This is a genomic window from Nocardioides ferulae, from assembly GCF_003660455.1.
GTDB classification, from domain to species: domain Bacteria; phylum Actinomycetota; class Actinomycetes; order Propionibacteriales; family Nocardioidaceae; genus Nocardioides; species Nocardioides ferulae.
Genome location: NZ_QZVR01000008.1, coordinates 1 through 226,317 on the forward strand (window position 1 = coordinate 1; position 226,317 = coordinate 226,317).

Consider the following 226,317-nt stretch of genomic DNA (forward strand, 5'->3'; position numbering starts at 1 on the left):
GTGATCGCGGTGGCGCATGCCCGGAGCGGATGCTCGCGGGTGCTGGTTGTCGTCATGGCGCTACGTTAGAGGCGACCACCGACACTCCCGTTCACTCAAGTGTTCGATTCGACGGCCTCGATAAGGTCCCTTCCATGCCTCTCCCTGCACCCGTGGCAGATGTCTGTGCGCGGTTTCTCGACCTGGCGCCGGAGGGGCTGATCACCGGTCTCTACCTGACCGGCGGCACCGGGTTCGGCGAGTGGATCGACGGTCGCTCCGACATCGACTTCGTGGCCACGCTTGCCCACCGGCCGAACGATCAGGAGGTGGAGCAGCTGCAGGCGCTGCACGCACGGCTGGCGGCGACCTCCCGGATCGACTTCGACGGTATGCATATCCTCGCCTCCGACCTGGTCAGTGACCCCCGAGACCTCGCTCCGGTGCCGGTCGTGCTCCACCATCAGTTCCAGATCGGCCACCTGGACCAGCTCGTCGCCTGGCACGAGCTGGCCTGGCACGGCGTCACGGTCTCCGGCCCCGACGTGTCGACGCTCGATGTCTGGACCGACCGCCAGGTGCTGCGCAACCACACCGTGGACAACCTCGACACGTACTGGCGCGACACTGCCGAACGGCTCTCGGGCTCGTCCCCCGAGGAACCCGCAGAGACCCTCGATGAGGCCTGCACCTGGTGCGTCCTCGGCGTCGCGCGGCTCCACCACCTGATCGTGACCGGCGCTATGACGACCAAGTCGGGGGCGGGTCGTTGGGCCCTGTCCCACTACGACGGACGCTGGCACCGGGTGATCCGCGAGGCGCTGCGGCTGCGCGAGGGCGGTCAAGCCGAGTACGACGACCCGGCGTCGCGGCTGCGCGACACCGCCGCGTTCACGGCGTACGTCGTGGCCGCGGGCACCGACCGCCCGTGAGCACCATCACCCGCCGAACCGCATCGCAGGCCGCCCGGGGCGCCCAGCATGGTTCCGCGCGCGCCGAGATCGTTCGCCTCGTCCTGCGCGGGGAATGACGACGCCCTCACGCGGCTTGTTCCCCTGGCGGACGCCGGAGTCCGCGATGACCGCTCCGACCGCTGAGAGACGCTTCTGTGACAACGACCGCCGAGCCGCGTGCCGGTGCCACCTCCCCGACCCGGCCCCGCGACTCGGTGGGGTTCATCCTCGTCCTGGGTGTGCTCGTCGCGCTCGGACCGTTCACCATCGACCTGTACCTGCCGGCGTTGCCGACGATCGAGCGTGAGCTGCACACCACCTCGGCGGCGGTGCAGCTGACGCTGACCGGCACCCTGGCCGGGCTCGCGTTCGGCCAGCTCGTGCTCGGCCCGGTCTCGGACGCGATCGGACGCCGTCGGCCACTCCTGGCCGGCCTGCTCGTGCACGTCCTGGCCTCGCTGGCCTGCGTGCTCGCACCCGGTGTCGTCACGCTGGGCGTCCTCCGGGTGCTGCAGGGTTTCGGCGCGGCGGCGGCCTCGGTGATCGCGATCGCCGTCGTGCGCGACCTGTTCCGCGGGGTGCGCGCCGCGCGGATGATCTCGCGCCTCATCCTCGTGATCGGCGCCTCCCCGGTGTTGGCCCCGACGGTCGGCAGCGAGCTGCTGCGGTGGACCGACTGGCGCGGCATCTTCGCCGCACTGGCCCTGCTCGGGGTGGGAGTGGGCGTGGTGGCGGCCCTCCGCCTGCCCGAGACGCTGCCGCCCGAGCGTCGGCAGTCGGGGGGAGTGCGGGGCACGGGGCGGGCCTACGCCGCGCTGCTCGGGGACCGCACGTTCCTGGCGCTGGTGCTGGTCGCGGCGCTGATGATGTCGGCGCTCTTCGCCTACGTCGCCGGCTCGTCCTTCGTGCTGCAGGAGCAGTTCGGGTTCAGCGAGCAGATGTTCGGCGTGGTCTTCGCGGTGAACTCGGTGGCACTCATCGGTGCCGCCCAGGTCAACGTGTGGCTGCTGGGCCGGTGGTCGTCCGCGCAGATCCTCGTCACGGCGGTGGCCGTGGCGGTGCTCGCCTCGGTGGCGCTCCTGGTGCTCACCGTGGCCGAGGTCGGTGGCGTCTGGGGCGTCCTCGTCCCGCTGTTCGTCGTGCTCGGCGGTGTCGGCTTCGCCGGACCGAACGCCTCCGCCCTGGGCCTCTCCCTGCATGGTGAGTCCGCGGGCACCGCGGCCGCGCTCCTGGGTGCCGCCCAGTTCGGGCTCGGGGCTCTGACCGCCCCGGTGGTGGGCGTGCTCGGCAACGACGGCGTCGCGATGGCGCTGGTGATCGGCGGCAGCACGCTGCTTGCCGCGATCACCTTGGTCGGCGTGCTGCGGCTGCCCGTGCTGCACACGATCGACACCACCGAGTCCGACGCCGTCGTCGGTCACTGACCGGTGCGGAGCCGACTGACCCGGTAGCACTCCTCGTCGTCGATGGCGTCCGGGAGGTGGTCGATCGTGAGCGACTCGGGAATGCCCTCGTCGTCCACCGCCAGGTCCACGACCGCGTCCTCGCCGGCGCTCTCGGCTCTGGCGATCAGGCCCTCCAGCGTCGGCACGTCGGCCAGGTCGGGCCGGTAGGTGGTGGGAGAGATCGGGTCGGCACGCCGCACCACCCCGTCGCGCACGACGACCCGGTAGCGGCCGAGGAACGAGCGCTCACCGCACATCGACTCCAGGACCAGGCGGTACGACGTGGGGAGCTCCGCGGTCACCGCCGGCAGCGGCGCGGTCGAGGCACCGGATCCCCGGTCGGTGCCCGCCTCGCCGGTGCAGCCAGCGGCCAGGAGCACGCCGCCCAGCAGCGGGAGCAGACGGTGGTGCGGCGGCCGGGTCATGGGCGTGGGACGCCGAGCGGGCGGCCCGGGTTCCGACAGCGGGAGCAGCCGGGATCGCCCGCTCACCGGGCGTCGGCGAGGAACTGCTCCACCAGACCCGGCACCGCGTCGCTGGCCACCCGCACGGCCTCGTCGTCCGGCACGTCGAGCACCGTGACCGACTGCCGGCCACCGGCGGTGGTGGCCGACAGCGAGGTGAGGCCGCCGCGCCGCTGGAACCAGGTCGCGCGGAGGTTCCAGCCGATGACGTGCTCGACACCGAGCGCCTCGCGGCGCCGCAGCAGGCTGCCGGACCGGGCGACCAGGGTGTCGCCGACCACGGCGTGCCCCAGCGACCGGGTGCGGTCGACGGCCAGGGCCACACCGACGGGCAGCGCGAGGAGCGCGACCAGCGGCACCCAGCCGGGAGCGTCGAGCAGCGGTACGGCGAGCGAGGCGGCTCCCACCACCAGCAGCGCCGGGGCCAGTGCCCGGAACCAGCGCCGCTGCCTGGCGACCGGCCCGTGGGCGACGAGGCCGCCGACCAGGGGCTCGGCCGAGCCGAGCACCAGCGACCCGACCCGCTGCGCCACCACCCGCGGGGCGGGCGGCGCGAGCGCGGCGCTGTTGGACGCGGTGGCCAGGCCGGTGACGATCGCGGAGACCCGGGCGGCCCCCGCCAGCCGCAGCGGCCACGGTTCGGTGAGGGTGACTCCCGCGACCCGCTCCTCGTCGATGCTGGTCTCGCGGGTGGTCAGCAGGCCACGGCGCACGTGCCAGGAGCCTGCCTCGCGGCGCAGCGCGAACCCCCAGTTGGCGACCAGGTAGCCGGCGACGGAGAACGCGACGTAGACGACCAGCACCCCGACGCCGAGCGCCGCGACGAGCAGTGCGCCGGGCAGCCCGGGCCCGCTCTCGATGCGAGTGGTGTCGACGCGGACCTCGCCCACCGACGAGACGACCTGGCCCACCGCGCCGAGCAGGCCGGCGAAGACCACCGCGCCGGTGCCGGTCAGCGGGGCGTAGCGCACCCAGCCGAGGTCGAGGGTCAGGGCGGGCGGCGGGGCCGAGACCGGGCCCGCCGCCGTTCCCACCCCCGGGCCCGCCGCCGACGGCTCCGCGTGTCCGGCGCCCGCCCGGAGCAGCTCGCCGCGCAGCCGCAGCGCCCGCTCGGTGGGCAGCCCGTCGAGGTCGAGCCGGTCGTCCTCGTCGGTCGAGGTGCTGCCGGTGCCGATGCGCAGCGTCTGCAGCCCCAGCAGGCGGTGCACCAGCGAGGCGCTGAGGTCGACGGTGCGGACGCGGTCCAGTCGCGCCGACAGGGTGCTGCGGTTCAGCAGCCCCCGCTTGAGCTCGACCCGGCCGTCGGCGATCCGGAAGCTCGTGGTCAGGTAGCGCAGCAGACCGAGCGCGACCGGGAAGCCGAGCCCGAACAGCTCCCAGGTGAGGGTGCCGGTGGCGGTGCCGGCGACGAGCACGCCGAGCAGCACCGGGAGGAACTTGACGACCTCCAGCACCGGGTGGACCAGCAGCATCCGCGGGTCCAGCCGCTGCCAGTCGTGCTCCTGGGCGAGCCCGGCCGGCGGCTCGGTCACGGGCGGCCCGGTCATGTCGGACTGCGTCACGTGGCGTCACCCGGGACCGCGTCGGCCTTGAGCGTCAGCTCGTCGACCAGCGCCCGGGCCCGCTGCTTGTCGAGCCCGAAGATCACCAGGGCCCCCGCGGCGGACGCGGTGGTGACCGTGACGCTGGCGAGCCCGAACAGCCGGGCGAGCGCCCCCTCTTCGTAGTCGACGGTCTGGATCCGCGACATCGGGGCGATCCGGCGCTCGCGGGCCCACCACCCGGTCTGGGTGTAGACCGCGGTCTCGGTGACCTCCCAGCGGTGCACCAGGTAGCGCCACTGCGGCACCACGGCGACGTAGCCGACGACGGCCAGCGCGATCAGCGCGTGCGCCCACCACGGCAGGTCGACGGCGTCCCACACCAGGTCGCCGACGACGAGAGTGGCGAGCAGGGCGAGCCCCTCCAGGCCGGTCTCGAGACGCCAGAGCGTGCGGGCACGGGGATTGACCTGCTCGGACGGGTCACGCAGGGTGGGGAGGGGGGACACGCTCCGAGCCTACGAGGCCGGCCGGGCCCTCTGGGATCAGTCCTTCAGCTCGCAGACGACCGCGCCGTTGGTCACGGTCGCCCCGACCTCGGCCTGGAGCCCGGTGACGGTGCCCGCCTTGTGGGCCTTCAGCGGCTGCTCCATCTTCATCGCCTCGAGCACCACGATCACGTCGCCCTCGGCGACCTCCTGGCCCTCCTCGACGGCGATCTTGACGATCGTGCCCTGCATCGGGCTGGTCACCGAGTCGCCCGTGGCCGCGGCGCCGCCCTTCTTGCCGCCGGCCCGCTTCGGCTTCTTGGCCGCGCCGCCGCCGGTGGACAGGCCGCCGAGCCCGCCCGGCAGCGAGACCTCGAGCCGCTTGCCGCCGACCTCGACGACGACCGTCTGCCGCTCGGCGGACTCCTCGGCCTCGGCCGTGTCGCCGGCGTAGGGCTCGATCCGGTTGTCGAAGTCGGTCTCGATCCACTGGGTGTAGACGTCGAAGGAGCCCTCGCCCGAGGGGTTCGAGGCGCCGACGTACGCCGGGTCCGAGACGACCGCGCGGTGGAAGGGGATGACCGTGGGCATGCCGTCGACGACGAACTCGTCGAGCGCCCGGCGGGAGCGCTCGAGCGCCTGGGTGCGGTCGCGGCCGGTGACGATCAGCTTGGCGATCAGGGAGTCGAACGAGCCCGGGATGGTCTGGCCGTTCTCGTAGCCGCCGTCGAGGCGCACGCCCGGCCCGCTCGGCGGGGCCCACGCCGACAGGGTGCCGGGGGCCGGCATGAAGTTGCGCCCGCCGTCCTCGGCGTTGATGCGGAACTCGATGGAGTGGCCGCGGATCTCGGGGTCGTCGTAGCCGAGCTCCTCGCCGGCGGCGATGCGGAACATCTCGCGCACCAGGTCGATGCCGGTGACCTCCTCGGAGACGCAGTGCTCGACCTGGAGCCGGGTGTTGACCTCGAGGAAGGAGATCGTGCCGTCCTGGGCGACCAGGAACTCGCAGGTGCCGGCGCCGTAGTAGCCGGCCTCGCGCAGGATGCGCTTGGAGGACTCGTAGAGCTCGGCGACCTGCTCCTCGCTGAGGAACGGCGCGGGCGCCTCCTCGACCAGCTTCTGGTTGCGGCGCTGCAGCGAGCAGTCGCGGGTCGAGACGACCACCACGTTGCCGTGCTGGTCGGCCAGGCACTGGGTCTCGACGTGGCGCGGCTTGTCGAGGAACTTCTCGACCAGGCACTCGCCGCGGCCGAACGCGGTCACGGCCTCGCGGACCGCCGACTCGTAGGCGTCCGGGATCTCCTCGAGGGTGCGGGCGACCTTGAGGCCGCGCCCGCCGCCGCCGAAGACCGCCTTGATCGCCACCGGCAGCCCGTTGGCCTTCGCGAACTCGACCACCTCGTCGGCGTCGGCGACCGGGTCCTTGGTGCCGGGCGCCAGCGGCGCCTTCGCGCGGTCGGCGATGTGCTTGGCCTTGGCCTTGTCGCCCAGTGCCTCGATGGCCGCGGGCGGCGGGCCGATCCAGATCAGCCCGGCGTCGATGACGGCCTGGGCGAAGTCGGCGTTCTCGGCGAGGAAGCCGTAGCCGGGGTGCACGGAGTCGGCGCCGGACTCCTCGGCGACCTTGATGATCTTGGCGATGTCGAGGTAGGACTCGGCCGGGGTGGCGCCGCCCAGCGAGTAGGCCTGGTCGGCGAGCCGGACGAACAGCGCGTCGCGGTCGGCGTCGGCGTAGACGGCCACGCTGTCGATGCCGGCGTCCTTGCACGCCCGGATCACCCGGACCGCGATCTCGCCGCGGTTGGCGATGAGGACTCGGCGCAGAGGCAAGACGTCGGGCACGGGGACTCCTGTGGGCGTTCGGTCGGGTGGCTGCGAGCCGGTCGGCGGTCCGACCCGGGGGTACGCCGGGTGGTCCGCGGGGCAGGTTACCGCCCGGCGTCCTCAGGGTGCCCGCAGGTCTCACGGAGGAACCCCGCTCCCGCCGGATCGCCGGGAGTGGGATGCGTCACGTGCTCGTGATCGTCCGGCGGGTCAGCCGTGCCCGGGCGCCACCGCGCCGATGCCGGGAGCCTGATGGCCGTAGTAGCGGGCCAGCTGGCGCTCGGTGTGCCGCTCCGCGCGCCGGGCGAGCACGTCGTTGCCGCCGGGAAGCCGGCCCACCAGGTGGCTCCAGAAGGCGTTGCTCGCCAGCCGCGCCGCGCCGTACCACGGTGGGCGCAGCGGCAGCCCGAGGTCGCGCATCGCGGCCGGGCCGAGCAGGAACGTGCCGGCGCTCAGCGCCCGCTCGCGTTCGTAGCGCCGCCGCCACCGGCCGACCGGGGCCAGGTCGGACATGTCGATCAGGGCCCGGGCGAGCGTGCGGCTGTTGTCGTCGGGCGGCGGGTCGTGGGAGAGGAAGTGGTAGAGCAGCCGGCGGCCCTCGCGCTCGGTGCGGGGCAGCCACTCCTCGTCGACGCCCATCAGCCACCCGACGTAGGACCACAGGTGCATCACCGCCGCGCCGTCGCGGCGCGAGACGCGCACTCCGAGCAGTCGCGCGTGCAGCAGGAAGCTGGTGCTGAAGACGCCGAGGGTGCTGGCCTGGTCGTACTGGTTGATCGGGACGCCGCGTTCGGCCCAGGGCCAGGTGGGGTCGCGCTCGAGCTGGTCGTTGACGAACGCGTGCATGATCCGCACGTGCACGGCCAGCCGCCATCCCTCGGCGTCACGCGCCAGCCCGCCGGGGGCGGTCACCGCCCGCCACCAGGCGGTGGTCTCGCCGATCCGGCGCAGGGTCTCCTCGCCGGTCAGCCGTCCGGTGCGGGCGAGCGGCTCCAGCGCGGCGGCGGTGCGGTAGCCGCCGAGCAGGGAGCCGTAGGCCAGCACGGTGCCGGCGTCGAGGCCCATCGTGCGGCAGACCCTGGCGCCGCGCTCGAGCAGCGCGTCGTCGACCCAGTCCGGGCGCCTCTCGACGAGCGCGAAGAGGTCGCGCAGCTCGGGTGCCGCGTCGGCCGCCGGGCCGTGCTCGAGCGCCTCCCGGATCTGGGGCATGGTCACCGTGCGCTGCTCGCGCATCGCCCGCACGAGCGCCGCGGCCGGCTCGTCGCGGCGTACCAGGCCGGCGCGGAGCGCGTCGAGCTCGGCGGGCGTGGGGAGCGCGCCGGGCCCGGCCACGAGTCGCAGCGGCGCGGCCGCGCGGCGCGACCACCGGGGGTCGGGCGCGAACCGGGTGGGCGTCGCGTCGAGCGCGGGGGAGGCGGGGGAGGACGTGTCGCTGGTCACCTCTCCAGGTTAAAGTGAGCAAACACTCACCTTCTACTCGCGTTTCCGCTCCGCCGGTGAACGCTGCCCATCGGAGGTCTCGCATGCCTGCTCCGGCCCGCCGCCGTCCTCGCCAGGCCCGCTCGGTGCAGATGAAGCAGCGCATCCTCGACGCCGCTGCTCAGGTTCTTGCCGAGCAGGGCTACGCCGCGATGACCACGAACCGTGTCGCGGCCCGGGCCGAGGTGAGCGTGGGCTCGCTCTACCGCTACTTCGAGGACCGGCACGACCTGATGGAACACCTGCGCGAGGCGTCGTCGGCGGCGACGATGGCCGAGCTGACCGCGGCCATGGTCGAGGCGGTCGCGCTGCCGCCGCGGGCCGGCGTCCGGCTCGTGGTCGGCACCCTGGTCGACTCCCTCGAACGGCACGGGCCCGTGGTGCGGGCGCTGATCGACGAGGTGCCGATGGGCAGTCACCAGAACGCGCTGCCCCAGCTCGAGGGGCAGCTGCAGCAGCTGGCCCGCGTCTTCGTCGCGCGTCAGGTCCCGGACCTGCCGGCCGCCGAGGTCGACGCCCGGGTCTACCTGGCGCTGGGGGTGACGCTCAACGCCTGCCTGCGCATCGCCCTCGAGCGGCCGCCGGACCTGGACCGCGACGGCCTCGTCGAGCTGCTCACCGACCTTCTGGTGCTGGGGCTCGGGATGCCGCCACGCGGTGCTCCCGCCGCCGTGCCGGGCCGGGAAGGCTGAGGACCTTCTGCCCACTCGCTGAGGTCTCTCGGCGTTGTCGGACCCCATGCGAGGGCGCTGACACTCGTGGCACGGGCGACCCGCCGGGGGTCGCCTCGGACGTGGGGTCGGCGAGACGATGGACACGACGACAGCGGGACGCACGGTGCGCGCCGCGGGGGGAGTCGCGGTCACGGCCGCGGCGCTGGCGCTGGCGTGGGGTACGCCGAGCGCCGCGGCCGCCGCCGTGGGCAACGACGCCCTGCCCCTGCACGGCGAGTCCGCCTCGCCGACCCCCGCCCCCGACACCGGTCACGACCACGGCGCCGAGCCGGAGGAGCCCAGCGGTCACGACCACGGCGCCGAGCCGGAGGAGCCCGCCGGTCACGACCACGGCGCCGAGCCGGAGGACTCCGGTGGCCACTCCCACGGCGGCGAGCCGGACACCGTCTCGACCACCACCAAGACCGTGGTGGTCGGAGGGTTCGGCCTGGTCAACGCCGCCGTCGTCGGCACCGCGTTCGTGATCCGCCGGCGCGAGCGGCGTGACGGCGGACCGGCCCGAGGGCCCCGCAACGTGCGTGCCGCGGCCTCGCGCACGCCGAGAGACGAGCCACGATGAGCACGAACCTGCTCGACTACCGTCCCGTCTCCGCGCTGGTGCGCAGCCGCTGGTACCCCATGGTGTTCCAGGTGCCCGTCGCGGCCGTCTTCGGCCTGGTCGCCTACCAGCTGATCGCCGGCCCGGCGACCGCCCACGACAACGCCGGCACCGCGTTGATGTGGGTGCTGTGGTGGCCGGTCGTGCCGATCACGTTCCTGCTGCTGGGCCGCTTCTGGTGCGCGGTCTGCCCGTTCGCCACGCTGAGCGATCTGGTGCAGAAGCTGGTCGGGCTGAACCGCGCCGCCCCGCGTTTCCTCAAGGCCTACGGCATCTGGATCATCGACGCCTCGTTCCTGGCGATCACCTGGGCCGACCACGTGTGGGGCATCGTCGGCTCGCCGTGGGGCTCGGGGGTGCTGCTCCTGCTGCTGACCACCGCGGTGATCGTGTCCGGTGCGCTGTTCCAGCGGCGTACCTTCTGCCGCTACCTGTGCTTCCTGGGCGGTCTGTCGGGCAACTACGCGCGCGCGGGCATGGTCCAGCTGCGCGCCGACCCCGACGTGTGCGCGACCTGCACCGCGAAGGCCGCGTGCTTCAACGGCACCGAGACCACCGCCCCCTGCCCGCTGTTCTCGTTCCCGCGGACCATGGACTCGATGGCCAACTGCAACCTGTGCGCCAACTGCGTGAAGTCCTGCCCGAACGACGCCATCTCCATCACCGTCCGGCCGCCCGCCAAGGAGCTGTGGCTGGTCGGCCGCGCCCGGATCGAGGAGTCGTTCCTGGCGATGGCGATCATGGGCATCGTCCTGATCCAGAACGTCACGATGCTCGACGTGTGGCAGGACCTGCTGGCCTGGGTCGGCCGGACCACCGGGATCACCAGCTATCCGGTGATCTTCACGCTGACGTTCGTGGTGGCCGTCGCGCTGCCGGTGGGGATGCTGGCCGCCGCGGCCTGGGCGGCGGCCCCGGCCAGCCGGGAGACCGTCAAGCAGAACTTCGCCCGCTTCGGCTACGCGCTGATCCCGCTGGACGTCGCGGCCCACCTGGCGCACAACCTGTTCCACCTGCTGGCGGAGGGGAGGTCGGTCTTCTACACAGTGGGTGGCCTGTTCGGGCAGAGCGGCACGGGCTCGACCGCGATCGTCGGGACCGGGACCATCCAGGTCCTGCAGTACTCCGTTCTGGCGCTCGGCGCCGGCCTCTCGGTGTGGACCGCCCGCAAGATCGCCGCCAACCAGCACGGGACGTCCGCCACGGCGCGGAGCGTCGCCCGCCCGGTCGTCGCGGTGATCCTGCTCTTCGCGGTCGTCAACGCCGTGCTGTTCGCGCTGCCGATGGCGCACCGGATGTGACCGGGCGGCAGTCCGGACCAGGTGGTTAACAATCACTAACCAGTCGGGCTAGCATGCCGGTCATGTCGCAGCCGAGCACCGCCTCCACCACGCCGTTCGAGCTCTCCCGCGAGCACGAGGAGTTCCGGCGCAGCGTCCGTGAGTTCGCCGAGGCCGAGATCGCCCCGCACGCCGCGCGCTGGGACCGCGAACACCACTTCCCGGTCGACGTGGTGCAGAAGATGGGGGCGCTCGGCCTGTTCGGCCTCACCGCCCCCGAGGAGTACGGCGGCGCGGCCGGCGACTTCACCAGCCTCTGCGTGGCGATCGAGGAAATCGGCCGGGTCGACCAGTCGATGGGCATCACGCTGGAGGCCGCGGTCGGCCTCGGCATCAGCCCGATCCTCAGCTACGGCAGCGAGCAGCAGCGCGAGACCTGGCTGCCCGACCTGGTGGCCGGCCGGCGGCTCGCCGGGTTCGGGCTGACCGAGCCGGGCGCCGGCTCCGACGCGGGCGCCACGCGCACCCGGGCCGACCTGGTCGACGGCCAGTGGGTGGTCAACGGGGCGAAGCAGTTCATCACGAACTCCGGCTCCGAGATCACCAGCCTGGTCACCGTCACCGCGCGCACCGGTGTGCGCACCGACCCCGCGACCGGGGCCGAGAAGCCGGAGATCTCCGCGATCCTGGTGCCCAGCGACACTGCCGGCTTCACCGCGGAGAAGGCCTACGACAAGCTCGGCTGGCACGCCAGCGACACCCATCCGCTCACGTTCACCGACGCCCGCGTCCCCGAGGACCACCTGCTCGGAGAGCGGGGTCGCGGCTACGCGCAGTTCCTCGCGACGCTCGACGACGGCCGGGTGGCGATCGCGGCCCTGGCCGTGGGGTGTCTGCAGGCCTGCCTCGACATGAGCCTGGCCTACGCCGGCGACCGGCAGACCTTCGGCGTGCCGATCGGGCGCAAGCAGGGCCTGGCCTTCCAGATCGCCGACCTCGAGGTGATGCTGCACGCCAGCCGGCTGCTCACCTACCGGGCGGCCGCGATGAAGGACAGCATGGCGACCGGCCACGGCGCGTCGGTGAGCGAGTTCAAGCAGGCCGCCGCGGTCGCCAAGCTCTACGCCACCGAGGCGGCGGTCACCGGCACCCGGATCGCCACCCAGGTCTTCGGTGGCTACGGCTTCATGGAGGAGTACCCCGTGGCCCGGTTCTACCGCGACGCCAAGGTGCTCGAGATCGGCGAGGGCACCTCCGAGGTGCAGCGGATGCTGATCGCCCGGGGGCTCGGGCTGCCGGTCGAGTGACCGGCGCGGCCCCAGCGGACGCCCCGCCCGCTGGGGCCTCGCACCGGCTGCGGATAGCCTGTCCGCCATGACCGAACGGCAGCGTCGCCTCCTCGGCGAGGCCGGACGCTTCCTCGCCGTCGGCGGCGTGGCCACGGTGGTGGCGCTGGTGCTGTTCAACGCGCTCGTGCACGGGTTCAACACCGGCGACCGGGCACTGCTCGACGGCCAGCCCTACCTGGCCTACATCGTGGCCAACAGCGTCGGCATGCTGGTCAGCTACGCCGGCAGTCGCCGCTACGCCTTCCGGCACCGCCCGCCGCAGCAGGCCGACGGAGGCCTGACCGCGTTCGTGGGCATCAACGTGGTCACGATGACGCTGCCGATCGCCTGCCTGTGGGTGAGCCGCAACCTGCTCGAGCTCGACGACCCGCTGTCGGACAACATCGCCGCGAACGTGATCGGCCTGGTGCTCGGCCTGGGCGCCCGCTTCTACCTGTTCCGCACGTTCGTGTTCAAGCGCCCGATCCACCTCACCGAGATGTACGACGACCCGTCCGAGGTCGTGCCCGGGCCCGGGGAGTCGGCCGACGCGGGGCCCGTCAGCGAGCCCACAGATCGGTCCAGGAGCAGCCGAGTCCCGCCACCAGCTCCCTGAGCAGCGGCAGGCTGACTCCGACCACGTTGTGGTGGTCGCCCTCGATGCCGGTCACGAACGCGCCGCCGAGCCCGTCGACGGTGAAGGCGCCCGCCACGTGCAGCGGCTCGCCGGTCGCCACGTAGGCGGCCACCTCGTCGTCGGTCAGGTCGGCGAAGTGCACCACCGTCGACGCGGTCGCGCTCGCGGCCCGATCGGTGCCGGTGTGCCGCAGGCTGTGCCCGGTGTGCAGCAGGCCGCTGCGCCCGCGCATCGCCTCCCAGCGGCGTACCGCCTCGTCGGGATCGTGCGGCTTGCCGAGCGCCGCGCCGTCGAGCTCGAGCACTGAGTCGCAGCCCAGCACCAGCGCCCCCTCGGGCACCTCCGGCCGCCCGGCGACCGCGGCGGACTTCAGCTCGGCGAGCCGGAGCGCCAGCTCGGCCGGCGGCAGCCCGTCGAGCTGGGACTCGTCGACACCGGAGACGACCACGATCGGGTCGAGCCCGGCGTTGCGCAGCGTGGAGAGCCGGGCCGGTGAGGCCGAGGCGAGCACGAGGGAGGTCACCGACCGGAGGCTACTGGCTCGGTGCGGCGCGGTCCTCCGCGGGAGGTCCGGCATGATGTGGCCGTGCCCGCGACCTCGTCCGAGACCCCCCGCCGGCGCAACCCCTGGCTGCTGCTCCCGGTCCTGGCGCTGGTCGGGGCCGCGGTGCTGGTCGCCGTGGTGCGCCTGCAGGACGCCGAGCCGGAGAACCCGCTCGCCGACCGCACCCAGTACGCCGACCCCGACTCCGGTGCCGCGCGCGCGGCCGCGGCGGCCGAGGAGGCGGGGGAGGGCCGGGCGGCCGAGCTGCTCTCGACGCTGGCGCGGGTGCCGGCCGGGATCTGGCTGACCCCGGAGGAGCACCCGGCGGGCGAGGTCGGCGGCTATGTCGCCACGATCGCCGAGGCCGCCGACGACGCCGACCAGGTGCCGGTGCTCGTGGTCTACGGCGTGCCCGACCGTGACTGCTCCGGCGGCTTCTCCGCCGGTGGGCTCTCGGCGCAGGACTACCCCGGCTGGGTCGGCGAGATCGCGGACGCGCTGGCCGACGCGGAGCGGGCGATCGTGGTCCTCGAGCCGGACGCGCTGGTCGGCTCGCTCGACTGCGGCAACCGTGAGCAGCGGGTGCGGCTGGTCGCCGAGGCGGCCGAGCAGCTCGACGAGGCCGGCGCGACGGTCTACCTCGACGGAGGGCACTCGCACTGGAAGCCGGCCGAGGACGTCGCCGAGCTGCTGCGCGACGCCGGCGTCGAGCGGGTGCGCGGATTCGCCACGAACGTCGCCAACTACCAGAGCGACCGGGACGAGCGCAGCTACGCCGAGGAGCTCAGCGGACTGCTCGATGGCGCGCACTACGTCATCGACCGCGGCCGCAGCGGCCCCGGTGTCTCCGGTGAGCCCACCGAGTGGTGCAACCCGCCCGGCCGCGCCGTCGGCGCCCGGCCCGAGGTGGTCGACGACGGGCAGCAGGACGCGTGGCTGTGGGTGAAGCCCCCGGGGGAGAGCGACGGGGAGTGCAACGGCGGGCCGCCGGCCGGCGACTTCTGGACCGAGCGGGCCCTGGAGCTGCTCGAGAACGCCGGTTGGTGACGACGCTCACGCACCGATCGCGCATACCGGCTGCGGCCACTGGTGCAGATGTGGCGCCCGAGGCTCCCCAGCGTTGTTAGGCTCACCTCCATGGACGGGGCGAGGGACTGGACTGCGGTCATCATCGAGGACGACCCTGACGTGCGGGACCTCATCGACATCGTGTTGACCCAGTCGGGCTTCACCACGGTGGTCGCGGAGAACGGCGCGCAGGGCGTGGACGCGGTGCGCGACCACGACCCGCTGATCACCACGCTCGACGTCAACATGCCGGGGATGGACGGCTTCGCCGTGGCCCGGCGACTGCGCGAGTTCAGCAACACCTACCTGATCATGATCACCGCCCTCGGCGACGAGATCGACGTGGTCCAGGGGTTCGAGGCGGGCGCCGACGACTATCTGGTCAAGCCGTTCCGGCCACGTGAGCTGCGGGCCCGTGCCGACTCGATGCTGCGCCGGCCCCGCGAGCGCTACGACCTGCCGCACGGCTGGGCCGACCCGGCGCCGGCCGAGACGCCGGTGCCGGTCACGGCGGCCACCGGCGAGTCGTGGGCCGCCGCGGCGGCCCGCGACCTGGCCGCCGGCTCGCCGCTGTCTCCGGTGGCGTCTGGTACCCCGCCGATGACGCCGCCGATGACTCAGCCGATGGCCCCACCGATGACGCAGCCGATGGCCCAGCCGGGCCAGCCCGTCGACCTGCGCCAGCAGGAGCAGCAGGTGGCCCAGTGGGCCGCCCAGCAGGCCGCGGCGCAGCAGGCCGCCGCGGCCCAGCAGCCGCCGGCCTTCCCCGCCGTCCCCGCCCAGGGCGGCCAGCCGACGTTCGACGGCGGGTGGATCCGCTTCAACGGGCTGGCGCTGAACAACGAGACCCGGGTGGTCACGCTGGGCGGCGCCACGGTCGACCTCACCCGCACCGAGTTCGACCTGCTCGCCTCGCTGCTCAGCACCGGCCGCCGGGTGCGCAGCAAGGCCGACCTGGTGCTGACCATGCGCGGCCAGCAGTACGTCACGTCGTACTTCGTCAACGAGGCCGACAAGCGCTCGGTCGAGGTGCACATCGCCAACCTGCGCCGCAAGATCGGCGACGACGCCGCCACGCCGCGGTTCATCGAGACCGTGCGCGGGGTGGGCTACCGGCTGGCCGCAGCCGAATAGGGCCTCGCTGGTCGAGCCGCGAGGAGCGCTAGCGACGATGCGAGTCGAGACCCGGTGACGTTGGCAGGGCGGTGACCACGGTCACCGCCCTGCGTCTCACCGGGTCTCGACACGCCGGTCACGACCTCGCAGGCTCGGTCGTGCGGCTCGCTCGACCACCATCAGCCGATGCGCCGTCGTCCCTCGGGCGTCTCGCCTAGTTCGCGTTCACCGGGATCTGCGCGACCTGGGTCTTCTCCTCCGACTCGAAGATCGCGACGGGGACCGTCTGCTTGATCTCGCGCTTGTAGAACTCGGTGCCGCCGGCCTTGCGCTGGATCCACACGGTCGCGGTGAAGGTGAGGTCGATCCCGCGGGTGTTCAGCGCCGTGGGCTTGATCCGCTGGTTGCGTAGCTCGAAGGCGCCCTTGGGCGAGGTGATCAACATGCCGTACTTGGTCGTGAGCGGCTCGGGGTCGAAGGTGATCTTCTCAGCGACCCGGTCCAGCTCGTAGGGGCGCTGGGCCTTGCCGCCGCCCTCGCGGGTGGTCCGGGAGGTCACCTTGATGTGCTCCAGGTAGACCTTCCGCTTGGTGGCGAAGGGGTCGCGCAGCTTCTGCTCCAGGTCGTAGGCCTGGAAGGTGAACGAGAAGAACTTGCTGCCGCGGGGGTACCACTCGTTGGTGCGTGGCGTGGACTTGGTCGGATAGAGGGTGTAGACGAAGTCGAGGCCCTCGACGTCGATGTGCGACTGGAACGTGCCGTCGCGGGTGAACTGCGAGTTGAAGAAGGCCTCGGAGGTGGTGGGCTCCTCGGTGGGCTCCTCGGCCGCCTCGGCCCCGCCGGTGTCGAGCAGGCCGCAGCCGCTCAGGGCGGCGAGCAGCACGGTGAGGGCCAGGGCGAGCGCGAGGCGCGCTCGGCGGGTGGGGGTGCGGTGCACCGTGACCTCCAGGGTCGGACGAGGGGGGCGGGGCGCGGCGCTCATGCGGTGAACCCGCGGTAGGGGCGCAGCGACTTCAAGATCATCCACACGGTCTGGGCCAGGGTGATCACGCCGAGCACGCGCCAGCCCACGGCGAGGATGTCGGACTGCACCTGGATCGGGATGCCGGCCTGGGTCCACACCAGCGCGAAGATGCCGAAGAAGACGCCCAGTGCCAGGAACGGGTAGGTCCAGGCCACGCCCTTGCCGCGCTCGGCCTTGGCCTGCGCGGCCCAGTTGTCGGTCTGCTGGCGGCTGAAGAACTTCAGCCACGCGCGCACGAAGTGGCCCATCCGGGTCAGCATGTAGAGCTCGGCGGGGAAGACCAGCAGCGCGAACAGGTAGTCGCGCCGGTTGCGGAACTTCATCGTGTGCGCGACCCGGAAGTTCAGCCAGACGGCGGCGGCCGGCGGGATCAGCCACCAGGCCCGGAACACGAACGCGTCGATCCACAGGGCGCCGAACAGCAGCATGAAGAACAGCAGCCGGGTGACCATGTTGATCACCATCGACATGTGCTCGAACCACCGCAGCCGCAGGTTCGGGTGGAACGGCTGGCCCTTGGTGTCGCCACGCTGTCCGGGCCACATCAGGTCGATCGCGCCGAAGTTCCACTTGACCTGCTGGGCGTCCAGGGCGCGCAGCGTGGTCATGCCGCCCACGTGGGCGCGGGCGTGCGCGGAGATCTTGGTCAGGTAGCCGGCGCTCTTGATCTGCAGCGACAGCAGGGAGTCCTCGACCTCGCTGTCCTTGACCCACGGGGTGCGCTGGTGGCTGTCGCGCAGCACATCGCGCAGCGCCTGGGTGGAGAAGATCGAGAACTGCCCGCCGAGCACCGCCATGTTGCGGCCCTTGAGCAGGTTCTGCATGTTGAACGCCGAGAACTGGGCGCGCTGGCCGGCGATCAGGAACTTCGCCATCGGCCGGTCCAGGGCGCTGTCGTCGATGCTGTAGATCGCCGAGATCCCGCCGATCCGGTCGTCGCTGGCGATCTCGTTGACCAGGTGCTCGACGGCGTCGGGCTCGGGCGTGGTGTCGCCGTCGACGCCGAGCAGGTAGTCCATGGTCTCGACCAGGCCGTAGCCGTAGTTGAGCGCGCCGACCTTCTTGTCGGGGTTCTTGCCGATGTCGTGGACGTAGACGGTGGTGCTCTGCTCGCCGAGCGGGGTCACCCGCGTGTGCGGTCCGGCGTAGTGGCTGGCGATCTCGACGGAGTCGTCGCTGGTGTTGTTGACGATGACGTGGATGACGTCGGGGATGCGGGTCTGCATGAGCAGGGAGTCCAGGACTCCCGCGATCGTCTCGCCCTCGTTGTAGGCGGGGATGATGCAGCCGACCGTCGGCCGGTAGGTGGACTGGTCCACCGACGCCGCGTCGAGGGCCCGGCCCTCGCCGTCGTCGGGTGGTCTCGGGGCGAGCCAAGCCTCGCGCTCGGCGACAGCCAGGCCGCCGGATGGCAGGTTGGACACCGGGCCTCCTCACGTGGCGGCCCCTTCCCCAGGGCCGCTTGCGTGATCCAGTCTCGGGAGTCCGGCTCAAGGAGCCCGTCGGCGTTCCCCAAAGATTCCCCTTGGATCAGCCAAAGGCGGCCGGGCCGCCGCCGCGGGTCAGCGCGGAAGCGCGCTGGCGCGCCACCCCTGCGGCCCGTGCGGGTGGACCGCCCGCAGCCGCCGGTGGGGAGCCTGCCACTCCGGCCGCGGCCGGGGCTTCGGCGCCGAGCCGCCGCCCATCGCGGAGAACACGGCCACCAGGGCCGCGACCTCCTCCGGCGTCGCGTCCGCAGACACGACGCGGAGCACGGGACCGGTCGCTTCGGCGCCGCTCACAGCGGGATGTTCCCGTGCTTCTTGGGGGGCAGCGTCTCGCGCTTGGAGCGCAGCAGCCGCAGGGCGCGGACCACCTCGAGGCGGGTCTCGTGGGGGCTGATCACCGCGTCGATGTAGCCCCGCTCGGCGGCGATGTAGGGGTTGGCCAGGTGGTCTTCGTACTCGGTGATCAGCTCGGCCCGGCGGACGTCGGGGTCGGAGGCCTCCGCCAGCTCCTTGCGGTAGAGGATGTTCACCGCGCCCTGGGCGCCCATCACCGCGATCTGGGCGGTGGGCCAGGCGACGTTGATGTCGGCGCCGAGGTGCTTGGACCCCATCACGTCGTAGGCGCCGCCGTAGGCCTTGCGGGTGATCACGGTGACCAGCGGCACCGTCGCCTCGGCGTAGGCGTAGATCAGCTTCGCGCCGCGCCGGATGATGCCGTTGTACTCCTGGTCGGTGCCGGGCAGGAAGCCGGGCACGTCGACGAAGGTCAGCACCGGGATGTTGAACGCGTCGCAGGTGCGCACGAAGCGGGCGGCCTTCTCGGAGGCGTCGATGTCGAGGGTGCCGGCGAACTGCATCGGCTGGTTGGCGACCACACCGACCGGGCGGCCCTCGACCCGGCCGTAGCCGACGATGATGTTGGGCGCGAACAGCGGCTGGACCTCGAGGAACTCCTCGTCGTCGAGCACCGCCTCGATCACCGTGTGCATGTCGTAGGGCTGGTTGGGGCTGTCGGGGATCAGCGCGTCGAGGGTGCGGTCGAGGTCGGTGACGTCGAGGATCGCCTCCTCGTCGTAGGACGGCGGCTCGTCGAGGTTGTTCTGCGGCAGGTAGCTCAGCAGCGCCTTGACGTACTCGATGGCGTCGGCCTCGTCGGAGGCCATGTAGTGGGCGTTGCCCGAGCGGGTGTTGTGGGTGCGGGCGCCGCCGAGCTCCTCCATCGTGACGTCCTCGCCGGTGACGGTCTTGATCACGTCGGGGCCGGTGATGAACATCGCGGAGGTCTGGTCGACCATGATCGTGAAGTCGGTGACCGCGGGGGAGTAGACGTGGCCGCCGGCGCAGTTGCCCATGATCATGCTGATCTGCGGGATCACGCCGGAGGCGTGCACGTTGCGCTTGAAGATCTCGCCGTAGAGGCCGAGCGAGACCACGCCCTCCTGGATGCGGGCGCCGGCGCCCTCGTTGATGCCGATGATCGGGCAGCCGGTCTTGATCGCCAGGTCCATGATCTTGGTGATCTTCTCGCCGTAGACCTCGCCCAGCGAGCCGCCGAAGACCGTGAAGTCCTGCGAGAACACGCACACCTGGCGGCCGTCGATGGTGCCGTAGCCGGTCACCACGCCGTCGCCGTAGGGGCGGTTCTTCTCCAGCCCGAAGGCCGTGGAGCGGTGCCGGGCCAGCTCGTCGATCTCGACGAAGGAGCCCTCGTCGAACAGCATCTCGATCCGCTCACGGGCCGTCTTGCGACCCTTCGCGTGCTGCTTCTCGACCGCCTTGGCCGAGCCGGCGTGCACGGCCTCGTCGAGACGGCGCTCGAGATCGACCAGCTTGCCGGCGGTGGTGTGGATGTCGATGTCCCCCGGGACCTCGGTGCCTTCTCCGGGCTCTGCAGTCACTGTGTGGCCTCCTCGTCGAATCGTGGGCCAATGTAGTGCCCGTGACGACCGACGCCGCCCAACGCCCACCCTTCGACAAGACCCGGCTGTCCGAGGCCGCCGCCGACCGGGCCCCGGCCCTGCCCACGGCGGTGGTGGTGGAGGTGGTCGACCAGGCGGCCTCGACCAATGCGCTCGCCACCCGGCGAGCCCAGGCCGGCGCCGCCGAGGGCCTGGTCGTGGTCACCGAGCACCAGACCTCCGGCCGGGGACGGCTGGACCGGGTCTGGGAGACGCCGCCCCGCGCCGCCGTCACCTTCTCGCTGGTGCTGCGGCCGCAGCTGCCCGCCGACCGGTGGCCGTGGCTGCCGCTGCTCACCGGGTACGCCGTGACGCAGGCGCTGCGGGCGGCCGGCTACGCCGCGGGGGTGAAGTGGCCCAACGACGTGCTGATCGACGACCGCAAGGTGGCCGGGATCCTGGTCGAGCGGATCGAGACCCCCCAGGGCCCGGCCGCGGTGGTCGGCATCGGCCTGAACGTGACCACGACCGCCGAGGAGCTGCCCGTCGCCACCGCCACCTCGCTGGTCATGGAGGACCCCGACCGGGTGCCCGACCGCACCGACCTGCTGGCCACGCTGGTCGGTGCCGTCTGGGCGGAGTACGACCGCTGGAGCGGCGGCGGTGACGCCGCCGCCGACCGGCTGCGAGCGGCGTACACCTCGGCCTGCGTGACGCTCGGCCGCGACGTCCGGGTGGAGCTGCCCGCCGGCGAGCCGCTGACCGGGCGGGCCACGGGGATCGACGCCACCGGCCGGCTCGAGGTGCGCGTCGCCGGCGCCACCGTCGCGGTCGGCGCCGGCGACGTGGTCCACGTGCGGCCGGCGGTCTGACGCCGACGCGTCACAGATTCACGGGCTTCTGCGGCGTGTCGGGGAACGCTTGACCCCTCGACGTCGAGCATCGGGGTGTCGGCTGGCGCGAAGACCCGCGCCCACCGGGCGGCATCGGTGACATGATCGGCGCGTGGCCATCTCACCGAAGCTGCTGAACGAGGGCGAACGCGTCGTCCTGAGCACCCGCACCCACCCCAAGGCGCTGCTGCTGCCGCTGCTCGCGCTGGTGGTGTGCCTGGGGGTCGCGGTGTTCGTGCAGGTGGCCCTCGACGTGCGCATCCTGACGATCGCGGTCTGGGCGCTGGCCGGGATCGGCATCCTCTGGTGGACGGTGTGGCCGACGCTGGAGTGGCTGACCGGCACCTATGCGTTCACGAACCGGCGGCTGATCACCCGCACCGGCGTGCTGACCCGGCGCGGCCACGACATCCCGCTGGCCCGGATCAGCGACGTGGCGATCGAGCTGCACCTCATCGACCGGATCCTGGGCTGCGGCACGCTGGTGATCAGCGACGCCAGCACCCACGGCCAGGTCGAGCTGCCCGACATCCCCCGGGTCGAGGAGGCCCAGCGCCGGCTCAACGACCTGCTGCACGCGATCGACGGACCGCTCACCCGGGACGAAGGTGCCTGAGCCCGGCCGCCCCGAGCCCGCCCACCGGGAGCCCGACGAGCCGCCCGCCGTCCCGCTCTCCCGGGCGATCCTCGGCGAGGACCCCGCCTTCACCGCCCACGACGTGGCCGCCGACAGCGGCGTCACGATCGAGCAGGCCCGACGGCTGTGGCGCTCGCTGGGCTTCCCCGAGCCCGGCGGCGAGGCGGCGTTCACCCGCGCCGACATCGACGCGGTCTCCACTCTGGTGCGTGCCGTCGACACCGGCCTGTTCGACTTCGACCTGGCGGTCAACGCCACCCGGGCGGTCGGCCAGACGATGTCGCGACTGGCCGAGTGGGAGGTCGCGGCGATGCTGCACCGGGTCGAGGAGCTCTCGGCCGGTGAGCCGATCGACACCCCCAGCGTGGCCGCCCAGCGCCTGGTCGAGCAGTTCAGCGGCTCGTTCGAGGCGCTGCTGATCTATGCCTGGCGGCGCCACCTCGCGGCGGCCGTCGCGCGGGTCGAGGCGTCGCGAGCCAACGAGGAGGACGTGCACACCACGCAGGTGACCGTCGGGTTCGCCGACATCGTCGGCTTCACCGCGCTGTCCAACGAGGTGTCCGAAGACCGCCTCGGTGATCTGGTCGAGCTGTTCGAGAGCCGCTGCTCCGACGTGGTCGCCGGCCAGCGCGGCCGGGTGATCAAGAGCATCGGCGACTCCGTGCTGTTCGTCAACGACGACCCGGTCCGCGCCTTCGACACCGCCGAGGGGATCATCAACGTGATCGGCCGCGACCCGCGGATGCCCGACGTCCGGGTGGGCCTGGCCAGCGGCTCGGTGGTGCTCCGCCTCGGCGACGTGTTCGGTCCGGCGGTCAACCTCGCCTCCCGGCTCACCGCGGTGGCGCGACGCAACCGGGTGATCATCGACGCTGCCACCGCCGCCCTGCTGCCCGAGGGCTTCGAGACCCGGCCACTCCCGGCACGTCCGGTGCGGGGCTTCGGCCTGGTCGAGCCGGTCGCCGTCCGGCGGCACTGACCGGACACCGCGAGGCCTCCCCGGCCGAAGTGGCACAAAGTGGCCACTGTCGGATTCGGTCATTTACTCACGCTGGCGCCGTCTGGTTCCTACCGTTGAGACATGTATGAGGTGCAAGACGTGCGCGTGGACCCGGCCTCCCGGCGCGCCTGGCGCGGGACCGAGGAGATCACCTTCTCCCGCAAGGAGTTCGACCTCGTGCTCGCGCTGATCTCCCGCGCCGGCGAGCTCGTCTCCCGCGAGGAGCTGATGCGCGACGTCTGGAACACCACGTTCTGGACCTCGTCGAAGACCATCGACGTCCACCTCGGGTGGGTGCGTCGCAAGCTCGGCGACGACAGCCGCCGACCCCATCTGATCACCACCGTCCGCGGGCGCGGGCTTCGCTTCGAGACCCAGGACCCCCGGACCCTGCCCCAGACGCCGATAGCCCGGACGTCCTCTCCCACTCCCTGAGCACCGTCCGGCCCCCTCTCGGTCCCGGCGTCCCCCCCGCTGGGCTGAGAGGTGGTCGGGCGGGTCCGCGCGGTGCCCCGGACGCCCCGCTCAGACGCCCCGCTCAGTAGGGTGTGCCGCGTGTCCGAGCACGCGCCCACCCTGGCCGTCATCGGCGGCGGCCAGCTCGCCCGGATGATGGCCCAGCCCGCCATCGCTCTCGGCCTCCCCCTGCGGCTGCTCGCCGAGGGGGAGGGGGTCTCCGCGGCCCAGGTCATCGCCGACCACGAGGTCGGCGACTACCGCGACCTCGCCACGCTGCGCCGGGTCACCGCCGGCTGCGCGGTGGTCACCTTCGACCACGAGCACGTGCCGACCGAGCACCTGCACGCGCTCGCCGCGGACGGCCTCGCGGTGCGACCCGGGCCCGAGGCGCTGGTCCACGCCCAGGACAAGGCGGTGATGCGCGCCCGCCTCGGCGAGCTCGGCGTCCCGTGCCCCCGCAACGCGGTCGTCGGGTCGGTCGCCGACGTCGAGGCGTTCGGGTTCCCCTGTGTGCTGAAGACGACCCGCGGCGGCTACGACGGCAAGGGTGTGTGGTTCGTCCGCTCCGCCGACGACTGCGAGGAGCCGTTCCGCGCCGCTGCCGAGGCCGAGGTCCGGCTGCTCGCCGAGGAGCTGGTCGACTTCCGGCGCGAGCTGTCCGCGCTGGTGGCCCGCTCGCCCAGCGGCCAGGCCGCGGCGTACCCGGTGGTGGCCTCGACCCAGCGCGACGGCATCTGCCACGAGGTGATCGCGCCCGCGCCCGACCTCGATCCGCAGCTGGCCGCCCAGGCCCAGCAGATCGCGCTCACGGTCGCCGGCCAGCTCGACGTCACCGGCATCCTCGCGGTGGAGCTCTTCGAGACCCGCGACGGCCGGGTGCTCGTCAACGAGCTGGCGATGCGGCCGCACAACACCGGCCACTGGACCCAGGACGGCGCCGTGACCTCGCAGTTCGAGAACCACCTGCGGGCGGTGCTCGACCTGCCGCTCGGCTCGCCCGCGGCGCGGGCGCCGTGGACGGTGATGGTGAACATCCTCGGCGGCCCCGACCCCGGCGTGGGCCGGCTCTACGACGGCTACCCCCATGCGTTGGCCCGCGACCCGCACCTGCGGGTGCACCTCTACGGCAAGGAGCTGCGGCCCGGCCGCAAGGTCGGCCACGTCAACGCCTACGGTGACGACCTCGAGGACTGTCTCGAGCGGGCCCGGCACGCGGCCGCGTGGTTCCGCGGCGACCTGGGCAACGAGAGCGAATGACACCGGCACCGGAAGGAACGGCGATGAGCGACGAGGCCCCGCGGGTCGGGATCGTGATGGGCTCCGACTCCGACTGGCCGGTGATGAAGGCCGCCGGTGAGGCGCTCGAGGAGTTCGACGTCCCCTTCGAGGCCGACGTGGTCTCCGCGCACCGGATGCCCGAGGAGATGCTGGCCTACGGCAAGCAGGCAGCCGGCCGCGGACTCACGGTGATCATCGCGGGCGCGGGCGGGGCGGCCCACCTGCCGGGCATGCTCGCCGCGGTCACGCCGCTGCCGGTGATCGGCGTCCCGGTGCCGCTCAAGCATCTCGACGGGCTCGATTCGCTGCTCTCGATCGTGCAGATGCCGGCGGGCGTGCCGGTGGCGACCGTGGCCGTGGGCAACGCCCGCAACGCGGGTCTTCTCGCCGTGCGGATCCTCGCGGCCACCGACCCGGGACTGCAGCAGCGGATGGTCGCCTTCCAAGACGACCTGCGCGACGCCGCGCACGCGAAGGGCGACGTCGTACGCCGCCAGGCCGCCGGCGGCGAGCAGCGTCTCGGCTTCTGAGCCCCGGGCGGGGTCAGCGGAGCTGGTGCTCGTGGGCGAAGACCACGATCTGCACCCGGTCGCGCAGGCCGAGCTTGCGCAGGATCGCGCCGACGTGGGTCTTCACCGTCGACTCGCTGGCGAACACCTCGCCGGCGATCTCGGCGTTCGACAGGCCCCGGGCGACCAGCACGAACACCTCGCGCTCCTTGTCGGTGAGCGCGAGGTACGCCGCGGGGGCCGGCGCGCGGGACTGGAACTGGCCGTCGAGCAGCGTCGAGAGGTCCTGCGGGGCGAGCACGGCGTTGCCGGCGTGCACGGTGCGGATCGCATCGCGCAGCATCGTCGGGGTGGTGCCCTTGAGCAGGAAGCCGCTGGCGCCGTGCCGGATCGCGGTGGCCGCCCGGTCGTCGAGGTTGAAGGTGGTCAGCACCACCACCCGCACCGGACGCTGCCGCCGGGCGGCACGGTCGGGGGAGAAGATCTGACGGGTCGCCTCGACGCCGTCCATCTCCGGCATCCGGATGTCCATCAGCACCACGTCGGGCTCGAGCTCGTCGACCTGCCGCACCGCCTCGAACCCGTCGGCCGCGGTGCCGACGACCGTCATGCCCTCCTGGGCGTCGACGATGACCCTGACCCCCTCGCGGAACAGCTCCTGGTCGTCGACGAGCAGCACCCGGATCGGGTCGAGCGCAGGGTCCGGGGCCGCGGTCACCGGGCCACCGTACGCACCGGCAGCCACGCGGTGGCGGTGAAGGTCGGCGGGTCGTGCCGCCGGCGCACGTCGAGCCGGCCGCCGACCGACTCGAGCCGGCGGCGCATGCCGTCGACACCCTGGCCGCCGGCGACGGGCTGGGTGCCTGCCACCGCCACCGGCCGGGTCTCCTCGGGGACCGGTTCGACCACGTTCTGCACCTCGATCCGCAGCTCGCCCTCCCAGTGGCGCTCGACCCGCACCGGCTGGTCGCGGGAGCCGTGCTTGAGCGCGTTGGTGAGCATCTCCTGCAGCACCCGGAACGCCACCACCTCGAGCTCCGGAGGAAGCGGCTGCGGCGTGCCGTACTCGGTCGAGACGACCTGGTGGCCGCTCGCCCGCACGCCCTCGATCAGGCTGTCCAGGTCGGTGCTCGTCCTGCCGGGCGCGCCGCGCCCCGACGCGGACGCGAGCACCTGGCGGACGTCGTCGAGCGAGGTCCGTGCGGAGGTGGCGATGTTCTCCATGGTCTGCTTGAGCTTCGCGCCGTCGGCGTCGGGGAGGTACTGCGCGGACTCGGCCTGCGCGAGGATCACCGCCAGCGAGTGGCCGACCACGTCGTGCACGTCGTGGGCCAGCCGGGCCTGCTCGTCGCGGAGCCGGGCGATCTCCTCGGCCTGGTCGCGGGCCGCCTCGGCGCTCACCTGGGAGACCCGCGAGCGGCGGGCGCGGTCGGCGTACCGGAAGGCCAGACCCCCCAGCCACGGCGCCGCGAGCAGCGCCATGCCCATCAGGGCGGCGGTGAGCCGCCAGTCGTCGCCGGCGCTCCGGGCCGCGGAGTCGGCGAGCCCGTCCACCCCGGCCACCTGGAGCGCCTCGTAGAAGATGTAGGGAGAGACCCACAAGACGAGCACGGTGGCGCTGACCGGGATCGACAGCGCACTGAGCCACAGCGTGACCGCGCCTCCCCAGCGCGCGCACCCGAACGCCACCATGGCGAACAGCACCTCGGTGACCAGGGGGTTCGTGCCGGTCGCGAGGTGCGAGAGGCCCACCAGCCAGGCGATCCCGAGCGCCGCGCTGGGGACCACCCGGGCCAGGCCCACCGAGGCGGCGAGCCCGAACGCCACCAGCACCGGCCCCTGCGGCGCCTCGTAGTAGGTGAACCGGCCCACCTCCACGAGGGCGAGGCCGAGCACGGTGAGCCCGACGAGCAGGTCGGGGACCCAACCTCGCCAGTCCGGCGTGGCAGCCCTCGTCATGCCGCGGCGCCCGCTGCGATCCGGGGGCGTCGCGCCCACCGCTGCACCGGCGCCTCGACCAGCCGCCAGCTGAGCGCCGCGGCGACCAGGGTGAGGAGCGCGGCGAGGGGGCCGGCGTGGTCGACGTACGGGCGCAGCCACAGCGTGAGCGGGTAGTTCCACAGGTACGCCGCGTAGGAGACCGTGCCGAGCCACACCACGGCGCGCAGCGCGGGGTGGGTCACGGTGGTCCAGGTGCGCCAGGCCAGCAGCGCGGCCGCGGTGAGGACGGCGATGGCCGGGCCTCCTGCCAGGTAGGTGAGGGCGTGACCCCGCAATGGAACCACGCTGAGCACCGCCAGACCGGCCAGGGCCACGGGGGCGGCCCACGCCGGAACGGTCAGCCGCTCACCCAGCCGTCCACCGTGCAGCCGGGCGGCGCCGCCGACCACGAAGCAGCCTGCCCAGACGGTCGGCAGCGAGTAGGCCAGGTCGGGGTCCTCGCGCAGCCACCACACGGTCGCCAGGCAGGCGAGCAGGCACAGGGCGGCGCTGAGCGTCAGCGCGGTGCCGAGCCGGCGCCGGGCGAACGCGAGCACGAGCACGGTCGGCCAGACCAGGTAGAACTGCTCCTCCAGTGCGAGCGTCCACAGGTGGAACGTGGCGTCGCTGGCGTGGCCGAACGGCAGGTCGGCGGTCCAGGTGAGCGCGACCAGCACGGTCTTCGCGAGCTGGTCGCGGTCGCCGAGCGGGTCCAACAGCAGCGTCACCAGCACCACCCCGGCGACCAGTGCCAGCAGGGCCGGCACCAGCCGTTGGGCGCGGCGCAGGTAGAACCGACGCAGGTCGACGCGGCCGTCGCGGTCCAGCTCGTCGACGAGCACGCCGGTGATCAGGTAGCCCGACAGCGAGAAGAACATCACCACGCCCACCACACCGGCGCCGGGGAACCCCGAGGGCAGCGCGTGGCGCAGCATCACCAGGGCGACGGCGACCCCGCGCAGCAGGTCGATGCCCTCGACGCGGGGTCTCGTGATCTGGCCGCTCACCGGGTGGCGCCGCGGACCAGCTCGTCGAGCAGGTCGGCATAGGGCAGGCCGGCAGCGGCGAACATGCGCGGCACCTGGGAGTGCTCGGTCATGCCGGGCACCGTGTTCACCTCGCCGAGCACCGGGCCGCGGTCGGTGACGAAGAAGTCCACCCGAGCCACCCCGGAGCAGCCCAGCGCCCGGTACGTCGCGACCGCGGCGTCCTCGAGCTCCTTGCGCTCCACGTCGGTCAGGGCGGCGGGCACCCGGAAGTCGGCGTGACCGCCGTACTTGGCGGCGTGGTCGAACAGCCCGTCGGCGACGATCTCCAGGGCCGGGCTGACCACGAGTGAGCCGTCGGCGCGACGGAGCACCGCGACGTCGACCTCGCGGCCGGCCACGACGTCCTCGACCAGCGCCCGGGTGTCGATCGCCAGCGCCGCCTCGAGCGCGGGGGCGAGCTCCTCGGCGCGGGTGACCAGGCTGACGCCGAGGCTGGAGCCGGCGGCGACCGGCTTCACCACGACCGGGTGGTCGAACCGCTCCCCGGCCAGGGTGGCCGCGGTGACGAGGTGGCCGGGTGCGGTGGCCAGGCCGAGCGAGTGGGCGACCAGCTTGGTCGCCCACTTGTCCATCGCGAGCGCGCCGGCGCCGAGGTCCGAGCCGACGTAGGGCAGCCCGGCGAGCTCGCACAGGGCGGCCAGGGTGCCGTCCTCGCCGTGCGGTCCGTGCACCATCGGGAACACCACGTCGCAGCTGGTGAGCACGTGCACGGCGCCGGGGAGGCCGATCGGCCGGCCGCCGTGGTCGCGCCAGGTGCCGTCGCGGTCGATGGTGAGCCGCACCGCCTCGTAGGCGGCGGGGTCGAGGGCGTCGGCGACCGAGGCCGCCGAGGCCAGTGAGACGTCGTGCTCGCAGCTCTGGCCGCCGCCGATCACCGCGACCCGGGTCCGGGCGCTCACGACAGGCTCCGCAGGTGGGCGCCGGCGGTGCGCACCCGCCGGGTGACGCGGTGGCCGAGACCGGTGACGATCTCGTGCTCGATGGTCTCCGCCCACCGGGCCCAGTCGGCCACCGTCGGCTCCCCGTCGTCGCCGGGGCCGAACAGGGTCACCGTGGCCCCCGGTGCGGGTGGCAGGTCGCCGAGGTCGACGACGAGCTGGTCCATCGACAGCCGGCCGACGACCGGGCGGCGGCGGCCGGCGACCAGGACCTCGGCCCGGCCGGATGCGAGGCGCGGCAGCCCGTCGGCGTACCCCAGCGGCACCAGACCCAGGTGGGTGCTGGCCGCGGTGACGTGGGCGTGGCCGTAGCCGACCGGCGTGCCGGCCCGGACCCGGCGCACCGTGACCAGTGGTGCGGTCAGCCTCATCGGCCGGCGCAGCACGGTCGTGCCGGACGGGTCGATGCCGACCAGGCCGGCGCCGACCCGGCTCATCGTGTGATGGGTGCGTGGGTCGGTCAGCGTGGCCGCGGTGGCGGCCAGGTGCCGGTGGGCGGGGCGCAGGCCGGCCGCGCGCGCGGTCTCGAGGGCCCAGGCGAAGCGGAGCCGGCCGGCGGGGTTGCAGGGGTCGCCCGGGTCCTCGGCGCAGCCGAGGTGGCCCATCACGCCGACCACGTCGAGCTCGCCGCGCTGCTCCGCGCGGCGAGCCGAACGGCACAGCTGCGGCCACAGTGAGGGCGATGCGCCGTCGCGGGCCATGCCCGCGTCGACGTGCAGGTGCACCCGTGCCCGGCCCGGGGCGGCGGCGACGGCGGCGAGGTGCTCGAGGCCGGGCACCGCGACGTCGATGCCGTGGGCGACGGCGGTGCCGAAGTCGGCGTCGACCGGGTTCAGCCAGCTCAGCACCGGCGCGGTGAGGCCGGCGTCGCGCAGTCGCAGTGCCTCGAGCAGGCTGGTGGCCCCCAGCCAGGTGGCCCCGTTGGCCAGAGCGGTGCGGGCGACGTCGAGGGCGCCGTGCCCGAACCCGTCGGCCTTGACCACGGCCATCAGCTCGCCGGACGCGCGGCCGGCCAGCAGCCGGGTGTTGTCCGCGACGGCGGACAGGTCGATCTCGAGCACCGGCGTGGACGCCGTCTCCGGCAGGTCGCGGACCGCGAGCCCGCTCATGCCGCCCGCTCCGAGCGGCCGGCGTCGACGGGGCCGTAGAGGGCGGCCGGCGCGCCGGTGACCAGCGCCCAGTAGCGGTCGCCGTAGCTCCAGTGCCACCACTCGGTCGGGTAGTTCACCAGCCCGACCGTGGTGAGCGCCAGCGCGAGCAGGTCGCGGTTGGCCCGGGAGGCCGCCGAGACCGGCGCGTCGAAGAAGCACCTGCCGTCGCTCTGCTCGGGGGTCGCGTCGATCGGGGTGCCGAGGTCGAGCTCGCGGCCCGTCGCGTCGGCCAGGGTCAGGTCGACGGCGGCGCCGGCCACGTGCGGGGCGACCTCCAGCGGGGAGACGAAGCGGCTGGTGAGCACCCGCACCTGCTCGTCGTCGGCGTCCGGGTGGGCCGCGCGCACCTCGGCGGCGTAGCGCTCGATGATCGCGAGCTGCGAGCGGGGGGAGCGGTGCCCCTCGACGACGCGCAGCCGCAGCCCGGCCGGAAGGGTGCGATCGGCCAGCACGAGCCGGTCGGCGAGGCTGCGGCGGACCAGGGCGCCGAGGGGGGCGAGAGCGTCCGGCACCCGGACCAGCGGCTCGCCGGACTCGTGCACCGGCACCGCCGAGACCCGGGGGTCGGCGAGGAGGATCGTCATGTCCCCGACGCTAGGAAGGCCGGGCCCTCGTCCGCCTCCACCGCAGGTGCCGGTCGGCTGGCCTCAGGTGCCGAGCGCTCGACCCGGGGGCTACTCCCCGCGCACCCGGCCCCGCAACGACTTGGTCTGCGCCCGCTGGCGCTTGGACTCCAGCCGCCGGCGTTGGGAGCCACGCGTGGGCTTGGTGGGGCGCCGCGCCGGCGGCGGTGGTGCGAGCGCGGTGCGGAGCAGCCCGGCGAGCCGCTCTCGCGCCGCGACCCGGTTGCGGTGCTGGGAGCGGTGCTCGGAGGCCACCACGACGACCGACCCGTCGACCAGGCGGCCGGCCAGGTTGCGCAGCGCCCGGTCCCGCTGCGCGGGGCTCAGCGCCGACGACGCGCGCACGTCGTACACCAGCTCCACCCGGCTGTCGGCGGTGTTGACCGACTGACCGCCGGGGCCGGGGGAGCGCGAGAAGCGTTCGGTGAGCTCGGCGGCGGGCACCGAGAGGCCGGTCGGCAGCCCCGGTCCCGGTGGCACCTGCAGGTCGTCTCCGGGGCGGCTCACGGGGCCGAGCCTGCCACTCCGGGCGGGCTCAGCGGTGGCGGCGCCACTCGATCGCGGGACAGGTGTCCATGACCATCGGCACGCCCGCCTCGGTGGTGCGGCGGAAGGCGTCCTCGTCGACGACGCCCAGCTGGAACCAGACGCCCTTCGCCCCGACCGAGACCGCCTCGTCGGCGAACTGCCCGGCCGCCTCGGAGCGGCGGAACACGTCGACGACGTCGATGGCGAACGGCACCTCGGCCAGGGTGCGGTAGCCCTGCTCGCCGAGCACCGTCGGCGCCGACGGGTGCACGGGGACGATCCGCTTGCCGCGCGACTGCAGCAGCTCGGCGATGGAGTACGCCGTGCGGCCGGGGTCGCCGGAGAGGCCGACGACCGCCCACGTCTCGCAGTCGTCGAGCATGAACCGCACCGCCTCGGGGTCCTGCCAGCCGGCCATCGCGGAGTCCTTCCTGGTCGCGGGAGAGCGGGCGAGGGCCCGCACCGCCACTGTAGGCAAACCGGTCCAGACCTCCGCATGGCCCGGGTGCGAGTCCGCCGTGGGCGGCCCCACCCGCGCGCTCGATTCGGTCACGGGGCGGGTTCCGGCGTGGCAGGGTGAGGCCGCGCTGCTGGGGAGGCAGCGCCAGACCCCGGTCCATCAGTCTGCTGGACCGCGGGAGATCACTCGTACCTGGGAGGGAACGACCCCTATGAAGAACACCCGCCTCACGCGTCTGGCCGCCACCGGCGCGGCCACCGCGCTGGCCGCCGCCGCCCTGGTCGGCGGCACCGGCACCGCCGCGAACGCCACCATGACCGGCTCTGCCACCTACGACTGCCCCACCGGCCTGCCGCTGCCGGGCCTGGAGACCCTGCAGATCCCGGTGTCGGTGACCACCGACAGCTTCGACGGCCCCTTCCTCGCCGGTGACGAGGCGACCGGAGTGAACGACGTGACCGCCGTGCTCGACCTGCCCCAGAACCTGGTCGGCGCCGCCGTCGGGATGCTCGGCATCACCCAGCTGGGCGCGCAGCTCACCGACTTCCACCTCTGGCTCGGCGAGGGCGGGCAGGCTGTCGAAGGGCTCTCCGCGCCGCTCACCGCCATCCCGGGCCCTGGGGCGCTCCCGCTCACGGCGACCGGCAGCCTGGCCAGCCTGGTCACCCCGAACGCCGCGGGCACCTTCCCGGTCTCGCTCCCGCGGGAGTTCACGCTCGTGCCCGCCAGTGCCCCGGTCGACCTGCCCGTGGGATCGATGACCTGCACCCTGTCCGAGGGCAGCGATCCGGTCATCGGCGAGGTCGAGGTGCGCAAGCAGAGCTCGACGATCAAGGGCCGCACGGTGGAGACCAAGAAGGGCCACAAGGCGATCGCGACCGTCGCGCGGCAGCACGGCGGTGACGTCTTCGGCAAGGTCGTGGCGAAGCTGGGCAAGAAGAAGGTCGGCGCCAAGGCCGTGACCCGGAGCGGCAAGGCCGTGTTCGCCCTTCCGAAGTCGGCACACGGCAAGACGCTGACGCTCATCTACAAGGGCGACAGCGGCACCGAGGGTGCCAAGACCTCGGTCAAGGTCAAGTGAGCTCTCACCGCTGAGCAGGACCCATGCGACGCCCGGCCGGGGCCTGTCCCGGCCGGGCGTCGCTGCGCCCTTACCGAAAAGTAGGATCGGCCTCATGAGCACCGGCCACCCCATGTACGCCCTCTCCGAGGAGCACCAGGCGATCCGCGAGGCGGTCCGCGCCATCTGCGACGCCAAGGTCGCCCCGCACGCCGCCGACGTCGACGAGCAGGCCCGTTTCCCGCAGGAGGCGGCCGACGCGCTGCTCGCGGCCGACTTCCACGCGCCGCACGTGCCGGAGGCCTACGGCGGCGCCGGGGCGGACGCGCTGGCCACCGTGCTGGTGATCGAGGAGGTCGCCCGGGCCGACGTGTCGGCCTCGCTGATCCCCGCGGTCAACAAGCTGGGCTCGCTGCCGGTGCAGCTGGCCGGGTCCGAGGAGCTGAAGCAGCGGTACCTCGGCGCTCTGGCCCGTGGCGAGGGCGGCTTCTCCTACTGCCTCTCCGAGCCCGACGCGGGCTCCGACGCGGTCGGCATGAAGACCCGTGCCGTGCGCGACGGCGACCACTGGGTGCTCAACGGCGTGAAGCGCTGGATCACCAACGCCGGCGTCTCGGAGTACTACACCGTGATGGCGGTGACCGACCCCGCTCAGCGCAGCCGCGGGATCTCCGCGTTCGTCGTCGAGAAGTCCGACGCGGGCGTCTCGTTCGGGGCGCCCGAGAAGAAGCTCGGCATCAAGGGCTCCCCGACCCGCGAGGTCTACCTCGACAACGTCCGCATCCCCGCGGACCGGATGATCGGGGCCGAGGGCACCGGCTTCGAGACCGCGATGCGCACGCTCGACCACACCCGCGTCACGATCGCGGCCCAGGCCGTCGGCGTCGCCCAGGGTGCGCTCGACTACGCGCTGGGCTACGCCAAGGAGCGGCAGCAGTTCGGCAAGCCGATCGCCGACTTCCAGGGCCTGCAGTTCCTGCTCGCCGACATGGGCATGAAGGTCGAGGCGGCCCGCCAGATGACCTACGCGGCCGCCGGCCGCTCCGAGCGCGGCGACAGCGACCTGACCTTCTTCGGCGCGGCGGCCAAGTGCTTCGCCTCCGACGTCGCGATGGAGGTCACCACCAACGCGGTGCAGGTGCTCGGCGGCTACGGCTACACCCGCGACTACCCGGTCGAGCGGATGATGCGCGACGCGAAGATCACCCAGATCTACGAGGGCACCAACCAGGTGCAGCGGATCGTGATGGCGCGTCAGCTGCTGGCCGGCGTCCAGTCCGAGCTCTGAGCCTCCTGCGCCGTGCCGCCCTGGGTGGCGTCGTCCGGCTCCCAGCGCAGCAGGTCTCCGGGCTGGCACTGCAGCACCTCGCACAGCGCGGCCAGCGTCGTGAACCGCACCGCCTTCGCCCGCCCGTTCTTGAGCACGGCCAGGTTGGCGGGCGAGATGCCGTGGCCGCGCCGGTCAGCCCGCTCGCCGCGGCAGCCAGGGGATGGTCACCCGCGACGGGAAGCGGTCGGAGGTGTGCAGGGTCAGCGCGGTGAGGCTGCCGGGCAGGTCCGGCAGCGAGGGCAGCAGGTGCGGCACGTCGAAGGCCTGGACCGCGATCCGCAGCCGGTGGCCGGGCCGGATCCTCGCGCCCGTCGGGAAGACCTCGACGTCGACGGGGACCACCCTGCCCGGTGCCGGGGCGCGCGAGGCGCGGGTGAACGGGTGGTAGGGCTGGAGGATCTCGCCGTCGAGGTAGCGGGTGCGGGAGCGGTCGAGCCGGCGCTGCTCGACCAGCTGCCAGCCGCCGCTGAGCCGGGTGACCTGGCCGGACGGGGCGACGTCGGAGATCGACACCGAGAGCATGCCGCCGCCGATGGGGCTGGAGGTGAACAGGCGCGCGTTCACCGGCCCCGCGAACCGGACCGCGCGCTTGAGCGGCCGCGTCTCGTAGACGATGCCGGTGAGGTCGTTGAGCGCGTTGTCGGAGAAGCAGGGCAGGTCCTCGGCGAGCAGCGCCGGGATGCCCGCCGTCCACTGGCTCGCGGAGCGGGTGCAGAGCCCGGAGACCGGGACGGGCGGCACCTGCGCCGTGCCCGGCGCGGCCCTCCCCGTGGTCAGCAGGCCCGGGGCGAGCGCGGTCGTCGCATCGCCCGACAGCCGATAGCTGCGGGCGCGGGCGCGGTCGTCGATCCAGCTGCGCTGGGTGCGCCACGCGCCGGATCCGTTCTCGTAGTAGGTGACCGGGGCGATCTCGCCGAGCCGGGTGCCGCGGTCGTCGCGCAGCCAGCGGTCGAACCAGCGCAGCTGCAGCTCCGAGAGCGTGCCGTGGCCGGCCTGCGCGAGGTCGGTGCCCTGCGAACCCTCGAGGTGGTTCCACGGGCCCACGATCAGCCTCGACGCGACGCCGCGCTCCTGCAGTGCCTCGAACAGCAGTGGCGTGCCGCGCTGGAACAGGTCCTGCTGCCCGGCGATCAGGAAGGTCGGCACGTCGACCCGGTCGATCACCTCCAGCGGTGAGCGGGTGCGGTAGAACTGCCCGTCGTGCGCAGCGTCGCCGCCGAGCAGCGCGTCGAGGAGCAGGGGAGCGGTGAAGGTCGCCGCGCCGTAGATGTGTGAGAGCAGCGCGCCGAGACCCGACTCCGGGTCCGTCGCGGTCACCGCCGGCGGGATGACGCCGGTGGTGGTCACCAGCCCCATCCACAGCGGGATGAACCCGACGTCGACCTGGCCCCCGGAGGCGACCACGTCGCGGTAGACGTCGCCGGCCGGCACCTGCGGGAAGATCGCCTCCAGGCCCTTCGGCTCGAGTGCCGCGGTGAAGAGCTGGTTGATGCCCATGTACGACGGTCCGCGCATGCCCACCCGGCCGTTGCTCCACGGCCGCTCGCGGGAGGCCGCCCACTCGACGACCTCCTTGCCGTCGAGCTGCTCGCGCTCGCCGAAGGCGTCCCACGTGCCCTCGGAGCTGCCGGTGCCCCGGGCATCGACGGTGAGCGAGGCGTAGCCGCGGCTGACCAAGTAGTCCGGCTCGTCCTCGCCGAGGGCGGCGCCCAGCACCGTCTTGTTGTAGGCGGTGATCGTGACCAGCACCGGGAACCGGCCGGTCGCCGCCTGTCCGTCCTCGCCGGCCGGCAGCACCAGGTCGCCGCGCAGCACGGTGCCGTCGGACATCGGGATGGCCAGGTCGGTGCGGGCCACGGTGGCCGGGTACGTCGCGGGGCGGGGTTGCCAACCGCCCGTCTGCGGCTCCACGGCCGCGGCAGTCACTGGCGTCGGGGTCGCCGCGGCCGCCGGGGCGGACGCGGTCGCGGGGGCCGCGGTGGCCGCGAACGCGAGTGAGACGAGCAGGGCGGTGATGCGGCGGCGTACGCGGTGCCTCACGGCGGGGTCCTCATCGATCGGCGACGGTGGTCCCCGGAACAACGGCCGAGACGGTCCCCGGTTACCGCGTCGGCCGCCGGCGGCTACCCCGTTCGCGCCGGAGCGCGCCGCCCGGGCGCGTCAGCGAGGGCGGGGGACCCGCAGCTCGGCGGTGATCCGGGTGCCCCGGGTGGGATCGACCTGCCAGCTGTCGGTGATGTAGTCGACGATGGCCAGACCGCGGCCGTGCGACTCGGTGGTGGTGAGCGGCAGCGGGGCGAGGGTGTCGACACCGCCCCCGTCGCAGACCACGATCACCACCCGGTCGGGGTGTCCGGTCCAGCTGACGGCCAGACCTCCGCTCGCGTCGGGCTGTCCGTGCAGGACCCCGTTGGTCACCAGCTCGGTCACCACCAGGGCCGCGTCGTTGATCAGCGGCTCCGGGTAGCCGGCCGTCTGCAGGTCGGCCACGAGCTCCCGACGTGCCGCCGGTGCGCTCGCGGTCGCGAAAGGCAGCCGCAGCTGCACCTCGTGTCCGTGCACCTGTGCCTCCTCGTCGCTGGTCATCGATGGGGAAGCGCGGTCGTGCACACCCCGGCTGGTGGGAGAGCCAGCCCCCGGCATCTCGCTGCCGAGCCGATACCCACCCCCGGCGGGCCGGAAACCGGCCGGGACGCCTGGTGTGACCAGTGGCGCAGAAACCTGTACACAGCGGGCCGGGGGGCTCGATAGTGGAGGGTCAGACGAATCGACCGGCAGCCCGGCGTCTCGCGGCGCCGGGGTCGAAGAGTGATCCTCGTTACTCCTGAGTATGCTTCCCGGCCGAGCCTCGATGCGAACGCGTGAGGCCCGACAGGGAAGCGGGCGCAGGCCTCGGCGACGTCGAGGCCCGGCCCCGGGAGCGCCGCACGACCGTGCGGCACAGCGGGTGGTCACCGGCGGTACCACCACCACAGGGAGCGAAGAACACATGCGCAAGGCACTGCCGTACGTCCTGCTCGTCCTCGGGGCACTCCTGGTCACCGTGGGGGTGCTGGCCCAGACCTATGCCCCGGGCAAGATCGAGAAGACGCCGCTCGACACCGACACCAGGACCGCCCTGTCCGGCACCGGACAGCTGCGCAACGATGACTTCGAGCTGGAGGAGACGCCGCTGCTGGCGTTCAGCCGCAACGCGGTCGACGCCGACCTGTCCGACGACGACACGGTGGTCTTCGCCAGCTCGCTGTGCCTGGTGGTCGACGTGGACGACCCCGACGGCTGCGTCACCGACGAGGACCCCCAGGGGCGCCTGGTCTCGGCCACCACCGACACGTTCGCGACCGACCGGAACACCGGCCTGTCGATCAGCGACCCCGACGAGCTGCCCGAGGGCGTCGAGCCGCACGAGGGCCTGATCAACAAGTGGCCCTTCGGCACCGAGAAGAAGGACTACCCCGTCTGGGACGGCATCGTCGGCGGCGCCGTCGACGCCACCTACGAGGGCACCGACGAGATCGACGGGCTCGACGTCTATGTCTTCGAGCTCAACGCCGAGGCCGACGGCGTGGTCGTCGCCGGCGAGGACATCGTCGGCAGCTACCGCTCCGACAACACCTACTACGTCGACCCCCGCACTGGTCAGATCGTGCGTCAGGAGATCGACCAGGTCCGCTCCTCGGAGTCCGGCGAGACCCTGCTGGAGATGAACCTCGCGTTCACCGACGAGCAGGTGGAGACCAACGTCGACAAGATCAACGACGACAAGGCCAAGCTGGACCTGATGGAGAAGACCATCCCGCTGGTCGGCTACGTGGTCGGGATCCCGCTGCTGCTGCTCGGGCTCTTCCTCGTCGTCCGCGGCAACCGCCGCAACGCTCCCGCCTCCGGCGGGTCCGGCCAGCGCGCCAAGCAGCCCGCCGACGCCTGAGCGTCACGCCGCTGCGGGTGGCTGCCTCTAGCGAGGCACCATCCGCAGCGGGCGGGGCTCCTCTTGGTGCGGCGCGGTCGGCGTGGGGGCCGCACCGAGCGGCAGCCGCACCGAGAACGTGCTGCCGATGCCGGGCTGGCTGCGCACCGAGAGCGTGCCGCCCATCAACGCCACCAGCTCGCTGCTGATCGCCAGGCCCAGGCCGGTGCCGCCGTAGCGCCTGGTCGTCGTGCCGTCGGCCTGGGTGAAGGACTGGAAGAGCGTGTCCTGGTGCTCGGCGCTGATGCCGATGCCGGAGTCTCGCACCGTGAGCTGCACGGTGCCGCGGTCGTCGCCGGCTCGCACCCGCACCCGCACCCAGCCGGTGTCGGTGAACTTCACCGCGTTGCCCACCAGGTTGGTCAGCACCTGCGCGATCCGGTCCGGGTCGCCCACGACCCGGGCGGGCAGGTCCGGGTCGAGCATCCAGCGCAGGTCGAGCCCCTTCGCCCGCGCGTCCTCGCCGTGCGGGGTCAGGGTGTGGCCGACCAGCGTGCCGAGCTCGAACGTGGAGAACTCCAGCTCGGTCTCGCCCGCCTCGATCCGGCCGAAGTCGAGCAGGTCGTCGACCAGGCGGAGCAGTCGGACCCCCGAGCTGTGCATGGTCGTCAGGAACCGATGCTGGACGCTGTCGAGATCGGTCTCGCCGAGCAGCTCGCCGTAGCCCAGCACGGTGGTCAACGGGGTGCGGATCTCGTGACTGACGTTGGCCAGGAAGACCGACTTCGCGGCGTTGGCGTGCTCGGCGACCTGCCGGGCCCGTCGCAGCTCGTTCTCCATCAGCACCCGGCGGGAGATGTCCTGGGCGATGACGTAGACGCCGACCACCTCGTCGTCCACGACCATCGGCAGTCCGGTGAGGCTGAGCGGCACCCGGCGCCCGTCGCGCCGGTTGATCCGGGCCTCCAGCTGTTGGGGACGCCGGTCGAGGACGCCGGCGAACGCGGTGAGCGCGGAGGCGAGGTCCTCCTCGACGACCAGGTCGGGGATCGTGAGCGTGGTCAGCTGGCCGAACGAGTAGCCGGTCAGCGTGGACACGGAGGCGTTCGCGGCGGTGATCGTCGCCTCGAGATCGAAGGAGAGCACCGCGTCGGGGTGGTAGTCGAACAGCGACTGGTAGCGCTGACCGGTCTCTTCGAGGGTGCGCTCGACGCGCAGCCGGTGCTGTCGCTGCCAGTCCGCGTCCCGGGCCCGCCGGTAGGCGACCACGGTGAGCGCGACGCAGGAGATCGTCGCGGCGATGAGCAGCTCGTCGAGGCCGTAGCGCTCGTAGCCGCGGGTCCAGCGGACATAGTGCTCGAAGGCGTCCAGCCATTGCGCGAGGGCGAACGCGACGATGCTCAGCCCGAACACCAGCAGCAGGTCGCGACGGGTCGGCAGCAGCCGTCGGCGACGTGCCGGCTGGCCAGCCTCAACCCCCACGACGGCGGCTCCCTCCTCGTCGACCCAGCCTTGCCGACGTCCTCATCGGCGGCCCGGCACCACACCTGAGCCGGGATCCGGGCTCAGCCAGGTCATCTCCGGTCCTCGGCTCCCGGGTGGCGCTCGGCCCGGTCGCGGTCGGGACGGTTCACCTGCGTCTCGGGATCGGCCTCCAGCCGGTCTGCGGCGTCGGCGGCGGAGATGTCCTCGACCTCCGCCGCATCGCCGAGGTCGATCGGGGGTTCCTTGCCAGGTCCAGTGGTCATGCCCATGCCCGCCGGTACCCATCCGCGTCCCGCGCAGACCCGCAGCGACCCCCCCGCGGAGTCGTTTGCGGGCGGAGATCGTCGGGTACCTCTCGACCATGGCTACCAACAAGCTCCGTTACACCGTTCCCGGCATGTCCGAGTCCGACGCGTCGCGGGTGGTCGAACTGCTGCAGGACCGGCTGCACGCCTGCAACGACCTGCACCTGACGCTCAAGCACGTGCACTGGAACGTCGTCGGCCCGCACTTCATCGCCGTCCACGAGATGCTCGACCCGCAGGTCGACGCGGTCCGTGGCTTCGCCGACGACCTCGCCGAGCGGATCGCCACTCTCGGCGGGTCGCCGCAGGGCACGCCCGGCTCGATCGTGGCCGAGCGCTCCTGGGAGGACTACTCCATCGGCCGCGCCACCACCCAGGAGCATCTGGGCGCCCTGGACCTGGTCTTCGCCGGCGTGATCGAGACCTACCGCAAGGGCATCGAGGAGCTCGGCGACCTCGACCCCGTCACCGAGGACATGTTCATCGCCCAGACCGAGCAGCTCGAGCTGTTCCACTGGTTCGTCCGGGCCCACCTCGAGGACGACACCGGCAGCCTCGCCACGGCCAGTGCCACGACCGAGAAGCAGGCGGCCCGGGCCGCGAGGAAGACCACGCGCGCCAAGAAGCGCTGACCGGCGCACAGGTCCGAGCCGAGTCGAGGGCGCCACGACCGGGGTCACCCCCCGGACGTGGCGCCCTCGTCGCGTCCCGCCGCGACGATCTCGAGCAGCTCGTCGAGACGGGTCGCCAGCTCGGCCGCGTCGTCGACCACGGCGACGGCGCCGGCCTCCCGCAGCTCGGCCGCGGAGAACCCGCCGGTGAGCACCCCGACGGTGGGGATCGCGCACTCCTCGGCGGCGGCGACGTCCCACACGGAGTCGCCGATCATCACCGCCCGGTCGCCGCGCACCTTCTCCAGCGCCTTCTCGATCAGCTCGGGGTCCGGCTTCGACCGCTCGGCGTCCGAACTCGTCGTCCAGCCGTCCGCCCGCTCCTCGGCGTCCAGGAGCCGGAGTGGGCGCGCCGCGTGCTCGGGAATGCTCGAGCTGGCCAGCACGACCCGCAGCCCGGCGCCGGCGAAGGCATCCAGCAGGCCGCGTGCTCCCGGGGCGAGCCGGGTCTCCTCGATCATCCGGTCGAACTCCTGCTTCCACAGGTCCCGGACCCGATCCCCGAGCCGTGCCTCGGTCTCGTCGTCGGTCGCCGCGGCCACCAGCCGGTCCCCGCCCATGCCGATGTGGCGGTGCAGCCGCCACAGCGGCACCGGCCGGTCCACCGCCTCGAACGCGCGCGCCCAGGCCAGCGTGTGGTGGTAGTTGGAGTCGAGCAGCGTGCCGTCGATGTCGACGACCGCCACGTCGGGCAGTTCCCGGGCGAGCCGACGGGCACCGTCCGCGGTAGCACCGGATGACATGGGTATCCCCTTCCGATCGGATCCGTCCCGGTTACCCGACCGGGCGCCGGCCATGCCCGGGCCGGGAATGGCCCGAACGGGTCGTTGTCCTGCGCGGTCGACCCATGGGACGCTGGGGTAGGCGTGGCCCGGCGCGGGCCCGCTCGGGACGTCCGGCAGGAGGGAGGCAGCCATGGGGGAGGACCCCCGTTCGGTGACGGCCTTCATCGAGCCGCCCGTGCTGCCGTCCCCGCGGCTGGACCGCACCAGCCTGCGCGCCGCGCGCCGCCGCCTCGAGACCGCTCGGCTGCTCTCGCGTGCCCGAGCCAGCCGCGGCGAGCGCCGCACCCGCTACGAGGACGCCGTCATCAACCTGAACCTGGAGGTGGCCACCGAGGTGGCCGCCGCCTACCACGGCCGGGGCGTCCCCGACGAGGACCTCGACCAGGTGGCCAACCTGGCCCTGGTCAAGGCCGTGCGCACCTTCGACCCCACGCAGTCCGAGGACTTCCTCAGTCACGCGGTCCCCACCCTGCGCACCGAGATCCGCCGCTACTTCCGCGAGGCCGGCTGGACCATCCGCCCGCCCCGCGCCGTCCAGGAGATGCAGGCCCGGGTCAGTGCGGCGGAGGCCGAGCTGCTGCAGAAGCTCGGCCGTGCCCCGCGCGCCTCCGAGATCGCCGTCCACCTCGACGTCGCGTTGACGGTGGTGCTCGACGCCGTCAACGCCACCGGCTGCTTCGCCCCGGTCTCCCTCGACGCTCCGGTGCTGCCCCAGGAGCGACCCGAGCTGCCCTACCGCGACCCCGAGCCGGCGGACCGGGCGGCCGGGCTCCCCGAGCTGGCGCTGCTCGACATCGGCGGCGAGGACCCCGCCTTCGCGGGCGTCGAGGCGCGCGTCGCGCTCAACCGCCTGATGGACACCCTCAGCGAGCGCGACCGCCGGATCATCACGCTGCGCTACTTCGAGCACCGCACCCAGGAGCAGATCGGCGAGGAGGTCGGGGTCAGCCAGGAGCAGGTCTCGCGGCTGATCACCTCGATCCTGGCCCGGCTGCGCCGCACCCTCGCCGACGAGGTCGCCTGACCCTGATCCGATCAGGCAGGGAACACGCGCGGCAGCTGCGAGGCGCGCCCGGTGAACCGGGGTGTGCGCTTCTCCCGGAAGGCGGCGACGCCCTCCGCGCCGTCGGCGATCGAGGTGTGGAACATCGCCAGCGAGTCCGACAGGTGCGCCTCCAGCGGATCGCCGGCGGCGCCGTTGCGGTAGAGCAGCTGCTTGGCCAGGCCGAGCGCGACCGGCGACCGGTCGACCACGAACGAGCGGGCCAGCGCCTGCGCCGCCGGCAGCAGCTCGTCGGGTTCGTGCACGGACCTCAGCAGGCGGCCACGCAGCGCCTCGTCGGCGTCGAGGATCTCGGCGGAGTAGACCCACTCCAGCGCCTGCTGGATGCCGACGATGCGCGGCAGGAACCAGCTGGAGGCGGCCTCGGGCACGATGCCGAGGCGACCGAAGACGAAGCCGATCCGGGCCGACGTGGCGGCCATCCGGATGTCCATGGCCAGCGTCATCGTGGCCCCGATGCCGACGGCGGCGCCGTTGATCGCCGCGATCACCGGCTTCGGCAGCGCGTGGATGGCCAGCGTGACCCGGCCGCCGGTGTCACGCACCCCGTCGTGGAACGGCGCCTGGTCGAGCCGCTCGCGCAGCTGCTCCGGCGTCGGGTCCAGCGACTCGTCGAGCCCGAAGACGTTGCCCTCGGCGGAGAGGTCCATGCCGGCGCAGAAGGCCCGGCCGGCGCCGGTGACCACCACCGCCCGCACCGCGTCGTCGCGGGCGTCGGTGAGGAAGAACCGCTCGAGCTCACGCGCCATCGTCAGGTCGAAGGCGTTCAGCGCGTCGGGACGGTGCAGGGTCAGTGTCGCGACGCCGGCGTCGTCGGTCTCCCAGCGCAGCGTCTCGTAGCCGGTGGTCTCGGTGCCCATCAGCCCACTCCTTCCAGTCCGGTGGCGGTGCACAGCCGCTTGCCGACGTCGTCGGTCTCGTCGGCGATGATCTTGTCGAACAGCGCCGGCGCCCGCTCGGGGTCCCACGTGGTGGCCGAGCCGTCGGTGACCGGCATCGTGCAGGTCAGCTCGCCCTTGCTCATCGCCATCGCCCACAGCCCGGCCCGCACCGGGCCGGTGCCCTCGCCGAACCGGAAGAAGTCGGGGACTGCGGCGTTGAGGCGCCAGTAGCGCAGCGGGTTGAGCACGGTCCAGGGGGAGAGCACCTTCGAGCCGATCGCGGCCACGACCTCGCGCTGCTGGCCGACCCGGCCCAGGTCGCCGTACTGGTTGGCCTTGCGGGAGCGCGCGTAGGCGAGCGCCGTGCGGCCGTCGGCCTCCTGGCAGCCCTTCTCCACGTCGAGGCCGGCGTCGACGTCGACCATGTCGGTCTTCGGGCAGATCTCGATGCCGCCGACCGCGTCGACCACCCCGGCGACGCCGCCCATCCCGATCTCGACGTAGTGGTCGACCCGGATGCCGGTGGCCTGCTCGACGGTGCGGGTCAGCAGCGGCGCGCCACCGAACGCGTAGGCGGCGTTGATCTTGCTGTTGCCGTGGCCGGGGATCTCGACCACCGAGTCACGGGGGATCGACAGCAGCAGGTTCGGCCCGGAGCCGGTGTGCAGCAGCATGATCGTGTCGGTCAGCTCGCTGGTGGCGTTGCCGGTGTGCAGCTCCTTGCGCTCCTGCGCCGACAGCCCGGCGCGCGAGTCGCTGCCGACCATGAGGTACGTCGTCCCCGGCTGGTCGTCGGGCCGCTCGCCGTCGGGTTCGTAGTCGATCTTCTCGACCTTGGTCCAGGTGAACACCGGCACGGCGACCAGGAACACCAGCCAGAGGACCGGCAGGACGAAGAGCCAGCGCAGCCGGAGCCGTGGCCGGCGGGGGAGCCGCGGACCCCGGGAGCCGCGGGCCGGCGGGGTGGCCGGCGGGCCGGGTGGCGGGGTGCCGCCCGTGCCCCGGGTCGCACCGCCCGGCCGCGGCTGCACCGGCATCGCCCGGGTCTCGTCGGGTCGGGGCCGCTGGGGTACCGGTCGGGTGCCACCGGCGGCGGTGTCGCTGCTGCCGGGGCCGCCCTGGCCGTAGAGCCACCGGTACTCCGGGGACTCGTCGTCGGGAGCGCCGCTGCGTGGACGGTCTGCCATGGCGGCGAACCTATCGCGGGGCCGGTCGGCCGGCGCCGAGGTGGACGCTCCCCGGGAGGCGGTGACCGGTCAGGCCCGCGCCTGCGCCGCCGCGACCAGTTCGGCCAGCGACGCCGAGATCCCCTCGGCGAGCACCTCCAGGTCGGGGGTGCTTCCCAGATCTCCGGTGAGGCCGAACGTCAGCGTGCTGCAGTAGGAGAACATCGCCACGCCGATGCGCAGCCGGTCCGCGATCGGCACGTAGGGCAGCATCTGGACCACCTGACGACCCAGGCAGTAGAGCGGCTGCCGGGGGCCGGGGACGTTCGTGGTCACCGTGGCGAGATGCCGCTGCGGGAACCGGAACCCGAGCCGGACGCCGGCCGCCACCGGTGGGAACGGGCTCAGCTCCGCCGTCGTCATCACCGAGCTGCCCGCCTCGACCTCGCCGCGCTCGCGCAGGGTGCGTACCCGGCTGCGTACCAGCTCCAGCCGTTCGACCGGGTCGGCCACGTCGACCGGCAGCCAGGGCAGCAGCAGGGAGACCCGGTTGTCGGGCTCCGAGACGTCGTCGGGGCGGTGGGTGGATACCGGCACGAGTGACCGCAGCGAGTGGGCGGAAGGGCGCTCGCCGCGGGAGAGCAGCAGCACCCGGAAGCCCCCGCTGACGGCCGCCAGTGCGACGTCGTTCACGGTGCCCCCCAGCCGGCTCCGGACCTCGCGAAGCTGGTCGAGGTCGGCCTGGGTCCAGGCATAGTGCCGGCCGCCGTGCAGCGGGCCGACCAGCGAGCTGCCCGCGACGGGGAGTGCCGCGCCGGAGATCGAGGCCAGACCACGGACGTTGCGGACCAGCGAGGCCGCGCTGCGCCGCGGAGTCCGGAGGGCGGTGACGCCCGCGCTGGCCAGCCGCCACGGAGAGCCACCGAGGTCGCCCACCGCACGGGCTGCGAACCGCCAGCCCGGCTCGGCCGGAGCGGGCGTCCAGGTGTCCGGCGGCACCGTGGTCGGTTCGGGGGTCAGGTCGAGGAACAGCCGGTAGAGGTCGGTGCCCGAGACGCCGTCCGCGAGCGCGTGGTGGACCTTCGACAGCACACCCCACCGGCCCTCGGTCAGCCCGGTCACGAACCAGAACTCCCACAGCGGACGCTCGCGCTCCATCCGCCACGACATCACCTGGCCGATCAGGTCCGCGATCTGCGCGTCGCCACCCGGCTGGGGGAGCGCGGTCTGGTGCACGTGGTTGGCGAGGTCGAACTCCTCGTCGTCGACCCATGCCGGCGGGGTCAGGTCGAACGGCACCCGGCGCAACCGCTGCCGATAGCGCGGGACCATCGACAGCCGGCTGGCGATCGCCTGCAGCAGCTCCTCGAAACTCGGGGCGGGGCCCTCGAAGACCGCGAAGGAACCGATGGCCAGCGATGCCGCCTCGTCGACGTCCTCGGCCTGGAGGAACGCGGCGGACAGCGGAGTCAGACGGTCCATGCCGGGGCCTCCTTCAGTCTCATCTGCCGAGTCTGTGGCCACCCGCACGTGGCGCGCTCGGGTCCAAGGTCCCGAGCGTGCGGGCGATTGCCGCCGAGCCGGGAGTCCTCGGTCCAGGAACAGGTCGAAAGGCCCTGTCCGCCCCCGTCGGTCCCGGCGCACGGTGTGAGGAGGAGCAGGACCGAGGAGGAGTCATGACCGACCACGAGCACCTGCAGGCGCAGCGCGAGGCGCAGGCCCTGGTCGTGAAGAGCAGCGCGGACCGCGCCCACATGTGGGCAGGGCTGAACCGCTACCTCGCGGTGGAGGCCGAGCACGAGCACAAGGTCGCCGAGGCCGAGCGGGTGGACGCCGCCCCCGCCGAGGACCGACCGACGACGACCGACGACGACTGACGACGACTGACGACGACTGACGACGACTGACGACCGAGGACGAGGCGGGGGCTGTGGTGAGCACGAGGACTGTCGGGCCGGTCGATGCGATCTGGCTGCACATGGACCGACCGGACAACCTGATGGTCATCGAAGGGCTGATGACCGTGGACCGGCCGGTGGACTGGGACCGCTACCTCCAGACGCTGCGGCGTCGGGTCGTCGACCGCTACCCGGTGATGCGGCAGCGCCCGCTGCCCGCCCGCGGCCCGCTGCTGCCGCCGCGATGGACCGACGACACCGACTTCGACCTGGAGCGCCATATCCGCCGCGCCGTGCTGCCGGCACCCGGCGGCGACGCCGAGCTGCAGGCCTACGTGTCGCAGTTCCTCGACCAGCCACTGCCGCGGTCGCGGCCGCTGTGGGAGACCCACCTGATCGACGGCTACCAAGGCGGGAGCGTGGTCTATTCGAGGCTGCACCACGCGATGGCCGACGGCATCGCCCTGATGCGGGTGCTGCTGTCGATGACCGACGCCACGCCGGACGCCGACCTGCACGAGGCCACCGAGCAGCTGACGACCGAGGACTCCTGGGGGTGGGACCACCGCGACCAGGACCGGTCGCCGGTGCCGGTCGCCGGCGTGCTCGACGCCTCCGCCCAGGTCGCGGTCGCGCTGGGCCGGACCCTCCTCGCCGGACCGAGGACGCTGGTGCCCCGCCTCTTCGCCCCCGCACGCACCGCCCGGGAGGCCGCGCACGCGGCCAAGGTCGCCCTCGACACGGTGGTGGTCAGCGAGCAGCTGCTGTTCGCGCGCAACCCGGCCTCTCCGCTGGCGGGCCACCCGGGCCCGCGCAAGCAGGCCGTGTGGGGACGCCCGGTGCCGCTCGAGGACGTCCTGGAGACCGCCCACCGCACCGGGACCACGCTCAACGACGTGGTCGTCGCCGCGCTCTCCGGGGCGATGCGCAGCTATCAGGACTCCCGCGGCGCCGAGCCGCACGACGTCCCGACGATGGTGCCGGTCAACGTGCGCCCGCTCGACGAGCCGCTCCCGCCCGAGCTCGGCAACCGGTTCGCCCTCGTCCTGCTCTCGCTCCCCGCCGGCCTGGCGACCCCGTTCGCCAGGCTCGCCGAGACCCACCGCCGGATGGAGGAGATCAAGCACTCCCCGGAGGCGGTGCTGACCTTCGGCCTGATCCGGGCGATCGGGGTCACCGGCCCACACCTGGAGCGCCTGCTGGTGGACTTCTTCGCCAACAAGGCGACCGGCGTCACCACCAACGTGCCCGGGCCGCGCGGCACCCGCTACCTCGCGGGCGGCCGGGTGACCGGGCTGCTGGGATGGGCTCCCGGCTCGGGCGAGCAGACCGTGAACACCTGCATCTGCAGCTATGACGGGCAGCTGTCGGTGGGGTTCAAGGTCGACACCGAGATCGTGCCGGACCCCGACCGTCTCGTGGCGGCGTTCGAGGCGGAGCTGGCGCAGCTGTGTGCGCTCGCCCCCGTCTCCGCGCCCGTCTCCGCGCCGGTGTCGGCGACCGAGCCCGCGGCCGAGCCGCTCCCGGACGGAGCCCGGCCGTGAGCCAGCGGCCCGGGCCGGACCCGCACCGGCTGCTGCAGTCGGCCTTCGACCTGTTGGTGGAGCGGACCCGGGCGGTGACGTCGGCCGCGGCGAGCGCCGGCGGCAGTGCCTGGGGACACGTGCCCGACCCGGTCCCCGCGGCGGTCCGCCGGCTACTCGTCTCGATCCGTCAGGTCGCCGAGCAGATGCCGCCGGTGACGGCCGAGATCGACGTGCTGATCGAGGAGCTGCAGGCCAAGCGGATGAGCATCCAGGCGCTGCAGAAGGAGCTCGCCGTCCTCGACGACCAGCTCGCCGTGCTGGAGCGGTCCCTCGCTCCGCTCCAGGGCTGGAGCCGGCAGTGGACCCGGGTGCGCGACAGCGTGCTCAGCTCGCTCGACGAGGCCGTGGGCGACCACCCGGCCGGCACCGCCGACGGACCTGCCGGCTGACCCGCCGCCGGACTACCGCGGGGCCGGTCCGTCGCCGTCGAGCACGCGGACCAGCTCGGCCGCGAGCACCCGGGCGCTCGCGTCGACCACGCTCGGCCAGTCGAACGCGGACTCGTCGGCGGCGTCGGAGACGTGCTTGAGCATCAGCACCGGAACGCCCGAGGCGCGCGCGGCCCAGGCGACGGCGTAGCCCTCCATGTCGACGATGTCGGCACGCCTCGCGAGCTGGTCGCGCCGCGCCGGGTCGCTCACGAACTGATCCCCGGTCGCGAGCACGGTGTCGTCGCCGTGGTCGAGCGCGAGGCGGTCGTGGGGGTCGTGGCCCAGCGCCCGGACGGCCTCCGCGGTCAGGTCGTGGTTGATGACCGTGCGCGGCCGGTGTACGCCGCTCAGGCCGGCCTTGAGCGCCCCGGCGGTGCCGAGGTTGACGACGAGGTCGACCTGGCCCGGCCGCTGCAGGAGCGCGTGCGCGGTCGCCACCGCGGCGAGCGTCTTGCCCATCCCGGTGACGATCAGCGGCACCCCGTCGGGGAGGTGGGCGGCCTCCTCCCGCGTGGCGACGACGGCCAGCACCCGGCCGGGATCGAGCCGGGTCATCGCAGCACCGGCATGGCTGACTCCCGGGCGGGACTGAGCGCCTCGTGGCTGACCATGGCCCCATTCCACCAGTGCCTTCGGCGCGAGCTTCCGGCGCGTCGTACCGCGTTGTGACTGCTGTGACTGGTGATACTGGCTGGGCAGCAGACTCATCCCCTCGCCGTGCGTCGCTTCCCCGACGCGCGTCGGGTCAGTAGTAGAGAGGCACGTTCGATGCCACCCGTTCCTTCCCCCGGGTTGCTCGACGGGCGGGACGCGCCACCGCGCACCTCCGCCGCCGAGAGGGCCGCACGCGTCCGGTTCCGCCGCGCCGTGGCCCTGATGGTGATGACGCTGGTGCTGCCGGGGTCGGCGCAGCTGATGCAGGGCGACCCGCGGCGCCGGCTGGTCGGCCTGACCGCGCTGACGCTCTGGCTGCTCACCGTGGTCCTCACCGTGCTCACCATGCTGGTCTCGCTGCTGTGGCACGGGGCGGCCTTCTACCTGATCTCCAACACGGTGCTGCTCGGGCTGCTGCGCGTCTTCTTGATGGTCGGCGCCGTCGCCTGGGCGGCGCTCTTCGTCGACGCCTGGCGCCTCGGGCAGCCGCTCAGCCTGAGCCTCAACCACCGGCGCGCGGTCGTCGGGGTCAACGGCGTGCTGTGCTTCTCTGTCGCCGGCACGCTGCTCTTCGGCGCCCACCTCGTCGGCGTGCAGCGCAGCTTCCTGGTGACGATGTTCGGCGACGGCGAGGCGAGCGGGGCCCACCACGGCCGCTACAACGTCGCGCTGCTCGGTGGCGATGCCGGCGCCGGGCGCTGGGGCCTGCGTCCGGACTCCATCACCGTGGCCAGCATCGACGCCGAGACCGGCAAGACGGTGCTGATCGGGCTGCCCCGCAACATGACGAACTTCCCTTTCGCCGAGGGGTCGGTCATGGCTGAGCAGTTCCCCGACGGCTTCGACGTCGAGTACCTCAACGGCGTCAGCACCTGGGCCGGCGACAACCCCGAGCTGTTCCCCGACTCCGAGAACCCCGGCATCGACGCCACGCTGATGGCCGTCGAAGGCATCACCGGCCTGCCGATCAACTACTACGCCATGGTCAACCTCGAGGGCTTCAAGGACCTCGTGGACGCCGTCGGCGGGGTCACCCTCAACGTGCGGAGCCCGATCCCGGTCGGCGGCCTCGGCGAGGACGTCACCGGCTACATCCAGCCGGGGGAGCGCACCCTCGACGGCCACGACACGCTCTGGTACGCCCGGGCCCGGGAGGGCTCTGACGACTACTCCCGGATGGCCCGCCAGAAGTGCGTGCTGAACGCGATGCTGCACCAGATCAGCCCGCAGACCGCGCTGCGCAACTTCGAGCAGATCGCCGACGCCAGCACCGCGATGATCTCCACCGACCTGCCCGCCGGCGAGGTCGACCGGTTCATCGCGCTCGCGCTGAAGGCGCGCAACCAGCCGGTGTCGACGCTGTCGCTGGTGCCGCCGCTGGTCAACACCGCCGAGCCCGACATCGAGGAGATCCACGCCCGGGTCGCCGCGGCGCTCGAGCGCGCCGAGGGTGGCCAGACCGCCACGGCCAAGGGCGGCAAGCGCAGACCCGACCCGGACGTCGTCACCGGCGGCTCCCTCGGCTCGCTCAGCGAGGGGTACGCCGCCAACCAGACCGAGGACCTCGGCTCGGCCTGTTGAGCGAGGACGCGTCAGCGGACTCGCTGATGGTGGTCGAGCGAGCCGCACGGCTGAGCCTGTGAAGCCGTGGCCGGCGTGTCGAGACCCCCACGCCGAGTCGGGCCGGGAGACACCCCGGGCCTAGGGTGGTCGCCGTGACCGACCAGCCCTCGCGTGCGCCCCGCATCGTCGCCGTGGTGGTCACCTTCAACCGGCTCGAGCTGCTGCAGGGACTGGTCGCGCGGCTGCGCGAGATCGGCGGTGTCTCGGGCCTCGACGAGGTGCTGGTCGTCGACAACGCCTCCACCGACGGCACGGGGGAGTGGCTGGCCGGGCTCGACGCCGGCCTGGACGCCAGCGCTCCGCAGCTCGTGGAGCCGGTGCCGGTGCTCGGGCGCACGCTCGCCGAGAACCGCGGCGGGGCCGGCGGCTTCCACGACGGGCTGGCGTGGGCCGTCGAGCGCGGCGCCGACCTGGTCTGGCTGATGGACGACGACGGGCTGCCCGCACCGGACTGCCTGGAGCGGCTGCTGGCCGTGCCCGACCTCGACTTCTGGGGGCCTGCGGTGGTCGACCGCGACGACCCCGGCCGCCTGGTCTTCCCGATCCGGCTCCCCGGCGGCACTCGCGTCGTGCACCGCATCGCCGACGTCGAGGCAGCCACGGTCGACGGGCTGATCCGCGACGTGGTCATCCCCTTCAACGGGGTCCTGGTGACCCGCGAGCTCGTGCAGCGGATCGGCCTGCCGCGCGAGGAGTACTTCCTGTGGGGCGACGACCACGAGTACCGCCTGCGGGCCGAGCGCGCGGGAGGGCGGATCGCCACGGTCGTCGGCGCCCGGGTGCACCACCCCAGCGTCGGTGAGCTCGGCACCCCGATGATGTTCGGGCGCACCACCTACAACCACAGTCCGAGCGACCTCAAGCACTACTGCATGGCCCGCAACAACCTGCTGAACCTGCGCGACTACCGCGGGTGGCCGCACGCCCTCGCCTTCGTCGCCAAGACGGTCTGGTTCTACCTGGTCACCCGTCCGCGGCCCGGCCGCCTGCTGATGTCCTTCCGGGGCATGATCGACGGGCTCCGCGGAGACTTCACCGGCCACCGGAGGTACCTGCGATGACCACCGCCTCTCCCGCAGGCGGCACGCGCAGCGAGAGCGTCGCCGTCGTCGTGGTCACCTACAACCGGGCCGACCTGCTCGACCAGATGCTCGAGGCGCTCGCGGCCCAGACCCACCGGCCCGACGCGGTCGTCGTGGTCGACAACGCCAGCGCGGACCACACTGCCGAGGTGCTCGCCCGCAGCCGCGACCTCCCGCTGCAGGTGATCCGCACCGACGAGAACCTCGGCGGCGCCGGCGGCTTCCACCTCGGCGTGCGCACCGCCTACCAGGCCGGCCACGACCGGATCTGGCTGATGGACGACGACGTGCTCCCCGCGCCGGACTGCCTCGCGGTGCTGATGAGCCACGACGAGCCGTGCCTGATGGCGGTCCGTGAGGACCTCGGCGGACAGCTGGTCGAGAAGGCGGCGGTCCGCTTCGACCTGCGCAACCCGCTGGCGATCCGGCCGAAGACGGCCAGCGTCGACTCGACGTACGCCTCCCGCCACGCGATGCCGCCGCACGTGATGCTCGAGAACGTCGCGTTCGAGGGGTTCATGGTGCGGCGCGACGTGGTGAGCGCGATCGGCCTGCCGGACCCGTCGTTCTTCATCTTCTACGACGACGTCGACTTCGCGGTCCGTGCGCGGCGGGCCGGCTTCCGCATCCTGGCCGTGCGCGACGCGGTCCTGGTGCGCCAGCTCCACTTCGACCAGCAGCACGCGCTGGACGGGTGGAAGGGGTTCTACATGTACCGCAACCTGTTCGTGGTGCACCTGCGCTACGGCGAGAACCTGCTGGTGCGGCTCAAGCCGCTGTTGATCACCCTGGGCGTGCTGGTGACCAGCCCGCTGCGCGGTGGCCGCGGCGAGGCGGCGAACGTGATCCGAGCCATGCGCTCCGCGTGGGGCATGCGTCGGGTCGCCGAGTCCGCCCGCCCACGCGGCTAGACTGACCGCCGCCCGACCGACGAGGAGACACCCCCGCTTTGTCTGCACCCACGCACGCATCCGACCCGGCCACCGGGACCGCCGACCGCTCCGAGACCTCGCAGCCCGACCTGGTCGTCGTCGGCTCGGGATTCTTCGGGCTCACGATCGCCGAGCGCTGCGCGGCCGAGCTGGGGCTGAAGGTCCTCGTGCTCGAGCGCCGCCACCATCTCGGCGGCAACGCCTACAGCGAGATCGACCCCGAGACCGGCATCGAGGTGCACGTCTACGGCACCCACCTGTTCCACACCTCCAACAAGAAGGTCTGGGACTACGTCAACCGGTTCACCGAGTTCACGAACTACCAGCACCGGGTCTTCGCGAAGTACCAGGGCCAGGTCTACTCCTTCCCGATGAACCTGGGGCTGATCAACCAGTTCTTCGGGCGCTCGCACACACCCGAGGAGGCGCGGGCGCTGATCGCCGAGCAGGCCAGCGAGATCGCCACCGCGGACGCGACCAACCTGGAGGAGAAGGCGATCTCCCTGATCGGCCGCCCGCTCTACGAGGCGTTCGTCAAGGGCTACACCGCCAAGCAGTGGCAGACCGACCCGAAGGAGCTGAGCGCCGACATCATCACCCGGCTGCCGGTGCGCTACACCTTCGACAACCGCTACTTCAACGACACCTACGAGGGCCTGCCCGTCGACGGCTACGCCGCGTGGCTGAACCGGATGGCCGACCACCCCAACATCGAGGTGCGGCTCGAGACGGACTTCTTCGACGTCGCCGACGAGTGGAAGGGCAAGGTCCCGATCGTCTACACCGGGCCCGTCGACGAGTACTTCGGCCACTCCGAGGGCCGCCTGTCGTGGCGCACCATCGACCTCGAGCGCGAGACCGTCGACGTCGACGACTACCAGGGCACCGGCGTGGTCAACGCCAACGACGAGGACGTCCCCTACACCCGGGTGCTGGAGTTCAAGCACCTCCACCCCGAGCGCACCTACCTGCCGGGCAAGTCGATCGTGGTCCACGAGTACAGCCGCTTCGCCGAGGAGGGCGACGAGCCGTACTACCCGGTCAACACCGCCGAGGACCGCGCCAAGCTGCTGAGGTACCGCGAGCTGGCCAAGGCCGAGCCGACGGTGCTCTTCGGCGGCCGCCTCGGCACCTACAAGTACCTCGACATGCACATGGCGATCGGCTCCGCGCTGTCGATGTTCGAGAACAAGCTGCGTCCGCACTTCGTCGACGGAGCCGAGCTCAAGAGCGGAGGAGTCGACGCATGACCGTCGCCCACACCCAGACCACCGAGGCCGCCGACGCCGTCTCGCCGGGCATGTCCCGGGTGCTGCTGATGCGGCAGATCATGCCCGCCGGGCGCGACACCGACGTGATCAAGCTCTACGTCGACCCGGACCCGGCGGCACTCGACGCCGACAAGTTCGACATCGGCACCAGCCGCGCCGCCCACGAGGCCAACGCGATCGCGACCCGGCTGCAGAACGCCGCCAAGGGCGTCTCCCAGGTCCACCCCGACCAGATCGAGTCGCGCACCGCCTTCCGGGTCGAGATGGGCGAGGTGGCCTCGTTCGGCACCTACTTCAACGCGTTCCCGGCCTCGTACTGGCGCCGCCACACCATCGTCAGCGAGGTGCGGCTCACCGTCCGGGTGCGGGGCGAGGGCGCCACCGTCACGGTCTACCGGTCGATGGCCAACGGCCGGTCGCAGCGGGTCGACTCGGCGAGCGTCGAGGACGGCTCCGGCGAGTTCTCCTTCGACCTGCCGCTCAAGCCGTTCGTCGACGGCGGCTGGTACTGGTACGACGTCGTCGCCGCCGACGAGGACGCGGTCGTCGAGGGCGCCGAGTGGACCGCCGAGGTCCCGCCCGAGAAGGCGACCCGCGGCAGCGTGACCATCGGCATCACCACGATCCTCCCCGACTTCTGCGCCAAGCTCCTGGCCCAGCTCGGCGAGGACGGTCCGCTGCACGACCACCTCGACGAGATCGTGGTGATGGACCAGGGCAAGGACAGCCTGGTCGAGTCGGAGTACTACCCCGAGGCCGCCGAGGCGCTCGGCGACACGCTGCGGATCATCAAGCAGGGGAACCTCGGTGGGTCCGGCGGCTTCGCCCGGGCGCAGTACGAAGGCCTCAAGGCCGGCCGCTCGACGTACGTCATGATGCTCGACGACGACACCGAGTGCGAGACCGAGGGCATCGTCCGGGCGCTCACGTTCGCCGACCTGTGCCGCAAGACGACCATCGTCGGCGGCCACATGTTCTCGATCTTCCAGAAGACCCAGCTGCACTCGTTCGGCGAGCGGGTCGCTCCCTACACCTTCTGGTGGGGCTCGGCCCCGGGGGTCTTCCCCGGCTGGGACTTCGCCGAGCGCAACCTGCGCTCGACCCGGTGGCTGCACGCGCGCATCGACGTCGACTACAACCCATGGTTCATGTGCCTGATCCCCGCCGAGGTGCTGCGCGAGATCGGCCTGTCGCTGCCGTTCTTCATCAAGTGGGACGACTCCGAGTACGGCCTCCGCGCCAAGGAGGCCGGCTTCCCGACGGTCACCTTCCCCGGAGCGGCCGTGTGGCACGTGCCGTGGACCGACAAGAACGACGCCCTGGACTGGCAGTCCTACTTCCACGTGCGCAACCGGGTCATCGCCGCGTTGCTGCACTCGAAGTACCCCCGCGGAGGGCGGCTGCTGCGCGAGTCGCTGAACCACCAGATCAAGCACTCGGTCTCGATGCAGTACTCCACCGTCGCGCTGCGCCACAAGGCGCTGGAGGACGTGCTGGCCGGGCCCGAGCAGCTGCACGAGACGCTGGCCACGACGCTGCCCGAGATCCGCGAGATGGTGAAGGGCTACGACGACGCCACCTACCTCGTCGACCCCAGCCAGATCCCCGAGGTGAAGCGGCACAAGCTGCCGCGCAAGGGCCGTGAGCCGTCGCCGGTGATCTCCGGCCGGGCGGCCACCGTGCAGGCGCTGCTGCAGCCGCTGCGCCAGCTGCGCCGGCCCCGTGAGTTGGCCCAGGTGCACCCGGAGGCCGAGATCATGGCCCAGGACGCGCGCTGGCACAAGATCGCCCGCTACGACTCCGCGCTCGTCTCGCTGCCCGACCAGACCTCCGCGGCCTTCTACCGGCGCGACCGCGAGAAGTTCGTCGACCAGGTCCGGCGCACGCTGGCGATCCACCGCAGGCTCGCCACCGAGTGGGACGACCTGGCCAGGCGCTACCAGGAGGCGCTGCCGCAGATCACCTCGCCCGAGGCCTGGGAGAAGACCTTCGGGCCGTGGCTCGAGCAGGACGCGCAGGCGTCGACGACCGAGGGCGGACCCGAGGACGCGCGCTGATGGTGACCCGTCCGGGGCGCGCCGAGCACGTCGTCGACGCGCCCCTGACGCCCCCGTCGTCCAGTCAGGGGCTGCTGGAGGTGTTCCGGCGGCGCTACCTGCTGCGGCTGCTGGTGGCGCGCGAGCTCAACGCGAGGTACGCGGCGTCCTTCCTGGGCTTCCTGTGGTCCTACATCAACCCGCTCTCACAGCTGTTCATCTACTGGTTCGTCCTCGGGAAGATCGTGGGGATGGAGGACCGCGTCCCCGGCGACTTCGCGGTCCACGTCTTCTGCGGGCTCGTGGTGGTGCACTTCTTCACCGAGACCTTCGCCGCGGGCACCCGTTCCATCGTGCGCAACAAGTCGCTGGTGCAGAAGATGGCCCTGCCCCGGGAGATGTTCCCGGTCGCCTCGATGCTGGTCTCGTTGTTCCACGTCGGGCCGCAGCTGCTGATCCTGACGGTCGTCTGCCTGTTCTCCGGATGGGTCCCCGACCCGGTCGGACTGCTGGCCCTGCTGCTGGCGCTCGCGATCGCGATGGTGCTGGGCACCGCCCTGGCGATCCTGTTCAGCGCCGCGAACGTGTTCTTCCGCGACTTCGCCAGCGCCGTCGGCATCCTCACGAACTTCGTGCGTTTCGGGGCCCCGATGATCTACCCGTTCACGCTCGTCGAGGAGCGGTTCGGCGGCTTCGCGCCCTACTACCTGCTCAACCCCATCGCCGACGCGGTGCTGCTGGTGCAGCGCGCGTTCTGGGTCGGCGCCACTCCCGACCCGGACGCGACTGCGGCCGAGCACCTGCCCGACCACCTGTTCCTCTACGGCCTCGGGGGTCTGGCGGCCTCGCTGGTGGTGCTCGCAGTCGCCCAGGCGGTCTTCTCCCGGTTCGAGAACAAGGTCCCGGAGCGCCTGTAATGAGCTACCCCGACAACACCTCGATCGTCGTCGACGGCGTCTCCAAGGAGTTCACGCTGCGCTACCAGCGCACGCTGAAGCAGGTGACGGTGGCGTTGGCCAAGGGTCGAGACATCAGCGACACCTTCAAGGCGGTCGACGACGTCTCGTTCACCGTCGAGCAGGGCGAGTCGATCGGCCTGATGGGTCTCAACGGATCCGGCAAGAGCACCCTGCTGAAGCTGATCAACGGCATCATGCGGCCCGACTCCGGCCAGGTGCTCACCCGCGGCCGGATCGCCGGGCTGATCGCCACCGGCGCCGGGTTCCACCCGCAGCTGACCGGCCGCGAGAACGTCTTCCTCAACGCCGCCATCCTGGGCATGAGCGAGGCCGAGACCAAGCGCAAGTTCGACGCGATCGTCGACTTCGCCGACATCGGGCGGTTCCTGGAGACGCCGGTCGGCAACTACTCCTCGGGGATGTTCGCCCGGCTGGGGTTCGCCGTCGCGATCCACGTCGACGCCGATGTCTTCCTCGCCGACGAGGTGCTCGCGGTGGGGGACCGGCCGTTCAAGAAGAAGTGCCTGGAGCGGATGGCCGAGATCCGCGACTCCGGGGTGACGCTGTTCTACGTCAGCCATGCGGCCGCGTCGGTGCGCAAGATGTGCGACCGGGTGCTGGTCCTCGAGAAGGGCCGGCTCGCCTTCGACGGCGACGTGGGCGAGGGCATCCGCTACCTGAAGTACGAGGACGCCGACCCCGGCAACGAGCCGGACGAGGTCGACAGCCTCGGCGACGAGGAGCTCGGCGCCGACATTTAGGTGAGACGCGCCAGCGGATCACCTGTTGGTGGTCGAGCGAGCGCCCACGGCCGAGGAACGAGGGCGTGACGGCGCGTGTCGAGACCTGATGCCGTGCCCGTCGCCGCGGGCCCATGCCTGAGCCCTGCTCAGGCCGCTGCGGTGCGCGCCGATGAGTTTGACAAATCTGGAATCCCTCGGCGTGTCGAGTAGAAATTACACGATTGTAGTTACTCAGTTTCTCTTCCGACGGGCTGTGACTCGTGTGAAAGTTGCGTCACGTGTGACTCTTCCCCCGCACATGGAGTAGCCGACATGCCCGTTGTGAAGGCGCGGTTCATCACCGCGTGCCAGCAGCTGCTGGCCCTTGGCGTGGTGGTCGCCGGGCTGACGCCCGCCGCCACCATCGTCAGCCTCGACGTCGTCCATCAGCAGCCCGCCGAGCTCGGCGAGCTGCAGGTCGGCGGTGCGCTCGCGGCGTACTCCCGGGTCAACGGAGGCGCGGCCGAGGTGCCCGCCGAGCGGGTGGACGCCGAGGTCACCGAGTACTCCCTGACCTCGCCGGCAGCGACTGTGGGCCGGCGGACGGTCCCCGACGTCCAGGCGCGGCGCTCGCGCGGCACCGCGCCCGGCACCACCGAGATCACCAGCCGACCCCAGCCGGTCTCCGGCTACGGGGCCGTCGGGCTCACCTGGGCTCCCGGCACCGAGCTGGGCGACGAGGAGGCCGCCTTCGAGGTGCGCACTCGCGACGGGGACGCCTGGTCGGGCTGGATGCCGCTGGAGTACCACGACGAGCACGCACCCGACCCCGGCACCCCGGAGGCGCGCGGCGCCCGCCCGGGCACCGACCCGCTGTTCGTCGGGCATGTCGAGGAGGTCCAGGTCCGCGCGAGCACCGAGACCGTGCCCGCGGACCTGCGGATGGCCGTCATCGATCCCGGCACCCCCGAGCGCACGGTGGTCGCCCGGCCCGCGATCGACACCGCCGCGCTCGAGAGCGAGAGCGCCGGGCGCGGCGCGACCGCGGCCGCGGAGGGCGAAGCCTCCGACGAGGACGACGCCATCGCGCTGCAGGCCGCCAGCTACACCGAGAAGCCCGAGATCTTCTCCCGTGCCCAGTGGGGAGCCAACGAGTCGCTGCGGCAGAAGTCCTCGCTGAGCTACTACGAGGTGCACGCCGGGTTCGTGCACCACACGGTCAACGCCAACGACTACACGCGCGCCGAGGTGCCCGGCATCCTGCGCAGCATCTACGCGTACCACACCCAGTCGCGCGGCTGGAGCGACGTCGGCTACAACTTCCTCGTCGACCGGTTCGGCCGCATCTGGGAGGGCCGGTACGGCGGCGTCGACCGCCCGGTCGTCGGCGCCCACACGCTCGGCTACAACGAGAACTCCTTCGCGATGTCGGCGATCGGGAACTTCGAGACCGTGCAGCCCACCGCGGCGATGCTCGAGGCGTACGGCGCGCTGTTCGCCTGGAAGCTCTCGCTGCACGGCGTGGACGCCGCGTCGTCGAAGCAGTGGGTCGGCTCGCGCAACTTCCCGGCGATCAACGGGCACCGTGACGCCGCCTCCACCGCCTGCCCCGGTCGCCACCTCTACGCCCGGCTGGACCGGATCCGCGAGCTCGCCGCCCAGACCCAGCGCGGCTGGGAGGGGCGCGAGCTGCAGTCCGACGTGGCCGGCAGCCCGCACCCCGACCTGCTGGTCCGGCGCGCCAGCGACGGCCAGGGGTTCGTGATCCCGACCGGTGGCCTCACCTCGTTCCGCAAGCCGGCCCTGGTCTCCACCGGATGGGCGAGCGCCACCACCCTGGTGGCCGCACCCGACCTCACCGGGGACGGCCTGGCCGACCTGGTCGCCGGCGGCGCCGACGGCATCGCCGTCCACCCGGGCACGACGGGCGGCGGCTTCGATCCGGCGCTGCGCCACAGTCCGGCGTTCGCCGACCACGACCTGCTCACCTCCGTCGGCGACCTGGACGGCGACGGGCGGGGCGACCTCGTCGCCCGGCACACCAGCGGACGGCTCGACCTCTACCGCGGCGTCCGCAACGGAGCGTTCGACCGGTCGCCCCTCTCCACCGGGTGGGAGGGCTACGACCTGCTCGTCGGCCCCGGCGACGTCGACGGCGACGGCCGTGCCGACCTGCTGGCCCGCGACACCCAGGGCCGGCTGTGGCTGCATGCCGGCGGCGACGCGGGCACCTTTGACGCTCCGGTCGAGGTCCCCGGACGCTGGGGCGGCTTCGACGTGCTGACCGGCTACGGCGACTACACCGGCGACGGCCATGCCGACCTGTTCGTCCGCTCCGAGGGCGGCAAGGGAGCGGTGCTGCCGGGCCGCGGCGACGGCACCTTCGCCCGCGCCGTCGGCACCGTGGGCCGGGTGCGCAACGCCCCCGTGGTGCTGGGCGCCGGGCAGCTCACCGGAGACCCGGCCCCCGACCTGCTGGTCCGCCGCGGCGATCGACTCCTCCGACTGGAGAACAGCGGCGGCACCGAGCTCGGGGCGCCGATCCCGATGGGCATCCGGCTCCGGGCCGCGAACCTGCTGCTCAACGTGGGCGACTGGGACCGTGACGGCGACGGCGACATGGTGCTGCGCAATCGCCAGGGCGCCCTGATGCTCCGACCCGGAGACGGGACCGGAGCCTTCGGCAAGGCCCAGCGGCTCGGGACCGGCTTCGGCAAGGTCGACCTGCTCGCTGCCGTCGGCGACATGACCGGCGACGGCTGGCCGGACCTGATGGGCCAGCCGCAGGGCGGCTCGATGCGGATCTACCCCGGCAACGGCGGCGACGGCCTCGGCGAGAGCTACGTCGCGCACAGCGCCATCTCCGCCCAGCGCCAGATCGGCATCGGGCGGTGGGACGGCGACGGTGCCCCGGACTCCCTGTTCCGCACCGGGGGCAAGCTGACGCTCTACCGCGGCAACGGTCCCGGCGGACTCACCACCGGCACCCAGCTCAGCGCGGACCTGACCCGCTACGACTGGGTGGTCGGCGTCAGCGGCGTCCGGCTGCAGGGGCCGGCCGACCTGCTGGTCCGGGCCCGCGGGACCGGCGAGCTGTGGCTGCTCGAGCCCAGCGGCGAGGGCTTCGCCAAGCCGCGCTACCTCGGGGAGGGGATGGACCAGTACGACTTGGCCGGGTGAGCAGATCGGCGGGCCGCTCCACGGCCTGCCCGATCGGCGACTTGGCCGTGCAGGACGGTTCTGGGTCTCACGCGGGGAAGCGGGCGGTCGCGCGCTCGGAGGCATACGTCGCCTCCAGTCGCTCCCGTTCGGCGTGACGCACCAGGACCAGCGAGCCGCCGCGTGCGAGCGGCTCGGTGAAGGAGGCCAGACCCGGTGGGGAAGCCGGGTTCGCCTCCGAGAGGAGGCGGCCGCCGTCGGTGAGAGCACTCCCGGCGGCGGCCGTCCTCCACAGCTCCTCCTGGGAGAGCGCGCCCTCGGGCAGCTCCACCGCGACGTCGTCGGGCTGCGGCGGATCCCATGGGATGAACGAGTCGGGCTGCGACCACACCTCCAGGCCCACGTCGTGCACCCCGGCCGGGAGCGGGGCGGCGAAGCGGACGCCGAGCGGCCTCAGCGAGCAGGCCAGCACCGGCAGCCTCGCGGCGTTCGTGCTCCACTGCGCGAGGGCGTCCGGGCCGCACACCACCGCGTCGGCGTCGTCGGCCCAGGTGAGGGCCAGCCCGACCTGCCAGGCCGCGCCGAGGAAGACCGCCCCCAGCCAGTGCGGCGGCAGGTCGATCCGGAGCCGGTCGCCCCGCTCGAGCCCGTGCTCCTCGGCCAGCAGGGACGCGGCCTTGGCCACCCAGTTGGCGTAGGTCGTCACCGAGAGCTCGACGCGCTCGTCGGTGGCGTGGTCGTAGAAGGTGACCAGCGGGCGGCCCGCATCGCTGCGCAGCAGCGCGGTCAACAGGTCGGGGAACGTCGTCGGGGTGGGGTGCACGTAGTCAGCCTAGGGTCCGGGCCGCTATCGCCCGGCGGACACTAGGCTGCGGCGCATGAGCCAGCCATCCGGCCCGATCGACGACTTCTGGGCAGTCATCCCGGCCGGCGGCGCCGGCACCCGGCTGTGGCCGCTGTCCCGCTCGGCGTACCCGAAGTTCCTGCGCGACCTGACCGGCAGCGGCCGGTCGCTGCTGCAGGAGACGCACGACCGGCTGGCGCCGCTGACCGACGGGCGGTTCCTGGTAGTCACCGGGCGCGCGCACCGCGAGCCGGTGCTGGAGCAGCTCGCCGACCTCGATGAGAGCTCGGTGCTCGCGGAGCCGTCGGCGCGTGACTCGATGGCCGCGATCGGGCTGGCCGCGGCGGTGCTGGAGCGGACGCAGCCGGATGCGGTGATGGGGTCGTTCGCCGCAGACCACGTGATCACCGAGTCCGAGGAGTTCCGCGCCTGCGTGCGCACGGCGGTGACGGTCGCCCGTGAGGGATGGCTGGTCACGCTCGGCATCACGCCGACGTTCCCCTCCTCGGCGTTCGGCTACCTGCAGCTCGGCGCGGCGCTGCCCGGGCACCCCGGCGTCGCTGCGGTGCAGCGGTTCGTCGAGAAGCCGTCGGTCGCGGTCGCCGAGGAGTACCTCGCCACCGGCCAGTACCGCTGGAACGCCGGCATGTTCGTGGTCCGGCCCGGCGTCCTGCTGGACCTGCTGGCCACCTGGCATCCCGAGTTCGCGGCCACCCTGCGCGTCATCGCCGCCGAGCCCGACCGGCTCGACGAGCTGTGGCCGGCGCTGCCCAAGATCGCGCTCGACCACGCGGTCGCGGAGCCGGCCGCGGACGCCGGCCGGGTGGTCACGGTGCCCTCGACGTTCGGGTGGGAGGACATCGGGGACTTCGACTCGCTGGCCGCCCTGCTGCACGCCCTCGGCGATGCGTCCGGGCACGACCCGGTGGTGGCCGGACCGCGGGTGCTCGGCGACGACGCCCTGGTGCGCCCGGTCGACAGCACCGGTCTCGTGGTGCCGCAGTCGGGGCGGATGATCGCGGTCGTCGGCCTCGACGACGTCGTCGTCGTCGACACCCCCGACGCGCTCCTGGTCACCACCCGGGCCCGGGCCCAGGAGGTCAAGCAGATCGTCACCGCCCTCAAGGACGGCGGCCACGCCGACCTGACCTGACGCCGAGCCGTCGATCGTTCCGCGACACGCCGCAGAGACACGGGAATCAGTGACGGGTCAGCGTTCCCCCACCCCCCAGCGACCCATCACCACGAGACGTGCTGGCGCGGCGAGCGCCAGCGAGCCTGCGGCAGCGCGCACAACCGCGAGCGGAGCGAGCCTGGTTGTGCGCAACGAAAGGGCGGCGAGCGAAGCGAGCTCCTGGTCTTTCCGCAGCGGAGCTGCGGGCGGCGGAGCCGCCGTCACATGGCGTTGGGCTCGGGGGAGTCCATGTAGTCGTAGGTGTCCATGAACTCCTTGAGCGCCGCGCCGCTGGGCTCGGAGCAGTACTGCCAGACACCGACGTGCTCGCCCTGCCCGGCGTTCTCGGCGCCGCCGACCGACCAGTGCGTGAGCGCGATGTGCTGACCCTCCGGGAACGCGCCGCCGTCGGCCTCGGTCCACGGCACTGCCTTGAACTTCAGCCGCATGTTCGAGGTGCCCTCGAAGTTGTCGGCGATCGCCTCGATCTGCTCCATGACGGCCTCGTCCTCGGCGGCGGTCTCGTCGTACCACATGACCGTGTAGCCGTGCTCGAGGTTGTGCACCAGGGTGCCCAGCGGCGGCCGGTCGGTGCCGCGGTAGAACTTGCGCTCCATCGTGTCGGGCATGTCGTAGTGCTGCCCGAACGCGGGCGGGGCGTCCTCGTAGAGGATCGGGGTGCCCGGCGGGACGTGGTCCTGCTCGCCGTCGGCCGGCTTGGTCTCGATGGGCTGGCAGGCCGACGCGGGGGCGCCGATGTCCTCCACGGCGAGCCCCTCGAACTCCTTCTCGTCGAGGTAGTTCTTGATCGGCTGGATCAGGGCCGCACCGACGATGAGCAGCGCGATGGCCGAGCAGACCCCGACGATCATGAAGCCGCGGCGCCGCTCGGCGCTCTTCTGCTTCTTGCGAAGGTCGTCGATGACGGCCTGGCGGTCGGTCTTCGGGGGGTTCTTGGCCACGGCTCGGCGTTCCTCGGGGGTGTCAGGGTCGGGCGTGAAGGAGCGCCGGGGCGGGTGCGACCGCTCCGGCGAGGGGGTTATGTCGGGCGAGTCTACGGAGTTGCCGGTCGCAACAAGTGCGGGTCGGCCGAATCCGGGGCCCAGCCGTGGGCGAAGGCCAGAGCCGCCAGGAGCCGCGGATGGGCGGCGGTCGGTGCCAGCAGGGCCTCCGTCGGCGAGTCCGCGTCGACGCTGACCGGGGCGGCTCCCAGGACGGCCGTCACGGCGGCCGCCATCTCGCCCGCGGTCGCGGGGGCGCCGAACGGCGGCCGGTCGACCGGGTCCCCGCGAAGCGCCCGCACGACCGCCTCGCGGGCGCCGTAACCGAAGAGGTCGCCACCCTCGCGACGGACGAGTGCCGCGGCCCCGGGGCCGTCCTCGCCGGCCGGGAGGACCAGGTCCTCGCGGCCCCGGACGACGGCGAACGGGCGGGCGCCGAGCTTGCCGGTGGCGAGCTCGGCCAGGCCCGCGATCTCGTCGGCGACCGCGGGCGCGGTGACCGCGAGCTCGTTGCCGTGCCGGTCACGTCGTCCGGCGAAGTCCTCGAGCACCACCAGCCCGGCGGCACCGACGGCGATGTCGGTCTGACCCTCCCGCCAGGCCCGGCCGGCGGTGTCGGTGACGACGACCCCCACGTTGCGGCCGGTGCGCCCGAGGAGGGCGGCGCGCAGCCGCCGGGCGGAGCGGTCCGGGTCCTCCGGGAGCAGCACCACGTGCCCCGACGCCACGTTCGAGGCGTCGATGCCGGCGGCCGCCATGGTCAGCCCGAGCCGGTTCCGCACGATCGTGGTCGCACCGCGCCGGGCCACGACCCGCACGGTCTCTGCGGGCAGCGCCTCGTCGCGGGTGCCCGGCCGGACGCGTCCTTCGGCCTTGCTGACCACCTTGCTGGTCACCACCACCACGTCGCCGTCGAGCAGGTCGACGAGGGGGCCGACCAGCGCGGCCAGGTCGTCGCCGGCGCGCACCTCGGGCACCCCGTCGGGTGCGAAGACCTCCAGGCGGCCCCCGGCCCGCTCGTCGCTCACCCGGCCACCAGCTCGACCGCGGCGCGGGCCATCGCGGCGGTCGCGTCGTCGTCGGTCATCATCAGCGGCACCGCGCCGGCGCGCAGACCGGCCGCGGTCAGCTGCGCCAGCTGGTCGGCGTCCCGCTCGTCGATGAGCCAGCCGTCGAGGACCCCGCCGTCGGCGCGCGCCCCGTAGTGGCGGCCGACCGCGCCCGCGGTCACCTCGACTCCGATCGCGCTCAGCATCTGCTCGGCCATGCCGCGCACGTGGGCGCCGCCGACGATCGGCGAGATGCCGACCACCGGGGCCGCCGTGTCCGCCAGCGCCTCCCGCAAGCCCGGGACCCCCAGGATCGTGCCGATCGAGACGACCGGGTTCGAGGGCGGCAGCAGCACCAGGTCGGCCTCGGCGATGGCCTCGACCACGCCGGGGGCGGGGGAGGAGTCGTCGAGCCCGACCACGACCACCGCCTCGGCCGGGACCTCGGCCCGCAGCCGCACCCAGTACTCCTGGAAGTGCACCACCCGGCGCCCGCTGGGCGAGTCGGGGTCGGCGATGGCGACGTGGGTCTCGACGCGGTCGTCGGTCATCGGCAGCAGGGTGACGCCCGGCTGCCAGCGCCGGCACAGCGCGCCGGTCACCTGGGAGAGCGAGTAGCCGGCGTCCAGCATCTGCGTGCGGACCAGGTGCGTGGCCACGTCGCGGTCGCCGAGCCCGAACCAGGTCGGCTCCACGCCGTACGCCGTGAGCTCCTCGCGGATGCTCCAGGTCTCCTCGCGCCGTCCCCAGCCCCGCTCGCGGTCGATGCCCGCGCCGAGCGTGTACATGACGGTGTCGAGATCGGGGCAGACCTTCAGGCCGTGCACCCACCAGTCGTCGGCGGTGTTGGCGACGACGGTGACCTCGGCATCGGGGGCCACTCCCGGCAGGTCGCCCCGGCGGAGGCCGTGCAGCAGGCCCTGCAGGAAGCGGGCTCCGCCCATGCCTCCGGAGAGCACGGTGATGTTGCGCATGGCACCACCTTCTCGTACCCGCCGGGTAGTCCACCTGGGTGGTCCGAGGAGGCCATACCAGATCCGGGCTTGACTTGGCGTGTACGACAGGCATGTAATTCCCACAGTGTTCTTCGCCGGTTCCGAGGGAGTGGCCCGGCGGAGCAGAAAGGGCCCACGGGGGCGACCGCCCGCGGGGTCGGGTCGAAAGGGCGGGTGCCGTGAGAGAACTCTTTCTCCTCGACGGGAGCGCCGAAGACCCGGGTTGGCAGGAGCGCGCGCTGTGCGCTCAGACCGATCCGGAGGCGTTCTTCCCGGAAAAGGGAGGGTCGACAAGGGAGGCCAAGAAGGTCTGCCTCACCTGCGAGGTCCGGACCGAGTGTCTGGAGGCCGCGCTGATGAACGACGAGCGATTCGGCATCTGGGGTGGCCTCTCCGAGCGGGAGCGTCGCAAGCTGAAGAAGCGGGCCGTCTGAGCCCTGCGCGCTCGCGCACCGAGACACGTCGCGCTGTGCCCCGTCACCGGTCGGTGACGGGGCACACGCGTCTGTACGGCGAGGGGTCACTGGTTCACGCGGTTTCGCGGCGTGTCGCGGAACGATCGACCCCTCGCGCGGCGCTTCGCCGCGGTTCGGAGCCGTGCCCTGCTCCGGGCTAGGGTTCCGCAACGTGTCCGCTCCCACCGCCTCCGTCGCCGCGGTCCTCGTGAGCCACGACGGCGCCCGGTGGCTGCCGGCGGTCCTCGACGGACTGTCCGGCCAGCGGGCGCGCCCGGCCCGCATCGTCGCGGTCGACACCGGCAGCAAGGACGGCAGCGCCGAGCTGGTCGAGGCCGCGCTGGAGTCGTGGCGAGCGTCCGGCCTCGAGCCGGCGACCGCCGAGCTGCTCCGCGTCCCCTCCGCCACGTCCTTCCCGGCGGCGCTGGAGCTCGCGCTGGAGGCGCTCGACCAAACGCCGGGCGAGCCCTGCGAGTGGGTGTGGCTGCTGCACGACGACGCCAACCCCGACCCCGCGGCTCTCGAGGAGTTGCTCGCCGCCGCCGCCCAGCACCCCGACGCCGACGTGCTGGGCCCCAAGCTGCGCGAGTGGCCCTCGCTGCGCAGGCTCCTCGAGCTCGGCGTGACCATCTCCGGCACCGGTCGGCGCGAGACCGGCCTCGAACGAGGCGAGTACGACCAGGGCCAGCACGACGAGGTCCGCACCGTGCTCGCCGTCAACACCGCCGGCATGCTGGTCCGCCGGAGCGTGCTCGACGAGCTCGGGGGGCTCGACCCACGACTGCCGATGTTCGGCAACGACCTCGACTTCGGCTGGCGCGCGGCCGCGGCCGGACACCGCGCGATCGTGGTGCCCCAGGCGGTGGTCTTCCACGCCGAGGCCGCGCACCGAGGCGTCCGGCGCACCCCGCTGACCGGGCGGCACACGCACTACCACGAGCGCCGCGCGGCCCTGTGGACGCTGCTGGTCAACTCCAGGGGCAGGGCACTGCCGTTCCAGACGGTCCGGCTGGCGCTCGGCACGCTGCTGCGGATGCTCGGATTCCTGCTCGTCCGGTCGGTCGGCGAGGCGCTCGACGACCTGGCCGCCCTCGTCTCCGTCTACTCCCGGCCCGGCGAGGTCCGCGCGGCGCGCCGGGCCCGCGCCCCCCTGCGGCGGGTGCCCCCCGAGCAGCTGCGGCCGCTCCTCGCTCCGGCCTGGGTTCCCTACCGGCACGGCCTGGACTTCGTCGGCGACCTGGTCTCCGCGGTGACCGACCAGGCGGCCGACGTCGCCGAGCGCCGCCGGGCCGCCGCGGCCGAACGCGACCCCTCCTCCTTCGCGGCTCAACGGCTGGCCGCTGCCGAGGACGACGAGGCGCCGGAGGTCGACTCCGGCCTCGTCGCCCGCTTCCTGACCAACCCGGTCGCGGTGCTGCTCGCGCTGGTGGTCGTCGCGCTGGTGGTCGGTGCCCGCGAGGCGTTCGGCTCGGTCGCGGGGGGCGGCCTCTCGCCGGCCCCACCGGCAACGGGTGACTGGTGGCGGCTCTACCTGGAGTCCTGGCACCCGCTGGGCCAGGGCACCGACGTCCCCGCGCCGGCGTACCTGCTGCCCCTCGCGCTGCTGGCCAGCCTCCTGGGAGGGCCCGAGCACGCGGTGAGCGCCGTTCTGGTGCTGGCCGCACCGGTGGCGCTGTGGGGAGGCTGGCGGTTCCTGCGGGTGGTCGGCCGGCTGGTCTCTCTCCGCGGTGCCCCCCGGTGGCTGCTGCTCTGGGGAGCCACCGCCTACGCCCTGGTCCCCGTCGCCGCAGGTGCGTGGAGCGACGGCCGGCTCGGCCCGGTGGTGACGGCGGCGGTGCTGCCCTGGCTGGCCCATGCGGCGCTCGGCTTCGCCGACCCCGAGCCGGACCGGCGCTGGAGGGCGGCCTGGCGCAGCGGACTGCTGCTCGCCCTCACCACCGCGTTCTCGCCGGTCGCCTGGCTGCTGTGCGCCCTGCTGGCCGGTGTCGTGGTCACCGCGGCCCTGGTGATCCTGCGGGGATCCGCGCCGGATCGATCCGTCTGGGCCCCGCCTGCACTGGCGGTCGCGGTCGTTCCGCTGCTGCTGGCGCCCTGGTGGCTGCCCGCGCTCCTGCACGGCGCCGGCGAGGGTCTGCTGCTCGAGCCTGGCACGCTGCCCTCCCCGGAGCTCGACGGGCTCTCCCTGCTCACCGGCCGGCTCGCGGGGCTGGGCGCGCCGGCCTGGGTCGGCGCGATCCCGGCGCTGCTGGCCGTGCTGGCCCTGCTGCCTCGAGCGACCCGGGTGCCGGTGCTGGTGTGCTGGGTGGTCGCGCTGGTCGTGAGCGGCACCGCAGCCGGTCTCGCCCTGGTCGGCTGGGAGCTGCGGGCCACCAGCACCCCGCCCGGGCTGGGCTTCCTCGTGGTGGTGCTGCACGGCACCTTCATCGTGGCGACGGTGGCCGGCGCCCAGGGGGCGCTCGCGGCGCTGCCCGGCCGGACGGCCTGGCGCCGGTGGGTGCTCGGTGCGCTCGTCACCGGCGCAGCGATCACGCCGCTGGCCGGGCTCGGCTGGTTCCTCGCCGGCGACCACGGCCGGCTCGTCGACGAGGGCGACACCGACATCCCGGCCTACATGGCGCAGAGCGCGCTGCAGGGCGACGCGCACGGCATCCTCGTGCTGCGGGGCAGCGTCGAGGAGGGGCTCGACTACACGGTGCGGCGCGGTGACGGGCTGACGCTCGCCGAGGACGAGGTCCTCGCGCTCACCGACGAGGACGCCGGGTTCACCGCCGACGTCCGCTCCCTGGTGTCGCGCCCCTCGCCGGCGCTGGTTCGTTTGCTGGCCGACCACGGCGTCGAGCACATCCTGCTGCCGGCTCCGGCCGAGCCCCGGGTCGCCGCCTCGCTCGACGCCACCACCGGGCTGGCACAGGCGAGCACCGAGGACCGCGCGGACCGGGCCTGGCGCCTCGAGCGGCCGCTGTCCGACGAGGCCCTCGACGGGCCGCGCGACTGGTTGCGGCTGGTGCTGCTGGCGGTTCAGCTGGTGGCCCTGCTCGCCGCGCTGGTGCTCTGCGCCCCCACCACCGAACGGAGACGACGGTGACCTCCCTCCCGCCTTCGTCGCAGCCTGCCTCCCCGGGTCGGCGCAGCGCACGTCGCGCCACCGGCGGCGCACGACGCCCGGACCTGACCGTGGTGCTGGGCGTGCTGCTCCCGGTCGCGACCCTGGGCATCGCGTCGCTGGTCACCGCCGCGCCCCCCGGCGCCACGCCCCGGCCGCCCGAGCGCAGCGCCCTCACCACCTCGACGCTGGTCTGTCCCTCGGCCACCGAGCGCACCACCCAGGTGGGCGTCGCCTCCACCGAGCCCGAGGTCAGTGGCGAGGTCACCGTCGGCGGCGCGGAGCCGCTGGCGGTCGCCAGCGGCAGCGTGGCCGAGACCGATCGCGACGACGCGGTGGTGCTGTCGGGAGCCGACACCACCGCGCCGGGCCTCGTCGCGAGCCGGATCGTCGCCCCACCCCTCGCCGCCGCCGGCTGTGCCGCCCCGGACGCCGACGTGTGGTTCACCGGGGTCGGTGCCGCCGCTCGGCGGGCCTCGGTCCTCGAGCTGGTCAACCCCGACGCCGGAGCGGCCGTGGTCGACGTCAGCCTGCACAGCGGTCGAGGCATCGTCGACGCCCCCGAGCTGCGCGGCCTCACCGTGCCCGGCGGCGAGACCCTCCGCGTCGACCTGGCCGAGCGGGTGCCGCGGCGCGGCGAGCTGGCCCTGCACGTCGTCACGGCGCGCGGACGGGCCACGGCGTTCGTCGAGAGCCGCGACGACCCCCTCGGCCGCGGCGGGGTCAGCCGCGACTGGGTGCCGGCCCAGACCACGCCCGCCGAGGACCTGCTGCTGCTCGGCGTGCCGGACGGCGCGGGGGAGCGGACCCTGACGATCGCCAACCCCGGCGACGACGAGGTCCGCGCCCAGGTGCGGTTCGTCACCGACGACTCCGTCTTCGCGCCCGACGGTCTCGAGGAGGTCCGGGTGCCTGCCCAGGGCGTCGCCCGGGTGGCGCTGGCCGGCCTCCTCACCGGCGCCGGAGACGTGCTCGGGCTCGGCGTGGAGGCCTCGGGCCCGGTCACCGCCACGCTGCGATCGGTGGCCGACGGCGACCTCGCGCTCACCGTCCCCGGTTCCCCGCTCGAGGACCCGACGGCACTCGTGGTGCCGGCCGGAGAGAAGCGGCTCCTCCTCGCCGGGGCCGACAGCACCGGCGCGGTCAGCTATGTGGCCCGCTCCGCCGACGGGGAGAAGCTCGCCGGCGACCGGGTCGAGATCGCGCCGGACCGCGGCCTGTCGATCAAGCTCCCCCGCGGGGCGGTGCTGGTCGAGCTCACCCAGCACGGCACCACCGTGGTCGGCGCGGTCCTGGCCGCCGCCGCGGGCTCCAGCACCGTGCTGCCGCTGTCCACGCCGCAACGGGAGTTGCTGGTGCCCGACGTGCGTCCCGGGCTGCCCTGACTCCCTGCCGGCCCGCCGCTCAGCTGCCCGGTTCGTAGCGCGGGTCGACCTGCTCGGCGTCGATGCCGAGCAGCTCGGCGACCTGCTCGACCACCACGGTCAGCACCATCGCCTCGAGCTCGGCGCGGCCCTCGCAGCGGTGCTCGATCGGCCTCCGGAACACCACCAGCCTGGTGGGGCGGCGCCCGCTTCCCCGCACCAGGGACGAGAGGGGGACCGTGACCGAGTCCCAGTCGTCGGGTACCTGGGGGGCGTCCTCGACGGCGTACTCGACCAGGCCCAGCCGGTCGTGCCAGCGGCTCTCGATCTCCTCCACGACCGAGAGCACCAGGTCGTCGAAGCGCTCCCGGCGGGTGCGTTGGGCCGGGCTGCCCGGACGGTCGGGGAAGACGCCGGGCCCGCGCATGCCGCGGCCCCGACGATCGCGCGCGCGCCGGCCGGGCCGGGCACCCGGGGGGCCGGTCGGCCCGACCCGGGGGACCCGCAGCGGCCCCGGGCCCGGGCCCTGCGTCGTACCACCCACGTCGTCCACGCCGCGAGCCTAATCCGGAGGGGGAGTCCCGAGAGGTACCGTTCCCGGCGTGAGTCCCGCCCGTCGCTGTTCGCGCACTGCCTGTGGCCGGGCCGCGGTGTCCACGTTGACCTACGTCTACGCCGATCAGACCGCGGTCCTGGGCCCGCTGGCGACCTACGCCGAGCCGCACGCCTACGACCTCTGCGACCTGCACAGCGACCGGCTCTCCGCACCCCGCGGCTGGGAGGTGCTGCGGCTGGCTCGCGACACCGCGGCGGCCGGGCCCAGCAACGACGACCTGCTCGCGCTGGCGGACGCCGTCCGCGAGGCGGCCCGGCCGGCTCCCGCGGCGCGGTTGGCGCCGGTCGACGAGGTGGAGCGTCAGGGCGGCCGCGAGACCGGCCGCAAGGGCCACCTGCGCATCCTCACCAGCGACTGACGCACGGCTGGTCCGGCGCGACCGATAGGGTCGGGCCATGGCCGACACCCTCGACCCGGCGAACATCGCGGCCGTCTTCAAGGCCTACGACGTCCGCGGCACCGTGCCCGACCAGCTCGACGAGCAGCTGGCCCGCGCGACCGGCCGGGCCTTCGTCCGAGTGCTGGGCGCCGACACCGTCGTCGTCGGACAGGACATGCGCCCCAGCTCCCCGGGAATGGCCGGTGCCTTCGCCGACGGTGCCACCGAGGCCGGCGCCGACGTCGTCATGATCGGCCTGGCCTCCACCGACCAGCTCTACTTCGCCTCCGGCCACCTCGGCCACCCCGGCGCGATGTTCACCGCCAGCCACAACCCCGCCCAGTACAACGGCATCAAGCTGTGCCGGGCCGGTGCGCTGCCGGTGGGTTCGGAGACGGGGCTCGGCGAGATCCGCGACCTGGTGGCTTCCGGCCGGTTCGACCCGGCTCCGCTGCGGGGCTCGATCACCCACCACGACGTGCTCGAGGCGTACGCCGCGCACCTGCTGTCGCTGGCGCCGGTCGCCGGCCGGCGGCTCCGGGTCGTCGTGGACGCCGGCAACGGGATGGCCGGCCACACCGCACCCGCCGTCTTCGCCCGGTTGGCCGAGGTCGTCGACCTGGTCCCGATGTACTTCGAGCTCGACGGCTCCTTCCCGAACCACGAGGCCAACCCGATCGAGGCCGCGAACCTCGTCGACCTCCAGCGCCGGGTGCTCGAGGAGGGTGCCGACGTGGGCCTGGCCTTCGACGGCGACGCGGACCGCTGCTTCCTGGTCGACGAGCGCGGCGAGGCGGTCTCCCCGTCGACGCTGACCGCCCTGATCGCCGCCCGGGAGCTGGCCCGGCACCCCGGCTCGACGGTGATCCACAATCTGATCACGAGCCGGGCAGTGCCGCAGATCGTCGCCGAGCTGGGCGGCACGCCGGTGCGCACCCGGGTCGGGCACTCCTACATCAAGGCGACGATGGCCGAGACCGACGCGGTCTTCGGCGGCGAGCACAGCGGCCACTTCTACTTCCGCGACTTCTGGCGCGCCGACTCCGGCATGCTCGCCGCGCTGCACACGCTGGCGGCGCTGGCCGAGACCGAGGTGCCGCTCTCGGGGCTGCTCGCCGACTATGCCCGCTACCCGCTCAGCGGCGAGATCAACTCCACCGTCGAGGACCAGGCGGGCATGCTCGCCGAGCTCGAGGCCGAGTGGGGCGGCCGCGACGGCGTCATCGTCGACCACCTCGACGGGCTCACCGTCGCCCACGCCGACTGGGCCTTCAACGTGCGCCCGTCGAACACCGAGCCGCTGCTGCGGCTCAACGTCGAGGGTCGCGACGACGCGACCATGGAGCGGGTGCGCGACCAGGTGCTCGCGCAGATCAGGAGGACCCGATGACCGAGCAGACCCCCCAGCCCGCCGACCGGGCAGGCGGCAGCGGACCGCTGGGGCTGGACCCCGACCTGCTCGCGATCATCGTGTGCCCGCAGTGCCACGGTGAGCTCGAGGCCACCGACGAGGGTGCCCCCGAGCTGATCTGCCGGGGGGAGTGCGGACTCGCCTACCCGGTGCGCGACGGCATCCCGGTGCTCCTGGTCGACGAGGCCCGCACCCCGGCCTGAGCCGGCACCACCTGCGACAGCCCACCTGGGGAAGAGGACGGCGTACGTCATGGCGATGAGGTTCGACGAGTCGCGGCTCGACGACGAGACCGCGCTGGCCGCGGCCGACCTGCACCTGCGGACGCTGGCCGAGGCCGGCGCCCGGGTCCGCCGCGAGGCCGCGGCGTCGGCGGAGGCGACGGCCGAGGCGGTCCGGCACAGCCAGGAGCTGGACCGTCCGCGTGCGGTGATCGCGGCCGGACCGGACTCGCGGCTGCTGCGTGCGGTGCTCGAGCCGTGGTGCCCGGTGCCGTTCGTGGCCTGGCCGGGACCGGCCCTGCCCGGGTGGGCGGGCAGCCTCGACCTGGTCGTGGTGCTCGCCCCGGACGGCGCCGACGCCGGCACCGCCTCGGCGGTGGCGGAGGCGGTACGCCGTGGCTGCCAGGTCGTGGTCGCCTGCCCGCCGGGCTCGACGGTCGCCGAACACGCCGCGGGGCGATGGAGCACGATCCTGCCCACGACCACTCGCGACCAGCTCGCGACGGCCGTGGTCATGCTCGGCTATCTCGAGCGGGTCTCCCTGGGCCCCAAGGCCGATGCCGAGGAGGTGGCCGACGCCCTTGACGAGGTGGCGATCAGCTGCTCCCCGGGCCGGGACCTGTCGGTCAACCCGGCGAAGACGTTGGCGATCGCGCTGGCCGACGCCAACCCCCTGGTGTGGGGCGGCTCGGTGCTCGCGGCCCGGGCGGCCCGGCGGGTCGCGGAGGCGGTGCGCCAGTCGAGCGGGCGGACCGCGCTGGCCGGCGACGCCGAGCACCTGCTCCCGGTGATCCGGGCCGCGCGTCCCCGCGACGTCTTCGACGACCCCTTCGCCGAGGCGCCTGCCGAGGTGCGGCCGATGCTGGTGATGCTCGACGACGGGGCGGACGACGCGGTGCTGCGCGAGCAGCGCGGCCGGCTGCTGACCGCGGCGGCCGAGCGCGGCGTGCGGGTGCAGACCGTGACCAGTGCCTCGCCCAGCGCCGATCCGTGCGAGATCGCGCGCTACGCCTCGCTGCTGGCCAGCGGCACCTGGGCGGCGGCGTACCTCAGCCTGGGCCTGGTCGACGACTAGTCCCGCCCCACTTCGGGTACCCCCGACGGGTGCCCCACGTGATCACCCCTGCCACACCCCCCGCGTCGCCGGCAGCCCCGGCGGCGGCGTCCCGTGCCGAGGCGAGGCCGGCCCGGCCGACGCGCGACCCGTGGTTCGACAACGCGAAGATGGCGTTGGTGCTGCTCGTGGTCGTCGGCCATGCCTGGACGCTGCTACCGCAGACCGAGCTGAACGCCCGCCTCTACGACTTCCTCTACGCCTGGCACATGCCGGCGTTCCTGGTGGTCACCGGCTACCTGTCGCGCAGCTTCACCTGGGAGCGCACCCGGCTGGTCAGGCTCGTCTCGACGGTCGCGGTGCCCTACGTGCTCTTCGAGGCCGCGATGGCGGTGTTCCGGGTGCACGTCGGGGGAGAGGAGCTCGACGACCTGTGGCGCGATCCGCACTGGCCGATGTGGTTCCTGGCGGCGCTCTTCTTCTGGCGCCTGCTCACCCCGGTCTTCCGACCGCTGCGCGGCGGGCTCCCGCTGGCGGTCGCGGTCAGCCTCGCCGGCGGTCTCTGGGCGACCGACACGCTCGACCTAGCGCGGGTGATGGGCTTCCTGCCGTTCTTCGTGCTGGGGCTGAAGATGACCCCCGAGCGGTGGGAACGGCTGCGCCGCCCGGCGGCGAAGGCGGCAGGGGTGGTGGTGCTGCTCGCCGTGTGGGCGCTCAGTGCGCACACGGACCGGTGGGCCGCCACCGAGTGGCTCTACTACCGGGCGCGCTACGACGAGCTGGCCGCCTCCGACACCGAGGCGTTCCTGATCCGGGCGGTGCTGCTCGCCGTCGGCGTCGCCGGTGCCCTGGCCTTCCTCGCCCTGGTGCCGCGCCGGGGCGGCTGGTTCGCGCGGATGGGGGCCTGGACGCTGGTCGTCTATCTCTTCCACGGGTTCGCGGTGAAGGGGGCGCTGTACGCCGGCTACGCCGACCTCGCCGCACGGTTCCCGGTGGGGTCGCTGGTGCTGACCTCCGTGCTGGGCGCCGGCCTCGCGCTGCTGCTCGCCTGGCGGCCGGTGGCGACCCGGCTGGAGCCCCTGGTCGACCCGGTCGGTGCGGTGCAGCGGCGTCTCGAGCACGCGCACGCCCTGCGCGAGGCCGCGATCGAGGCAGAGGTGCTCGCGGACGCGGTCGATCAGGCCACCTCGGCGCGTGAACCGGCCCCGGCCGGACAGTAGGGTTCTCGCCGTGACCGACCGACCTGACCCCACCGCGCACCGCCACGAGAGGCTGCGCGCGTGAGCGCCGGCCTGTTCGGTCTGCTCGACGACGTGGCGGCGATCGCCCGCATCGCCGCGGCGTCGGTCGACGACGTCGGTGCCGCTGCCGGCCGCGCCAGCGCCAAGGCCGCCGGGGTGGTGGTCGACGACACCGCCGTGACCCCGCAGTACCTCCACGGCTCGCCGGCCAAGCGCGAGCTGCCGATCATCAAGCAGATCGCGATCGGCTCGCTGCGCAACAAGCTGCTCTTCATCCTTCCCGCGGCGGTGCTGCTGGGTCAGTTCCTGCCCTCGCTGCTGCCCGTCATCCTCATCTTCGGCGGCGGCTTCTTGGCCTACGAAGGGGCGCACAAGGTCCACGAGAAGCTCACCGGCCACCACAGCGAGGCCGACGAGCAGGTCGCCACCCAGGGTGAGCTCACCCCCGAGCACGAGGCGCAGACGATCGTCGGTGCGATCCGCACCGACTTCATCCTCTCCGCCGAGATCATGGTGATCGCGCTCAAGGAGGTCGTCGGCTCCGACCCCGACGCCGGCATCTGGATGCGCGCCGCGGTGCTCGCCGTGGTCGCGGTGTTCATCACGATCCTCGTCTACGGCGTGGTGGCACTGATCGTGAAGATGGACGACGTCGGCCTGCACCTGACCACGAGGTCCTCGGGGCTCTCGCAGCGGGTCGGGCGCGGACTGGTCGGCGCGATGCCGCGCCTGCTCACGGGCATCTCGTTGATCGGCACGCTCGCCATGCTGTGGGTCGGCGGCCACATCTTCCTGGTCAGCCTCTACGAGATCGGAGGCCACGACGGTCTCCTGGAGAACACCGCGCTCGGCGACGCGCTGCACGCGCCCTACGACCTGGTGCACCACTGGGAGGGCGACGTCCACGACGCGGTGGGCGGAGCGGCCGGCGGCATCGCCGGCTGGCTGGTCAACACCGTGCTGTCGGCGATCGTCGGCCTGGTGGTCGGCGCCGCGGTTCTCGGCGCGCTGCGGCTGCTCGGCATCGGTGGCAGCCACGGGGACGAGCACGGGAGCCAGCACGGCAGCCAGCACGGAGACGGTGGCCTCGACACCGCCGGGACCGGCGACCACAGCGAGAAGGAGCAGGGCGCCACCGGTGCGCCCGAGGATTCCCCGAATCGGTGACCCGGGTCATAGCCTCTTCCCTGTCTGCGTGGGAGATCCCGACGACGCACAGACGTGCGGCGCAGGCCGGCTCCACCCCGATCCAGGAGACAACCGATGGACTTCAAGGTCGCCGACCTCAGCCTGGCCGACTACGGCCGCACCGAGATCCAGCTCGCCGAGCACGAGATGCCCGGCCTGATGGCGATGCGCGAGCGCTACGGCGACGCCAAGCCGTTGGCCGGCGCGCGGATCGCGGGTTCGCTGCACATGACGATCCAGACCGCGGTGCTCATCGAGACCCTCGTGGCGTTGGGCGCCGAGGTGCGCTGGGCCTCGTGCAACATCTTCTCCACCCAGGACCACGCCGCCGCCGCCGTCGCGGTCGGCCCCGAGGGCACCCCCGACCAGCCGAAGGGCGTCCCGGTGTTCGCCTGGAAGGGCGAGACGCTGGAGGAGTACTGGTGGTGCACCCGGCAGATCCTCGACTGGGGCAACGACCAGCCGAACATGATCCTCGACGACGGTGGCGACGCCACGCTGCTGGTGCACCTCGGCGTCCAGGCCGAGAAGGCCGGCAGCGCGCCTGACCCGGCGACGGCGACCAGCCACGAGCAGAAGGTCATCTTCGAGGTGCTCAACGAGCAGCTCGCGGCGAACCCGTCGTACTGGACCCCGAAGGCGAACGCGATCAAGGGCGTCACCGAGGAGACCACCACCGGTGTCCACCGCCTCTACGACATGATGCGCGAGGGGTCGCTGCTGTTCCCGGCGATCAACGTCAACGACTCGGTGACCAAGTCCAAGTTCGACAACAAGTACGGCTGCCGTCACTCGCTCGTCGACGGCATCAACCGGGCCACCGACGTGTTGATCGGCGGCAAGGTCGCCGTCGTCTGCGGCTACGGCGACGTGGGCAAGGGCTGCGCCGAGTCGCTGCGCGGCCAGGGCGCCCGAGTCGTGGTCACCGAGATCGACCCGATCTGCGCGCTGCAGGCCGCGATGGACGGCTACCAGGTCACCACGCTCGAGGACGTCCTCGAGGTCGCCGACATCATCATCACCGCGACCGGCAACCGCGACGTGGTCACGGTCGAGCACATGACCCGGATGAAGCACCAGGCCATCGTCGGCAACATCGGCCACTTCGACAACGAGATCGACATGGCCGGTCTCGAGTCATACCCCGGCGTCGTTCGCAAGAACGTCAAGCCGCAGGTCGACGTGTGGACCTTCCCGGGCGCCGACGGCCGCGACGCCCACTCGGTGATCGTGCTCTCCGAGGGCCGGCTGATGAACCTCGGCAACGCCACCGGCCACCCGTCGTTCGTGATGTCGAACTCGTTCACGAACCAGGTGCTGGCCCAGGTCGAGCTGTTCACCAAGCCCGAGGAGTACCCCGTCGGGGTCTACGTGCTGCCCAAGCACCTCGACGAGGAGGTCGCCCGGCTGCACCTCGGCGCGCTCGGCGTCAAGCTGACCACGCTCTCCGAGGGGCAGGCCAGCTACCTCGGCCTCGACGTGGCCGGCCCGTACAAGCCGGACACCTACCGGTACTGAGCTCTCGCCGAGCCTCCCCCCGGAGGATCGGCGGACTGGCAGACTTGGAAGACATGAGCACGACCACCGGGCAACCGCCCGAGCCTCCGGCCAAGGGACGCATCCTCGTCGTCGACGACGATGCGTCCCTGGCCGAGATGCTCACGATCGTGCTGCGCCAGGAGGGCTTCGACAGCCGCATGTGCACCCGCGGCGACCTGGCGCTCGACGAGTTCCGCGACTACCGCCCCGACCTGGTGCTGCTGGACCTGATGCTGCCCGGCCGGGACGGCATCGACGTGTGCAAGGAGATCCGGGCCGAGTCGGGCGTGCCGATCGTGATGCTCACCGCCAAGGGCGACACCGTCGACGTGGTCGTGGGCCTCGAGTCCGGTGCCGACGACTACGTCGTCAAGCCGTTCAAGCCCAAGGAGCTGATCGCGCGCATCCGGGCCAGGGTGCGGCGCTTCGACACCAGCACGGTCGAGACCCTGACGGTGGGCGACCTGATCATCGACGTGGCCGGCCACTCGGTGACCAGGGGCGGGGCGCCGATCCCGCTCACCCCGCTCGAGTTCGACCTGCTGGTGTGCCTGGCCCGCAAGCCGTGGCAGGTGTTCACCCGCGAGGTGCTGCTCGAGCAGGTGTGGGGCTACCGGCACGCGGCCGACACCCGGCTGGTCAACGTGCACGTGCAGCGGCTGCGCTCCAAGGTCGAGCACGACCCCGAGAACCCCGAGATCGTGCTGACCGTGCGCGGCGTCGGCTACAAGGCCGGGAACGCCTAACCGATGGCGCGCGGCGGCCCGCGCGGCGGCGCCTTCCGCCGGCTCCCCGCGGGGGTACGCCGGGCGCTGACGTTCTGGCGCCGCTCCATCCAGGCGCGGGTCGTCGCCAGCACCGTCGTGCTGTCGGTCGTGGTCGTCGGGATCGTCGGCTGGTTCCTGCTCCAGCAGACCCGCGAGGGCCTGCTGGACCACCGCGTCGACGCGGTGCTCGCCGAGGTCGGCGACGAGATGACCGAGGCCAGGTCCCGGCTTGCCGCGGCGTCCGGCGTCGAGCTCGACGCCGCCAGCCAGCAGCGCGAGCTGGTCGAGCCGATCATCGTGCGCGGCGAGACCAGGGGGTTCAGCGTGGTGCTGGTCGGCTCGGTCGAGGACGGGGTGACCGGCCTCGACGACGGCGGCGCGAAGTTCACCGCCGGCCTCGACCTCGACAGCGTCCCGCCGTCGCTGCTGGAGCACTTCGGCGAGGTCGCGCCCACCGCGTGGTCCTACACCCGGCTCCGCGCCGTCGACGGGGACGGCGACGCGGTGGAGGGGCCCGGCATCGCGGTCGGCTCACAGGTCAAGCTGCCCGCGGACGACGAGACCTACACGCTCTACTTCCTGTTCCCTCTCGACGAGGAGGAGGAGACCCTGGCCCTGGTCACCCGGGCCCTGCTGACCGCCGCGGCGCTGCTGGTGGTGATGGTCGCCGGCATGACCTGGCTGGTCACCCGTCAGGTGGTCACCCCGATCCGGATGGCCCGCAAGGTCGCCGAGCGTCTGGCGGCCGGGCGGCTGCAGGAACGGCTGAAGGTCTCCGGTGAGGACGACCTGGCGCGGCTGGCGACCTCGTTCAACCAGATGGCCACCAACCTCCAGCGTCAGATCCGCCAGCTGGAGGAGCTCAGCCGGGTTCAGCGCCGGTTCGTCTCCGACGTCTCCCATGAGCTGCGGACCCCGCTGACCACGGTGCGGATGGCCGGCGACGTGCTCCACGACGCGCGCGGCTCCTTCGACCCGGTGACCGCCCGGGCCGCGGAGCTGTTGCAGACCGAGCTGGACCGGTTCGAGACGCTCCTGGTCGACCTGCTCGAGATCAGCAGGTTCGACGCGGGCGCGGCCGTGCTGGACGCCGACGACGTCAATCTCGTCGACGTCGTGCATCGCGTGGTCGAGAGCACCCGGCCGCTCGGCGAGCGCCGCGACGTCCAGGTCGTGGTCCGCGACCCCGACCATCCCTGCCTCGCCGAGGCCGACGTCCGCCGGGTGGAGCGGATCGTGCGCAACCTGGTCACCAACGCGATCGACCACGCCGAGTCCGGCGACGTGGTGATCACCGTCGCCGGCGACGACCACGCGGCCGCGGTGACCGTGCGCGACTACGGCGTCGGCCTGGCGCCCGGCGAGTCGGCGATGGTCTTCAACCGGTTCTGGCGCTCAGACCCCGCCCGTGCTCGCACCAGTGGCGGCACCGGCCTGGGGCTGTCGATCTCGCTCGAGGACACCCATCTGCACGGTGGCTGGCTGCAGGCCTGGGGCCGGCCCGGTGTCGGAGCCCAGTTCCGGCTCACGCTGCCCCGCCGCGGCGGGGCGGCGCTGCGGCGCAGCCCGCTGCCGCTGGTGCCCGAGGATGCGCAGGAGCCGGTCCGGTGAGCGGCCGTCGCACGCGTCTACCCCGGCCGGGCTCACGGCTGGTCGCGGCGCTGCTCGTGGCCGGGCTGACGGCGAGCACAGCGGCATCTACATCGACCCTCGGCCTCCGCAACAGGGCCAGTCGGCGACCGAGACCGTGCAGGGGTTCCTGGAGGCGATGACGGCCACACCGATCCAGGCCAACGTGGCGCGCCAGTACCTCGCCGCCGATGCCCAGGCGTCCTGGGACCCCGAGCTGGGCACGATCACCTACGACGACGCCTCGCCGCCGAGGGGCAGCCGGACGGTCTCGGTGCGGCTCACCGGCGGCAACGCCCTCGACGCCGTCGGCGCCTGGGAGGGACCGCTCTCGCGTCCAGGCTCGGTGCTGAGGTTCCCGATGACCGTCGAGAAGGGCGAGTGGCGCATCACCCGCGCTCCCGACGCGCTGATCGTCCCCGAGGGCTGGTTCGAGCAGCGCTACCGGCAGGTCTCGCTCTACTACTTCGACCCCTCGGCGCGGGTGCTGGTGCCGGAGCCGGTGTTCGTGCCGCGCGGCGACCAGCTCGCCACCGCCCTGATCCGCGGACTGCTGCGCGGCCCGAGCCGCGCCCTCAGCCGGGTCGTGACCACCTTCATCCCCCCGGGACTCGAGAGCGGGCTGTCGGTGACCGTCGACGCCGGCGTGGCCGAGATCGCCCTCGCCGGCAATCCCGGTCAGCTGTCGGTCGAGACCAACGAGCTGATACTGGCCCAGCTGGCGTGGACGCTGCGCCAGGAGCCCGGCATCACGGCCCTGCGGGTCACCGTCAACGGTGAGCCGCTGCGGATGCCCGGTGGCGCGTCGGAGTACGACGTGACGGCGCCGGCGGCGTACGACCCGACCGGCTTCCAGGTGAGCACCCTGCTCTACGGACTGCAGGAGGGGCTCCTGGTCTCCGGCACTCCCGAGACCCTGGCCCCCGTCGACGGCCCGTTCGGGCGCCAGGAGTACGGCGTCGTCGACATCGGCGTCAACCTCGACGCCAGCCGGGTCGCCGCGGTGTCCGCGGACGGCTCGGCGCTGCTGGAGGGGCCGGTCACCGGCGACGAGCCCGTGGCCACGCTGGTCTCCGGCGGCACCGACCTCGCCCGCCCGGCCTGGGACTTCGCGGGACGGATGTGGCTGCTGGACCGCCGCGTGGGCGGCGCCGCGTTCTCCTACATCCGCGACGGGCGGCAGCGCGAGCTGACGGTCCCGGGCATCTCCGGGCAGCGGGTGACCTCGTTCCTGGTCTCCCGTGACGGGTCACGCCTGGCCGCGGTGGTGCGGCGCTCGCGCCAGGACGTGGTGCTGATCAGCCGGCTCCGGTACGACGGCCGGGGGCGGGTGCTCGGGGCCACTCCCGCCGAACGGGCCTCCTGGTCCGGGTCGGGGCTCCTCCGCGCGCGCAGCCTGACCTGGCTCTCCCCGACCACGCTCGCGGTGCTGCACCGGCTGGTGCGCAACCAGTTGCAGGTGCGCACGATCTCGGTGGACGGCGCCCCGGTCAGCCAGGAGGGGGTCGCGCAGTCGCTGCTGACCGGCGTGCGCGCCCTCGTGGGGTCGCCGAAGACGGCGAACAGCCTCTACGCCCTCACCGGCGACAGCCTGCTCGACCTCTCGACCGCCAACGGCGTGGAGCTCGGGCTCGAGCCACCGGTCGACGTCCTGCACTACGCAGGCTGACCGGCTCGGCGGTTCTCCCCAGCTCGCGGTGCCCGGGGTTGCGGCCCGCTTGGGCTGGGTGGTCGGCTTCGGGAGTGCCGGCCCACCGCCACCCACCCGCCGGCGTCCGGGACGCCGCGCTCGACCTGCTCCTGGGCGGGAGCTGCGTCGGCTGCGCGCGTCCGGGCCGGCTGCTGTGCCGCCCCTGCGCGGACACCCTGCCCGACCGGCCGCGGCTGGCGCGCCTGGTGCCCGCGCCGCCGGGCCTCGCCCCCGCCTGGGCCGCGGCGGAGTACGACGGGCTGGTACGGGCGATGGTGCTCGGCCACAAGGAGCGCCGGCTGCTGGGCCTGCGCGTGCCGCTGGCGGCGCTGCTCGGCGACGCGGTGACCGCGCTGCTCGCCGGCGGCGAGCCGGCCGCCCGCACCTCGGCCGGTCCGGTGCTGCTGGTTCCGGTGCCGTCACGGGCCGCCTCCCTGCGCAGTCGGGGCCACGACCCGACCGGCGCCATGGTCCGGGCGGCGGCCGCTCGGTTGCGGTGGGCGGGAGTCCCGGCCGGGGCAGCGGGGCTGCTGCGGCTGCGCCCCGGCGTGGTCGACCAGGCCGGGCTCGACGCGGGGGAGCGGGCCCGCAACCTGGCCGGGTCGATGTGCTGCCCCAGCCCGCGCCTGCGCCGGTGGGCGAGGCGGCTGACGCCGGCCCGGTCGGCGCAGGCCGCGCCGGTCCGGGTCGTGGTGTGCGACGACGTGCTCACCACCGGCGCCACCGCCCGCGAGGCGCAGCGAGCTCTGGAGGCCGTCGGCCTGCGCGTGAGCGGCATCGCCGCGGTCGCGGCGACCCGTCGGCGTACCGCGAGCTGATCCGCGCCAGTCCCTCGGACCGGACACATGCCCTTGGTCCCTTTTGTGGGAGCGGTGCGCGCACTAACGTCTGGTTATGGAGTCCGTCCGGGTCCGTGGTTGCGTCGTCTCGGTGCTGCAGGTCCGGGCACAGGGGCGGCTAGCCGATGCCAGTCGCAGGCGAAACGGCCCACGTAAGCCATCCGGTGTTCCGGGTGGTGATCACGGTGCGGCTTAGAGGTAAGCCCTGCCTCGTCCTCCCCGTCAGATACGGGGATCGTCGGGAGAAGGCCAGTAGTGGCAGAGAAGCTGCGAACGCTTCAGCAGGCGGTTGTGGGGTCGAAGACCAGGTCGGCCGGGCGGACTCCTTCATCCGTGCCCAGGTGGGTACCAGGGCACGAAGGCCCGAACATGCGCATGCCCGCGAGCGGGTGGCGCACGGGTCTGGCAACCAACTGTTCAACGGGAGGTTCTGATGGAAGTTGTGGTCACCGGACGGAATTGCGAGCTGTCCGAGCGGTTCCGCAGTCACGCCGCCGACAAGCTGGCCCGGCTGGAGAAGCACGACCACCGCATCATGCGGGTGCACGTCGAGGTCGTCGCCGAGCCGAACCCGCGCCGGTCGGAGCTGGGTGTGCGCGTGGAGCTGACCGCCTTCTCCAAGGGCCCGGTCATCCGGGCGGAGGCCGCGGCCGAAGACAAGATGGGAGCCCTCGATCTCGCGTTGGACAAGATGGCCGCCCAGATGCGGCGGGCCGCCGATCGGCGGCGCGTGCACCGCGGTCAGAAGACGCCGGTCTCGGTCGGCCAGGCGCTCGCCGGGGGCGGCGTGGTCGCCGCCCCGCCGGAGGACGAGGCCGAGGAGGGCACCCTGGAGCGCCAGGTCGGCCCGATCACCGTCACCGGTGACGGACCGCTCGTGGTCCGGGAGAAGACCCACCCCGCCTCGCCGATGACGCTCGACCAGGCGCTCTACGAGATGGAGCTGGTCGGCCACGACTTCTACCTGTTCGTCGACAAGGAGAGCCGTCGCCCCTCGGTCGTCTACCGGCGGCGCGGCTACGACTACGGGGTGATCTCGCTGGATCTCGACGCGGAGTGACCGATTCGGGGTGAGCCGACGGCTCGCCCGGGCAGGGGCCGGCGGGACACCGCCGGCCCCTGCCGCGTCCTGGCGGGTGGGACGCCATGGTCCGTTCGGGCCACCCGGGCTGGCCCCGGATGGTCTCGTTGACACCGCCCGTGTGCTCCATTCGTGCGATGATGCTCGACGTGGTCGAGAACATGGCGCAGGCCGAGCCCAAGGGCGAGCCGATCCGGGTGCTCGTGGTCGACGACCAGGAGCTGTTCCGTCGCGGGCTGACGATGCTCCTGGCGGTCGAGCCCGGCATCGAGGTGATCGGCGAGGCCGGCGACGGGGTGGAGGGCACCACGCTGGCCAGCACCGCCGCGCCCGACGTCGTGCTGCTCGACGTGCGCATGCCGAAGCGCTCCGGCATCGAGGCCTGCCGCACCATCAAGGAGTCGGTGCCGTCGGCGAAGATCATCATGCTCACGGTCTCCGACGAGGAGGCCGACCTCTACGAGGCGGTCAAGAGCGGTGCCTCGGGTTACCTGCTCAAGGACTCCTCGATCGAGGAGGTCGCCCAGGCCGTCCGCGTGGTCGCCGACGGCCAGTCGCTGATCAGCCCGTCGATGGCGGTCAAGCTGATCGACGAGTTCAAGCAGATGTCGCGCCCCGAGCGCGAGCACGTGCCTGGGCTGCGTCTCACCGAGCGCGAGCTCGAGGTGCTGCGCCTGGTGGCCCGGGGCATGAACAACCGCGAGATCGCCCGCGAGCTCTACATCAGCGAGAACACCGTCAAGAACCACGTGCGCAACATCCTGGAGAAGCTGCAGCTCCACTCCCGCATGGAGGCGGTCATGTATGCCGTCAAGGAGAAGCTGCTCGATCTGCCGTGACGCCCGGGATGCACGCTGGCGGCGTTGTCGGCGCTCGACGGCCAAACCCGGGCCGCCTTCGCACCTCCGCCTTGCCATCGCACGCCCCGGACGCCACGGACCCGTAGCGGCGGAGCCGCGACGGCAGATCATCGGTGGTCGAGCGAGCGGCACGGCTGAGCCTGCGAAGCCGTGACCCGCGTGTCGAGACCCGGTGACGTGCCCGCCGACAGCGACCAGGTCACGCCCGGCGCGGGAGCAGGGGTCTCGACTCGCGTCGTCGCCGGCGCTCCTCGCTCGATCGGCGGCGCCTGTCGGCACGGCCCACTAGCCTCACGCCATGTCGTCGAGCGTGCAGTCGCTGGGCCGCGCCCAGGCGCGGCGCATCGCCCTGGCCGCGCAGGGTTTCACCGACCCGCCTCACGCGGTCCCGACGATGCGCACCCTGACCCGCGCCGTGCAGCGCACGGGCGTGCTGCAGGTCGACTCGGTCAACGTGGTGCAGCGGGCCCACCTGGTCCCGCTCTACTCCCGCATGGGCGGCTACGACGTCGACCTGCTGCGCCGGGCCTCCTCCGGCCGGCGCCGCCGCCTGGTGGAGTACTGGGCCCACGTCCAGGCGCTGATGCCGGTCGAGCTGTGGCCGGTCATGCAGCACCGCATGGAGCACTACCGCTCGCGGCGCCACAAGTGGTTCAGCTCCCTCGACCTCTCCCTGGAGTCCTCGCTGCTGGCCGAGGTCCGCGAGCGTGGCGCCTGCACCGCCCGCGACCTCGACGACGGGCTGCCTCGCGCCAAGGAGCACTGGGGCTGGAACTGGTCGGAGACCCGCAAGGTCCTCGACTACCTCTACATGGTCGGCGAGCTGGCCATCGCCGGCCGCAACAGCCAGTTCGAGGTCCGCTACGACCTGCCCGAGCGGGTGCTGCCCCCCGAGGTGCTGGCGCTGCCGACCCCCGGCCCCGACGACGCGGCCCGCGAGCTGGTCCGTCGAGCGGCCCGGTCCCACGGGGTGGCGACACCGCGCTGCCTGCGCGACTACTACCGCATGTCCGCGGCCGCCACCCGGCGCGCCGTCGCCGAGCTGACCGAGGAGGGCGAGCTGGTGCCGGTCACCGTCGAGGGCCGCCCGGCCTATCTGCACCGCGACGCCCGGCTGCCCCGCCGGGTGGCGGCCCGGGCCCTGCTCAGCCCGTTCGACCCCCTGGTGTGGGAGCGCGAGCGCACCGAGTGGCTGTTCGGCTTCCGCTATCGCATCGAGATCTACGTGCCCGAGGCCCAGCGGGTGCACGGCTACTACGTGCTGCCGTTCCTGTCCGGCGACCGGCTCACCGCCAGGGTCGACCTCAAGGCCGACCGTCGCGCCCTGGGCGGGGCCGGGCGGCTGCTGGTCCGCGCGGCGTACGCCGAGGCCGACGCCCCGCCCGAGGTGGCGGCCGAGCTCGCTGTCGAGCTGGCCCGGTTCGCCGGGTGGCTGGGGCTGGCCGAGGTCCGGGTCGAGCCGCGCGGCGACCTGGCCGCCCCGTTGGCAGCCGAGCTGCCGTCTGGTTAGGGCGCGCTTCGCGCCGTGGGTAGAGTGGCGCCGCACTCACCACCCCTAGGAGCAACCCCACCGTGCCTGCGATCATCGACAAACTCCTCCGCATCGGCGAAGGCAAGATCATTCGCCAGCTCGAGTCGATCGTGGCGGCCGTCAACGCGATCGAGGACGACTTCGTCGCGATGTCCGACGAAGAGCTCCAGGGCATGACCGAGGAGTTCAAGAAGCGGCTGGCCGACGGCGAGACGCTCGACGACCTCATGCCGGAGGCGTTCGCCACCGCCCGTGAGGCCTCGAAGCGGGTCCTGGGCATGCGGCCGTTCGACGTCCAGGTGATGGGCGGCGCCGCGCTGCACCTCGGCAACATCGCCGAGATGAAGACCGGTGAGGGCAAGACGCTGGTCGCCGTGCTGCCGGCCTACCTCAACGCGCTCACCGGCCGCGGCGTGCACGTGGTCACGGTCAACGACTACCTGGCCAAGTTCCAGTCCGAGATGATGGGCCGGGTCCACCACTTCCTGGGCCTCACGGTCGGCGTGATCCTGCCCGAGATGCGGCCGGCGCAGCGCCGCGAGGCCTACAACTGCGACATCACCTACGGCACCAACAACGAGCTGGGCTTCGACTACCTGCGCGACAACATGGCCAGCTCGATCGAGGAGTGCGTGCAGCGCGGTCACCACTACTCGATCGTCGACGAGGTCGACTCGATCCTGATCGACGAGGCGCGCACCCCGCTGATCATCAGCGGCCCCACCCAGGACGAGGTGAAGTGGTACGGCGAGTTCGCCAAGATCGCCCGGGGCCTGGTCAAGGACGTCGACTACGAGGTCGACGAGAAGAAGCGCACGATCTCGGTGCTCGAGCCGGGCATCACCAAGGTCGAGGACCATCTCGGCATCGACAACCTCTACGACTCGGTCAACACCCCGCTGATCTCGTTCATGAACAACTCCATCAAGGCCAAGGAGCTGTTCCGCCGCGACAAGGAGTACGTCGTCCAGGACGGCGAGGTGCTCATCGTCGACGAGCACACCGGCCGGATGCTCGCAGGCCGTCGCTACAACGACGGCCTGCACCAGGCGATCGAGGCCAAGGAGGGCGTGCAGATCCGCGAGGAGTACCAGACCCTCGCCACGGTGACCCTGCAGAACTACTTCCGGCTCTACGAGAAGCTCTCCGGCATGACCGGCACGGCGATGACCGAGGCCAGCGAGTTCGACAAGATCTACAAGCTCGGCGTGGTGCCGATCCCGACCAACAAGCCGATGGCCCGCGTCGACCAGCCCGACCTGGTCTACCGCACCGAGGAGGCGAAGTACGACGCGGTCGCCGAGGACATCGCCGAGCGGCACCGCAAGGGCCAGCCGGTCCTGGTCGGCACCGTCTCGGTGGAGAAGTCGGAGTACCTCTCCGACAAGCTCAAGCGCCAGGGCATCCCGCACAGCGTCCTGAACGCGAAGGTGCACGCCGACGAGGCCAAGATCGTCGCGATGGCCGGCCACCGGGGCGCGGTCACCGTGGCGACGAACATGGCCGGTCGAGGCACCGACATCATGCTCGGCGGGTCGGTGGAGTTCCTGGCCGACCAGGAGCTGCGCAAGCAGGGGCTCGAGCCCACCGGTGAGTCCGCCGAGGAGTACGAAGCCGCCTGGCCGGCGATGGTCGAACGGATCAAGGAGCAGGTGGCGGCCGAGCACGAGCAGGTCCGCGAGCTCGGCGGCCTCTACGTCATCGGCACCGAGCGCCACGAGTCGCGGCGCATCGACAACCAGCTGCGCGGCCGGTCCGGCCGTCAGGGAGACCCGGGGGAGTCCCGGTTCTACCTCTCGCTGCAGGACGAGCTGATGCGGCTGTTCAAGTCCGACTGGGTCGACCGCATCCTGCAGGTGCTCAAGATCCCCGACGACGTCCCGATCGAGAACAAGCGGGTCACCAGCGCGATCGCGAATGCGCAGGGGCAGGTCGAGTCGCAGAACTTCGAGTCGCGCAAGAACGTGCTCAAGTACGACGACGTGATGGACCGCCAGCGCAAGGTGATCTACACCGAGCGCCGTCGGGTGCTCGAGGGCGCCGACCTGCGCGAGCAGATCCGCACCTTCATCGACGACGTCGTGGCGGGCTACGTCGCCAGCCACACCCAGGGTCTGCCGGACGAATGGGAGCTCGAGCAGCTCTGGACCGAGCTCAAGCAGTTCTGGCCGCTGTCGTTGGAGCTCGCCGAGCTCGAGGAGCGGGCGGGTGCGGCCGGCAGCCCCGACGCCGACGCGCTGGTCGAGGCGCTGCGCGCCGACGCGCACGCGGCCTACGACCGTCGCGAGGCCGAGATGGGCGAGGAGGTCATGCGCGAGCTCGAGCGGCGGGTGATCCTCTCCGTGCTCGACCGCAAGTGGCGCGAGCACCTCTACGAGATGGACTACCTGCGCGAGGGCATCTATCTGCGCGCCTACTCCCAGCGCGACCCGCTGGTGGAGTACCAGCGCGAGGGCTTCGACATGTTCGCCGCGATGATGGACGGCATCAAGGAGGAGGCCGTCGGCTTCCTGTTCAACCTCGAGGTCCAGGTCGAGGAGGCGCCGCCGTCCCCGGCGGAGTCGGTCGGCTTGCAGCCGGGGTTCGAGATGCCGGTCACCGACGCTGCGGCCGAGGAGGCCCCGGCGCCGGAGCGGCAGGGCGCCCAGATGCGTCCGGTGATCAGCTCGAAGATCAAGGCCAAGGGCCTCGACCGCCCCAAGACTCCGCAGAAGCTCGCCTACTCCGCGCCCAGCGAGGACGGCGAGGTCGAGGTCACGGGTGCCCCCGCCGCCGCCGAGGAGGACGAGTTCGCCGGGGTGGGCCGCAACGACCGCTGCCCTTGCGGGTCGGGCAAGAAGTTCAAGCAGTGCCACGGCGCCCCCGGTGGGCCCACGGGGATGACCACGCGCGTCAACGGCTGATCGGTCGGCGCTGACCTGCCACTCGTGGTGGGTGTGGCGGCGCTGACCTGCCGGTCGTGGTGGGTGTGGTGGCGCTGACCTGCCGGTCGTGGTTGCGGCCGGTGGGCAGCTCACCGGGTCTCGACACGCGGTCGCGAGCTCGTTCCTCGCTCGCGCGCTCGCTCGACCTGCCTGAGCGACGCCGACCCCTCGTCCCTCGGGGTCGGCTGCTCAGGCGAACTCCAGGGCGGTGCAGACCCAGCGCTGACCCTGGGGTTGGCGACGCAGCTCGAAGCGGGCGGCGAGGGCACGGGAGCGGACGCCGTAGCCCACGTGCACGCTGCTCTCGACCACCTCGCGGCTCACGAAGCAGGTGTGCACGCTGCGCACCCGCGGTCGGCCGGGTTGGACCCGGCCCTGACCGGGGCGGTGACCACCGGCGCGGGCGACCAGCTGCGCCCGGCGCTGGAGGTCGTCGTACACCTCCTCGGTGGTCCAGCGCAGCAGCTGGGTGATCGGCCGGTCGCCGCCGACGATCTCGACCGCGGCCTGCGCGAAACGACGGCTCCAGCCCTCGGCGTCGCGCCGCCAGCGCTCGTCGATGGAGACGACGTCGCCGCCGCTGCCTCCCTCGGCGCCGGTGCGCGGCGGTGGGTCCAGCCGGGGCTGCAGGTCGAGGGCGAGCGTGCCCTGGACGCCGGCGACGGGGATCGGCAGCCGCAGCGGAACGACCTGCTCGTGGACGTGTGACATCGGGTCTCCTCTCAGGGGGCGGGCGGCAGGGTGAGCCGTTGGCCGGGATGGATCAGGGCGGGGTCGGCACCGACCACGTCGCGGTTGTGGGCGTGCAGCGTGCGCCAGTAGGAGTCGATCTCGGCGTCCGTGGCGCCCGGGCGCAGCGTCGAGGCGGCGATGGACCACAGGCTGTCGCCCGGTCGGACCACATGGATCGCCTCGTCGGCCTGCGACGCGACGGCCGCGACCTGGTTCGCCCAGGCTGCGGTCGACAGGCCACCCAGGGGCCGGGCGGGGAGTGGGAGGCCGGTGAGGATCTCGGCGGCGGTCTCGCGCGGGACGAGCGGGGCGCTGCCCGGCTCGGCCGCCACCGGGCCCGCGGTCAGCACCGCGACGCCGCAGGCCGCCAGCATCGAGCGGCGCAGCGCGCTCGGCAACAGCCGGGCGGCGCGGCCCTCGGTGCGGCCGCGCGCCGCCGCCGCGAGGACCAGGCTGGAGCCCAGCCACAGCCACCCGACGCACGCCAGCAGCGCCACCGCACACCCTCGGACCAGCCACCGGTCGAACCCCGGACCGGCTGGTGCGAGCGCGACCGGCGCCGCCAGCAGTGCGAGCCCGGCGGCGGCGACGGTGCCCGCGACCCACACGGTGAGGCAGCGAAGCGTGCTGACGCGGTCATTCATCCCGAGATCCTTGCGTTTGCGTCTGTTTGTCTCAGGAAACGCCCGTTGGGCGCTGTTGTCAACGGTCTCTCCACAACGCCGGGCATGGTCGAGCGAACCCCCGCCGTGGCAGGGTCGGGGCATGGCCTGGGAAGAGGAGCTCTTCGCCGCGCTCGACGACCTCGAGCAGCAGGCCGAGGCGCTCTACGACGCCGAGCGCGAGATCGACCTGGCCGACCGCGCCCGGGCCGAGTACCAGCAGGTGTCGCTGGCCGCGCGGCTGATGGCCTCGCTGGAGCGGGACCTGGTGATCGACGTGGACGCCGTCGGCCGGGTCGCGGGCCGGCTGCACCGGGTCGCGGACGGGTGGTGCCTGCTGCGTGGGCCCGGGCAGGACTGGGTGCTGTCGCTGGCCGCGGTGCGTGCCGTCGAAGGAGCCTCGCCGCGGGCCGTGCCCGAAGTCGCCTGGCCCGTCGTGGCCAAGCTCGGGTTGGGCTCGGCGCTGCGCCGGCTCGCCGACGAGCGGGTCCGGTGCGTGCTGCACCTGCGTGACGGGACGCGGCACGACGGCGTCCTGACCCGGGTGGGCCGCGACTTCGTGGAGCTGGCCACCGGTGCGGACCGCACCGTGCTGGTGGCCTGGGAGGGTCTCTGCGCGGTGCAGAACCGGGGATGAAGCGCGGGCGCGCCGCTACGTCGCGTCGAGGTCGTACGGCGGGAGCTCGCCGTCGGCGAGCGGGCGCAGGCCGTGCCGGGCGGGGCGCCGCGGCTCGTCGTCCTCGTCCTCCATCGCCTCGATGATGTGCTTGCGCACGATCGTGCGCGGGTCGAGGTCGCGCAGCTCGAGGTCGGCGTACTCGGGGCCGAGCTCGGCGCGCAGCTCGTCGCGGGCGGCATTGGCGAACCCGCGGGCCTTGCGCACGAACTGCCCGGCCTGCCGGGCCAGCTCGGGCAGCCGGTCGGGGCCGAAGACCAGGACCGCGACGAAAGCGATGACCGCGAACTCCGGCAGCCCGACCCCGAACACGGGTCAGAACTTACTGGTAGGCGTGAGCCCGAGCTGCATCCCGGCCAGTCCGCGGCCACGCCCGGCGAGTCGGGTGGCGATCTCGGTCAGCACGGCGGCCGACGCCGCGGCCGGGTCGGCCTCGACGATCGGGCGCCCGGCGTCGCCGCCCTCGCGCAGCGCCAGGTCGAGCGGCACCTTGCCGAGCACCGGCACGTCGTAGCCGAAGCGAGCGGACAGCGTCTCGGCGACCCGGTCGCCCCCGCCGCTGCCGAAGACCTCGAGCCGGTGCTCACGCCCCTCGGGGGTGCAGTGCGGGCAGGGCAGGTAGCTCATGTTCTCGACGACGCCGACCACGCGCTGGTGCATCATCGAGGCCATCGTGCCGGCCCGCTCGGCGACCTCGGCCGCCGCCTCCTGTGGCGTGGTCACCACGACCACCTCGGCGCCCGGGAGGTGCTGGCCCAGCGAGATCGCGACGTCGCCGGTGCCCGGCGGCAGGTCGAGCAGCAGCACGTCGAGGTCGCCCCAGTAGACGTCGGAGAGCATCTGCACCAGCGCCCGGTCGAGCATCGGACCGCGCCAGGCCACGACCTGGTCGCGGCGGGGCTTGAGCATGCCGATCGAGATGACCGAGACCCCCGACGGCGTGGGCACCGGCATGATCAGGTCCTCGACCTGGGTGGGCCGGACGTCGGCGACGCCGAGCATCGCCGGGACCGAGTGGCCGTAGATGTCGGCGTCCACGATGCCGACCTTGAGCCCCTGGGCGGCCATCGCGAGCGCCAGGTTGACCGTCACCGAGGACTTGCCGACCCCGCCCTTGCCGCTGGCGATCGCGAAGACCTTGGTCAGCGAGCCCGGCTGGGCGAACGGGATCTCGCGCTGGGCCTGGCCGCCGCGCAGCAGCTCCTGGAGTCCGGAGCGCTGGTCGGCGCTCATCACGCCCAGCTGCAGGTCGACGCCCGTGACGCCGGGGACCCGCTGGACGGCGGCGGTGACGTCGCGGGTGATCGTGTCGCGCATCGGGCAGCCGGCCACGGTGAGCAGCACCGTGAGGTGCACCGTGCCGTCGGGATCGATCGTGACCGCGTCGACCATGCCGAGGTCGGTGATCGGGCGCTTGATCTCCGGGTCGTTCACGGTCGCCAGGGCGGCGTTGACCTGCTCGAGGGAGGGGGTGCTCATGATGCCCCAGCCTAGTTCAGGGGTCGCTGATCCCCACGGTCGGCGGGGGTGTCGAGACGCTGCTCGCCGCCCTCCTCGGCGGCGGACCGTTCTTCGAGCTCGGCGAGGAGGGCCCGCAGCTCCGAGCGCAGGAAGTCGCGGGTCGCCACCTCGCCGACGGCCATCCGCAGCGAGGCGACCTCACGGGCCAGGAACTCCATGTCGGCGTGGGCGCGCGCGTTGGCCTGGCGGTCCTGCTCGGCGATCACCTTGTCGCGCTGCTCCTGCCGGTTCTGGGCGAGCAGGATGAGCGGCGCGGCGTAGGAGGCCTGGAGGCTGAGCATCAGCGTCAAGAAGATGAACGCGTAGGGGTCCCACCGCCACTGCTCGGGAGCCAGCGTGTTCCAGCTGAGCCACACGACCACGAACAGCGTCATGTAGATGAGGAACCTGGCGGTGCCCATGAAGCGGGCGAACTGCTCGGCGAAGACGCCGAACCGGTCGGAGTCGTAGCTGGGCCGCCGCACCAGGGGGCGGCGGCGCACCTCCCGCGGGGTGTCGAGCCGCGAACGCGCGCCGCGTGGGGTCTCAGCCACGGCGCACCCCTGGGTGCGGGTCGGTCGAGCGGATGGCCTGGTCGCGCCAGTTCTCCGGCAGCATGTGGTCGAGCAGGTCGTCGACGGTGACCGCGCCGAGGAGGTGACCGTTCTCGTCGACCACGGGTGCGGCGACCAGGTTGTAGGTGGCCAGGTGTGCGGCCACCTGGTCGATGGTGGCCTCGGGGCGCAGGCTGGCCATCGAGTCGTCGAGCGCCCCCGCGACCAGGCTCGAGGGGGGCTCGCGGAGCAGCCGCTGGATGTGGGCGACGCCCAGCAGCTTGCCGGTGGGTGGCTCGAGGGGCTGCCGGCACACGTAGACGAGCGCGGCGAGCGACGGGGTGAGGTCGGGGTTGCGGACCTGCGCCAGCGCATCGGCGACGGTGGCGTCGGGGCCGAGGATGACCGGCTCGGGCGTCATCATCGCCCCGGCGGTGTTCTCGACGTAGGACATCAGCCGCCGCACGTCCTCGGCCTCCTCGGGCTGCATCAGCTCCAGCAGTCGGGCGGCGGTCTCGGGCGGCAGGTCGGCGATCAGGTCGGCGGCGTCGTCGGCGGACATCTCCTCGAGGACGTCGGCGGCGCGCTCGGAGTCGAGGTGCTCGAGGATCTCGACCTGGTCCTCCTCGGGCAGCTCCTCGAGGACGTCGGCGAGCCGCTCGTCGTCGAGCGCGGCGATCACGGCGGTACGCCGCTCGGGCGGCAGGTCGTGGATCATGCTGGCGGCGTCGGCCGGCCGCATCTCGTTGAGCGCGTGGATCAGCTGGGTCGCCGGCTGCGACTCCTCGCGGCGGGTCAGGCCCTCCACGTCGTCCCACTCGACCACGTGGGTCTGTCCGCGGCGGCGGAACCCCTTGGCGGGCTCCTGCACGGCGACTCGGCTCAACACCCAGTCGCGGTTGCGCAGCTGCTCCATGCCGACGTCGAAGACGGTGCCGGCGACGCCGGTGCTGCGAATGCGCACTCCCCGGTCGAGCAGCTGGCCGATCACCAGGGTCTCTGTGGAGCGCTGCTGGAAGCGGCGCATGTTGATCAGGCCGGTGCTGTAGACGTGGCCGCTGTCGATGTTGGTCACCCGGGTCATCGGGACGAAGATGCGCCGCCGGCCGAAGACCTCGGCGACGATGCCGAGCACGCGAGGCTGGCTGACCTCGGTGCGCAGCGCCACCACGAGGTCGCGCACCTTGCCGACCTGGTCGCCCTGCGGGTCGAAGATCGGGAGCCCGACCAGCCGGGCGGCGAAGACGCGGGACGGGGCGGTGCTCACGGCCGACCAGGCTACCGTTCCGGCGCGGCCACGGCCCCGAGGACGGGGCCGACGGGTGGCACCATGTCTCGGTGACCACCGTCCCTCCCTCCGGTCCGCCGCCGACGCAGCGGGTCGTGCTCCACGTGGGCCTGCCCAAGACCGGCACCACCTGGCTCCAGGCACTGCTCGCCGACTCGCGCGACCGGCTGCGGGAGGGTGGGGTCCTCTATCCGTTCGTGCGCCCGGGGGCGATGTTCCACGGCGCGGTGGAGGTGCGTGGCAGCCACGAGAAGTTCGGGCTGAGCGCCGCCGAGGTGGCCGGCACCTGGGAGGCGCTGTGTGCGCGCGTCCGGGACTTCCCAGGCCTCTCCGTGATCAGCCACGAGGTGCTGGGTGGCGCGACGCCGGCGCAGATCGAGTGGGCCCTGCGTCCCTTGGCCGGCATCGAGGTGCACGTCGTCGTGACCGCCCGGGACCTGGCTCGGCAGGCGACCGCGCACTGGCAGGAGGAGGTGAAGCTCGGTGACACCCGCAGCTTCGCCGACTTCGAGCGGGAGCAGTTCCGCGCCGACACCGGCCGAGACGCCGGCCCCGACGCCGGCGGCGTCCGGCCCCACTTCTGGCACGCCCAGGACTTCGCCGACGCGCTGCGCAGGTGGGCGGCTTCGCTGCCGCCCGGGTGTGCTCATCTGGTGGCCTGTCCGCCTCGCGGTGCTCCGCCGGAGGAGCTGTGGCGCCGATTCGCCGAGGCGGTCGGCGTCGATCCGGCCCTGGTCGACGCCTCCGATCCGGCGGCGCTCCGCGGCACCAACGCATCGCTGGGCGTGGCCGCGATCGCGCAGCTGAGGCAGGTCAACGCGGCACTGGCCGGCCGCCTGGACGCGCGAGACCACCACCGGCTCGTCAAGCGGGAGTACGCCGAAGGCGTGCTGGCCGCCCTTCCCGGTCGCCGTCCCCGCACTCCGGCGGACCTGGCCGCCGACTGGGTGCCGGTGACCCGAGCGTGGCTGGACGAGGTCGGCGCGGCCGGCTACGTCGTCCACGGAGACCCCGAGGATCTGGTGCCGTCCATCCCGTCGGCCGACGAGCCGCACCCCGACGTCCTGCTGCCGGGGGAGGAGCTGAGCGGAGACCCTGCCCTGCTTGCCTCGGAGTTCGTAACCCGCGCGGGGGGAGTGGCGTTGGACACACCGAACGCATCCGGACGGTCGCGAAGCGCTCTGCGTCGGCTCCGTGACAAAGGAAGGCGGGGTTCTGGCCGACGGTAGGATCATCGGGCTGCCCCGATCTCGGCGGGCGACAGAGAGGGAGAAACGCGGGTGACCAAGCACGCGAGGCGGGACGACGACGCCCTGGCCAAGCCGCTGACTGTCGTCGGCCTCGGCGCCCTGGTGACCGCTCTGGTCGCCGTGGTGCTCGTGGTGACCTTCCTGAGCCCCGGTCAGCTCGGCCTCTCCGCGGCGACCCGGGCCGAAGGCCCCAGCTGGGAGGTGCCGCCGCCGGCCGACACCGAGAGCGGCGCAGACCCCTCCCGAGCCGCGAAGGGTGGGCCCGAGCTGTCGGTGTTGAGCCCGGCACCCCCGATCGAGAAGGCAGGCCCGAGCCGCGCCGACCTGGCCCGCGCCGCCGAACGCAGCGCACGGCGCAAGCCGCCGCCGCAGCCCGTGGTGCCCGGCGTCGACCTCGAGCCCATCCTGCCGACGTCGTTCCGGGTCAGCTCCTACAACGTGCTGGGGGCCTCGCACACCACCAAGGGCGGCCGGCACGCCAAGTTCACCGACGGCGTCACGCGCATGGGCTGGGCCGTCCAGCTGCTCACCGGCGCGGGCATCTCGGTGGCCGGCTTCCAGGAGTTCCAGCCCTCGCAGCACGCGGCGTTCGCGCGGCAGGCTCCCGGATGGTCGGTGTTCCCCGGCCCGGCGATGGGGCACCAGGCCCTCGCGAACGCGATCGTGTGGCGTGAGGACGTCTGGGAGCTGGTCGACCCGAACACGATCCAGATCCCCTACTTCGGTGGGCGCGAGCGGCCGATGCCCTACGTCCTGCTGCGTCATCGCGAGACCGGGCAGACGGTCTGGTTCGCCAACTTCCACAACCCGGCCGACGCTCACGGGCCCGCTCAGCGCTGGCGAGACGCCGCCGTCGGTCGTCAGATCGCCCTGGCCAACCAGCTCTCCGCCGACGGCACGCCGGTGATCTTCACCGGCGACTTCAACGACCGCGAAGAGTTCTTCTGCCCGATGACGGCGAACACGTCCATGCGTTCCGCGAGCGGCGGCTCGGTCAGCCCCTGTGTCCCGGCCCGACCGGTCAAGGTCGACTGGATCATGGGGTCGGCCCCGGTGTCGTTCTCGGGTTACGTGGCCACCGAGGAGGGCCTCGCGGGTCGCACCAGCGACCACCCGTTCATGTACGCCGAGGCGTTGGTGCAGCCGATCTCCTGATCCGCTGCCGTCACGGCCGCCGGGCTCAGCGATCCAGGAACAGGTTGAGGTCCTGCCGGGTGTTCAGCCGGCTGCCGGGGATCGCCGGCAGCCGCAGGGCCGCCAGGATCGTGTTCGCGAGGCTTCCCACCCGCACTGGAGGCGCGGCGTCGTAGGGCGGCTGCTGCTTGCGCGGGTTCTGGTAGGCGGGGTTCAGCCGGTAGAGGCCGCCCCCGGCCGGCACGCCGGCTCCCCAGGCGATGACCGGCACCTTGTAGTTCTGCCGAACGGTCGGGTCGCTCTGGTCGGTTCCGAATCCACCGCCGGTCGCAGTCAGCACGACCAGGGTCTTGCCACGCAGCTTGGGTGCGCTCTCGACCGTCTCGAGGATCTGCCCGACGAGAGCGTCGAGCTCGGCCACCGCGTCGAGGTAGCTTCTGCTGCCGAAGCCCGACTCCTGGCCGGCGCGGGCGACGTCGGCGAGGTGCACCAACGTGAACCTCCGCGGGGTCCGGGGGAGGGTCCGGGTCAGCTTCGCCACCAGCTCGGCGTCGGTGTCGGTCAGCACGAAGCGGTCGATCTTGTCGGCGCCGTCGTCGACGCCGAAGGGGTCGCGTCCCCCGTGCTCCTCGCCGTAGGAGCGGTCCAGGAGGGAGAGTCGCTCGTCGCTGGTGAACAGTGCGGTGGCGCCGCCCTTGTTGTGGACGAGGTCGAAGATGGTGGAGGTGTACCGGCCGGCGGCCTCGTGCACCGTGCCCGTCTCACCCAGGGGTCCCGCCAGCGCCTCCTCGTCCACGCCGTGTCCACCGCTCGCCGCGTCGACGGGCCGGCCGGTCAGCAGGCTGAGTGTGTTCGGCACGGCGGTCGTCTGCTCCACGCTCGTGCGTGCGTTGTTGGTCGAGCTGCCCTCCTGCCGCATCCGGGTCAGGCTGGGGGCGCCGGCCGCGCCGAGCTTCTGCAGGGCCCACGGCCGCAGTCCGTCGACCTCGAGGGCGAGCACCCGGCGCACCGGCAGCTCCTGGGCCCAGGTGGGCGGGATGGTGGCGGTGGCGACGATCATCGCGTGGTCGGTGGTCTTGGCGACCAGCTCGTCGCGCAGGTCGGCGTAGCCGGTGAACGTCGCCATGGCACTGCCGAAGATCCAGTCGACCCGCATCCACGACGGCGGGGTGCAGACCCCGTCGACGTAGCCGCCGCCGTTCGCCGCGACGAGGTTGCTCTCGCGCAGGTAGGGGCAGAACACCTCCTCGCGGTCGTTCATGTCGCCGGTTGCAAACACGGGGACGCCCGGGTAGTCGCGGGCCAGCCGGTTGAACAGGGACGTCTCGATGCGGGTGGCCTCGTCGCGCCACTTCTGTGCAGGTCCGCGGGCGTCTGCGGGGTGGTGGGTGTTGTAGAACCAGGCCCGCTGTCCGGTCTCGTTGTGGCGAAGCAGCACGTAGGGCTTGGCGATCTCGTTGCCCTTGAAGTAGGGGACCGGGATGGTGCGCTGCTCGACCATCGTCCACATCGAGGTGCGCCACGCGATCGAGTTGTGCATGACCCCGTTGCTCATGCGCGCGCCCGGGTAGACCTCGAACTGGCTGCCGAGGTCTTCGTTGAAGCGCTCGAGCTGGATCGGCTGGAGCTCCTGGAAGCCGACGACGTCGATGCTCTCGCGCTGGAGCAGCTCGTTGGCGTAGCCCATCCGCTTGTAGCCGCTCTCCCAGCCGCCGCGGCCGCCCTTGCCGTCGGTGTGCCCGGCCCCAAGGACGTTGAAGGAGCTGATCTGGAAGACGGTCGCGGGGTCCGGCTGGTCGCTGAGGCGAGCCGGGGCGGCGGCGGGCGAAGCGGCAGACGGGGCGGTGAGCGCAGCGGCTCCGAGAACGCCGACCGCGAGGGCGGTTGCCAGGGCTCGGTGACCGAGCGAGCCTCGGCGAGGTCGGATGTGGGCCATGTCGCGCTTCCCTTCGATCAGCGTCCCGGATGGCGCAGAGCTCCGGCTCTCCGACCTGACGCACCCCGACACGCCGGTCGGGCTCGCGGGCTGATGGTGCTGGTGATGTTACAGTGACCTGTGTTGCTTGTCATGCGCTGTGCGATGCCCGCTGCCCGGGTGGTGCGGGACCCCGTCTAAGGTGTCCAGGTCCGGTGCCGCACCTGGTTGGTCCGTGGTCGAGCCGCCGGAGGGTCCAGGGGTCGGCGATCGCCGACAGGCATCGGCAGCGACAGGGGAGTCATGAGCGGTCGGGTGGTCTTGCATCTCGGCGCGATGAAGACCGGCACGAGTTTCGTGCAGGACGTCCTGGGTCAGCACCCCGAGCAGTTGGCGGCGGCCGGTGTGGAGTTCCTCGGCGGGTTCGGCAAGCAGACCCGTGCGGTGCTCGACGGCCTGCGCCGCACCGGCACCGAGGACGCCCTGCAGCGGTGGCGCAGGCTGATCTCCGGCGCGCCGGACGACCGCACCGCCGTGGTGTCGATGGAGTTCCTCAGCTTCGCCAGCCCCCGTCAGGTCGCCGGGTTCCTCGAGCCGCTGCGCGGTCGCGAGGTCCAGGTGGTGCTCACCGTGCGGGACCAACTGCGCGTCCTGCCCGCGCAGTGGCAGAGCTACACGCGCAACTTCGGGACCTCCTCGTTCGCCGACTACCTGCGGGAGGTCCGCGAGCCGCGGCCCCGCAAGCCAGTCGGCCGTGCCTACCGCACCTACCACCGCGCCCAGGACATCGTCGAGATCGTCGACAGGTGGGTCGGGCGGCCCGAGGTGGCGCGCTTCGACGTGGTCACGGTGCCGCCGCCCGGCGCCCCGCGCGAGGAGCTCTGGGAGCGGTTCTGTCGGGCGATCGAGGTGACCGTCCCCGGCATCGGGCTGGATGCGGTCCACGACAACTCCTCGCTCGGCTATGCCTCGTGCGATGCCCTGCGCCGGGTCAACGTCCATCTGCAGGACGTCGCCCCCGGCCGCTACCGCAAGGTGATCCGTCCGGTCGCGCGCGAGACCCTCGCCCAGTTGCGCAACGACGAGTCGCGTCCGGTGCTCGACCAGGCGGCCGCCGACTATGCGCGGGCCCGCAACCGGGAAGTGCGTGAGGTGCTGGGACAGCGGGGCGTGGGCCTGGTCGGCGACCTCGGCGATCTGCCCGTCGATGCGCCGGCCGAGGCGCTATCGGCCGAGGTCGTGGCACCGCCGGCCGAGGAGGTCCTGCGGGCCGCCCGGGCGGTCTGGCAGCACGCTGCCCGGACCGCGCGTGTCGCGGATACGACGCTCTCGGCCCCGCAGCGGCTGGACGAGATCGTGAGCGACGCCGCCCGCATGCTGCGGGGGCTCGCCGAGGGTGACCGGTAGCATCGGTGTTTTGCGCGGCGAGCCCGCCGCGACCCGCCCGGCACATGAGAGGCGACTGCGCTGATGATCACAGGTGACGGCCCGCCCGAGGCGCCGGAAGCCGTGGTCGAGCGCGTCCGGGTCGACGACCGAGGCATCCACCTGCGGGCCGCCCACGACCGAGTCGTCGACTTCCTCTTCGACGGCCGCCGGATCGGGTCGTTCTGGCTCCTGCGCGACACCGTCGCCGACGGAGCCGACCGGCTCTTCGCCTGGCCGACCGCGCTGGTGCCCTACCTGCGGGGAGCGACGCGGGTCGCCCTGGTCGACCACCTCTCGGAGCGTCAGGTGCACGACGTCGAGGTCGTCCTCGGCGAGGGCGGCGACGACCGGATCCGCGTCGAGGACGGCAACGGCAACCCGCTCGGTCTCGACAAGAGCCAGCGGCTGATGCGGCTCTTCGACAGCCGGGACCGGCGGCAGCTCGACCCGCTGCTCGACGCCATCGAGGCGGTGGTGGCCGAGCTCGAGGCCTGCGGACTGGAGCCCTTCCTGGCCTACGGCACCCTCCTGGGCGCGGTCCGAGACGGCCAGCTCATCGGCTACGACTCCGACGCCGACCTCGGCTACGTCAGCAGGTTCGACCACCCGGTCGACGTGGCGCGAGAGTCCTTCCGCGTCCAGCGGGCCCTGGTCGAGCGGGGGTACCGGATCACCCGCTACAGCGGTCTGGCGTTCAAGATCGTCATCGAGGAGGCCGACGGCGCGCGGCGCGGGCTCGACGTCTTCGGCGGCTTCCGGCGCGACGGGGTGCTCTACCTGATGGGCGAGGTGGGCCATCGGTTCCGTGACGAGTGGCTGTGGCCCCGAGGCGAGACCACCCTGGCCGGACGTCGGCTGCCGGCGCCGGCCCAGCCCGAGCACCTGCTCGAGGCCATGTACGGCCCGCACTGGCGCGTCCCCGACCCCGCCTTCAAGTTCTCGACTCCCCGCACGGCCCAGCGGCGGCTCAACGGTTGGTTCCGGGGCACCCGCGTGGGCCGGGAGGAGGTCTGGGACCGCCACTACCACCGGGGTGGGGCCGCTCCGAGGAAGAACCCCACCCCGTTCGTGCGCTGGGTGCGCGCCCGCGAGCCCGAGCTCGGCACGGCGGTGGACCTCGGCTGCGGCACCGGCCGAGACGTGCTCTGGCTCGCCCAGCAGGGCGTGGAGGCCTGGGGCCTGGACTTCGTGGCACGGGCCTTCCGCACCGCCGAGCGCCGTGCCGGGGCCAAGGGGCTGCCGGCCCACTTCCTCTGGACCAACCTCACCGAGCTCCGGTCGGTGCTCGTCGCCGGCGCTCTGCTGTCGAGACGACCCGGCCCCCGCGTCGTCCTGGCCCGACACGTCGCCGACGCCACCAACGAGCACGGCCGCGAGAACCTGATCCGCCTGGCTCGCATGGTCACCCGGGGCTCGGGCCGGCTGTACCTGCAGGTCACGTCCGGACCGGCGGACGGACCGGCGGACGGGCCGGGCGCAGCGGCCGGCGAGCTCGGCGTCCACCCGATCGACCTCGAGCGCTTCGAAGCGCAGGTGGCTCGGCTCGGCGGCCGCGTCGTCGAGCGCGTCGAGGTGGGCGCCGGTGCCGCCCCGACCACCGACGCCGGCTCCCGGCGTGCGCAGACCCACCCTCAGACCAGCAGATTGGTGATCGAGTGGAACCCGTGAAGACCGCCCTGCCCCAGCGCGTGAAGGGAGCCGCGGGCCGCTACCGCGGCCTGGCCGGCCTGGCCGATCGCGTCCGCGAGCTCGAGGACGAGGTGCAGGAGTGCCGCCAGCTCAACCTGCGCCTCGCCGAGCTCACCGACGTGATGATGGAGCTGCTGGTGCCGTTGGCCGACCGTGACCCGGACCGGGTCGAGGAGCTGCTCGAGCGGTACCGCCGCACGATCAGCGACCCGCCGCCGCGGCGATGACGCGCCGGGTCTTCCTGCACGTCGGGCTGCCGAAGACCGGCACCACCTACCTGCAGGACGCCCTGTGGGCGAACCGCGACCGGCTGGCCGAGCGCGGCCTGCTGTTGCCGGGGCGCCGTCGCTGGCACCTGCTGGCCTCGCTGGAGGTGCGCGAGGACCCCGGGCTCGCGAACCGGCCAGGGGCGATCGAGCACCCCTGGCGGGCGCTGGTCGCCGAGATCGAGGGCTGGCGGGGGGACGCGCTGGTCAGTCACGAGTTCTTCGGGGCCGCCTCCGCCGAGCAGGCGCGCCGGGCGGTCGCCGAGCTCGGCGACGTGGAGGTGCACGTCGTGGTCACCGCGCGCGCCATGGTCGACCTGTTCCTCTCGCGGTGGCAGGAGTGGGTCAAGAACGGTGCCCGCGGGGCGGTCGACCGCTACCCGCCGAAGGCCAAGGGTGCCGCCGCGGAGACCGGCGAATGGGGCTGGCCCAGCTTCGATCTCGGCATCGTGCTCGACCGCTGGGGCAGCGCGGTGCCCCCCGAGCGGGTGCACGTGCTGCCGATGGCGCCGGGCCGCTCCGACCCGCAGGAGCTGTGGCAGCGCCTGCTGGGGGTGCTCGGCGTACCCGCCGACGGCCTCGAGGCGCCCGAGGCGGCCGCCAACCCGTCCCTGGGCCTGGTCGAGATCGAGCTGCTGCGCCGGGTCAACGCCCATCTCGAGGGCTTCCGGTCGGCCTTCGACCGCGGCCGCTGGATCCGCGGCTACCTCGGTGAGGGCGGTGTGCTCCCGACGTCGCGCGAGAAGTTCCGACCCGGCGAGGAGAAGCTGGCCGAGCTGACCGAGCGGGCGGAGCGGGCGCTGCGGATGCTGCGCGAAGGCGGCTACGACGTGGTCGGCGACGTGTCGCTGCTCGAACAGCGCGACCTCGGCCCGCGCCGCCACCCGAGCGAGGTGACCGACGCCGAGCTGGTCGACGCCGCGGCCCACACCATCGCCCGGATGACCTCCGACGTGAGATCACTCACCCTCGACGGTGACGACGCGACGGAGGGGTCGAAACGAGGGCGGGGCCTGCCTCGTGCCCGTGTTAACGTGCCACGGCTCATCGCGCCGCGGCGCAAGACCAGGGACAGCCGGAAGGGAACGAGCTGACGTGATCAAGCGCGCAACCGGGCGACTGCTCGTCGCACTCGGAGTGGGCGCGGTGGTCTTCGCCGGCACCGGCGGTGCCACCGGAGCACCGACGGCCGTCCACGCCGCCGGCACCACGACCGTCGCCGCCCAGGTGTCGGTGGAGAGCGCCGCCCGCAAGCCCACGTGGCGGCCCACCCAGGGCGGCAAGTTCAACGTGCCCCGGGTCGGGGGCGACAAGCAGTACCGACTCGAGAAGCAGGTCGTCAGCGCCATCCGGCATGCCCGCAAGGGCTCGCAGATCAAGATCTCGCTGTTCTCCTTCGACCGGTTCCCGGTCGCCGACGCCTTGATCGCAGCTCACCGGCGCGGCGTCGACGTGAAGGTCCTCATGAACGACCACGAGGAGCCGCGGGCACAGAAGAAGCTGCGCCGCGTGATCGGCAAGAACCGGTCCAAGCGCAGCTACATCTACCAGTGCCAGAACGGCTGCCGGTCGACGGGCGAGAACAACCACTCGAAGTTCTTCCTGTTCTCCCACACCGGCGCAGCGCGCGATGTGGTCATGGTCGGTTCGGTCAACATGAAGCTCAACGGGTCGAAGAACCAGTACAACGACCTGTGGACCAAGAACGACGCCCCCGCCCTCTACGCGACGTTCGACGACCTGTTCCGCCGGATGCGGCCCGACAAGGTCGACAAGCCGACGTACATGCGCCGTGAGATCGGCAAGAACTTCATGCTGCAGGTCACGCCGTTCCACAACGAGGGTCCCGACAACGACCCGATCGACACGGTCCTCGACCCCGTGAAGTGCAAGGGCGCTCGCGGCGGCACCGGCACCAACGGACGCACGCTCATCCGGGTCAACATGCACGCCTGGAACGGCCGGCGAGGCACCTACCTCGCCGAACGATTCCGCAAGCTCTACGCCGCGGGCTGCGACGTCAAGCTGCAGTACGGCTACGCCGGGAAGCTGGTGCGCGACGAGTTCGGCATCAAGACCCCCCGCGGCTACATGCCGATCCGTGCCAACGGTTTCGACACCGACGGTGACGAGGAGACCGACCTCTACAGTCACATGAAGCTGCTGATCATCACCGGCAACTACGGCGGCGACCGATCCGCCAAGGTCGTGGTGACCGGATCCAGCAACTACCAGGACTCGGGGGTGCGCGGTGACGAGGTCATCTTGCGCATGCTCAACCAGGACCGCACCACCGCGCAGTACCTGAAGAACTGGAAGTGGATGTGGGAGAACCGCACCCGCGAGGTGCCCCACGTCCAGCCCAAGCGGAGCACCGACCGCTTCGGGCGACCGCTCCCCGAGCGTCGGGTCTATCTCGCGGGTCCCGGCATCGACAGCCCCGAATGGGAGGACGAGTAACACTCATGGGCCGACTCTGTGAGACGGACGGACTGACCGAGGACCAGCAGGAGATCCTCGCCGCGGTCCGGCAGTTCGTCGAGAAGGAGATCATTCCCGTCGCGACCGAACTCGAGCACGCCGACGAGTACCCCACGCAGATCGTGGAGGGCCTCAAGGAGCTCGGCATCTTCGGCCTGATGATCCCCGAGGAGTACGACGGTCTGGGGGAGTCGCTGCTGACCTACGCGCTGTGCGTGGAGGAGATCGCGCGCGGCTGGATGAGCGTCTCCGGCGTCATCAACACCCACTTCATCGTGGCCTACATGCTGATGAAGCACGGCACCGAGGAGCAGAAGCGCAAGTACCTCCCCAAGATGGCCACCGGTGAGATCCGCGGGGCCTTCTCGATGTCCGAGCCCGGTCTGGGCTCCGACGTCTCGGCGATCAAGACCAAGGCCACCCGCACCGATGACGGCTACGAGATCACCGGCCAGAAGATGTGGCTGACCAACGGCGGATCCTCCACGCTGGTCGCGGTGCTGGTCAAGACCGACGAGGGCGCCGACAGCGTCTACCGGAACATGACCACGTTCCTGGTCGAGAAGGAGCCCGGCTTCGGCGAGACCGCGCAGGGCGTCACCGTGCCCGGCAAGATCGACAAGATGGGCTACAAGGGCATCGACACCACCGAGATGGTGTTCGAGGGTCACCGGATCTCCGCCGACCAGATCCTCGGCGGCGAGCCCGGCAAGGGCTTCTACCAGATGATGGACGGCGTCGAGGTCGGCCGCGTCAACGTCGCCGCGCGAGCCTGCGGCCTGGCGATCCGCGGTTTCGAGCTGGGCGTCGCCTACGCCCAGCAGCGTGAGACCTTCGGCAAGCCGATCGCCCAGCACCAGGCGATCCTGTTCCGGCTCGCCGAGATGGCCACCAAGGTCGAGACCGCGCACACGATGATGGTCAAGGCCGCCCGGCTCAAGGACTCCGGCAAGCGGATGGACGTCGAGGCCGGGATGGCCAAGATGCTCGCCAGCGAGTACGCCAACGAGGTCGTCGAGGACTCCTTCCGGATCCACGGCGGCTACGGCTACTCCAAGGAGTACGAGATCGAGCGACTGATGCGCGAGGTCAAGTTCATGCTGATCGGCGAGGGCACCTCCGACATCCAGAAGATGATCATCGGACGGCGGCTGCTCGAGGACTACAAGCTGCGCTGACCCCCTGCACCTCGAAGGGCCTCGCGACCCACAGGTCGCGAGGCCCTCGTGCGTTCCCGGTGGGGGATCCGGTCAGTCGTCGGCGGGCGGCTTGACCGGCCCGCCCGAGCGCAGCAGGTCGACGAGCGCCGCGACGGCCGCGTCGCGCACCTGCGCTGCGGGCACCTCGCTCGGGTCGCTCCCCGGGACGTCGACGGGGGTGAGGTCGGCGAGGTCACCGACGACGCGTACTCCGCTGTCGGCGATGCGGGCGACGATGCGATCGGCGTTCTTCCTCAGCCACCGCGGCACCGTGAAGCCGATGGTGTCCTCGTGCTCCTTGTGGTTGACGAGCACGTGCTTGGCCAGCGCCTTGACCTTCTTCTTGTACTCCAGCTTGTCGAGGTCGGCCAGCTCGGCGTTGAGCTGGGCCATGAGAGCAACCGACGCGGTGCCCAGTGACTCGTTGGCGCGGGGTGCCTCCAGCCACGGTGCCGCGGAGACGCCCGCGACCTCGCAGAACCGGTCCCACAGCAGCTCGGAGGGGGAGCCGGGCGGCGGGACCGTGACCACCGTGACGTGGTCGCTGCCGAACGCCGCGACCCAGCGCTCGATGATGCGGGCCGAGCCCTGCTGCCGCCAGAACTTCTTGCCCGCCTCGCCGCCGTTGCGGATGCCGTCGAGATACTCCGGCCAGGTCCAGGTGCCGCGGTTCTTCACCGACTCCTGCCACATCGCCGGCACCGCTCGACCGAGGTCGCGCACGGTGATGACCACCTGCACGTCGGCGCCGGCGAGGTCGTCCGCCGCGACGGCGATCCGGGACTCGGGCATGGGGCCGAGGTACTCCATGGAGACCACCGAGGTGCCCGGATGGGCCAGGATCTCCTCCCGCAGCGACGCCCAGGCGCCGGCCTTGGCGGTGGGGGAGCCGTTGAGATCCTTGGCCGCCTCCGAGTGCCGGCGCCAGGTGGGGCCCGGGAACAGCACCCCCTGCTCGGCCAGGAGGTCGCGGTTCGCACCCAACCGGCCCTGGATGAAGGTCGTGCCGGACTTCATCAAGCCGACGTGAAGTACCACCCGCTCGGCCATCCCCGTCCTCTCGCTCGCCTCGACTGGCCGCTCATCCTTCCACAGGCGAACCGGCCGGCCCGCACCCGCGTAGCCTTCCCGGACCTCCTAATCGGGTCGACGCCGCCCCCTCCTGGTGGGAAGGTGGGAGAACCATCGCCGCGCCGACCAGGAGGACGCCGTGCCTGCCACCCCACCCAACTCCGGCAAGGGCCAGCCCGTGAGCGGAGGGAACGACGACCTCAAGGCCAAGATGCGCGAGGCGCTCGAGCGCAAGAAGGCGCACGACCAGGGCGTTCCCGGCGACGGACCCGTGCGTGAGAAGGCACACGGCTCGGAGGTCGTCGGCGGCGGGCCGCGCCTGCACCGGCGCAAGGCCGGTGGGGGCGGGTCCTGAGCCAGGATCCACCGACCCTCTGACCAGCCCTCGGACCGACCCGGTGTCGGTCGGTCGGTGAGGTTCGCCACGTGTCCGGCAGGCGCCAGGTGCCGCCCGCATTCGGCACGATGGTCCCCGAACGCCTGCCCAGGACCGTGAGAGCAGGACCGTCAGAGAGGGAGTGCCCATGCAGTTCGGCCGCAGCTACGAGGAGTTCGAGGTCGGTGCGACCTACAAGCACTGGCCCGGCAAGACGGTCACCGAGTACGACGACCACCTGTTCTGCCTGCTCACGATGAACCACCACCCGCTGCACCTGGACGAGAACTACGCCCAGGAGACCACCCAGTTCGGCAAGAACGTCGTGGTCGGCAACTACGTCTACTCGATCCTGCTCGGCATGTCGGTGCCCGACATCTCCGGCAAGGCGATCGCGAACCTGGAGATCGAGTCGCTGCGCCACGTGGCACCGACCTTCCACGGTGACACGCTCTACGGCGAGACCACGGTGCTCGACAAGTGGGAGTCGAAGTCGAAGGACGATCGCGGCGTCGTGCACGTGGAGACCATCGGCTACAACCAGGACGGCAAGGTCGTGTGCATCTTCCGCCGCAAGGTGATGGTGCCCAAGAACAGCTACCTCGAGGCCCGCGGCGGCGAGCAGCCCGGCCGGCCGGTGCCGCAACCGGACAAGAACTGGAGCGGCCCCGCACCGAGCTAGCGAGATGCGGGAGGAGCCGCGAAGGTTGAGGAGCGTGGGCCGGGACGGCGCGGAGCGGCAGGCCGGCCACGCGTCTCGAAACCACGGCCCCGCACCGAGCTAGCGAGGGGCGGGAGGAGCCGCCGGTGCCCGCGTCCCCAGGGCGCGCGGCGCCGGCGCGAAGGCGCGGGCCAGCGGGAGCATCGCGAGCACCAGCACCATCGGCACCGCGAAGCCGACGCGCAGCGAGCCGGCGCCGACCAGACCGGTCAGCACCGAGCCGATCAGGGCGCCGGCGTAGTTGAACTGGTTGAACCGGGCGATGACGGCGTCGACCCTGGCGTGCCGGGCCGCCGGGTCCGCATCACCGGCATCGTCGCCGGCGGCGATCCGGGCCGCGGCGGAGAAGCTGAGCGGGGCGATCACCGCGACTCCCGCGCCGAGCAGGGTGAAGCCGGCGACCGCCACCTGCCAGGACGGCGCGAAGACGACCAGGGCGAGGGCCACGAACGCCACGACGGCGCCGGCCCGCAGGACCTTGACCGGGCCGAGCCCGGCCACCAGGTGGTCGCCGGCGAGGCGGACGAGTCCGCTCGCCAGCAGATAGGGGAAGGTGGCCAGCGCGACCAGCCGCTCGGGTGAGTCCAGGGTGCGATCGAGATAGGTCGGCCCCCACGAGGCGGCGGCGGTGTCGACGCTGTAGAACAGCACGAGCCCGGCGCCGACCAGCCACAGCGGCCGCCACGGCACCTCCACCTCGGGCCCGTCCGCGGGGCCGTGGTCGCGCGCTGCGTACGGCAGGAACGCCACCGCCAGCGGTGCCAGCCCGAGCAGACCGACGGCCGGGAGCGGGGCCTCGGCCGCGACGAGGGTCCCGGCGGCCCCGAGCACGCCGCCCAGCGTCCAGGCGCCGTGGAACGAGGGCAGCAGCGGCCGGTCGACCCGGTGCTCCAAGGCCACGCCCTGCATGTTCGTCGTGGCGTCGACGATGCCGACGCCGAGGCCGTAGAGCACCAGCCCGCCGACGAGCACCAGCACGCTGGGCGCGGCGCTGAACACCGGAACCGCGAGCGCGACCAGCAGCAGGCCGGCCCGCAGCATGGTGGCGCTGTCACGACGAGCCGCGACCCGCTCGGCCAGCACCGACCCGACGCCGGCGAGCAGCACGATCGCCAGCAGGATCAGCGACAGCTCGACCTCGTCGAGGTCCCAGCGGTCGCTGAACTGCGGCAGCCGGGTGGTGAGCGTGACGAAGACCAGCCCCTGGACGAGGAAGGCGGCCGCGATCGCGGCCCGCACCCGGCTGGTCGGCACGCGCGGCATCCTCGCACGCCCACCGGGCCGGGCGTGGCGTCTTGGACAGGTTCGCCGGCCGCGCGCAGCCTCGCTGCTCACACCTCCTTTGCCTGCCGTCGTCGCGGTCGTACGGTTCTCCCATGGCCTCGCCCTCGCTCACGGCCGGGTGTCCCCGCTGCCCGGCCCCGGTCGTCCTCGGTGTCGCTGACGAGGCCGGCGGGGGCGTCTGGTCGTGTCCCGAGCACGGCCCGGTGCCGCCGCTGTGGCGGCCGGAGGAGGCCTCCTACGAGGCGTTCGCCGAGCATCTCCGGGTCTCCTCCTCGCCGGCCCGGCCGTTCCCGACGCTGCTGCCGTGGCCGCTCGGGCCCGGCTGGAGCGTCACCGACTTCGCGGCCGTCGGGCAGGACGCCGAGCGGGCGCGCGCCACGATGACCTGCTGCTCGGGCACCAGCGCGCTGGACGGGCCGGTCGACGTGATGATCGTCAGCGAGGAGCCCGGCACCGGGCTCGGCGCGCGCTGCGCCGGTGTCGACCACCCCGATCCCGGCGCCGAGATCGGTCTGGGGGCGCCGACGGTCAAGGTGCGCATCGACAGCCAGCAGGTGCCGCTGTGGCCGGTGTCGACCAGCGGCATGGCGGGGGAGTGGGACCGGTCGGTGCTGGCCGGCGAGGCGCACGGTCGATGGCTGTGGCTGGTGTTGCGACCGGCGTCGGCGGTGCTGCTGCTCAGAGACGAGTGGATCCTGCGCGACGTGTCGGGGCTCGGGCCGTCGCTGGTCGAGATGAGCTTCGGGGGCCCGCGCCCGCCCTGGTGAGGTCGCCGAGGCGGGGCTGAGCCGGTGGCGCCACTAGGCTGCCGGGGTGCGCATCGACCTCCACAGCCACTCCCGGGCCAGCGATGGCACGGACGCCCCGGGGGACCTGGTTCGAGCCGCTGCCGCGGCCGGCCTGGACGTGCTGGCGATCACCGACCACGACACGGCAGAGGGCTGGGCCGAGGCCGCGGAGGCTGCCGGCGAGACGGGTGTCGAGCTCGTGCGCGGCATGGAGATCAGCGCCCGGCACGAGGGGCACGCGGTGCACCTGCTCGCCTACCTGCCGGACCCGACGTACCCGCCTCTGGTGGCGGAGCTGGAGCGGGTGCTGCAGGGCCGGCGGGCCCGGGTGCCCACGATGCTCGAGCGGCTGCGTGCGCTGGGGCTGGAGCTGTCGGAGGCGGAGGTGGTCAGGGCGGGCCACGACACGGCGGCGACCGGTCGCCCGCACGTCGCCGACGCGATGGTGCACCGCGGGCTGGTGCGGGACCGGGACGAGGCGTTCACCCGCTACCTGGGTGCCGGCCGCCCTGCGTACGTCGAGCGGTACGCCGCGCCGCTGGTCGAGACACTGCGGCTGGTGACCGAGGCCGGCGGCGTCAGCGTGATCGCCCACCCGTGGGGGCGCAGCGGCCGCCGGCGTCCGGACGAGGCGGACCTCGCCGAGCTTGCCGAGGCCGGCCTGGTCGGGGTGGAGGTCGACCACCAGGACCACTCGCCGCAGGCGCGCGCCGAGCTGCGCGCGATCACCCGCAACCTCGGCCTGGTGCTCACCGGTTCGAGCGACTATCACGGCGACGGCAAGCGCGACCACGAGCTCGGCTGCAACACCACCTCTGCGGAGGACTACCAGCGCCTGATCGAGCTGGCAGCGGCGGCAGCCGACGCCTCGTCGTGCGCCACCCCCGAGGTGCTGCGATCGTGAGCGTGCTCGACACCGTCCTGCTCGTCGAGGTCTTCGTGACGCTGTTCGTGATCATGGACCCGGTCGGGATGATCCCGCTGTTCCTGTCGCTGACCAGCGGGCGCTCGACCGCGACCCAGCGGCGGGCGGCCTGGCAGGCGGTCCTGGTCTCGATCTCGGTGGTGACCGCGTTCGCGTTCTTCGGCAAGCAGATCCTGTCCTACCTGCACATCTCGCTGCCGGCCCTGCAGTGCGCCGGCGGCCTGCTGCTGCTGCTGGTCGCGCTCGACCTGCTCACCGGCAAGCAGAAGGCACCCGACGCCGCGGCCGACTCCAACGTGGCCCTCGTGCCGCTCGGCACCCCGCTGATGGCCGGCCCCGGTGCGATCGTGGCGACGATGCTGTTCGCCCAGGAGGTCGACGGCTCGGCCACGTTCTTCGCGGTCGCCCTCGGCGTGATCGGCGTCCACCTGTGCATCTTCTCCGCGCTGCGGTTCTCGCTGCCGATCCTGCGGGTGATCCGGCAGAGCGGGGTGCTGCTGATCAGCCGGATCGCCGGCCTGCTTCTCTCCGCGATCGCCGTGCAGCTGATCGCCGACGCGGTGCGGTCGTTCGTCACCGGGGATTTCTGAGGCATGAAGGCACCGCCGCGCACTCTGGCGATCGGGGGACTTGTGCTGCTGCTCGCGGTCGCGCTCGGGGTGTATGCCGGTCTGCGAGCGCCGTGGGGCACCAAGCATCCGCAGGTGAAGCAGGGGCATCGCCATGCGAGCCAACAGCGAGAACGACCTCGTGATGTTCGACGCTGAGGAGGGCACCCAACTCACCCTTCATGCCGACAACCTGTGGTGGGAGACGGCCAGCGCCGGAGGGGAAGGCGATCCGCCGTGTCTCCGGAGGCCCGGCAGGAAGTCCGACGTCGAAGTGGGCTTCCTGTGGGTCGCTGGGCCTGACGGTGGTGCCCGGTCCGTCCCGCTATGGGTGAAGTGCCTGTAGCCACGCCGTTCCCCGGCCAGGGGCGGTGATCGCATGCTCACTGGGCAGGCACGCCCGCAGGAGCCGGTGCGCCGAGCAGCCGCTGGTCGAGCGACGGACGGTCGCTCTGGTTGCTACTCCTTGAAGCGCTCCCACGCTGCCTGACGGCTCACCCCGCACGCGGTGCCGATGTCGTCCCAGGTCGCGCCCTGCTCACGTGCGGCACGGACGGCCTTCCGCTGCCACTTCTCCAACGCGCGCTGGCTCTGCTGGATGCCCGCGATGACGCGCATCGGGTCGGACCTCCAGCCGTCCTCGACGGTGAGGGTGACGCTGACCAGTGGCTCGACGCCGGGCGCCTCGACGGTGTCCGTCCCTTGGGTCTTGTCCATGCGTCGAGAGTTCCCGAACGGCTCGAGTCTGTCAAGCAATCCTGACAAGCCAGAGTGCGGGCTCCGGAGGAGGGAACCCGCCATCGCCGTGATGGCTTCGTAGGCCGACGGACATAACCAGCCCACGCGAGCGTAGAAGTCCTCGCTGCTGGGTCCTTACGTCCGTCGCGGTACGAGGAGCGGGCCGCGGCTCTGGCGGTCACCTGCGGTCACGGCGTCAGGAGTAGCGGTGGTTCTTCGCCGTGTGGCCCTGCTCGCGGGTGCAGGTGCGGCCGTTCATCGAACGGTGGCCGCACAGCGCGTCGGTGGGTGCGGCCGAGGAGGCCACGGCGACCGGCTTCGCCTTCGCGGGCCGCGCCGCCGGCCGGGTCGGCTTCGAGGGGAGCTTCTCCCCGGCTGTCCGCTTGCGGTAGTTGGCCTCACGCATCGCCCGCAGGGCGGCTTCCTTGCTCATCGTGCACTCACCCGACGAACTCTAGGCGCCACCGCCGACAGCGCCCGTCGGCGGCCACCTGGGTGCCTACTTGCGGCCCAGCGACTGGAAGCGCTGCAGCACGCCGTTCGGCACCACCCGGGCCAGCGTGGTGACCGCCTTGTACTGCAGGCCGGGCACCGAGATCACCTTGCCCTTGGCGTGGTCGACCAGCGCCGCGGCGACGAGCTCGTCGGCGTCGAGCCACATGAACGACGGCGCCGAGTCGCGCCCGACCTCCATCCGCTCGTGGAACTCGGTCTTGGTGAACCCCGGGCACAGCGCGGTCACGGTCACGCCCTGCGAGCGGTACTCCTGCGCGGCCCATTCGCTGAAGCTGTTCACCCATGCCTTCGCCGCGCTGTAGGTGCCGCGGGGCAGGAAGGCCGCCACACTCGAGACGTTGATGACGCCACCGTGGCCGCGCTCGACCATGCCGCCGAGCGCGGCATGGGTCAGCCGCAGCACCGCGGTGACCAGCACCTCGAGCATCTGCGTCTCTGTGTCCACGTCGTTGTCGAGGAACCGGCCCTTGAGGCCGAACCCGGCGTTGTTCACCAGCAGCTCGACCGGGCGCTCCCGGACCGCCAACCGCTCCTCGACCCGGGCCAGCTGGTCCCGGTCGCCCAGATCCGCCGGCAGCACCTCGACCTCCACGGAGTACGCCGCGCGCAGCTGCCCGGCGACCTCCTCGAGCCGGGCGCGGTCCCGCGCGACCAGCACCAGGTCGTGGCCACGGGCCGCGAGCTGGTCGGCGAACGAGCGGCCGATGCCGGCCGTCGCGCCGGTCACCAGGGCAGCGGGGCGGGCGTTCGGGAGGGGCTCAGTAGAGGACATGACCGAAGTCAACCAGCCACCTGCGACCAACGCGGGCTCCTGTCCGGCATGATGGCAGGCGATGACCACCACGCTCGCGATCGCCAACCAGAAGGGCGGCGTCGCCAAGACCACCTCGGTGGCCTCGCTCGGTGCCGCGCTGGCCGAGCTCGGCCACCGGGTCCTGCTCGTCGACCTCGACCCCCAGGCGTGCCTGACCTTCTCGCTCGGCATCGACCCCGAGGACCTCGAGCTGTCGGTGCACCAGGTGCTCACCCAGGGGCTCGAGCCCACCGAGGCGATCATCGCCACCGACGACGGCGTCGACATCCTGCCCGCCACCATCGAGCTCGCCCGCGCCGAGGCCGAGCTGCTCACCCGCACCGGGCGCGAGCAGGTGCTCAAGTCGGCACTGGAGGATCTCGCCGAGGCCGCGGACCCGGCGTACGACTGGGTCCTGCTCGACTGTCCGCCGTCGCTGGGTGTGCTCACCGTGGCGGCGCTCACCGCTGCGCGCGCCGTCCTCGTGCCGCTGCAGTGCGAGACGCTCTCGCACCGCGGCGTCGGCCAGCTGCTCGACACCGTGCACGACGTCCGCCGGTTCACCAACCGCAAGCTCGAGGTGTGGGGCGTGCTGCCGACGCTCTTCGACGGCCGCACCAACCACGCGCGCACCGTGCTCGACACGATCTCGCAGACCTACGACCTCGACGTGATCGGCCCGCCGATCCCGAAGACGATCAAGTTCGCCGAGGCCCCGGCCGCCGGCCGCTCCATCCTGGCGACGAGCCGCAGCAGCAAGGGCGCGGTCGCCTACCGCGAGGTGGCCGCCAACCTGGTCGACCGCGCGGCCCGCAAGCCGGCCCGCGTCACCCGAGCCAAGAAGGCCTGAGCAGGTGAGCCGGCACCGGGCACAGGTGCGTCCGCGCTACGGGCGGATCGCGATGCTCTGCTCGTCGCTGGCCGTCACCACAATCGCCGTCCTGGGCGGCACCGGCATCATCCCGACCTCGCCCTCGGCGACCGCCGAGGGCGCCAACGCGGTGGGAGCGGTGGCCGGCGACGAGGCCGGCGCGGCCCCCGAGGCATCGCCGGAGTCGAGCGACCCGACTCCCGAGATCGACGGGGCGGTCGAGGAAGCCACCGACGGCCCGGCCGGCCAGAGCCGGTCCTCCACGATCCGGACCGACCCGTCCGACGACGTGGCGCTGCCCGCCGACTCCGGAACCGGGCGTCGCGTGGTCTTCAGCGAGGGCAGGCAGCGGGTCTGGCTGGTCGGGGCCGGTGACGAGGTGGAGCGCACCTACCTGGTGTCGGGGTCGATCTACGACAACCTCGACCCGGGCACCTACTCGGTCTACTCCCGCTCCGAGCACGCCTACGGCATCGACGACTCCGGCACGATGCGCTACTTCGTGCGGTTCACCCAGGGCGAGCGTGCGGCGATCGGCTTCCACGACATCCCGGTCGACGACGGGAAGCCGGTGCAGCGGCTCACCCAGCTCGGTACGCCGCTCTCGCACGGCTGCATCCGGCAGCGGCGCGCCGACGCGGTCGCCCTCTGGGAGTTCGCCCCCCTGGGCACCACGGTCGTGGTCACCGCCTGAGTCCGAGCTCGACGCGTTGCCGACGCGTCAGCCGTTCCGCGACACGCCGAGAAGCCGCGGGAATCGTTGACGCGTCGGCGTCGGATCAGTCGCCCGCGGGTGCGCTCGAGGAGTCGCTGCCGGAGCCGCCGGAGCGGCGGCGACGACGACGGCGGTTGCGGGACGGACCCGACTCGCCACCCTCCCCGGCGCCGTCGGCGGCCGGCCCGGTGGCGCCGGCGGTGGCGGGCGCCTTGTCGGCCGGCTGGTCGCCGGCGGGGCGGCCACCACGGGTGCGGCTGCGGTTGCGGTCGCGGCGCGGCCGGTCGCCGTCGCGCTGACGGGAGCGGTCCTCGCGGGGCTCCCGCGGCTCGCGCGGCTTCTCGGGCACGATCCGGCCCTTGGTGCCCGGCGGGATGCCCATGTCGTGGGCGAAGTGCTCGGAGGTCGAGTAGGTCTCCGGCGGGCTGTCGAAGGGCAGGTCGAGAGCCTTGTTGATCATCTTCCAGCGGTGCAGGTCGGCCCAGTCGACCAGGGTGACCGCCACGCCGGTGGCGCCCGCGCGGCCGGTGCGGCCGATCCGGTGGACGTAGGTCTTCTCGTCCTCGGGGCAGGTGTAGTTGACGACGTGGGAGACCCCGGCGACGTCGATGCCGCGCGCGGCGACGTCGGTGGCGACCAGCACCCGCAGCTTGTCCTCGCGGAACTTGGTCAGCGCCTTCTCGCGCGCCACCTGTGCCATGTCGCCGTGCAGCGGGCTGGCGTCGAAGCCGCGCTCGGTCAGGTCATCGGCCACCCGCTGCGCCTGCCGCTTGGTGCGCGTGAACACGATGATCTTGTCGGAGTCCTCGGCCTGCAGAATGCGGCCGATCATCTCCGCCTTGTCGAGGTCGTGGGCCTGGTAGATGAACTGCGCGGTGGCCGGCACCGTCGCGTTCTCGTACGACGACTCGGCACGGATGTTCATCGGGTGCCGCATGTGGGTGCGGGCCAACGACACGATCGCGGCCGGCATCGTCGCCGAGAACAGCATCGTCTGCCGGGTCTCGGGGGTCTTGGCGAGCAGTCGCTCCACGTCGGGCAGGAACCCGAGGTCGAGCATCTCGTCGGCCTCGTCGAGCACCAGCGCGTGCACGTGCGAGAGGTCGAGGGCCTTCCGGTTGGCCAGGTCGAGCAGCCGGCCCGGAGTGCCGACGACGATGTCGACGCCACTGGCCAGCGCGTCGAGCTGCGGCTCGTAGCCGACGCCGCCGTAGACGGTGAGGACCCGCATGCCGCGGTCGGCGCTGGCCAGCGCCAGGTCGCTGGAGACCTGGAGCGCGAGCTCGCGAGTCGGGGCCACGATCAGCGCCTGCGGCTTGCCCGGGGGCAGCTCGGCGTAGTCGGGGTCCTTGGGGGAGATGCTGCGCTGGATGACGGGGATGCCGAACGCCAGCGTCTTGCCGGTGCCGGTGCGGGCCTGCCCGATCAGGTCGGTGCCGAGCAGGGCGACCGAGAGGGTCATCTCCTGGATGGCGAAGGGGGTGGTGATGCCGCCGCGCTCGAGCGCGGTGCAAATCTCGGGGTGCACCCCGAGCTCTCGGAACGTGGTCAGTGCCTTGTCGCTTTCGTGAGGTCCAGCCGGAGTCAGCCGAATCGGATGTCGTCGAATGCGGCGGACTCGCAAGGCCGACCCCGGAGGGCGGCGCTCGCGCAGCGTCAGCCGCGCACATACGGGGCTCGCCGCAACGGCCTGGAAGTCCGGTCACGACCGGCTCACGAGCCGTCGCGGGCGTCGCCCTTGGGAGTCAGCCTATCGGTAGGCTCCACCCATGACCCCATCCTCGCCGGAGGCGACCTCGGACACCGTCCCGCAGCCCCGGGCCGCCGCCGAGCCCTGGGTCTCGGCCGACCCCGTCTACCGCGAGGCGGTCGTCGACCTGCTCGGCGTGATCGCCTACGGCGAGATCTCCGCCTTCGAACGGCTCGTGGAGGACGCCCGGCTCGCGCCGACCCTGCAGGACAAGGTGGCGATCGCGACGATGGCGACGGCCGAGTTCGGCAAGGTGGCCCGGCTCCACGAACGGATCGTCGCGCTGGGCGCCGACCCGTTCGAGGCGATGGCTCCCTTCCGGCCGGTCATCGACCTCTTCCACACCAACACCGCCCCGTCGGACTGGTACGAAGGGCTGGTCAAGGCCTTCGTCGGCGACGGGTTGGCCAACGACTTCTACCGCGAGATCGCCGCCTACCTCGACGCCGACACCCGCGACCTGGTGGTCTCCTCGCTGGAGGACAGCGGCCACGCCGCCTTCGCGGTCGACCGGGTGCGGGCCGCGATCGCCGCGGACCACCGGCTCGGAGGCCGGCTCGCGCTGTGGGGCCGCCGGTTCATGGGCGAGGCGCTGATCCAGGCACAGCGCGTGGCCGCGGACCGTGACGCGCTGTCGGCGCTGCTCTCCGGCGGCGTCGACCGTCCCGGTCTCGACCTCGCCGCGCTCGGCCGGATGTTCACCCGGCTGACCGAGCGGCACACCGAGCGGATGGCCGAGCTGGGGCTGGCCTCCTGACCGCGGGCCTCGTCCGGCGACCGGTGCCCGGAGTCATGCGATACCCGGCGACGGGTACCGACTGCTCGCCATGGGGGAGCCACCCCGACGTCGTAGGGGCTGGGAGGTGAGCGAGGTGCCGAGCGGCATGCCGGGACCCGCAGCAGGGCCGTTCGTCACCGCGTTCGAGCTGTCGCCGGAGGTCGTCGTGGTCACCGAGGGGCCCGAGCACCGGGTCGTCTCGGTCAACGAGGCCGGACGCCTCTTGCTGGGCGGAGAGTTCGAGGGGCGCCGGGTGGCCGCGGTGCTGGAGGGCCTGCCGCCCGAGGGCGTCGCCGCCTGGGCAGCCGCGCTGGCCGGCCACGTCCGGCGCGTCGACGGCTGGTGCCTGTCCCGGCGTGGTGGCGGCCCCGAGGTCTGGTTCGACGCCCAGGTGGCACCGTGGCACGACCCCGACGGTCAGGTACGCGGCGTGGTCGCGCACCTGCAGGACGTCACCGAGCGCGTGCACCAGCACCAGTTCGCCGAGGCCCGCGACCACGACATGACGACCGCGCTGCAGGAGATCGTGCTGCCGCAGGACCTCCCGGTGGTGCCCGGCGTCGAGCTGGCGGCGGCGTACCTCCTCGCGGCGCCGGGGGTCGGCGTCGGTGGCGACTGGTTCGACGTGGTGCCCGGGGCCGACGGCGTGAGCCTCGTGGTGGGCGACGTGGTCGGTCGCGGGCTCGGTGCGGCGGCGGCGATGGCCGCGGTCCGGGCGGTGCTGCGGGCGCGTCTGGCCGCGGGCGCCGACCCCGAGGAGGCACTGCGCTCGGCGGACGCGTTCGCCCGGGGCTACCCCGACGCGGTGGGCACCACCGTCTGCGTGGCCCAGGTCGAGCACGGGTCCGGCCGGGTGCGCTACTGCACCGCCGGACACCCGCCGCCGCTGACGGCGGCGCCCGGCGGCACCGCGCACTACCTGCCCCGCAGCGGCGCCGGCCCGCTGGGCACCGGCCCCGCGGGCACGCCCTGCGAGGTCGCCGAGCACCGGCTCGGCGACGACGAGATGCTGCTCCTCTACACCGACGGTGCGGTCGAGCGACCGAGCCGCTCCACGAGCCAGAACACCCTCGACCTGGCGGACCTGGTGTCCCGGGCGGTGGCGGGGCCGGCCGATCCGGACCAGGCGCTGGCCGGCACCCTGTGCGACGACGTCCTCGCCCGGCTGGTGCGCTGGACCGGATCCGGCGACGACATCGCGCTGCTCGCCGCGCAGCGGGTGCCCGAGCCGGCCCGGCTGTCGGTGTCGCTGCCCGCGGAGCCGGGCGCGGTTCGCGCGGTCCGGAGGGCGCTGGGCGAGTGGTTGGCCCCGCTCGCGGTCCGTGACCTCGACGAGATGGCCGTCCAGCACGCGTTGGGCGAGGTGGTCGCGAACGCCGTGGTCCACGGCACCCCCGAGGGCCGCACCACCGACGCCGACCCGCCGGCCGAGATCAGCGTCGAGGGCCGGCTCGGGCGAGACGGGCGCCTGGTCGTCTCGGTCGCCGACACCGGCGTCTGGGTCGAGGCGGCACCGGGCCACCGCGGCCGAGGGCTCGGTCTGGCCCGAGGCTTCACCGAGCGGGTCACCATCGAGCGTGGACGCCCCGGCGCGGAGGGCACCACCGTCACCCTCGAGCTCCCGCTGAGCCGGGCGGCCCAGCTCTTCGAGAGCAGCGTCGACGAGCGGGTCGGCGCACCGGAGTCGGCGCAGGCCGACGACCTGCTCCTCGACGACGACGGCAGCGACGTGCTGGTGGTGGCCGGCGCGGTCGACCTGACCAGTGCCGAGCACCTCCACAGTGCCCTGCTGCGCCGCTCCGTGGGCGGCACGGCACCGCTCACCGTCGACCTGACCGGTGTCGGCTTCCTCGGCAGCGTCGGCGTACGCGTGCTGTTCGAGGCGCTGGCCTGGGGGTCGGCCGAGTCGCCGGGGTCACCGGCGGACGAGACCGCCGCCGGCATCCAGCTGGTCGCGGCCCCCGGCTCCGCCGCACAGCACGTGCTGGAGACCGTCGGGCTGCCCTACCGGAGCTCGGTGGTCGACGACCTCTCCGACTTCGAGTGGTGACCGAGCGGCCACCCGGCGGACCGGGGTGGTGCCGGCCGACCGATCAGCTGCGGAAGCCGACCTGCCCCACGATGCTGCCGCCGATCTCCACGTAGGCGACCTTGCTGCCGGGCACGAGCACCTGGCGGCCCTTGTGGTCGGTCAGCGTGAGCACGGTGCCGGCCGAGACCGCCTCGGCGACCCGCTCGGCCACCTTCTCGGTGCTCTCGTCGGTGTCCACGACCACCTCGCGCGGTGCGTGCTGGATGCCGATCTTGACCTCCACGGGTCCTCCTTCAGTGGTTCGTGCGTTCGAGGCGCCGGGCCGAGCCGCAGCGCCGGTTGCGGATCAGTGCTCGTCGGCCTTCGGGTAGCCGCGGATGCCCCGCCAGGCCAGCCCGGCGACCAGGGCCGCGGCGTCGTCACGGTCGATGCCGCCCGCGTCCGAGAGCCAGAACCGCGCGCTCACCTGAGCCATTCCCACCAGCGAGACCGCGAGCAGCCGGGAGGCCGCGTCGGGCAGCCCGGTGTCGTCGCGGATCACGTCGGCGATCATCGCCGCGCACTCGGTGGTCACCCTGTCGACGTGCTCGCGCACCGCCGGCTCGTTGGTGAGGTCGGACTCGAAGACCAGCCGGAACGCACCGGTGTCGTGGGCGACGTACTCGTAGAAGGCGTCGATGGTGGCCGCGACCCGCTGCTTGTTGTCGCTGGTCGAGGCCAGGGCGTCGCGGCAGTTGTCGATGATCGTGTCGCAGGAGGCGTCGAGCAGGGCGAGGTAGAGGTCCAGCTTGCCGGGGAAGTGCTGGTAGAGCACCGGCTTGGAGACGCCGGCCCGGTCGGCGATGTCGTCCATGGCCGCGGAGTGGTAGCCCTGCGCGACGAAGACCTCCAGCGCCGACGACAGCAGCTGGGCGCGGCGCTCCCGGCGGGGCATCCGCCCGCCGCGGGGGCGTCCCTCCACGTCGTACTGCGCAGCCACCCGGTGCTCCTGCCTGTCGGATCCGCGAACGTGTCCCGGGGGTGCTCCTGTATGTGCCGCCCGGGGGTCGTGCGAGCCGTGAGCCTACCCGTCAGTCGGGTCCGGATGACGGGACGGGTCTCAAGGCGATCCGGCGCGTCGGGCGACCATGGGGGAACACGGTGGCCGGCCGCGAGGTTGTGGCGGCGTCCACCGACAACCGACGAGGAGCGTTGCCGTGCCTTTCCCCCCGCTCGTGGAGCCCGCTGACGGGCTCAGCATCGACGAGGTCCGCCGGTACAGCCGGCACCTGATCATCCCGGACGTCGGCATGACCGGCCAGAAGCGGCTGAAGAACGCCAAGGTCCTGGTCATCGGCGCCGGCGGTCTCGGCAGCCCGGCCCTGCTCTACCTCGCAGCGGCCGGCGTCGGCACGATCGGCATCGCGGAGTTCGACGAGGTCGACGAGTCCAACCTGCAGCGGCAGGTCATCCACGGCCAGTCCGACGTCGGCAAGGCCAAGGCGCTCTCGGCGAAGGAGTCGATCGCCGAGACCAACCCGTACGTCGAGGTGGTGCTGCACGAGCAGCGGCTCGACAACGACAACGTGATGGACGTCTTCACCGGCTACGACCTGATCGTCGACGGCACCGACAACTTCGCGACCCGCTACATGGTCAACGACGCCGCCTTCTTCCTCGGCATCCCCTACGTCTGGGGCTCGATCTACCGCTTCGACGGCCAGGCCTCGGTGTTCGCGCCCTCCCTGTCCGAGGAGGCTCCCTGCTACCGCTGCCTCTACCCCGAGCCGCCGCCGCCCGGCATGGTCCCCTCCTGCGCGGAGGGCGGCGTGCTCGGCGTGCTGTGCGCCTCGATCGGGGCGATCCAGGGCACCGAGGCGATCAAGCTGCTCACCGGCATCGGCGAGCCGCTGGTCGGCCGGCTGATGATCTACGACGCCCTCGAGATGGAGTACCGCAAGCTCCGCGTCCGCAAGGACCCCAACTGCGCGCTGTGCGGGGAGAACCCCACCGTCACCGGGCTGATCGACTACGAGACCTTCTGTGGTGCGGTCTCCGAGGAGGCCGCCGACGCGGCCGCCGGGGCCACGATCTCGGTGACCAGCCTCGAGCACATGCTCAAGGAGCGTGAGGAGGGCTCGCGCGACTTCGTTCTCGTCGACGTGCGCGAGCCGAACGAGTTCGAGATCAACCGCATCCCCGGGTCGGTGCTGATCCCGAAGGGTGAGTTCCTCAACGGCAACGCGCTCGAGCAGCTGCCCTCGGTCGACTCCGGCACTCAGGTGGTGCTGCACTGCAAGAGCGGGGTGCGCTCGGCCGAGGCGCTGGCGGTGCTCAAGGGCGCCGGCTACGACGATGCCGTGCACGTCGGTGGCGGCGTGGTGGCCTGGGTCAACCAGATCGACCCCAGCCAGCCGGCGTACTGAGTCTGTCGCGCTGACGGGGTGCCTTCCCCACCTGACCCGTTCGGGCTACTCGCACGTAACCCGGACGGGTCAGGTGTCGTTGTGCGTGCTGTCACCCTCAGCTCGCCCGACACCTCTGCGGGCGTCTCTTCCGGAAGGCACCAGCACATGCAGCTCACCGCCCTCACCCGTCGGTCCCGGCGCGGGAAGACCCTCGCGGCCCTTGCCGGCAGCACCGTCCTCGCGGCTGCCTTCGTGGCCTCCGCGCCCGCGGCCGGCGCGGCGCAGACGACCGTCGCCTGGGCTCCGGCCGACGAGGCCGCGATCCACCCCGGCGTCCAGATGTACACCGGCGGTGCCCAGTGCACCGCGAACTTCGTGTTCAGCGACGCCGCGTCCAACGTCTACGTCGGCTATGCCGCGCACTGCGCCGGCACCGGCGAGGCGACCGACACCAACGGCTGCGCGGTCGAGTCCCTGCCGCTGGGCACCAAGGTCACCTTCAACGAGGGCGGCAGCCTGATCTCCGAGGGCACCCAGGTCGGCAGCGGCACGCTGGTCTACTCCTCGTGGGAGGCGATGGGCCGGGTCGGCACCACCGACGCGAACACCTGCGCCTACAACGACTTCGCGCTGGTCAAGGTCGACGCAGCCGACGTGGCCAAGGTCAACCCGAGCGTGCCGTTCTTCGGCGGCCCGGTCGGCATCGACACCGACGGCACCAAGCTGGGCGACAAGCTCTACAGCTACGGCAACTCCAGCCTGCGCGGCGGCATCGAGCTGCTCTCGCCGAAGTTCGGCACCAGCCTCGGCGACAACGCGGCCGACGGCGGCTGGTCGCACCCGCTCTACACCCTGACCCCGGGCGTGCCCGGTGACTCCGGCTCCGGGTTCCTGTCCGCCGACGGCTCCGCGGTCGGCACGCTGTCGACGCTGGGCCTGGCGCCGCTGCCGCTGTCGAACAACATCGGCGACCTCGCCCACGAGCTGGCCTTCGCCCAGCAGCACTCGGGCATCTCCGGGCTGCAGCTGGTCAACGGCACCGAGCCGTTCTCGCCGATCCTCTGATCCGCCCGACCCGGCCCTGACACACACCCGGCGGCCCCCTCCCACACGGGAGGGGGCCGCCGGCGTTCCCGGGGGTGGAGCCTCCCGGTGGTCGGGCGTGCCGAGACCCCGTAGGTTGCCGAGCGTGGAGCGTGGAGTGGACCCCGTCGAGCCCGACGCCCGAGCCCGCGCGTGGGAGGAGTTCGTCGAGGCCGTGCTGAGCTGCGTCGAGCAGGTGCCGCCGGGCCGGGTCACCACCTACGGCGCGATCGCCGACGCGGTCGGTCGGCACGGCCCCCGCCGGGTCGGCAACGTGATGTCGCGTCACGGCGGGGCGGTGCCGTGGTGGCGGGTGGTGCGTGCCGACGGGACGCTGCCGGCCTGCCACGACGGCGAGGCCCGCCAGCACCACCTCGAGGAGGGCACCCCGCTGCGCCGCTCCGGGAAGGTCGACCTGCCCGCCGCGTTCTTCCAGCCCGAGTCGGGACCCGCCTAAAGTCGCTGGTGCGCTGTCGGCGGTCTGCGCCACAGTGAGGGCATGCCCACCGCGATCCGTGCCACCGGCCTGGTGAAGACCTACGGCGAGGTGGTCGCGCTCGACAAGCTCGACCTCGAGGTCGAGGAGGGCACGGTGATGGGGCTGCTCGGCCCCAACGGCGCCGGCAAGACCACCGCGGTCCGGGTGCTGACCACGCTGCTGCGACCCGATGCGGGGGCGGCTGAGGTGGCCGGGGTCGACGTGCTGCGCTCTCCGCAGGAGCTGCGCCGCCGCATCGGCGTGTCAGGTCAGTACGCCGCCGTCGACGAGCACCTCACCGGCTTCGAGAACCTCGACATGGTGGGCCGCCTCTACCACCTGGGCGCGAAGGCCAGCCGGGCCCGGGCCCACGAGCTGCTCGCGCAGTTCGACCTGACCGAGGCGGCCGACCGCACCGTGAAGGGCTACTCCGGCGGCATGCGCCGTCGGCTCGACCTCGCCGGCGCCCTGGTCGCGCGCCCCCCGGTGCTCTTCCTCGACGAGCCCACCACGGGCCTCGACCCGCGCAGCCGGCTCGGCATGTGGGATGTCATCGAGGGCCTGGTCCGCGGGGGCACCACGCTGCTGCTCACCACGCAGTACCTCGAGGAGGCCGACCGGCTGGCCGACCGGATCGCGGTGATCGACCACGGCCGGGTGATCGCGCTGGGCACCGCCGACCAGCTCAAGGCCCAGGTGGGCGGTGAGCGGGTCGAGGTGGTGCTCGGCGACCCCGCCCAGCTCCCGACCGCCCTGGAGCACACCCGCGGGTTCGGCCTGGCCGAGGCGAGCGTCGACGAGCGCGACCGTCGGCTCACCGTGCCGGTCGACGGGGGCTCCGAGGACCTCGTCGAGCTGCTGACCCGGCTGCACCGCGGCGGCGTCGCCGTCAGCGAGGCGGGCCTGCGCCGGCCGACGCTCGACGACGTGTTCCTCACCCTCACCGGGCACGCGGCCGAGGGCGTCCCCGGCCCGGCCTCCGGCTCGACGGCCGACGTCTCGCAGGAGGGAGTGGCCTGATGCCCGACTCGAGGAACGCGCTGGCCGAGGCCGTGGGCGACGCCACGGTGATCACCCGGCGCAACCTGCGCAAGATCGTGCGTGTGCCCGACCTGCTGGTCTTCACGACGCTCTCGCCGATCATGTTCGTGCTGCTGTTCGCCTACGTCTTCGGCAACGCGATCGGCACCCAGGGCACCGGGGTCGACTACAAGGAGTTCCTGGTGGCGGGCGTCTTCGCCCAGACCGTGGTGTTCGGGGCCACGTTCACCGGCTACAGCCTGGCCGAGGACCTGCAGAAGGGCATCATCGACCGGTTCCGTTCGCTGCCGATGTCGCCGTCCTCGGTGGTGGTGGGGCGCACCGTCTCCGACATCGGCATCAACGTGATCAGCCTGGTGGTGATGGCGCTGACCGGGCTGCTCGTCGGCTGGCGCATCCGCACCTCGGTGCTCGAGGCGCTCGGTGGCTTCCTGGTGCTGCTGGCCTTCGCGTTCGCGATCTCGTGGATCATGGCCGCGGTGGGTCTGGTGGTGCGCACCCCCGAGGTGGTCAACAACGCCTCGTTCATGGTGATCTTCCCGCTGACGTTCATCGCCAACACCTTCGTGGCGATCGACAGCCTGCCCGGACCGCTGGCGACGTTCGCCAACTGGAACCCGGTCTCCTCGGTCACCCAGGCCGCCCGCGAGCTGTTCGGCAACACCCATCCCAGCGCGCCGCCCCCCGACGTCTGGGCGCTGCAGCACCCGGTGGCCTACACCCTGCTGTGGGTAGTGCTGATCCTGCTGGTGTTCGTGCCGCTCTCGATCCGGCTCTACCGGCACGCGGCCAGCAGGTAGCCCTCGCGCTAGCGGCCCCCGGCCAGCTCGGCGAGCCGGGCCAGGGCCTTCGGGAAGATCTCGGCGGGCGGGGTGACCAGCCCGGCGCCGACCTGGCCGACGCCGGCCTGCTTGCCGGCCATGCCGGTGTTGATCTGGGGCAGGATGCCGGTGCGGCAGACCCGGGTGACGTCGATGCCGGTGGGCACGCCCTGGAACTCCAGCACCGGGACCGTCCAGCGCGGGTTCTCCCCGAGGGTGATCTCGTGCATCCGTCGGGTGGTGGCGAGCGCGTCGGGCACCGAGCCGCCGACGAAGCGCACGATCGCCGGGGCCGTGGCCATCGCGAACCCGCCGATGCCGGCGGTCTCGGTGATCGCCGAGTCGCCGATGTCGGGGTTGGCGTCGTCGGGACCGTAGGAGCCGAGGTACAGCCCGTCGGCCAGCTGGGCGGGGCCGGTGAACCACTCGTCGCCGGTGCCGGCGACCTGGATGCCGAAGTCGGTGCCGTTGCGCGCCATCGCCACGACCATGGTCGACCCGTCGATCCCCCGAGCGGCGTCCAGCGCCAGCTTGCAGGCCGGCATCGCGAGGTTGAGGAAGAAGTGGTCGTTGCCACCGACGAAGCGCATCGCCTCGGCGACGTCGCTCGGGTCGAGGCCCGCGGGTCCGGCACTGGTGACCATCGCCGGCGCAAGGTCGCGCAGCAGCATCAAGGTGCCGGCACGGTTGCGGTTGTGGGCCTCGTCGCCCATCTGCAGCATCTGGGTGAGGATGCCGGTGATGTCGAGGACGCCGCCGGCGTCGCGGACGGAGCGCACCGCGGCCTGCAGCAGCGGGCCGAGCACCTCGCCCATCCAGCGCAGCCGGGTCAGCACCTCGGGGGAGTAGGCGCCGTAGCGGAGCACCTTGCCCAGCCCCTCGTTGAGGGTGCAGTGCGTGCGCCGGCCGGTGGCCGGGTCCTCGAGCACGAACACCCACATCGACGGGGTCACCACGCCGGCCATCGGCCCCACCGCACCGCGGTGGTGGCACGGCTCGAGCGAGACGCCGCTGCCCGCCTCGAACAGCGCGGCGGCGTCCTCGGGGTCGCCGACCAGGCCCTCGAGAGCGGCCCCGCCCATCAGGGCGCCGCGCATCGGTCCGGAGGCCCGCTCCCAGGCGATCGGCGGCCCGGCGTGCAGGAACTGTCCGCGCTGGAGGTCGAGCGCGTCGGCGGCCGGGACGACGTCGACCAGGTGGGCGGTGACGCCCAACACGGCTTCGACCGCGCGGGCGTTCGCGTCGCGGCGCCGTGGGTCGCCCGCGACCGTCGCCAGGTCGGCCTCGGTGCCGGGCATCGGCGGACGCCAGTCGACCCGGGTGACCGGCACCGCCTGCGCGGCGACGGCGTCGGCCAGCAGGTCGGCTCCGGAAGCGATCACCTCGGAGGGCGACGGGGTCGGGTGGGCGGTCATGCGACACCTCCGGTGGGCAGCAGGGCGACGGCCCGGCGGGCGGCGCCGGCGGTGGACAGGTGGACCTCTGCCCCGGCTTCGACGAGCGCGGCGACCTGACGGTCCCGGCCCTGCGGGTCGGCGGCGGTGCCGACCACGCTGACCACCACCGGCCGGCGCACCTCGCGCAGGGCGGGGGCGAGCAGGGCGGGGGCGAGCAGGGCGGCCGGATCCGGCTCGGCCCCGTGGCCGAGGACGACGTCGAGCAGCAGCACGGCGGTGTCGGGGTCGGCGGCCGCCCGGGCGAGGTGCTCCAGGCGGAGCGTCGGGTCGATCATCGGGTGCGCCCGGCCGGCGGTGAGGGCGTCGTCGCCGAAGTCGACCATCGTGTGGCCGTCATGGTGCAGGTCGGGTCCGAGCGCGAGGTCGGGTGAGAGCGGGATGTTCGACCGGATCGGGCCCACGGCCTGCCCGGCCACCAGCATCGCCTCGTCGCACAGGGTGCCCCCGACGAAGAGCCCGCGCAGGAAGCGCCCGCTGCTCGCCGGCGACGCGGTGCCGGCGACCGGCCACGACGGCACGGACCGGCCCAGCCGGGCCAGCACCTGCTCGGCGGCCGCGGTCAGGTCCGGCAGCCCCGGCCCGAGCAGCGCCTGCACGACCGGTGTGGCCAGCGTCGCGGCGTACTCCCCGATGTCGTCGGCGACCTGCTCGGCCGGCGGCTTGGAGACCAGCACGATCAGCTCGACGGCCGGGTCCTGGTCGAGACGGCGCAGCGCCTCCCGGGTCGAGAGCCCGCCGACCGCCTCGGACAGGTCGCGGCCCCCGACGCCGAGCGCCGAGGAGACCCCGACGCCGGCGTGGTCGAGGAGGGCGAGCAGCTGCTGGCAGCCGGTGCCGGAGGCGGCGACCAGCCCGACCGGCCCGGGCGCGACCGCGTTGGCGAAGCCGAGCCCGAGGCCGCCGACGACGGCGGTGCCGCAGTCGGGGCCCATCACCAGCAGCCCGCGCTCGGCTGCGGTGCGCTTGAGGTGGATCTCCTGCTCGAGCGGCACGTTGTCGCTGAAGACCATGACGTCGAAGCCGGCGTCGAGGGCGTCCATCGCCTCGACGAAGGCCGAGCCGCCCGGCACCGACACCAGCGCGACGCCGCCGGGCGGAGCGCCGCGGAGCGCGGCTCCGGTGGTGCGGGGGGCGGCGACGGCGCCGGTCTCGGCCGGGCCGCGGGAGGCCTGCGCGAGCGCCGCGTCGACCGCGGCGAGCGCCGCCGCCAGCGGCCCGTCGGATTCGTCGACGAGGCGGATCGCGACCACCATGTCGTTCGGCGTCGCGTCGGCCGGCACGGCGAACCCCATGCCGGTCAACACCTCGACGTTGAGCGGCGTGGCCATCGCGACCTGGGCGGCGGCGACGCCGGGCACCTGCTGCACGCTGCGGCTGACCTGCAGCAGCGTCACCGAGTCGGCGTAGGCGCCGGGGCGCACCTCGACGTGCGCGCCGGTGGGCGCGGGCGTGGTCGGCTTCACGGTCATGCGGGCTCTCCGATCCGATCCAGATGACGGGTGCGGGCAAGCTCGCCCAGCGCCCGGCGGGCGCCGGCGAGCAGGCCGGCGCCCGAGCTGTGTCCGACGGCGGTCAGGTCGGCGGCACGCGCTGTCTCGCCGGCGCCGCCGAGCGCGGAGACGTACGCCGCGAACTGCGGCACCACCTCGCCGCGCAGCGCGCAGTCGAGCAGCGTCGCCGAGAGCAGGGTGGTGCGGGGGAGCAGGGCGGTGACCGCGGCGTCGACGTCGGGGGTGGGGACGCCCGCCGCGCGGTGCACCGCCAGCCACCCGCACAGCATGTCGTCGCCGTAGGGGGTGAGGCCGTCACCGCGGCCCACCAGCCCGGTGACCTCGTGGGCTCCCAGCGGATCGCCGGAAGCGGCCTCGGCAGCCGGCCACGCGGCCGGCAGCCGGGGGACCTCGACGTCGAGCAGCCGGCCGACGCCGAGTGGGACGCCGTCGACCTCGAGCCGGCCGGCGACCACCCGGGCCTCGAGTCCGGGGAACGGGAGCCGGTCGCCCACGACCCGCAGCGCGCACGGCACGCCCACGGCACTGTCGGCGACCACCCCGACGCAGAGTCCGCCGACCTCGACGTAGACCGCGGTGGTGCCGCGATGCACGACCGGAACCGGGCCGTCGGCGGCGCTCGCCAACCGCGCCTGCACCCGTGGAGGTGCGCTCGCGGGGACGACCGACTCGAGGCGCACGCCACGACGCTAGTCGAGGGCGCTAGCGTGTGCCGATGTGAGGTTGTGCCAACGGCCCCGGGGAGTGAACGCAGATGTTGCCAACCGATGAGCTGGTCCGCGAGCAGGTGGCCAGTGCGGCGCTGGCGCGCGTCGACGCCCTGCACACCGGCCTCACCCAGATCGTGCTCGAGGGCGGCGACCTCACCGGCATCGCCGCGGAGGTCTCGCGGGTGCTGGGCGTGGGCGTGCTGGTGACCTCCACCGACGGGCGTGAGCGGGCCGCGGCGCTGCCGGACTCGCTGCGCACCCTGCTCGCCGAGGCTGGCCTGGTCGACCACACCGGCCGGGTCCGGGTGGAGCGGATCGGCCTCGACGCCCCCGCGCAGCTCGGCGCCGACCGCGGTGGCGAGGTGCGCGGACTCAGGGTCGCCGCCGGCGGCACCGACCTGGCCCGGCTGATCTGCCTGCGGCCGGCCGCGCCGCTGACCGCCGACGACGTGCACGCCCTCGAGCGGGCCGCCACGGTCGCCGCGCTGCTGATCACCCGCGAGCAGGCGGTCGCCGCGGTCGAGACCAAGTACCAAGGCGACTTCCTGCGCGAGCTGTTCCTGCGCCGGGCCGGCGGGCCCGAGGTCGACCCCGACTACGTCGCCGAGCACGCCGACACCTTCGGCTGGGACCTCCACCGCCCCGTCGTGGTCGTGGTCGCCGAGCTCGACCCCCCCGGCGCCGAGCAGCAGCCGGTGTCGCGAGCGACCCGGCGCCGCTGGCAGGAGCGGTTCTCCGCGGCGTGGCGCCAGGTCTCGGCCGGTCTCGACGAGCGGGTGCCGAGCGTCGACTTCTCCTCCGAGGTGGTCACGCTCCTCCCGGTCGGCCCCGACGACCACGACCCGGTCGCCGGCGCGGACGTCGTACGCCGCGTGGTCACCGCGGTCGCCGGCGACAAGGGCGGCGGGCGCCGGCCGTTCTCGGTGGGGGTGAGCCGGGTCGCGGAGTCCCTCGACGCCCTGCCCGAGGCCTACGCCCAGGCGCGCCGGGCGGTCGAGGTGGGCCACCGGGTGCACGGGGCCGGGTCGACCACGTTCTTCGACCAGCTGGGCCTGCACCGGCTGATCGCCCTGGTGCCCGACACCGACGAGCTGCGTGCCTTCGCCCGCGACGTGCTCGGCCCGCTGGCCGCCGGCACCCCCGAGGCGGTCGACCTGCGCGAGACGCTCCAGGTGCTGCTCGACACCAACTTCAACGTGGCCGAGGCGGCGCGCTCGCAGTTCTTCCACTACAACACGATGCGCTACCGGGTGAGCAAGCTGGAGCGGCTGCTCGGTCCGCTCTCCTCCGACCCCCACCTGCGCCTCGACGTGGCGGTGGCGCTGCGGGTGCTCGAGATCACCGGCTGAGCGGGCGCGAAATGCCCGCGACACAGACCCGAGACCGAGCCGACACGCCCGGGCGCGGGGGCGGCGGCGCGCCGACAACTGGTGCCATCGCCCCCGGCGTTCCTTCGGCACAAGTCGCCGTCGTGGGTGTGTCATAGCCCTCAATAGTTTGGCCGTCTCGGGTCGCCACCCCCGGACGAAAGGCTCGAAGACATGTCGATGTTCAAGTGGGACCTGGTCGATCCCGGTCCCGGTGAGGCGGTCGCCCCGCACCAGCGACTGAGCTGGGGCAAGACCGCCGGGCTCGGCGCCCAGCACGTGGTCGCGATGTTCGGTGCGACGTTCGTCTTCCCACTCATCATGGGGCTGGATCCGAACCTCGCGATCCTGATGAGCGGCATCGCCACGATCTGCTTCCTGCTGATCGTCAAGGGCATGGTGCCCAGCTATCTCGGCACGTCGGCGTCCTTCGTCGGTGGTGCCGGCGCGATCTATGCGCAGGAGGGCGGTCCCGCCGATGTCACCGGTGCGATCCTGGTCTCAGGCGTCGTGCTGGCCCTGGTCGGCGTGCTCATCCACTACCTCGGCGCCGACTTCATCAACGCGCTGCTGCCGCCGGTTGTCACCGGCGCGGTGGTGATGCTGATCGGGTTCAACCTGGCCGGGGTCTCGACCGACCTCTACCTGCCGGCCGACCGGTGGATGGCGATGATCACGATGGTCGCCGTGGTGCTGATGGCGGTGGGACTGCGCGGCTTCCTCGGCCGGATCGCGATCTTCCTCGGCCTGATCTTCGGCTACGCGCTGTCCTGGCTCTTCGACGTCATGGGCGTCGGGGGCGTCGACGGTGACCGGGTCAACTGGGACGGTGTGAAGAGCGAGCCCTGGTTCGGCCTCCCGGACAAGACCGCCGAGGGCTTGGTCGGCAACCAGTACGAGCTCGAGAACATGGCCCAGGTCGGCTGGCACCTGCCGTCGTTCTCGATCACGTTCGCGCTGCTGGCGCTCCCCGCCGTGATCGCGCTCGTCGCCGAGAACATGGGTCACGTGAAGGCCGTCTCGGGCATGACCGGCACCGACCTCGACCCCGTGATGGGCCGCGCCGTCGGCGCCGACGGCGTCGGCACCGTGATCGCCACCTCCATCGGCGGCTCGCCCACCACGACGTACGCCGAGAACATCGGCGTCATGGCCGCCACCCGGGTCTACTCCACGGCCGCCTACTACGTCGCGGCAGCGGTGGCGATCCTGCTCGGCTTCGTGCCGAAGTTCGGAGCGATCATCTCGGCCACGCCGGGCGGGGTACTGGGCGGCATCACGCTGGTGCTCTACGGCATGATCGGCCTGCTCGGCGCCAAGATCTGGGTCGAGAACGGCGTCAACTTCGCCAACCCGGCCAACCTGGTGCCGCTCGCGGCGGGCCTCATCATCGGCATCGGCTACGACACCACCGGGTTCTTCCAGGTCACCGACGACTTCTCCCTCGGGGGCATCGCGCTGGGCACGATCGTGATCCTGGCCGGCTACCACCTCGCCCGACTGATCGCCCCGCAGGACGGCGAAGGGGCACTGATCGTCACCCGCGCCGGCGCCGACGTCGAGGACCACGCCGCCCCGCACCACCGCGACCACCCGCACGGGAAGGCCTAGCCCGACGTGAAGCCAGCACCCTTCGCCTACCGCCGACCCGCGACGCTGCCCGAGGCCCTCGAGCTGCTCGCGGCGGAGCCGGACGCGAAGGTGCTGGCCGGCGGGCAGAGCCTGGTGCCGCTGCTGTCGATGAGGCTGGCGGCGCCGGGCCTGCTCGTCGACCTGAACTCCCTCCCGGACCTCGGCGAGATCAACGTCGCTCCCGACGGGGTCCGGGTGGGGGCGCTGGTGCGCCACGCCGACCTGCTCGCCTCCGCCGAGGCGCGCCGGGTCCAGCCGCTGCTGGCGATGGCGCTCGCCCACGTCGCCCACGCGACGATCCGCAACCGTGGCACCACGGTCGGGTCGATCGTGCACGCCGACGCCTCCGCCGAGATGCCGGCGGTGCTCTCGCTGCTGGGCGGGTCGGTGACCGCGGAGTCGGCCTCGGGCAGCCGCACCATCCCGGCCGGCGAGCTGTTCGTCGGCCCTCTCGAGTCGTCGCTTCGCCCCGACGAGGTCGCCACCTCGGCCTTCTTCCCGGCCCTGCCCCCCGACACCGGCGTCGGGTTCGACGAGGTCGCCCGGCGGCACGGCGACTACGCGCTCTGCGGGGTGGCCGCGCAGGTCCGGGTGGTCGACGGCGCCGTGGCCGCCGCCTCCGCCGGCTACCTCTCGGTGGCCGACGTGCCCACGGTCGTCGACCTCACCGAGGCGCTCGGCGGTGCGGTCACCGACGCCTCGCTGGCCGCGGCCGGCGAGGCCGCCCTCGAGCACCTCGACCCGGCCGCCGACATCCACGCCACCGCCGCCTACCGCGCCCAGCTGGTGCGGGTGCTGACCGCCCGCGTGCTGCGAGCGGCGTACGCCGACGCCACCACCGAAGGAGGATCCGAGGCATGAGTGAGGAGCAGCACGACGTCCGGCTGGTGGTCAACGGTGTCACCCGCGAGATCCGAGTGCCGGCGCGGCGTCTCCTCTCCGACGCGCTGCGCCACGACCTGGGCCTGACCGGCACCCACGTCGGCTGCGAGCACGGCGTCTGCGGCGCCTGCACGATCCTGGTCGACGGCCGCCCGATGCGCGCGTGCCTGATGCTCGCGGTCTCCGCCGAGGGCGCCGAGCTGACCACGGTCGAGGGCCTCACCGAGCCCGACGGCTCCCTCTCCCCGGTGCAGCAGGCGTTCGCCGAGTGCCACGGCCTGCAGTGCGGCTTCTGCACCCCCGGGTTCCTCACCACGATCACCGCGGGCCTGCGGGAGAACCCGCACCCCACGCACGACGAGGCCCGCGAGATGGTCGGCGGCAACCTGTGCCGGTGCACCGGCTACCAGAACATCGTCAAGGCGGTGGAGCGCGCCGCGGCGATCACCGCCGAGACCGCCGCGGCGGTGGCGGAGACTGCCGAGACCCCCGAGGGGGCCGCCCGGTGACCACCAAGCTGATGGGCCAGCCGGTCCAGCGGGTCGAGGACCAGCGGTTCCTGCGCGGCGGCGGCCGCTACGTCGACGACGTGCTGGCCGGCTCTGCCTCCGACACCGGCCAGCAGGTGCTGCACGCCGCGGTGCTGCGCAGCCCGCATGCCCACGCGCGCATCGTCGACATCGACGTCGACGCGGTGCTCGACCTCGACGGCGTGCACGCGGTGTGGACCTACGAGGACCTCGCCGGCCTCTCGGCGCCGATGGCCGACCCGCTGCCGCTGCTGATCCCGCACCCGGCGCTGACCCACGGACGCACCCAGTACGCCCTGGCCCGCCACGAGGTGAACTACGCCGGCGAGGCGGTCGCGTTCGTGGTCGCCGACGACCGCTACGTCGCCGAGGACGCCCTGGCCCGCATCCACGTCAGCTACGAGGTGCTGCCGCCGGTGGTCGGCATCGAGGCCGCCCGGGCCGCCGAGCACCTGGTGCACGACGACCCCGACGACCCGGCCGGCCCCGTGCCCGGCAACGTCGGCGCGCGGCTCGAGCAGTCCACCGGTGACGCGGCCGCGGCCGTCGCCGCGGCCCCGCACCGGCTGGCCCTCGACCTCGAGGTCGAGCGCAGCGCCTGCACCCCGCTCGAGGGTCGCGGCACGGTGGCCCGCTGGGACCCCGACACCGACCGGCTCCAGGTGTGGACCTCCACCCAGTCCTCGACCGGGGTGCGTGCCGCGGTCGCGGTCAAGCTCGGGCTCGACCTCGGCCAGGTCGACGTGGTCACGCCCGACGTCGGCGGTGGGTTCGGGGTGAAGATCAACCACCCCTGGCCCGAGGAGCTGCTGGTGCCCCTGGCCGCCCGCGCCCTCGGCCGCCCGGTGAAGTTCACCGAGGACCGCCGCGAGCACTTCGTCTCCTCCGCCCACGAGCGGGCCCAGGTGCAGCACGTCGAGGTCGGCTTCGACGACGACGGCCGGCTGCTCGGGCTCGACGTGACCTTCTGGCACGACCACGGCGCCTACACGCCGTACGGCCTGATCGTGCCGATCATCACCTCGACCCAGCTGCTCGGGCCCTACAAGCCCGAGGTCTACCGCGTGGTGTTCGAGAGCCTCTACACCAACACGGTGATGGTCACGCCCTATCGCGGCGCCGGCCGGCCGCAGGGGTGCTTCGCGATGGAGCGCACCATCGACGCGATCGCCGCCTACCTCGGCAAGGACCGCGCCGAGGTGCGGGCGGTGAACTTCATCCAGCCCGACGAGTTCCCCTTCGACCAGGGGCTGATCTTCCAGGACGGCCGCGAGCTCGAGTACGACTCCGGTGACTACCCGCAGATGCTGGAGAAGATCAAGGCGCTGGTCGGCTGGGACGAGTTCCCGGCGTTCCGGGCGGAGATGGCCGAGCAGGGCCGGCGGGTCGGGATCGGCCTGGCCTGCTACGTCGAGGGCACCGGCGTCGGCCCCTACGAAGGCGCCCACGTGCACATCGAGACCACCGGCAAGGTGAAGGTCGCCACCGGTCTGACCACCCAAGGGCAGGGCCACGCCACCGTGTTCGCGCAGCTGGTGGCCGACGAGCTCGGGGTGCGCTTCGAGGACGTCGAGGTGGTCACCGGCGACACCCGCCGGATGCCGTACGCCGTCGGCACGTTCGCCTCCCGGGCCGCGGTGATGAGCGGCTCGGCGATCCACCTGGCGGCCAAGCGTGCCAAGGAGAAGGTGCTGCGGATCGCCGCCGACGCGCTCGAGGCCGACCCCGCCGACCTGCAGATCGTCGACGGCGTGGTGTCGGTGAAGGGGTCACCGGGCGCCGCGCTCGATCTCGGCACGGTCTCGGTGCTCTCGAACCCGCTGCGCTACGCCTTCGACGAGGCGTCCAAGGCCGCCACCCAGTTCTCGGTCGGCGACCCGGGCAAGCCGCCGGTCGCCGAGGACGACGAGCCCGGCCTGGAGGGCCGGGACTTCTACTCACCCGAGCGCGCGACGTTCGCCTCCGGCATGCACGCGGTGATCGTCGAGACCGACCCCGACACCGCCGAGGTGAAGATCCTCAAGTACGCCGTCGTCCACGACTGCGGCCACCTGATCAACCCGATGATCGTCGAGGGCCAGATCCACGGCGGCGTCGCCCAGGGCGTCGGCGGCGCGCTCTACGAGCGGATGGCCTACGACGAGTCCGGCCAGCTGCTCAACGCCTCGTTCATGGACTTCCTCATGCCCTACGTCTCCGAGGTGCCCGACGGCATCGACATCGACCACCTGGAGACGCCCTCGCCGCTGAACCCGCTGGGCATCAAGGGGGCCGGCGAGGCCGGGGTGATCCCGTCCGCGGCCGTGTTCGCGGCCGCGATCGAGGACGCCGAGAGGATCCCGATCACCGCGATGCCGATCTCGCCCTCGGAGCTGTTCGAGCTGCGCCGCACCCACGACCGACCGGTGGTCGAGCCTGCCGAGACCCCGCATCCACCGAAGGAGACCCCGTGAAGATCACCGGCGCCGAGACGCTGCCGCAGCCGGTCGAGCAGGTCTGGGACGCCCTGCTCGACCCGCGCGTGCTGGTCGCGACGATCCCCGGCTGCGAGCGGCTGGTGGCGGCGGGAGAGCACGCCTACGAGATGACCGTGACCGTCGGCGTCGCCGCGATCAAGGGCACCTACTCCGGCGGCTGCGAGCTCTTCGACCTCGAGCCGCACCGGTCGCTGACGATGCGCCTGTCCGGCAGCGGCGCGCCCGGCACCATCGACGCGGAGGTGGGGGTCCGCTTCGAGGACCTCGGCGCCGAGGGCACCCGGATCCACTACGACGCCGACGCGACCGTCGGCGGCATGCTCGGCGGGGTGGGGCAGCGGATGCTCACCAGCGTCTCGAAGCGGATGGCGGGGGAGTTCTTCGGCAACGTCGGCGGGGCACTGACCGCACCGCAGCCGGCCGCCGGGCAGCCGGCCGCCGGGCAGCCGGCCGCTGACCAGCCGGCCGCGGGCGCCGTCTTCACCGCGCCCCCGCGACCCGCGGTCTCCTCGGAGACCGACTTCTTCAAGGGGGTCGTGCTCGGCGCCGGACTCGTGCTGCTGGGGGTGCTGGCGGGCTCGCGGCTCGGTCGCCGGCGATGAGCGACCTCACCGTCGAGGCCACCGCTCGCGAGATGCTCGCGGCGCTGCTCGGGCGCCGGATCTCCGCCCGCGAGCTGCTCGAGCTCCACCTGGCCCGGATCGCCGAGCGCAACCCGGAGCTCACCGCGATCGTCTCTCTCGACGAGGAGCGGGCCCGGGCGGGCGCCGCCGAGGCCGACCAGCGGCTGGCCTCGGGGTCGCCGGTGGGCCCGCTCCACGGGCTGCCGTTCGCGTTCAAGGACACCCACGCGGTCGCCGGATGGCGCACCACCTTCGGCTCACCGCTCTTCGCCGACCACGTGCCGGACGCCGACGAGCTCCTCGTCGAGCGAGTACGCCGCGCGGGCGTGGTGGTGCTCGGCAAGACCAACGTGCCCGAGTTCGCCGCCGGGTCGCACACCTTCAACCGGGTCTTCGGCACCACCCGCAACCCGGTCGACCCGAGCCGGTCCGCGGGCGGGTCCAGCGGCGGCGCCGCCTGCGCGCTGGCCAGCGGCATGGTGCCGCTCGCCGACGGCTCCGACATGGGCGGCTCGCTGCGCAACCCCGCCTCGTTCTGCGGGGTCGTCGGGATGCGGCCGTCGCTGGGCCGGGTGCCCGAGTGGCCGCTCTACAACCAGTGGGAGACCACGTCGGTCGGTGGCCCGCTGGCCCGCAACGTCGGCGACCTGGCGCTGTTGCTCTCGGTCCTCGCCGGACCCGACCCGCGCGCCCCGATGGCGCTCGGCGACCCGGGCGCGGTCTTCGCCGAGCCGTTCGCCGACCCCGTGAGCGCCCCGCTGGCCGGCCTGCGAGTGGCGACCTCGATCGACCTGGGCGGCGCGTTCGAGGTCGACGCCGAGGTCGCCGCCGTCGTCGACCGGGCGGCCGGGGCGCTGGCCGGTGCAGGCGCCCGGGTGGCCGCGGCCCACCCGGACCTGTCGCCGGCCGAGGACACCTTCCGCACCCTCCGCGCCTGGCACCTGCACGCCAAGCTCGGCGACCTGCTCGCCGCCCACCCCGGCGAGCTCAAGCCCAGCCTGGCCGACAACATCCGGGCCGGCGAGCCGCTGACCGGCGCGGACGTCGCCCGCGCCTACCGCCAGCGCACCGAGCTGGGCGAGCGGATGCGCCACTTCTTCGTCGACCACGACGTGCTGGTGCTGCCGGTCTCACAGGTGCCGCCGTTCCCCGTCGAGCAGGAGTTCCCGACCTCGATCAACGGCCGCCCGATGGCGAGCTACCTCGACTGGATGCGCTCGGCCTACTTCGTCACCGTCACCGGCTGCCCGGCGATCGCGCTGCCCGCCGGCGCCACCGCCGACGGGCTCCCGGTGGGCATCCAGGTGGTGGCCCCGCACGGTGCCGACCGCCGGCTCCTGGAGGTCGCCGCCGCGTTCGAGTCGGTCCTCGGGTCCCGCTGACCCGGCGACTTCTCCACAGCCCCCTCCACAGGTCTGGTCCGCAGCCTGTGCACTGAGGTCTCCTGTGGTGGAGAACCCGGCACGACCTGTGGACGCCGCGGTGGAACCAGCGGAATGTCCCGCGAACCGTTGCGGCCCGGTCGCGCCGGGGCGTAGAACTTGTCCCACGCACTCCCCCCGGGGAGAGCGGGACGGCTCGAAGACGAGGATCCGCACGGCTGGGGAGACCCGCCGCGGCAGCTGGGTGACGCAGCGGCCGGGGTCCAACCGATGGAGCTGTCCGACCGGAGACGTCACCGGCGCCGGTCGACCAGAAGGGCCCTTGCGACTCATACTCGCAAGGGCCCTTCGCCTTTCTCAGCGCTAGGGCCTTATCCCGTCCCGCCTCCGCGCGCCTCACCCCTGCGCGGGGATGCCGCCGGCGCCCCGAGAGGGTTAACTGGTGCCGTGCCGGCCACCGACCTCTTCGCGCGCGCGGGCCGCCTGGAGGCGGCGTACCACGCCGTCGACTGGGCGGCGACGCCGCTCGGCGCCCCGGTCGGGTGGAGCCGGACGCTGCGCGGCACCCTGGACTCGGCGCTGCAGACCCGCTTCCCGGTCACGTTGCTGTGGGGCCCCGAGTTCGTGCTGCTCTACAACGAGGCGTATGCCGAGCTGATCACCGGCAAGCACCCCAGCGCCCTCGGCCGCCCCGCCCACGAGGTCTTCCCGGAGGCCTGGGATCTGGTCGGCCCGATGATGGAGGCGGTTCGCGAGCGGGGCGAGCCGACCTGGGTGGAGGACGAGCTGATCCCGCTGGAGCGCAACGGCTTCATGGAGGAGTGCTACTTCACGTTCTCCTACTCCCCGGTGCGCGGCCGCGACGGCGACATCGAGGGGCTGATCGACATCGCCTCCGAGACCACCCGGCAGGTGGTGGCGGCCCGCCGGCTGCGCCTGCTCTCGCGGCTGCAGGAGTCGCTGGCGGAGGTGCAGCGCACCGACGAGGTCACCGTGCGCGCCGACGAGGTGTTCGCCACCGACCACGCCGACCTGCCTGAGGCGGAGATCCGGCTGGCCCCCGACCCGAGACGCACGCCCACCGCGCCACGGCCGCCGATGCGCGAGATCCTCCTCGACGAGGGACGCGACGACGCCCGGCTGGTGCTGATCCCGTTGCCCACCGCGGAGCCGGGGGTCGGCGGCACGGTGCTGGCCGTGCGGCTGAGCCCGTTCCTTCCCGCCGACGCGGACTACCTCGACTTCTTGAACCTGATCGCGACCAGCCTGGCCCAGGCGATGGACCGGGCCTCGGCCCTGGAGGCCGAGCGCGGCCTCTCGACGGCGCTCCAGCTGAGCCTGCTGACCAGCCCGCCGAGCATCCCCTTCGCCGAGGTGGCGGTGCGCTACCAGCCGGCGGCCGAGGTCGCCCAGATCGGCGGCGACTGGTACGACGCCTTCACCACCGGTGACGGCGGCCTCACGGTCGTCGTCGGCGACGTGGCGGGCCACGACCGCGAGGCGGCCGCCGCGATGGCGCAGCTGCGCAACCTGGTGCGCGGGGTGGCGTGGACCCGGCGTGGGGCGCCGTCGGGAGTGCTCGGCGGGCTCGACTCGGCCATGAAGGGGCTCGAGGTCCCGGCGGTGGCGACCGCGGTCGTCGCCCAGGTCGACCGGCGTCCGCACACCGGTGCGCTCTCGTGCCGGTGGTCCAACGCCGGCCACCCGCCGCCGGTGCTGCTCGCGCCCGACGGCAGCACCAAGCTGCTGGAGACCAGGCCGGACCTGCTGCTGGGTCTCGAGCCGTCGACCCCCCGCCACGACCACGACGTGGAGCTCGAGCCGGGCAGCAGCCTGGTGCTCTACACCGACGGGCTGGTGGAGCGTCGCGGCGTGCCCCTCGACGTCAGCCTCGGGTGGCTGCTCGACGCCCTGCGCGACCGGGAGCGGCTGCACCCCGAGGAGCTGTGCGACCTGCTGCTGCGGCTGGTGAAGGGGTTCACCGAGGACGACGTGGCGCTGCTGGTGGTGCGCGCCGGCCGGTGACCGCGGCGTCCACCCGGAGATGACCGGCCGGTAGCCGTGGACGGGTCGGTCAGACTGGCTCAGTGATGTACGCCGTGCTGCACCGGCTCGTGCCTCCGGTCGCCAAGGCCGTGTGGCGGCCGACGGTCGTGGGCCTCGAGCACCTGCCGCGCACCGGACCGGTGATCATCGCCAGCAACCACCTCAGCTTCGCCGACTCGGTGGTGATCCCGGTCGTGGTGCCGCGCAAGGTCGTGTTCTTGGCCAAGTCGGACTACTTCACCGGCTCCGGCGTGCGCGGTGCGGTGCAACGGGCGTGGTTCACCGGGATGGGCATGCTGCCGGTCGACCGCGACGACGCCTCGGCGGCGCTGAGCAGCCTGGACACCGCGCTGGAGGTGCTCAGGCGCGGCGAGGCGTTCGGCATCTATCCCGAGGGCACCCGCTCCCGTGACGGCCGGCTCTACCGCGGCCGCACCGGGGTCGCGCACCTCGCGCTCACCGCCGGCGTGCCGGTGGTGCCGGTGGGGCTGCGCGGCACCGAGCACCTGCAGCCGGTGGGAGCGCGGCTGCCCCGGATCGTGCCGGTCACCGTGTCGTTCGGCGAGCCGATCGAGGCGGGGGAGCGGTTCGCGGGCGTGCCGCTGGGCCGGGCCCGTCGCGAGCTGACCGACGAGATCATGGCCGCGATCGGGACGCTGAGCGGGCAGCAGCCCGCGGGCGTCTACAACGACCGGGCCCCCGACGGCTGAGCTGGGCCGGTCAGGGGCAGAGGCGGGCCACCTCGTAGTCGAGGTTGGCCGTACGGTCGAGCGCGGAGATGACGGCGTCGAGGTCGTACGCCGACGGGCCCTCGAGCCGCAGCAGCGACCGGGCCTCACCGAGGGCGTCGGCCAGCCCGGCCATCGCGTCGTACTCCTCCTCGGGGAGCCCTGCGGTGCTCGCCGCCGCCTGCACCCCCGTGATGGCCTCGGAGATCGTGGCGCCCACCGGGTCGGGGTCGTAGCCGTCGAAGAAGTAGTTCTGGGCGTTCGAGTAGCCGAACGACTCCTTGGCCGACGAGGCCTCCTGCTCGAGGTCGGCCAGGAGTCCGCGCACCCCCGAGCCCGCCATGGCCAGGTGGTAGCCGCGGCAGGCCACGGTGGTCGCCGCGCCCTCGTCGGTCCTCACCGTCACCGGGGCCGCGGCGACGGCGGGCACCTCCACGTCGGTGGACGGCCCCTCGGGGAGCAGGGTGAGCCCCACCAGCGCCGCCAGGAGGACCAGTCCCCCGATCACGGCCGCCGGGATCGCGGGATCGGGTCGGGTGGTCCGGCTGCCACGCTCAGGCAAGGCTGCTCCTCGGGACTGGGGTTGGAGGCTGGCGAGAGGGTTCTTCCACCGTCGACCGCCGACCAAACGAAGGGCCGCGCCGCAGTGCGGGCACAGGCACAACCTGCCAACGAAGGGGGTCCGGGTAGGCAGTCTTCGCTGTGGTTGAGCCTCGGGCGACTTGGGTTGAATCCTCACCATGACGCGGCGGATCCGGATCGGCATCGACACCGGCGGCACCTTCACCGACGTGGTGGCCTTCGACGAGGCCTCCGGCGAGCTGGTCACCACCAAGACCCCCTCCACACCGGCGAACCCGGCCGACGGGTTCCTGGCCGGCATCGACAAGGTGCTCGGCCTGCTCGGGCTCGGCGACCTCGACCGGCGCGAGCAGGGTGCGGCGATCGTGGCGGTCAGCCACGGCACCACGGTGGCGACCAACCAGCTGCTCGAGGGCAAGGTCGGCCGGCTCGGGTTCGTGACGAACACCGGCTACGAGGCGATGCTCGAGATCGCCCGCCAGTCGGTGCCGGACGGCTACGGCAACTCCTACTTCTGGGTGAAGCCGGACCGGATCGTGCCCCGCGACCTCGTGCAGGGCGTCGAGGGGCGCCTCGACTTCACCGGCGCCGAGGTGCGCCCCTTCGACGAGGACGGCGCCCGACGGGTGGCCCGGTGGTTCCGCGACCGGGGCGTCTCGACGCTGGGCGTGTGCTTCCTGCACTCCTACGCCAACCCGGCGCACGAGCAGCGGATGCGCGAGATCCTCGCGGAGGAGCACCCCGAGGCGGTGGTCTCGCTCTCCAGCGAGGTGCTGCGCGAGTACCGCGAGTACGAGCGGGCGATGACCACACTGGTCGACGCGGCGGTGAAGCCCCGGCTGGCGGCGTACGTCGGCAACATCGAGGGCCGCCTGCGGGAGTTCACCCCGGACGACCCCGGAGTGGTCGGCGGGCACTCGGGTGTGGTCGGGGGGTCTGGGGGCGGAGCCCCCCGAGGGTTGCCGTTCTATGTCATGAAGAGCAACGGCGGCGTGCTCTCGGCCGCCGAGGTTGTGCACCAGCCGATCACCACGGTGCTCTCCGGTCCCGCGGCCGGCGCGCTGGGCGCGGCGCTGATCGCGAAGGTCGCCGGGTTCGACCGGGTGCTGACCAGCGACGGCGGCGGCACCTCCACCGACGTGTCGGTCGTCATCGACGGCGAGCCGACGCTCACGACCGAGGGATCGGTGGGGGCGTTCCCGTCGAAGATCCCGATGATCGACGTGGTCACGGTCGGTGCGGGCGGCGGCTCGATCGCGTGGCTCTCCCCGGAGGGCACGCTCAAGGTGGGGCCTCAGTCGGCGGGCGCCGACCCCGGGCCGCTCTGCTACGGCAGGGGCGGCGCCGACGGAGCGGTGACGATCACCGACGCCCACGTCTACCTCGGCCGGATCCCCCCGCACCTGCTGGGCGGCGAGATCCCGCTCGACGTCGACGCGGCGGCATCCGGCGTCGAACGGCTCGCCGAGCGCCTCGGGCTCAGCCCCGAGGCGTGTGCGACCGGCATCCTGGAGATCTCCGCGTGGAACCAGGCCAACGCGCTGCGCCAGGTGACGGTCAAGCGCGGGCTCGACGTCCGCGACTTCACGCTCACCACCTTCGGCGGGTCCGGCTCGCTGCTGCTGTGCCGGCTGATGGACGTCCTGGGCGTGCCGACGGTGCTGGTGCCGCCGAACCCCGGCAACGTGTCGGCGTTCGGGCTGCTCACCGTCGACGTGAAGAACGACTACGTCCAGACGCACGTGACGCTCGCCGACGCGCTCGAGCCCGGCGAGGTGGCAGCGGTGTACGCCGCGCTCACCGACCAGGCGGCCGCCGCGCTGACCGCCGAGGGCTTCGCGCCCGAGCAGCACCGCTTCCTGCGCACCGCGGACCTGCGCTACTTCGGGCAGGCCTTCGAGGTGCGGGTGCCGGTGGCCGACGGCCCCGTCGACGCGGCCCTGCTCGACGAGGTCGCCGCCCGCTTCCACGCCGAGCACCGGTCGCTGTACGGCTACGACTTCGCCGACGACGCGACCCAGCAGGTCGAGTGGGTCAACCTGCGGGTCTCGGGCGTCGGCCCGATCCAGCGCCCCGTGATCCGCCGCCACGACCTTCCCGAGCGCACTCCCGACACCTCCGAGGACGCCGCCCACACCGGCAACCGCGCGGTCTGCTTCGACGCCGCGGCCGGTTATGTCGACACCCCCGTCTACCAGCGCACCGCCCTGGTGCCAGGCACGGTCGTCGAGGGGCCGGCGATCGTCGAGGAGTTCGGCTCCACGGTCCCGCTGCACCCCGGGTTCGCCGCCCGGGTCGACGAACACCTCAACCTGATCGTGACCAGGAGCGTCTGATGACCGCACCCGACCTGGGCTCCCGAAGGGCGCCGACCCAGTTCCCGTTCGGCACGCTGACCGCCGACGCCGGCCGCAGCGCCGACCCCGTGCTCGTCGAGATCGTGCAGGGCTCGCTGGCCAGCGTCGAGATGGAGGTCGAGACCGCCATCGGCCGCACCAGCCGCAGCCCGATGATCCGGGACGCCCACGACTTCCGCGCCGGCATCCACGACCGCCTGCTGCGCAAGCTCACCGGGCGGTCCTACTCCGCGCTCGTCCACCCGGTGGCCCGCGACTTCCCGATCGACCAGATGCGGGAGGGCGATGTCTTCTTCCACAACGACGTCTACCGCTCCGAGGGCGGCATCGGGCACCTGCCCGACCTGTGTGTCACCGTGCCGGTGTTCGCCGGCCCGGCGGAGGAGCGCAGGGTGGTCGCGTTCGTGCAGGCCTTCGGCCACCACGACGACATCGGCGGCGCGGTGCCCGGGTCGATGCCCTCGACCGCGACCAGCGTGTTCGAGGAGGGGCTGATGGTCCCGCCGATCCGGCTCTGGGACGCCGGGGTCCCGAACCGGGCGGCGCTGGCGATCATGACCCGCAACTCCAGGATGCCCGAGAGCCTCGCCGCCGACCTCGACGCCGAGTGCTCGGCCTGCCTGATGGGCGCGCGCCGGCTGGGGGAGCTGTTCGACCGCTACGGCGTCGAGGCGGTCGAGGCATGCTTCGACGCGATCATCGACCGCACCACGGCGACCTACCGCCGCGAGATCCTGGCCAAGATCCCGGTCGGCACATGGACCTGGGAGGACTACGCCGAGCACGACGGCGTCGAGGACCCGAAGCTGCACGCACAGCGGATCACGCTCACCCGCACCGCCGCCGACGACCCGGACGGCGAGCGGCTGGTGCTCGACTTCGCGGGCACCGGCCCGCAGGCCAAGGGACCGATCAACCACGTGGGCGACGCCAGCGACGGCGTGTTCTTGAAGAAGTGGCTGGCGCCGATCCTGCGCAACCTCGCCGACACCCCCGAGCGGATGGCCGAGCTCGACGTCAACGAGGGCATCGTGCCGCTGATCGAGATGCGGTTCCCCCCGCCGGGCACCCTGCTGACCCCGGTGTTCCCGGCGCCCACCAACGCCCGCACGTTCGTGATCCTGCGGCTGCTCGGCGTGCTCGCCGGTGTGGTCGCGAAGGCCGTCGACGGCCGGATGCCGGCGGACCAGGAGACGATCCGCTACACCGGCGTCTACGGCGAGGACCTCGAGGGCCGCCCCTACCTCATGCGCGAGGTGCTCGGCGGCGGCTCGGGCGGGCGCTACTACGCCGACGGCGAGGACACCATCCACGTCGTCCCCGACTCGCGCAACCTGCCCACCGAGTTCACCGAGGCTCGGTTCCCGTTCCGGGTCGAGTCGCTGAGCCTGGCGGTCGACTCCGGCGGGCCGGGCGAGTTCCGCGGCGGGCTCGGCTACGAGAAGCACATCCGGATGCTCAAGGACGGGCACTTCATGTCGATCGCCGACCGGTCGATCCTGGCCTGCTGGGGCGTCAAGGGCGGCAAGGCCGGTCGGTCGTTCCAGGTGACCATCGACCCGGGCGGTCCGCACGAGCGGGACGTCGACGCCCTCGCCGACGCCGAGCCGGTGCGCGCCGGCGAGGTCATCCGGATCCGCACCACCGGCGGCGGCGGCTGGGGCGACCCACTGGCCCGCGACCCCGAGCTGGTGGTGCGCGACGTGGTCTGGCGCAAGGTGTCGCCGGAGGCGGCACTGGCCGACTACGGCGTGGTGCTGACCGGCTCGCTGGACCCCGAGGACGTGCTCGGCCACGACGCCGACGCGACCGCCGCCGAGCGGTCCCGCCGCGCCGCCGAGGCGGCCCGGGCGGGGGAGCAGCCGTTCTTCGACCGCGGCCCCGGATACGCCGCACTGGCCGGTGGGGCGACCCACGCCGACGTCGACCTGTGCGGTTGATCGCCGACCCGTCACTGATTCCCGCAGTTCGCCGGCGTGTCGAGGAACGATCGACAGGTCGGCAGCCGGCTCGGGACCTCCGACTCTGGCCCGCCGCTCACCCGGCGACGCAGGCTGGACCGGAGGGTGAGGACGAGGTGAGGACGATGCGGATCCTGATTGCCTACGCCAGCAAGCACGGCGCCACCGGCGGCATCGCGGAGCGCCTGGGCCACCGGCTCGCGGACCGTGGCCACCACGTCGAGGTGGTGCCGGTGTGGTCCACCGGCGACCTGAGGGAGTTCGACGCGTTCGTCGTCGGGAGCGCGACCTACCTCGGCCACTGGCGGCGCGAGGCCACCGACTGGGTCCGGCGGCACCACGTGGTGCTGGCCGACCATCCGGTCTTCTTCTTCAGCAGCGGACCGCTGGGCGGCGACCGCACCGACGCGTCCGGTCGCGACCTGCGCACGGTGAGCGAGCCCCGCGAGATGCCCGAGCTGGTGGCCGCGGTGCACCCGCGCGACCACCACGTGTTCTTCGGCCGGCTCGACCCCGAGGCGCTCACCGCTCCCGAGCGGCTCATCCGCCGCACGCCGGCGGGCCACCAGATGCTGCCGAGCGGCGACTTCCGCGACTGGGCGGACGTCGACGAGTGGGCCGCGTTGATCGACGACCAGCTGGTGCCGGCTTGAGCCGGCCGGGCCACGGCCCGGGTCAGGGCTCGATCAGCCCGGCGCGGATCGCATAGCGGGTGAGCTGGGTCCGGTCGCGCATGCCGAGCTTGGCGAGGATGTTGGCACGGTGCCGCTCGACGGTCTTCAGGCTGATCGTCAGCGCCCGGGCGATCTCCTTCGACGACGACCCCTCCGCGATCAGCTTGAGCACCTCGTCCTCGCGGGCGGTGAGCACGCTGCCCGGCACCCGCTCGCCCCGCCGGATCCGGTCGAGGTAGTCGCGCACCAGCGCGCTCATCGCCCCGGGATAGACGAACGCCTCGCCTCGCATCGCGGCGCGGCAGGCCGCGACCAGGTCCTCGTCGGCCACCGACTTGAGCACGTAGCCGCTCGCGCCGGCCTTGAGCGACTCGAAGAAGTACTGCTCGTTGTCGTGCATCGAGAGCATCAGCATCCGCGGTGGATCTTGGCGCCGGGCGATCTCGCGGGCCGCCTGCAGTCCGGTCATCCGCGGCATCGCGATGTCGAGCACCACCAGGTCCACCGGTCCGACCTCGGGGTCGCGCAGCAGCGCCAGCGCCTCGGCGCCGTCGCCGGCCTCCGCGACCACCTCGAGGTCGGGCTCCTGCTCGAGGATCAGCCGGACCCCCCGCCGCACCAGCGTGTGGTCGTCGACCAGCATGACCCGGGTCGGCTGCGTCGTCATCGCCGGCTCCCGCCGGCGTCCGGCACGTCCGGCACGTCCGGCACGTCCGGCAGGCCCGGTTCGCACGGGACCGCCAGGCGCACCCGCGTGCCCTGCCCGGGCCGAGAGCTGATGCTCAGCTCGCCGCCGACAAGCACCGCCCGCTCGCGCATCCCGAGCACCCCCGACCCAGGCTCAAGGTGGGCGCAGCCACGCCCGTCGTCGGTCACCTCGAGCACCACCCGATCGCCGAGCCGGGTGAGCGAGAGGTCGACGTGGTGGGCCTCGGCATGCCGGGCGACGTTCGTCAGCGCTTCCTGGGCGACCCGGTAGACGACGAGCTCGGCCTCGTTCGACAGCGGCGGCAGGCCACGGCCGAAGGTCCGGGTCAGCTGTGCCCGGCCGGCCGCGGAGAAGTCGGTCGCCAGCGCTGCCAGAGCGCTGTGCAGCCCCAGGTCCTCCAGCACTCCCGGCCGCAGCCGCCGCGCCACCCGGCGTACCTCGTCGAGGGCGTCGCGGGCGGTCTCCTTCGCGGCGACCAGGTCGGGCACCAGTTCGTCGGGGGCCCGCGACTCGAGCTGCTTGAGCCCGAGCAGCACCACGGTCAGCGTCTGGCCGACCTCGTCGTGCAGCTCCTGGGCGATCCGGTGCCGTTCGGCCTCCTGGGCGGCCAGGGCCTTGGCGTTGCTGGTGCTGCGCTCGGCCTCCACCCGGTCGAGCATCTGGTTGAACGCGGCCACCAGACGGTCGCCGGGCTCGGAGCTCGGAGGCTCCAGGCGGGTGCCGGAGTCGACCAGTCCGGTCTGCTGCATCTGTCTGGCCACCCGGTCGACGGGGGCCAGGCTGCGCCGCAGCAGCGCCGCGTTCGTGGCCACCATCAGGGTCAACCCCACCGCCAGCACCGCGGCCTCGGACGCGAGGACCTGCTCGGAGACGCTGAGTGGCGCGAGGGCCAGCACGAGCGTGCCGGCGGCGAAGACGGCGCCGTTGATCAGGCACACCTTCCAATAGAGGGGCAGCTCGGCGACGCGCACGCTGCCAGCCTGGCATGAGCACGAAGTCGGCGCGCGGAGATGGGTGGTAGCACCCATGGGTTCTCGAGGCCGACGCCGGGAGACTGGGGACAAGAGTCGAGAGGAGACAGCCGTGAGCATCGTGTTCGCCGTCCCCCCGGCCGAGTCCGCGGTGGTCTGGTGGCTCCTCCTCTCGGCTCTGCTCGTGCTGTTGCTGGGTGCCGCGCTGAGGCCGCCGGCCCGCGACGCCTTCTCCGTCGTGGTGCGGGGCGGCCGGGTCGTCCGGGTCACCGGAGGCTGGGTGGTCCGGGTCCCGGGCCTGGAGGAGGTCGTCGAGTGGCCGGGCGGCCAGGTCGTGCTGGGCGTGGTGGTGCGCGGCGACACCGCCGACGGCGTCGAGGTGCGGGCCGCGGTCGAGGCCGTCGTGACGGTGCCGCCGCCGCAACCCCGGGCGCGGTACGCCGACCCGGTGCGGTCCGCTGAGCGCGCCGCCGAGCGCGCTCTCACCGAGGCGCTGCGGGGCCGGCCGGTGACCGGCCTGCTCGAGCCCGACGACGGGCTGGAGGCCGCGCTGCTGCGCGGTGGCCTCGGCTCGGCCGGGCAGTTGCACTCCGTCGAGGTGCTGGAGCTGGAGGTGTTGCTCAGCCCCGGCGCCGACCAGCTCGGCCGGACGAGGGCCGCACATGGACCCCGCTGATCTCAACGGCACGGTCCTGGTCGCCGCGGCGGTGCTCCTGGCCGCGGTCGGCGCGGTCCGCATCTCCACCCGGGCCGGCCTGCCCAGCCTGCTGATCTACCTGCTGCTCGGCCTGCTGATCGGTGAGGCCGGCATCGGGCTGGACTTCGAGGACGCCGAGCTGACCCAGGTGCTGGGCACGGTGGCGCTGGCGGTGATCCTGGCCGAGGGTGGCTTCACCACCGACTGGAAGGTCGTCCGGCCGGTGGCGCCGCTGGCCGGGGTCCTCGCCACCGTCGGCGTCTTCATCAGCGTGGGGGTCACCTCGTCGCTGGTCTACCTGGTGCTCGACGTGGACTTCCGCACCGCCCTGCTGCTGGGTGCCGTCGCCTCCTCTACCGATGCCGCGGCGGTGTTCGCGGTGCTGCGCACGATGCCGATCCGGGGGCGGTTGCGGGCGATCGTCGAGGCCGAGTCCGGGTTCAACGACCCGCCGGTGATCATCCTGGTCACGGTGGTGACCTCGAGCGCCTGGAGCGCGTCGAACCCGGCCGCCATCGGGGGCCAGATCGTCTACCAGCTCGTGGGCGGCGTGCTCCTCGGAGTGCTGGTCGCCCGGCTGGGCCAGGTGCTGCTCACCCGCAGCGCCCTGCCGTCGTCCGGGCTCTACCCGATCGCGACCATGGCGATCGCCTTCCTCGCCTTCGCGGTGGCCGGGGTCGCGGGCGCCAGCGCCCTGATGGCGATCTATGTGGCGGGCCTGGTGCTGGGCAATGCCGCGCTGCCGCACCGCGGCGCCACGGCCGGCTTCGTCGAGGGCCTGGCCTGGCTGGCGCAGATCGGCCTGTTCATCCTGCTGGGGCTGCTGGCCAGCCCGGACCGGTTGTGGGATGCCCTGCCCTACGCGTTGATCGTCGGCGGGGCGCTGACGCTGGTGGCCCGTCCGATCTCGGTGGCGCTGTGCGCGACGCCGTTCCGGGTGCCCTGGCGCGACCAGGTCTTCATCAGCTGGGCGGGGCTGCGGGGCGCGGTGCCGATCGTGCTGGCGACGATCCCGATGAGCGTGGGGCTGCCGTCGGCTGAGCGGATCTTCGACGTGGTCTTCCTGCTCGTCGTCCTCTTCACGCTCGTGCAGGGCCCGACGCTGCCGTGGGTGGCCCGGCGGCTGGGTGCCGCCGTCGACGACAACCTGCTGGCGGTCGAGATCGAGTCGGCGCCGCTGGAGGAGCTGGACGCGACGCTCGTGCAGTTCACGGTGCCGCCGCGGTCGAAGCTGTCGGGTGTGGAGATCTCCGAACTGCGGCTGCCGCGCGGTGCTCTGGTGTCGCTGCTGCTGCGTGACGGTGAGATCTTCGTGCCGACGCCCCGCACCGTGCTGCGGGTGGGCGACCACGCCCTGGTCGCCGCCGCCCGCGAGACGGTGCCGGTCGTGGAGGAGCGGGTGCGCACGGTGAGCAGTGGTGGCCGGCTGGCCGGCTGGTACTCCGCTCTCGCCGACGGCGACGACGCGGCCGCCTCGGTGCGGCGCACGGCTCCCCGGCGACGGCTGCGGCGGGCGCGGGCGGTGCGCCCCGGATCGCCGCCGAACTCACCGCCGAACTCACCGCCGGCCGGCGCGACGGACCGCGTTCTGGGCACACGGTCGGCCGGGGCCGACGTCGTCGACCCCGACGAGGTCCGGCAGACCGTGCCCTGACCGGTGTGCCGGGCGCGGGCGCTGGCAACAGTTGCCAGCGCCCCGGCCGGTCCTTGGTCGGCGGCCACGGTGTCCGGACCGGTGCCGGTCACTAGTTTCGTCGCATGAGGGTCCTGCTCGCGCTCGGTGGCAACGCCATGACCAGCGCCGACGGTCGGGCCCGGCCCGAGGACCAGATCGCCGCGGCGAGCGTGGCCGCGACCGCTGTCGCGGACCTCCTCGAGGCCGGGGTCGAGATCGTGCTGACGCACGGCAACGGCCCCCAGGTCGGCAACCTGCTGGTCAAGAACGAGCTCTCGGCGACCGTCGTCCCGCCGGTGCCGCTGGACTGGTGCGGGGCCCAGACCCAGGGCACCCTCGGCTTCGTCCTGATGAACGCCCTGGACGCCGCTTTGGCTCGCCGCGGGATCGACCGCCGTTCCGCGGCGGTCGTCACCCGGGCTGTGGTGTCCGGTGACGACCCCGGCTTCGTCGATCCCACGAAGCCGATCGGCCGGTTCCTGCCCCCCGCGGAGGCCGAGCCTCTGCTCGCCCACGGCGAGACCTGGCGCGACTTCGGGGCGAAGGGCTGGCGGCGGGTCGTGGCCTCGCCCGAGCCACGCCGCATCGTCGACGCTCCGGCGGTGGTCGCGCTGGTCGAGGCGGGCTTCGTGGTGGTCGCCAACGGCGGTGGTGGAGTGCCGGTCGTGGAGGACGCCGACGGGCGGCTGCGGGGCGTCGAGGCGGTCATCGACAAGGACCTCGGCGCGGCCCTGCTGGCCGCCGAGGTCGGCGCCGACGCGCTGGTCATCGCCACCGACGTCCCCCAGGCCGTGCTGCGGTTCGGCACCCCGCAGGCCGAGCCGGTGGGCACCGTCGCGGTCTCGCGGCTGCGCGCCCTGGCCGCCGAGGGGCACTTCGGCAGCGGCTCGATGGGCCCGAAGGTCGAGGCGGCCTGCCGGTTCGTGGAGCAGGGCGGCGGCGCCGCCCTGATCACCAGCCTCGAGAACATCGCCGGCGTCGTCGCGGGCGACCCCGACGCCGCTGCCACCCACGTCGTCCCCGACCCAGCCTGACCCGGCTCGACCCGTCCCCGCAGTCCAGCAACCCCAGAAGGAGCCCCCATGCCCAGCGCCATCGAGGTACGCAAGGTCCCGATCCACTCCGTCGCCGACGCCTCGGAGCTGGCGAAGCTGATCGACGAGGGCGTGATGGAGGCGTCCCGGGTGATCGCGATCATCGGCAAGACCGAGGGCAACGGCGGCGTCAACGACTACACCCGGATCATCGCCGACCGGGCGTTCCGCGAGGTGCTGGTCGAGAAGGGGGCGCCCGCCGATCAGGTCAAGCAAGTGCCGATCGTCTGGTCCGGCGGCACCGACGGCGTGATCAGCCCGCACGCCACGATCTTCGCGACCACCGACGTCGCCGACGACGACCCGTCGCGGGCCGAGCAGCGGCTCACCGTCGGGTTCGCGATGAGCGAGCGGCTGCTGCCCGAGGAGATCGGCCGCACCCCGATGATCAGCAAGGTCGCCGCCGCGGTGAAGGTGGCGATGGAGCGGGCCGGCATCACCGACCCCGCCGACGTGCACTACGTGCAGACCAAGACCCCGCTGCTGACCATCCACACGATCCGCGACGCCAAGTCGCGCGGCGAGACCGTCTGGACCGAGCACACCCACGAGTCGATGGACCTCTCCAACGGCACCACCGCGCTCGGCATCGCGGTGGCCCTGGGTGAGATCGAGATGCCCACGGACGGCGACGTGATGCACGACCGCAGCCTGTTCTCGAGCGTCGCCTCCTGCTCCTCGGGCGTCGAGCTCGACCAGGCCCAGGTGGTCGTCGTCGGCAACGCCACCGGCGTGGGCGGCCGCTACCGGATCGGCCACTCGGTGATGGACGACGCGCTCGACGCCGACGGCATCTGGGCCGCGATCAAGGACGCCGGGCTGGAGCTGCCGGAGCGCCCGCACACCAGCGACCTCGACGGCCGGCTGGTCAACGTGTTCCTCAAGTGCGAGGCCTCCCAGGACGGCCAGGTCCGGGGCCGTCGCAACGCAATGCTCGACGACTCCGACGTGCACTGGCACCGGCAGATCAAGGCCTGCGTCGGCGGCGTCACCGCGGCGGTCACCGGTGACCCGGCGGTCTTCGTCTCGGTCTCGGCCGCCCACCAGGGCCCCGACGGCGGCGGTCCCGTGGCCGCGATCGTCGACCTCGGCTGACCCGCTGAGGCGACTCGGGTCAGCCGGCGTCGGCGGCCAGCCAGGCGCGGATGGCGGGTCCGTGCTGGTCCAGCGTCGGGGGCGCCAGGTGGTGCTCGCGGCCGCCCGAGTAGGGGTGGTCGTCGAAGCGCAGCGGTGAGCCGGGCAGCTTCAGCTCGCCCTGGGTCGCGTGCTGCACGCTGAGCAGCAGGCCCTGCGAGAGCGTCTGCTCCCAGGAGTAGACGTCGTCGAGCGTGCGCACCTTGCCCGACGGCACCCCGGCCTCGCCGAGCAGGGCCAGCCAGTGCTCGGCGTCCTGCCCGGCGAACACCTCCTCGAGCAGCGCCGCGAGCTCGTCGCGTCGGGCCACCCGCAGTGGGTTGGTCGCGAACCGCGGGTCGTCGGCGTCCAGGTCGAGCGCGGCGCACAGCGCCCGCCACAGGCCCTCGGAGCCGCAGGCGATCTGGATCGGCGCCGAGCCGGTGGCGAACATGCCGTAGGGCGCGATGGAGGGGTGGTGGTCGCCGGCCAGCCCGGGCACCTCGCCGGCCACCGTCCACCGGGTGCCCTGGAACGCGTGGACGCCGACCATGCCGGCCAGCAGCGAGGTGCGCACGACCCGGCCGCGCCCGGTGCGCTCCCGCTCGTGCAGGGCGGTGACCACCCCGAACGCGCCGTACATGCCGGCGATCAGGTCGGCGATCGGGACTCCCACCTTGGTGGGGTGGGTGGTGCCGGTGAGCGACATCAGCCCGCCCTCGCCCTGCGCGATCTGGTCGTAGCCGGCGCGCTTGGCCTCGGGGCCGTCGTGGCCGAAGCCGGTGATCGAGAGCACCACGAGCCGCGGGTTGAGCTCGTGCAGGCGCTCGACCGGGAACCCGAGCCGGTCCAGCACCCCGCCGCGGAAGTTCTCCATCAGCACGTCGGCCCGCTCGACCAGAGCGGCCAGCACGTTGCGGTCGGAGTCGTCTCGCAGGTCGAGGACGATCGACTCCTTGTTGCGGTTCGCCGACATGAAGTACGTCGACTCGCGTTCGTCGTCGGCGCCGACGAACGGGGGCCCCCAGGATCGGGTGTCGTCGCCGGTGGGCGACTCGACCTTGATCACCCGAGCGCCCATGTCGCCGAGCATCATCGCGGCGTGCGGACCGGCGAGGGCCCGGGTCAGGTCCACGACGAGCAGGCCGGCCAGCGGCCCGGTCTCGGGTTCTGTCTCGGGGCGGTCGGAGGCGTCGGCGTCCATGGCGGCAGCCTGACAGCCGGCCTCCGTGACAGGGAACGGCCAGAGGTGACAACCCGCCGGCCGCCGAGCGGGTCAGGAGTGCCAGACGTCGGACAGTGGTTTACGGCTTCCGTGGATGGGTAGGCGTGCGGACGGGCCGCCCGAGGGGTGGCGGGGTGAACAGCGTCGGGGGTGCCTGTGGAAGTCCAGCCGTCTCAGCTGCGGGAGGCCGCCGACCAGGTCGACGCGGCGGTCACGGCCAGTGGCGCCGCCGGATGGCGTCTGGACCTCTCCGGTGGCGACGTGGGCGACGACGAGCTCGCGGCGGCCATGGTGTCCTTCGCCGAGTCGTGGACCGACGGGGCTGCCCAGCTCGTCGAGGCCAGCGAGGGCATCGCCGGGGGCCTGCGGGTCTCCGCGACGTACTACGAACTGGTCGACACCATCGTCGACACCGGCTTCGGCTGGCTGTCGGAGCATCTGGGCTTCGGGACGGGTGATGGCCAGTGAGCGCCTTCCTCGACCTGCTCGGCCAGCAACCCGTCGACGTGCTCGTCCCGGGAGACCCCGCGGTGACGGCCAGGGCCGCGGCCCTGCTCCGGCCGCCCGCCGACCGATGGGACGACGCCGGCGCCGATCTCGCGGCGCTGCGTCCCGAGTGGGAGGGCCTGGGGGGTGACTCCTTCCGCAACCGCCAGCGGCTCACCGCCGACGGGTGGCGGTCGGCGGCGGAGTGCCTGCGCACGGCGCGTCGTGCCCTGCTGGGCTTCTCCGACGTGCTCGCGGCGGCGCAGTCCACGGCGGGGCACGCTGCGGCGCAGTTCGAGGCCGGGATGGTCGCGGCCGCCAACGCCGCGGCCGAGACGTTCGAGGCGGCGACCCGGGCCGTCGGCGTCCCGCAGGTCCCGTTCGTGGTCCCACCGCGGGCCCTGCTGGCGGCGATGCCGGCCGGCCGGGAGCTCCGCGACGAGGCGGTGTCGATGCTCGAGGCCGCTCGCGAGTCGGTTCGAAGCGCCGGTGCGGCCGCGGCCGGCCAGCTGGACGAGGCCGGGGTGCTGCCCTGGGGAGGTGTCGGACTCGGGATGCCCGAGGACGCCGATGCCGATCCCACCGGGATGGGGGACCACCATCCGCTGGACGGCCCGGTGGGCCTCGACGACGACGATCTGGGGCTGGACAACCTGTTCCAGGGTGGCATCGGAGACTGCTGGTTCCTGGCCGGTGCGGGTGCGGTGGCCGCCGCGGACCCCGACTGGATCCGCGAGCACATCCAGCCTCAGCCCGACGGCAGCTACCAGGTGACGTTCTACGAGGAGCGGGACGGCGAGTTGGTGCCCGTCACCGTGACCGTCGACGCCTCGGCCATCGACAACGGTGTCCGGGGTGCCGACGGTGAGCCGAGCTGGGCGTCGATCTACGAGAAGGCCGCGGCCGTTCACTTCGGCGGCGACTACGACGACATCTCCGGCGGCCACTCCCAGGACGCGCTCGAGCTGGTCACCGGGCAGCGCTCGGAGACCCACGACGACGTCGACCTGTCCGACATCCGCGACGGGCTGCGCGACGGTCGCATCTACACGGTCTCCACCGAGAACGGCGACACGTTCAACCCGTTCGACGACGAGGTCGACGACGACCGCATCGTCCCCAACCACGCCTACGTCATCGACCAGGTGGCCGACCACGACGGCGACGGCGAGCTCGAGGTGCACGTGGTGAACCCGTGGGGCCCCGACGGTGGCCAGCTCGACGGCGAGTTCCGCCACGGCGACCTGTGGCTGACCGAGCAGCAGTTCCACGAGAGCTTCGACCACACCTCGAGCGTCCCCGGGAGGCGACCATGAGCTCCACCGTGCGGGCCCGGCAGGGGTCGCAGCCGACGTACGCCGGCGTCCGGGTCGGGGTGATGGCGGTCGGCGAGCACCAGGGCGTCACCAAGGCCAGGCTGCTGATCCGCTCCGACCGCGAAGGCAAGCGCGTCGACCTGGCCTGCGGCGACAGCGAGGACCTCTTCGGCCTCGCGACGGTCAGCCTCGACGAGGTCGTGCCCGGGCCCGGCGGCCGGGGCGTGGTGACGTTGACCTTCCGCGATGCCACGCCCTAGCGCCACCCGGCTGCCCGTGCTGCCCGTGCTGGCGGTGCTGGGGGTGCTGGCGGGCGGGTGCACCGACGAACCCGACGGTCCCGGCGGCGCCGACGACCGGCCGGGGCCAGGCGGGGAGCGCAACCCCACGATCGCCGCCGACGACGCCTACGACACCTACGGCACGCTCGCGGAGGAGGTCGCGGAGGAGCTGGCCGCGGCCGCCGCCAGCAGCGTCGCGAGCGACGAGCAGACCTGGTACGGCGTGGGAGACGACGGGGTCTGCGAGTTCTCGTCGGCCGAGCACGAGCTGCCGGTCTGGTTCGGGCTCGAAGAGGACCACGAGCTCACCTGGGACGAGGTCGCGGACGAGGTCGAGAGCGTCCTGCCCCACGGCTGGACGGTGGGTGAGGCCTTCGACCTGCCCGGAGGGTGGACCGGCCTGGACGCGGTCGAGAGCGCCACCGGCGCGGTGCTCGAGGTGCGAGCCAAGGGCACCAGCACGGTCCGTGTCGTCGCGCCGGTGACGGGGGAGTGCGGCGAGGACGCCTCCAGCAGCCCGGCGCCGTAGGAGTCGTGCACCGGCGCCGCCTGAGCGGGTGTCGGCGCCGGATGGTCGAATGGTCGGCATGAGCATCGCGGCCCCCACCTACCACCTGGTGCCCCCGGCCGCGCCCGCCGCCGCTCCCGTGCTCGACGAGCACCAGCGCCGCGTCGTCGACCACCCGGGCGGGCCGCTGCTGGTGCTCGCCGGCCCCGGCACCGGCAAGACCACCACGCTGGTCGAGGCGATCGTCGAGCGCATCGAGGTGCGCGGCGCCCGCCCCGACGGGGTGTTGGCGCTGACCTTCTCCCGCAAGGCCGCCGAGCAGTTGCGCGACCGGGTGACCGCCCGCCTGGGCCGCACGATGGCCACGACGCTGAGCTCGACGTTCCACTCCTTCGCCTACGCGCTGGTCCGGCGCTACGCCCCCGCCGAGCTGTACGCCGCGCCGCTGCGGCTGCTGTCGGCCCCCGAGCAGGACGTCGTCCTCGCCGAGCTCCTCACCGACGCCCCCGAGTCGGTCCGCTGGCCCGACCACCTGCGCGCGGCGGTCGGCACCCGTGGCTTCGCCCGTGAGGTGCACGCGGTGCTCGCCCGCGCCCGCGAGCGGGGCCTCGACCCCGCCGACCTGGTGGCGCTGGGGCGGGCCGAGCGCGTCCCCGAGTTCGAGGCGGCGGGGCTGTTCCTCGAGCAGTACCTCGACGTCCTGGGTGGCCTGAGCGCGCTCGACTACCCCGACCTGGTGGCCCGGGCGGTGGTCGAGGCGCAGCGGCACCGCGGCGAGCTGCGGGCCAGCTTCTCCCACGTCTTCGTCGACGAATACCAAGACACCGACCCCAGCCAGGTGGCGCTGCTCCAGGCGCTGGCCGGCGACGGCCGCGACCTGGTGGTCGTCGGCGACCCCGACCAGTCGATCTACGGCTTCCGCGGCGCCGACGTGCGCGGCATCCTCGACTTCCCGGCGCAGTTCGCGCTCCCCGACGGCAGCCACGCCCCGGTCGTGTCGCTGGCGACCACCCGGCGGTTCGGCTCCCGGCTGCTGCGCGCCTCCCGCGAGATCGCCGCGGGCATCGGCGTCTCCGGCGCGATCCCGGCCGAGCAGTACGCCGCGTTCCGCAATCCCGCCCCGGTGGCCCACGAGCTGGGCCCCGGCACCGTCGAGGTGCTCACCTTCGACACCGCCCGCGCCGAGACCGAGCACATCGCCGACCTGCTGCGCCGGGCCCACCTCGAAGACGGCGTCGGCTGGTCGCAGATGGCGGTGCTGGTGCGCTCGGGCCGCGCCTCGATCCCGGCGCTGCGCCGCTCGCTCGGCGCCGCGGGCGTGCCGGTCGAGGTGGCCAGTGACGAGACCCCCCTGGTGCGTGAGCCGGCGGCGTTGCCGCTGCTGGCGGCGCTGGCCGTGGTCGTCGACGCCGACACCGAGGGCGCCGACGAGCCCGGCCACCCCCAGCACGTCGCGGCCGACCGGGCCGAGGCGCTGCTCACCTCCCCGCTGGCCGGGCTCGACGCCACGGACGTGCGGGCGCTGGTCCGCGCGCTCCGGCAGCGCCACCCCGACCTCGCCCCGCGCGACCTGCTGCGGCGGGCGGTGCTCGACCCGGCGCTGCTCGACGCGCCCGGCGGTCCCGACGGCGAGCCCGGCCGCCGGGCGCTGCGCCTGGCCCGTGTGCTGGCCCGCGCGCGGTCCGCACACCTCGGCGGTGCGCCGGTCGACGAGGTCCTGTGGACCCTGTGGGAGGGCAGCGACTGGGGCCGCCGGCTGCACGCAGCCACACAGTCGGGCGGGCACGCGGCCCGGCTGGCGCACCGCGACCTCGATGCGATCTGTGCCCTCTTCGAGACCGCGGCCCGGGTCGAGGAGAAGAAGGGTGTCAGCGAGTTCCTGGCGACGCTGCGCGCCCAGGAGATCCCGGCCGACACCCTGGCGGACCGTGGGGTGCGCGGCGAGGCGGTCCGGCTGCTCACCGCCCACCGGTCCAAGGGGCTGGAGTGGCGGCTGGTCGTGGTCGCCCACGTGCAGGAGGGCGCCTGGCCCGACCTGCGCCGTCGCGACTCGCTGTTGCAGGCCGACCGGATCGGACGCGACGGCTTGCTCCCGCCGCTGACCAGGTCGGCGATGCTCGCCGAGGAGCGGCGCCTGTTCTACGTCGGCTGCACCCGCGCCCGGCAGCGGTTGGTGGTCACCGCCGTCGCGTCGGCCGACGACGACGGTGAGCAGCCCTCGCGGTTCCTCCACGAGCTGGGCCGCCGGCCCGAGCACCGGGTGGGCCGTCCGCGCCGCCCGCTCTCGATGGCCGGGCTGGTCGCCGAGCTGCGCCGCACCCTCGCCGACCCGGCCCAGCCCGAGCCGCTGCGCGAGGCCGCAGCCCGCCGGCTGCGGCGGCTCGCCGACGTCGAGGTGCAGGGCCGTCCGGTCGCGCCGGCCGCCGACCCCGCGACGTGGTGGGGGCTGCGCGCCCTCACCCGTGGCGAGCGGCCGGTGCGGCCGTCCGACCAGCCGCTCACGATCTCCGCCAGTGTCCTCGAGGGCCTGCTCACCTGCCCGGCGCAGTGGTTCCTGCGACGCGAGGCGGGGGGAGAGGTGGTCAGCTCCGCCAGCCAGGGGTTCGGCAAGGTCGTCCACGCGATCGCCGAGCGGGTGGCCGCGCTGCCGCCGGGCAGTCCGGTCGACGTCGAGGCCGACCTGATGCCGCTGGTCGACGAGGTCTGGGGCCGCATGGAGTTCCGCACCCCGTGGTCGCGGGCGCGCGAACGCGAGGCGGTCGCCGCCGCGCTGGCCCGGTTCGTGGCCTGGCACCAGCGACCCGGCGCCCGCACGGTGCTGGCCACCGAGCCGCGGATGCGCGCCGAGGTCACGCTGCCCGGGGGCGAGATGGTCCGGCTGCACGGCTACGCCGACCGGCTCGAGCTCGACGAGGACGGCCGCGTGGTGGTGGTCGACCTCAAGACCGGCAAGTACCCCCCCACCGGCCCCGAGGTCGAGCGGCACGCCCAGCTCGGGCTCTACCAGCTCGCCGTCGACCACGGTGCCGCCGCACCGTTCCTCCCCGACGGAGCCGATCCCGGCGCCGTGCGGGCGGGCGGCGCCGAGCTGGTGCAGCTGCGCCACGGGGACGAGCTGCCCAAGGTGCAGCGCCAGGCCGCTCCCCGCGAGGGCGTCCGCCTGGTCGAGGAGCAGCTCGCTCAAGCCGCGGCGGTGCTGCGCAGCGAGCAGTTCGTCGCCCGCCCCGGGCCACACTGCGACCGGTGCAGCTTCCACGCGCTGTGTCCCGACAAGGCGGCGGGGTCGGTGCTCTCATGACCCTCGCCGTCGAGTCCCCCGCAGCCGGCGCCTTCGAGCCCCGCGAGATCGAGACCCCCGAGGAGCTGGCCCGGCTGCTCGGCGTCGACTGGACCTTCAGCGACGAGCAGTTCGCCGCGATCACCGCGCCCCTCGAGCCGGCGGTGGTGATCGCCGGCGCCGGCTCGGGCAAGACCACGGTGATGGCGGCTCGGGTGGTCTGGCTGGTCGCGACCGGCCGGGTCCGCCCCGGCGAGATCCTCGGGCTGACCTTCACCACGAAGGCGACCGCCGAGCTGCAGACCCGCATCCGCGAGAGCCTGCGGCAGGCCGGCCTGCTCCCCGAGCGCGGGCAGCGGCTGCTCGCTCCGGTGCCCGGCGACGAGGAGCCCGAGGAGCCGGAGGAGCCGGTGGTGGCCACCTACCACTCCTACGCCTCGGCACTGCTCACCGAGCACGGCCTGCGCATCGGCCACGAGCCCGACACCCGGCTGATCGCCGACGCCAGCCGCTACCAGCTCGCCGCGCGGGCGATCGCCCGCTACACCGTGCCGGTCGAGCAGCTCAGTGACTCGCCCCGCCACGTCGTCCAGTACCTCCTCGCCCTCGACGGCGAGCTCAGCGAGCACCTGGTCGCCCCCGACGAGGTGCGCGCCTTCGACGCCGCGCAGCGGCCGCTCTTCGAGGCCGGCATGGCCACCGAGCACCGCAAGACCTACCGCGAGAAGAACCTGAAGGCGATCTCGGCCATCGACCGGCGGGCCGAGCTGCTGGGCCTCGTCGAGTCCTACCGTGCGCTGAAGAGCCAGTTGGGGCTGATGGACTTCTCCGACCAGATCGCGCTCGCCGCGCGACTGGCCGAGCGGTGCCCCGGGGTGGGCTCGCTCGAGCGGGCCAAGTTCAAGGTGGTGCTGCTCGACGAATACCAGGACACCTCGGTGGCCCAGGCGCTGATGCTGAGCCGGCTGTTCTCGGGCCCCGACGACGCGCACGGCCGGGGCCACCCGGTGACGGCGGTCGGCGACCCCAACCAGGCCATCTACGGCTGGCGCGGGGCCTCGGTCTCCAACATCCTCGAGTTCGCCGCCGACTTCCCGACCGTCGACGGCCGCCGGGTGACCTACCCGCTCACGGTGAACCGCCGCTCCGACGCCCGCATCCTCGCCACCGCCAACCACCTGGCCGCCCCGCTCTACGCCGCCGGGCCCGACCTGCGCCCGCTGGCGGCCAAGCCCGACGCCGCGCCGGGCGAGGTCCGCGCGATCGTCCACGAGACCTTCGACGACGAGCTGGGCTGGCTCGCCGAGCGGGTCCTCGAGGCCCACGCCGACCTCACCACCCGTCGCGCCGGCCCCTGCTGGAACCAGATCGGGGTGCTGACCCGTGACAACGCGCACGCGGCGGCGGTCTTCGACGCGCTCTCGGCGCGAGAGATCCCGGTCGAGATCGTCGGGCTCAAGGGGCTGCTGCGGCTGCCGGAGGTCGCCGAGGTGGTCGCGACGATGACCCTGGTCCAGGACGTCACCGCCAACGCGGCGCTGCTCACCCTGCTGGCCGGCCCCCGGTGGGCGATCGGCCTGCGCGACCTGGCCCTGCTCGGGCAGCGGGCCGGCGAGCTGGCCGGGGTGCGCGGTCAGGCGGCCGAGTCCTTCGACGACCTGCGCGCCCAGCTCGACGCCGCGGTCACCGGCGCCGACCCCACCGAGATCCCCTCCCTGTGCGACGCGCTCGAGGAGCCCGGCGACCTCGACTACTCCGAGTCCGCCCGCGAGCGGTTCGCCCTGCTCGCCGACGAGCTGCGCCGGCTGCGGGCCGCGATCGGCGAGCCCATCCTCGACCTGGTCCGCCGGATCATCGACGTCACCGGCATCGACGTCGAGCTGGCCTCCTCGGTCAGCCCGGCCGCGGCGGCCCGCCGCGACAACCTCGACCTGTTCGTGCAGGCGGTCGCGGAGTTCCAGGCCGTCGACGGTCAGGTGACGCTGGCCGCGCTGCTGGCCTGGCTCGAGGCCGAGGACGACTTCGGCCAGGGCCTTGACGTCGCCACCCCGTCGGAGGCCGACTCGGTCAAGCTGCTCACCGTTCACCGGGCCAAGGGCCTCGAGTGGGACGTGGTGTTCCTGGTCGGGGTCACCGAGCGCAAGTTCCCCACGAACCGCACCCGCTCCAGCTGGCTCACCGTGCCGCACGTCATGCCCAGCGCCCTGCGTGGCGACGCCCGCGACCTGCCCCAGCTGGCCGGCCACACCTGCGAGGACATCGTGGCGGTCGGCAAGGCCGCCAAGGAGCACGAGGCGCTCGAGGAGCTGCGGCTGGGCTACGTCGCCTGGACCCGCGCCCGGCACACGCTGTGGGTCTCGGCGTGGTGCTGGGGCCCGCGGCTCAAGACCGGCCTCGGCCCCTCGGCGTACCTCCACCGCACCCGGGAGGCGATGGCCGGCTGGGGTGGCCAGCCCGACGCCTGGCTCGAGATGCCGCCCAAGGGCAGCACCAGCCCGTACGCCGAGCGGTCGCCCGACCTGCCGTGGCCGATCTCGCACCGCACGGCCGAGGTCGAGCGGCGTCACGAGGCGGCTCGGCGGGTCCGCGAGGTCGACGTCGACGCCGACGACGGCCTCGAGGACGTCCTCCTGCTGGACCGCGTCGGCCAGTGGGACGACGAGATCACCCGGCTGCTCGAGGAGGCCCGGCGCGAGCGGTCGACCCGCATCGAGGTGCCGCTGCCCTCCAGCCTGTCGGCGACCTCGCTGGCGCGGCTGCGCGACGAGCCCGAGGCGTTCGCCCGCGAGCTGGCCCGGCCGATGCCGCGGCCACCCTCGGCGGCGGCGCGCTTCGGCACCCGCTTCCACGCCTGGGTCGAGGCCCGGTTCGGCCAACAGCAGCTGATCGACCCCGACGAGCTGCCCGGCCGCGGCGACGCCGGCATCGACGACGAGAGCGACCTGCGTGCGCTCGTGGAGCAGTTCGAGCGCGGCCCGTTCGCCGACCGCGTCCCGCATGCGGTGGAGGCACCGTTCGCGCTGGTGCTGGCCGGCCAGGTGGTGCGGGGCCGCATCGACGCGGTCTACACCGAGGGCGACGGCTACCTGCTCGTCGACTGGAAGACCAACCGCGTCGCCGACGCCGACCCGCTGCAGCTGGCCATCTATCGCGTGGCCTGGGCCGAGCTGAACGACCTGCCTCTCGAGGCCGTGCGGGCGGCGTTCTTCTACGTGCGCTCCGGCGACCTGGTCGAGCCCGACGGGCTGCCCGGCCGCGCCGAGCTGGAGCGGCTGCTCACCGACTGAGCGTGCCCGTGCGCACCGGACCGCCCTCGGCCGCACCGCCGGTCAGCCAGCGGGCCACGCCGAGCGCCGCGGCCCGGCCGGCCCGGTTGGCCCCGATCGTGCTGGCCGAGGGGCCGTAGCCGACGAGCTGCACCCGCGGGTCGGCGGCCGCGGCGGTGCCGTCGAGCTGGATGCCACCGAGCGGGCCGCGCAGCCGCAGCGGCGCCAGGTGGCCGACCGCCGGCCGGAAGCCGGTGGCCCACAAGATCACCTCGGCCCGCTCGAGCCGGCCGTCGGGCATCCTCACCCCGCCCGGTTCGACCGCGGTGAACATCGGGTGCCGGGTGTAGGCGCCGCGCCGGGCCGCCTCCTGCTCCTGCTCGCGCAGCATCAACCCGGTCACGCTGACCACGCTGGCCGGCGGCAGCCCGCGACGCACCCGCTCCTCGACCAGGGCCACCGCCTCCCGGCCCCGGTCGGGCGTGAAGTCGTCGGTGCGCCACACCGGCTCTCGCCGGGTGACCCACAGCGTGTCGGTGACCAGCGCCAGCTCGCCGAGCAGCTGCACCGCGGAGGCGCCGCCACCGACGACGACGGTGCGTCGGCCGCGGAAGTGCTCGGGGCCGGGGTAGTCGGCGGTGTGCAGCTGCTCTCCGGCGAAGGACTCGACGCCGGGATAGTGCGGCACGAAGGGACGGGTCCAGGTGCCGCTGGCGTTGACCAGCGTCCGGGTGGTCCAGGAGGCCGCGCCGGCGTGCACGACCAACGGCCCGTCGGACTCGCCGCGCCGCAGCTCCTCCACCCGGTCCACGCGCACCGGCCGGAGCACGGGGAGCGCGTGCTCGCGCTCGTAGCGGGCGAAGTACGCCGGGATCGCGGTGTTCGCCGGTTCCGCCGGGTCGCCGTGGGGCGGCTCCGCGCCGGGCAGCGCGGCCACGCCGTGCACGTCGTGCATGGTCAGCGAGTCCCAGCGGTGCCGCCACGCGCCGCCCGGCTGCGGGTCGGCGTCCAGCACCACGTGCTGCAGACCGCGGCGCTGCAGGTGGTAGGAGGTGGAGAGGCCGGCCTGTCCGGCGCCGACGACCACCGCGTCCAGCATCAGCATGCCGACACAACGCCGGGCGACCCCGGCTGCTTCCCGGCGGCTCTGGCATCCTCACCGGGTGAGCACGCCCACCCGCAGGATCTCCTGGCCGCTGCTGGTCCTGGCCCTTCTCTGCCTGGTGCCCGTCGTCGCCGGCGGCTACCTCGTCGTCGACTCCGACTCAGGCGGCGAGGCGCTCGGCTTCGCGCTGCTGGGGTTCTTCGGGGCGGGGACGGTGGTGCTGGGCCGCAAGGCGTTCGGCCGCTGACCCGGTGCCTCAGCCCGGCTCAGCCGGTCAGGCCGGCGTCGACGCCGGCCTGCAGCGCCACCTCGACCATCGCCGTGAAGGTTCGCTCCCGCTCCAGGGCGGTGGTCTCCTCACCGGTGACTATGTGGTCGCTGACCGTGCAGACGGTCAGCGCTCGGCGGCCGTGCTGGGCCGCGATCGTGTAGAGCGCCGAGGCCTCCATCTCCACCGCGAGCGCGCCGTAGTCGGCCATCCGGGCGGCGGACTCGGGCCGGGCTGCGTAGAACGAGTCACTGCTGAAGACCAGCCCCACGTGCACGCTCGGCCCGTCGGTCGTGGCGGCGAGCGGCGCCGCCGCGTCGTACGCCGCGCGCATCAGGCCGAAGTCGGCGACCGGCGCGTAGTCGAGGCCGTCGGTCGGTGCAGGCGCCGGAGGCGATGACCAGGTCGCGCACGGCGACCTGCTCGTGCAGGGCTCCGCAGGAGCCGACCCGCACGATCGCCTGCACGTCGTAGTCGGAGAACAGCTCGTGGGCGTAGATGGCCAGCGAGGGCTGGCCCATGCCCGAGCCCTGCACCGACACCCGGTGCCCGCGCCAGCGCCCGGTGTAGCCGAGCATGCCCCGCACCTCGTTGTAGCAGCGGGCGTCGTCGAGGAAGGTCTCGGCGATCCACCGGGCGCGCAGCGGGTCGCCGGGCATCAGCACGAACGGGGCGATCTCGCCGGGGCCGGCGCCGAGATGGGTGCTCACGCCGACCAGCGTAGGAGGGAGTCGATAGCGTTCGGAGGGTGACCTTCCCGCATCTGTTGCTCTCCGCCGACGCCCACGACCGGGTCGGTGCTCGGCGCACCGACGAGCGATGGCTGGCCGACCGCTGGGCCGACCCGGACACCCGGGTGCTGGTGGTCGCCGGCACCCGCATCCGGCCGCAGGAGGGGCAGGTGGTGTGGGTGCCGCCCGCCGAGGCCCCCGAGGGTGTGCGGGTGCTGCTCGGTGAGCGCGAGGGCCGGGCCTGGTTCGCCGTGGTGGCACCGGCGGGCCTGGCGCAGGACGAGCCGGGGGAGTGGCTGCCGCTGCGCGGGCTGCTCGGACACCTCGCGGACGGCTCGATGACCGGGGCGCCGCTGCTCCTGCACGCGCTCGGCATCGCCGAGTGGCTGCACGTGACGCACCACTGCCCGCGCTGCGCGGCACCGTTGGAGCCGCGGGCCAGCGGTCACGAGCTGCACTGCACCGGCTGCGGCCGCTCGCAGTTCCCGCGCACCGACCCCGCGGTGATCATGGTCGTCACCCACGGCGAGCCCGGTGCCGACGACGAGCGGTGCCTGTTGGGGCGCCATGTCAGCTGGCCCGAGGGCCGGTTCTCGACGTTGGCCGGGTTCTGCGAGCCGGGGGAGACCCTCGAGGACGCCGTGCGCAGGGAGGTCGCCGAGGAGGTCGGCGTCGTCGTCGGCGAGGTGACCTACTTCGGCAACCAGCCGTGGCCGCTGCCGGCGAGCCTGATGGTCGGCTTCGTCGGCCGGGCGCTGACCACCGAGCTGCGGGTCGACCACGAGGAGCTCGAGGACGCGCGCTGGTTCACCCGGGCCGAGATGCGCGAGGGGACCGAGGCGGGCACGCTCGTGCTGCCCGGCGGTGTCTCGATCAGCCGGTCGCTGGTCGAGCACTGGTACGGCGGGCCGCTGCCCGGCCAGTGGTAGCCGCTCAGGAAGCCAGCGCGGCCAGCTTCTCCTTGACCTGCGCGAGCGAGGGGTTGGTCTGCGCGGTGCCGTCGGCGTAGACCAGGGTCGGCACGGTCTGGTTGCCGTTGTTGGCGGACTCGACGATGCTCGCGGCCTCGGGCTCGGCCTCGATGTCGACGATCTGGTAGTCGATGCCCTCCCGGTCGAGCTGGCTCTTGAGCCGGTGGCAGTAGCCGCACCAGGGGGTGGTGTACATCGTGAACGTCGCCGTGGGGGAACCACTCATCAGGGACTGTCGCCTCCGCCGTCTAGGGTCGTAGCTGCCAGACGATCCAACCACCGCCGCATTGGAGTTGTTCCCGCTCATGCCCGACCTGCTCGCTGCGCTGGACCCCGAGCAGCGCCGGGTCGCCGAGGCGCTCCGCGGCCCGGTGCGGGTGCTGGCCGGGGCGGGCACCGGCAAGACCCGGGCGATCACCCACCGCATCGCGCACGGGGTGGCGACGGGCGTCTACGCGCCGACCGAGGTGCTGGCGGTCACCTTCACCACGCGGGCGGCCGGTGAGATGCGGTCCCGGCTGCGTGGGCTGGGTGCCGGCGGGGTCCAGGCCCGCACCTTCCACTCCGCCGCGCTCCGCCAGCTGCGCTACTTCTGGCCGCACGTCTACGGCACCGAGCTGCCCACCCTGATCGAGTCCAAGATCGGGCTGTTGGCCACGGCGGCGCGCCGGCACCGGATCAGCGCCGACCAGGCGCTGCTGCGCGACCTGGCCTCGGAGGTCGAGTGGGCCAAGGTCAGCAACGTGCTGCCCGACGACTACGCCCGGCTCGCCGCGGCCCGCGGTCGCTCGGTCACCGGCCACGACCACGACACGGTCGGGCGGATCTTCGCCGCCTACGAGGAGGTCAAGCGCGGGCAGGGCCGGATGGACATGGAGGACGTGCTGCTGCTGACCGCCGGCATGCTCGCCGAGGACGAGCGGGTCGCGGCCCAGGTCCGTCGGCAGTACAAGTGGTTCGTCGTCGACGAGTTCCAAGACGTCTCGCCGCTGCAGTCGGCCCTGCTCGACCTGTGGCTCGGCGGCCGCAGTGAGATCTGTGTGGTGGGTGACCCCGCGCAGACGATCTACTCCTTCGCCGGCGCCAACGCCTCCTACCTGCTCGACTTCCCCGCGAAGTTCGCCGGCACCACCTCGGTCGAGCTGGTGCGCAACTACCGATCCACGCCCCAGGTCGTCGAGGCCGCCAACCGGCTGCTGGCGGGCGCGCCCGGCGCGGGCGGGGGGCTGCAGTTGCGGGCCCAGCGCCCGGCCGGCCCCGAGGTCACCTTCGCCGCGCGTCCCGACGAGGTCGACGAGGCCGAGCATGTCGCCGCCGCGATCCTGCGCCTGCGCGACCAGGGGCGCCCGCTCTCCCAGATCGCCGTGCTGTTCCGCATCAACGCCCAGTCCGAGGCGTTCGAGGAGGCCCTGTCCAGCCGTGGCCTGCCCTACGTCGTGCGGGGGGCGGCGCGGTTCTTCGACCGGCCCGAGGTGCGCGAGGCGGTCACCCGGCTGCGTGGGGCGGCCCGGTCCGGTCAGGTCGCCGACGGCCCGGAGGCGCTGGTCGAGGCCGTCCGCGACACGCTCTCGGGCATGGGCTGGGGGCCCGAGCCACCGACCGCGCGCGGGCAGACGCGTGACCGCTGGGAGTCCTGGCAGGCGCTGGTCGACCAGGCCGCCGAGTTCGCCGCCGCCGGCACCGACGAGCTGCCGGCCTCGCTGGGCGCGTTCGTCGACGAGCTCGATCGTCGGGCCTCGGAGCAGCACGCACCGGTCGCCGAGGGGGTCACCCTGGCCACCTTCCACGCCGCCAAGGGGCTCGAGTGGGACTCGGTCTTCCTGTGCGGGCTGCAAGACGGCACGCTGCCCATCACCTACGCCGACACCCCGGCCGCGATCGAGGAGGAGCGGCGGCTGCTCTACGTCGGCATGACCCGCGCCCGGCTCGACCTCGCGCTGTCGTGGGCCCTTGCGCGCCAGCCCGGAGGGCGCGGCTCCCGCAGGCCCTCGCGCTTCCTGGGCCCACTGCTGCCCGAGGAGCACACAGCGCCCGAGGCGCCGCGCCGCAACCGTCGGGTCGCCGGGTGCCGTGAGTGCGGCAAGCCGCTGACCACCGGTGCGGAGAAGAAGCGCGGACGCTGCACCGACTGCCCGGCCTCCTACGACGAGGCGCTCTTCGAGCAGCTGCGAGAGTGGCGCAAGCAGCGCGCGGCCGACGAGAGCGTGCCGGCGTTCGTGATCTTCACCGATGCCACCTTGCAGCTGATCGCCGAGCACCGGCCGACCTCGCCCGAGGCGCTGCTGCGGATCAACGGCGTCGGCCGCTCGAAGCTCGACCGGTTCGGCGAGGATCTGCTGGCCTTGCTCAGCTAACCCGGAAGACCCGCCCTGTCGAGGTGGTCTGGACCGATTGCCGCTTCAACAAGAAACCGTTTTGCCTGTTCAGCGGCGCGCGGTCCGGTCGCTGCGGTGGGCGCAGACGATTCTGCATGACATAGCCATAAAAAGGTTTGCCCATGACAAACCGCCCGCGATACCTTTCCGCAGGTTAGTCCACGCGCACCACGAACCTGACAAGTTCGGCGCTCGAAACCTTGAAGGAGGTGGCCTTGATGATCAGCACCATGCACCGCACGACGGCTCAGATCCCGTCGAGCCTCGGCATGCCCGCCTGCGGCCACGCTCCTGTGCGCACTCTCGCGCCCACCTTCGAGCGTCCGTGGGTGAAGTCTGCCCAGATCCAGGCCATCGATGGCCTCGGTTTCGCGGGTGACCTGGGCACCACGCCGACCTACGCCCCGGGGACCACTGCCTGGAGTCCACCGTCCTGTTGAGACCAACAGCACGGCTGACCTCCAGGCCGCGGATCCCACACCGGGATCCGCGGCCTTTTTCGTTCCCCGCGATGAGTCCGCACCGTTTCCGCGATCAGGTGAATTGAAGGAGGTGAAACATGACCATCAGCGTTCTCGACCGTCCGTCGACAGCCAGCCCCAGCCTGGGGTCCCTGCACGACGTGGCGCAGGAGGTCGACGAGGAGCTGCTTCCGTGCCGTGCCAACGACGCGGAGCTGTGGTTCGCCGAGTCGCCGGCAGACGTGGAGGCCGCCAAGGCCCTCTGCCTGTCCTGCCCCGTCCGGACCCTGTGCCTGGCCGGCGCTCTCGACCGGCGCGAGCCGTGGGGCGTCTGGGGTGGCGAGCTCTTCCTGCAAGGGGTGGTGATCCCGCGCAAGAGGCCGCGTGGCCGGCCCCGCAAGAACGAGGCGGCCGCCTGAGCCCGACCAGAAGCACCCGCAACAGAAGCAGCAGCACCTCCAGCACACCGACGAACCAACGACGTTTCGAAGGAACCGACATGAACCAGATGCACGAACACCTGGCTCGCGCGCAGATGAGCGCGCGACTCGACGAGGCACAGGCGCAGCGGCTGGGCAACCAGCTGATCCGCGCCCACCGGCAGAGCCGCCGGGCAGAGCAGGCCGCACGCGCGGCCCGGACCGCTCTCGCCCGCGCACTCTGACGGCCCGCCGCGGCCACCGTCCCAGAAGGAACCGCAACGACATGACCACCCACGTGAACACCGACCTGAACCGGAGCACCGCCATGAACTTGATGCATGAAGACCTGGCCCGCGCGCAAATGTCCGCGCGCCTGGGAGAGGCGCAGTCCCAGCGTCGCGGCCACCAGCTGGCCCGAGCCCGTCGCCTGAGCCGCAAGGCCGAGGCCGCCGCCCAGCAGGCGCGCCTCGCCCTCGCCCGGGCGCTGTGAGGCCTGGGAGGTTCACCTCCCTGGACACCTGATCGCGGGTGTTGAGAGAGCCGGGCACGACCGAGAGGTCGTGTCCGGCTCTCGCCGTCTCCGCAGCCGGTGGGCCCTGATCCGTGCCTATCCTGGGGCGATGACCGCAGCCACCGTCTGTGACCTCTGCGGCCGGGTGCGCGCCGAGGACGACGAGCTCGCCCGGCTGATGTGGACCACCGCGGTCGAGGACGGCCGGTCGCGCACCTTCTGCGACGTGTGCTCGCGGCGCCACCTGCGCGCGATCGAGGCCAAGCTCGACAGCGAGCACTGGTGACCGGTGCAGCGTCGGCCCCAGGCCTCACGCGCTGCGCAGCTCGTCCCAGGCACAGCCGCAGTGCGGGTGCCGGCTCCAGGGCCGCTGCTCGGGCAGGCCGCCCGGGGTCAGGTCGAGGCTGGCCGACCAGGTGGCCGGCCGGTCGCCGTCGGCATAGGCGACCAGGTCGCGCACCGCCCACGCGGTCGCCATCGCCCACAGCGCCGGATCGAGCGGCACCAGACCGGCCCGGGCGACGGCCTGCGTGGCGATCAGCGTCCGGCGGGGGTCGTCGTGAGCGAGGTGCGCCTCGACGCAGCGCAGGCAGGCCGTGATGCCGGGGACCACGAGCGGCCCGACCCGCACCCCGCCGGCCGGGCCACCGGCCACGACCAGGTGGGGGAGTCCGGCGCGCAGCCACCGGTCGACGCCGGCTGGAGTGGGCGCAGCGTCGAGCAGCACCAGCCGGGCGTCGTGCGGCGTCGAGTCGCCCACCGGGCGGCAGCCGCTCTCGCGCAGCAGACGACCCGCCTCGGCGCGGACCCCCGCGGGACCGTCGACGGCGACCCGGAAGTCGCGCCGGGCGCGGAGTCGCCGGGCGGCGTCGTCACCGTGGCGGGCGTAGGCGGCGGCGACCGCTGGTCGCGACGCTGCTCCGGCCAGGTCTGCGGCCAGCTGCGCCCGGTCGACGAGCAGGTCGTGGTCGGCCAGGAGCGCGAGCGCCCCGACCGCGGTCGGCGAGGCCGGCCGCGGCGTACGCCGGTGGGTGAGGTCGTCGAGCAGTCGGCGGACCTCGGGCAGGTGCGGCAACAGGACCCGTCTGGGCGGGTCGACGCCGACCTGGAGATGGTCGTGGTCACGGACGACCACGGCGAGGCCTGGTCGCAGGGTCGGGTGCGCCGGGACGCCGGGAGGGACGGGATCCATGACCGGAAGGGTCACACGGGAGCCGCGCCCACGCGGTCGCTCCTCCACAGGTCCCGGCCGCGCGCCGACTGTGGAAGACGACGACGGCGGCCCCGCGACCCCGCAGGGCCGGCGGTGCCGCCGTCGAGTGGTGCTCGGGGGTGTGCCCCGCAGGGACGCGCCGGTCAGCGCGTCCGGGTCACGCCTTGCCGAGGATGCGGTTGAGGTTGGTGCTGCAGACGGGGCACACGGCCTTCGCCATGCGCGTGCCCTTCTCGTTCACCTTCACCTCGCCCTCCGCCTCGCGCTTCTCCTTGCACTTCACGCAGTAGAACTCGCCGCTCCAGGTCTCCGCCATGACGGCCTCCTTGCCTAGTCTCACTTTGGTCGTCGCGACGGGGATTGGTGGGGAAGCCCGTCGGATGTGCGGCGGTGTCTCCGCCGAACGGGAAGACCCTACGGCACGCGTGGCTGAGCGTGGCGCAGGCGCACCGTGCCGCGCGCCGACAGTATGGTGCCGCCATGTCCGAGACCTACCCCGAGCTCGCCCACCTGCGCCTGGAGCGCCCCGCCGACGGGGTGGCCCTGCTGACCCTGGACAACCCGTCGCTGCGCAACGCGATGTCGGACGAGATGACCGGCTCGTGGGTGCGGGCCGTCGAGGCGCTGGCGGCCGATCCGACGGTGCGGGTGGTGGTGGTGACCGGCGCGGGCAGCGCGTTCTGCTCGGGCGGCAACACCTCCTGGCTCGCCGAGGACCCCGACGCCACCGTCGACGCGCTCCGCACCAAGATGATGGCCTTCTACCGGGCCTGGCTCTCGATCCGGCGGCTCGAGGTGCCCACGATCGCGGCGATCAACGGTCCGGCGATCGGCGCCGGCCTGTGCCTCGCGCTCGCCTGCGACATCCGGTACGCCGCCCGGGGGGCCAAGCTGGGGGCGCCGTTCGTGAAGCTCGGCCTGCACCCGGGCATGGCCGGCACCTACCTGCTGCCGCACGTGGTCGGCGAGGCGCACGCCCGCGACCTGCTGCTCACCGGGCGGGTGGTCGAGGCCGACGAGGCGCTGCGGATGGGCCTGGTCTCGCGGGTGCTGGGCGCCGCCGACTTCCACGACGACGTGCTGGCCACCGCCGCCGAGGTCGCGCGCACCGCCCCCATCGCGAGCCGACTCACCACCCTGGCGCTGCGCGAGGGCGGCCACCGCGACCTCGAGAGCGGGCTGCAGTGGGAGGCGATGGCGCAGCCGATCACCCTCGCCACCGAGGACCTGCACGAAGGCATCCGGGCCAGCCAGGAGCGGCGTCAGCCACGGTTCACCGGGCGCTGAGCGCACTCGCGGCGGCGGTCGGGGACGGGCACAGGAGAAGAGGCCCCCGGCTGCCTTCCGTGACTCGCCTTCCCCTTGCGAGCCCCGATCGACAGCCCGGAGGCCTCGTCTGCCACCCACGCTAGGAGGCGGCACGCGCTGCGGTCAACGCGGCGCCGTCCCCACCTGTGGACAAGGCTGTGGACAAGCCTGTGCACTCGGGTCACCAGCGGTGGAGGACGGGGTGGTCGTGCTGGGAGGGAGCTGTGGACGACACGCCCGGCACCGCCCCCGTACGCTCGCCTGACCAGGGGAGAACCCTCTCCACCGCCTGTGGAGAGAAAAACCGTCCGAGCAATCACCCGAGGAGGCCAGCCGTGGCGCAGCGCGAGCCGTACGACGGGGGGCCGGTCGCCGCGCTCCGGCGGATCGCGTTCCTGCTCGAGCGGGCCCGCGCCGACACCTACAAGGTGCGGGCGTTCCGCACCGCGGCCGCCGCGGTGTTGCCGTTGCCGGCCGCGGAGGTGACCCGGCGCACCGACGACGGCACGCTCGCGGAGCTGCCCGGGGTGGGTGCCAGCACCGCCGAGGTCATCGCCGACGCGGTCCGGGGCGTGCTCCCCGAGCGGCTGGCCCGGCTGGAGGCGGAGGCCGGGCCACTGACCGACGAGGGGCACGCGCTGCGGGCCCGGCTGCGCGGCGACCTGCACTCGCACTCGGACTGGTCCGACGGCGGCTCGCCGATCGAGGAGATGGCCTTCACCGCGCTCGAGCTCGGCCACGACTACCTGGTGCTCACCGACCACTCGCCGCGGCTGAAGGTGGCGCACGGACTCTCCGCCGACCGGCTCGCCCGGCAGCTCGACGTCGTCGACGCCGTCAACGCCCACCTGGCGGCCGGCGCCCCGGAGGCCGACCGGGGCGACGGGTTCAGGCTGCTGAAGGGCATCGAGGTCGACATCGTCGACGACGGGTCACTCGACCAGACCGACGAGATGCTGGCCCGCCTCGACGTCAGAGTGGCCAGCGTGCACTCCAAGCTACGGATGGACCGGGCAGCGATGACCCGCCGGATGCTGCGCGCGATCGAGAACCCGTTCATGAACGTGCTGGGGCACTGCACCGGGCGGCTGGTCACCGGCAGCCGCGGCACCCGGCCCCCGTCGGACTTCGACGCCCGGGCGGTCTTCGCGGCGTGCGCCGAGCACGGGGTGGCCGTCGAGATCAACTCGCGTCCCGAGCGGCGCGACCCGCCAGGCGCGCTGTTGGCGCTGGCCCGCGACGCCGGCTGCCTGTTCTCGATCGACAGCGACGCCCACGCCCCCGGTCAGCTGGACTTCCTGGTCTATGGCTGCGAGCGGGCCGAGGCCGCCGGCATCGACCCGGACCGCATCGTCAACACCTGGCCACGCGAGCGGCTGCTGGCCTGGGCCGGGGCCCGGGTCGGGTCCTGATCGGTGGCCGACCGCGTTGCGACCGGCGCCGCCGACGTGAGATGGCTTACTCTCCGAGCATGACCGGAGCGCCCGACGTGGAGGTGCGCCGCTCGAAGCGGCGCCGCCGCACGGTGTCGGCGTACCGCGACGGCGACCGGGTCGTGGTGATGATCCCGGCCACGCTGAGCCGGGCCGAAGAGGCGAAGTGGGTCGAGACCATGCTGGCTCGCCTCGAGCGGTCCGAGCAGCGGCGCCGGCCCTCCGACGACGACCTGCTGCAACGGGCCCTCACGCTCAGCGACCGCTACCTCGGTGGCATGGCCACGCCCCAGTCGGTGCGGTGGGTCGACAACCAGCACTCGCGCTGGGGGTCCTGCACGCCCGGCGACCGCTCGATCCGGCTCTCGCACCGGCTGCGCGGCATGCCGGCGTGGGTGGTCGACTACGTGCTGGTGCACGAGCTGGCGCACCTGCTCGAGCCGGGCCACGGCCCGCACTTCTGGGCCTGGGTCGACCGCTACCCGCAGGCCGAGCGGGCCAAGGGCTACCTGATGGGCTGGTCGGCGGCCAGCAACCTCGACCCGCCGCCGGGCGACGTCATCGACTGAGGGGCCCGCCCGACGCGCGCGCTCGGGCCAGCTCGGCCAGCTCGATCAGATCGGGGTCGGGGTGGGGCAGCCGGTCCAGGGGCCACCAGCGCACGTCGAGCGACTCCTCGCTCACCGCGTGCTCGGCGCCGGCCGGGGCCACCGCGACGAAGCGGACGTCGAGGTGGTGCACCTCGCGCTCGCCCGGCGCCGTCGGCGAGCCGCAGAAGGGCACCGCGTGCTCGCTGAGCTGCACCGGCACCGGGTCGAAGGCGAGGTCGTCGAGCCCGGACTCCTCGAGGGCCTCCCGCAGGGCGGCTCCGGCCAGGGTCGCGTCGCCCGGCTCGCAATGGCCGCCGAACTGGAACCAGCGGCCGGCCTTCGCGTGCAGGGTGAGCAGCGCCCGCTCACCGTCGGCGGAGAGGACCAGCGTGCTCGCGGTCAGGTGGTCGGGCCGGCAGGAGCGCTGCATCCCGTCGGAGTGCTCGCGCAGGTGCGCGACGTACCGCTCCCGCAGCGTCGCCTGCGCCGACGTCGGCGGCGCCCAGCCGGACAGGGTCGCCAGGGCGTCGGCGTGCAGGCTCACTCGGGCTGGGGCTGGTCACCGGGCTCGTCGGGCCCGTCCACGCCGCCCTCGAGCAGCCGCTGCAGCTCGGCGTCGAAGTCGGCCTCGCTGAGCTCCTCGGGTGCGGCGGCGTCCTCGCGGAAGCCCAGCGGATCGTCGAGGTCCTCGGCGGAGGGCAGCAGGTCGGGGTGGGTCCACACGCCGTCGCGACCCTCGATGCCCTGGCGGGTGCGCAGCGAACCCCACAGCGTGGAGGCGTCGCGCAGCCGGCGCGGCCGCAGCTCGAGGCCGACCAGGGTGGCGAAGGTCTGCTCGGCGGGGCCACCGCTGGCGCGGCGACGGCGGAACGCCTCCTGCAGCTTGGCGGCCGCGGGCATCCGCTCGGCGGTCGCCTGGCCGACGACCTCGTCGACCCAGCCCTCGACGAGCGCGAGCGTGATCTCGAGCCGGCTCAGCGCCGCCTGCTGGCCGGGGGACTGGGGGATGTCGAACAGCCCGCCGTCCAGCAGCTGCTGCATCGACTCGGGGTTCGTCGGGTCGAGACCGCGCATCTGCTCCTCGACGCGACCCTGGATGTTCTCGACGCTGACCTGGATGCCGCGGGCGTAGTCGGCGACCGCGCCGAGGAGGTGCTCGCGCAGCCACGGCACGTGCGCGAACAGGCGCTGGTGGGCGGCCTCGCGCAGCGCGAGGTAGAGCAACACGTCGTCGGCGGAGACGTCGAGGCCCTCGGCGAACTCGGCGACGTTGGCGGGCAGCAGCGCGGCCCGGCCGTCGGGTGCCAGGGGCAGCCCGATGTCGGAGCCGCCGAGCACCTCGCCGGCGAGGACGCCCAGACCCGAGCCCACCTGGGTGGCCAGCATCGCGCCGACCGCCTTGCCGAGCATGCCGAGGATCGGCCCGGCGGCCGCGCGGGCCTCCTCGGGGAGCGCCTCGCCCATGGTGCGGGTGGTCTGCTCGGCGATCGGCTCGACCAGGCCCTTCCAGACGTCGAGGGTGTTGACCAGCCACTCGGCGCGGCTCCAGGCCGCGGTGGTGCTGACCCCGGAGGGGAACGGGGTGGTGTCGTCGAGCCAGTGGTCGGCCAGGCGGACCGCGTCGGCGACGGCGTCCTTCTCGCGCTGGCTCACCGACGGGTCGGGGGACTGGGCCACGGTCTTGCGCGCCAGGTCGAGGGCGAGGTCCCAGTTCAACGGCCCGTCGTAGGGCTGCATCATCGCCTGGATCTGGCCGAAGAGCGCGGAGAGATCGGGCATGCCACCGCCGCCCGGACCGCCCAGGCCACCGAGGCCGCCCATGCCGGGCAGTCCGCCGCGGAAGAACTGCTCGAACGGGGTGCCCTTGAACGGGTTGTCGTCGTCCGGGCCGCCGCTGCCCGGGTTCCCGGGGTCGTTGCTCATGGAGTCAACGGTACGCGGCGGCACTAGCCTGTCGTGGTGACCTCCTCCGCCGTCCGCCTGGTCGACCTCCGCGAAGACCCCCTCGACGTGGCCGAGGTGCTGGCCGCCCTCGACGACGACGCGGCCGGTGGGCTCACGCTCTTCGTCGGCCGGGTCCGCGACCACGACCACGGGCTCGGCGTGACCGGGCTCGACTACTCCGCCCACCCCACCGCGCTCGAGCGGCTCCGGGAGGTCTGCGAACGCGTCGCGGAGCAGTACGACGTGCACGGCGTCGCGGCGGTGCACCGGGTCGGCACCCTCGCGATCGGCGACGCCGCCGTGGTGATCGCCACCACCGCCGCCCACCGCGGCGAGGCCTTCGACGCCTCCCGCGCCCTGATCGACACCCTCAAGGCCGAGGTACCGATCTGGAAGCACCAGCGGTTCGCCGACGGCACCGAGGAGTGGGTCGGCTCGCCCTGAGGGCGCACGGCGCGGCTCCCCGGCGAGGTGTCACCGCCCGCCTACCCTGACGGACGTGGAGATCCTGCTCTGGCTGGCGCCGCCCGCCGTCGTCACGCTCGTGGCGATGGCCTGGGTGAGCTGGCTGGGCCGGGAGGGCCGGGGTGAGGTCGATCGCGACGTCGCCGTCCGGCGCCTGGGCGAGGCGATGCGCAGGCCGATGCCGGACCGCGCGCCCGCTCCGCGGCGTCCCCGTGAGCCCAGCACCGGGCTGGCGGTGCGTCCCTCGCGGGCACGGCCCGCCGCCCCGCCGTCAGGACGGCCGGGCCGGCGCGGTGACGACGAGGTGCGCCGGCGCGCGTCCTGAGCCTTCCGCCCTCGCCCGAGCCAGGTTGGCCGGGAATGAGAGAGTGACGCCATGACGCAGCGGACCCTCGCCGGCCTTCTGGCCGTGCCGTTGGTCATCGGTCTGCTCGTGGCCGCGTTCACCCAGCCGCTGCCCTACGTCAGCTACGAGCCGGGGCTGACCGTCGACATCCTCGACAGCAACGGCGAGAGCGAGATCATCACGGTCGTGGGGGAGCAGACCTACCCCGACGAGGGCGAGTTGCGGATGACCACCGTCTACGTGTCGCGGCCGCGGGCCGAGGTCAGCCTGATGGAGCTGATGGGCGACTGGATCAGCCGCGACTCCGCCGTCTACCCCTACTCCGCGGTCTACGACGAGGACGAGACCCCCGAGGAGAGCGAGCAGGAGGGCGCCGCCGAGATGGTGTCCTCCCAGGACACCGCGATCGCGGTGGCGCTGACCGAGCTCGGCTACGACGTCGAGCCCGGCCCCTCGGTGCTGCTGATCGAGCAGGGCGCTCCGGCCGACGGGCCGCTGCAGGTGGGCGACGTCTTCTTGGCGGTCGCCGGGGAGGAGGTGGCCACCGCCGACGCGCTGGTCGCCGCCATCCAGGCCGCGCCGCCCGGCGAGCCGCTGCGGTTCCGGGTGCTGCGCGCCGGCAAGGAGGTCGACGCGGTCCTCACCCCGCGCCGCAGCGACGGCAAGGCGCAGATCGGGGTGCAGGTCGGCACCAGCTACACGTTCCCGTTCCAGGTCGACGTCAACGTCGACCCCGCGATCGGCGGGCCCAGCGCCGGGCTGCTGTTCGCCCTGGGCGTCTACGACAAGCTGACGCCGGGGTCGCTCACCGGGGGCGCGATCGTCGCCGGCACCGGCACGATCGCCCCGGACGGCTCGGTGGGGCCGATCGGCGGCATCCAGCAGAAGATCGCCGCCGCCCGCGACGCCGGGGCCGAGCTGTTCCTGGTGCCGCCCGACAACTGCGAGGAGGCGCTCGGCGCACCCCGCGACGACGTGGTGCTGGTCCGGGCCGCCACCATGCACAGCACCGTCGAGGCCATCGAGGCGTGGGCCGAGGACCCCGACGCCGACCTGCCCAGCTGCACGGACCAGTGATCGAGAACCAATGATCGAGGACAGATGACGAGCCCCCGCGGGAGTGAGAGCGATGAGTGAGCCGGACGCCGGTCAGGTCGGTGACGCGCTGCGAGCCACCGACGCCGGCGACTTCGAGGTCGACCCGGCGCTGGCCGCCGCGGTGCTCGAGATCGAGTCGCACCTGGCCGACAGCGGCTGGGACCAGCCGGCCCGCCTCTACGCGCTGGTCGAGACCGCGCAGCTGGTGCGGCACGAGCCGGCCCTGGCGGCGGCGATGGGCCTCGACGCCTCCTCGGAGCAGGGGTCGCTGACCCCGGTCGAGCAGGACCAGCTGACCCCCGACCAGCCGTTGGAGCAGGTGCTGGAGCAGATCACCTGGCCCGAGGGCGTCAGCGGCTGCGCGGCGGTGGTGGAGCGGCTGGTGCTGCCGCCCGAGGCCGACGCGCAGATGCCCGAGGACCCCGACGAGGCGGCCCGGTTCGCCGCCGAGCACCCCGGGCGGCAGGAGGTCCGCATCGTCGCGGGCGCCACCCGTGCGGGGTCGACGTACTGTGCCCTGAGGCTGCGGGCCCACGACGACGACCAGTCGGTCGTCGGCGGCGCCGACCTGGTGCCGGGGCTGTTGACCCTGCTGGCCGCGACCCTCGAGGACGAGCCGTCCGGCTCCGCCACCCCAGCCGACCGCACGACGCCGACAGAGGAGACACCTTCGTGAGCGAGCTGTTCGACGACGGGCCGCGCGATACGCCACCCCCGGCCGCTCCCGGGCCGAGCCGGCGCTCCCGCGCCCTCGTGATCACCGCGGTGGTGCTGGTCTTCGGGTTCTTCCTGTTGACCACGTTCTCCGGCATCTGGACCGACCGGCTGTGGTTCCAGGCCGCCGACTACGGCAACGTCTTCAGCACGCTGTTCTGGACCCGCACCGGCCTCTTCCTGCTGTTCGGGCTGCTGATGGCGGCGGTGGTGGGCGCGAACATGTACCTCGCCTACCGGTTCCGGCCGCTGTTCCGCCCCCACTCACCGGAGCAGACCGGCCTGGACCGCTACCGCGAGGCGGTCACCCCGATCCGGGCGTGGCTGCTGCTGGGCACCTCGCTGCTGCTGGGCGTCTTCGCCGGCACGTCGGGCGCGGGGGAGTGGCGCGCCTACCTGCTGTGGCGCAACGGGGTGCCGTTCGGCACCGAGGACGAGTTCTTCGGCCGCGACATCGGCTTCTACGTCTTCGACCTGCCGTGGCTGCACTTCCTGGTCGACTTCGCGATGGCGGCCACCGTGATCGCGCTGATCGCGGCCGCGGTCGTGCACTACCTCTACGGCGGCATCCGGCTGCAGACCTCCCATGACCGGCTCTCGGGCGCCGCGCAGGCGCAGCTGTCGGTGCTGCTGGGCGTGTTCGTGCTGGCCAAGGGTGCTGACTACTACCTCGACCGCTTCGACCTGGTGAACCAGGGCGGTGCCCTGATCACCGGCATGACCTTCACCGACGACAACGCGGTGCTGCCGGCGAAGAACATCCTGATGGGCATCGCGGTGATCTGCGCGGTGCTGTTCTTCCTCAACGTGTGGCGCCGCACCTGGCTGCTGCCGTCGGTGGGACTGGCGCTGCTGGTGCTCTCGGCGATCCTGCTGGGCATGATCTGGCCAGGCATCGTCCAGCAGTTCCAGGTCAAGCCGTCCGAGGCCGACAAGGAGTCCGCCTACATCGAGGCGAACATCCGCGCCACGCGCGCGGCGTACGACCTGGCGGACGTGGACGTCGTCGACTACAGCAGCGAGGCCGATCTGGACGGCGACCAGCTGGGCGCGCTCGACCGGGCCACCTCGTCGGTGCCGCTGGTCGACCCGCAGCTGGTGCGGGCGGCGTTCGAGCAGCGGCAGCAGGTGCGTGCCTACTACTCGGTGGCCGACGTGCTCGACGTGGACCGCTACGAGATGGACGGCACCGACCGGGCGCTGGTGCTGGGCGTGCGCGAGCTCGACCAGGACGGCATCTCCGAGACCGACCGCAACTGGAACAACCTGCACACGGTCTACACCCACGGCAACGGCGTGATCGCCGCCTACGCGAACCAGCGTCCCGAGGACAACTCGGTGCAGCTCGACGCCGAGGACACCGACGACGACGAGGCCGGCATCGTGTGGGCCGAGGGCAACCAGGCCGGCCAGAGCGACCTGACCGAGATCACCGGCGGCTACGAGTCGCGGGTCTACTACGGCGAGCAGAGCCCGGAGTACTCCGTGGTCGGCAAGGTCGACGAGGACGACCGCGACGTCGAGCTGAACCTGCCGGTGTCGGGGTCGGCTGACGAGGCCGGCACCACGACGACGTACGACGGCGGCGGCGACGTGGAGCTCGGCGGCACCTTCCGCAAGCTGATGTATGCGATCAGGTACGGCGAGCCGAACTTCCTGCTCTCGGAGCGGGTCAACGACAACAGCCGGATCCTCTACCACCGCCACCCCAAGGAGCGGGTCGAGAAGGTCGCGCCGTGGCTGACCGTCGACGCGGACCCCTACCCGGCGATCGTGGACGGCCGGATCGTCTGGATCCTCGACGGCTACACGACGACCGACCGCTACCCGATGTCGCAGCGTGAGTCGTTCCAGGAGATGACCGACGACTCGCTCGACACCGGTTCCACGCTGCGGGCGATCCCGACCGACGAGATCAACTACATGCGCAACGCGGTGAAGGCGACGGTCGACGCCTACACCGGCGACGTGGTGATCTACGAGTGGGACACCGAGGACCCGATCCTCAAGGCGTGGCGCAGCGCGTTCCCGGGCACGGTGGTCGACAACGAGGAGATCCCCGACTCGCTGATGGAGCACCTGCGCTACCCCGAGGACCTGTTCAAGGTGCAGCGCTACCAGTTCGCCCGCTACCACGTCACCGACCCGGGCGACTTCTACCAGGGCAACAACCGGTGGGAGGTGCCCGAAGACCCCTACCAGCGGGGCAGCCTGCAGCCGCCGTACCGGCTCTTCGTGGACGAGCCGGGTGAGCTCGACGGCGAGGGCACCTTCTCGCTGACGTCGGTGTTCGTGCCGCGCGGCAAGAACAACCTGGCGTCGTTCGTCTCGGTGGTCGCCGATGCGAGCAGCGACGACTACGGCAAGATGAGCGCGCTGCAGCTGCCGAACGAGCAGACGCCGGGCCCGGGCCAGGTCGCGAACGAGTTCGCCTCCGACCCCGAGGTCGCCGACACGCTGGCGCAGTTCAACCGCTCCGGCGCGCGGCCCGTCTACGGCAACCTGCTGACGCTGCCCGTGGGCGAGGGACTGATGTACGTGCAGCCCGTGTACGCCGCGCGCGAGGTGTCGGAGTCCAGCTTCCCGGTGCTGCGCTACGTGCTGGTCAAGTACGGCGGCGACATCGGCTTCGGCACCACGCTGCGCCAGTCGCTGGCGAACCTGCTCGGTGTCTCCGCGGAGAGCGGCGGCAACGGCGGCAACGACAACGGCGGGCAGGGCGGCGAGGAGCCGACCGGCACCGTCAACCAGCAGATCAGCAGCCTGCTCGACCGCGCCGAGACGGCGTTCGACCGGGCGGAGGAGCTGCTGGCCGAGGGCGACCTGGGCGGCTACCAGGAGCAGGTCGAGTTGGCCCAGGAGTACGTCGCCGACGCGATCGCCCTGGCCGAGGCCCGCGACGCCGGGGGCAGCGCGCCCGACACCGGCGAAGAGGACCCGGAGACCGACGGTGCCACCGACGAGCCGACCGACGGCGAGACGAGCGAGGAGCCGACCGAGGAGCCCAGCGAGTAGCCCCGCGAGCAACCGGGTCGTCCCGGCCGGCAGCCCCGGCCGGGACCCCGGATTTGGACCGCTGGGGACCCTCCGGTAACGTTGGGTTCACCGACGCGGGGTGGAGCAGCTCGGTAGCTCGCTGGGCTCATAACCCAGAGGTCGCAGGTTCAAATCCTGCCCCCGCTACTGAAAAGTGGCCCGTGGCCTGCGGAAACGCAGGACACGGGCCACTCTTCATTTGAACCATTCTGGCTTGTGTCGCGCTTTGTGACCCGAAAACCCCCTCTGCAGCGGGGTCCGGTGCCGGGTTCGCCACCTGGATTCAGCCTGGGTGGTCGTCGCCAACGGCTGCGGTGGCCTTCGGCTGTGTCTGGTTTCGGGCGCCGAGGAGGACGGCGGCGAGGATGGGGTTGATGAGCTCGGGCCAGAGCGAATCGGGCATATGAGCTCGATGTCGTCGACCTGTGAAAAGGGCCGTCCTGGACTATGACGCGCGACGTTGTCGCGCTGCGGACACGGCTCGTTGGAACTCGGGGTCGTTGTGAAGCGTTCGCAGCCGACGTCACAAGCGGTCTTCCTTCTTGACGAGTGCCGATGGCACGTGATCGCTCCTCGGATCCGGCGGCGCTGCCTGCCCTCGCAGCGGCAGGACCACTGGTGCCTGGCTGGCGGCCGGGTGTGCCAGTCCCTAGCCTCAGGAGGCGATGACTCTTGCCGACCGCCCCTTGCCGGGAGCCGTGAAGACGCGGCTTCCGCGGGTTGTGCTCCTGTGCGCAGTCGCACTAGGAATCGTCGGCATGCACGGGCTGGCGTCCGGGCCGGACTCCGGTGAGCACGTGGGGCACCACGCCGCCCCGGCCATGATGATGACCACCGACACCACCGTGGGCGTGGTCGCGTCCCACGGCGTCGTTGCCGGGGACGAGGCCCCACCCGCGGATGACGGGGGGCTGCTCGCGCTGTGCCTGATGGTGCTCACGCCCGGTCTGGCGCTGGGCTTGTGGATCTTCGCCACCGCGGCACGGGGCGGAGGATGGCGTCTGCCGCGTCTAGTGCCGTGGGTCGTCGCCGCGCTCGACGTGGCGGGGCTGCCACCGCCGTTCGAACGAGGGCTGACCGTACTCCGGATCTGATCAGGCACACCGGCGCACCACCCGCATGGGTCCGGTGCCTCTGTCCTGCCCTGTCATTCGATCCCTTTGGAGTATTCGCATGTGCGCGGCGCGCAAATCGCTGAGTCTGTCTTCTGGTCTCCCTCTGGTGGTCGGCCTCTCCATGGCCGCGGCCTTGCTCGCCGGCTGCAGCTCTGCGGAGAACCCGACCGCCTCCAACGCCGCTGCGGCCGGGGAGGAGTTCGGCCATATCCACTCTCTCGACGTCAACCCGGCGGACGACAGGCTCTTCGTCGCGAGTCATCACGGGGTGTTCGCCCTCGGCGCCGGCGGGTTCGAGCGTGTGGGGGAGGAGAGTTTCGACGCGATGTCGTTCACCATCGCCGGCCCGGACCGCTTCCTGATGAGTGGTCACCCCGAGCCAGGCGCCGGCGGACCCGCGCACTTCGGACTCTCCGAGTCGACAGACTCCGGTCGGACGTGGAGATCGCTCTCGCTGGAAGGCGAGGCGGACTTCCACGCGCTCGAGGCGGCCGGTGACCGCGTGTACGGGGTCGACTCCCAGAGCGGGCGCCTCATGTCCACCGAGGACGGCAGGCGATGGCGCGACCTGGGCCCGTTGCCCGCCGCCGACGTGGCCGCCCATCCAGGTAACCCCGATCTTGTGCTGCTCACCGATGCCAGCGGTTCGCTCGTCCGACTCCAGGTCTCCGGGTCTCCCGAGCTCGTGCAGTCCGCGCCGCGGTTGTTGCTCCTGGACTGGGACAGCGAGGACCTGCTGGTCGGGGCCGGCCCCGAGGGGTCGGTCTATCGCAGCGACGACAGTGGGGACTCGTGGCGGGAGGTGGGATCACTCCCGGACGTGCCTTACGCGCTGACCGCCACCGAGTCGCGGTGGTATGTCGCCACGGAGGGTGGCGTTCTCGTGTCCACCGATGCTGGTGCCTCGTGGTCCGAGGTCGGTCGCCCATGATCGCGTTGTTCTACGGAGTGGTGCTGGTCCTCGGCGTCGTGCTGCTGGTGGTGACGGCGGTGCGGGTGCTGGTCGGAGGCCTCGAAGGCGGTTCGGGGCGGCCTGGCCGGTCGGGCGGGACGGGTGGTGCGCGACAGATCCTTGAGGAGCGGTACGCGGCGGGCGAGCTGAGCACGGAGGAGTACCAGCACCGGTCGCGCGTCCTGAAGGAGGGGCAATCGTGAAATCGATCAGCCGGCGCGCGGCTCTGACGATGGGCGGTGCCGGCCTGGTGGGCGCCGTCGTCGGTGGCTCGGGCCTGTGGCGGGAGCTGTCCACCTCGGTCCTGGACCCCGTCGCCGGGGAGCGGTTCACCGAGCCCGAGGTTCTCCGGAGCGCCGGGGGTCTGCTGGAGGTACGGCTGGAGGCTGCGCTGGGCAAGCACGAGGTCGCCGGACGCGAAGCGACGACCCTGGGCTACAACGGTGGCGTGCCGGGTCCCACGTTGCGGCTGCGACCGGGCGACACGGTGCGGGTGGAGCTGGTGAACCGGCTCGATCGGGTCACGAACCTGCACGTGCACGGGCTGCACGTCTCACCCGAAGGCAACGGCGACAACGTGTTCGTCGCTGTCGAACCGGACCGGGCGCATCGGTACGAGTATCGGTTGCCCGACAACCATCCACCAGGCGTGTACTGGTACCACCCGCACCACCACGGCACGGTCGCGGACCAGGTGTTCGGCGGACTCTACGGCGCCATCATCGTGGAGGACGACGAGGAGATCCCCGTCGACCGGGAACGGGTCATGGTCGTCTCCGACATCAACCTGGACTCCGGTGGCTCACTGGTCCGCCCGTCCACCATGGAGCAGATGATGGGCCGAGAGGGTGAGCTCGTCCTGGTCAACGGTGCCGCCAAGCCGGACCTCAAGGGCCGCTCGGGGGAGCGTGAACGGTGGCGGATCATCAATGCCTGCACCGCCCGCTACCTCGCGCTGAGACTGCCAGGACAGCGCGCCCGGGTTGTTGGCCGCGACGTGGGTCGGCTGCCCCGGGACACGGCGTTGGAGGACGTCGTGCTCGCGCCCGGGAACCGGCTCGACCTGGTGGTCGACCTTTCCGAGGGAGGCGGCGAGCTCACCGCGATGCCGGTCGACCGCGGCGGCATGATGGGCCAGATGATGGGCGGGGGCCCGAGGCCAGGGAGTGGCGGTGCGGTGACCCTCGCCCGCTTGAGCGTTTCCGCGGGCGGCAACCGAGCCGCGGGTGGGATTCCGCCTGGCCCGGCTGTCCGCGACCTGCGTGACGCTGACGTCGATGGTCGTCGGTCGATCATCTTCCAGATGGGCATGGGCGGGATGATGGGCGGCGGCGAGGGTCCGATGAGCTTCACCTTCGACGGTGAGGAGTTCGACGCCGACCGGATCGACCAGCAGGTGGGGATGGGCACGGTGGAGGAGTGGACCATCGGCAATGACAGCCCGATGGATCATCCCTTCCATCTGCACGTGTGGCCGATGCAGCTGCTGGAGGTCGACGGCCGCGAGCTGTCTGAGCCGGTCTGGCTCGACGTCGTGAACGTCCCCGCCCGAAGCCAGGTCAAGGTCCGGGTCGCGTTCGAGGACTTCGGCGGTCGGACCGTCTACCACTGTCACATCCTCGACCACGAGGACCGGGGAATGATGGGCACCGTCCTGGCCAGTTGACCTCGTCGGCGGTCGCCGCCCAGAGCGGGCCGCCTGCCAACACAGCGGAGCCCTCGGGGCTCCAGAATCGGAAAGAGAGGTGAGACCCATGTATGGCAACGGAGGGGGCATGGGCTGGATGTGGTTCATCTGGCCGATCATGATCCTGGTCATCGTCCTCGTCGTTGTGCTGCTGGTTCGCGGCAGCGGCGGAGGCACGAACCGCAGCAGTGGCAGCGCGCCACCGCCTGGACCGGGGACCGGGAGAACTCGAGCGCAAGAGATCCTCGACGAGCGCTACGCCCGGGGCGAGCTCACCGACGAGGAGTACCAGGACCGTCTCCGTCAGCTCCGAGGCGACAGCGACCGATAGGCGCAGGCGGAACCATTGCGCCGGATCACCGACGACAAGCTCCGGTGTCACAACCGGCGATGTGGATGCGTACCCCGATGAGAGGAGTCCCCGCATGACCACGAAGTCCGAGAAGAACCAGTCCTCCGAGCACGAGCAGCACACGAAGCACGAGTGCAAGATGTACCTCATCTTCGCGGCCATGATCACCACGTCGACGGTGACGATGTTCCTGCTCACCTACACCAACGCGTTCACCTGGTCGCACATGACGTTCAGCGAGGAGCGGGTCTACATGGCCATCCTCATGGGGTCGGCGATGGCGCTCATCATGCTCGGCTTCATGTGGGGGATGATGTACAAGAACGTCAAGGTCAACGTCGCCATCATCGTGGCCGCGCTCGTGGTGGGGGGCTCCGCGTTGTGGCTGTCCCGGTCGCAGACCTTCGTGCAGGACGAGTCCTACATGAAGGGCATGATCCCGCACCACTCGATCGCGATCCTCACCAGCGAGCGGTCCGAGATCGAAGACGTGCGTGTGCGCAAGCTGGCCGACGAGATCATCAAGGCTCAGCGCATCGAGATCGCCGAGATGAAGTGGCTGATCGAGGACATCGAGAAGAACGGTGCCGCCACCACCGAGGAAGAGGCCAAGCAGCGTCCCGTCCCGGACTTCGAGGCAAGCCCCTGAGCACGGATCCCCGTCCATAGCCAGCCAGTGGCGACGATCTGAATGCGAGAGGAGAGTCATGTACGCAGGGGTTGTCGTGATGGCGAGTGCGGTCGGGGTACTCGTGCTCGGGCTGTACGCGCTGCACAGGCTCACCGCCGTAGCGCCGGACTCGCTAACCGTGCTTCCGTTCGAGTCGGGCTGGGCCCCCGAGCAGCACGCACTGTCGCGGTACCACGTGCGCTGGTACCTCGCGACGCTGCTCTTCCTCGCCTTCGACGTCGAGATGCTGTTCATGTATCCCTGGGCGGTCGTCGTCGCACAGGTCGGCGTGACCGCGGTCGTCGAGATGTTCCTCTTCTTGGCTGCTTTGTTCGTCGCCGTGCTTTGGGCATGGCGGGAGGGAGCACTGCGTTGGGTCTGAGTGACGCGATCGCACGGAGCGCTTCCCGGCACGCTCACGCTCTGGTCGTCGAGGTGCCGGGCTCGTGGCGCACGCGAATGGCGGCGGAGCGCAACGTGGCCGCCCGTGGATGGCGCCTCGCCATCTCACCCGCGGACGCCGACGTGCTCGTCGTGTGCGGCGAACCCGGGCCGGGGCTCGCGGAGGCGATCGAGGGCATCTGGCACCAGATGCCGGGACCTCGGGTGCGCGTTTACGTGCACGCGGGCGACGAGGTGGGTGCTCGACTGGACGAAGCACACACCGGCCTGCTCGACACCGACCGCCACCGCCGTGACGCGCAGCAGCGACCCACCGCCTCCGAACTCCTCGCCGAGCAGGCCGGATCTCGAGCCGAGAGTCATGGTGGCCATGGAGACACGGACCACGGTTCAGCCGGCGGCCACGAAGGCATGGACCACGAGGGCCACGAGGGCCACGAGGGCCACGAGGGCCACGAGGGCCACGAGGGCATGGACCACGGCAGCCATGAGGGCATGGACCACGGCAGCCATGAGGGCATGGACCACGGCGCCCATGAGGGCATGGACCACGGCGCCCACGAGGGCATGGACCACGGCGGCCACGAAGGCATGGACCACGGCGACATGGAGATGTCACCGGGAGGGATTCCGCTCGCGGAGGGCGGTGAGGACCGAGATGGCCTCGAGATGGACGTCTTGCAGGTGCGTCTCGGGCCTGTGCTGCCGCACTGGCCGGCCGGTCTGGTGTTGCGCTGCTCGCTTCAGGGCGATGTCATTGTCGAGGCACAGGCCGAGCTCGTCGACGGGCGTGTCCGCCAGGATGACGAAGTTGTCGGGCCGGCCCGCGGCATCGACAACATCGCCTCGCTGCTGGCGTTGGCGGGGTGGGACGACGCTGCGGCAGAGGCCCGAAGGATCCGCGACACCGCCCTGGAGCCCGGGGACGGAGCGGCGGGGTCGGAACTCGAGCGTCTGCGCCGGAGGGTCCGTCGTTCGAGGACGTTGCGCTGGTCGCTGCGAGGCGTCAGGCGGCTAAGCGAGGAGGACGCCCACGCCCGGGGGTTGCCGGCCGACGCGGTCGGTGACACCTATGAGCGGCTGATGGGCATGCTGGACCGGGCGGTCGCCGGTGTTGCCGCGACCGCCGCCGGTGACACCGGCACTCGGACGGACGACGCCAGCCGGACACTCTCGACCGACCACCTTCCGCATCTGGTCATGGGTCTGGATCTCGCCACGGCACGTCTGGTCCTCGCCAGCCTCGACATCCACGAGCTGCTCGCCGGACAGGCGGAGCACGAGGTGTCGCATGGCTGACCCGATGCCGATGACGGACTCGCCGATCACCACCGTGGCGCCCGGCTGGGCGATTGCCGCGTTGGGGATTCTGGGTGCGCTGGCCGTAACCGCTGCCATGCTGGACGGTGCCCTCGCCGCGCGTGCGGGGGGCGGGCCGGGCGGGAAGATGGGCGGGCCGGTCCGGCCGTTCGGTGAAGCCGCCCGGCTGATGCGGCAGCGACGTCGTACCACCGTCGAAGCCGACCGCCTGCTGTGGCGCATCGGGGGTGCCGGGCTGCTGGTAGTGGCGGCGCTGATGGTGACGGTCGTGCCGTTGGGGGAGTGGACAATCTTCGACCTCGACGTGGGCGTCATGTGGTTCAACGCCATGGACGTGATGGTCTGGGCGCTGGTTTGGTTGACCGGGTGGGGTGCGAACTCGGCACACTCGCTGGTCGGCGGCTACCGGTTCCTGGCGCACGGACTGGGCTACGAGCTTCCGTTGATGTTCGCCCTGGTCGCTCCGGCGATCGCCGCGGAGACCCTGAACGTGGGCGCGGTCGCGGCGGCCCAGGAGGGCCTCTGGTTCGCTGTCTGGATGCCGGTGGCGTTCCTGGTCTACCTGCTCGGGGTCGCGGCCTTCTCTGTGTGGGGGCCTTTCGCCCCGGCGATCGGGACGGACGTCTCCGGCGGCGCACGGGCGGAACTGTCGGGCGTGGACCGGCTGGTGTTCGAGGCGGGGCGATACGCGCTGCTGGCCGCCGGCGCGGCGTTCGCGGTCCCGATGTTCCTCGGCGGCGGCGCCGGTCCGCTGCTGCCGGGATGGGCCTGGGTGCTGGTGAAGACCGTTGCCCTGCTCGCGGTCCTGGTCTGGCTGCGGCGGCGGCTGCCGGCCTTCCGGCCGGACAAGTTCATGGAGGTGGGCTGGATGCTGCTGCTCCCGGCCGTGCTGCTGCAGGACCTGGTCGTCGCCGTCATCGCCGTCTGGAGGTCGTGAACGTGCTCAGTGACATCGCCTTCTGGGGGATCGGGCTCGTCGCGGTGCTCGGCGGCGCCGCGGTCTTCTACGTCGACTCGATGGCTCGAGCGACGTACGCCCTCGCCCTGTCCTTCGTCGCGGTTGGCCTGCAGGTGCTCTTCCTGCAGCAGAACTACGTCGGCGTGGTGACGATCCTGATGATGGTCATGGAGATGGCGATCATGGCCGTCTACATGGTCATGTTCATGGGGATGAACCCCGCGCTGATGCCGATGAGCATGGTGCACAGCAACAAGACCGCTATCGCCGTCGCCGTGACCACGTTCCTGGCGCTCGCGACGGGCATCCTGATGGTCGACTGGCCCACCCGCCGGGGCAGTCCACCGCCAGACGTCACCATGGCGCTGGGGGAATCGTTGATGGGCCCGAAGATGCTGGTGATGGCCGTGATCAGCCCGGTCATGGTGGCCACCATCGTGGCCGGCGTCGTGCTCGCGGCGCACCGCACCCGCTACGACCGATTCGGCGATGACCTGAAGCAGCGCCCCGCGGACGACCCCCAGCCCGGAGGTGTCGGCAGATGACCTTGGAGGCGACCCTGCTCATCGCCGCGGCGATCTTCAGCGTCGGGCTGTTCGGCGCGATCTCCCAGCAGGTCGTGGTGATGGTGATGATGGGCCTGGAGCTCATGATCAACGCTGTCATCCTCGCCGCTGCCGGCGTCTGGTGGTTCCTCGCTCCCGACCCGACCGGGCAGGTCCTCCTCATGGTGATCATCGCCGCGATGACCGTGGAGATGGCGATGGGCTTCGCGGTCGCCACGCTTCTGCATCGTGAGCGTGGTGCCGACATGACCGACATGGCCACGGACCTGTCGGGGTGACCATGTCCATGTCCGAGACCGCACTCTGGTTGCTCGTGCTCCTGCCCGCCGTGGTGGGCGGAGGGCTCGCCCTCTCCCGCCTCGAGCGGGCGGCGGCCGCCGTGTCGCTGGCCACGGCCTTCACCACAGCCGCACTGTCGGTGGTGGTCGCCCTCGAACGGCCGAGGGTGTCGGTCCCGTTCATGGCCGGCAGCGATCTCGCCCTCGGGGTGGATGCGCTGTCGGCCTTGGTCGCACCGACCGTGGCGGTCGTGAGCCTGCTCGTGCTCGTGTTCTCGGCCGGCGAGATCCGGGAGTCACAGGCCCGGTTCCACGGGCTCATGCTGCTCTTCGCCTCCGCCGCGCTCCTGACGGCGACTGCCGAGACGCTGCCCGCGCTGCTGTTCGCCTGGGAGGTGATGGGCGCGACGTCCTTCGCGCTGATCGGGTTCTGGTGGCGCGACGACCACCGGGTGTCCGCCGGCACCACGGCGTTCGTGACCACGCGCACGGCGGACGTTGGGCTGTACGTCGCGGCCGGAGCAGCGCTCGCCGGTGGAGCCGGCCTGTCACTGGGCGACCTGCCCGCAGCCAGCGAGGGGTGGCGCCACGTCGTCGCGGCGGGTGTCCTGGTCGCAGCACTCGGCAAGGCGGCCCAGCTGCCGTTCTCGTTCTGGCTGTCGCGCGCGATGGAGGGTCCGAGCCCGGTCAGTGCATTGTTGCACTCCGCGGCCATGGTCGCCATGGGTGGCTACCTGCTGCTGCGCACCGAGCCGCTGTTGGCCTCAACCGGCTGGACCGCGCCGGCTGCTGCCTGGGTCGGCGCACTCACCGCGCTGCTGCTCGGCGCCGTCGCCGTGGCGCAGCAGGACCTCAAACAACTGCTCGCCGCCTCCACGTCCGCCCAGCTCGGATTCGTGGTGATGGGCGCCGGGCTGGCCTCGGTGAGCGGGGGAGCGGCACACCTCGTGGCACACGCCTCGACCAAGGCGCTGCTCTTCCTCGCCGCCGGGGCCTGGCTCACCGCGCTCGGCACCAAGCAGCTCGTTGGCCTGCGTGGCGTGGCTCGGCGGTGGCGGCTGGTCGGCTGGGCCGCCACCGCCGGTGCGCTGTCCCTCGCGGGCGTCGCCCCGCTGGCGCTGTGGGCGACCAAGGACGCGATCCTCGCCGCGGCGCTGGCGGAGTCACCGTGGATCTACGCCGCCGGCCTCGCCGCGGCCGCGCTCTCGGCGGCGTACGCCGGCAAGATCTTGGTGATCCTGTGGCGACAGCTGTCCGAACAAAACCACGCCGAGGTCGAGGCGCATCTCGACGAGGAGGAGCCGGGCACCCGCCACGTCGGCATGCTGGAGCAGATGCCGCTGATCGCACTCGCGCTCGGCGCAGTGGTCCTCGGAGTGCTCGCGCTGCCGCCGTTCGGCGACACGATCGCCCGCGCTCTCGGCGAGGAGCCGCTCCACCCGACATGGGCGGAGATGGCCGCGTCGGTCGTGATCGCACTGGGGGTGCTGGCGCTCGTGTGGTGGCGTCCGGTGCCGGAACCGGGATGGGCCCTGGCCTGGCTGGGTCTCGGGGGCGCCACACAGGCCCTCGTCGTACGCCCGACCCTCGCGCTGGCAGAGGCGCTGGCGCGCTTCGACGACCGCGTCCTGGACCGGGGCGTGGCCGGGTCCGCCGCGGCCGCGCTCGGTCTGGCGCGGCGGGCAGCGACCTTCGACGACCGGGTGCTGGACGGTGCGGTCGAGACAACGTCCCGGGCGTCGCTGTGGACCGCGGCTCGCGCGGCACGGGACGACGACCGGTGGTTCGATGGGGCGGTCGAGGGGCTCGCTGCGCAGCTGCGCCGCCTCGGCCGCCTCGCACGTCGTCCGCAGACCGGCCAGCTGCACCAGTACTACATCCAGGCCGTCGCGGTGCTCGCGATCGGCGTCCTGCTCCTTGTCACGGTGAGGTGAACGTGCTCAGTCTGATCGTCTTCCTGCCCCTGGCTGCCGCTCTGGCCCTGCTCGCGCTTCCGCGGCTCGGCGACACGGCCGCACGGTGGGCATGGGTCGCGGTCGCAGCCGCCGACCTCGCCCTCGTCGTCGCGGCGTGGCTGCGCTACGAGACGCCCACGGCCGGACGACTCGCCTTTGAGGAGCAGGCCGAGTGGATCCCCGGCGTGAACAGCAGCTACCACCTCGGCGTCGACGGGTTGTCCCTGCCGCTGATCGCGATGACCGCGGTGATCTTCCTCGCCTGCGCGATCTTTGCGCTGCGCGAGACCGACCGGCCGCGTCTCCAGGCTGCGCTGTTCCTCTTCCTGCAGAGCGTCAGCATGGGCTTGTTCGTCGCCGCCGACCTGATCCTCTTCTTCGTCTTCTTCGACCTCTCGATCGTCGGCATGTACTTCGTGATCGCCGGCTGGGGGCATGGCAACGCCGCCCGGTCGGCGATGAAGTTCTTCCTCTACACGTTTCTGGGCTCCCTGGCTCTGCTCGTCGGTTTCATCGGCCTCTACATCGCCGCCGACCCGCACACCTTCGACATGGTCGAGCTGGCCGAGCAGACCCCGTTCGCCGGGTCGTCGCTGGCCGGTGGGCTGGTGCTGGCCGCGATCCTGATCGGACTGGCGGTGAAGACCCCGACCGTGCCGTTCCACACCTGGCTGCCGCCGGCCCACACGGACGCGCCGGCGATCGGCTCGGCGGTCCTGGCGGGCGTGCTGCTGAAGATGGGCACCTACGGGTTCGTGCGGATCGCGATGCCGATGCTGCCCGAGGCGTGGCGGGACTGGGCGTGGGTGATCATCGTCGTCGGCATCGTCTCCGTCGTGTACGGCGCCCTGGTGGCCCTGGCCCAGACGAACTTCAAGCGGATGGTCGCCTACACGTCGGTGAACCACATGGGCTACATCGTCCTCGCCGTCGGCGCCGCAGGGCTCGTCGCCGACGACACCGCGCAGGCCCGGTCCGTCGCGGTCACCGGTGCCGTCACGCAGATGGTCAGCCACGGCCTGATCACCGGTGCGCTGTTCCTCCTCGCCGGGGTCCTCCAGGACCGGGCAGCGACCTATGACATGGACTCCTACGGCGGCCTGGCCGGACCGGCGCCGCGGTTCGCCGCGTTCTTCGCCGTCGGTGCCTTCGCCTCTCTGGGCCTTCCCGGGCTGTCCGGCTTCATCGCGGAGTTCCAGATCTTCACCGGCAGCATCGCCGCCGCCCCCGTCACGGCCGTCGCGCTCGTGGGTATCCTCCTCACCGCGGCGCTGTTCCTCCGCGCGCTGCAGCGGATCTTCACCGGCGAGACCCGCGGCCGCTCGGTCGGATTCACCGACCTTCGCGCCGCCGAGGTCTGGTCGGTCGGCCCGCTGCTGGTGCTCTCCCTGCTCATCGGAGTGTTCCCCCGACCACTGCTCGCCGTGATCGAGCCCGCGGCCGAGGTCGCCGTCGAGCTCGTCGGAAGGTAGGCCCGTGGGCTCCGAGATGGCCATGCGGCCACTCCTGCTGCTGCCGGAGATCGTGCTGTTCCTCGGCGGGCTCACGGTCCTGGTCAGCGGGTCCTTCCTCCCGCGGACCCGCCAGTGGGTCACCCGCGTCATCGCCGCGGTCGCGCTGGTCGCCGCCGCCATCCTGGCCGCGGTCGACCTCCCCGGCTCGGCCCAGCCGGCGATGGAGGGCACCTTCACCGTCGACACCGCCACCGGAGTGGCGCGGATCGTCGCCGCCCTCGGCACGTTGATCGTCCTCGCGCTGGCCTCGGACGAGATCGCCGGCTCGCCGCGGGAGAGCGAGACCTACGCACTCTTCTTGTTCTCGACGACCGGCACGCTCGTCCTCGCCGGCGCCGACGACCTGCTCGTCGTAGTGGTCGGGTTCCTGCTCGCGAGCATCCCGCTCTACGGCTTGATCGGCATCGCGCGCACGCCCCGCGGAGCCGAGGCCGCGATGAAGACCTACCTGTTGGGTGCTCTGTTCGGCATCCTCCTGCTGCTCGGGGTCACGCTGCTCTACGGAGTCTCCGCGACCACGTCGTACGCAGACCTCACCGACCGACTTGCTGAGGCGCCGCAGGGCGTGGTCGCGGCGGGCGTCGTGGCGGTGCTGGGTGGACTGATGTTCAAGGCCGGCGGCGTCCCGGGGCACTTCTGGGTCCCCGATGCCGCCGAGGGTGCGGGCGGGGCGGTGGCGGCCTTCCTCACCACCGTGCCCAAGATCGGCGCGATGATCGCGGCCTACCGGCTCATCGCCATGCTCCCCGACACCCTCGCCTGGCCGCTGCTGGTCGCCGTCCTCGCGGTCGCCAGCATGACGCTCGGCAACCTCGCCGCCTACTGGCAGACCGATCCCCGGCGCCTGCTCGGCTGGTCCACGGTCAGCCAGGTCGGCTACCTGCTCGTGCCGGTCGCGGTCGCCGGGCGCAGCGACCTCGCCCTGCCCGCCCTGCTGCTCTACCTCGCCGGCTACACCGTCACTAACCTCGCGGCATTCGCGGTGACGACTGCCCTTCCTGACCGGCGCGACCTGGACTCCTACCGCGGCATGGGCCGAGCCCGGCCGTGGCTTGGCGCATCCCTCGTGGTGGCGCTGCTCGGCCTCGTCGGCACCCCGCCGACCGTCGTCTTCGCCGGGAAGCTCACCACCACCGCCGCCGCTTGGGACGGCGGGCTTGCCTGGCTGGCGGTGCTGGTGTTCGTCAACACCGTGGTCAGTCTCTTCTACTACCTTCGGTGGATTGCACCCGTCTACGGCCGAGGGGAACCCCCCGCGCGAACCCTGCCAGGAGCGTTCATCCCTGCGGCCTGGTCGGCGACGACGGCGGTGGTGACCGCGGGTCTCAGTCTCGCGCTCGGCATCGGAGCCGGCGTGCTCTGGAGGGTCTTCTCGGTCTGACCTGCATCTGGCACGTGGGCGCCTCGGCGGCCGACGCGCAGTGGTGGGAGGGTCAATCCCAGGCGCCGGCTGTCGAGTCCCCGCGGAGCCCGCGCGGGAACGCCAGGTGCGGGATGATCCTTTCCCACGCGGCTTGCCGGGTCCCGACCGCGTGGGGGTACTTCGTGTCCCAGACCGAGTCACGGAAGGTGTCGGACTCGGGTTGCGCGGCGGCCCCGTCCGGGGCGGGGTAGATAGGTTTGAGCGCTTTCGCGAAGCCCGTGCGGTCCTTGTGGTAGACGCCCGATGCGAACGTCGAGCAGGCCCCATCGCCCAGCCACGCGGGTCCCCAGACGTGGTTGATGAGCTGGCGCCGGGTGAGAACGATCCTCGGCGGCTCAGACAGTGCGGCCAACACGTCGGACTCGGTACGCGTCGACGCCACGGGTTCACCAGCGAGCCAGACATCACGGCCGGGCCCGGTCGATGCTGAGCGCACCGAAGGACTCGGGCGGCCTGGATGCGTTTCCGTCGTGTGAAAGCGGGCGTGAACCCCCGGAATGGGTAGGCAGCGAGTCCTGCGGGCTTCTTCAAGGAACCCTCGCACAACCGCGACCAGGCCTCCACGAAACCCGGGGCGATTCACGCAGACGGGAGTCGCACTGATACCGCGTCGCTAGACATTTCCGTCGGATTTGACATCGATTCCGTCGCCGTCTTCGCGTCTGGGTAGTGGCGCGCCTGCCACGTCTCTGCGTCCGAAGTTGCACCGCGCCGGCGCTTGACATGCTTGGACCAGGCGACGCTAATATCGCTGCATGACGATGAATCTGCGGGCGGCCAATGCACAGCTCTTGGCTGGCGTCGAAGAGACCTCCGCTGCCCGGGCCGCAGCGTGCCTGTTCCGGGGGATGAGTGACCCCTCGCGGGTAGCGATCCTGCGACACTTGCTGCTCGGCGAGCACAACGTAGCCGAACTAACCTCCCACCTCGGGTTGGCGCAGTCCACGGTCTCCAAACACCTGGCGTGCCTGCGCGACTGCGGGCTGGTGGAGTCCCGGCCGGCCGGTCGTGCGTCGATGTTCTCGCTGACCCACCCCGGCGCGGTGCTGAAGGTGTTCGCCGCCGCCGAGGAGCTCCTCGCGGCCACAGGCGACGCGGTCGTGTTGTGCCCCACCTACGGCGAAGGGATCGCGCAGTGAGCAGCCACGTCCACGCCGCGACGTACGTCGAGGACCCCGCCCGGCGGCGCCAGCTCGGCCGCCGCGCTCAGCTGCTCGCGGCCGCCTCAGTCTCCTACAACCTGATCGAGGCCGTCATCGCGATCACCGCCGGCCTGGTAGCCGGGTCGATCGCGCTGGTCGGATTCGGGCTGGACTCCATCGTCGAGGTCAGTAGCGGACTGATCATTCTGTGGCAGTTCCGGCACCCGCTCCCGCAGTCCCGCGAGCGTCGCGCGCTGCGGCTGATGGCGTTGTCGTTCTTCGCGCTCGCCGCCTACGTGACCGTCGAGTCGGTGCGCGCCCTGGTGAGCGGGCACGAACCGGACGCCTCCCCGGTAGGCATAGGGCTGGCCGCGACCTCGCTGGTGATCATGCCGTTCCTTTCCTGGGCGCAGCGGCGCACCGGAAAGAGCCTGGGCTCGAGCGCAGTGGTCGCCGACTCCACCCAGACCCTGCTGTGCACCTACCTGTCCGCCGTGCTCCTGGCCGGCCTGGTCCTCAACGCCACCCTCGGATGGTCGTGGGCCGACCCGATCGCCGGGCTGGTGATCGCCGCCGTCGCCGTCCGCGAGGGTCTCGAGGCCTGGCGGGGTGAAGGCTGTGCCTGCGGTCCAACCCCGCTCCGCGATGCCACGTCACAGGAGACCGTCGGCGAGGGTTGTGCTGATGGCTGCTGCGCGCACGACGAGGGCCGGTGAGCGTCATGGAGTGGCTTGCCCTGACCCTGTTCGCTCTCTACGGCCTGGTCGGGTTCGGGATCCGCACCCTGGTACAGATCCGACGCACCGGTGACAGCGGGTTCCGCGGCCTCAGCGGATCGCCGGGCACGGCCGAGTGGTGGGCCGGTGTGTTGTTCGCCGCTGCACTGGTCACCGGCGTACTCGGTCCCGTCGCGGGTCTCCTCGGCCTCCCCGAGCTCCCGGGGCTCGACCAAGCCTGGCTCGCGGCAACCGGGGTTGTACTCGCTGCGCTGGGCATCGCCGGCACCTTGCTCACCCAGCTCGCGATGAGGGAGAGCTGGCGGATCGGCGTCGACGAGTCCGAACAGACAGACCTGGTCACCAAGGGTCCGTTCGGGCTGGTCCGCAATCCGATCTTCACCGCCATGCTCGTCACTGGCGCCGGGATCGCCGTCGTCGTCCCCAACTTCATCGCTGTCGCCGGCTGGATGCTGCTCCTTATCGCCACCGAGCTCCAGGTCCGTGTCGTCGAAGAGCCCTACCTGCGACGCCACCACGGCAACCGCTACCGCCAATACCTGGCCAACGTCGGCCGATTCATCCCGGCCATCGGCCTACAGGCCGACAGGGGCCGGGCTGACGTCTAGAGTTCCGCCAAGCCGCGAACCCGCCGCCTGGGCAACGATCCCCGCTCGTCCTCCCGATAGCTTCGCGGCATTTTCGACAGTCATCTCCATGGGCCGCGCGGTGGCCGTCGGGCTCCTGGGGTTCTGGATCGTGACGATCGTGCCGTTGAACTTCCGTGAGCAGTCCGCGGGGAACCCCGACTGCCTCGTTGCCCCCGCTGCTGGGCTGGGCTGCGGCACCTGGTCTAGATCGGTTTTGGCTCACGGGACCGAAATGGCCTCTGCATTTACCCGCTCTCTTGACGGCCCGCTACTCCCAGCGTTAGGGCACTGGCGGCCAAGAAGCGGTGGGCCGGGGGCCGATCCTCAGGGTCGATCAGAGTCAATGGTGTCGCTGGCGTCTGTGTTCAGTGCTTCCGCGAGCAGTGCGGGCCGGCGGGAGCTGACCAGCCAGTACGGGGTGGGATCGTTGGGGTCCTCGATGGGAATCCGGACCCCCGTCCGGATGTAGGGGCGCAACAGGAGGTAGGCGCGGGCATTGGCTTCGGGCCCGGCGATCGACCGCATGTTGGGTGCATCGAGCACCTGGGTTGGCCCGAGGTAGCGGCGCTGGATTCGGGCTCGCCCCGCGTGCAGCCATTCGTCGGTTACGACGATCTTGGCCGATCCGTATGAGTAGAGCAGGGCCGCCAATAGGAGCATCAGAATCGCCGTGATCCCCCAGGCGAGGGCTTCCGGAACAGCGACGATCATCGCGACCCAGAAGCTGACGACCATGAGCGTCCACTGAAGCCACCAGCGCGGGGGTACCCGCAGCCGCTCGCGGTAGCCGCTCGTCTGGCGGTGCACAGCCTGCCTCTCGTCGCGCTTCTGTCCGGGCACCTGCGAAGGAGCACCCCTGAACGGTGGTGGTTAGCGCCTCGGGCGGATGCAGACGTAGGCGAGGGCGACACCGAAGCCGGCGATGATCGGGCCGACGGCGCCGAGTGTCCGGGACTCTGGTTGGTTGCCGACCACGCCCCAGGCGAGCAGGGTCCAATAGCCGCCGAGGGTCATCATGGCCACGGCGAGCGGGACGCCGAGCGCCAGGATGCGTCGCCGCGGTGTCTTGCCGTAGCGAGAATCGTTCATTGCGATGCCTCTTCTTGGGTCCTGTTGTCGCCATGCAGGCCATGTCACGGCGGGGTCGGGCCGCCCGCGGCATACTCCCAGTGCCAGGGCTCGGGTTTGGAGCCGCGTTGTTGGGCCCAGGTTGGGTTGGTCCATCCAGTGTCGTCGGCGTTGGCCAGTAGCCAGGTGTACTCGGCGGTGCCGAAGGTCTCGGCGCCGCCGCACACATCGATGGCCAAGCCCCAGCCGTGATTGCTGGTGCCGGGGCGAGCGGCCAGGCCGGGCTTGGCGGCGCTGAGGCGTTGTTGGGCGTCGAGACTCCGGTAGGCGTCGGTCATGCAGAGCGTCTCGCCGAAGTCACGTTGGTAGCTCTCGGAGAGGCGCCACCAGGCCTGCGCGGCGTCCCCGCGGAGGTGAAGTCCGCCGGTAGGGAGTTCGCAGAGGTCGTTGTCGGAGATGAGGCCGTTGGCTTCGCTAGTCTCGGCGGGGGTGGTGTCGCAGGTGGCAAGCCAGCCCGGGAGCTTTGGCCGGGCCGCAGCTCTGCTGATGGAGCCGCCGCGACTCACGGGTGGCCGCCGGTTGGCGCGACGGTGCTTCTTCTGGATATTGCTGCGCGCGCCGACGGCGCGGCGGATGGCGTCTCCGGCTCGGAGCTCAGCCTCAGACGGTGGCGGCGCGTCGCTGGCGGTGGATGCTGGTGCTGGAGCGCTGGGGCCGATCAGGTCGGCGGCCCACGCGGTGGGGGCGGTCATCCCAGCCAGCGTCAGGGCGGCGGAGAGGGCGAGGCGCCGGCCCGGATGGTGGCTGGGGCCGGATGCGGCGCGGTGTCGACCTACGGTGTCTGTGTTGCGTGATCGGGGGGGCGTGTCCGCTCGTCGTCGTCCGCGGGTTGTGGTGGGCCTGGGTGCACGCGTTGCTGCCCTGTGCTGTGGACCTGCTAGCACGTGGCATGACTCCTCGCTCAGGGACCCTGGTCGCGTGGTCTCGCAACCCAACTTCTACTATACGAAATAGTAGAAGTGGTAAGGAGGGAGATGCAAAATGCCCAGATCTTCTGGATCCGAGGACACCCTGAGTGCGGCCGACCCCGGCCAGACCGTAGAAGCCGGCATCCGTCGCACGTGGATGGGGCCGGCGTTCCAGGTTGCGGCGCGCGTCGAGGCGGCGACCTGGATTGGGCTGCTGATCGGGATGGCGTTCAAGTACGTGCTCGCCGACAACGATCTCGGGGTGCGGGTGTTCGGCCCGCTGCATGGCGTGGCGTTCATTGCGTACGTCGTGGCGACCATCGTGGCTGCCCGCAGGTTCGGATGGTCCTGGCGGCTGCTCCTGATGGGCCTGCTGGTGAGCATTCCCCCCGCCTTCACCTGGCCGTTCGAACGGCACGTGGCCAGGCGCGGCCATCTCGACGACGACTGAGCAGCCGTCTCTTCCTGGTCCGCTCTGCCCTCGCTTGCAATCGGACCACAAAGCGCTGGTCATGCGGCTGCTTCGGGGCGCGGAATTGGTGCGGTTGCGCCACGGTCTGATCCCTTCCTTCATCGGGTTGAGGTGGCGGCGTGCGGCTAGTGCGACACCCAGGCCCGTCGCCATCCCCATGATGACCAGCTCGACCACGCGGGGCCCCGGGGTCGGGCAAACCCGGCCGCGGGGACCACGCCACCCTCGTCGGTTGAGTGAGAACGGCGACGGCTATGCCGGCGACGAGGACGCCGCCGAGCCCGCGGCTGCGGCGACCGGTCGGCGTCTCATCGGGGGCCCGGGTCACCCGGTGTGGGAGGCGTTGCGTCGGGCTCGCGACAGCCACCCGACGAATCCGAGCGTCAACAGCGCGGTGAGGAGACCGATGACGACCGTCGAGGTCGTTGACCCTCCAGATTCTCCGCTCTCGCGCGGCTCGTCTCGTGACGGTGGTCCCGCGTCATCATCCTCGAGGGGGGACCTGTGGTTGGTGGGTTCGCCCCCCGGCGTAGGCGTTCCTGTGTAAGGGCTGTGGGCGGCGGCTTGGTGTCGATCGACAACTGTGCTGGAGGGCAAGGCGTTGTCGGCAGCGGCCGGCGAGCTGAGCACGCACGCCCACGCGGCGGCCAGCGGCACGAGCATGACCATGGCCCACCGTTTTGGGTCGACGCGGACCGTGCACACCGCGCTCACGTGGCCCGGCGGGACGGCCCGGGTCCGTGCTGTCCTGATCTGTGGGTCTGTCATAGGCCTGTCATGCGCCGAAGAGCAGGTAGAGGCCCATGAAGGTGTAGCCGACCATCGCGAACAGCAGTGCGAGCTGGCCAATGATGAGGTGGCGGCGCGCGAGCAGGGTCAGGGACCGGTCGTGTGCGGCGATGACGCCGAGGACGTGGCCGGTGACGATGGCGAGGACCTTGATGGTGGCCAGGGCCGAGGGGTTCTGGGAGAGCCAGTAGTTGATCTCGAGGTCTGCAGTGCCGAACAGGTTTGCCCCGGTGCCGCCGGGATCGCTGATCAGGACCAGCGTCTGCTGGCCGTACTCGACGAGGAAGGAGAGGTAGTGAGCGATCATGTACCCGACGATGATCGGCACGATCGAGTGGGCCAGCCGTCGGGGCAGTTCACGGCGCGGGGTTCCCTGTGGGTCGACGCTGGTGGCCATGGAGGCTGCGGTGAAGGTGATGCCGACGACCAGGATGATCAGCAGCATCAGGCCGGTGCCGAGGCGGGTGAGGTCGATGGTGTTGGACTGGACGAACCGGATCCAGGTGGCCGAGTTGCTCCAGCTGTCGTAGGCGGTGCTGCCGAGCAGTACGGCGACCACGGCGACCAGCCCGGGTTCGGGGGTGATGCGGGCGAGGTTGCGCAATGGGCTGACGAGGACGAGCCTCCCAGCGGTGTTCCTGTTCCATGGTGAGAGGTGTCCGACGAGGGTGGAGTACACCTCGAAGGGGTCGGCACGGGAGATCCAGGTGGTGCCGAAGACGGCCCATCCGACGAGCATGGCTGCGGCGTAGAGGGCGAACCAGAGGCGGACGAAGTCGAGGTCGGTTCCGTCGGGGGAGACGAGTTCAAGCCAGACGAACGCGAAGAGCCCGAGGCTGGCGGGCCAGTATCCGAGCCACGGCGGGTAGGGCCGGAGGCCCTCACTCTTTCCGTCACTGTGTCTGTCGCCGTGAGTGCGGCCGACGGCTTTGTCGAGGAGCTCTAGGAGAGTGCGGACGGGGTTGACGGCGCGATAGGCGGACCCGAACAGCAGGGACACGGGCACGAGGCCGACCCAGAGCCAGGCGTAGGCGACGCCGAAGACAGGGTTGGTCAGGTCGTTGGGACCGAGGACGGCGGGCCAGAGCATGAACCCGAGGAAGAGCAGACCGAGGGCTCGCAGCGCGATCTTCAATGCCGGACCGTCGAGGACCCGGGCGATCGGTGGCGGGACCAGCAGCTCGTGGCTGGGTGTGTCGAACCGTGCTTTGCGCCAGGCCAGGAGCAAGATGGCGAAGGAGATCGTTAGCGCCGCGGTGCCGCCGGCGATCGCGAGATTGGCCGGGATCGGCAGGTCATCTGCGCCGCCCAGCCCGTGGGCGGAGATGTTGGTCAACGAACTTCCAGGATCGCGACGACCGCGCTGGTCTCGTGGTCCTCGACCTCGACACTTCCGGGGGTCTCGACGGTCATCTCAGCGCGCGTCTCACCTTCGCCGAACTCGACGTATTGCTCGGGCTTGGAGTGCACGTGCAACTCGCCGGCGCGGTCGGAGGTGATGTTCCACACCAGCGTCTCGTTGACGGCGATTGAGAGTTCCTCCGCGTTGGGGGCGACCTTGTCGCCCTCGATGCGCACCTCGATGCTCGGCCCGGCCGGCGACTCCTCAGTTGGTGACGCCGACTGGGTGGGCGAGGTTGAGGGCGACTCCTCGGGAGGCGTACTGCCGGAGTCGTCGGGGGCCGTCGCGGTGGCCTCCGTCGCGTCCTCGGTTGATTCATCGTCGCCGCCGGAGCAGCCGCTGAGAGCAAGCACAGTGGTCAGGGCGACGGCGAGCAGGCGCGCTCTACGCATGGAGTCTCCTTCTGGGTGGCCGGGGGACCGGTCGTGACGTCGCCTCCGGGCCCCACGGCGTCAGTGTGGGAGACGGCGGCGCGGATCTACTATGCCGCATAGGACAGTGCCTCTCGAACGGGGCGCGCACTGGACGCGTTCGACGGTGAGCGTGCTTGGGGAGGGCCGGGTTCGGTCAGGTTCGGGTCGCGGTGACCAGCCAAGCGGCGCCGTCGAGGAACACGCCGTCCTCGCGCACGTACGGGGCAAGGGCGGTGCCGACCGCCTCCCAACCCTGGGCGGTGGCGGCCGGGCCGGCATCGCCGAACACAGCGTCGCCGAGCTCACTTTGTCGCAGGAACCGCAGGGCGTCGCTCAGGTCCGCGCCTTGGTACATCGGCGCCACGGTCGGCTGGATTTCGACGTCGGTGAATCCGGCCTTGGCCAGCAGCGCCTGGGTGCGGGTGGGGTCGGCCAGCGAGAAGGCGGAGTAGGACCAGCTGTCGGCGGTGAACTCGGGTGTCGGCACGTGCTCGAGTGCCGCAGTCAAAGGGACCATCAGGTGCTGCTGATGGGTTAGGTCCTGCCAGCAGGTGAACACCAGCCGACCGCCCGGGTGGAGCGCGGTGCACAGGTTGGCGAAAGCAGCGTCGGGGTCGGCGAAGAACATCACACCGAACTGGCTGAGTGCGAGGTCGAACTCCTCGAAGCCGAGGTCCTCGGTGGTCTGGACGTCGGCGCGGATGAAGCGTGCGTTGTCGAGGCCGAGTTCGATGGCCCTGTGTTGGGCGACCTGCAGCATAGGGCTGGCGACGTCGACACCGACGACCTTGCCATGTGGTCCGACCGTGGTGGCGGCGTCGATGGTGCGATCACCCATGCCACAGCCGGCGTCGAGGACGCGCATACCGGGGCGCAGTTGAGCGGCGGCGAGGAGGGTGCTGCCGAAGGGTGCATGCATGCGCTCGTAACGGGCTTGCTCGGTGACCCAGCGTTGCCCGACTTCGCCGTCCCAGGCCCTGATCATGGGTGAGTTGTCTGGCTCCATTGCCCGCTCCATCGCCGGTTCCATCACTGTTGTCTCTTGTCGTGCACCAGGCCGAGGCGGCGCGGCCACCTACCCATCCACTACGATGCAGCATAGTAGTTGGTGTCGAGTCGAGGACGTGCGCGTGAGTACCCAGGTGAGAGTGGCCCTGCTGATTGCCGGGGCGTTCGTGATCGCGATCGGTGGCCTGCTGTTCTGGGCCGGTCGTGACGATGCGGCCGAGCCCGGCTCGGACGCCCCCGGTGGTGCTGCTGATCCGCGGCTGGTGCGCGAGGACAGCCGCATCATGGGTGAGGAGGGCTCCAGTGATGTGGTGCTCGTGGAGTTCCTGGACTTCGAGTGCGAAGCCTGCGGGGCCGCCTATCCGATCATCGAGGACCTCCGCGAGGAGTACGCCGGCGAGGTGACGTTCGTGGCTCGCTACTTCCCACTGCCCGGGCACTTCAACTCCGAGCGCGCCGCCCGCGCGGTGGAGTCGGCGGCGAGACAGGGCAAGTTCGAGGAGATGTACCAGCGGATGTTCGAGACCCAATCTTCCTGGGGTGAGCAGCAGGAGCCCTTGGACGACCTCTTTCGCGAGTACGCCGTCGAGATCGGCCTGGACATGGACCAGTACGACGCCGACTACGCCTCTGACGAGGTGGCCGACCGGGTTCAGCGCGACGTCGCCGACGGCACCGACCTCGGAGTCCAGGGGACCCCGACGTTCTACCTCAATGGCGAGCTGTTCGAGCCGACCTCGGCCGAGGACTTCAACACCGCGATCGACGACGCCCTCAACCAGTGAGTAAGAGTGAGGGGCGCGTGAGACCAGCATCGGGGAAGACCATGCCGGACGCAGCGGTCACCGACCCGGCAGTCACCGACCGCAGCGCAGTCGTCGCCGAGACACAGATTGACCGGGACACCAACCAGACGACTGGCCAGCCGACGGATGACACGGCGAGGGGGCGGTCGCTCGGGGCTCGTCCCGTGTCGGATCGTGCTCTGGCGTGGCTGATGCTCGTGGGGGGCGTCGTCGGTTTCACGGCGGCGTTCGTGCTGGCGGTGGAAAAGATCGCGCTACTGACCGACCCGAGCTACACGCCCTCGTGCAGCCTGAACCCGGTGCTCAGCTGCGGGTCGGTGATGCAAACAGCGCAGGCCGAGGCTTTCGGGTTCCCGAATCCGTTGCTCGGGGTGGCGGCGTTCCCGGTGGTTGCCGCCACGGGCGCCGCGCTGCTGGCGGGCGCCCGGCTGGCCCGCTGGTACTGGCTGGGGCTGCAGGCCGGTGTCACCTTCGGGTTGGTGTTCGTGGGATGGCTGATCTTCCAGAGCCTGTACCGGATCGGCGCCTTGTGCCCTTACTGCATGGTCGTGTGGACGGTGATGCTGCCGCTGTTCGGCTACGTCACGCTTCGCAACGCCACCACCGGGATGTTCGGCGCGAAGGTCGGCGGGAGCCGGGTGGTGCGGGTGGCTGCGCAGTGGCACCTGGTGGTGCTGACGACGGCGGTCGTGGTCGCGCTGGGCCTGATCGCAGACCGGTTCTGGTACTACTGGTCGACCCTGGTCTGAGCGCGACATGACCAGCATGAACGTCGTCGGGGTGGGGGTGGTCGCGTGAACGGGCTGCAGGACACCGTTCTCTCCGGCTCCCTCCTGTTGGCGGCCGTGGTCGCCGTCGCCGCTGGGGTGGTGTCCTTCTTCTCCCCTTGCTCGCTGCCGCTGTTGCCGGGCTACCTGTCCTATGTGGCCGGGGTGTCGGGCCAGGAGTCGACGGTCGCGCGCGAGCTCCAAGGTCATGCGCCGACGGCACGCGGTCGCACGATCGCGGGTGCGGGGTTGTTCGTGCTCGGGTTCGCGGCCGTATTCACCAGTTACGGCGCGTTGTTCGGTGCTTTGGGTTCCCAGCTGGTGCGCCACCAGGAGGACATCATCCGGTTCTCGGGGGCGCTGACGGTGCTGTTCGGGCTGGTGTTCGCGCTCGCGGGCGCCCGGGTTCCGCTCCTGGGGCGAACGGTGCGGCTGCGTTACCGGCCGCGGGTCGGGCTGGCCGGCGCGCCGCTGCTGGGTGTTGTGTTCGGGGTGGGGTGGACTCCCTGCATCGGCCCCGCGTTGGCTGCGGTGCTCACGTTGGCGACGAGCTCTGCTACGGCGGGTCGTGGCGCGGTCCTGGCGTTCGCCTACAGCCTCGGGTTGGGTCTGCCCTTCCTGCTGGCGGCGTTCTCGGTCAGTGGAGCGATGCGGCGGTTGGCGTGGGCCCGGCTCCACGTCAGGGCGATCGCGCGTGCCGGCGGCGGGTTTCTGATCGTCTTGGGGGTCCTCCAGTTGACCGGGGTGTGGTCGGAGTGGATGGCCGCGATGCAGGCCCTGATAGCCGGCTGGCAACCCCCCATCTAGTACACCCACGACTGATACGAGCGCAGAACGGATCGAATACCGCGGGATCGGCCCCGGTTGGCAGAAGGGGGAGGAAGGGATGGAAGGCGAGGCAATGGTCAGCAGACCCAGCACACTTGGTCCGGCCGGTGCACCCGGTTCATCTGGTAGGCCGTCCCCGTCTCGGACCCCGGGGACGCGGATCCTGTCCGTCCTGGTCGTCCTCGCCGTGATCGGTCTGGTGGCGTGGCTGGTCGCTAGCCGTTCAGACGGTGGTGACCCGCGGGCGCGGTCCGCCGACGGGTCGGTGGTCGAGGAGTTCGAGCCTGACGACCGGATCGAGGGCGAGCCGTTCCAGGCACGGATGCTCAGCGGGGATCGGTTCGATTCCGGCGATCTAGCCGGCCAGGTCGCGGTCTACAACGTGTGGGGTTCGTGGTGCGTGCCCTGCGTGACCGAGGCACCCGAGTTGGTCGAGGTCGCGGAGGAGTTCACCGGCCAGGTGCAGTTCGTTGGCATCAACGTGCGCGACAACGACGCGGCGGCACGTGCTTTCGAGCGCGATCACGGCGTGCCCTACGACAGCATCGTTTCCTCGGACTCGAGCGAGGCGATGCTCGCCTTCCAGGGAGCCCTGGCCGCCGCGGCGGTGCCGACCACGCTGGTCGTCGACCCCGAAGGCCGGGTCGCGGCCCGTGTCGTGGGGCCGGTGACTGCGAGCACGCTGCGTGCCTTGATCGAGCCCGTGTTGGCCGAGACGGATGCGCAGGACTAGAGCCGCCGCGGGTCGCCGGCCCGGCGGTGCCCGATCCAACAGGTATCGAGTCGACAGCAGCCGGTCCGGCAGGCATCGGTCGGGCAGGCACCGCCGTGCCGGGTCGGCTCGACGTGCAATCGTCGTCTCCGCGCTGGTGGCGATGGTGCTGGGTGGTACAACTGCGGCGGTCAGTGGCGGGCTCGGACGGCCGCAGTCCACGGCGGCGAGGACGCCTCCCCCGGAGGCGCCGCCCATGCTCGACGAGCCAGCCGCGCAACCGGCTCCGACGCCTGGGCCGCCCGCGTCGAGACCGAAGATGCGGGCGAGGGACAGAGCCGAGCGGGACCGCACCGGGCGCGCGCCAGCCGGATCGCGGTCGACACGTGACGCGATGGGGCAGGCGGGGGTGAGGATCCCGGCTGGCGGGTCCGGCAAGTTCGTCGTGACCGCGCCCCCAGGCAACAGCGCCGACCACGCTGCCGGGGCCGGGGAGCTGACCTACACGGTGGAGATCGAGGAAGGTCTCCCGTTCGCCCCGACGGGGACCGCGCGCACGATCGACCGCATCCTGGACGATGACCGGGGCTGGGCGACGGTGGCCGGCCGCACGTTCCACCAGGTCGCCGAGGCTGGTGAGCTGCGGATGCTGATCGCCACACCGGAAACCACGGATGTGCTCTGTGCGCCGCTGAGGACGAACGGCGAGGTCTCCTGCCGCAACGGGGACCTGGTCGTGCTCAACGCCCGGCGGTGGGCCTTCGGCACGGACGACTACCAGGATGCGGTGCCGATGTACCGCACGTACCTGGTCAATCACGAGGTCGGGCACGCCATCGGGTACGCCCACGCCGACTGTCCCGGACCGGGCGAGCGGGCGCCGGTGATGCAGCAACAGACCTACGGGCTGGACGGCTGTCGGCGCAACCCCTGGCCGAATGTCGGCTGAGAGCCAACGACGCGCGCCCAGCCACGGACGGAGCGACCAGTCGGCTGGGGGCTCAACCGAGGATGGTGGTGCAGCCGGTGATGATCATCTCGACTATCGGGGACATCGCCAACGCGACCGGCGTCGCCAGCAGGATGGCCGTGACCAGGGCGACCGCGAGGCTTTGGCGGCGCTTCCACGGCTTCCACGGTCCCGCGGCGGCCGCGAGCCGCTCCACCCGGGCCACGGCGGCCACGTTGCCGGCGCCGAGTCCGGGCTCGGGCACCCCTGCGGCAAGGCCGGAGCCGAGTGTCACCAGGGCCCGGGCGAGCCCATGGCGGTCGTGGGCGGCGTCGTCGGCCTGCATTTCGATCAAGGTGGACACCTGCTCGTGTGCCACTCGGAAGACCGCCACAGGGCCTAGCGCGCGGCGCAGTACGTCGGCGAGCGCGAGGGCCAGGTCGTGACGTGACCGTAGGTGGGATCGCTCGTGGGCGAGCACGAGTTCCAGCTCGTGCGGGTCCAGCACCTCGAGGGCGGCGCTGGTGACCACGACTCGCTTGCGCAGTCCTGGGAGGCAGTAGACCAGTGGCTTGGGATGCTTGACGATCACGAACCCGTCGGGGTGCTCGGTGCCGAGTACGCGCAGCAGGGTCAGCTGGGTGTGGCGGCCGCGGGCGGCGTTGACCACGGTCGAGGTGGTCAGCCAAAGCATCCGGATGGCGAGCCCCGCCGCGGCCAGAGCGGCGAGGTAGGCGACCCAGGTGCCCGCTGGGGTCTGGTAGTGCTCGATGACCTCGGCCGGGGTGGTGCGGCATAGCCGGGCGATGACCTCGGCGAGGGGTGTGAGCGGTGCGGCGAGGGTGAGGCCGACGAGCGCGATCGCGGCGACGACCGAGATCGTCAGTGCCTGCCAGGCCAGAATGCCCCAGCCGGGAGCTCGCTGCACCCAGGCCGCGCCGAGAAGGAGCCGCGGGCCCAGGGCAGCGGCCAATGCGACGAAGACGAGGAGGACGGCGGGGGCAAGCACACGCTCACTCCTTCTCGCCTGGATCACGTGACTGATTGCCGCGCTTTCTGAACTTCGCTAGGGCGGTGCGAACTTGGACCTGTTCTTCTGAGGAGAGCTGCTCGACGAAGTTGAGCAGCGCGGCGCCACGGTCGGCGGTCTGGGCGAGGACGTCTTCGAGCATGCTCGCGGTGTGGTCCTCCTGGGACATGACCGCGGTATAGACATAGGCACGGCCTTGCTTCTGCCGGTGTACGAGCCCCTTGCGGTGCAGGTTGTCGAGCACGGTCATCACCGTGGTGTAGGCGATCTTGCGCTCCCGCTGGAGATCGTCGACGACCTCGCGCACCGAGGCTGGGCGATCCCAGTCCCATAGTCGATGCATGACAGCCGCTTCGAGTTGTCCCATCTGCTTCATCCGACCTCCGCACCTCCGCACTCATCAACGGCCTACTATGCTGCATCGTAGATCGGTTGGTTCGTCGCGCGTCTCATTGCTGCTCTTCTGGCTCCAGTTCCGTCCTCAGGGTCCCATGTCCTCCAACTCTCCCGCACCTTCCGGTCGGACCGGGGCCCCTCGCGCCGCGACCCGCACCGGGCCTGCTGGAGACCGATACAGCCTCAGCGGCGAGCTCGGCGGGTGCAGCCCGATCGGTCGACGTGGCGGCCTCGTCAACGCGGTCGGTGCCGCCGGGGGAGGTCTGGTGGCTGCGCTGTGCTTTGAGCCGGTGGGCGCAGGCTGGCTCGCACCGGTCGCGATGGCGCTGCTGTGGGCCAGCGTGGCCCGCGCGCCGCTGAGGTTCGCGGCCTTCTCGGGGCTGTGCTTCGGTCTGGCCTTCATGCTCGTGCTGTTGTGGTGGTTGGAGGACTCGATCGGCTGGGCGGCCTGGCTGGGCCTTGCCGGCGCCCTGGCGGTGAGTGTCGCCGTGGCCAGCGTCGGGGTGCGTGCGGTGGCGTCGCTCCCGGCCGGGCCGGTGTGGGCCGGTGCGGTGTGGATCGGTGTCGAGTCGTTGCGCAGCGGCTGGCCGCTGGGAGGTATGCCGTGGGGCCGGCTCGGATTCACCGCCATCGACACCCCGTGGCAGCCGCTCCTCCCCTACACCGGGATCACCGGCACCGGGCTTCTCATCGCAATCGGAGGCTTCACATTTTCCCACGCCTGCAGCGTCTTCCTGCGCCGCACTTCATCGCTGCGTCGCACCGCGGCCGCCGGAATGCTGGCGGGCGTATGCGCGGCCGTTCTCGCGGGGGCGATCTGGCCCTACCACGTGCCGGCCGCCGCGACGACCACAGTGGCCGCGGTCCAAGGCGGCGTGCCCGGCGATGGCCGGGATCTGGCTGGCCATCACCGGGCGGTCACCAGCAACCACGTCGAGGCGACCGCCGCGCTCGCCGACAGCCTCACCTCCAAGCAGAGGGAGTCGCTTGTGTTGGTGGTGTGGCCGGAGAACGCTACCGCCGTCGATCCGGTCCGCGACCCCGTTGCGCGCGCGGCCATCGAGGAGGCCGTGGCCGCCATCGGCGTTCCCGTCCTGGTCGGGGGGATCTTCGATGGCCCGACCGCTGAGACGGCCTACAACCGCGGACTGCTCTGGCGACCCGACCGCGGACCCAAGCTCGGTGGGAGCGGGGTGTACACGAAGACGCATCCGGTGCCCTTCGGGGAGCACATTCCGTGGCGGTCGGTGATCGGTGGCTGGTCGTCGCGATTCGACCGCATCCCACGTGACATGCTTCCCGGCCAAGGCGAGGGACCGCTGTCGGTGTACGGGCTACTGGTAGCGGACGCGATCTGCTTCGACGTCGCCTACGACGACGTCCTTCCCGGCCAGGTCGCTCGCGGTGGACAGATCGCGGTGGTGCAGACCAGCAACGCCACCTTCACCGGAACCATCCAGCCCGAGCAGCAGTTCGAGATCACTCGGGCTCGGGCAGTTGAGCTCGGGCGGACGGTCGTGGTGGCCTCGACCAACGGTGTCTCCGGGGTCATCGCCGGCGACGGCGAAGTGACCCAACGTGCAACGGGGGAGGAGACCGCGACGCTCGTTGCCGAGGTTGAGCTCGCCGACCGGGTGACCCCAGCGGTGCGTTCCCAGTCGATGCGGTCGGCGGCCATTCCCGCGGTCGCGGTGGTGGGGCTACTCCTGGCGTTCGCCCGTGGACTCCGGCGCCGGGGGAGGGGCAGGGTCCCGACTCGGTTCGAGCGATCCGTCGAGCTTCCCAAGGCGGCTGAGGTAGGCGTTGTAGTCGGCGAGTACCTGCCCTCCGGTGCGGGCCTCGGAGCGGTCGAACCGACGTCGCTCGCGCCGGTCGGAGGCGACCCATCGGACGATGAGGGCTCCGGCGAGGATCGCGAGCGGGTAGTCACCCAACGCCCATCCCAGTGATGCGCCGAATTGCTGATCGTCGAGTAGGGAGGCTCCCCAGGGCCGCTGGAGAGCTGAGAACCAGTCCGGCGCGAGCACTTGGTCCGAGGACATGAGCGAGACCGAGAAGAGTGCATGAAAGCCGAACGTCACCATTAGCAGCACCACACGGAGCGGGAACATAGGTCGGTGGATTCCCGGGTCGATGCCGACCAGGCAGTTCGCCAGTAGGAAGCCGGTAAGGAGGAAGTGGGCCACCATGGCCACGTGCATGGTGTGAGACTCCAGCGACAGTTCGAACAGGCCGCTGTAGTAGAAGACGGCCAGGCTCACTACAAACATCCCGGCCGTCACTACCGGGAGGGTCAGGAGGTGGGTCAGGAACGATCGAAGTGCCTCCTGGAGCCACTCTCTGGGGCCTAGGGAGCCGTCGGTACGGCGGGGCAGTGCCCGTAGCGCGAGTGTGATCGGTGCGCCGAGGACCAGGAACGTGGGTGCGGCGGTCGCGATGGTCATGTGCTGGACCATGTGCATGCTGAACAGCACCCGTCCGTAGACCCCCGGGGAGCCGCTGGTGGCCCACACGACGAGCAGCCAGCCGAGCAGCCAAGCGATGGTGCGCAGCAGTGGCCATCCGTCACCCCGTGCCCGGAGCCGGAGCACCGCACTCAGGTACCAGGCGGTCATGGCCAGGGCGACCGTGAGCCAGATCAGGTCGGGCTTCCATTGGGTGAACCACTCACCGATGCCGAGCTCGGGGGGCAGGTCGGTGCCGAGGAGGGCCTGTGCGTTGCTGAGGGACGGGTCGGTCTCGGGGGTCGGTGGGTTGGTGCGGCTCAGCGCGACCCCGGCACCGGCGCCGGTCAGCAGCAGGACGACCTCGTAGAACGCAAGCCGGGCGAACGCACTCGAGGCGCCGGACTCGATGCGCCTGACGATGCGGGTCCGCTGCCACCAGCCGAGAGCGGCGACCGCGCTCAGTACCGCGACCTTGGCGGCGAGCATGGCCCCGTAGCTGGTGGTCAGTGCCCCTGCGCCGGGTAGGCGCAGGGCGGCACCGGAGATTCCGGAGAGCGCGACCAGCAGCAGGCACCAGCCCGCGAGCCGGGAGTAGCGGCGTACGACGGGTCCGAGGTTCTCGCCCAGGTGCCGGCGCACCACCAGTAGGCCGACCAGGCCACCGGTCCACACGGTCACGCCGACCAGGTGGAACAGCTGCAACTCCACCAGGCGGTTGTGATCCAGTGACCCGGTCGCATGTCCGCCGAGTGCCATAGGCCACACTCCGGCCAACGCCACCAGCGCGGCGAACCCCATCCCTTCTGGACGTCGAATCATCAGGCAGGCGGTGGCGAGCAGCGCCGCCAGAGCGGCGCCGGTGAGCAGGTAGCGGCCAGGGTCGAAGCTGGTGGCGAAGTACCACGCCTGGGACCAGAACCCCTCGCCGCCTACGGGCTCACCGGAGGCGTCGGCGTAGACGAAGATGAGCATCGCCAGGGTGCTCCATGCCCATGCCATCGCGGTCACGGCACCGACCTTGAGCAGCAGCCGCTGCGTCGACGACACGCGGCGCGACCCACCGCCGGACCCGGCGCTGGGTCCGGGGGCGGTGGGCAGGCAGGTGGCCGCGAGCACCACGACCCCGACCGCGACCGTCGCGCTGGCATCCCGTACCGCCTGCACTACTGGCAGGCTCCACCGTGTGAGGGACCCCGAGTCCGGCAGCCCCGGCAGGCTGGTGGCCGCCAGGCCGTCGGAGAGGAACAGCAGCCCCAGCGCGACACCCGGCGCGAGAGCCGTGAGCAGCAGCAGGCCGGCGGCGCGCCTAGTACCGCTGCCGATCACCGGGGAGCCGGTGACCGCGTGGTCATCAGGCGCGGTTCGGCTGGGCATCGTCGGGGTCTGGCTGATCGGGCTCTGATACGTCTGTCTCGGAGTTGGCCTCGACTGTTTCGGCGTCCGTCCGCGTGTCGGCCACCCCGTGGCCGGCTTCTGCGTCAGCCCTTCCGGTGGTGGTCTCGGCAGGCGTGCCGTCGATCGACTCGACGGGTGTCACCCGGGTGAACCGGGTCACCAAGAGCAGTGCGGCGAGCAGGAGCAGAAAGCCGCCAAGGAGCACGGGCGCCACAAGTCGCCACGATCCCGCGCCATCGCCCTCTCGCGCGTCGCTGGTCTGGTCGCCACCCCCTGATGCCGCACCATCGGCTGGCTCAGAGGACGCGTTCTCCTCCGACCCTCGGGCATCGGCGGGGTCGTCGCTTGATGCGTTGCCCTCTGTGTCCTCGGGGTCCTCGGGGTCCTCGGTGGCCGCGTTCGCGCGAGGGCGCACGGTGAACGACAGCGTCCCTTGGACGGGGTGCCCGTCGGCGGACGTGACCCGGTAGGCGACCTCCCAGGCGCCGCCAGTCATGCCTTCGCCGGGGAGGTCGGCCACCAGGGTGGTCGGTTCCGAGCCCGCCGTCACGGGCAGCTCCGCCGCGTCCTGGTCAGGCGTGGTGAGGGCGACTTTCGAGAGCCGTGGCTCCATCGGCTCGTTGAACCGCAGCGTCACCTGATCCGGGGCCTCGCGCAGCGTCGAGTCGGCGGCGGGGTCCGAGCCGACCAGGTCGGTGTGGGCCGCTGCGGGTGGGGCGGGCATGGCGAAGACGAGGACCGACGCGACCATCGAAACCAGCAAGCCACTTAGCAGGGCAAGGCTCGGGTGCACGGGCTTGACGGTCAAGGGGAATCTCCAGCCGTTCACGGACAACTACTATGCTCCATCGTAGACAGCGGTCGACTAGGAGGGCACATCGGGATGGGTGTCGGTCACGGGCATGGGCATGGGCATGGACCTCAGCATGGGGGCCAGCTCACGGGACACGCGGGCGCGCGGTACCGGTGGCGGCTAGCGGTCTCCTTCGGACTCATCGCAATGTTCTTCGTCGTCGAGCTTGTCGCGGGCATCATCAGCGGCTCCCTCGCGCTGATCTCCGACGCTGGCCATATGGCCGCCGACGTCGTCGCCCTGGGGGCCGCGCTCGTGGCGACCAAGATCGCCACCCGCACCGACGACACCGGCCGCCGCACCTACGGCTCCTACCGAGCCGAGGTTTTCGCCTCCGGGCTCGCCGTTCTGCTGATGCTCGGCGTCGCCGCCTACGTCGTCATCGAGGCGATTGGTCGCCTGGGCACCAACCCCGAGGTTGACACCGGCGCCATGCTAATCGTCGGCCTTCTCGGCCTCCTGGTGAACCTGGCCGCACTGGTCCTGCTGCGCGCCGGAGCGAAGGACTCGCTCAACGTCAAGGGCGCCTACCTGGAGGTCGTCGCCGACACCGCCGGCAGCATCGGGGTTCTTGCCGCAGCCGGTCTCGTCGCCGCCACCGGCGAGGGGTACTGGGACACCGCTGTCGCGTTCGCGATCGGCGCCTTCGTGGCGGTGCGCGCGGTCATGCTCGGCCGCCAGGTCCTCGCGGTGCTCGGGCAGCACGCGCCCGCTGGCCTGGACATCGACGCGGTCGCGGACTCCTTGGCCTCGGTGCCCGGGGTGAAGGACGTGCACGACCTGCACGCCTGGACCCTCACCTCGGGGATGAATGTTGCCACCGCCCATCTGGTCCTCCACGACAACGCTCAAGGGCAACCCGCATTGGTGGCCGCACAGACGATCCTGCGGAATGACTACCTCATCGAGCACGCCACCTTGCAGGTCGAGGAGAAGCGCACCGCCAACTGCGACGAAGTGACCTGGTAGCTGCGCGCATCAGTTGATGGCTGCGGGCGAGGACCGCGGGTCGACTGGTGTCTCAGTGCGTGTCGCCGTACATCCCGCCGCACTCTCCATCGCCCTCGGGATCGACGATGGGGCCATGCTCGGCGGGCGGATCTGCAGACCGATCTTGGGGCGTGGCTTCAGGCTGATCCCCGGGTTCGTTCTGGGCTGCCGCTGTCGCGCAGGATGAGTCCTGCTCGCGGGCAGCGGCGAGTCCGTCGGGCACCCGGTTCTCGGTCAACCAGAACACCAGTGTCCCGACACCCACGCAGACGGCGACGGGGATGCCGACGAATATGGCGATGATCTCCCACCAGCTCATGGCTGCCCTCTGTCACCGTGGGGCATCTGATCACGAGGTGCCGCTGACAGCGGCGGTCCGGTCACGACCGGGTCACACTCCGGCGTAGGAGTGCAGGCCGGAGATCCACATGTTGACCCCGACGAAGTTGAACAGGAACGCCGCGTAGCCGAGGAGGCTAAACCATGCTGCGCGGGTTCCGCGCCATCCGGCCGTGGACTGGGCGTGGAGGTAGGCGGCGTACAACACCCAGGTGATGAACGCCCACGTCTCTTTGGGGTCCCAGCCCCAGTAGCGGCCCCAGGCGGCCTCGGCCCATACCGCGCCCGCGATGACGGCGAAGGTCCAGATCGGGAAGGCGAACACGATCAGCCCGTAGGAGACTCGCTCCAGCGTCTCCGACCTCAACCCAGTACCAGTCCCGCGGCTGGTTGCGTCAATGCCCGATGTGGAGTCGTTGGCGCGTTCGCGGCGCCGCTGGATCAGGAACGCTCCCGAGGCGAGGGCGGCGATGGTGAACACGCCGCCGGCGACGATGGCCGCAGCCACGTGGATGACCATCCAGTAGGAGTTGAGGACGGGGATCAGCGCATCAACCGGCGTGTAGAGAACGGTGACGGCGAGCCCGAGGCACACTAGGACCAGTCCGGCAACTCCGATCCCGAGACCCTCAATCCGGTGGCGCCGCGATCCGACGACGAATGCGGTGGCGATGGCAGCGGCGCCGACCATGGCGAATTCGTACATGTTTCCCCACGGCGCCCGCCCCGCGGCGACCCCTCGTGCTACCACGGCCGCGATGTTCACGCCGCAGGCGATGGTGAGAAGTCGCCCCGCTATCAGCGCGGTCCGGCTGAGGTCGCTGCGGTCGCTGCGGTCGAGCAACGAGTTCACGTCGGGGGCCGCCACGTCTTCGGGCGGTCCATCTGGGTCTACGGCGACGGGGGAGTCGACGGGATTCGCCGACCCGGTCACCGCGGCGGGTGTGGTGGAGCGAGTTCGGGCGCCGAACCGGGCGCCAGTGCGGGCCTTGGCCAGATCGGCGGCGTACACCGTGAAGGCCACCGCATAGATGCCGATGGCGAGGGCCACTAGGTTGTCGGAGAGCGCGGCGATGTTCACGAGAGACTCCTCACGGCCTCGGGATCGAGGTCGGGGGCGAGGTCGGGGGCGAGGTCGGGGGCGAGGCGGTTCAGGGTCTGCATGAGCTTGTCTGTGTCCTCGCTCGGTGCGGATCTGCGAGTGAGGGACCGCGTGGCGGTCTCCACCTGGACGCCCTCCCGGTCGGGGTATTGGGTGACGCGGACCCAGACCCGTCGACGGCGGACGGTGAGGGAGACGGTGAGACCGATCAGCAGGAGGACAGCTGCGGCCAGGGCAATCTCCTTGCCCGGGTCGTAGGCGACCTGGAAGTTGCCGAACCGGGCGACGCCGTCGAAGGTGACCGACCCGGCACCGTCGGGCAACCGCATGGTCTCGCCGATCCGCAGGCTCTGACTCTCAATTTCGGTCAGACTGGTCTTGTCGAGGCTGTAGACCGACTGCGGCACTCCGGTGTCCATGCTCAGGTCGCCGGAGTAGGCCACCAGGTCCAGACGGGGTGCGAGCAGTCCGGGGAACTGCGAGACATCGCCGCCCATTGGCGTGCCGGTGGGCAGGAACAGACCTTCGAAACCCAGCTGGGTCGGTTTCGCGTTCGGCACCTTGATGACGCCGTCGCTGGTCAGTGAACCGTCGGAGGGAAGGAAGATGACCGGCCCGGAGAACACGGTCTCGTCCTTGCCGTCGCGGACTGTCACCCTGGGGGCGTACCCGTGACCGCTGAGGAACAGCTTGGTGCCATCGACGTCCAGCGGCTGGTTCGGCGCGATGCTGGTGGAGGCTTCCGCGCCGTCCTCAGTGCGGTAGGTGACCTGTGCGTCGAACTTCCGGGGTTCGCCTGTTCGTGGCCCGGTTGGCGCGAAGGCCGTTTCGAGTTCCTCCAAGGTCATCGAGAATGGGGTCAGTCCGTCGACGTCGGCCAACGACGCCGGTGTGAACGCGTCGTAGGAGGAGGCCACGTTCGTGAAGGTGTCGCCCTCGGCGAGCGCGACCCGACCCTCGAAGCCGAACAGCTTCCCGCCAGCCACGCCGACCAGCAGGACCAGCAGCGAGAGGTGGAAGGCCAGGTTTCCTATCTCCCGCGCATAGCCCTTCTCCGCGCGAACCTCCGCCCGTGCTTTCGCCTGGCCGGGCACTGCCTCACCCGTCTCACCTGTCGTGCAGGGCGCGTCGGGCTCGCTGTCGACGACGACGCGATAGCCGCGGCCGCGCAGGGTGGCCGCGGCCTGTGCGACCACGACGCCTGCCGGGGCGTCGAGCGAGGTTTCGCGGTGGTGTTCGAACCGGTCCAGCCGCGGTGGGGCCTTCGGTGGCTCGGCCCGCGCCTCCCGCCACAGCCGCACGCAGCGGGGGAGGACGCAGCCGGTCATCGAGACCAGCAACAGACCGTACGTGGCGGCGAACCAGGGCGAGGCGTAGACCTCGAACAGCCCCAACCGGTCCAGCCATGGCGAGATCCTCGGGTGCTCGGCCATGAACTGCGGCACCGCCGCCGGATCGGTGGCGACGTTGCGTTGCGGCAGCACCGATCCCGGGATCGCCGCGAATGCGAGGAGTCCGAGCAGAGCCACGGCGGTGCGCATCGAGGTCAGCTCACGCCAAGCCCACCGACCCCACCCCCACGAGGGCAATGGCCGGGCGCCCCGGTCCGCCACGTCCGCCGTCACCACCACCCCTACCGCGTTTCGTCAGAACACCATCTACTAGACGCAATAGTAGACACACGTCGCGCTTGCCGCCGCAGCGGCGTGCCCTCACGCCTACCCACGGATGGACGGGCTGGAGAACCCTTGGAGCTGACTCCGGTTCTCCTCGGGCCCCGTCTCCATCACGACCCGGTGAGCGCGGTTGCTCCGGGGAATACCGGCGACGTCGGATGATCGAATCGACGGAGTAGCACTACCAGGGCGCTCGGCTCCCCCGCCGAAATATGGAGTACGTGCGACAAGTCTGCGTTCATGAGGCAGCGCCCAGCGAGCTAATGGTTCAGCAGTGGCTGTATTATTCAGCATGTGCTGACTGTTGCTACGCGTTTGGACGTGATGAACCGGTTGGGTCGGGCGATGGCGGACCCGACCCGTTCTCGCCTTCTTATGGCTCTGCTGGAGCGGCCCGCCTATCCCGCTGAGTTGGCGCGCGAGCTCGGTCTGACCCGGTCGAACGTGTCGAATCATCTGGCGTGCCTGCGGGACTGCGGCATCGTGGTGGCTGAACCGGAGGGTCGGCAGACGCGGTATGTCATTGCCGATCCGCATCTGGCTCGGGCCCTTACTGCGTTGGTTGAGGTCACTCTCGCGGTCGATGAGAGTGCACCTTGTATCGACCCGACCTGCTCCCTACCCGAGTGCGGAAACGGAGAGGCAGGCGCGTGATCCTGTCCTCCGCGCTGCAGGCGATTGGCCTGTTCATCGCTACGAACATCGACGACATCATCGTGCTCTCGCTGTTCTTCGCCCGAGGAGCCGGCCGCAGTGGGACCACGGCCCGGATCCTGGTCGGTCAGTACCTGGGGTTCGCTGGCATCTTGGCCGCAGCAGTGCTCGTGTCGTTGGGCGCAGGAGCCTTCTTGCCCGAGGAAGCCATTCCCTACTTCGGCCTGATCCCCTTGCTGCTGGGCCTGTGGGCAGCGTGGCAAGTCTGGCGATCCGGCGACGATGACGACGACGCGAAGATCGCCGGCAAGCCGGTGGCTGCTTGGACGGTGGCTGCCGTGACGTTCGCCAACGGTGGGGACAACATCGGGGTCTACGTGCCGGTCTTCCTCAGCGTGGGCGTCGCTGCCACGGTTGCGTTCTGCATTGTCTTCCTCGTCCTTGTGGCAGCTCTGGTCATGCTGGCCAAGTTCGTTGCGACTCGACCCGGGATCGACGAGGTCCTCGAACGCTGGGAGCATGTGCTGTTCCCCCTCGTCTTGGTCGGACTCGGCATCGTCATCCTTTACACCGGCGGAGCGTTCGGTCTCTGACAGAACGACAACGAGTCGAGTCGCCGGCCTCTGGCGCTGCTGCTGTGTAGCGTGCCAGCGGCGTGTTGGACATGCCTCAGTCGTTGTGACGCGGCCTGGTGGAGTTCTTCCGGACTGCGGCGTAGGTGGTCCAGTTGCCGCCGGCGTGCTCGGTCCACTTCGTGGCGGCGCCGGCGCTGATTCCGATGAGGCTGGCGAACACGGCGGGTGGGACGCTCGAGGCGAGGTGGAGCATGGCGGTGTTGCGGCTGGCGCGGGTGGTGATGCCGAGCCGATTGAGTCGCCCCATCAGGGACGTGGGGTGTTGGTGTTGGCCGGCGTTCTTGCCGGGGAACAGCCAGCGGGGGTCGGCCAGGGTCCGGGCGGCGCCGAAGGGCTTGGCGATCGGGAGCGCGGTCACGAGCGCGTCCAGCGGGGGGATGAGGAGCAACGGCTCGGTGCCGAGTCGGAGGTAGGTGCCGTCCTCGGCTGTGTTGATGTCGTGGACCGTGAGCGCCACGATCTTGGCGAGTGGTTGTGCGTAGAGCAGTACGAGGCAGGCAGCGACGCGGTCCTCGACGCTGGCGGAGTGTTCGTCGTGGAGCATCCGTCGGACCAGGGCCCAGTGTTCGTCGGGGTTGGCGTGGGTTCGTGGCCCGGCCTTTGGGACTGGACCAGGCAGGGCCACGTCACCGACGTGGCCGTTGTCGCGTAGCCATCGGACGAAGCGGATTCCTTTGTCGGGCTGCTTGGTGAGCCAGGCGTCGATGTCGGCTTGAGTGCAGTCGCCGATGATGCGGTTGCGGTCGGCGAGGTGAGCGATGAAGCGTTGTGCGGCTCGGATCTCCTGGCGGCAGCGGTCGGCTGCGCCGTGGCCGAGCTGTCCATGACGGTCAACTTGGACTCTGGCGATCACGTGCCAGCGGGCGTATCGGCTCAGATTCTGGCGGTCCTGGGCGTAAGACACCTCGGCGATGATTCGGGCAGCGAAGCGGTGCAGCCTGGCGAGGTTCTCGTCGCGTGCAGGCAGGGCGCCTGTTGCAACGAGGACCGCGCGGAGGTAGTTGACCGAGAACCGGTTGCCTTCGGCGTCGAGCAGCTCGTGGGTGAGATCGGTGTGCTCGCGGGCCAGTTTGGCGAGGAGGCTGAGGCTTCCGATGCGATTCCAGTTGCTCAGGATCGATCGAGGTCGGGGGCCGGCGACGAGTACGTCGCGCACGTCTTTGAGCCCATCGGGAATGCTGCGATCAGCCGCGGCGAGGAGTTGGTCGATGCGTTCGGTGGCTTGGCAGGCGAAGCACCAGGGTTGTCCCTCCTTGGTGGTGCGGCGGCCGAGAGCGTGCTGCCCGCAGACCGAGCAGTCGATCATCGGCGCCTGGTAGCAAGTGGGGCAGACGTCGGTGCTGGTGCCGGTCGCTTTCAGTGCGACCCGGCGGGCGCGCCCGCAGATGCCACATTCGCGTTTGGGGTGCCGGTAGCAACGGATGCACACGTCCTTGCCAGTGGCGGTGCGTCCACCGGCGCGGGCGTTGAGCGGGCCGACGGCACCGCACTCGTGGCAGACGTCGGTGCTGGTGCGGCTCTTGGCGTAACAGGTGGTGCAGACGGCGCTGCCGTCGGCAGCGCGTGCGTTGACACGCCGATCCTGCCCACAGACGGAGCAAGGCTCGGTCGGCGACCGTCTGCTTTGGCAGCCCCGGCAGTAGTCGAGGCTGTCTGCCGTCGAACGTTTCAGGAGGCGCAACTGTCCGCAGCCTGCGCAGGCTTCCGGTTGCCGGGCGTGGTCGTGGCATCGGGGGCAGAGGGGGCTGCCGTCGCTGGTGCGTACCTTGATGCGCTGGTTTTCTCGACCGCAGCCCGAGCAGGTCGCGACGCGGAGCCGGCTGTAGCAGGTGGTGCAGATCCGCTGGCCGTCGTCGTGGGTGTGGAACAGGGGCCGTGGCCGGTGGCAGAGCGCGCAGCTGGGAGCGGCCAGGCCGGCGATACCGGCGTCGATGGCGGCGTAGAGGAACTCGCCGACGAGCTTCGGCATAGACGACCCGCCGGAGGTCAGGACGGCCGGGTGATTGGCGAGGTGGCCGAGCAGCAGGGTGTGTGCGTGGGCGGCGGGTGCGACCTGGGCCAGCAGATCCTCGACTTGGTCAGGAGTGACCGTCTGGTCAAGCTCGACGATCAGCCTGGCGACGGTAGCGAGTTGTGCGCTCCGGTTGGCGGCGAGTTTCTCGGCCGCGCGACGTTTCTCGTGACATCGGCAGAGCAGTACCCCAGGCGCTCGGCCACTGCGTGCCCGGCCGCAGTCGGAGCAAGGCTGCGCTTCCGGGCGTGGCACAGGCCCACCGCTCAGTCGTTGTCGGTGGGCGTGATGGTGGCTCGGCGCGGCCTGGTCTTGCTTGTCGTGTCGCGAGTGGTCGGCTGCGCGGCAGTGGCGGTCTTCCGTCCACGCCTCGACGTCGCAACGACGTAGGGCTCAATGAGGTCGTTGGGCGTGCACCCGAAGATGTCGCACAGCGCTGCCAGCAGGCGCATGTTGAGCCGCTCGGGTTCGCCGGTGACGATCCGGTAGACCTGCGTCGAGGTCATCACCACGCTGCGATCGGCCAGAAGGGGCACCAGATCGGTGGTGTTGTGGAGGCCGTGGTCGCTCATCACCTTGCGCAGGTGCCAGCGGTAGGCCACGGTTTTCGTCGTCGGGTTCGTCATCGCGGGGTACCTCCTTGATCGGTCGGACTGGTCGGTGGCGCGAATGCTTCGTCGAGGGCGTGTCGCAGCACGCGGTTGCGGTAATCACCGGAGACGCCGGTGTAGAGCGCGGTGGTCGAGCCCCAACGGTGGCCGGCCTGTTGTTGGACGAAGAGCGGGTCGAAGCCGTCCTCGATCAAATGGGTCACGTAGGAGTGCCGCAGACAGTGCGGGTGCAGCACCGGGTCCAGGCCGAGGTCGTCGCGCCAGTCGGCGAACCGGTCATCGATGTGGGCCAGCCGGATACGTCCCTGGCGTTCGGTCGGCCACAGCACCGCCGAGTCCGCCAATTCGAACCGTGGCAGGACATCGGTGACGTACTCCTCCAGGACAGGTCGGGTCCACTCGAACACCGTCAGCACCGCTCGCCGGCGAGGCTGGGAGCCGCGGCTGGCCTTGCCCCAGCGGACGTTGCAGACGCCGTAGCGGCCGAACTCGAGCGCCTTGGGGTTGCGGGTGAAGTCGTGGACGTCGAGCATCGCGGCTTCGCGTCGACGCAGCCCGTAGGCGTAGATGACCTTGAACAACGTCGCGTCCCGGAACAGCGTCAACCAGCCCTTGCGCTTGGACGACCGGGCGAAGTCGACATGATCATCGGCCAGGTCGAACAATGCCTGCACTTCGGCGCGGGTCAGCGGTCGCACCGGCGGGCGTGCTTCGTGGTCGGCGACGTGCACGGCGGTGTTCCACTCGTGACAGACCTGGACGGGATGGGTGCCGAACATCGCCATGCACTGATCGACCCAGCCGTAGCGCAAGTCGGTCACGTAGGAGCAGAACAGCGCTACCGCGTTCTGGTAGCCGCGAATCGTGGACACCGTCAGCGGGCGCGAACCTGACAACAGCTCGGAGGTCCATTCCTCGACGTCGCTCGCGGTCCACTCCCACGGCGGGGTGGAGCAGAAGCCGGCGAACCGGCGGACCTGCGACTCGCGAGTCCGGGTCGTCGTACGAGACAGCAACCGCGACGACTGCTGCGCCGCCCAGCCAGCCAGCATGTCGTCGAAGAGATGATCGGCCGGCCGCAGGACCGACACATTCCCCGGGCGCAACGCCACCACCGAGCCGGGAACGCCGACGCCGTCAAGGACCATGCCAACAACGTTACATCAGATGTACGATTCCTGCATCTAATGTACGTCAGTCCGCAAACCTGCAGGTCAACGGGGGTGCGGGCGCCCGGAGGACGCATTGTCGATTCACGCTTAACGCCAGATTGGCGCTTACATCTACCGCACGAATCGTGCGTTAGATGTAACTTCCGACATTATCAGTAGGTCGTCACATGGACGTGGTCATAGTGATTCGCGGTCACCGATCCGCGATCCTCCATCGCGCGCCAACCCTCTGAAGAGCGCTCCACCGACCAGATCCGCTGGGCGTGAATCACGTAGCTGACCCCGAACTCGGAGTAATACTCCCGGAGAAACTCCGCGACCTGCCAGGCGCGGTCGCCGGCAACCATGATGTCCATAGCGATCCCCTGCGCATGCTCACCGTCGGCGCGCAGCGTGCCGTAGGTCACGATCTCGGGAAAGTTCGCGCAGACGGCCTGGTGGATCGTCCGGATGTTCGAGCTGACGCCGGAGGGGACAGAGGTCCCGTTCGTGCACTGACCGCCGAGGCTAGGCCCAGGTTCAGGCTTCTCCTCGCTGAGATAGCCCGAAGTGACCCACCGGGCCGCACCGTCCAGCACGATCTCCTGTCGGCCGAGCATCTCGCGGCCGGTGACGGGCACCTTCTTACCTGCATCGAGGACACCGAGCTGCTCGGCCTGCTTGTCCGGGCGGGTCCAGATGTTGAGCTCGGTGGTGGTCCACCGTTGGGTTTCGGCATTCCGGATTGCCGCTGCGACCGCATTTGGCAGCAGGACCTCGTCGACCGGGCTCAACTGACGCGCAGCAGCGGCCTTCAGCTCACGCGCGGGAGACCCCGCTGGCCGGCCAGCGTCGCCGCGCCTGATACCGCCACGCGAAACGACCGGGCGGCGGTCAAGGACGCTGCCCGCGGCCGACTGGTCGACGGCGAGGATGTCGGACGGGGGATCGGATCCAACAACTCCGATCGTCACCCCTGCGCCGGTTGCGAGAACCGCGAGTGGTGCCGCGATGAGTGCTGCCGAAGGCTTGCGTCGGGCGGTTTCCCGCTTGTGGCTATGAGTCGCCACGCGCTGATTCCTTACTGTCGCTGTCATGGTCGATGCGCTGGTTCCCCCGGTGAGGAGGCCGGGCATGACGAGTGATGCAAGCACGCCGGCCAGCGGATTCTGAAATCCTCACTACTATCCGGGGTAGGACACCTGTTCGGACATGTGAATCGGGATCGGCGGCGGAGCTGCTCCGCGCTAGCGCACGATGGCCGCGGTGCGGGCACGCAGCTGGATCGGGCTGAGGTCGTCGGCGGCTCCGTTTAGCCTCTGCGCGACCCGTTGTGCTCCGTGAGCAGCGTGGGCCGAACGCGAACCTCCACGCGCGTAGGCACCACGGGTGCCGGACGGTCGCGTTCCTCGTAGGCGCGATCGGGGTTTGCGACCCCCGAAGTGCCGATACACATGGAGAACTCATCCGGAGTGCTCACGAAAGGAGCACCGAGATGGAACATGATGAAGATGCCGGGCGGCGGCCACCCCGATGCCATCGACGAAGATCGTGCGATTGGCATCGAGAAGAAGCGCGAGACCGCCCAGCACGGACCGAGATCGAGACCATGAACGACCTCCTCTCGTCCGGACCGCCGTCGATAAGGTGGACGGGTGACGACACCAATTGGCCGCCCGTCCTGACCCTGCAGAGGTTCTCATCAGTGTCGTAACCACCGCTCGGACTGGGTGAGGTAGAGCAGGTAGGACAGTGCCGGCAGCACGATCACCACCGCCAGGCCGACGGCGACCAGCAGCGCCTGCAGCGTCGCGTCGGCACCGGCGGCGTCGACGATGGTGACCTCGTCGACCAGCAGCCACGGGTACTGGCCGGCCCCCCAGCCCAGGGTCACAGTGGCGACCGCGGCCGCCACGGCGAACCGGGCGACGGAGTACCGCCGCGTCCAGATCAGCACGAGTGCGCTGGCTCCGGCGAGCGCCGACAGCACCATGAGTGGCAGCGCCCGACCTGTGAGACCGTCGAAGAGCGTGGGTGCGTCCTGTTTGATCGGCACCAGCGCGGCGAACACCAACGCGCCGGTGAGCGCGCCCACACCCAGCGTGCGCACGCGCAGCATCTCGGCTAGCCCGCGGTGCCCGGATCGGGCGGCGTCGGCGACGAGAAACGAACCGGCCAGGTACGCACAGCTGCCGCCCGCGATCAGGCCGCCGAACAGCGAGGTCGGGTTCACCCACGACGAGAGCAGGTCGCCGCCGCCGTCGGCAGGAACTCGGCCGGAGGCGATTGCACCGGCTACGCAGCCCAGGAAGAAGGGCGTGATTAGTGAGGAACCGGCGAACACGATGCCGAAGAGTTGGGCTTGGCCGAGGGTGGCGGAGTACTTTCGGAACGCGAAGGACGCCCCGCGCAGCACGATGCCCATAAGAGCGAGCATCAACGGCAACCAGAGCGTCGACATGGCCGCGGCGAACGTTCCGGGGAACGCCGTCCACCAGGTGACCAGCACATAGATCAGCCAGACGTGGTTAGCCTCCCACACCGGTCCGATGCTGTGGTCGATCAGCGTGCGAACCTCCGCACCGCGGCGGGCGCCGCCGGCGGTGGCGTCGAAGAAACCGGAGCCGAAGTCCGCGCCACCGAAGATCGAGTAGACGACGACACCGGCGAACAGCGCGGCGGCCACCGCAATCTCCAGCGTCACCGGGACGGCT

Annotated in this window: 220 protein-coding genes, 1 tRNA gene and 2 pseudogenes (1 of these 223 only partly in view); 139 read left to right on the forward strand and 84 right to left on the reverse strand. The window is 72.2% G+C overall.

What is annotated here, in order from left to right:
* Positions 1–134: 134 nt before the first annotated feature.
* A complete protein-coding gene (locus tag D6B71_RS11405) occupies positions 135–911 on the forward strand; it encodes an aminoglycoside adenylyltransferase domain-containing protein (RefSeq protein WP_164519625.1) in 777 nt (258 codons plus the stop codon).
* Positions 912–1,087: 176 nt separating this feature from the next.
* On the forward strand, positions 1,088–2,356 hold the full coding sequence (locus tag D6B71_RS11410; protein ID WP_206051698.1) for a multidrug effflux MFS transporter: 1,269 nt from the start codon (positions 1,088–1,090) through the stop codon (positions 2,354–2,356).
* Here the strand turns inward: D6B71_RS11410 and D6B71_RS11415 are convergent.
* The 5 genes from D6B71_RS11415 to D6B71_RS11435 all read right to left on the reverse strand — a co-directional run bounded on the left by D6B71_RS11415 (position 2,350) and on the right by D6B71_RS11435 (position 8,134).
* Complete coding sequence (locus tag D6B71_RS11415; protein ID WP_121255127.1) at positions 2,350–2,802, reverse strand: DUF6174 domain-containing protein; 453 nt, start codon at positions 2,800–2,802, stop codon at positions 2,350–2,352. The genes D6B71_RS11410 and D6B71_RS11415 overlap by 7 nt on opposite strands.
* Positions 2,803–2,864: 62 nt before the next feature.
* A complete protein-coding gene (locus D6B71_RS11420; RefSeq protein ID WP_126688246.1) occupies positions 2,865–4,388 on the reverse strand; it encodes a PH domain-containing protein in 1,524 nt (507 codons plus the stop codon).
* Between the two features lie 11 nt (positions 4,389–4,399).
* Complete coding sequence (locus D6B71_RS11425) at positions 4,400–4,891, reverse strand: PH domain-containing protein (protein WP_121255131.1); 492 nt, start codon at positions 4,889–4,891, stop codon at positions 4,400–4,402.
* Positions 4,892–4,927: 36 nt separating this feature from the next.
* On the reverse strand, positions 4,928–6,712 hold the full coding sequence (locus D6B71_RS11430; protein ID WP_121255134.1) for an acetyl/propionyl/methylcrotonyl-CoA carboxylase subunit alpha: 1,785 nt from the start codon (positions 6,710–6,712) through the stop codon (positions 4,928–4,930).
* 192 nt (positions 6,713–6,904) lie between these two features.
* Positions 6,905–8,134 (reverse strand): oxygenase MpaB family protein, encoded by a 1,230-nt coding sequence (locus tag D6B71_RS11435; protein WP_121255136.1) that lies wholly within the window; start codon positions 8,132–8,134, stop codon positions 6,905–6,907.
* An 83-nt stretch (positions 8,135–8,217) separates the two neighbouring features.
* Between D6B71_RS11435 and D6B71_RS11440 the strand changes: the two genes are divergently transcribed.
* The 5 genes from D6B71_RS11440 (at position 8,218) to D6B71_RS11460 (ending at position 12,729) form a co-directional block, all read left to right on the forward strand.
* Positions 8,218–8,865: a TetR/AcrR family transcriptional regulator gene (locus D6B71_RS11440; RefSeq protein ID WP_121255137.1), complete on the forward strand. Its 648-nt coding sequence runs from the start codon at positions 8,218–8,220 to the stop codon at positions 8,863–8,865.
* A gap of 118 nt (positions 8,866–8,983) precedes the next feature.
* A complete protein-coding gene (locus D6B71_RS11445; protein WP_126688247.1) occupies positions 8,984–9,466 on the forward strand; it encodes a hypothetical protein in 483 nt (160 codons plus the stop codon).
* On the forward strand, positions 9,463–10,806 hold the full coding sequence (locus D6B71_RS11450; RefSeq protein ID WP_121255141.1) for a 4Fe-4S binding protein: 1,344 nt from the start codon (positions 9,463–9,465) through the stop codon (positions 10,804–10,806). The genes D6B71_RS11445 and D6B71_RS11450 overlap by 4 nt, the downstream gene beginning before the upstream one ends.
* A 62-nt stretch (positions 10,807–10,868) precedes the next feature.
* Positions 10,869–12,092: an acyl-CoA dehydrogenase family protein gene (locus tag D6B71_RS11455; protein WP_121255522.1), complete on the forward strand. Its 1,224-nt coding sequence runs from the start codon at positions 10,869–10,871 to the stop codon at positions 12,090–12,092.
* Between the two features lie 67 nt (positions 12,093–12,159).
* The gene (locus D6B71_RS11460) at positions 12,160–12,729 is read left to right on the forward strand and encodes a GtrA family protein (RefSeq protein WP_121255143.1); all 570 of its coding nucleotides are present in this window, start codon (positions 12,160–12,162) and stop codon (positions 12,727–12,729) included.
* Here D6B71_RS11460 and D6B71_RS11465 read toward each other — a convergent pair.
* Entirely contained in the window at positions 12,674–13,273 is a 600-nt protein-coding gene (locus D6B71_RS11465) for a Maf family protein (RefSeq protein WP_240641336.1), read from the reverse strand. The two genes, D6B71_RS11460 and D6B71_RS11465, sit on opposite strands and share 56 nt — an antisense overlap.
* A 63-nt stretch (positions 13,274–13,336) precedes the next feature.
* Here D6B71_RS11465 and D6B71_RS11470 point away from each other — a divergent pair, with 63 nt between their 5' ends.
* Positions 13,337–14,341 (forward strand): glycoside hydrolase family 6 protein, encoded by a 1,005-nt coding sequence (locus D6B71_RS11470; protein WP_164519626.1) that lies wholly within the window; start codon positions 13,337–13,339, stop codon positions 14,339–14,341.
* A gap of 90 nt (positions 14,342–14,431) precedes the next feature.
* Positions 14,432–15,496: a response regulator transcription factor gene (locus tag D6B71_RS23790; protein ID WP_121255149.1), complete on the forward strand. Its 1,065-nt coding sequence runs from the start codon at positions 14,432–14,434 to the stop codon at positions 15,494–15,496.
* Positions 15,497–15,692: 196 nt separating this feature from the next.
* Here D6B71_RS23790 and D6B71_RS11480 read toward each other — a convergent pair whose 3' ends face one another.
* The 4 genes from D6B71_RS11480 to D6B71_RS11495 all read right to left on the reverse strand — a co-directional run bounded on the left by D6B71_RS11480 (position 15,693) and on the right by D6B71_RS11495 (position 19,887).
* On the reverse strand, positions 15,693–16,460 hold the full coding sequence (locus D6B71_RS11480) for a hypothetical protein (protein ID WP_126688248.1): 768 nt from the start codon (positions 16,458–16,460) through the stop codon (positions 15,693–15,695).
* Positions 16,457–17,926, reverse strand: a complete 1,470-nt coding sequence (locus D6B71_RS11485) for a glycosyltransferase family 2 protein (RefSeq protein WP_121255152.1) — start codon at positions 17,924–17,926, stop codon at positions 16,457–16,459. The genes D6B71_RS11480 and D6B71_RS11485 overlap by 4 nt, the downstream gene beginning before the upstream one ends.
* A 138-nt stretch (positions 17,927–18,064) precedes the next feature.
* Entirely contained in the window at positions 18,065–18,283 is a 219-nt protein-coding gene (locus D6B71_RS11490) for an acyl-CoA carboxylase subunit epsilon (protein WP_121255155.1), read from the reverse strand.
* Entirely contained in the window at positions 18,280–19,887 is a 1,608-nt protein-coding gene (locus tag D6B71_RS11495; RefSeq protein WP_121255157.1) for an acyl-CoA carboxylase subunit beta, read from the reverse strand. The genes D6B71_RS11490 and D6B71_RS11495 overlap by 4 nt, the downstream gene beginning before the upstream one ends.
* A 41-nt stretch (positions 19,888–19,928) precedes the next feature.
* Here D6B71_RS11495 and D6B71_RS11500 point away from each other — a divergent pair, with 41 nt between their 5' ends.
* From D6B71_RS11500 to purE, 6 genes are all read left to right on the forward strand, one after another.
* Positions 19,929–20,759, forward strand: coding sequence for a biotin--[acetyl-CoA-carboxylase] ligase (locus tag D6B71_RS11500; RefSeq protein WP_240641338.1), 831 nt, complete (start codon positions 19,929–19,931; stop codon positions 20,757–20,759).
* Positions 20,760–20,892: 133 nt separating this feature from the next.
* On the forward strand, positions 20,893–21,396 hold the full coding sequence (locus D6B71_RS11505) for a PH domain-containing protein (protein ID WP_121255162.1): 504 nt from the start codon (positions 20,893–20,895) through the stop codon (positions 21,394–21,396).
* The gene (locus D6B71_RS11510) at positions 21,389–22,396 is read left to right on the forward strand and encodes an adenylate/guanylate cyclase domain-containing protein (RefSeq protein ID WP_121255164.1); all 1,008 of its coding nucleotides are present in this window, start codon (positions 21,389–21,391) and stop codon (positions 22,394–22,396) included. The genes D6B71_RS11505 and D6B71_RS11510 overlap by 8 nt, the downstream gene beginning before the upstream one ends.
* A gap of 102 nt (positions 22,397–22,498) precedes the next feature.
* Positions 22,499–22,852 carry a winged helix-turn-helix domain-containing protein gene (locus D6B71_RS11515; RefSeq protein ID WP_121255166.1) on the forward strand — a complete coding sequence of 118 codons (354 nt, stop codon included), beginning with the start codon at positions 22,499–22,501 and terminating at the stop codon, positions 22,850–22,852.
* 120 nt (positions 22,853–22,972) lie between these two features.
* On the forward strand, positions 22,973–24,133 hold the full coding sequence (locus D6B71_RS11520) for a 5-(carboxyamino)imidazole ribonucleotide synthase (RefSeq protein ID WP_121255168.1): 1,161 nt from the start codon (positions 22,973–22,975) through the stop codon (positions 24,131–24,133).
* 23 nt (positions 24,134–24,156) lie between these two features.
* Entirely contained in the window at positions 24,157–24,684 is a 528-nt protein-coding gene (gene purE, locus D6B71_RS11525) for a 5-(carboxyamino)imidazole ribonucleotide mutase (protein WP_121255170.1), read from the forward strand.
* 13 nt (positions 24,685–24,697) lie between these two features.
* Here purE and D6B71_RS11530 read toward each other — a convergent pair whose 3' ends face one another.
* The 8 genes from D6B71_RS11530 to D6B71_RS11565 form a co-directional block, all read right to left on the reverse strand.
* Entirely contained in the window at positions 24,698–25,381 is a 684-nt protein-coding gene (locus tag D6B71_RS11530; protein WP_121255524.1) for a response regulator, read from the reverse strand.
* Positions 25,378–26,622: a sensor histidine kinase gene (locus D6B71_RS11535; protein ID WP_126688249.1), complete on the reverse strand. Its 1,245-nt coding sequence runs from the start codon at positions 26,620–26,622 to the stop codon at positions 25,378–25,380. The genes D6B71_RS11530 and D6B71_RS11535 overlap by 4 nt, the downstream gene beginning before the upstream one ends.
* Entirely contained in the window at positions 26,619–27,650 is a 1,032-nt protein-coding gene (locus D6B71_RS11540) for an acyltransferase family protein (RefSeq protein ID WP_206051699.1), read from the reverse strand. Before D6B71_RS11540 ends, D6B71_RS11535 begins: the two co-directional genes overlap by 4 nt.
* A complete protein-coding gene (locus tag D6B71_RS11545) occupies positions 27,647–28,591 on the reverse strand; it encodes a D-alanine--D-alanine ligase family protein (protein WP_121255174.1) in 945 nt (314 codons plus the stop codon). Before D6B71_RS11545 ends, D6B71_RS11540 begins: the two co-directional genes overlap by 4 nt.
* Positions 28,588–29,739, reverse strand: coding sequence for an alanine racemase (gene alr / locus D6B71_RS11550; protein ID WP_121255176.1), 1,152 nt, complete (start codon positions 29,737–29,739; stop codon positions 28,588–28,590). Before alr ends, D6B71_RS11545 begins: the two co-directional genes overlap by 4 nt.
* Positions 29,736–30,365 carry a M15 family metallopeptidase gene (locus tag D6B71_RS11555; RefSeq protein WP_121255177.1) on the reverse strand — a complete coding sequence of 210 codons (630 nt, stop codon included), beginning with the start codon at positions 30,363–30,365 and terminating at the stop codon, positions 29,736–29,738. Before D6B71_RS11555 ends, alr begins: the two co-directional genes overlap by 4 nt.
* Positions 30,366–30,455: 90 nt before the next feature.
* Positions 30,456–30,911 (reverse strand): alternative ribosome rescue aminoacyl-tRNA hydrolase ArfB, encoded by a 456-nt coding sequence (gene arfB / locus D6B71_RS11560; RefSeq protein ID WP_121255179.1) that lies wholly within the window; start codon positions 30,909–30,911, stop codon positions 30,456–30,458.
* A gap of 28 nt (positions 30,912–30,939) precedes the next feature.
* On the reverse strand, positions 30,940–31,350 hold the full coding sequence (locus D6B71_RS11565) for a CoA-binding protein (protein ID WP_121255181.1): 411 nt from the start codon (positions 31,348–31,350) through the stop codon (positions 30,940–30,942).
* A 253-nt stretch (positions 31,351–31,603) separates the two neighbouring features.
* On the opposite strand from D6B71_RS11565, the gene D6B71_RS11570 reads away from it, so the two are divergent.
* Positions 31,604–32,473 carry a DUF6801 domain-containing protein gene (locus D6B71_RS11570; protein WP_121255183.1) on the forward strand — a complete coding sequence of 290 codons (870 nt, stop codon included), beginning with the start codon at positions 31,604–31,606 and terminating at the stop codon, positions 32,471–32,473.
* Positions 32,474–32,567: 94 nt separating this feature from the next.
* Positions 32,568–33,740 carry an acyl-CoA dehydrogenase family protein gene (locus tag D6B71_RS11575; protein ID WP_121255185.1) on the forward strand — a complete coding sequence of 391 codons (1,173 nt, stop codon included), beginning with the start codon at positions 32,568–32,570 and terminating at the stop codon, positions 33,738–33,740.
* Here D6B71_RS11575 and D6B71_RS11580 read toward each other — a convergent pair.
* From D6B71_RS11580 to D6B71_RS22750, 3 genes and pseudogenes are all read right to left on the reverse strand, one after another.
* A pseudogene (locus D6B71_RS11580) lies at positions 33,707–33,901 on the reverse strand (helix-turn-helix domain-containing protein); the annotation flags it as partial. The gene D6B71_RS11575 and the pseudogene D6B71_RS11580 overlap by 34 nt on opposite strands.
* Before the next feature lie 13 nt (positions 33,902–33,914).
* The gene (locus tag D6B71_RS11585; protein WP_121255187.1) at positions 33,915–35,822 is read right to left on the reverse strand and encodes a CocE/NonD family hydrolase; all 1,908 of its coding nucleotides are present in this window, start codon (positions 35,820–35,822) and stop codon (positions 33,915–33,917) included.
* 120 nt (positions 35,823–35,942) lie between these two features.
* Complete coding sequence (locus D6B71_RS22750; RefSeq protein ID WP_164519627.1) at positions 35,943–36,368, reverse strand: ATP-binding protein; 426 nt, start codon at positions 36,366–36,368, stop codon at positions 35,943–35,945.
* 403 nt (positions 36,369–36,771) lie between these two features.
* Here D6B71_RS22750 and pgfA point away from each other — a divergent pair, with 403 nt between their 5' ends.
* Positions 36,772–37,710, forward strand: a complete 939-nt coding sequence (gene pgfA / locus D6B71_RS11595; protein WP_164519628.1) for a cell envelope lipid trafficking protein PgfA — start codon at positions 36,772–36,774, stop codon at positions 37,708–37,710.
* Between the two features lie 27 nt (positions 37,711–37,737).
* On the opposite strand, the gene D6B71_RS11600 is transcribed toward pgfA, so the two are convergent.
* Positions 37,738–39,171, reverse strand: coding sequence for a PAS domain-containing sensor histidine kinase (locus D6B71_RS11600; protein WP_121255191.1), 1,434 nt, complete (start codon positions 39,169–39,171; stop codon positions 37,738–37,740).
* 92 nt (positions 39,172–39,263) lie between these two features.
* Positions 39,264–39,437 (reverse strand): hypothetical protein, encoded by a 174-nt coding sequence (locus D6B71_RS22755; RefSeq protein WP_164519629.1) that lies wholly within the window; start codon positions 39,435–39,437, stop codon positions 39,264–39,266.
* Positions 39,438–39,535: 98 nt separating this feature from the next.
* Between D6B71_RS22755 and dps the strand changes: the two genes are divergently transcribed.
* Positions 39,536–40,111: a DNA starvation/stationary phase protection protein Dps gene (gene dps / locus D6B71_RS11610; protein WP_121255530.1), complete on the forward strand. Its 576-nt coding sequence runs from the start codon at positions 39,536–39,538 to the stop codon at positions 40,109–40,111.
* A 44-nt stretch (positions 40,112–40,155) separates the two neighbouring features.
* On the opposite strand, the gene D6B71_RS11615 is transcribed toward dps, so the two are convergent.
* The gene (locus D6B71_RS11615) at positions 40,156–40,893 is read right to left on the reverse strand and encodes an HAD family hydrolase (RefSeq protein ID WP_121255195.1); all 738 of its coding nucleotides are present in this window, start codon (positions 40,891–40,893) and stop codon (positions 40,156–40,158) included.
* Positions 40,894–41,065: 172 nt separating this feature from the next.
* Between D6B71_RS11615 and D6B71_RS11620 the strand changes: the two genes are divergently transcribed.
* On the forward strand, positions 41,066–41,959 hold the full coding sequence (locus D6B71_RS11620; protein ID WP_121255197.1) for a sigma-70 family RNA polymerase sigma factor: 894 nt from the start codon (positions 41,066–41,068) through the stop codon (positions 41,957–41,959).
* Positions 41,960–41,970: 11 nt separating this feature from the next.
* On the opposite strand, the gene D6B71_RS11625 is transcribed toward D6B71_RS11620, so the two are convergent.
* From D6B71_RS11625 to D6B71_RS11635, 3 genes are all read right to left on the reverse strand, one after another.
* Entirely contained in the window at positions 41,971–42,858 is an 888-nt protein-coding gene (locus D6B71_RS11625; protein ID WP_121255199.1) for a crotonase/enoyl-CoA hydratase family protein, read from the reverse strand.
* Positions 42,858–44,066, reverse strand: coding sequence for an LCP family protein (locus D6B71_RS11630; RefSeq protein WP_121255201.1), 1,209 nt, complete (start codon positions 44,064–44,066; stop codon positions 42,858–42,860). Before D6B71_RS11630 ends, D6B71_RS11625 begins: the two co-directional genes overlap by 1 nt.
* Before the next feature lie 69 nt (positions 44,067–44,135).
* Entirely contained in the window at positions 44,136–45,527 is a 1,392-nt protein-coding gene (locus tag D6B71_RS11635; RefSeq protein WP_121255203.1) for a WS/DGAT/MGAT family O-acyltransferase, read from the reverse strand.
* A gap of 194 nt (positions 45,528–45,721) precedes the next feature.
* On the opposite strand from D6B71_RS11635, the gene D6B71_RS11640 reads away from it, so the two are divergent.
* Genes D6B71_RS11640 through D6B71_RS11650 form a run of 3 tightly spaced genes read left to right on the forward strand, consistent with a single transcriptional unit; the run spans position 45,722 to position 47,918 of the window.
* Positions 45,722–45,922, forward strand: a complete 201-nt coding sequence (locus D6B71_RS11640; RefSeq protein WP_121255205.1) for a hypothetical protein — start codon at positions 45,722–45,724, stop codon at positions 45,920–45,922.
* Positions 45,923–45,978: 56 nt separating this feature from the next.
* Entirely contained in the window at positions 45,979–47,487 is a 1,509-nt protein-coding gene (locus D6B71_RS11645; protein ID WP_206051700.1) for a wax ester/triacylglycerol synthase family O-acyltransferase, read from the forward strand.
* Positions 47,484–47,918 (forward strand): hypothetical protein, encoded by a 435-nt coding sequence (locus D6B71_RS11650; protein WP_206051701.1) that lies wholly within the window; start codon positions 47,484–47,486, stop codon positions 47,916–47,918. Before D6B71_RS11645 ends, D6B71_RS11650 begins: the two co-directional genes overlap by 4 nt.
* Positions 47,919–47,930: 12 nt before the next feature.
* Here the strand turns inward: D6B71_RS11650 and D6B71_RS11655 are convergent, their stop codons facing one another.
* On the reverse strand, positions 47,931–48,515 hold the full coding sequence (locus D6B71_RS11655) for a nucleosidase (RefSeq protein WP_121255209.1): 585 nt from the start codon (positions 48,513–48,515) through the stop codon (positions 47,931–47,933).
* A 213-nt stretch (positions 48,516–48,728) separates the two neighbouring features.
* On the opposite strand from D6B71_RS11655, the gene D6B71_RS11660 reads away from it, so the two are divergent.
* The 8 genes from D6B71_RS11660 (at position 48,729) to D6B71_RS11695 (ending at position 60,419) form a co-directional block, all read left to right on the forward strand.
* On the forward strand, positions 48,729–50,195 hold the full coding sequence (locus D6B71_RS11660) for an LCP family protein (protein ID WP_121255211.1): 1,467 nt from the start codon (positions 48,729–48,731) through the stop codon (positions 50,193–50,195).
* A 134-nt stretch (positions 50,196–50,329) separates the two neighbouring features.
* Positions 50,330–51,298: a glycosyltransferase family 2 protein gene (locus D6B71_RS11665; protein ID WP_121255532.1), complete on the forward strand. Its 969-nt coding sequence runs from the start codon at positions 50,330–50,332 to the stop codon at positions 51,296–51,298.
* Complete coding sequence (locus D6B71_RS11670) at positions 51,295–52,230, forward strand: glycosyltransferase family 2 protein (RefSeq protein WP_121255213.1); 936 nt, start codon at positions 51,295–51,297, stop codon at positions 52,228–52,230. Before D6B71_RS11665 ends, D6B71_RS11670 begins: the two co-directional genes overlap by 4 nt.
* Before the next feature lie 38 nt (positions 52,231–52,268).
* Complete coding sequence (glf, locus tag D6B71_RS11675; RefSeq protein ID WP_121255215.1) at positions 52,269–53,501, forward strand: UDP-galactopyranose mutase; 1,233 nt, start codon at positions 52,269–52,271, stop codon at positions 53,499–53,501.
* Entirely contained in the window at positions 53,498–55,579 is a 2,082-nt protein-coding gene (locus D6B71_RS11680) for a glycosyltransferase (protein ID WP_240641342.1), read from the forward strand. Before glf ends, D6B71_RS11680 begins: the two co-directional genes overlap by 4 nt.
* Positions 55,579–56,475: an ABC transporter permease gene (locus D6B71_RS11685; protein WP_121255217.1), complete on the forward strand. Its 897-nt coding sequence runs from the start codon at positions 55,579–55,581 to the stop codon at positions 56,473–56,475. Before D6B71_RS11680 ends, D6B71_RS11685 begins: the two co-directional genes overlap by 1 nt.
* Positions 56,475–57,278 (forward strand): ABC transporter ATP-binding protein, encoded by an 804-nt coding sequence (locus D6B71_RS11690; RefSeq protein ID WP_121255219.1) that lies wholly within the window; start codon positions 56,475–56,477, stop codon positions 57,276–57,278. Before D6B71_RS11685 ends, D6B71_RS11690 begins: the two co-directional genes overlap by 1 nt.
* A gap of 294 nt (positions 57,279–57,572) precedes the next feature.
* Positions 57,573–60,419, forward strand: coding sequence for an FG-GAP-like repeat-containing protein (locus D6B71_RS11695; RefSeq protein WP_126688250.1), 2,847 nt, complete (start codon positions 57,573–57,575; stop codon positions 60,417–60,419).
* Between the two features lie 67 nt (positions 60,420–60,486).
* Here D6B71_RS11695 and D6B71_RS11700 read toward each other — a convergent pair whose 3' ends face one another.
* Complete coding sequence (locus D6B71_RS11700; protein ID WP_121255223.1) at positions 60,487–61,221, reverse strand: TIGR03089 family protein; 735 nt, start codon at positions 61,219–61,221, stop codon at positions 60,487–60,489.
* A gap of 55 nt (positions 61,222–61,276) precedes the next feature.
* Between D6B71_RS11700 and D6B71_RS11705 the strand changes: the two genes are divergently transcribed.
* On the forward strand, positions 61,277–62,395 hold the full coding sequence (locus D6B71_RS11705; protein WP_121255225.1) for a mannose-1-phosphate guanylyltransferase: 1,119 nt from the start codon (positions 61,277–61,279) through the stop codon (positions 62,393–62,395).
* A gap of 242 nt (positions 62,396–62,637) precedes the next feature.
* Here the strand turns inward: D6B71_RS11705 and D6B71_RS11710 are convergent, their stop codons facing one another.
* The 3 genes from D6B71_RS11710 to cofD all read right to left on the reverse strand — a co-directional run bounded on the left by D6B71_RS11710 (position 62,638) and on the right by cofD (position 65,440).
* Positions 62,638–63,378 (reverse strand): DUF3105 domain-containing protein, encoded by a 741-nt coding sequence (locus D6B71_RS11710; protein WP_121255227.1) that lies wholly within the window; start codon positions 63,376–63,378, stop codon positions 62,638–62,640.
* 92 nt (positions 63,379–63,470) lie between these two features.
* On the reverse strand, positions 63,471–64,445 hold the full coding sequence (locus D6B71_RS11715; protein WP_206051702.1) for a coenzyme F420-0:L-glutamate ligase: 975 nt from the start codon (positions 64,443–64,445) through the stop codon (positions 63,471–63,473).
* The gene (gene cofD, locus D6B71_RS11720; RefSeq protein ID WP_121255229.1) at positions 64,442–65,440 is read right to left on the reverse strand and encodes a 2-phospho-L-lactate transferase; all 999 of its coding nucleotides are present in this window, start codon (positions 65,438–65,440) and stop codon (positions 64,442–64,444) included. Before cofD ends, D6B71_RS11715 begins: the two co-directional genes overlap by 4 nt.
* A gap of 200 nt (positions 65,441–65,640) precedes the next feature.
* Between cofD and D6B71_RS11725 the strand changes: the two genes are divergently transcribed.
* The 3 genes from D6B71_RS11725 (at position 65,641) to D6B71_RS11735 (ending at position 70,404) form a co-directional block, all read left to right on the forward strand.
* A complete protein-coding gene (locus D6B71_RS11725; RefSeq protein ID WP_121255231.1) occupies positions 65,641–65,895 on the forward strand; it encodes a WhiB family transcriptional regulator in 255 nt (84 codons plus the stop codon).
* A 193-nt stretch (positions 65,896–66,088) separates the two neighbouring features.
* Entirely contained in the window at positions 66,089–69,001 is a 2,913-nt protein-coding gene (locus D6B71_RS11730) for a glycosyltransferase family 2 protein (protein ID WP_126688251.1), read from the forward strand.
* Complete coding sequence (locus D6B71_RS11735) at positions 68,998–70,404, forward strand: DUF5719 family protein (protein ID WP_126688252.1); 1,407 nt, start codon at positions 68,998–69,000, stop codon at positions 70,402–70,404. Before D6B71_RS11730 ends, D6B71_RS11735 begins: the two co-directional genes overlap by 4 nt.
* Positions 70,405–70,423: 19 nt before the next feature.
* On the opposite strand, the gene D6B71_RS11740 is transcribed toward D6B71_RS11735, so the two are convergent.
* Complete coding sequence (locus D6B71_RS11740) at positions 70,424–70,810, reverse strand: metallopeptidase family protein (protein WP_121255237.1); 387 nt, start codon at positions 70,808–70,810, stop codon at positions 70,424–70,426.
* Between the two features lie 175 nt (positions 70,811–70,985).
* Between D6B71_RS11740 and D6B71_RS11745 the strand changes: the two genes are divergently transcribed.
* The 15 genes from D6B71_RS11745 to secA all read left to right on the forward strand — a co-directional run bounded on the left by D6B71_RS11745 (position 70,986) and on the right by secA (position 89,332).
* The gene (locus D6B71_RS11745) at positions 70,986–71,357 is read left to right on the forward strand and encodes a DUF3499 domain-containing protein (protein ID WP_121255239.1); all 372 of its coding nucleotides are present in this window, start codon (positions 70,986–70,988) and stop codon (positions 71,355–71,357) included.
* A 37-nt stretch (positions 71,358–71,394) separates the two neighbouring features.
* Positions 71,395–72,768: a phosphomannomutase/phosphoglucomutase gene (locus D6B71_RS11750; RefSeq protein WP_121255241.1), complete on the forward strand. Its 1,374-nt coding sequence runs from the start codon at positions 71,395–71,397 to the stop codon at positions 72,766–72,768.
* Positions 72,765–72,992 (forward strand): Trm112 family protein, encoded by a 228-nt coding sequence (locus D6B71_RS11755; protein WP_240641345.1) that lies wholly within the window; start codon positions 72,765–72,767, stop codon positions 72,990–72,992. Before D6B71_RS11750 ends, D6B71_RS11755 begins: the two co-directional genes overlap by 4 nt.
* Positions 72,993–73,041: 49 nt before the next feature.
* Positions 73,042–74,085, forward strand: coding sequence for an SIS domain-containing protein (locus tag D6B71_RS11760; RefSeq protein WP_121255243.1), 1,044 nt, complete (start codon positions 73,042–73,044; stop codon positions 74,083–74,085).
* Between the two features lie 29 nt (positions 74,086–74,114).
* A complete protein-coding gene (locus D6B71_RS11765) occupies positions 74,115–75,284 on the forward strand; it encodes an acyltransferase family protein (protein WP_121255245.1) in 1,170 nt (389 codons plus the stop codon).
* A 60-nt stretch (positions 75,285–75,344) separates the two neighbouring features.
* The gene (locus D6B71_RS11770) at positions 75,345–76,472 is read left to right on the forward strand and encodes a DUF808 domain-containing protein (RefSeq protein WP_121255247.1); all 1,128 of its coding nucleotides are present in this window, start codon (positions 75,345–75,347) and stop codon (positions 76,470–76,472) included.
* Positions 76,473–76,568: 96 nt separating this feature from the next.
* Positions 76,569–78,011: an adenosylhomocysteinase gene (ahcY, locus tag D6B71_RS11775; protein WP_121255249.1), complete on the forward strand. Its 1,443-nt coding sequence runs from the start codon at positions 76,569–76,571 to the stop codon at positions 78,009–78,011.
* Positions 78,012–78,064: 53 nt separating this feature from the next.
* Complete coding sequence (mtrA, locus tag D6B71_RS11780) at positions 78,065–78,778, forward strand: MtrAB system response regulator MtrA (protein WP_121255251.1); 714 nt, start codon at positions 78,065–78,067, stop codon at positions 78,776–78,778.
* Positions 78,779–78,781: 3 nt separating this feature from the next.
* Positions 78,782–80,410 (forward strand): MtrAB system histidine kinase MtrB, encoded by a 1,629-nt coding sequence (mtrB, locus tag D6B71_RS11785; protein ID WP_121255253.1) that lies wholly within the window; start codon positions 78,782–78,784, stop codon positions 80,408–80,410.
* Positions 80,388–82,097, forward strand: a complete 1,710-nt coding sequence (locus tag D6B71_RS11790; RefSeq protein WP_121255255.1) for an LpqB family beta-propeller domain-containing protein — start codon at positions 80,388–80,390, stop codon at positions 82,095–82,097. Before mtrB ends, D6B71_RS11790 begins: the two co-directional genes overlap by 23 nt.
* 74 nt (positions 82,098–82,171) lie before the next feature.
* Positions 82,172–82,936, forward strand: coding sequence for a ComF family protein (locus D6B71_RS11795; protein WP_121255257.1), 765 nt, complete (start codon positions 82,172–82,174; stop codon positions 82,934–82,936).
* A 454-nt stretch (positions 82,937–83,390) separates the two neighbouring features.
* Positions 83,391–84,017 (forward strand): ribosome hibernation-promoting factor, HPF/YfiA family, encoded by a 627-nt coding sequence (hpf, locus tag D6B71_RS11800; RefSeq protein WP_121255259.1) that lies wholly within the window; start codon positions 83,391–83,393, stop codon positions 84,015–84,017.
* 140 nt (positions 84,018–84,157) lie between these two features.
* The gene (locus D6B71_RS11805; RefSeq protein WP_240641347.1) at positions 84,158–84,877 is read left to right on the forward strand and encodes a response regulator transcription factor; all 720 of its coding nucleotides are present in this window, start codon (positions 84,158–84,160) and stop codon (positions 84,875–84,877) included.
* A gap of 319 nt (positions 84,878–85,196) precedes the next feature.
* The gene (locus D6B71_RS11810) at positions 85,197–86,408 is read left to right on the forward strand and encodes a winged helix-turn-helix domain-containing protein (protein ID WP_121255261.1); all 1,212 of its coding nucleotides are present in this window, start codon (positions 85,197–85,199) and stop codon (positions 86,406–86,408) included.
* A 62-nt stretch (positions 86,409–86,470) separates the two neighbouring features.
* On the forward strand, positions 86,471–89,332 hold the full coding sequence (gene secA, locus D6B71_RS11815; protein ID WP_121255263.1) for a preprotein translocase subunit SecA: 2,862 nt from the start codon (positions 86,471–86,473) through the stop codon (positions 89,330–89,332).
* A gap of 210 nt (positions 89,333–89,542) precedes the next feature.
* Here the strand turns inward: secA and D6B71_RS11820 are convergent, their stop codons facing one another.
* Both D6B71_RS11820 and D6B71_RS11825 read right to left on the reverse strand, forming a co-directional pair.
* Complete coding sequence (locus D6B71_RS11820; protein ID WP_121255265.1) at positions 89,543–90,064, reverse strand: Rv3235 family protein; 522 nt, start codon at positions 90,062–90,064, stop codon at positions 89,543–89,545.
* A gap of 11 nt (positions 90,065–90,075) precedes the next feature.
* Positions 90,076–90,729 carry a LysM peptidoglycan-binding domain-containing protein gene (locus D6B71_RS11825; RefSeq protein ID WP_121255267.1) on the reverse strand — a complete coding sequence of 218 codons (654 nt, stop codon included), beginning with the start codon at positions 90,727–90,729 and terminating at the stop codon, positions 90,076–90,078.
* Positions 90,730–90,850: 121 nt separating this feature from the next.
* Between D6B71_RS11825 and D6B71_RS11830 the strand changes: the two genes are divergently transcribed.
* A complete protein-coding gene (locus D6B71_RS11830) occupies positions 90,851–91,384 on the forward strand; it encodes a hypothetical protein (protein WP_121255269.1) in 534 nt (177 codons plus the stop codon).
* Positions 91,385–91,399: 15 nt separating this feature from the next.
* Here the strand turns inward: D6B71_RS11830 and D6B71_RS11835 are convergent, their stop codons facing one another.
* The 4 genes from D6B71_RS11835 to D6B71_RS11850 are packed head-to-tail and all read right to left on the reverse strand — an operon-like array spanning position 91,400 to position 94,744.
* The gene (locus tag D6B71_RS11835) at positions 91,400–91,735 is read right to left on the reverse strand and encodes a sec-independent translocase (RefSeq protein WP_121255271.1); all 336 of its coding nucleotides are present in this window, start codon (positions 91,733–91,735) and stop codon (positions 91,400–91,402) included.
* A 3-nt stretch (positions 91,736–91,738) separates the two neighbouring features.
* Positions 91,739–92,902 carry an Mrp/NBP35 family ATP-binding protein gene (locus D6B71_RS11840; protein ID WP_121255273.1) on the reverse strand — a complete coding sequence of 388 codons (1,164 nt, stop codon included), beginning with the start codon at positions 92,900–92,902 and terminating at the stop codon, positions 91,739–91,741.
* Between the two features lie 11 nt (positions 92,903–92,913).
* Complete coding sequence (locus tag D6B71_RS11845; RefSeq protein WP_121255275.1) at positions 92,914–93,477, reverse strand: DUF1003 domain-containing protein; 564 nt, start codon at positions 93,475–93,477, stop codon at positions 92,914–92,916.
* Complete coding sequence (locus D6B71_RS11850) at positions 93,470–94,744, reverse strand: magnesium transporter MgtE N-terminal domain-containing protein (RefSeq protein WP_121255278.1); 1,275 nt, start codon at positions 94,742–94,744, stop codon at positions 93,470–93,472. Before D6B71_RS11850 ends, D6B71_RS11845 begins: the two co-directional genes overlap by 8 nt.
* A gap of 71 nt (positions 94,745–94,815) precedes the next feature.
* Here D6B71_RS11850 and D6B71_RS11855 point away from each other — a divergent pair, with 71 nt between their 5' ends.
* Positions 94,816–95,994 (forward strand): hypothetical protein, encoded by a 1,179-nt coding sequence (locus D6B71_RS11855; RefSeq protein ID WP_121255280.1) that lies wholly within the window; start codon positions 94,816–94,818, stop codon positions 95,992–95,994.
* Between the two features lie 51 nt (positions 95,995–96,045).
* Positions 96,046–97,170 carry an endonuclease/exonuclease/phosphatase family protein gene (locus D6B71_RS11860; protein ID WP_121255282.1) on the forward strand — a complete coding sequence of 375 codons (1,125 nt, stop codon included), beginning with the start codon at positions 96,046–96,048 and terminating at the stop codon, positions 97,168–97,170.
* 25 nt (positions 97,171–97,195) lie between these two features.
* On the opposite strand, the gene D6B71_RS11865 is transcribed toward D6B71_RS11860, so the two are convergent.
* Positions 97,196–99,085 carry an alkaline phosphatase family protein gene (locus D6B71_RS11865; protein WP_121255284.1) on the reverse strand — a complete coding sequence of 630 codons (1,890 nt, stop codon included), beginning with the start codon at positions 99,083–99,085 and terminating at the stop codon, positions 97,196–97,198.
* A 282-nt stretch (positions 99,086–99,367) separates the two neighbouring features.
* Between D6B71_RS11865 and D6B71_RS11870 the strand changes: the two genes are divergently transcribed.
* From D6B71_RS11870 to D6B71_RS11895, 6 genes are all read left to right on the forward strand, one after another.
* Positions 99,368–100,471, forward strand: coding sequence for a hypothetical protein (locus D6B71_RS11870; protein ID WP_121255286.1), 1,104 nt, complete (start codon positions 99,368–99,370; stop codon positions 100,469–100,471).
* 63 nt (positions 100,472–100,534) lie between these two features.
* Positions 100,535–102,160 (forward strand): methyltransferase domain-containing protein, encoded by a 1,626-nt coding sequence (locus D6B71_RS11875; protein WP_121255288.1) that lies wholly within the window; start codon positions 100,535–100,537, stop codon positions 102,158–102,160.
* The gene (locus tag D6B71_RS11880; RefSeq protein WP_240641349.1) at positions 102,157–102,408 is read left to right on the forward strand and encodes a DUF6752 domain-containing protein; all 252 of its coding nucleotides are present in this window, start codon (positions 102,157–102,159) and stop codon (positions 102,406–102,408) included. The genes D6B71_RS11875 and D6B71_RS11880 overlap by 4 nt, the downstream gene beginning before the upstream one ends.
* A complete protein-coding gene (locus D6B71_RS11885) occupies positions 102,405–103,541 on the forward strand; it encodes a hypothetical protein (protein WP_121255290.1) in 1,137 nt (378 codons plus the stop codon). Before D6B71_RS11880 ends, D6B71_RS11885 begins: the two co-directional genes overlap by 4 nt.
* 1 nt (position 103,542) lies before the next feature.
* Entirely contained in the window at positions 103,543–104,907 is a 1,365-nt protein-coding gene (locus D6B71_RS11890) for a phospholipase D-like domain-containing protein (protein WP_164519631.1), read from the forward strand.
* Between the two features lie 5 nt (positions 104,908–104,912).
* Complete coding sequence (locus D6B71_RS11895; RefSeq protein ID WP_121255294.1) at positions 104,913–106,106, forward strand: acyl-CoA dehydrogenase family protein; 1,194 nt, start codon at positions 104,913–104,915, stop codon at positions 106,104–106,106.
* Positions 106,107–106,178: 72 nt separating this feature from the next.
* Here the strand turns inward: D6B71_RS11895 and D6B71_RS11900 are convergent, their stop codons facing one another.
* The gene (locus tag D6B71_RS11900) at positions 106,179–107,177 is read right to left on the reverse strand and encodes a hypothetical protein (RefSeq protein WP_126688253.1); all 999 of its coding nucleotides are present in this window, start codon (positions 107,175–107,177) and stop codon (positions 106,179–106,181) included.
* Between the two features lie 160 nt (positions 107,178–107,337).
* Here D6B71_RS11900 and D6B71_RS11910 point away from each other — a divergent pair, with 160 nt between their 5' ends.
* Positions 107,338–107,553 (forward strand): DUF5302 domain-containing protein, encoded by a 216-nt coding sequence (locus tag D6B71_RS11910; RefSeq protein ID WP_121255301.1) that lies wholly within the window; start codon positions 107,338–107,340, stop codon positions 107,551–107,553.
* A gap of 169 nt (positions 107,554–107,722) precedes the next feature.
* Entirely contained in the window at positions 107,723–108,256 is a 534-nt protein-coding gene (locus D6B71_RS11915; RefSeq protein WP_121255303.1) for a MaoC family dehydratase, read from the forward strand.
* A gap of 99 nt (positions 108,257–108,355) precedes the next feature.
* Here the strand turns inward: D6B71_RS11915 and D6B71_RS11920 are convergent, their stop codons facing one another.
* Positions 108,356–109,558 (reverse strand): MFS transporter, encoded by a 1,203-nt coding sequence (locus tag D6B71_RS11920; protein ID WP_121255305.1) that lies wholly within the window; start codon positions 109,556–109,558, stop codon positions 108,356–108,358.
* 113 nt (positions 109,559–109,671) lie between these two features.
* Between D6B71_RS11920 and D6B71_RS22760 the strand changes: the two genes are divergently transcribed.
* Genes D6B71_RS22760 through D6B71_RS11935 form a run of 3 tightly spaced genes read left to right on the forward strand, consistent with a single transcriptional unit; the run spans position 109,672 to position 111,882 of the window.
* Positions 109,672–110,346 (forward strand): DUF6758 family protein, encoded by a 675-nt coding sequence (locus D6B71_RS22760; protein WP_164519632.1) that lies wholly within the window; start codon positions 109,672–109,674, stop codon positions 110,344–110,346.
* A 46-nt stretch (positions 110,347–110,392) separates the two neighbouring features.
* Positions 110,393–111,271 (forward strand): PHP domain-containing protein, encoded by an 879-nt coding sequence (locus tag D6B71_RS11930; RefSeq protein ID WP_121255309.1) that lies wholly within the window; start codon positions 110,393–110,395, stop codon positions 111,269–111,271.
* The gene (locus tag D6B71_RS11935) at positions 111,268–111,882 is read left to right on the forward strand and encodes a MarC family protein (protein ID WP_240641351.1); all 615 of its coding nucleotides are present in this window, start codon (positions 111,268–111,270) and stop codon (positions 111,880–111,882) included. Before D6B71_RS11930 ends, D6B71_RS11935 begins: the two co-directional genes overlap by 4 nt.
* Before the next feature lie 477 nt (positions 111,883–112,359).
* On the opposite strand, the gene D6B71_RS11945 is transcribed toward D6B71_RS11935, so the two are convergent.
* From D6B71_RS11945 to D6B71_RS11955, 3 genes are all read right to left on the reverse strand, one after another.
* The gene (locus D6B71_RS11945) at positions 112,360–112,617 is read right to left on the reverse strand and encodes a hypothetical protein (protein ID WP_121255313.1); all 258 of its coding nucleotides are present in this window, start codon (positions 112,615–112,617) and stop codon (positions 112,360–112,362) included.
* Between the two features lie 217 nt (positions 112,618–112,834).
* On the reverse strand, positions 112,835–113,071 hold the full coding sequence (locus D6B71_RS11950; RefSeq protein WP_121255315.1) for a hypothetical protein: 237 nt from the start codon (positions 113,069–113,071) through the stop codon (positions 112,835–112,837).
* Positions 113,072–113,137: 66 nt separating this feature from the next.
* Positions 113,138–113,926 carry an SDR family NAD(P)-dependent oxidoreductase gene (locus tag D6B71_RS11955; protein ID WP_121255316.1) on the reverse strand — a complete coding sequence of 263 codons (789 nt, stop codon included), beginning with the start codon at positions 113,924–113,926 and terminating at the stop codon, positions 113,138–113,140.
* A gap of 61 nt (positions 113,927–113,987) precedes the next feature.
* On the opposite strand from D6B71_RS11955, the gene D6B71_RS11960 reads away from it, so the two are divergent.
* Positions 113,988–114,797, forward strand: coding sequence for a ParA family protein (locus tag D6B71_RS11960; RefSeq protein WP_121255318.1), 810 nt, complete (start codon positions 113,988–113,990; stop codon positions 114,795–114,797).
* Positions 114,798–114,801: 4 nt separating this feature from the next.
* Positions 114,802–115,512, forward strand: coding sequence for a L,D-transpeptidase family protein (locus D6B71_RS11965; protein WP_126688254.1), 711 nt, complete (start codon positions 114,802–114,804; stop codon positions 115,510–115,512).
* Between the two features lie 85 nt (positions 115,513–115,597).
* On the opposite strand, the gene D6B71_RS11970 is transcribed toward D6B71_RS11965, so the two are convergent.
* A complete protein-coding gene (locus D6B71_RS11970) occupies positions 115,598–117,157 on the reverse strand; it encodes a DEAD/DEAH box helicase (RefSeq protein WP_420846330.1) in 1,560 nt (519 codons plus the stop codon).
* Positions 117,158–117,302: 145 nt separating this feature from the next.
* On the opposite strand from D6B71_RS11970, the gene D6B71_RS11975 reads away from it, so the two are divergent.
* Entirely contained in the window at positions 117,303–118,040 is a 738-nt protein-coding gene (locus D6B71_RS11975) for a ferritin-like fold-containing protein (protein WP_121255324.1), read from the forward strand.
* A 106-nt stretch (positions 118,041–118,146) separates the two neighbouring features.
* Positions 118,147–120,111: a SpoIIE family protein phosphatase gene (locus D6B71_RS11980; protein ID WP_164519633.1), complete on the forward strand. Its 1,965-nt coding sequence runs from the start codon at positions 118,147–118,149 to the stop codon at positions 120,109–120,111.
* Positions 120,112–120,154: 43 nt separating this feature from the next.
* Here D6B71_RS11980 and D6B71_RS11985 read toward each other — a convergent pair whose 3' ends face one another.
* Positions 120,155–120,376, reverse strand: coding sequence for a DUF3107 domain-containing protein (locus D6B71_RS11985; protein WP_121255328.1), 222 nt, complete (start codon positions 120,374–120,376; stop codon positions 120,155–120,157).
* A gap of 63 nt (positions 120,377–120,439) precedes the next feature.
* Positions 120,440–121,027: a TetR/AcrR family transcriptional regulator gene (locus tag D6B71_RS11990; protein ID WP_121255546.1), complete on the reverse strand. Its 588-nt coding sequence runs from the start codon at positions 121,025–121,027 to the stop codon at positions 120,440–120,442.
* Positions 121,028–121,289: 262 nt separating this feature from the next.
* On the opposite strand from D6B71_RS11990, the gene moeZ reads away from it, so the two are divergent.
* The 5 genes from moeZ (at position 121,290) to D6B71_RS12015 (ending at position 125,882) form a co-directional block, all read left to right on the forward strand.
* Positions 121,290–122,498, forward strand: a complete 1,209-nt coding sequence (gene moeZ / locus D6B71_RS11995) for an adenylyltransferase/sulfurtransferase MoeZ (RefSeq protein ID WP_121255330.1) — start codon at positions 121,290–121,292, stop codon at positions 122,496–122,498.
* 147 nt (positions 122,499–122,645) lie between these two features.
* Positions 122,646–123,545 carry a hypothetical protein gene (locus D6B71_RS12000; RefSeq protein WP_121255332.1) on the forward strand — a complete coding sequence of 300 codons (900 nt, stop codon included), beginning with the start codon at positions 122,646–122,648 and terminating at the stop codon, positions 123,543–123,545.
* Positions 123,546–123,669: 124 nt separating this feature from the next.
* Positions 123,670–124,020 carry an MGMT family protein gene (locus D6B71_RS12005; protein ID WP_240641353.1) on the forward strand — a complete coding sequence of 117 codons (351 nt, stop codon included), beginning with the start codon at positions 123,670–123,672 and terminating at the stop codon, positions 124,018–124,020.
* A 42-nt stretch (positions 124,021–124,062) separates the two neighbouring features.
* Positions 124,063–125,061, forward strand: coding sequence for an ATP-binding cassette domain-containing protein (locus tag D6B71_RS12010; protein ID WP_121255336.1), 999 nt, complete (start codon positions 124,063–124,065; stop codon positions 125,059–125,061).
* Entirely contained in the window at positions 125,061–125,882 is an 822-nt protein-coding gene (locus tag D6B71_RS12015; protein ID WP_121255338.1) for an ABC transporter permease, read from the forward strand. The genes D6B71_RS12010 and D6B71_RS12015 overlap by 1 nt, the downstream gene beginning before the upstream one ends.
* Positions 125,883–125,890: 8 nt before the next feature.
* Here the strand turns inward: D6B71_RS12015 and D6B71_RS12020 are convergent, their stop codons facing one another.
* The 3 genes from D6B71_RS12020 to D6B71_RS23120 are packed head-to-tail and all read right to left on the reverse strand — an operon-like array spanning position 125,891 to position 129,551.
* Positions 125,891–127,318 (reverse strand): YlbE family protein, encoded by a 1,428-nt coding sequence (locus D6B71_RS12020; protein ID WP_121255340.1) that lies wholly within the window; start codon positions 127,316–127,318, stop codon positions 125,891–125,893.
* Positions 127,315–128,829 carry an FdrA family protein gene (locus D6B71_RS12025; protein ID WP_121255342.1) on the reverse strand — a complete coding sequence of 505 codons (1,515 nt, stop codon included), beginning with the start codon at positions 128,827–128,829 and terminating at the stop codon, positions 127,315–127,317. Before D6B71_RS12025 ends, D6B71_RS12020 begins: the two co-directional genes overlap by 4 nt.
* Positions 128,826–129,551, reverse strand: a complete 726-nt coding sequence (locus D6B71_RS23120) for an oxamate carbamoyltransferase subunit AllH family protein (RefSeq protein WP_206051703.1) — start codon at positions 129,549–129,551, stop codon at positions 128,826–128,828. Before D6B71_RS23120 ends, D6B71_RS12025 begins: the two co-directional genes overlap by 4 nt.
* 74 nt (positions 129,552–129,625) lie before the next feature.
* Here D6B71_RS23120 and D6B71_RS12040 point away from each other — a divergent pair, with 74 nt between their 5' ends.
* From D6B71_RS12040 to D6B71_RS12080, 9 genes are all read left to right on the forward strand, one after another.
* Positions 129,626–130,930 (forward strand): PucR family transcriptional regulator, encoded by a 1,305-nt coding sequence (locus D6B71_RS12040; protein WP_121255347.1) that lies wholly within the window; start codon positions 129,626–129,628, stop codon positions 130,928–130,930.
* Positions 130,931–131,122: 192 nt separating this feature from the next.
* A complete protein-coding gene (locus D6B71_RS12045) occupies positions 131,123–132,559 on the forward strand; it encodes a uracil-xanthine permease family protein (protein ID WP_121255349.1) in 1,437 nt (478 codons plus the stop codon).
* 6 nt (positions 132,560–132,565) lie between these two features.
* The gene (locus D6B71_RS12050; protein ID WP_121255350.1) at positions 132,566–133,441 is read left to right on the forward strand and encodes an FAD binding domain-containing protein; all 876 of its coding nucleotides are present in this window, start codon (positions 132,566–132,568) and stop codon (positions 133,439–133,441) included.
* Positions 133,438–133,971, forward strand: coding sequence for a (2Fe-2S)-binding protein (locus D6B71_RS12055; protein ID WP_121255352.1), 534 nt, complete (start codon positions 133,438–133,440; stop codon positions 133,969–133,971). The genes D6B71_RS12050 and D6B71_RS12055 overlap by 4 nt, the downstream gene beginning before the upstream one ends.
* Entirely contained in the window at positions 133,968–136,445 is a 2,478-nt protein-coding gene (gene cutA / locus D6B71_RS12060) for an aerobic carbon-monoxide dehydrogenase large subunit (RefSeq protein ID WP_121255354.1), read from the forward strand. Before D6B71_RS12055 ends, cutA begins: the two co-directional genes overlap by 4 nt.
* On the forward strand, positions 136,442–137,071 hold the full coding sequence (locus D6B71_RS12065; protein ID WP_121255357.1) for an SRPBCC family protein: 630 nt from the start codon (positions 136,442–136,444) through the stop codon (positions 137,069–137,071). The genes cutA and D6B71_RS12065 overlap by 4 nt, the downstream gene beginning before the upstream one ends.
* Positions 137,068–138,474, forward strand: a complete 1,407-nt coding sequence (locus tag D6B71_RS12070) for an amidase (protein WP_121255359.1) — start codon at positions 137,068–137,070, stop codon at positions 138,472–138,474. Before D6B71_RS12065 ends, D6B71_RS12070 begins: the two co-directional genes overlap by 4 nt.
* Before the next feature lie 447 nt (positions 138,475–138,921).
* Positions 138,922–140,499 carry a SpoIIE family protein phosphatase gene (locus D6B71_RS12075; RefSeq protein ID WP_164519634.1) on the forward strand — a complete coding sequence of 526 codons (1,578 nt, stop codon included), beginning with the start codon at positions 138,922–138,924 and terminating at the stop codon, positions 140,497–140,499.
* Between the two features lie 65 nt (positions 140,500–140,564).
* On the forward strand, positions 140,565–141,230 hold the full coding sequence (locus D6B71_RS12080) for a lysophospholipid acyltransferase family protein (RefSeq protein ID WP_121255362.1): 666 nt from the start codon (positions 140,565–140,567) through the stop codon (positions 141,228–141,230).
* A gap of 10 nt (positions 141,231–141,240) precedes the next feature.
* Here the strand turns inward: D6B71_RS12080 and D6B71_RS12085 are convergent, their stop codons facing one another.
* A complete protein-coding gene (locus D6B71_RS12085; protein WP_121255364.1) occupies positions 141,241–141,810 on the reverse strand; it encodes a hypothetical protein in 570 nt (189 codons plus the stop codon).
* Positions 141,811–141,988: 178 nt separating this feature from the next.
* Between D6B71_RS12085 and D6B71_RS12090 the strand changes: the two genes are divergently transcribed.
* The 3 genes from D6B71_RS12090 to D6B71_RS12100 all read left to right on the forward strand — a co-directional run bounded on the left by D6B71_RS12090 (position 141,989) and on the right by D6B71_RS12100 (position 146,801).
* A complete protein-coding gene (locus D6B71_RS12090) occupies positions 141,989–144,166 on the forward strand; it encodes a hydantoinase/oxoprolinase family protein (protein WP_121255366.1) in 2,178 nt (725 codons plus the stop codon).
* Entirely contained in the window at positions 144,166–146,127 is a 1,962-nt protein-coding gene (locus tag D6B71_RS12095; protein WP_121255369.1) for a hydantoinase B/oxoprolinase family protein, read from the forward strand. The genes D6B71_RS12090 and D6B71_RS12095 overlap by 1 nt, the downstream gene beginning before the upstream one ends.
* A gap of 146 nt (positions 146,128–146,273) precedes the next feature.
* Positions 146,274–146,801 carry a flavodoxin domain-containing protein gene (locus D6B71_RS12100; protein ID WP_121255371.1) on the forward strand — a complete coding sequence of 176 codons (528 nt, stop codon included), beginning with the start codon at positions 146,274–146,276 and terminating at the stop codon, positions 146,799–146,801.
* 22 nt (positions 146,802–146,823) lie between these two features.
* On the opposite strand, the gene D6B71_RS12105 is transcribed toward D6B71_RS12100, so the two are convergent.
* Positions 146,824–147,489 (reverse strand): response regulator, encoded by a 666-nt coding sequence (locus D6B71_RS12105; RefSeq protein ID WP_121255373.1) that lies wholly within the window; start codon positions 147,487–147,489, stop codon positions 146,824–146,826.
* On the reverse strand, positions 147,486–148,502 hold the full coding sequence (locus tag D6B71_RS12110) for a HAMP domain-containing sensor histidine kinase (protein ID WP_240641357.1): 1,017 nt from the start codon (positions 148,500–148,502) through the stop codon (positions 147,486–147,488). The genes D6B71_RS12105 and D6B71_RS12110 overlap by 4 nt, the downstream gene beginning before the upstream one ends.
* A 112-nt stretch (positions 148,503–148,614) precedes the next feature.
* Between D6B71_RS12110 and D6B71_RS12115 the strand changes: the two genes are divergently transcribed.
* The 4 genes from D6B71_RS12115 (at position 148,615) to bar (ending at position 153,063) form a co-directional block, all read left to right on the forward strand.
* Positions 148,615–149,178, forward strand: a complete 564-nt coding sequence (locus tag D6B71_RS12115; protein ID WP_121255375.1) for a hypothetical protein — start codon at positions 148,615–148,617, stop codon at positions 149,176–149,178.
* Positions 149,165–150,853, forward strand: a complete 1,689-nt coding sequence (locus D6B71_RS12120) for a potassium/proton antiporter (RefSeq protein ID WP_121255377.1) — start codon at positions 149,165–149,167, stop codon at positions 150,851–150,853. The genes D6B71_RS12115 and D6B71_RS12120 overlap by 14 nt, the downstream gene beginning before the upstream one ends.
* A gap of 104 nt (positions 150,854–150,957) precedes the next feature.
* Positions 150,958–151,908: a carbamate kinase gene (locus D6B71_RS12125; RefSeq protein WP_121255379.1), complete on the forward strand. Its 951-nt coding sequence runs from the start codon at positions 150,958–150,960 to the stop codon at positions 151,906–151,908.
* Positions 151,909–151,956: 48 nt separating this feature from the next.
* Complete coding sequence (bar, locus tag D6B71_RS12130) at positions 151,957–153,063, forward strand: barbiturase (RefSeq protein WP_121255381.1); 1,107 nt, start codon at positions 151,957–151,959, stop codon at positions 153,061–153,063.
* A gap of 19 nt (positions 153,064–153,082) precedes the next feature.
* Here the strand turns inward: bar and D6B71_RS12135 are convergent, their stop codons facing one another.
* On the reverse strand, positions 153,083–154,285 hold the full coding sequence (locus D6B71_RS12135; RefSeq protein ID WP_121255383.1) for a CaiB/BaiF CoA transferase family protein: 1,203 nt from the start codon (positions 154,283–154,285) through the stop codon (positions 153,083–153,085).
* A gap of 177 nt (positions 154,286–154,462) precedes the next feature.
* Here D6B71_RS12135 and D6B71_RS22765 point away from each other — a divergent pair, with 177 nt between their 5' ends.
* Genes D6B71_RS22765 through D6B71_RS12165 form a run of 6 tightly spaced genes read left to right on the forward strand, consistent with a single transcriptional unit; the run spans position 154,463 to position 163,461 of the window.
* Positions 154,463–154,774: a hypothetical protein gene (locus tag D6B71_RS22765; protein ID WP_164519635.1), complete on the forward strand. Its 312-nt coding sequence runs from the start codon at positions 154,463–154,465 to the stop codon at positions 154,772–154,774.
* Positions 154,771–156,108: a C2 family cysteine protease gene (locus tag D6B71_RS12145; protein WP_121255387.1), complete on the forward strand. Its 1,338-nt coding sequence runs from the start codon at positions 154,771–154,773 to the stop codon at positions 156,106–156,108. The genes D6B71_RS22765 and D6B71_RS12145 overlap by 4 nt, the downstream gene beginning before the upstream one ends.
* Positions 156,105–156,368, forward strand: coding sequence for a hypothetical protein (locus D6B71_RS12150; RefSeq protein ID WP_121255389.1), 264 nt, complete (start codon positions 156,105–156,107; stop codon positions 156,366–156,368). Before D6B71_RS12145 ends, D6B71_RS12150 begins: the two co-directional genes overlap by 4 nt.
* Positions 156,355–156,918, forward strand: coding sequence for a hypothetical protein (locus D6B71_RS12155; protein WP_126688255.1), 564 nt, complete (start codon positions 156,355–156,357; stop codon positions 156,916–156,918). The genes D6B71_RS12150 and D6B71_RS12155 overlap by 14 nt, the downstream gene beginning before the upstream one ends.
* A gap of 58 nt (positions 156,919–156,976) precedes the next feature.
* Entirely contained in the window at positions 156,977–160,195 is a 3,219-nt protein-coding gene (locus tag D6B71_RS23795) for an ATP-dependent helicase (RefSeq protein ID WP_121255551.1), read from the forward strand.
* Positions 160,192–163,461 carry an ATP-dependent DNA helicase gene (locus D6B71_RS12165; RefSeq protein WP_121255393.1) on the forward strand — a complete coding sequence of 1,090 codons (3,270 nt, stop codon included), beginning with the start codon at positions 160,192–160,194 and terminating at the stop codon, positions 163,459–163,461. Before D6B71_RS23795 ends, D6B71_RS12165 begins: the two co-directional genes overlap by 4 nt.
* Here the strand turns inward: D6B71_RS12165 and D6B71_RS12170 are convergent.
* Positions 163,451–164,545: an FAD-dependent oxidoreductase gene (locus D6B71_RS12170; RefSeq protein WP_121255395.1), complete on the reverse strand. Its 1,095-nt coding sequence runs from the start codon at positions 164,543–164,545 to the stop codon at positions 163,451–163,453. The two genes, D6B71_RS12165 and D6B71_RS12170, sit on opposite strands and share 11 nt — an antisense overlap.
* A gap of 58 nt (positions 164,546–164,603) precedes the next feature.
* Between D6B71_RS12170 and D6B71_RS12175 the strand changes: the two genes are divergently transcribed.
* Positions 164,604–164,792, forward strand: coding sequence for a hypothetical protein (locus D6B71_RS12175; protein ID WP_121255397.1), 189 nt, complete (start codon positions 164,604–164,606; stop codon positions 164,790–164,792).
* 19 nt (positions 164,793–164,811) lie between these two features.
* On the opposite strand, the gene D6B71_RS23800 is transcribed toward D6B71_RS12175, so the two are convergent.
* Together D6B71_RS23800 and D6B71_RS23805 are read right to left on the reverse strand one after the other, a co-directional pair.
* A complete protein-coding gene (locus D6B71_RS23800) occupies positions 164,812–165,147 on the reverse strand; it encodes a phosphorylase family protein (RefSeq protein ID WP_276310999.1) in 336 nt (111 codons plus the stop codon).
* On the reverse strand, positions 165,062–165,523 hold the full coding sequence (locus D6B71_RS23805) for a purine-nucleoside phosphorylase (RefSeq protein WP_276311000.1): 462 nt from the start codon (positions 165,521–165,523) through the stop codon (positions 165,062–165,064). Before D6B71_RS23805 ends, D6B71_RS23800 begins: the two co-directional genes overlap by 86 nt.
* Before the next feature lie 38 nt (positions 165,524–165,561).
* Between D6B71_RS23805 and nudC the strand changes: the two genes are divergently transcribed.
* Positions 165,562–166,473 (forward strand): NAD(+) diphosphatase, encoded by a 912-nt coding sequence (gene nudC / locus D6B71_RS12185; protein ID WP_121255399.1) that lies wholly within the window; start codon positions 165,562–165,564, stop codon positions 166,471–166,473.
* Positions 166,474–166,477: 4 nt separating this feature from the next.
* On the opposite strand, the gene D6B71_RS12190 is transcribed toward nudC, so the two are convergent.
* Complete coding sequence (locus D6B71_RS12190) at positions 166,478–166,741, reverse strand: mycoredoxin (RefSeq protein ID WP_121255401.1); 264 nt, start codon at positions 166,739–166,741, stop codon at positions 166,478–166,480.
* 79 nt (positions 166,742–166,820) lie between these two features.
* Here D6B71_RS12190 and D6B71_RS12195 point away from each other — a divergent pair, with 79 nt between their 5' ends.
* The 6 genes from D6B71_RS12195 to D6B71_RS22775 all read left to right on the forward strand — a co-directional run bounded on the left by D6B71_RS12195 (position 166,821) and on the right by D6B71_RS22775 (position 170,570).
* Positions 166,821–168,869, forward strand: a complete 2,049-nt coding sequence (locus D6B71_RS12195) for an ATP-dependent DNA helicase UvrD2 (protein WP_121255403.1) — start codon at positions 166,821–166,823, stop codon at positions 168,867–168,869.
* Positions 168,870–169,108: 239 nt separating this feature from the next.
* Positions 169,109–169,330, forward strand: a complete 222-nt coding sequence (locus tag D6B71_RS12200) for a hypothetical protein (RefSeq protein WP_126688256.1) — start codon at positions 169,109–169,111, stop codon at positions 169,328–169,330.
* A 119-nt stretch (positions 169,331–169,449) separates the two neighbouring features.
* Positions 169,450–169,770 carry a WhiB family transcriptional regulator gene (locus tag D6B71_RS12205; protein ID WP_121255406.1) on the forward strand — a complete coding sequence of 107 codons (321 nt, stop codon included), beginning with the start codon at positions 169,450–169,452 and terminating at the stop codon, positions 169,768–169,770.
* Positions 169,771–169,850: 80 nt separating this feature from the next.
* Entirely contained in the window at positions 169,851–170,015 is a 165-nt protein-coding gene (locus D6B71_RS22770; RefSeq protein ID WP_164519636.1) for a hypothetical protein, read from the forward strand.
* 41 nt (positions 170,016–170,056) lie between these two features.
* Entirely contained in the window at positions 170,057–170,263 is a 207-nt protein-coding gene (locus D6B71_RS12210; protein ID WP_121255408.1) for a hypothetical protein, read from the forward strand.
* Between the two features lie 130 nt (positions 170,264–170,393).
* Positions 170,394–170,570, forward strand: a complete 177-nt coding sequence (locus tag D6B71_RS22775; RefSeq protein WP_164519637.1) for a hypothetical protein — start codon at positions 170,394–170,396, stop codon at positions 170,568–170,570.
* A gap of 24 nt (positions 170,571–170,594) precedes the next feature.
* Here the strand turns inward: D6B71_RS22775 and D6B71_RS12215 are convergent, their stop codons facing one another.
* Entirely contained in the window at positions 170,595–171,476 is an 882-nt protein-coding gene (locus D6B71_RS12215) for a hypothetical protein (protein ID WP_126688257.1), read from the reverse strand.
* A gap of 178 nt (positions 171,477–171,654) precedes the next feature.
* The gene (locus D6B71_RS22780; protein WP_164519638.1) at positions 171,655–171,813 is read right to left on the reverse strand and encodes a DUF5679 domain-containing protein; all 159 of its coding nucleotides are present in this window, start codon (positions 171,811–171,813) and stop codon (positions 171,655–171,657) included.
* A 164-nt stretch (positions 171,814–171,977) separates the two neighbouring features.
* Here D6B71_RS22780 and D6B71_RS12220 point away from each other — a divergent pair, with 164 nt between their 5' ends.
* The 3 genes from D6B71_RS12220 (at position 171,978) to D6B71_RS12230 (ending at position 174,807) form a co-directional block, all read left to right on the forward strand.
* Complete coding sequence (locus tag D6B71_RS12220; RefSeq protein ID WP_121255412.1) at positions 171,978–172,784, forward strand: enoyl-CoA hydratase/isomerase family protein; 807 nt, start codon at positions 171,978–171,980, stop codon at positions 172,782–172,784.
* 356 nt (positions 172,785–173,140) lie between these two features.
* A complete protein-coding gene (locus D6B71_RS12225; RefSeq protein ID WP_121255414.1) occupies positions 173,141–174,217 on the forward strand; it encodes a PHP domain-containing protein in 1,077 nt (358 codons plus the stop codon).
* A 59-nt stretch (positions 174,218–174,276) separates the two neighbouring features.
* Positions 174,277–174,807: a M48 metallopeptidase family protein gene (locus D6B71_RS12230; protein WP_240641360.1), complete on the forward strand. Its 531-nt coding sequence runs from the start codon at positions 174,277–174,279 to the stop codon at positions 174,805–174,807.
* On the opposite strand, the gene D6B71_RS12235 is transcribed toward D6B71_RS12230, so the two are convergent.
* Both D6B71_RS12235 and D6B71_RS12240 read right to left on the reverse strand, forming a co-directional pair.
* Positions 174,797–175,372: an NUDIX hydrolase gene (locus D6B71_RS12235; RefSeq protein WP_121255418.1), complete on the reverse strand. Its 576-nt coding sequence runs from the start codon at positions 175,370–175,372 to the stop codon at positions 174,797–174,799. The genes D6B71_RS12230 and D6B71_RS12235 overlap by 11 nt on opposite strands.
* Positions 175,369–176,751: a zinc-dependent metalloprotease gene (locus D6B71_RS12240; RefSeq protein WP_121255420.1), complete on the reverse strand. Its 1,383-nt coding sequence runs from the start codon at positions 176,749–176,751 to the stop codon at positions 175,369–175,371. The genes D6B71_RS12235 and D6B71_RS12240 overlap by 4 nt, the downstream gene beginning before the upstream one ends.
* 36 nt (positions 176,752–176,787) lie before the next feature.
* On the opposite strand from D6B71_RS12240, the gene D6B71_RS12245 reads away from it, so the two are divergent.
* The 13 genes from D6B71_RS12245 (at position 176,788) to D6B71_RS12305 (ending at position 187,589) form a co-directional block, all read left to right on the forward strand.
* Positions 176,788–177,216, forward strand: a complete 429-nt coding sequence (locus tag D6B71_RS12245; RefSeq protein ID WP_206051705.1) for a molybdenum cofactor biosynthesis protein MoaE — start codon at positions 176,788–176,790, stop codon at positions 177,214–177,216.
* Between the two features lie 55 nt (positions 177,217–177,271).
* Positions 177,272–177,562, forward strand: a complete 291-nt coding sequence (locus D6B71_RS12250) for a hypothetical protein (protein ID WP_164519639.1) — start codon at positions 177,272–177,274, stop codon at positions 177,560–177,562.
* Positions 177,563–177,613: 51 nt separating this feature from the next.
* Positions 177,614–178,660, forward strand: coding sequence for a YlbL family protein (locus D6B71_RS12255; RefSeq protein ID WP_121255424.1), 1,047 nt, complete (start codon positions 177,614–177,616; stop codon positions 178,658–178,660).
* A gap of 52 nt (positions 178,661–178,712) precedes the next feature.
* The gene (locus D6B71_RS12260) at positions 178,713–179,357 is read left to right on the forward strand and encodes a PPA1309 family protein (RefSeq protein ID WP_121255426.1); all 645 of its coding nucleotides are present in this window, start codon (positions 178,713–178,715) and stop codon (positions 179,355–179,357) included.
* Positions 179,354–182,410 carry a UPF0182 family membrane protein gene (locus D6B71_RS12265; RefSeq protein WP_121255428.1) on the forward strand — a complete coding sequence of 1,019 codons (3,057 nt, stop codon included), beginning with the start codon at positions 179,354–179,356 and terminating at the stop codon, positions 182,408–182,410. Before D6B71_RS12260 ends, D6B71_RS12265 begins: the two co-directional genes overlap by 4 nt.
* 94 nt (positions 182,411–182,504) lie before the next feature.
* Positions 182,505–182,578, forward strand: a tRNA-Met gene (locus D6B71_RS12270).
* Between the two features lie 611 nt (positions 182,579–183,189).
* Positions 183,190–183,525, forward strand: coding sequence for a hypothetical protein (locus D6B71_RS12275; RefSeq protein WP_126688258.1), 336 nt, complete (start codon positions 183,190–183,192; stop codon positions 183,523–183,525).
* Positions 183,526–183,652: 127 nt separating this feature from the next.
* Positions 183,653–184,477, forward strand: coding sequence for a F510_1955 family glycosylhydrolase (locus tag D6B71_RS12280; RefSeq protein WP_121255431.1), 825 nt, complete (start codon positions 183,653–183,655; stop codon positions 184,475–184,477).
* Entirely contained in the window at positions 184,474–184,701 is a 228-nt protein-coding gene (locus D6B71_RS12285) for an SHOCT domain-containing protein (RefSeq protein WP_121255433.1), read from the forward strand. The genes D6B71_RS12280 and D6B71_RS12285 overlap by 4 nt, the downstream gene beginning before the upstream one ends.
* The gene (locus tag D6B71_RS12290) at positions 184,698–186,164 is read left to right on the forward strand and encodes a multicopper oxidase family protein (RefSeq protein WP_121255435.1); all 1,467 of its coding nucleotides are present in this window, start codon (positions 184,698–184,700) and stop codon (positions 186,162–186,164) included. The genes D6B71_RS12285 and D6B71_RS12290 overlap by 4 nt, the downstream gene beginning before the upstream one ends.
* Before the next feature lie 88 nt (positions 186,165–186,252).
* Entirely contained in the window at positions 186,253–186,516 is a 264-nt protein-coding gene (locus tag D6B71_RS12295; RefSeq protein ID WP_121255437.1) for an SHOCT domain-containing protein, read from the forward strand.
* A gap of 94 nt (positions 186,517–186,610) precedes the next feature.
* On the forward strand, positions 186,611–187,186 hold the full coding sequence (locus D6B71_RS12300; protein WP_206051706.1) for a DUF305 domain-containing protein: 576 nt from the start codon (positions 186,611–186,613) through the stop codon (positions 187,184–187,186).
* A 58-nt stretch (positions 187,187–187,244) separates the two neighbouring features.
* Positions 187,245–187,589 carry an NADH-quinone oxidoreductase subunit A gene (locus D6B71_RS12305; protein ID WP_121255439.1) on the forward strand — a complete coding sequence of 115 codons (345 nt, stop codon included), beginning with the start codon at positions 187,245–187,247 and terminating at the stop codon, positions 187,587–187,589.
* 125 nt (positions 187,590–187,714) lie between these two features.
* On the opposite strand, the gene D6B71_RS23125 is transcribed toward D6B71_RS12305, so the two are convergent.
* Positions 187,715–187,981 (reverse strand): hypothetical protein, encoded by a 267-nt coding sequence (locus D6B71_RS23125; RefSeq protein ID WP_206051707.1) that lies wholly within the window; start codon positions 187,979–187,981, stop codon positions 187,715–187,717.
* Between the two features lie 123 nt (positions 187,982–188,104).
* Between D6B71_RS23125 and D6B71_RS23130 the strand changes: the two genes are divergently transcribed.
* From D6B71_RS23130 to D6B71_RS12340, 7 genes are read left to right on the forward strand one after another with little or no spacing between them, the layout of a single operon-like run.
* Positions 188,105–188,908: a hypothetical protein gene (locus tag D6B71_RS23130; RefSeq protein ID WP_206051728.1), complete on the forward strand. Its 804-nt coding sequence runs from the start codon at positions 188,105–188,107 to the stop codon at positions 188,906–188,908.
* Positions 188,901–189,866: an NADH-quinone oxidoreductase subunit H gene (locus D6B71_RS12315; RefSeq protein WP_206051708.1), complete on the forward strand. Its 966-nt coding sequence runs from the start codon at positions 188,901–188,903 to the stop codon at positions 189,864–189,866. Before D6B71_RS23130 ends, D6B71_RS12315 begins: the two co-directional genes overlap by 8 nt.
* Complete coding sequence (locus D6B71_RS12320; RefSeq protein ID WP_206051709.1) at positions 189,863–190,432, forward strand: NADH-quinone oxidoreductase subunit J; 570 nt, start codon at positions 189,863–189,865, stop codon at positions 190,430–190,432. The genes D6B71_RS12315 and D6B71_RS12320 overlap by 4 nt, the downstream gene beginning before the upstream one ends.
* A complete protein-coding gene (locus D6B71_RS12325) occupies positions 190,429–190,731 on the forward strand; it encodes an NADH-quinone oxidoreductase subunit NuoK (protein WP_121255443.1) in 303 nt (100 codons plus the stop codon). The genes D6B71_RS12320 and D6B71_RS12325 overlap by 4 nt, the downstream gene beginning before the upstream one ends.
* An 8-nt stretch (positions 190,732–190,739) precedes the next feature.
* Positions 190,740–192,665: a proton-conducting transporter transmembrane domain-containing protein gene (locus D6B71_RS12330; RefSeq protein ID WP_206051710.1), complete on the forward strand. Its 1,926-nt coding sequence runs from the start codon at positions 190,740–190,742 to the stop codon at positions 192,663–192,665.
* Positions 192,662–194,158, forward strand: a complete 1,497-nt coding sequence (locus D6B71_RS12335) for a complex I subunit 4 family protein (protein WP_206051711.1) — start codon at positions 192,662–192,664, stop codon at positions 194,156–194,158. The genes D6B71_RS12330 and D6B71_RS12335 overlap by 4 nt, the downstream gene beginning before the upstream one ends.
* Positions 194,159–194,162: 4 nt before the next feature.
* The gene (locus D6B71_RS12340) at positions 194,163–195,581 is read left to right on the forward strand and encodes an NADH-quinone oxidoreductase subunit N (RefSeq protein ID WP_206051712.1); all 1,419 of its coding nucleotides are present in this window, start codon (positions 194,163–194,165) and stop codon (positions 195,579–195,581) included.
* A gap of 52 nt (positions 195,582–195,633) precedes the next feature.
* On the opposite strand, the gene D6B71_RS23870 is transcribed toward D6B71_RS12340, so the two are convergent.
* Positions 195,634–196,206 carry a transposase gene (locus D6B71_RS23870; protein WP_338036796.1) on the reverse strand — a complete coding sequence of 191 codons (573 nt, stop codon included), beginning with the start codon at positions 196,204–196,206 and terminating at the stop codon, positions 195,634–195,636.
* A gap of 172 nt (positions 196,207–196,378) precedes the next feature.
* Here D6B71_RS23870 and D6B71_RS12350 point away from each other — a divergent pair, with 172 nt between their 5' ends.
* The 3 genes from D6B71_RS12350 to D6B71_RS12360 are packed head-to-tail and all read left to right on the forward strand — an operon-like array spanning position 196,379 to position 198,110.
* On the forward strand, positions 196,379–196,762 hold the full coding sequence (locus tag D6B71_RS12350) for an ArsR/SmtB family transcription factor (protein ID WP_121255450.1): 384 nt from the start codon (positions 196,379–196,381) through the stop codon (positions 196,760–196,762).
* Positions 196,759–197,481 carry a cation diffusion facilitator family transporter gene (locus D6B71_RS12355; RefSeq protein WP_121255452.1) on the forward strand — a complete coding sequence of 241 codons (723 nt, stop codon included), beginning with the start codon at positions 196,759–196,761 and terminating at the stop codon, positions 197,479–197,481. The genes D6B71_RS12350 and D6B71_RS12355 overlap by 4 nt, the downstream gene beginning before the upstream one ends.
* A gap of 5 nt (positions 197,482–197,486) precedes the next feature.
* Positions 197,487–198,110 carry a methyltransferase family protein gene (locus tag D6B71_RS12360; protein ID WP_206051727.1) on the forward strand — a complete coding sequence of 208 codons (624 nt, stop codon included), beginning with the start codon at positions 197,487–197,489 and terminating at the stop codon, positions 198,108–198,110.
* Between the two features lie 345 nt (positions 198,111–198,455).
* On the opposite strand, the gene D6B71_RS12365 is transcribed toward D6B71_RS12360, so the two are convergent.
* From D6B71_RS12365 to D6B71_RS12375, 3 genes are all read right to left on the reverse strand, one after another.
* Positions 198,456–198,938 (reverse strand): DUF3093 domain-containing protein, encoded by a 483-nt coding sequence (locus D6B71_RS12365; protein ID WP_121255456.1) that lies wholly within the window; start codon positions 198,936–198,938, stop codon positions 198,456–198,458.
* Positions 198,939–199,001: 63 nt separating this feature from the next.
* Positions 199,002–199,220 (reverse strand): hypothetical protein, encoded by a 219-nt coding sequence (locus tag D6B71_RS12370; protein ID WP_121255458.1) that lies wholly within the window; start codon positions 199,218–199,220, stop codon positions 199,002–199,004.
* 44 nt (positions 199,221–199,264) lie between these two features.
* Positions 199,265–199,951 carry a M15 family metallopeptidase gene (locus tag D6B71_RS12375; RefSeq protein WP_121255460.1) on the reverse strand — a complete coding sequence of 229 codons (687 nt, stop codon included), beginning with the start codon at positions 199,949–199,951 and terminating at the stop codon, positions 199,265–199,267.
* A gap of 289 nt (positions 199,952–200,240) precedes the next feature.
* Here D6B71_RS12375 and D6B71_RS12380 point away from each other — a divergent pair, with 289 nt between their 5' ends.
* Positions 200,241–200,618: a DUF3817 domain-containing protein gene (locus tag D6B71_RS12380; RefSeq protein ID WP_240641363.1), complete on the forward strand. Its 378-nt coding sequence runs from the start codon at positions 200,241–200,243 to the stop codon at positions 200,616–200,618.
* 796 nt (positions 200,619–201,414) lie between these two features.
* Here D6B71_RS12380 and D6B71_RS12385 read toward each other — a convergent pair.
* From D6B71_RS12385 to D6B71_RS12395, 3 genes are all read right to left on the reverse strand, one after another.
* On the reverse strand, positions 201,415–202,764 hold the full coding sequence (locus D6B71_RS12385; protein ID WP_121255462.1) for a hypothetical protein: 1,350 nt from the start codon (positions 202,762–202,764) through the stop codon (positions 201,415–201,417).
* On the reverse strand, positions 202,761–203,222 hold the full coding sequence (locus D6B71_RS12390) for a hypothetical protein (RefSeq protein WP_121255464.1): 462 nt from the start codon (positions 203,220–203,222) through the stop codon (positions 202,761–202,763). Before D6B71_RS12390 ends, D6B71_RS12385 begins: the two co-directional genes overlap by 4 nt.
* A gap of 175 nt (positions 203,223–203,397) precedes the next feature.
* Positions 203,398–204,318, reverse strand: coding sequence for a class I SAM-dependent methyltransferase (locus D6B71_RS12395; RefSeq protein ID WP_126688259.1), 921 nt, complete (start codon positions 204,316–204,318; stop codon positions 203,398–203,400).
* A gap of 55 nt (positions 204,319–204,373) precedes the next feature.
* Between D6B71_RS12395 and D6B71_RS12400 the strand changes: the two genes are divergently transcribed.
* The 5 genes from D6B71_RS12400 to D6B71_RS12420 all read left to right on the forward strand — a co-directional run bounded on the left by D6B71_RS12400 (position 204,374) and on the right by D6B71_RS12420 (position 208,313).
* Entirely contained in the window at positions 204,374–205,036 is a 663-nt protein-coding gene (locus tag D6B71_RS12400) for a DsbA family protein (RefSeq protein ID WP_240641364.1), read from the forward strand.
* Between the two features lie 41 nt (positions 205,037–205,077).
* Positions 205,078–205,806: a vitamin K epoxide reductase family protein gene (locus D6B71_RS12405; RefSeq protein ID WP_109691810.1), complete on the forward strand. Its 729-nt coding sequence runs from the start codon at positions 205,078–205,080 to the stop codon at positions 205,804–205,806.
* A gap of 45 nt (positions 205,807–205,851) precedes the next feature.
* The gene (locus D6B71_RS12410; protein ID WP_206051713.1) at positions 205,852–206,631 is read left to right on the forward strand and encodes a cytochrome c biogenesis CcdA family protein; all 780 of its coding nucleotides are present in this window, start codon (positions 205,852–205,854) and stop codon (positions 206,629–206,631) included.
* Between the two features lie 286 nt (positions 206,632–206,917).
* Complete coding sequence (locus D6B71_RS12415; protein WP_158282889.1) at positions 206,918–207,385, forward strand: TlpA family protein disulfide reductase; 468 nt, start codon at positions 206,918–206,920, stop codon at positions 207,383–207,385.
* 373 nt (positions 207,386–207,758) lie between these two features.
* The gene (locus tag D6B71_RS12420) at positions 207,759–208,313 is read left to right on the forward strand and encodes a DUF3152 domain-containing protein (protein ID WP_240641367.1); all 555 of its coding nucleotides are present in this window, start codon (positions 207,759–207,761) and stop codon (positions 208,311–208,313) included.
* A 52-nt stretch (positions 208,314–208,365) separates the two neighbouring features.
* Here the strand turns inward: D6B71_RS12420 and D6B71_RS12425 are convergent, their stop codons facing one another.
* Positions 208,366–209,322, reverse strand: coding sequence for a M56 family metallopeptidase (locus D6B71_RS12425; protein WP_121255469.1), 957 nt, complete (start codon positions 209,320–209,322; stop codon positions 208,366–208,368).
* A 4-nt stretch (positions 209,323–209,326) separates the two neighbouring features.
* The gene (locus D6B71_RS12430; protein WP_121255471.1) at positions 209,327–209,719 is read right to left on the reverse strand and encodes a BlaI/MecI/CopY family transcriptional regulator; all 393 of its coding nucleotides are present in this window, start codon (positions 209,717–209,719) and stop codon (positions 209,327–209,329) included.
* Between the two features lie 115 nt (positions 209,720–209,834).
* Here D6B71_RS12430 and lnt point away from each other — a divergent pair.
* Positions 209,835–211,358, forward strand: a pseudogene (lnt, locus tag D6B71_RS23485) (apolipoprotein N-acyltransferase); the annotation flags it as partial.
* Between the two features lie 81 nt (positions 211,359–211,439).
* Here lnt and D6B71_RS12440 read toward each other — a convergent pair.
* Together D6B71_RS12440 and D6B71_RS12445 are read right to left on the reverse strand one after the other, a co-directional pair.
* Positions 211,440–213,560, reverse strand: a complete 2,121-nt coding sequence (locus D6B71_RS12440) for a bifunctional copper resistance protein CopD/cytochrome c oxidase assembly protein (protein ID WP_121255475.1) — start codon at positions 213,558–213,560, stop codon at positions 211,440–211,442.
* Positions 213,538–214,389, reverse strand: a complete 852-nt coding sequence (locus D6B71_RS12445) for a copper resistance CopC family protein (RefSeq protein WP_126688260.1) — start codon at positions 214,387–214,389, stop codon at positions 213,538–213,540. The genes D6B71_RS12440 and D6B71_RS12445 overlap by 23 nt, the downstream gene beginning before the upstream one ends.
* A 75-nt stretch (positions 214,390–214,464) precedes the next feature.
* Here D6B71_RS12445 and D6B71_RS12450 point away from each other — a divergent pair, with 75 nt between their 5' ends.
* Positions 214,465–215,403, forward strand: a complete 939-nt coding sequence (locus D6B71_RS12450; RefSeq protein ID WP_121255479.1) for a cation diffusion facilitator family transporter — start codon at positions 214,465–214,467, stop codon at positions 215,401–215,403.
* Positions 215,404–215,455: 52 nt separating this feature from the next.
* On the opposite strand, the gene D6B71_RS12455 is transcribed toward D6B71_RS12450, so the two are convergent.
* From D6B71_RS12455 to resB, 3 genes are all read right to left on the reverse strand, one after another.
* Positions 215,456–215,743, reverse strand: coding sequence for a hypothetical protein (locus D6B71_RS12455; RefSeq protein ID WP_121255481.1), 288 nt, complete (start codon positions 215,741–215,743; stop codon positions 215,456–215,458).
* A gap of 72 nt (positions 215,744–215,815) precedes the next feature.
* Positions 215,816–216,844, reverse strand: a complete 1,029-nt coding sequence (ccsB, locus tag D6B71_RS12460; RefSeq protein ID WP_121255483.1) for a c-type cytochrome biogenesis protein CcsB — start codon at positions 216,842–216,844, stop codon at positions 215,816–215,818.
* The gene (resB, locus tag D6B71_RS12465; RefSeq protein WP_121255485.1) at positions 216,841–218,406 is read right to left on the reverse strand and encodes a cytochrome c biogenesis protein ResB; all 1,566 of its coding nucleotides are present in this window, start codon (positions 218,404–218,406) and stop codon (positions 216,841–216,843) included. The genes ccsB and resB overlap by 4 nt, the downstream gene beginning before the upstream one ends.
* A gap of 429 nt (positions 218,407–218,835) precedes the next feature.
* Here resB and cmtR point away from each other — a divergent pair, with 429 nt between their 5' ends.
* Complete coding sequence (cmtR, locus tag D6B71_RS12470) at positions 218,836–219,195, forward strand: Cd(II)/Pb(II)-sensing metalloregulatory transcriptional regulator CmtR (protein WP_121255486.1); 360 nt, start codon at positions 218,836–218,838, stop codon at positions 219,193–219,195.
* Entirely contained in the window at positions 219,192–219,788 is a 597-nt protein-coding gene (locus D6B71_RS12475; RefSeq protein ID WP_110208617.1) for a cadmium resistance transporter, read from the forward strand. Before cmtR ends, D6B71_RS12475 begins: the two co-directional genes overlap by 4 nt.
* A gap of 76 nt (positions 219,789–219,864) precedes the next feature.
* Here the strand turns inward: D6B71_RS12475 and D6B71_RS12480 are convergent, their stop codons facing one another.
* From D6B71_RS12480 to D6B71_RS12505, 6 genes are all read right to left on the reverse strand, one after another.
* Positions 219,865–222,096 carry a hypothetical protein gene (locus tag D6B71_RS12480; protein WP_240641369.1) on the reverse strand — a complete coding sequence of 744 codons (2,232 nt, stop codon included), beginning with the start codon at positions 222,094–222,096 and terminating at the stop codon, positions 219,865–219,867.
* An 11-nt stretch (positions 222,097–222,107) separates the two neighbouring features.
* A complete protein-coding gene (locus D6B71_RS12485; protein ID WP_110208616.1) occupies positions 222,108–222,467 on the reverse strand; it encodes a helix-turn-helix domain-containing protein in 360 nt (119 codons plus the stop codon).
* Positions 222,464–223,564 (reverse strand): tyrosine-type recombinase/integrase, encoded by a 1,101-nt coding sequence (locus tag D6B71_RS12490; protein WP_240641370.1) that lies wholly within the window; start codon positions 223,562–223,564, stop codon positions 222,464–222,466. Before D6B71_RS12490 ends, D6B71_RS12485 begins: the two co-directional genes overlap by 4 nt.
* 212 nt (positions 223,565–223,776) lie before the next feature.
* Positions 223,777–224,673 (reverse strand): SH3 domain-containing protein, encoded by an 897-nt coding sequence (locus D6B71_RS12495; RefSeq protein ID WP_126688261.1) that lies wholly within the window; start codon positions 224,671–224,673, stop codon positions 223,777–223,779.
* Positions 224,674–225,305: 632 nt separating this feature from the next.
* Positions 225,306–226,307: a cytochrome d ubiquinol oxidase subunit II gene (locus tag D6B71_RS12500; RefSeq protein WP_121255492.1), complete on the reverse strand. Its 1,002-nt coding sequence runs from the start codon at positions 226,305–226,307 to the stop codon at positions 225,306–225,308.
* A protein-coding gene (locus tag D6B71_RS12505; protein ID WP_121255494.1) for a cytochrome ubiquinol oxidase subunit I crosses the window boundary here: on the reverse strand, positions 226,304–226,317 show its final stretch. 1,384 nt of this gene lie beyond the right edge of the window; only the last 14 of its 1,398 coding nucleotides appear in the window; its start codon lies beyond the right edge, outside the window — the gene reads right to left on this strand; it ends in the stop codon at positions 226,304–226,306. Before D6B71_RS12505 ends, D6B71_RS12500 begins: the two co-directional genes overlap by 4 nt.

Excerpts from the sequence above, each read along its gene's own strand:
- D6B71_RS11405 (WP_164519625.1), top strand. The coding sequence starts at position 135 with ATGCCTCTCCCTGCACCCGTGGCAGATGTCTGTGCGCGGTTTCTCGAC.
- D6B71_RS11415 (WP_121255127.1), bottom strand. The coding sequence starts at position 2,802 with ATGACCCGGCCGCCGCACCACCGTCTGCTCCCGCTGCTGGGCGGCGTG.
- D6B71_RS11420 (WP_126688246.1), bottom strand. The coding sequence starts at position 4,388 with ATGACCGGGCCGCCCGTGACCGAGCCGCCGGCCGGGCTCGCCCAGGAG.
- D6B71_RS11440 (WP_121255137.1), top strand. The coding sequence starts at position 8,218 with ATGCCTGCTCCGGCCCGCCGCCGTCCTCGCCAGGCCCGCTCGGTGCAG.
- D6B71_RS11445 (WP_126688247.1), top strand. The coding sequence starts at position 8,984 with ATGGACACGACGACAGCGGGACGCACGGTGCGCGCCGCGGGGGGAGTC.
- D6B71_RS11450 (WP_121255141.1), top strand. The coding sequence starts at position 9,463 with ATGAGCACGAACCTGCTCGACTACCGTCCCGTCTCCGCGCTGGTGCGC.
- D6B71_RS11455 (WP_121255522.1), top strand. The coding sequence starts at position 10,869 with ATGTCGCAGCCGAGCACCGCCTCCACCACGCCGTTCGAGCTCTCCCGC.
- D6B71_RS11460 (WP_121255143.1), top strand. The coding sequence starts at position 12,160 with ATGACCGAACGGCAGCGTCGCCTCCTCGGCGAGGCCGGACGCTTCCTC.
- D6B71_RS23790 (WP_121255149.1), top strand. The coding sequence starts at position 14,432 with ATGGACGGGGCGAGGGACTGGACTGCGGTCATCATCGAGGACGACCCT.
- D6B71_RS11480 (WP_126688248.1), bottom strand. The coding sequence starts at position 16,460 with ATGAGCGCCGCGCCCCGCCCCCCTCGTCCGACCCTGGAGGTCACGGTG.
- D6B71_RS11515 (WP_121255166.1), top strand. The coding sequence starts at position 22,499 with ATGTATGAGGTGCAAGACGTGCGCGTGGACCCGGCCTCCCGGCGCGCC.
- purE (WP_121255170.1), top strand. The coding sequence starts at position 24,157 with ATGAGCGACGAGGCCCCGCGGGTCGGGATCGTGATGGGCTCCGACTCC.
- D6B71_RS11535 (WP_126688249.1), bottom strand. The coding sequence starts at position 26,622 with ATGACGAGGGCTGCCACGCCGGACTGGCGAGGTTGGGTCCCCGACCTG.
- alr (WP_121255176.1), bottom strand. The coding sequence starts at position 29,739 with ATGAGCGGGCTCGCGGTCCGCGACCTGCCGGAGACGGCGTCCACGCCG.
- D6B71_RS11555 (WP_121255177.1), bottom strand. The coding sequence starts at position 30,365 with ATGACGATCCTCCTCGCCGACCCCCGGGTCTCGGCGGTGCCGGTGCAC.
- D6B71_RS11565 (WP_121255181.1), bottom strand. The coding sequence starts at position 31,350 with ATGGCCGGCTGGCAGGACCCCGAGGCGGTGCGGTTCATGCTCGACGAC.
- D6B71_RS11570 (WP_121255183.1), top strand. The coding sequence starts at position 31,604 with ATGAAGAACACCCGCCTCACGCGTCTGGCCGCCACCGGCGCGGCCACC.
- D6B71_RS11575 (WP_121255185.1), top strand. The coding sequence starts at position 32,568 with ATGAGCACCGGCCACCCCATGTACGCCCTCTCCGAGGAGCACCAGGCG.
- D6B71_RS22750 (WP_164519627.1), bottom strand. The coding sequence starts at position 36,368 with ATGACCAGCGACGAGGAGGCACAGGTGCACGGACACGAGGTGCAGCTG.
- pgfA (WP_164519628.1), top strand. The coding sequence starts at position 36,772 with ATGCGCAAGGCACTGCCGTACGTCCTGCTCGTCCTCGGGGCACTCCTG.
- D6B71_RS22755 (WP_164519629.1), bottom strand. The coding sequence starts at position 39,437 with ATGACCACTGGACCTGGCAAGGAACCCCCGATCGACCTCGGCGATGCG.
- dps (WP_121255530.1), top strand. The coding sequence starts at position 39,536 with ATGGCTACCAACAAGCTCCGTTACACCGTTCCCGGCATGTCCGAGTCC.
- D6B71_RS11615 (WP_121255195.1), bottom strand. The coding sequence starts at position 40,893 with ATGTCATCCGGTGCTACCGCGGACGGTGCCCGTCGGCTCGCCCGGGAA.
- D6B71_RS11620 (WP_121255197.1), top strand. The coding sequence starts at position 41,066 with ATGGGGGAGGACCCCCGTTCGGTGACGGCCTTCATCGAGCCGCCCGTG.
- D6B71_RS11625 (WP_121255199.1), bottom strand. The coding sequence starts at position 42,858 with ATGGGCACCGAGACCACCGGCTACGAGACGCTGCGCTGGGAGACCGAC.
- D6B71_RS11630 (WP_121255201.1), bottom strand. The coding sequence starts at position 44,066 with ATGGCAGACCGTCCACGCAGCGGCGCTCCCGACGACGAGTCCCCGGAG.
- D6B71_RS11635 (WP_121255203.1), bottom strand. The coding sequence starts at position 45,527 with ATGGACCGTCTGACTCCGCTGTCCGCCGCGTTCCTCCAGGCCGAGGAC.
- D6B71_RS11640 (WP_121255205.1), top strand. The coding sequence starts at position 45,722 with ATGACCGACCACGAGCACCTGCAGGCGCAGCGCGAGGCGCAGGCCCTG.
- D6B71_RS11655 (WP_121255209.1), bottom strand. The coding sequence starts at position 48,515 with ATGACCCGGCTCGATCCCGGCCGGGTGCTGGCCGTCGTCGCCACGCGG.
- D6B71_RS11660 (WP_121255211.1), top strand. The coding sequence starts at position 48,729 with ATGCCACCCGTTCCTTCCCCCGGGTTGCTCGACGGGCGGGACGCGCCA.
- D6B71_RS11670 (WP_121255213.1), top strand. The coding sequence starts at position 51,295 with ATGACCACCGCCTCTCCCGCAGGCGGCACGCGCAGCGAGAGCGTCGCC.
- D6B71_RS11680 (WP_240641342.1), top strand. The coding sequence starts at position 53,498 with ATGACCGTCGCCCACACCCAGACCACCGAGGCCGCCGACGCCGTCTCG.
- D6B71_RS11685 (WP_121255217.1), top strand. The coding sequence starts at position 55,579 with ATGGTGACCCGTCCGGGGCGCGCCGAGCACGTCGTCGACGCGCCCCTG.
- D6B71_RS11690 (WP_121255219.1), top strand. The coding sequence starts at position 56,475 with ATGAGCTACCCCGACAACACCTCGATCGTCGTCGACGGCGTCTCCAAG.
- D6B71_RS11695 (WP_126688250.1), top strand. The coding sequence starts at position 57,573 with ATGCCCGTTGTGAAGGCGCGGTTCATCACCGCGTGCCAGCAGCTGCTG.
- D6B71_RS11705 (WP_121255225.1), top strand. The coding sequence starts at position 61,277 with ATGAGCCAGCCATCCGGCCCGATCGACGACTTCTGGGCAGTCATCCCG.
- cofD (WP_121255229.1), bottom strand. The coding sequence starts at position 65,440 with ATGCGCAACATCACCGTGCTCTCCGGAGGCATGGGCGGAGCCCGCTTC.
- D6B71_RS11740 (WP_121255237.1), bottom strand. The coding sequence starts at position 70,810 with ATGCGCGGGCCCGGCGTCTTCCCCGACCGTCCGGGCAGCCCGGCCCAA.
- D6B71_RS11750 (WP_121255241.1), top strand. The coding sequence starts at position 71,395 with ATGGCCGACACCCTCGACCCGGCGAACATCGCGGCCGTCTTCAAGGCC.
- D6B71_RS11755 (WP_240641345.1), top strand. The coding sequence starts at position 72,765 with ATGACCGAGCAGACCCCCCAGCCCGCCGACCGGGCAGGCGGCAGCGGA.
- D6B71_RS11760 (WP_121255243.1), top strand. The coding sequence starts at position 73,042 with ATGGCGATGAGGTTCGACGAGTCGCGGCTCGACGACGAGACCGCGCTG.
- ahcY (WP_121255249.1), top strand. The coding sequence starts at position 76,569 with ATGGACTTCAAGGTCGCCGACCTCAGCCTGGCCGACTACGGCCGCACC.
- mtrA (WP_121255251.1), top strand. The coding sequence starts at position 78,065 with ATGAGCACGACCACCGGGCAACCGCCCGAGCCTCCGGCCAAGGGACGC.
- mtrB (WP_121255253.1), top strand. The coding sequence starts at position 78,782 with ATGGCGCGCGGCGGCCCGCGCGGCGGCGCCTTCCGCCGGCTCCCCGCG.
- D6B71_RS11790 (WP_121255255.1), top strand. The coding sequence starts at position 80,388 with ATGCGCAGGAGCCGGTCCGGTGAGCGGCCGTCGCACGCGTCTACCCCG.
- hpf (WP_121255259.1), top strand. The coding sequence starts at position 83,391 with ATGGAAGTTGTGGTCACCGGACGGAATTGCGAGCTGTCCGAGCGGTTC.
- D6B71_RS11810 (WP_121255261.1), top strand. The coding sequence starts at position 85,197 with ATGTCGTCGAGCGTGCAGTCGCTGGGCCGCGCCCAGGCGCGGCGCATC.
- D6B71_RS11820 (WP_121255265.1), bottom strand. The coding sequence starts at position 90,064 with ATGTCACACGTCCACGAGCAGGTCGTTCCGCTGCGGCTGCCGATCCCC.
- D6B71_RS11825 (WP_121255267.1), bottom strand. The coding sequence starts at position 90,729 with ATGAATGACCGCGTCAGCACGCTTCGCTGCCTCACCGTGTGGGTCGCG.
- D6B71_RS11830 (WP_121255269.1), top strand. The coding sequence starts at position 90,851 with ATGGCCTGGGAAGAGGAGCTCTTCGCCGCGCTCGACGACCTCGAGCAG.
- D6B71_RS11840 (WP_121255273.1), bottom strand. The coding sequence starts at position 92,902 with ATGAGCACCCCCTCCCTCGAGCAGGTCAACGCCGCCCTGGCGACCGTG.
- D6B71_RS11865 (WP_121255284.1), bottom strand. The coding sequence starts at position 99,085 with ATGGCCCACATCCGACCTCGCCGAGGCTCGCTCGGTCACCGAGCCCTG.
- D6B71_RS11870 (WP_121255286.1), top strand. The coding sequence starts at position 99,368 with ATGAGCGGTCGGGTGGTCTTGCATCTCGGCGCGATGAAGACCGGCACG.
- D6B71_RS11875 (WP_121255288.1), top strand. The coding sequence starts at position 100,535 with ATGATCACAGGTGACGGCCCGCCCGAGGCGCCGGAAGCCGTGGTCGAG.
- D6B71_RS11885 (WP_121255290.1), top strand. The coding sequence starts at position 102,405 with ATGACGCGCCGGGTCTTCCTGCACGTCGGGCTGCCGAAGACCGGCACC.
- D6B71_RS11895 (WP_121255294.1), top strand. The coding sequence starts at position 104,913 with ATGGGCCGACTCTGTGAGACGGACGGACTGACCGAGGACCAGCAGGAG.
- D6B71_RS11900 (WP_126688253.1), bottom strand. The coding sequence starts at position 107,177 with ATGGCCGAGCGGGTGGTACTTCACGTCGGCTTGATGAAGTCCGGCACG.
- D6B71_RS11915 (WP_121255303.1), top strand. The coding sequence starts at position 107,723 with ATGCAGTTCGGCCGCAGCTACGAGGAGTTCGAGGTCGGTGCGACCTAC.
- D6B71_RS11920 (WP_121255305.1), bottom strand. The coding sequence starts at position 109,558 with ATGCCGCGCGTGCCGACCAGCCGGGTGCGGGCCGCGATCGCGGCCGCC.
- D6B71_RS22760 (WP_164519632.1), top strand. The coding sequence starts at position 109,672 with ATGGCCTCGCCCTCGCTCACGGCCGGGTGTCCCCGCTGCCCGGCCCCG.
- D6B71_RS11945 (WP_121255313.1), bottom strand. The coding sequence starts at position 112,617 with ATGGACAAGACCCAAGGGACGGACACCGTCGAGGCGCCCGGCGTCGAG.
- D6B71_RS11950 (WP_121255315.1), bottom strand. The coding sequence starts at position 113,071 with ATGAGCAAGGAAGCCGCCCTGCGGGCGATGCGTGAGGCCAACTACCGC.
- D6B71_RS11955 (WP_121255316.1), bottom strand. The coding sequence starts at position 113,926 with ATGTCCTCTACTGAGCCCCTCCCGAACGCCCGCCCCGCTGCCCTGGTG.
- D6B71_RS11960 (WP_121255318.1), top strand. The coding sequence starts at position 113,988 with ATGACCACCACGCTCGCGATCGCCAACCAGAAGGGCGGCGTCGCCAAG.
- D6B71_RS11975 (WP_121255324.1), top strand. The coding sequence starts at position 117,303 with ATGACCCCATCCTCGCCGGAGGCGACCTCGGACACCGTCCCGCAGCCC.
- D6B71_RS11990 (WP_121255546.1), bottom strand. The coding sequence starts at position 121,027 with ATGCCCCGCCGGGAGCGCCGCGCCCAGCTGCTGTCGTCGGCGCTGGAG.
- D6B71_RS12000 (WP_121255332.1), top strand. The coding sequence starts at position 122,646 with ATGCAGCTCACCGCCCTCACCCGTCGGTCCCGGCGCGGGAAGACCCTC.
- D6B71_RS12010 (WP_121255336.1), top strand. The coding sequence starts at position 124,063 with ATGCCCACCGCGATCCGTGCCACCGGCCTGGTGAAGACCTACGGCGAG.
- D6B71_RS12015 (WP_121255338.1), top strand. The coding sequence starts at position 125,061 with ATGCCCGACTCGAGGAACGCGCTGGCCGAGGCCGTGGGCGACGCCACG.
- D6B71_RS12020 (WP_121255340.1), bottom strand. The coding sequence starts at position 127,318 with ATGACCGCCCACCCGACCCCGTCGCCCTCCGAGGTGATCGCTTCCGGA.
- D6B71_RS12025 (WP_121255342.1), bottom strand. The coding sequence starts at position 128,829 with ATGACCGTGAAGCCGACCACGCCCGCGCCCACCGGCGCGCACGTCGAG.
- D6B71_RS12040 (WP_121255347.1), top strand. The coding sequence starts at position 129,626 with ATGTTGCCAACCGATGAGCTGGTCCGCGAGCAGGTGGCCAGTGCGGCG.
- D6B71_RS12045 (WP_121255349.1), top strand. The coding sequence starts at position 131,123 with ATGTCGATGTTCAAGTGGGACCTGGTCGATCCCGGTCCCGGTGAGGCG.
- D6B71_RS12055 (WP_121255352.1), top strand. The coding sequence starts at position 133,438 with ATGAGTGAGGAGCAGCACGACGTCCGGCTGGTGGTCAACGGTGTCACC.
- D6B71_RS12070 (WP_121255359.1), top strand. The coding sequence starts at position 137,068 with ATGAGCGACCTCACCGTCGAGGCCACCGCTCGCGAGATGCTCGCGGCG.
- D6B71_RS12080 (WP_121255362.1), top strand. The coding sequence starts at position 140,565 with ATGTACGCCGTGCTGCACCGGCTCGTGCCTCCGGTCGCCAAGGCCGTG.
- D6B71_RS12090 (WP_121255366.1), top strand. The coding sequence starts at position 141,989 with ATGACGCGGCGGATCCGGATCGGCATCGACACCGGCGGCACCTTCACC.
- D6B71_RS12095 (WP_121255369.1), top strand. The coding sequence starts at position 144,166 with ATGACCGCACCCGACCTGGGCTCCCGAAGGGCGCCGACCCAGTTCCCG.
- D6B71_RS12100 (WP_121255371.1), top strand. The coding sequence starts at position 146,274 with ATGCGGATCCTGATTGCCTACGCCAGCAAGCACGGCGCCACCGGCGGC.
- D6B71_RS12105 (WP_121255373.1), bottom strand. The coding sequence starts at position 147,489 with ATGACGACGCAGCCGACCCGGGTCATGCTGGTCGACGACCACACGCTG.
- D6B71_RS12120 (WP_121255377.1), top strand. The coding sequence starts at position 149,165 with ATGGACCCCGCTGATCTCAACGGCACGGTCCTGGTCGCCGCGGCGGTG.
- D6B71_RS12125 (WP_121255379.1), top strand. The coding sequence starts at position 150,958 with ATGAGGGTCCTGCTCGCGCTCGGTGGCAACGCCATGACCAGCGCCGAC.
- bar (WP_121255381.1), top strand. The coding sequence starts at position 151,957 with ATGCCCAGCGCCATCGAGGTACGCAAGGTCCCGATCCACTCCGTCGCC.
- D6B71_RS12135 (WP_121255383.1), bottom strand. The coding sequence starts at position 154,285 with ATGGACGCCGACGCCTCCGACCGCCCCGAGACAGAACCCGAGACCGGG.
- D6B71_RS12150 (WP_121255389.1), top strand. The coding sequence starts at position 156,105 with ATGAGCTCCACCGTGCGGGCCCGGCAGGGGTCGCAGCCGACGTACGCC.
- D6B71_RS12155 (WP_126688255.1), top strand. The coding sequence starts at position 156,355 with ATGCCACGCCCTAGCGCCACCCGGCTGCCCGTGCTGCCCGTGCTGGCG.
- D6B71_RS23795 (WP_121255551.1), top strand. The coding sequence starts at position 156,977 with ATGAGCATCGCGGCCCCCACCTACCACCTGGTGCCCCCGGCCGCGCCC.
- D6B71_RS12165 (WP_121255393.1), top strand. The coding sequence starts at position 160,192 with ATGACCCTCGCCGTCGAGTCCCCCGCAGCCGGCGCCTTCGAGCCCCGC.
- D6B71_RS12170 (WP_121255395.1), bottom strand. The coding sequence starts at position 164,545 with ATGCTGATGCTGGACGCGGTGGTCGTCGGCGCCGGACAGGCCGGCCTC.
- D6B71_RS23800 (WP_276310999.1), bottom strand. The coding sequence starts at position 165,147 with ATGCGCGCGGCGTACGACGCGGCGGCGCCGCTCGCCGCCACGACCGAC.
- D6B71_RS12190 (WP_121255401.1), bottom strand. The coding sequence starts at position 166,741 with ATGAGTGGTTCCCCCACGGCGACGTTCACGATGTACACCACCCCCTGG.
- D6B71_RS12195 (WP_121255403.1), top strand. The coding sequence starts at position 166,821 with ATGCCCGACCTGCTCGCTGCGCTGGACCCCGAGCAGCGCCGGGTCGCC.
- D6B71_RS12200 (WP_126688256.1), top strand. The coding sequence starts at position 169,109 with ATGATCAGCACCATGCACCGCACGACGGCTCAGATCCCGTCGAGCCTC.
- D6B71_RS12205 (WP_121255406.1), top strand. The coding sequence starts at position 169,450 with ATGACCATCAGCGTTCTCGACCGTCCGTCGACAGCCAGCCCCAGCCTG.
- D6B71_RS22770 (WP_164519636.1), top strand. The coding sequence starts at position 169,851 with ATGAACCAGATGCACGAACACCTGGCTCGCGCGCAGATGAGCGCGCGA.
- D6B71_RS12210 (WP_121255408.1), top strand. The coding sequence starts at position 170,057 with ATGACCACCCACGTGAACACCGACCTGAACCGGAGCACCGCCATGAAC.
- D6B71_RS22775 (WP_164519637.1), top strand. The coding sequence starts at position 170,394 with ATGACCGCAGCCACCGTCTGTGACCTCTGCGGCCGGGTGCGCGCCGAG.
- D6B71_RS12215 (WP_126688257.1), bottom strand. The coding sequence starts at position 171,476 with ATGGATCCCGTCCCTCCCGGCGTCCCGGCGCACCCGACCCTGCGACCA.
- D6B71_RS22780 (WP_164519638.1), bottom strand. The coding sequence starts at position 171,813 with ATGGCGGAGACCTGGAGCGGCGAGTTCTACTGCGTGAAGTGCAAGGAG.
- D6B71_RS12220 (WP_121255412.1), top strand. The coding sequence starts at position 171,978 with ATGTCCGAGACCTACCCCGAGCTCGCCCACCTGCGCCTGGAGCGCCCC.
- D6B71_RS12230 (WP_240641360.1), top strand. The coding sequence starts at position 174,277 with ATGACCGGAGCGCCCGACGTGGAGGTGCGCCGCTCGAAGCGGCGCCGC.
- D6B71_RS12240 (WP_121255420.1), bottom strand. The coding sequence starts at position 176,751 with ATGAGCAACGACCCCGGGAACCCGGGCAGCGGCGGCCCGGACGACGAC.
- D6B71_RS12255 (WP_121255424.1), top strand. The coding sequence starts at position 177,614 with ATGACGCAGCGGACCCTCGCCGGCCTTCTGGCCGTGCCGTTGGTCATC.
- D6B71_RS12260 (WP_121255426.1), top strand. The coding sequence starts at position 178,713 with ATGAGTGAGCCGGACGCCGGTCAGGTCGGTGACGCGCTGCGAGCCACC.
- D6B71_RS12275 (WP_126688258.1), top strand. The coding sequence starts at position 183,190 with ATGCACGGGCTGGCGTCCGGGCCGGACTCCGGTGAGCACGTGGGGCAC.
- D6B71_RS12285 (WP_121255433.1), top strand. The coding sequence starts at position 184,474 with ATGATCGCGTTGTTCTACGGAGTGGTGCTGGTCCTCGGCGTCGTGCTG.
- D6B71_RS12295 (WP_121255437.1), top strand. The coding sequence starts at position 186,253 with ATGTATGGCAACGGAGGGGGCATGGGCTGGATGTGGTTCATCTGGCCG.
- D6B71_RS12300 (WP_206051706.1), top strand. The coding sequence starts at position 186,611 with ATGACCACGAAGTCCGAGAAGAACCAGTCCTCCGAGCACGAGCAGCAC.
- D6B71_RS12305 (WP_121255439.1), top strand. The coding sequence starts at position 187,245 with ATGTACGCAGGGGTTGTCGTGATGGCGAGTGCGGTCGGGGTACTCGTG.
- D6B71_RS23125 (WP_206051707.1), bottom strand. The coding sequence starts at position 187,981 with ATGGCCACCATGACTCTCGGCTCGAGATCCGGCCTGCTCGGCGAGGAG.
- D6B71_RS23130 (WP_206051728.1), top strand. The coding sequence starts at position 188,105 with ATGGACCACGGCAGCCATGAGGGCATGGACCACGGCGCCCATGAGGGC.
- D6B71_RS12315 (WP_206051708.1), top strand. The coding sequence starts at position 188,901 with ATGGCTGACCCGATGCCGATGACGGACTCGCCGATCACCACCGTGGCG.
- D6B71_RS12325 (WP_121255443.1), top strand. The coding sequence starts at position 190,429 with ATGACCTTGGAGGCGACCCTGCTCATCGCCGCGGCGATCTTCAGCGTC.
- D6B71_RS12330 (WP_206051710.1), top strand. The coding sequence starts at position 190,740 with ATGTCCGAGACCGCACTCTGGTTGCTCGTGCTCCTGCCCGCCGTGGTG.
- D6B71_RS12350 (WP_121255450.1), top strand. The coding sequence starts at position 196,379 with ATGACGATGAATCTGCGGGCGGCCAATGCACAGCTCTTGGCTGGCGTC.
- D6B71_RS12360 (WP_206051727.1), top strand. The coding sequence starts at position 197,487 with ATGGAGTGGCTTGCCCTGACCCTGTTCGCTCTCTACGGCCTGGTCGGG.
- D6B71_RS12370 (WP_121255458.1), bottom strand. The coding sequence starts at position 199,220 with ATGAACGATTCTCGCTACGGCAAGACACCGCGGCGACGCATCCTGGCG.
- D6B71_RS12375 (WP_121255460.1), bottom strand. The coding sequence starts at position 199,951 with ATGACCGCCCCCACCGCGTGGGCCGCCGACCTGATCGGCCCCAGCGCT.
- D6B71_RS12380 (WP_240641363.1), top strand. The coding sequence starts at position 200,241 with ATGCCCAGATCTTCTGGATCCGAGGACACCCTGAGTGCGGCCGACCCC.
- D6B71_RS12390 (WP_121255464.1), bottom strand. The coding sequence starts at position 203,222 with ATGCGTAGAGCGCGCCTGCTCGCCGTCGCCCTGACCACTGTGCTTGCT.
- D6B71_RS12405 (WP_109691810.1), top strand. The coding sequence starts at position 205,078 with ATGCCGGACGCAGCGGTCACCGACCCGGCAGTCACCGACCGCAGCGCA.
- D6B71_RS12420 (WP_240641367.1), top strand. The coding sequence starts at position 207,759 with ATGGGGCAGGCGGGGGTGAGGATCCCGGCTGGCGGGTCCGGCAAGTTC.
- D6B71_RS12430 (WP_121255471.1), bottom strand. The coding sequence starts at position 209,719 with ATGAAGCAGATGGGACAACTCGAAGCGGCTGTCATGCATCGACTATGG.
- D6B71_RS12440 (WP_121255475.1), bottom strand. The coding sequence starts at position 213,560 with ATGCCCAGCCGAACCGCGCCTGATGACCACGCGGTCACCGGCTCCCCG.
- D6B71_RS12450 (WP_121255479.1), top strand. The coding sequence starts at position 214,465 with ATGGGTGTCGGTCACGGGCATGGGCATGGGCATGGACCTCAGCATGGG.
- D6B71_RS12455 (WP_121255481.1), bottom strand. The coding sequence starts at position 215,743 with ATGAGCTGGTGGGAGATCATCGCCATATTCGTCGGCATCCCCGTCGCC.
- resB (WP_121255485.1), bottom strand. The coding sequence starts at position 218,406 with ATGCGCACCGCCGTGGCTCTGCTCGGACTCCTCGCATTCGCGGCGATC.
- D6B71_RS12485 (WP_110208616.1), bottom strand. The coding sequence starts at position 222,467 with ATGACGAACCCGACGACGAAAACCGTGGCCTACCGCTGGCACCTGCGC.